We start from the raw sequence: 227347 nt of genomic DNA, 5'->3' as shown, positions 1-227347 counted from the left end.
CGATCTTCCGCTTGACCCTCACGTAGCGTAACGTTCGAGACTCCAGTGTGCGTACCGAACGGAGGAACGAATGCAGCTGAAAGTGGGAGAACTGGCGAAACGCAGCGGGCTGACCGTCCGCACGCTTCATCACTATCACGCGATCGGCCTGCTGACGCCTTCGGCACGTGCCGACAACGGCTACCGGCTGTACGACCGCCACGACATCGCCCGGCTCCACCAGATCCAGGCGCTGCGTCGCTTCGGACTGTCGCTCACCGAAATCGGCGACTACCTGAACCAGCCCGGCACCCCGCTCGTCGATCTCGTCGCGAAGCAGATCGCGCTGCTCGACCGTCAGCTCGCGCAAACCGCGCAGCTGCGCGAGCGGCTCGTGAGCCTGCACGCGCAGCTCGCCGCCGGAACGGAGCCGGAGCTGACCGATTGGCTCACCACACTGGAGTTGATGACCGTGTACGACAAATATTTTTCCGAGGAAGAACTCGCGCGCATGCCGATGTACCGAAAGAGCCAGGCGGGCGACGCGGAATGGATCGCGCTCGTCGGCGAGGTCCGCGCGCTGCACGACGCGGGCGTGCCGCCCGAGGACGAGCGCGCCCGTGCGCTCGCCGGCCGCTGGATGGCGCTGCTCGTGCGCGACACGAACAACGACCCTCGGCTGCTGGCGAAGTTGAACCTGATGCACGAGCGCGAACCGGCGATGCAGTCGAAGATCGGCATTTCGACCGCGCTGCGCGACTATGTGCTGCGCGCGACAGCCGAAACGAAGATGCGGATCTTCGAGAAGTATCTCGCGCCGGACGAGATCCGCTTCATGCGCGTGCACTACGGCGAACGCGCGATGGAATGGCCGCAACTGATGGCCGACGTGCGCGACGCGATCGACGCGGGCGCGACGCCCGATTCGCCGGAAGGCCGCGCGCTCGCGCAGCGCTGGCTCGACCTGTTCTGCAGCTATGCGGGCCACGATCCGGCCACGCACGCGAAATTCCGTCACGCGATGATGAACGAGCCGGCGCTGACGAAGGACTCGTGGGTCGACGACACGCTGCTCGGCTTCATCCGCGAGGCGATGGCGCAGTTGGTGCCGGCGCGCTGATCGCGTGATGCCCGGGCGGGTGCGTGGCGGTTTCGCGCGCCGCCCGGGCGGGCCGTCACGGTAACCGGCAGCCAGTCCGGCCGACGGTCGATCGCGCAACGAGACCGCCGCGCAACCCGCGCACACGCACCACGGTTCGAGCCGCACGCTTCACCACTTGCAGCCCGTATCGCGAACCGCATCCAGCGCGAGCATCGGCAGCGCAAGCAAGCCTGCGCCCGAATATGCGCTTCGGCAATCGGCGCGACGCGCCCCCGACATTCCGCCTGCCAGCTTTTCGTCGACCGAATTGCGGCGTGACGCCGGGGGTCCGGACGATGCGCCCAACGCTCCGACCGCCGCGGCCGCTGGACTGTGCGGCGTCGCGCGCCGCGCGCCGATCGTCGCCAGATCGCTCCCCCAGTCGAGCTCGGGCATTGACGCACGCTCCGACCGGCTTTCGCGCTGATCCGGCGTGCGGGTTGCGCGCGCCGCCCTTTGCGTGTCCGACGCGCGCGGCATTTCGGAAAGCGAACGTGTCACGATGCGCGGCGTCGCCGCAGCGCCGGAGCGGCGCGCCGATTCACGCGTACCGGGTACGCGTGCGTCAGGCGCGGTGCGCCCGTCTGCCTTCGTAGCGCGCGCATGCTCCGGCGTAACCGGAATCAACCGGACGCTCAGCGCGATCCTGTCCGATTCGTCGATCTTTTTTGCAGCCGAGCCGGCCGCCGTCGGCATCCACTGAAGCGCGAACCACCCGAGCACGTGGGCCGATAAAGCGACCACTGCGGCGACTGCAACGATCCCCGACCGGCGACGCCGCGCCGCGTCGGCAGTCCGCCGTGGCGGCACATCAATCCGGCTCGCCGCCGCCGTCATCGCTGAACGCGAGCAGGTCGCCGGGTTGGCAATCGAGATAGCGGCAGATGGCTTCAAGCGTAGCGAAACGGATGCCCTTGACCTTCCCCTGCTTGAGCAACGACAGATTCTGCTCGGTGATGCCGACCGCCGCCGCGAGATCCTTCGAGCGGACCTTGCGGGTCGCGAGCATCACGTCGAGCTTGACCACGATCGTCATGGCGCGCCTCAGACGAACTGCCGATGTTCGGCGTCGAGTTCGCTCGCCTGCCGGAGAATGTGCGCGATCACCGCAATACAGGCTGCCGTAAACAGCGCGACGACGTAAGGCATGCTGAAGCCGATGCTGACCACGCGATGGCCGACCGGCTCGCGCATCGTCGCCCACACGCTCAGGAGCGGTTCGCACAACAGGCTCAGCAGCACCCACAGGCCGATCGCACGGCCCGTCTTGCCGAGATGGCCTGCCGCCTGCGCGGAGAAATAGTCACGGCGCGCATAAGTCCGGAACAGCGCTCGCAGATGGCGCAGGCCGTTCGCGAGCGCGACGAGCGGCACGCTCGACAGCAGGATGCCGACCGCCTTCTGCCACCACGGGAAAGCAGCGACATCCACGTGCAGGTTCGACATTACCGAGTCCGTGAGGCCGAATACGAAACCGGGCCCGGAGTCGCCCGCGCTCAGCGACGGAAACGCCCAGCAAGCAGCGTTGAGCACCAGCATGGCGACGATGAACCACAGCGTAACGGCAGCCATGCGCTGGCTGATGCGGGCAATACGATCGGAATGCATGCGACATCCTCTTCGACGGTGGTGAACACGCATCGATTGTACGTCGATAATTATCGCAAAACGATAATTATTTTTCGTATTACATGAATTTATGCTCGCCGAGCATGTTCGTCATCGATACGCCGGAACACCCGCTCACCCGCCGCGCGTGCCCAGCCCAAGCGCCTTCAACCGCCGGTACAACGTGCGCTCGCTCATCCCCGTGCGCTCGGCCAGCGCCTTGCGCGTGCCGGTGAATTCGCCGGCGACCCGCACCAGTTCGGCATCCGTCAGCGCGCCCGCCGCGCCCGCGCCATCCTGCTGCGCCGCCGATGCCGCCACGAGCTCGGCCGGCAGATGCTCGACCCGGATCGTCCCGTCGTCCGCGAACAGGCATGCGCGTTCGAGCACGTTGCGCAGTTCGCGGATGTTGCCCGGCCACGCATACGCGTCGAGGCACGCACGCGCGCGCTCGGTCAGCACGAAGGGCCGGGCCGCGAACGGCCGCGCGCCCGCATCGCCCGCGCTCGCGCGCGCGTTTGCGATCCGCCGCAGGATCGATTCGGCGAGCAACGCGACGTCGCCCTGCCGTTCGCGCAGCGCCGGCAGCGGAATCGGAAACGCGCTGATCCGGTAGTAGAGGTCCTGCCGGAACCGGCCGTCGTCGATCATCTCGCGCAGCGGCTTGTGCGTGGCCGCGACGAGCCGGAAATCCGCGCGCAGCGCCTCGACGCCGCCGACGCGCCGGAACGTGCCCGACTCGATCAGCCGCAGCAGCTTCACCTGCATCGGCAGCGGCACGTCGCCGATCTCGTCGAGAAACAGCGTGCCGCCCTGCGCGGTCTCGACGAGGCCCGGCTTGCGCTGGTTCGCGCCCGTGAACGCGCCCTTCTCATAGCCGAACAGTTCGCTCTCGAACAGCGTCTCGGCGATCCCCGAGCAATCGACGACGACGAACGGCCCCATCGCGCGATCGCTCGCCTCGTGCAGCGCGCGGGCGAACAGTTCCTTGCCGGTGCCCGACTCGCCGAGCAACAGCACCGGCAACAGCGACGGCGCGACGCGCTGCAGTGCGCCGAGCGCCGCGTTGAACGCGTCGGCGCCGCCGACGAGCCCTTCCGCGCTCGGCTGCGCGGACGCGCTGCGTACCGTCGTCAGCCGCTCGACATACGCGATCACGTTGCCGTCCGCATCGAAGATGGGCCGCAGTTCGACGTCGACGTGCTCGGGGCCGCGCGGCGTGTGGTGGATGTGCAGCACGCGGTTCAGCCCGCGAGATTCGAGCGCCTGCTTCATCGGGCAATGCTCGCCGGCCTGATCGCACGGCACGTCGTAGTGATGCGAGACCTGGAAGCAGTGGCGACCCACGTGCTCGACGCCCGCCACGCCGAACTGGCGCCGGTACGCATCGTTCGCCGCGAGGATGCGGTAGTCGGGATCGACGACGATCATCGGCTGCGGGTCCTGCTCCAGATAGGCGACGAGCGCGCGGACGTCGGGCGTGACATCGCGGCGCGGCGCGGGAACGATCGGGATGGTGTCGTGCGGATTCATGCGGACGCTCGGTGACGGTTCTGCCGGACGGACTGCCAGGCTGACTGCCAATTCTGCCACGACACTGCCAGATATGGCAGTCAACATGTTCGACCGGCTGGCGCCCACGCCCGCGCAGCGCGATGGCCGCGCCGAAAACCCGAGCCGAATCAAGTCTCTGGCCCATCGGCCGACGCCGCGGTACCGGTTGGCACGGTTCTTGAGTTAGAGATCCCGATTGCAAATGCAGAACCCGATCGAGGACACCCCGTGAGCAACGCCACCACGCTGTCGGTCGAAGGCTTTTTCGACCCGGCGACCCACACCGTCAGCTATCTCCTGCTCGATACGGCGAGCCGCGCGTGCGCGCTGATCGACAGCGTGCTCGACTACGACCCGAAATCCGGCCGCACGCGCACCGCGAGCGCCGACCGGCTGATCGCGCGCGTCGCCGAACTCGGCGCGACCGTACACTGGCTGCTGGAGACGCACGTGCATGCCGACCACCTGTCGGCCGCGCCGTACCTGAAGGCACGGGTTGGCGGCCGGATCGCGATCGGTTCGCACGTGCGCCGCGTGCAGCACGTCTTCGGCACGCTGTTCAACGCGGGCCCCGGCTTCGCCGAGGACGGCCGCCAGTTCGACCGGCTCGTCGACGACGGCGACACGCTCGCGCTCGGCACGCTGACGATCCGCGCGCTGCACACGCCGGGCCACACGCCCGCGTGCATGACCTACTGCGTCGACGACGCGACGCAGCGCGCGGCGTTCGTCGGCGACACGCTGTTCATGCCCGACTACGGCACGGCCCGCTGCGACTTCCCCGGCGGCGACGCGCGCACGCTGTACCGCTCGATCTCCCGCGTGCTCGCGCTGCCGCCCGACACGCGCCTGTACCTGTGCCACGACTACCAGCCGGGCGGCCGCGACGTGCAGTTCGTGACGACCGTCGCCGAGCAGCGCCGCGCGAACGTGCACGTGAAAGACGGCGTGACCGAGGACGATTTCGTCGCGATGCGCACCGCGCGCGATGCGACGCTCGACATGCCGGTGCTGATGCTGCCGTCCGTGCAGGTCAACATGCGCGCCGGCCATCTGCCGGAGCCCGAAAACAATGGCGTGCGCTACCTGAAGATCCCGCTCGACGCGATCTGAGCGCCGCCCCCCCCAACCGAGAACCCCGACATGACCACCATCCGCAAGCTGACCGACGCGCTGTCGGTCTCGCCGCAGATCGCGGCGGCCGACCTGCCCGCGCTGCACGCGGCGGGCATCCGCGCGATCGTCTGCAACCGGCCCGACGGCGAAGGCCCCGACCAGCCGACCGTCACCGAGATCCGCGCGGCCGCCGCGCCGCTCGGCATCGACGTGCATTACCTGCCGGTCGATACGGGCAAGGTGACCGACGACCAGGCCGCGCAGTTCGGCGCGCTCGTCGCGTCGCTCGACGGCCCGGTGCTCGCATACTGCCGCAGCGGCACGCGCTCGGCCACGCTGTGGGCGCTGTCGCAAGCGGGCCTGCGCCCGCTGAACGACATCGTCGCGACGGCCGACGCGGCCGGTTACGACCTGCGCGCGCTCGCGTCGCGCGTCGCGCAAGGCGGCAGGCAGGCGGCGCCGGCCGTCGATGCGCGGCACGACATCGTGATCGTCGGCGCGGGCGCGGCCGGTATCGCGGTCGCATCGAGCCTGCTCGCGCGCGACGCGTCGCTCGACATCGCGGTGATCGATCCGGCCGACGTCCATTACTACCAGCCGGGCTGGACGATGGTCGGCGCGGGTGTGTTCCGGCCCGAGACCACCGCGCGCCGGATGACCGACTTGCTGCCGCGCGGCGTGCACCGGATCCAGGCTGCCGTCGCCGGCTTCGAGCCCGACGCGCACACGGTCGTGCTCGACGGCTGCCGGCGCATCGGCTACCGCAAGCTCGTCGTGTGTCCGGGGCTCAAGCTCGACTGGCACGCGATCGAAGGCCTCGCCGACACGCTCGGCCGCAACGGCGTCACGTCGAACTACCGCTACGATCTCGCGCCGTACACGTGGGAGCTCGTTCGTACGTTCCGCGGCGGCAACGCACTCTTCACGCAGCCGCCGATGCCGATCAAGTGCGCGGGCGCGCCGCAGAAGGCGATGTACCTGTCGTGCGACCACTGGCGGCGCGCGGGGCGCCTCGAGGCCGCGAACGTCGAGTTCCTGAATGCGGGCGGCGCGCTGTTCGGCGTCGCCGACTACGTGCCCGCGCTGATGGAGTACGTGAAAAGCTACGACATCGCGCTGTCGTTCGGCCACAACCTCGTCGCGATCGACGGGCCCGCGCGCCGCGCGACGTTCGTGCGTGCGCTGCCGGACGGCGGCAAGGAAACCGTCGTGCGTTCGTTCGACATGATCCACGTCGTGCCGCCGCAGAAGGCGCCCGACTTCGTGCGTTCGAGCCCGCTCGCCGACGCGGCCGGCTGGATCGACGTCGATCCGGCGACGCTGCGGCACAAGCACTTTCCGGACATCTACGCGCTCGGCGACGCCACCAACACGACCAATGCGAAGACGGCCGCGGCCGCCCGCAAGCAGGCGCCCGTCGTCGCGCACAACCTGCTCGCATCGCTCGGCCGCGCGCACGGCGACGCCGCGTACGACGGCTATGGCTCGTGCCCGCTCACCGTCGAGCGCGGCAAGATCGTGCTCGCCGAATTCCTGTACGGCGGCAAGGTCGCGCCGACCTTCCCCGCATGGCTGATCGACGGCCGCCGCCCGTCGCGGCTCGCGTGGCTGCTCAAGGAACGCGTGCTGCCGCCGCTCTACTGGAAGGCGATGCTCAAGGGCCGCGAATGGCTCGCGAAGCCCGCGATCGCACGTTGAGCGGAGCCCGATGACGTCATGCTGATTTCCCTCGTACTGGGCGGCTTCGTCGGCGCCGTGCTCGGCCTGACCGGCGCCGGCGGCGGCATTCTCGCGGTGCCCGCACTCGTCGTCGGCATGAGCTGGCCGATGCAGCAGGCCACGCCCGTCGCGCTTGTCGCGGTGGCCGGCAGTGCCGCGCTCGGCGCGCTCGAAGGCTTCCGCCGCGGGCTCGTGCGCTATCGCGCCGCGCTGCTGATGGCCGTGGCCGGCGTGCCGCTGACCACGCTCGGCGTGCGGCTCGCGCACGTGCTGCCGCAGCGCCTGCTGCTCGCGCTGTTCGCGCTGACGATGCTGATCGTCGCCGGCCGCCTGCTGCGGCAGGCGCTGCGACACGCGAGCGTCGACACGGACGCGTCGCCGCTGTGCGTCGGTCGCGTGAATCCCGATACGGGCCGTCTCGTGTGGTCCTGGCCGGTCGGCTTCGCGCTCGCGTCGACCGGCGCGGTAACCGGCCTGATGACGGGGCTGCTCGGCGTCGGCGGCGGCTTCGTGATCGTGCCGATGCTGCGCAAGTTCACGAACGTGTCGATGCACGGCATCGTCGCGACGTCGCTGATGGTGATCGCGCTGGTCGGCACCGGCGGCGTGTTCGCGACGCTCGTGTCGGGCACGCGCGCGCCGCTCGACGTGACGCTGTGGTTCACCATCGCGACCGCGCTCGGCATGGCCGCCGGACGCGGTGCGTCGCGGCACCTCGCCGCGCGACACGTGCAGGCCGGCTTCGCGGCCGTGCTCGTGTGCGTCGCGCTCGGAATGCTGGCGAAGGCGACGTTCGGCGCGTGAACCTCCGGCGGCTGCAGGTCAGCGCCGCCAAACAAAACGCCCGGCCCGACTCGTCGTCGGCACCGGGCGTTTTTCGTTGCGGCCGCAACCTGCGCATCAGGTCGCGAATCCCGCCATCCGCTTGCGCTCTTGCCGCAGCATCACGAAGTTCGCGATCACGACGCCGGCCGTCACCGCGACGATGAACAGCGTCGCGAGCGCGTTCATCTCCGGGTTCAGCCCGAGGCGCACGCGCGAGAACACGACGAGCGGCAGCGTCGTCGAACCGGGGCCCGACAGGAACGCCGACAGCACGAGGTCGTCGATCGACAGCGTGAACGACAGCAGCCAGCCCGCGATCAGCGCCTGCGAGATCAGCGGCAGCGTGATCGTGAAGAACACCTTCAGCGGCGTCGCACCGAGATCGAGCGCGGCTTCTTCCAGCGACGGATTCAGCTCGCGCACGCGCGACTGCACGATGATCGCGACATACGAGATGCACAGCATCACGTGGCCGAGCCAGATCGTGAAGATGCCGCGTTCGGCCGGCCAGCCGATCCACTTCGCGAGCTCGATGAACAGCAGCAGCAGCGAGATCCCCTGGATCACCTCGGGAATCACGAGCGGCGCGTTGATCATCCCGCTGAACAGCGCGAAGCCGCGAAAGCGCCCCATCCGCGCGAGCACGAAGCCAGCCCACGTGCCGATGAACACCGACGCGAACGCGGTCAGCATGCCGATCTTCAACGACAGCCACGCGGCCGTCAGCAGTTCGTCGTCCTCGACGAGCGCCGAGTACCAGCGGAACGAAAAACCCGACCACACGGTGACGAGCTTCGACTCGTTGAACGAATAGACGATCAGGCTGAGGATCGGGATGTACAGGAACGCGAAGCCGGCAAACAGCACCGCGAACTGCAGGTAACGATTCGGCTTCATCGACGGGCCTCCTGCTCCTTCGCCTGGAAGTGCTGGAACATCGCCATCGGCACGAGCAGCAGCAGCACCATCGCGCAGGTCACGGCCGACGCCATCGGCCAGTCCGCGTTGTTGAAGAACTCATTCCACATCACGCGGCCGATCATCAGCGTGTTCGCGCCGCCGAGCAGTTCCGGAATCACGTACTCGCCGACCGCCGGGATGAACACCAGCAGGCAACCCGCGATGATCCCGTTCTTCGACAGCGGCAGCGTGATCTGCACGAACGCCTTCCACGGTTTCGCGCCGAGGTCGTATGCGGCTTCGAGCAGGCGCAGGTCCATCTTCACGAGGTGCGCGTAGAGCGGCATCACGAGGAACGGCAGGTACGAATACACCATCCCGATGTACACCGCGTAGTTCGTGCGGTACAGCTCGATCGGCGTATGGGTCAGGCCGATCCACATCAGGAAGTTGTTCAGCAACCCGTTGTTCTTCAGGATGCCGATCCATGCATACACGCGGATCAGGAACGACGTCCAGAACGGCAGCATCACGCCCATCATCAGCAGGTTGCGGGTCGCCGGGTTCGAGCGCGCGATGTAGTACGCCATCGGATAGCCGATCAGCAGACACAGCAGCGTCGTGACCGCGGCCACCCACACCGAGTTCACGTAGGTCGCGAAATACAGGCTGTCCGTGAACAGGAACGCGTAGTGCGACAGGTTCAGCGCGACGTGCACGACGCCGTCCGCATACGACGCGAGCTCCGTGTACGGCGGGATGCCGAGCTGCAGCTCCGCGAAGCTGATCTTGACGACCAGCACGAACGGCACGAGGAAGAACAGCACGAGCCACGTGAACGGCCCGGCGACGACCGCCGTGGCGCCCGTCAGGTTGAAGCGCCGCACCGGCCACTCGAGCAGGGACTTGAACGCGCTCATGACGTCAGCACCACGCCTGCGGTCGCGCTCCAGCGCACGTAGATCTCGTCGCCGAGCGACGGCGTGTCGAGCTCCGAAATCGCGAGGCTCGATACGTTCGCGATCACCGTCTTGCCCGCGTCGAGCTTAACGTGATACAGCGAATAACCGCCCATGTACGCGACATTGCCGATCCTGCCGCGCGCCCAGTTGAACGCGCCTTCGGGCGGCTTGCGCGTGAGCGCGATCCGCTCGGGGCGCACCGACACCGTGACCGGCATCCCGAGCGGGCCCGAGATCCCGTGGCTCACGTACAGCCGGCTCGGCAGCTCCGGCGATTCGATGTACACGTGGTCGGGTTCGTCCTCGACGGTCATGCCGTCGAACAGGTTCGTCGAGCCGATGAACTCGGCCGAGAAGCGGCTGTTCGGATATTCGTAGACCTCGTTCGGCGAACCGATCTGCACGATCTGCCCTTCGCTCATCACCGCGAGGCGGTTCGCCATCGTCATCGCTTCTTCCTGGTCGTGCGTGACCATGATGCAGGTGACGCCGACCTTGTTCAGGATGTTGACGAGCTCGATCTGCGTGCGCTGGCGAATCTGCTTGTCGAGCGCGGACATCGGCTCGTCGAGCAGCAGCAGCTTCGGGCGCTTGACCAGCGAACGCGCAAGCGCGACGCGCTGCTGCTGGCCGCCGGAGAGCTGATGCGGCTTGCGCTTCGCGTACTTGCTCATCTGCACGAGTTCGAGCGCCGCATGCACGCGCTCCTTCAGCTCGGCCTTCGGCACGCCTTCCTGCTTCAGGCCGAACGCGACGTTCGACTCGACCGACATGTGCGGGAACAGCGCATACGACTGGAACATCATGTTCACGGGCCGCTTGTACGGCGGCATCTGCGCGAGGTCCTCGCCGTCGATCAGGATCTTGCCCGACGTGACCGTCTCGAGGCCCGCGAGCATGCGCAGCAACGTCGACTTGCCGCAGCCCGAGCTGCCGAGCAGCGCGAACAGCTCGCCCCGGCGCACGGTCAGGTTGACGCTGCGCACGGCTTCGGTGTCGCCGAATTTCTTCACGACGTCGACGATCTGGACAAAGTTCTCGGCGCGCGCATCGGCGCCGGAGGAGGAAACGGAGGACGGTGCGCCCGCGACCGGCGCACCCGACTGGCTATTCATGATGTGCTGCTTCTCTCCTGCGTTTAACGAACAAAGCCCCCGGGGGCACCAGGGGCTTCATGACTGCTGGGGGAACGCCGGCTCGCGTCAGCGGCCCGACTTCAGCTCGGTCCACAGACGCGTCTGCAGGCGCTGGATTTCAGGCGGCAGCGGCTTGAGCAGGAACAGCGTCTTCACGACGTCGGCCGGCGGGTAGACGGCCGGATCGTTCGCGACGTCGGGCCGCACGTACTTGCGTGCCTCGGCGTTGGCGCTCGGGTAGTACACCGCGTTCGTGATCGCCGCGTGCACCTTCGGATCCTCGATGTAGTTGATCCACTGCAGCGCGGCATCCTTGTTCTTCGCGTCCTTCGGGATCGCCATCACGTCGAACCACACCGGCGCGCCGCCCTTCGGAATGTAGTACTCGATCTTGTACGGCTTCTTCGCCTCGATCGCGCGATGCTTCGCGATCACGACGTCGCCCGACCAGCCGAACGCGAAGCAGATGTCGCCGCCGACCAGATCGTTGATGTAGCCCGACGAGTTGAATTGCGTGATGTACGGGCGGATCTTCTTCAGCACTTCCATCGCGGCCTTGTAGTCGGCCGGATTCGTGCTCATCGGATCCTTGCCGATGTAGTGCAGCGTCGCCGCGAACATCTGGTCGGGCGCATCGAGCACCGACACGCCGCAGGTCTTCAGCTTCGAGATGTTTTCCGGCTTGAACAGGATGTCCCAGTTGTCGAGCGGGACCTTGCCGAGCGCCTGCTGCGCCTTGGTCATGTTGTACGCGAGACCCGTCGTGCCGTACGCCCAGGGCACCGAGTACTTGTTGCCCGGGTCCGCGCCTGCGACGAGCGCCATCAGTTGCGGATCGAGGTACTTGAGGTTCGGCAGCTTCGACTTGTCGAGCGGCGCGAAGATGCCGGCGGCGATCTGCTTGCCCGCGTAGTTGCTGGTCGGCACGACGATGTCGTAGCCCGAACTGCCCGTCAGCAGCTTCGCCTGCAGCGTGTCGTCGCTGTCGTAGTTGTCGTAGCGGACCTTGACGCCCGCCTGCTTCTCGAAGTTCGGGATCGTGTCCTTCGCAATGTAGTCCGACCAGTTATAGACATTGAGCTGCGTATCCTTCGCCGCTGCCGCCGATGCACCCACGCACAGCGCGAGCGCTGCGAACCGGCCCACTACCTTTGCTTTCATCCCGTTCTCCCTCCGGCCGGACCGTTTGTCCGGCTGCCGTCTGCCTCGTCACGGCGGCGCATTCTGGTGCTCCGCCCCTCGAAAACCCCGAAAACTACCACCATTCGCGCTCCGTCACAAAAAAATCATGCCGGTGTCGCGCAAACGGAACAGATTACCGCCGCCGGCCAGTCAGGCCGCTCGTGCGGTTGGGCATTCCGAGGGGAATTCTATCGGGTAATCGACGGCTGTCCACCGGGAAAAACAGGCAGCGGCGCAACCGCATTCGCCGGCTGCTCGGGTCGCGCGCCCAACGGCTTGTGCGCGCCGCCGTTTCACCGGTGAAAATCTCGGCGCGCTGCGGCCCCGGCGCCTGGCGGGCGGCCTTGTCGGCCAGCCGTTGCCGTGCTTCCGCGCCGGACCGACCGGCCGCACTGTCGTGACGATGCGCCGGTACCGCATGCCGGCCGCACCCGCCGGGCCGATCGGCCACGATGCATTAAAATGGCGGCTGACGACTCAACCGCGCGAACCCTCCCGATGGCCTCCAATCTCCACGACCTGCCCGACAGCCCCTGCATCGGCGTGTGCTCGACCCTCTTCGACGAAGTCTGCAAGGGCTGCGGCCGCACGGCCGCCGAAGTGTCGAACTGGGTCTTCCTGAGCGACGACGAGAAGCGCGCGGTGTGGGAGCGCATCACGCGCGAAGGCACCGCGATGCGCTTCCAGTACGACAAGCTGTAAATCCGCCGCGCATAAAAAAAGCGGCATGCCGACTGACATGCCGCCAACCCCAACTCTGTTCTTTTCCCGCCGCGTCTAGAACTTCATCCCGACGCCCACGCCGACGATCAACGGATCGATATGCAGCGTGCCGATGCCCTTGTCGCCGAGCGTCGCATCGGTGCTCATCCAGATCTTCTTCACGTCGACGTTCATGAACACCTTCTTCGTCAACTGCACGTCGACGCCGAACTGCAGCGCGGGCCCGAAGCTGCTCTTGTTGATCGACACGCCCTCCCCGCCGACGTTGAGCCCGTTGTTGTAGAAGTACGTGTAGTTCAATCCGGCGCCGACGTACGGACGCACCTTGCCGGCATGGTTGAAGTGGTACTGCAGCAGCAGCGTCGGCGGCAGCACGCCCACGCCGCCAAGGTTGCCGAGGCTCGACGTCACCTGGTGCCGCGACGTGCCGAGGATCAGCTCGACGCCGAGGTAGTCGCGGATCATGTACGTGAAGTCGAGCTCGGGCACGATCGCGTTGTTCACGCCGACGTTGAGCGCGCCGAGCGTGTCGCTCGCGCGCTCGTTCGGCTGGATGCTGATCGCGCGCAGCCGGACCAGTACGTCACCCTGGTTGATGCCGTCGCCCGGCGACGCCGCATGCGACACCGACGGCATCGCGACGAAGCTTGCCGCGACGGCGGCAGCGGTGACAAAAGTTCGAATCGTTTTATGCATGGTACGGACCCCCAAAGAATGGTTTCCATTCTCCTCGTAGGGTCTTTTCGTTATCTTGATATTCGTCAAGCCAGCGTAAACGTGGGACGGTTTGCCGCAGGCTCGGTCGCACGGCCCGTCAGCAGCAGGTCGAGCAAATCGCGCACACTGCGGATCGCGCGGCCGAACGGCAGCGCTTCGCGGCCGCGGAAGAACAGCCCGTTCGCGACGTCGCCGCGCAGCGCGGCCGCCAGCCGCGTGTCGATGCAGAAATGGCCGAACTTCTCGATGCCGTCGCGCAAGCCGCATACGCTCAGGCATTCGAGCGCGGTCGGACAGCGCTGCTTGAATGCGCCGAGCTTGTTGCGGATGCGCGTCTCGTTGCGCAGGTAACGATCGAGCCACGGCGTCTTCACCGCGCGCGCGGGCAGCCCCGTCACGCTGACGAATTCGACGATGTCGTCGGGCGCCGCATCGGCGAGCACGCGCTTGAAATCCGGATGCGCGTCGCCCTCTTCCGTCACCGCGAACGGCGTCCCGACCTGCACGCCGTTCGCACCGGCCGCGAGCGCCGCACGCACCATCTCGTGACTGTTGATCCCGCCCGCAACGATCAGCGGGATCGTGTCGCGCGCGAGACCAAGCGATGCCATCACCTGCGCGGTCTCGTCGAGCACACGCGCGAAATCGAAGCGCGCGTCATGCATGTCGTCGATCTGCGTGACGCCGAGGTGGCCGCCCGCGTGCGCCGGATGCTCGATCACGATCGCATCGGGCAGGCGCCCCTTCTTCATCCACTTCTTCAGCACGAGCGCGATTCCACGGCTGTCCGACAGGATCGGGATCAGCGCGACGTCGTGTCCTTGTGTGAGATCGGGCAGATCGAGCGGCAGGCCCGCGCCCATCACGATCGCATCGGCGCCTTCGTCGCACGCGACTCGCACGTAGTCCGCATGCGCGCTCACCGCCTTCATCACGTTGACCGCGATCATCCCGCGCCCTTCGCCGTAGGTCTTCGCGAGACGGATCTCGCGCGCCAATGCGTCGAGGTTCGCGGCCTCGAGCGTCGCGCGATCGGGCTGCGCACGACAACGCGCGAGCAGGTCCGCATGATGGTGGCGCAGGTCGATGCTCGCGATCGTGCCGACCGCGCCTTCGCGGGCGACGCTGCCCGCCAGCCGGTGCGCGGAGATGCCGACGCCCATGCCACCCTGCACGACGGGCAGCAAGGTGCGGCCGCGTATCGTCAGCGGCGGAAAGGAAGTGCGTACGGTCATCGGATACCTCGTCGGAACATCGGAACCGCGATGATCGACGATTCACTGCAGCGCACCTTGACGGCCGTCAATAAAAAACGGCACGCGAGCGTGCCGTTTCCGGTTCATGCGGTGCGAAACGCTCAGGCCGGCTTCGCTGGCTTCAACTGCATCGACTTGTACTCGAGATACTCTTCGAGCCCGTACACGCCGTTCTCGCGGCCGTGCCCCGACTGCTTGTAGCCGCCGAACGGCGCGGCGCCGTTCCACGTGCCGCCGTTGATGTCGACCTGCCCCGTGCGGATGCGCCGCGCGATGCCCATCGCGCGTTCGTCGCTGCCGGCCCATACCGCGCCGCCGAGCCCGTACGGCGAATCGTTCGCGATCCGCACGGCTTCGTCTTCGTCGCGATACGTGATGATCGACAGCACCGGCCCGAAGATCTCTTCCTGCGCGATCGTCGATTTCGGATCGACGCGGCCGAACACGGTCGGCTTCACGAAGAAACCCTTCGCGAGCCCCTCCGGCAGGCCCGTGCCGCCCGTCACGAGTTCCGCGCCTTCATCGATCCCGCGCTGGATGTACGCCTGCACACGCTGCTGCTGCACGGCCGACGCGAGCGCGCCGAGGCGCGTCGCATCCTGCCGCGGATCGCCCGCGACGTATGTTTCGGCCGCGGCCTTCGCAATCTCGCGCGCCTCTTCGTAGCGCGCTTCCGGCACCAGCATCCGCGTGTGCGCCGAGCAGGTCTGCCCCGCGTTCAGGTAGCACGCGTTGACCGTGCCCTTCACCGCCGTCGCGAAATCGGCATCGTCGAGGATCACCGACGCCGACTTGCCGCCCAGTTCGAGCGCGACGCGCTTGACGCCCGCGGCCGCCAGCTCGGCCACGCGCTTGCCGGCGCGCGTCGAGCCCGTGAACGACACCATGTCGACGTCCGGGTCGGTAGCCAGCACTTCGCCGACGACCGGACCGTAGCCGCACACGAGGTTGAACACGCCGGCCGGCAGGCCGGCTTCGTGAATCGCTTCGGCGAGCATGAATGCGTTGAGCGGCGCGACTTCGGACGGCTTCAGGACGACCGTGCAGCCGGCCGCGAGCGCCGGCGCGACCTTCAGCGTGACCTGGTTGAGCGGGTAGTTCCACGGCGTGATCGCCGCGACCACGCCGACCGGCTCGCGCACCACGAGCGAGTTGCCGACCCGCGCCTCGAATTCGAACGACTCGGCGAGCTTCGCATACGCCTTCCAGTTGTAGATCGGGCCGCCGACCTGGATCGCGCGCGACAGCTTGATCGGCATCCCGACTTCGCCCGTGATCGACTGCGCGAGTTCCTCGCTGCGCGCCTGCAGACGCTCGACGATCTTGCGCAGGTAGCCCGCGCGCGTCGCGGCCGGCGTGGCCGCCCACGCGTCGAAGGCCGCGCGCGCCGCGCGGATCGCGTCCTGCGCGTCGGAGGCGATGCCCTCCGGAATCCGGCCGATCACGGCCTCGGTGCCCGAGTCGATCACGTCGATCGTGCCCGTTCCGGCAGGTTTGCGCCAAGCGCCGTCGATATAGAACTGGTCGTAGATTTTCATCGTGTTCCGTCTCCTGTCGGGCAGAGTTGGCGCTTTAGCGCTTATGGCGGCGGGAGCAGGTACTCCAGCCCCATGCTTCGCGGGGAAGCCGACATTCTAGCGAGCGTTGCGGTCGACTGGTGTGACGATTGACAGCCATTCGAAAGGACTCCGGCCTCTGCCGCACCCTCGCTGCGCCGTCGGCGTGAACGCCGGCCCGGTGTCCGCCATGCCGCCGTCGTGCCAGCATCCGCCCGGGTACGCGGCCGGGCCCGCATCGTGCTATGTTTTTATTATCGGCACCGGCCCATTGCGGCCGGCGCCGCCCGGAATCGACGCATTTCGTGAGCGCTGCCATGTCCGACGCATCCCATACCCTCGGCTCGCAAGACCGCCTGGAGCTGCTTTGCTGGCTCACCTGCGGCAATCTCGGCGCGTTTTACCTCAACGAATCGTGGCCGGACGCCACGTTCCAGGTCCAGGCCGCGCACCGCTGGCTCGACCGCCATCACCGTCAGGCCGACTGGCTCGCGATCGCCAAGCTCGCGGCGCTCGCGCAGGACATCGCGAAGCGGCACGCCGGGTTCGTCGACGCGCCGTGGGCGCGCGACGCGGTCGAGGAAATCGTCGATACCGACGATCTCGACTATCGGGCGAAACTCGTGCAATGGGTGTACGACGACTGCTGCAAGGCGCTCGCGGACAAGCGGCTGGCCGATTGAGTCGCGCGGCGGGCGATACCCGGCAGACCGCGCGAACGCCGATCCGTGTCACGGGCACACGCGTAGCGTCACGGGTCGTCGCCGGCCGTTCCGGCCATCCGGCCGATCTCGCGTCGAATCGATTGGCCGGCCGCCGCCAGCCCGCGGAACTTGCGCTATCGTTTCTTCTGTCCTGTCCACCTCAAACGGCGCGTCCATCCGCGATGTCCATTCACCTCAGTTTCGACGACGGCCCGGGCCCGTCGACACCGCCCTTGCTCGACGTCCTGCGCGCCGCGTCGTGCAACGCGACCTTCTTCCTGCTCGGCAAGAACCTCGCAGGCGCGCTCGACATCGCGGCGAGAATGGCGCGTGAAGGCCATCGGCTCGGCAACCACACCCATTCCCACGCGAAGCCGGGCGCGCTGGCAGACGACGTGCTGATCGCCGAAATCGATGCGACCGACGCGCTGATTCGCGACGCGTATCGCCGGGCTGGTATGCCCGCGCCGGATACGATCCCGCTGCGCCTGCCTTATGGGCTGGTACCGCAGGACAATCGCGCCGGCGTACTTGCACGCCTTCAACGCGAACACACAGGCTGGACCGCAATCCTCGACGATTGGCAGCGCCCGGCGCCGTCGCCCGAGGCACTGTTCGACGCAATGCGCGCGCATGTCGCCGACAGCGCGGCGCGGCATCGCGACGTGCTGTTCTGCATGCACGACGGATCGCGGCATGGCGAAGCGCGGCCCAACACGGTCGAAGCCGTGCGCCTGTTCCTGAATCGACAAAACTGACGCGGCGGCCGGCTTCAGGGCGCCGCGCCGTCCAGCAACTGCCGCCAGCCGCCGAGAAATCCGATGCCGGGCCCCGGCATCCACAGGCCGCGCTGCGCGGCTTCCAGATGAATCAGCGTCTGGTCCACGCAGAACAGGGATATCAACGCCTCGCGGTTCGCGCGCATCCAGTCCGGCGCAGCATCGGGCCGCATCGCCGCATAGGCTTGCAGGCCGGCCTCCCATTGCTGCGCATCGAACACGAAGCCATCGTCCCTGCCCGCATCGCGCGACAGCGCGAACAGCGCAAAGGCCGCCTCGAGCCACTGTGCGCCCTGCCCGACGTCGTCGAAATCGAGCACGCCATTCACCGTATGCCCCACATACAACAGGTTGCCCGCATGATAGTCGCCGTGCAGCCAATGCACCGGCCCCGTCAGCCAGCGTGCAGCGACTTCGAGATGCGCGCCGATGCGCCGGATCATCGTCTCGTAGTGGCGGCTCAAGTCGGCCGACAAGGACGGCATCGCACGTGCCGATACGCGCGCATGGCGCGCCGACAGCCACGCCAGCGGCGCCGATGCGCTCGCGGGTATCGATGCCAGCGCCGCATGCAGATGCGCGAGCGCGCGCATCGCATCGATCGCGCCCGCTTGCGCATCGTCGGGCAGGCCGGGGCTGCCGTCGATATGCTCGAACACATGCAGCCAGCTTCCATCGGGAGCCTGCACTCCGGACTGCGCGTCCACGGTCGGCCGCAGTCGCGGCAGCGCGGGCAGCATCGGCGCCGTGCGCGAACGGCCGAGATCGCCGAGTATCGACGCCTCGCGATGCGCCTGCTCGACCGGCTTGCCGGACCACGACACGCGCAGCACCACGCGCTCCGAATCGCACTCGACGAGGTACGTTTTGTTAGTATGGCCCGACGACAGCGCCTGCAGGCGCGCCGGCCCGAGGTTCCAGTGCCGGTGAAGCCAGGGTTCCAGCGTTTTCACGTCACTCCTACTCGTTGCATTGACCATGTCAGAGCGTCCTTCGGCCCGCATGCGGGACATCAACATCGAATGGCTGACGCGCGCTGCCGAATTCGACCATCTGTTCCAGACGCGCTGGCTCGGCGAGCGCTTCTTCCATCTGCCCGGCGACATGCTCGCGCTCCAGGAACTGATCTGGCGCGAGCGCCCCGACTGCATCGTGCAGACCGGCATCGCGGCGGGCGGCGGCGTCGTGTTCTCCGCGTCGATGCTGGAACTGAACGGCGATCGCGGCCGCGTCGTCGCGATCGAACCGCGCCTGCGCGACGAGGTCAGGCAGCGCCTGCAATCGCACCGGCTCGCCCATCGCATGGTGCTGATCGAAGGCGAATCGTGCGCGGCCGACACGCTCGCGTCGGTGCGCGCGCAGATCGGCGACGGCGCGCGCGTGATGGCGATCCTCGATCTCACGCATACGCACGCGCACGTGCTGCGCGAACTCGAATGCTATGCATCCCTCGTGACGCCCGGCAGCTACGCGATCGTGATGGACACCATCATGGAGTATCTGCCGGCATCGATGTTCGACGGCAAGCCGTACGGCAAAGGCAACAACCCGGCGACGGCCGTACGTGAATTTCTCGCCCGCGACGACCGGTTCGAAGTCGACGAGGACATCGAGGACCGCGTGCTCATGACGCTGTCGCCAGGCGGCTTCCTGAAGCGAGTGCGCTGATCAGGCGGGCGGCCTGCGCCGAGCCGTCGCGCGCGTAGCTCGCACGGATGCGCGCCGCGTGCTCGCGCAGCGGGCCGGGACGCAACAGGCGTTCAAGCGCATCGGCAATGTCCGCGACACCGGCCTGCTGCAGATCTAGCACGCACCCGGCGCCGGCCCGCTCGACGAAGTGCGCCGAATGGAACTGGTCGTTGCAGAACGGCGACAGCAGCATCGGCACGCCGCACGCGAGCGACTCCATCACCGAATTCGCGCCGCCGTGGCTGACGAACGCGTGCGTGCGCCGCAACAGCGCCAGTTGCGGCACATAACGCACCGCGACGACGCGCTCGTCGCCGGCCGGCAGCAGATCCGAATCGACCAGTTCGCCCACCGACAGCACCAGTTGCGCCGACGTCGCGCGCATCGCTTCGATGACCTTCGCGAACACGTCCGGGTGGTAATAAAGCTGGCTGCCGAGCGACATGTAGACGAGCGGGCGATCCGCATCGAGGCGTTCCCACGGGAACGGTGTCTCGTCGCCGCGCGGGCCGGACGGCAGCGCGGGCCCGACCAGCTCGACACCCGGCGGCGGCGCGCCGACCAGTGCGTCGGTCGTGAACGCGAGCGTCAGATGCGGCGACAGGATGTCGCAACCGCGAAAGCGCGCGTCGAGACCGTAGCGCGCGAACAGGCGCGTGCGCTCCGGCGCGAGCCAGCGCACCGTGCGCAACAGTTCCGAATCGAGATCGTCCGGCAGCACCGGATTCAGCGAATTGGACATCGAGACCCACGGCAGCCCTTCCAGCTCCGCGGCGATCGCCGCCGCATAGAGCAGCGGATCGATCACGACCACGTCGGGTTGCCATTCGCGCAGCACCGCGCGGATGCCGTCCACCTGCGCGGGTGCAAGGTCGATCAGCAGCGTGCGGATCCAGTGCCGCAGCCAGTCGGAATCGCGAATGTTCGCGGCGAAGCTCGCGCCGCGCGACAGGTCGTGGCGTTCGGGCGTCTCGCGCGGCCCGACGAACGTGAAGTCGCCTGCGCCGTCGAGCTGCGCGCTGATGTCGGCCGGCGCGTAGAACGCGACGTCGCAGCCGGCGGCGCGCAGATGCTGGGCCGGGCCGATGCACGGATTGACGTGCCCTTTTTCGGGTACCACGCAGAACAGGATGCGTTTCATGAGCGGCTCAGGTTGGGCGATGCGCGGCATCGAAGTGGAAGTGGTCGAGATGATCGAGGATCAGCGTCAGCGTCGCCCACAGCACGCGTTCGGTATCCGCCTGCAATGTGGGCGCGGTAAGACCGAGCGTATCGGCGAGCGCGCGCGTGCGGTCGCGATCGAGCAATTTCGTGAGGTCCATCGCCGGTGCGAGCCGCCCGCGCTTGGGGCCGTGCACGAGACGGTCCGGCAGGTTCAGGCGCGCACCGAGATCGCGCAGGCACTGCTTGTCCGGATCGGGCGCGATGCTCGTCAGATGCGCGACGACGGCGGCGTCGACAAACGGCGGATGCAGGTCGACCGACGCCGCATCGAACAACGCATGACACAGCGGCAGATAGTTGGCCGACCGGTCGCGGCGCAGCACCTGGTCCGCACCGTCGCCGGTGATGGCCACCTCGATGCCGTCCGCGGCCATCGCCTCGGCCAGCAGCAGCTTCGCGACCGGATGCAGGTTGAACATCGGCTCCTCGACCGCATGGGTCGTTCTCGGCAGCGCGGCCACGAAATCGGCCTCGTTCGCACGCACGATCTTCACGGTCGCCTGCATCTGCGCGGCCAGTTCGAGTGCGGCATCCCGTTCGCAATAGTCCGGCATGTCGGTCGCGAGGATGTAGGACGTCACGTGCCGCTGCGCGCCGAGTTCGCGCAGCAACGCGAGCAGCAGCGCCGAATCGAGCCCGCCGCTCAGCGCCAGCGCGACGCGCTTGCCGCTGTCGAGCGCGCGTTGCAGCGATGCGCGCAGCACGGTTTCCAGATCGCCGCGCTGCGGCCGCTCGGGCGCCGGCTGCACCGCCAGCCCTTGCGGCGAACGGATCAGCGCATGGCCGGGCGGCACCGCCAGCACGTCGCGCAGCACGGTGCGACTGATGGGACGCTCGCCGCTCAGGTAGCCCGCGATGGCGGCCGTGTCCGGCGCGCCGGCCGGTTGCCCCGAAGCATGCAGGACGGCCCGGATGCCGGACGCCGATACGCCGCTGCGCGGATGGTAGTGCAGACGATCGAAACCGAACAGGTCGCGCGTGCCGACGATCATGGATAACGAGCCTTCAGGGTGTCCACTTCAATACGTTTGAGGATGCGATGCGGCGCCACCGGCGCGCTGCCGCCCTGGCAATGCAGGCACGCTTCGAGCGGCACCTCGCGTTGCAGATAGGCGAGCATCGCGTCGAGCATGCCTGCATCGTCGCGCAACGGCAGGCCGTCGGATTGAAAATCCTTCTCGCCCTTGTACAGCGTATGGAAATGCGCGGGACGCGTGCACGTGTAGAACATGCCGTCGCGAATCATATGGCACCGCTCGCGAATCCAGCAATCGCGATAGAGGCGCTGCGCGTCGTCGCGATCCGTGCCGGGCTGTGCGCGATTCATCGTCGTGAACACGTCCTGCACCTTCCAGTTCAGACGTACGTCGAAGCGTGCGGCCTGATGCTCGACATACGCAATCAGGTCGGGCGACAGCGACGGCTTCGGATAGCGCGAGATCGTCAGCGCATCCACCGACTGCCAGAACACGTCCGGCATCTCGCCGAGCTTCAGGCCGTTCGTCGTGACCGAGATCACGGGCGCGATGCCCGTGGCGCGCACGCGTTCGATCAGCTCGACGAGCGCCGGATGCAGCAGCGGTTCGCCGCCGACCAGCTTGAACATGCGCGGGCTCAAGACCTTCGCGGCCATGCGCAGATCGGCCTCGAGCGAATCGGGGTTCGCATGCCACTCGGGCAGGAGCGGCGACAGCGAGCAGCATTCCGCGCAGGTCAAGTTGCAGTGATCGACGATATGCGCTTCCAGCGAGCGCGTCCGGACGCGCCCGTCTTCGACGCGGTAATCGCGATCCAGCGGCGGCGGGAAGACATGTTGCCGTTCGCCGGACGGCAGCGGGTTCGTGGCCCGGTTCGGATTCGCATTCACTTCAGCTTCCTGCTTCCATGCAACGGGAAAAGAAATCGACGAGACGGCCGCGCGCGTCCACCATCGCGGACGCCATCGTCACCGCCCCGTTCAGGTGCGCGGCGAAGCGCACGGGATCGTCGAGCCAGCCTTGCACGACCCACAGCTTGAGCGCGTGCTGCAGACACGCGGCATCGACGGCCCATGCGATGCGCGCGGGATCCACTGGCCGGACCCGCCGGTACGCGCGCACGAAGGCTTCCGCCAGGTGCGGCGCCTCCAGCGGCAGATGATTCAGGCAACGCACCAGCTCGTATTCGCGCGGCGCGCCGATCGACGCTTCCCAGTCTAGGATGAGCGGCGGCGTGCCCGCGTCCGTGAACAGGTAGTTGAACTGGTTGTAATCGTTGTGGATCGGGTGCTGCGGATCGTCGGCGGGAAACGCTTCGACGCTGCCCGGATAGTAGCGGTCGATCATGCGCAGCGCGAGTTCGACATAGCGGTGCAGGTTCGCGGCGCCGTCGTTCGAGCGCGCGCGATCCAGCGCGTCCAGCAGGCTGCGGCGCACCGCGTCCGCGTCGATCGCGGCCAGCCGCGCGCGGATCGTGTCGAGCGACGGCAGATGAAGCCGTTCGAGGCTCAAATGCAACGCCGCCAGACTCGCGCCGAGCGCATCCCATTCGGCAGGCGAAAACGTATCGTAGGTTCTGAACTGCCCCGCTACCCAGTGCGTCAGCATCGCGCGCGCGCCGGTGCCCGTCCACAGCGGTTCGCCGGCCGTCGTGCGGTTCAGCGTCTGGACACGGAAGCGGACATCGCCATGCGTCTCGAAATGCGCGAGGACGGCGGCTTCCTTGGCCGCGCGCGCATGATGCTCCGGCGCATAGAGCTTGACCGCCACGCCGCCGCCGTCGGTCGGCAGGTGCCATACGCGTTCGCCGACCTGCCGCGGCGGCCCGCTTTGGCCGAGCGCGTAGGCGTCGCGGATTTCGTCGAAGATGACGGCGGGCTGATCCATTCAGATGTGCTCGGCCGGCCCGTGCCGATACGGATGCCCGCTCAGGAACGTGTTGTGCCCGACGTAGCGCAGCTTGTACATCGCCGGGCGGAACAGTACCGAAGGAGCGTTGTTCGCGATGCCGAGCAGCGGGTACAGGTCCTGCCGCACGAAGAATGCGTTGTTGCCCATGTCGTCGCAGCAGACGAGCTCATAGCCCTTCTGCCTGCCGAGATGAACGAGTGATTCGAGGCTCGCGCCGTAATAGGTCGACCCGTCCCATTCGTGGTCCGGATTGAAGCACATGACCCAGCGTTCGGGCGGCGTGTAGTACGGGTTGTATTCGATCACCACGATGCGCGGCTGAAACGCTTGCAGGCCGCGCCACACCCAGTAGTCGTTGCCGTCGATATCGATCGACAGCAGGTCGAAGTCGGCGGGCACGTTCGCATCGGCGAGCAACAGGTCGACCGTGTCGGGCTGGACGCGGTCGTGGTGCAAACGCACGCGCTCCGCGCCCGCGTATTGGGCGGCAAGTTTGCCGAACCGGTACGCGCTGCCTTCCACCAGCACGCCAGCCCAGTCCTGTTCGCGCAGCAGCCGCGCGGTGTTGCTGTTGCGCAGGCCGTCGCTCGCGCCGATATCGACGCAGAAGCGATTCGTCGGCGCGATCCGCTCCATCAGCCGCGCGAGGATGCTTTCCTCGGTGCCCTGCGCGTACAGGCTTGGCGCAAGGCCGGACAGGTCGAGCGGCAGAGGATGGTCCTGCATCGAGGGGCGGCTCCGGGTCGGGGGTGATGAATGGGGGGTGGCGTTCGGTAGGTAATTTACCCGAAGTCGATCGGCGGGAGGAAACTGGAACGCGCAACGGTATCGGGCTTGGCCGCGGGCGGAAAGAAAAAGCCCACTTCGACGAGGCTGCCGATGCGGGCCTGATGCATTTCCGTCGGTTTCGCTCCACGCGCCGCGCTTCGTACTGTCCAGCCCCGGCGCACGAACGAAAGGCTCCACAGCCGCCAAGCAGCGACAATTTTTCCCAGTCGCATCCGTACCTTGTCAATGAAGCGGCCGTGTTGTCGCAACGGTCGAACGGCTGATCGGTTGCGATAGAAGCGCTATCAGCGCCTCCACCTTTTGCGCATGACGCTCATACAGCGGCGTACCGTGCAGCCGTGTAAATTCACGATTACACGCCCCGCACAAGAAGCGCGGAATTCGGTAACCGCTCAAGGCGTTTGGGTATCCACGGATAGCAACTTGCGCTGAGCCGCAATGGAAGCACGGCGGGCGCGGCTCAGAATTCGGCGACAGCAACGCATCGACGTGCCGCTACAAAAAAGCGGTTAGCTCGCGATCTTCCTGCATCGGTTACTGTCGTGAACTCGCCATAGTAAAACGAAACTTACCCGGCAGGGTCGTGACTGACATCTTGGCACTTTGGCGCGGCCTTGATGCCGACCGGCTCCGTCTGAACGTGCTCACCTACGACAGATAGCCTCCGAACGTTGAGTTGGAGACTATTCGATGCATTGCTTGCGAACGCTTCGTAATCTTTACCAGCCAGAGGAACGAAAGTACGCGCAATGTGCTGAAACCGACTTCTAAAAACGAAGCCGTTGAAATCAGGCAACGAGTCACCGCCGTATTCGACCGAAATCGTCAGTGGCTCGTTGGCTTTGATCACATACTCGTCATAGTACCGATACGCGTCCACTGGAACGGGCATCCCGATCGTCGTGTTGGCGAGATGCAGCGTGCGTGGTTTAGCCACTGCCATTCCACCGCCGCCGAAACCGAGTACCCCTTTCTTCGGTTCGCATGCCGTGTTGAAGAAGAAGCGCGTGGATGCGCCAAAATAAACGCGAATCCTCGCATCCGTTGCAGGATCGTAGGCCGCACTGTGCGTGTTCTGCGACGCACAGCCAGCCAACAATGTGCCAAGTGCAACAGCCATCAACGTATTTTTAAACATCTCTGAATTTTATCTTCGACAATTTCAGAACTGCGCCGTCACCTGAAATCGGACCGTGACACGTGCAACCGGGAATCCGGATGGCCTGTCGACAACGCCCATCACTTGCACGACAGCACCACGATACCGCCAATTCCCTGCGTATTCGGCAGCGCGGACGAGTAGCCAACCGCGACTAAAGGCTGCATCGCATCATGCCCAACGACAACCGGCTGAACGGACATCTGTCCGACAGTCGCCGAGGCAGCGTTCAACGATGCCTTGGAGAATGTCAGCGTGTATTGCGCATTCGCCATATTGATCGACAGGTTCAGGTTATTGAGCGTGCGCGCGCCGAGATCGAGCGTGGCCGAACTTGTTCCGAGCGTGCCCGACGCAGTGCCGTCGTTGGTCGTCACCGTGTCGGCCAGCACTTGCGTGCATGCAAGTGTGCCGCTCGTCGCCGACAACGACAACGGTGTCCCGACCGCGTAGTGGACGCCCTGGGTATTGGTATAGGTATTGCCGTCCGTGTCCATCGCCTGATTCCATCGGCCGATCGCAACGTCGGCGCCGACACTCTGAATCTCCGTCACGGCGCCATGATCGAGCCCAAGGCAATCCGTTGCAGCCGCCGACGATGCGAGCGTCGTGAACGCGCCGCTTGCCTGCTGCACCAGACTGGACGCAGGCGCGTTCGGCGCAGTCATGTTGCGGTTCTTCGAGTACGCGCTCGGCAAGCTCGGCACGACGACTACCGACAGTTGACCGTTGTTCGCCGCGACCAGAGAAGCGGAACCCGAATAGGTAAAGTTGCCATTCGGCCGACATGCCGCCTGAGCCGAAGGCGGCTGCGTTGAGGACACCGTTGGCGGTGAGGTCGGCGACGTCGTGGCCGGCGTCCCGGCCGCGTTACCGCTCGACGGACTATTTCCCGAATTGACGGTTCCGGCGCTATCCCCGCCGCATGCGGTCAGTAGCATCGCAGTACTCATCACACCCGCCAACCAAACTCGCCGTCCTTGCATGATTTACCTTGTTTTGTCGTTGTGGAAAAAACACAGCAGCCGATGCCACTGTGCAAAGTGTTCAACCTCGTGGAGCAGTCAGACACGACATGATCAAAACTGCGCTGTAACCTGAAATCCGACCGTGACACGCGCAGTCGGGAATCCGGACGGCTTGTAGACCGGCGTACCGGCGAACAGGTCGTAGCCGTAACCGCCGAAGCGTGTTGCAACACTGCCTTTAACGCCGATCACTGCCCCGGCCAGTTGCGTACCGACCAGCGCGACAGGCTGCGGACCCCAAACCCGGCCGTAATCGAGTCCTGCATAAATCGCCTGCCCCGTCTGTCCGATCGGCATTTGCAGTTCGTTGCGCCAATAGAAGCCACGAGCCGCCGCCAGCATCGTTTCGCCGTCGAAACCGCGGACCGTGTAACGGCTGCCGATCGTCAGGTCATCGATGTAGTACAACGTGTTGCCGGTATATTGGCCGTGAAAGGTCGTCACGTAGCGGAACGGCTGTTGCGCGATCGCGAACGGCACGGACAGGTTCGCGTCCAGCACGGCCATTTTGTAGCGGTAGGTCGGACCACCGTCCGTTGCCAATACATCATCCTGCGCGCCAAACGTGCCGATACCTTGCCTGTACGCAAGCGTGCCATCGAACTGCGCGCCGCCGAAATAGTGGCGATCGGTCAGCCCGAATTCAACAAACGTGTTGTTGCGGCGCTGCTGCGGAATCTCCGTATCTTCGATGAAGCTCTGGCCGAACCGACGCGACAGCCTGAACTGCGCGCCGAACACGTCATTCTGGCTGCGCGACAGTACGCGATTCAGCTTGAAATCGACGGTCTTGGAATTACCACTCGCGACGAACGTCTGGTTGACGCCCGCAATCTGCTGATAGTACGTGTTCGTGTATGCGGAAAGGGTCGCCGTCCAATATCCCCACGGAATCGAATAGAAACCGTTCCAGCCGTGCGAACCAAGGCGCTTGTCACCAAGTTCAAGGTCTTGACTCACACCCACGTTGAAAATGTCGTTCAAGCCCAACGGGTTGTCGATGCCGATCGACAGGTTGCCTTGCAGCTTACCGGTTGCGCGCGTTCCAGAGTTGTCGATCGATGCGACGACGGTCCACGGCTTGCTGCGTTTCACGTCGAGCACCACATCGCTTTCGCCCGGTACATCGGCCGGAACGATTTGCATCGACACGTCTTGACTGGTGACCCGCTTCATCTGCTCCAGACCTTGCTCAAGGTCGCGCAGGTTCAGTAGTTCGCCGTCGCGCGTCGGAAACGCGGTTTTCCATGTGCCGCGCAGTTTTTCATCGGCGAAGCGCACGTGCCGAATCACGCCGGGAATCAGCGAGACTTTCAGCGTGCCTGTCGACAGGTCCTGTTCGGGCAGCAGCACGCGCGTCGTGATGTAGCCGCGCGACAGAATGTCTTGCGACAACGCTTTGACAAGGACATCGAGCCCTTGCTTGCCGACGCATTGCCCCGTGTAGTGTTCGAGCCATTCGCGCGCGAAAGCAAAGCGGTCCATTGGCAGCGCGGATGCGCCCTGCTCTTTCACCGTGGCCGGCAACGAATCAGGAACGTCAAGCACGAAACGATCAATCCGAAAGCATGGCGTTTCAGTGGGAAGGACCGGATAGCCGCCAACGTGCGAAATCTCAGATCGAACAGAAGGCGTGCGCAATGCTGCGTCGCGCTGCTGCGCGTCACGCTGCTGCTGTGCCTGTCGATCCTGCTCAGCGTTCGCGCGCGCGGCAGCGGCTTGGTCGGCAGGTGTAGGGGCCCGCTGTGCGTGAACGACGAGCGGGACCGCGACTACCAGCGCGGCAAATTGCGTTTTGAGTTTCATTATTTTTGGAGCGTGAGGCGGTCGTACTTTCGTGCGTGGAACGCTAGGCGCAGCATATTGGGCGCACAATCAAAAATCAACGCATCCGATACTCATCCACTCAATTCAATTGGTTATTAGACACAGATGGTCCGGCTTGACATTCTTTAACTTGACAGCCGCTTTGCTGTTCGGCGCTGCCGCACCCGACTTTATTGTTAATGCATTAGGTTCGTTGTGTACTTTGACAGGTCTAGCATTGGGAATTGTCTTCGCAATTCTGGCAACACGCCTTCAACGTAGTTCGAGATATACACCGGAGCCCAGTCCTTAGTCGCATCACTTTTAAGCCCTAACAAAAAAGAACTTGGAGGGATGTGATAAAGCCTCATGTTGACTACGTGTTGCCTTTCTGCATCGCAGCGATACTCTTCCGGAACTTTATTAAAAATCGAACCATTGAAGATAGACCAACTCTTTATCAATGTGCCAATATAGACAACCTTTCCTTCTGTAACTGTGAATTGAATCGGGTCACGCGAAACCATTGGTCGATAGGCACCTGTGGAAATTTGTCGAACCGTATATTCACCCGCTGGTAACTGCATTGCGAAAACCGAAACTCTATTGGGATATGTGCCGGTGTAAGATACTTCCTCCCCGGTCTTAATATTGCTCACGGAAAACAAACCACCCTCGCAGCGTTTTCCGAACACGATTCCCATGCCAACACTCGGACCAGTCAACTCCGATGCTGAATATCCCTTGTTACTAGGCTGGTTCATCGCACAACCAGCAAGAAAGAATCCCGCAGCGATAGAAAATGATAATTTAAACATTTTGAGAATCAGCTTTTCGGTAGGACATTTAATGACGCTATTACATCCTCAGAGGATTCCATCGACATGACAGGATCATCGTAACCTTCGATATCATCGCTTAACCACTGCTCCCCGGCGCGTCGGACATGAAATCTAACTACGACGCGCGAATCACTGGCGCTTACGACCGCAGTAAGCTGCGACGGGAGTTGCATTGCATTCCATACCCGAAACACCTCTTTCACAAGCAAAACAGCTTGTGTCAAGGGAGACGCAGAATCGTAATCTTCGACATGCAAGGAATTGATGAAGCATTCATAGCCAATGCAGTCGGGAAAGCTCTTTCGGCTCGCGTTTGTTGAACCCAGTAGAGCACGCAAAAAATAACACTCGTCGCGTAGTTCGAAACCACTATCTGCGATGCTCTGTAGCGATTCGCTAAGCGGAAGGTCCAACCGCACGCCGTTTAATGCTTCCCTCATCGGTCGATTGATTTTCATCATGAAATCGCCTTGGTTCTGACGCTCTGCTTCAACCCGACTATAATTTATTCTCATTTTCCTGAAGAATAAGAATACCTTGATGAAATCTTTTCTTCAGAACCTCAGCGACCAAGCCAAGCAAACTCACTGAATCCTTCGAATTCAAAGAAACCAAGAAAATGCCTTCGGCACAAAACCATGCTCGCCCGCGATTTCTACATGCATAGGAGTTACATCCCTCACCGGCGAAATTAGAAAATTTTTGCCAAACAAATCCTGTCGCTCCTTAATTAGCTCCAGCTGTAACGCACTGGAGCCATCTGGATCAACCGACGAATAGCAAAACAGATTAATCGCCATACCGTTGCTCGCCACAGTTGCGTTAGATGGCGCACCGGACGCACTAGGCATGCGTCCGGTGCGCTGTTACTGCTGTTGAAGCAATATCGCGCACAAGTTGGCAATTAATTCTTCAGCGTCCTTCTTATAACGTTCGTTCCACGTTGCAGACCAATCGTCCGGCTTGCCGGAGGATTCCCAATCATCCAGTGCCAAGGCATTAACTATTTCAAGTTCAAACCAACAGGCGCGGTATGCAGACTTCCATTTCTCATCTTGAACGGCGTCGGCCTGAAATATTTCCGCATCCTGTACGAATCGAGCGTACTTAAGATGATCCTTTGCGGCTGTCTGGGCACGCTCAACTAAATCCTCAGCATTCATATCATTTCCCATACTTGACCGTAATCACCTTACCTGCACTATTCGTAACCACCGATACGTTATTTGTAGAATCATAAAATACCGTCGTGCCCCCTCGGCTTGGCGTTGGCACACCGTTCTCGATTGTATTCTGGATAACTGAAGGCGTTAGACCTCGATCCTGCATTCTATCAAGCGCATGCCCTGCATAGTCTGTTCCATCAATATTAGCTGGTGTATTACGAGTTGGCTGATATGCTGGATTCTTCGGCTGATTGAATTGCTTGCCCTTGCCGCCCATGGGAAGGGATGCATCAGACTGGCCGCCACTCGACGCCTGTCCATTATTGTCGTCGCTGCCACTGTTCAGCGTCGTATTACCGGATGCGTACCCCGGCGTTCCCGGCACCGCGATAGCAGGCGTCGCTACACAGCCCCCATTGGGCGTACAAATCATCGTCGGCGGGGTGACTACAGCCCCACCCGTGGCAGGCGGCTTGCCGTTGTCGTTCGCCTGCACGAGCGGGTTCGCGTCCGCGTCCGGCTTCTGCCTCGAAGGCGCAGGTATCAGACTGTTCAGCGCATAATTCAGTGCCCCGAGCGGGTCTTTTGCCGTGGACAGGAGCGCGTCGCCCAGTCTGTCCAGGAATTCGCTTCCGGTGCCGCCCGTGCCCTTGTCGTTGCCCGTACTACGGTTATACAGGTCCGCATTCGATGCCGTAAAGGCCCCCGACGTACCACCGATAAGCGCACCACCTGCACCGGCCAGCACGTTCGACAGGATATTTCCTGCGAGCATCGAGCCCGTACCGTCTCCGACCGAATCAGCAAGGCTGTTCAGCTTGCCCGCAAGCGCCGACGATAAACCTGCACCTGCCGCGCCGGCAAGCGCGTTACCGCCTCCCAATCCAGCAAGGAGCGCGCCGCCCGCCGTGTGCATCAATACGCGATTGGAACCACCTTCCGCCCACGAGTCAGCTTCGGCTTGGTAAGCAGCTTGCGCCGTTGTATCACCTGCGGCCTTGGCTTTATTGGCAGCGTCTTGGGCGTCTTTTTTCTTCGCATCCGCATACGCGGCGATCCCTTGCGCAACAACCTGCCCCGCCGCCTGTCCGGCGTTCATCAGGTCCGATTGCTGCGACAGGATTTCGTTCACGTCCGGCGTTTTCGAAACGGTCCCGTTCGAATTCGACGTATCGCGGTTCAGGTTCGCTACGTCCTGCGTTTGACCGGCCGGATTCGTAATATTGATCGTGCCCGCGCTCACACCGCTACGCGTGGTTGCATTTTCGTTGCCGCTGTCCGACTGCGAAATCATCGGCGTCACACCACCCGAACCGCTCACCGATCCGGGACCAAGCGACTTACCCGTCGTGCCGACGCCAGCGCCCGCACTAAATCCGCTGCTGTCCGCGCTGTACGTCGAATGATTTTCGATATCGCTGTATGTGAGCGTACCGGTCGTCAGGCTATTTTTTGACGGATCGGCCGTGCTCGCAATGACCGCGCCTTTCAGGTCCGTATTTCCCTTCACGGTCACATCGAAACCGCCCGAGCCGGCCTGAATTCCAGCTTGTTCGCCCACGCCCGCGTAATTGCTGTTCGCGCTGCCGTGCTGTGAACTGAAGCTTGCCGACGCGCCACCCGCTGTGCTGACCGAAAATCCGCCGCCCGTGCTGCTTTGATGCGCAGCGCTACTCGTCACATCCTGCACACTCTGCACGTTCAGGTTGCCACCAACAGCAGCCGTCACCGATTTGCCCGCGACGTTTGAGCCGATGATATTTGTGTCGCCGCCCGAGACGATGGTCACAGAATTCGCGCCCGTCACGTGCGAATTGTTCTGAATCGCGGCGTCCGAATTCGCATCGCCATGCGCCTTCGACATTGACGCGGAAATTCCGTAGCCGTTGGTGCCGAACGATACGCCAACGCTCGCGCTTGACGAAGAATTCGAACTGCGCGTCGAATCCGTATCGGTCGTGTTCTGCAAATCGATCTGATTTTTCGCGGCCAGCAAAACGTCAGTACCTGACACGCTCGAGCCCGCTACCGTAATATTTCCGCTGCCCGGCGTATTGCTCCCGGTCGCAATCAGGGAAGTGGTACCTCTGGCCGTCACGCTTGACCCGCGCTGCGTGGCCTGATTTTCCGACGACTGGCTTTGACTGTGGCTCGATCCGACGCTCACCTGAACGCCGATGCTCGGTGCGCCCTGACCTGCTGCGCCAGTCGCCATTTTGTACGCGCCGTAACCGGCCATTGCCGCGTCGCCGCCCGCTGCGATGGCGTGCAAGGCAGTAGCCCGGCTGTCGCCGCTACCATTTTTGAGGGCTTGCGATTGGTCGTAGGCTCCGTTAATCGCATCACCGATGCTGCCCGACAACCCGAGCGTGACACCGCTCTTGCTTTGCTGCTGCGTGTGGCGTTGGCTCGATGTATCCGTCGCCGAATCGATCACGATATTCGATGCAGCGCCCGTCAGGTTCTTTCCGGCAACCAGATCGCTACCCGTCACGTGCAGGGTATTTCCAGCACTGACGCTCAGGTTGCCATTCAGTGAACCAACCGTGCTCGCGTTATTCGTGACGCTCGATGACTGATCCGTAGTCGCGAGTTTGCTACTGCCGAACGAAACCGTCAGGCCACCCGTCATGAGGCCCGATTCCTGTTTCTGGTAGTAGCTCGATGATTGCGTTGTATCTTGCGAGGTCTTGATATTCACATCGTGTGCCGCGTTCAGCGCTACGTCGTTCGTACCAACGATGGTGCTGCCGGTCACGTTAATATCTTTTCCGCTGACGATATTCACGCCATCGGCCGAAATCGTGCTGCCCTGACTGTAGGTCGCGGTCTGGTCGATTCCACTCGCGACCTTCGAACCGCTCACGACACCGCTGTGACTATGCGTTTCGTGCGAACTGTACTCGTGCGTCTCGGTCGCAGCACCTACATTCACGTCCCCGGCCGCGAGCAGATTTGCATTTCCCTTGTCGAGACTGATCGTGCTGCCGGACAGCGTAATGTCCTTACCTGACACGATATTCACCGTGTCGCCGCCCGTGAGCGTCGTGCCGGTCACATTTTCATTAACCGCATGCAAGGACGCTGCCGAGCTACGGCCGCTACTGCTACTCGAACTATTGCTATCGATGGTGGACGTTGCGCTCGCCGCACCAAGCGTCACGTTGCCCTTTACAGCCACGGTGCCACCTTGACCCAGATCGATTTGGGCGCCCTTGGCCGTCAGATCGCCGCCGACACCGATCTGCGACACGCCGCCGACTTTTACCGAACTGCCTACAGCCTGATTAACGTCCACGTCCGACACACCATTTGCGCGATGCACGACCTTGTGCTCGCCGGTCTGCTGCGTGCCAAGATTCCAGTCCCCGCCGACCTGCATCCCCAAATTTCCGCCGACGCTAAGGTCGCCCGCATTTTGTTGGAAATTCCCTCCGGTCGTGATCGACGCGTCGCCCGTCACATCGATTTTCGCCTGCGGCCCGAGCGTCGTCGTAACGCGAGTCGCGCCCGTGTCGCTGACCTGTTTGACGGTTTTCGTCGCGGTATCGAGAATCAGGTCTTTTCCGGCGTCCAGTTGCAAGCTGCCGGCCTTCACGTTCGCCGAGGTCAGATCGATATTGTTCGTGGTCTTCAGCGACATGAGGCCGCCGCTTTGCAACGCACCGAAGGCGTTATCGATCTGCTTGCCGTCCACCGATAGCGTATTTGCTGCTTTAATCGTGCCGCTGTTCGTGAACGACTGCGCGTTCTGCAAATCGATGTTGTTCGCCGAAATCAGCGGGCCATTCCAGTTTTCCTGACTCGCCTTCGCCAGATACACAACCGGGACCAGCACCGACTGCCCGTCCACGACTTCCGTCTGCATGATGACGACGTTGCTCGTCAATTGCGAAACCTGTTCAGGCGACAAGCCCATGCCGAGCGGCAAATTCAGCGATTTCGACAACGAGGCACCGGCAGCCATCAGCGCCTCATACATCGATTGCGTATCCGTGTACGGGCCAAGCACCGCTTTACCGGTCAACGAGGTGATTTCGTTGCGCACGAGTTGCTGCTCGTAGAAGCCATCGCCGAGCCGCTTCGGAATATGCGTCAGGTCAACGCCGATCTGCTCGAAAAAATAATCGCTCGATATGAAATTTTTCTGGTTCGTAAATGCCGGGTTCGTCTCGATGACGTACGGTGCATTCGGTGCCGTGGTCGGCTTGAACAGCCCACCCTGCGGAATGGTGAGATTATTCAGGACGTTGACCGCAGTCGCGCTCGCGATGATCGGATTGACCATCGGCGCGGTGCCGTGTACCGAGCCGGAATTAACTGGAAGCGACTGACCGGGCACGAGTCCAAGCGACGGAATCGACGCGTTGCCTGCGGTGTTGTTGATGCTCACGCCCGTGCCGGAAATCGTGCCGTTCGAGACGAGCGTCGATTGATAATCAGGCAGCTTGTACTGCCGCACGTCAGCGGGGCCGTTGCACCCTTTATCGCAAAAGGAATAGGTCCAGTTGTGCTCGCTATTATCGTAGTTGTTGTAGTGATACTGGCCCGAGTACGTGACCGTGACGCCCGGCGCTTGCTGGCCTGACGCCTTCCAACCGTCCGCGTCATAATTCGCCGGCATCTGAATTCCGTTGACCGCCGCGATGTTGCTCCAATAATTTTGCAGCGTCCCGGTCGTAGATGCGTCGATTTTTCCGCCCGACACGATTTGCCCAGCCGGGCTGATATCCTTGATGGTATTCGCGGTCGCTACGCCCTTATAGGTCGTGTACTGATAGACGCTATTCCACTGGCCTTCATGTGGCGGATCAATAAAAACACCGCCGATCTGATTTTCCAATTGCTGGATGACAGAAGGGTCAGCCTTTGCAAGATCAACCCCCGGAACCTGATACGCGCCGCTACATGCATCCATGTAAATCGCCACGCAACCGGACATGCTGATGCCTTGCGCCGCGAGCAACGCAGGATCGACGTTGTTCGTGTAGCCAGTCGTCGTCATCACGCGACGCGTGTTCGTCACCTGATCGGCGTGCAGCTCCATGTCGCCGCCCGACTGGATCAACGCGGAGACGTTATTGACACGCGCTGCATTCGTGTAACTCCCATTCGCATCCTTGCCGCCCGCGAGCACGACCTTGCCCATTCCGTAAATGGCTGTCTGCGCCATCGTATCGGTCGCCGTCGTATCGTCGCGATTTTCGATATCGTGCGCGAGGATTTCGAGCGTGCCGTTTTCATCCGATGCGCCAATCAGTGCAGTCGGGCCGACATTCGACAGGGTACTGTCCGCAACCAGCGAAGCACTGCCCCCGACCATCACGCCCGTATTGGTCAGCGTGTTCGAATGCGTTTTCAGCAGACTCCCGGCCGCGATTGCGCCGCTGTTCACAATATCGCCAGCGTTAATCGTCAGGTCGTTGACCGACTGCAAGCCTGAGCTATTCGTGAACGTTCCGGGCAAGGTGAACGCAAGATTATGGCCCGCGCTGAACTGGTAGGCCGGCGTGCTAGAAAAATCGCCCTGTAAAGTCAGCGACGCATCGTGAGCGGCGCTGTACGTGCCGCCACCGAGCAACGTAGTAGCCGATACGGACAGATCGCGCGATCCAACAATTTGCCCTCCCGCATTCGTAATCGCGCCGGTCGTTGCGATATCTACATCACCCTCGGCAACGTTACCGATTTTTCCACCGCTGTTATCGAGCGTATCGCCACGCACCTGAACATTTGTGCCGCTCAGTTGCGCGCCGCTCGTATTTATGATCGAAGAAGCTTGCGCGCTTACGTCACCGTTACCCGTGATCGTGCCCGCGCTGTTCATCAATTGAGTGCCGCCTTGCACCGACGTTGCGCCAGTTCCAAAATCCGCAATCAGGCCGCCCGCGTTCTGAATCGATGCCGCCTGAATATTCAGTGTGCTCGTGTCCGGGCGAGTGTCGGTGCCCGCTGCAATTTTCCCGTTCTGGTTGTCCAGCGCGCCGCCGCTCGTCAACGACATACCCGCTTGCGAGCGAATCAAGCCTTGTGCGTTCGCTAGATTGCCTGTGACGCTCGCGACGATGCCCTGACGTGCCGCAAACGAGCCTTGCGCATTGTTCCACGAGCCCGCCTGAATTACGGCCTGTCCATTGCTCACGACGGAGCCGCCGACATCGCTAAACCCACCTGCGCCGCTGCCCGGCTTCACGGTCAGCGTGCCCGTTCCTGCATGCAGGATCGTGCCGCCATCGTTCAGCAGCGTAGCCGGCGCGAGCGTCAGGTCGGTGCTGTTGGTTTGCAGCGTGCCGCCTTGCGAATTATCGAGCGTGTTCGAGACAGCGACATTCATTGCGCCGGTCCCGGTTTGCGTAATCGTGCCACCGTGGTTCGACAAATTCGTTGCCCCGAACGACAACTGGTTGGCCTGTATCGAACCCGCGTCGTTGTTCAGCGATGCTGCATTCACCGTTGCCGATTGTCCGGCCGCGATGCTGCCGGAATTATTCGTCAACTGCGCGCCAGCATTGATCACTGCATTTTGCGCAGCCGACAACGTACCGCTGCCGTTGTCGAGCGATTGCGAATCAACTTGCAGGTTCGTTTGTGCACTGACCGTGCCATGGTTCACGACGCTGCCGGATTGCACCGTCACACCGCCGTTGCCGCCGATGACGCCGCCTTGTGCGCCAAGTGAGGTCGTACCGGCCGCGTTCGTCAATTGCCCTGTCGTCGTGATCGACAGACCATCCGAATTCAATGACGTAACGCGACCGGCACTGTTGTCCAGCGAACTACCCGAAATATTCATTCCGGCCGCGCTCTGGATCGTGCCTTGATTATTCGCGATCGCGCCACCACGCACCTGCATCGCATTTTCGGAAACCAGCGTGCCGCCCTGATTCGAGATTGCGCCGTTCGACTGCACGCTCAGCGGACCTTGTGCCGAAACCTTGCCACCTTGGTTCGAAATGCTGCCCGCGGTGAGCGTTGTACCGCCTTGGCTCGACAGGCTACCGTGATCGTTGATCAATGCGCCTGCTGCGTTCGCATTGACTACGCCCTGCGCACTCGTCGTGGCGTTCGAGAGGTTCAAGTCGCCTGCGTTCGCATTCAGCGTGAGATTGCCGTTCGCGGCCGTTTCACTACCCGCCAGGTTGACGGCAGCGCCCGAAATCGACGCGCTACCGCCCGCGACGTTCTGCCCGGTCGCCGTCAATTGCCCCGTGCTCGACAGATTCAGGTCGCCACTCTTTCCGACAGAGCCGTCGTTATTTACGCCAGCGCCGAGCGCCCCGGTCGAATTGATACTCCCCGCATTGACCGTCGTATTCTGTTGCGCAGCGAGGGTGCCGCTGTTCGACAACGCGCCGCCCGTCGAGACATTGACGTTTTGCTGTGCGTACGTCGTGCCGGTGTTTTGAATACTGTTCGCGGTTGCGGTAAGGTTGCCGCTCGCCGTTGTCTTGCCCGTGAGTACAAGCTGGCCGTTGGATTGCAGCGTCAGATCACCTGCTTGCGCAGCGATCGTTCCGGCATTCGCGACCCCGACCCCGAACTCGTTGCTCACGAGAAACACGCGGTTCGCGTACATGCCGCCGAGTTGGCTCACGTCGATCGCGATAGCGGGTGCGGCACCATCGCCAGCAATCGGCGTTGCTGCAAGCGTGTCGTGGTTGACTTGGTTAGCCCCAGCGACCACGTTCAGATTTTTCGCGTAAATGGCAGCGTTGGCCTGTACGGCGCGAGAAATCAAGTCAACCTGATCCACGTTCGACGCATTAAGGCCAGAACCGCTTACGGAAATCAGGCCGCGCGATACATTGAATCCACCGAGCGACCCGTCTGCACCGTAATACGGCGTTCCCGTTGTGAGGACAGCTCTCGACGTATTGATGAACCCGCCGCCGTCGACCTGAATACCTGCGCTGTTCGACAGGATTACCTCGGCGCGATTGCCTCCCACCTCCACATAACCGCGAAGTTGCGACGGTGCGTTGCTGTTGACTTGGTTGACGATGATCCGCGCGGACTGGCCTGCCCCGAAATTCGGGTTGCCGTTGATCATCCCCGCCTGCTGCGTATTCACGATCGTCGGCGAGTTGTTCAGGATCGCGCCGGGTTTTTGTACATCGAACTGGTTGTACGTGTTGACCGAGACACCGGCGCCGGACGGTGCGGCAATATTCACTTGCGGGATGCCGTTCTGCGTCTGGATTACGTGCGTGCTTGTGCCCGGAGTCGGAACGATTTGCGCAAAGCTGAATACCGGTATGCCGAACAGCAACGCTGCTGCCATTGCGATCGGTTGCCACACGACGCGCAATCCCGGCACGTTCAGCGGCGCACTTACGCCCTGCGGATTTCCGGCCGCACGCGGCGCGTTGCCATTTTCCTGAACGACCATCATCGCGCCACGTGCGCGACTATACACAACCCGATAGCGGTTTTTATTCATTCTTCGTTCGACGCAAGTCGCGTCGCTGCTTCAATTTTTGACTGGAATCGACATCCGACTGAACCGGTTGTCGTTACGCGCAACCACGGCCGGTGCTGCGCAGGATTCGCAAAGGTCTACACACGGTTATGCTAAGCGCCCCAACATCAAAGCGCACACACAGTTGGTCTTCCGTGATCCTTCTGCGCGATCGTAGCAGACGCTGAGCGATCCACAGTGTCACAAATCGTTAGATTAGCGAGCGAGGACTGATTTTCCACTCTGAGAAGCGATGGATTTTTTTGATAAAACAGAATTAACATTTCTATATGATTTTTATAATGTTAATTCGAGATTATGGTTGGGCTACGCTCCAACAGATATCCAAGCGCGTGCACTACCTCGTCATAGCTATACGAACAAACAGGCTATTGCTGTTTTTATAGAAGCCCGTTGACATGACTTTCTATAGCTGAGGCAATCTCATTAAAGTCAGCCGCCTGACGTTTCTTCCGTGCATCGTTGCCCCGATAGCCGTTTTCTTCTAACGGATATTGGATAAGTAACAATACACGCCACGTGCTGCTATCAATTCTGTAAGAAAAAAACGAATTTGATACTAGCACCACCGCACGCAAACTGGCTAAGTGCGTATAAACAAGAAGGCCCACACCGGCAAACTGCCGATGTGGGCCTTTCGTGTTTCTGGCGATACGCGTTACGCGCCCCGTCTAGTGTCCTCTACGGAGCAACACTGCCGTTGTCCCAATGGGACAATTCCGTGGGGCTATTCGGGACGCATGAACGGTGGTCTTGGGACAAACTCAGGACAATTACTCCTGCCCCTGACTCGTCAGGAATTCCTCGTAGTTACCACCAAAGTCGAACAGCGTACCGTCCGTCCGCACTTCGATGATCCGGTTCGCCAGCCCGCTCACGAATTCGCGGTCGTGCGACACGAAGATCAGCGTGCCTTCGAACTGCTCGAGCGCGATCTGCAGCGACTCGATCGATTCCATGTCCATGTGGTTGGTCGGCTCGTCCATCAGCAGCACGTTGTGGCGGCCGAGCATCAGCTTGCCCCAGATCATGCGGCCCTTCTCGCCGCCCGACAGCACCTTCACCGACTTCTTGATGTCGTCCGACGAGAACAGCAGGCGGCCGAGCGTGCCGCGCACCATCGTTTCGTCGTCGCCGTCCTTGCGGTACTGGTCGATCCAGTCCATCAGCGTGATGTCGTTCGGGAACTCCTCGTACGTGTCCTGCGGCATGTAGCCGACATTCGCGTTCTCGGACCACTTCACCGTGCCGTGATCGAGCTCGAGCGCGCCGAGCAGCGAACGCAGCAGCGTCGTCTTGCCCGCGCCGTTCTCGCCGATGATCGCGATCCGCTCGCCCGGCTGCACCGACAGGTTGAAGTTCTGGAAGATCGTGCGCTCGTACTTCTTCGTGATGTCTTCGGCGACCACCGCGACATTGTGCAGCCTCTTCTCGAACTCGAAGCGGATGAACGGGTTCTGGCGCGACGACGGCTTGAATTCCTCGATCTTGATCTTGTCGATCTGCTTCGCGCGGCTCGTTGCCTGGCGGGCCTTCGACTTGTTCGCCGAGAAGCGGCGCACGAAGTCCTGCAGTTCGGCCACGCGCTCCTTCGCGCGCGCGTTCGCCGCGGCCTGACGCTCGCGCGCCTGTGCCGATGCGAGCATGTAGTCGTCGTAGTTGCCCGGCCAGACCTTCAGCGTGCCGTAGTCCATGTCGGCCATGTGCGTGCACACCGAGTTCAGGAAGTGACGATCGTGCGAGATGATGATCATCGTCGAGTTGTACTCGTTGAGCGTGTGCTCGAGCCAACGGATCGAGTTGATGTCGAGGTTGTTGGTCGGTTCGTCGAGCAGCAGCACGTCGGGCTTCGAGAACAGCGCCTGCGCGAGCAGCACGCGCAGCTTCCAGCCCGGCGCGACGTCGCTCATCGTGCCGTTGTGGAACTTCTCCTCGATGCCGATGCCGAGCAGCAGCGCGCCCGCGCGCGCCTCGGCGTCGTAGCCGCCGTATTCGGCGAACTTGCCCTCGAGCTCGGCCGCGTGCATGTAGTCGTCGTCGGTGGCTTCCGGGTTCGCGTAGATCGCGTCACGCTCGGTCATCGCGGCCCACATCTCGGTGTGGCCCATCATCACGACGTCGAGCACGCGCACGTCTTCGTACGCGAACTGGTCCTGGCGCAGCTTGCCGAGACGCACGTTCGGCTCCAGCGCGACGTTGCCGGCGCTCGGCTCGAGGTCGCTGCCGAGGATCTTCATGAAGGTCGACTTGCCACAGCCGTTCGCGCCGATCAGACCATAGCGGTTGCCCTCGCCGAATTTGACCGAGATATTCTCGAACAAGGGCTTCGGCCCGAATTGCATCGTGATGTTGGCAGTAGAAAGCACGGCAGGTCCCGTAAGAGAGAAATCGACGGAAAACCGTGTATTTTAGCAGGTGTCGGAGAAACTGCCGACCGCACTGTTCCGGCCCCGCCAGCCGGGCCGCCACGTGCGGCGCCGGCGCCCGCGTCCGCATCAGGCCAATGTTACTTGCCGGCCTTCGCCGCCTCCTTCTGCGCTGCCTTCTCCTTCATCTGCCCGAACAGCTGCGAGCACGGCACGTCCTTGTTGTTGCTCGGCGCGATCAACGGAATCAGCGCCGCGAACGGGTTGATCAGGCCGAGCCCGATCATCGCGCCGGCACGCAGCGCGAGCGCACCCGCATCGACGCCGACGTCCGGGTTCTTGAACGTGCCCTTCGCGTACAGCGGCGAGCGCAGCGAGAAGATCCGGAAACCCTTCGTGTGCGGATGGATCTTCAGGTCGAGCGTTTCGTCGCGCAGGCTGATCGGGCCGTCGACATTGATCAGCGCGTCGTCGGTATCGAGCGCGAACACCTTCGGGTCGAGGATCCCGTTGGTCGCGACGAAGTCGATCGCCGCGCAATTGATGTTCACGTCGCGATTGCCGAACAGCTTCTCGTAGACGACGTTCGCGACGTTCAGCCCCGCGGCTTCCATCAGCAGGCGGCTGATACGGCCGTCGGTGATGAGCGCCCTCACTTCGCCGGTCGACGTCGCAGCCAGCGCGGCCGGCGAGTTGCCGGTCGCCGACAGCGACGCGTCGCCGTTGATCTCGCCGAGCGCCGACTGCATCACCTTCTGCGTCGGGAACAGCTGCTTGAGCTTCAGGTGCCGCGCGGCCACCGTGAAGCGGCCCTTCAGCGGCGCGCCGCTGCCGTCGAGATGCGCGGTCGTCGCGAGCGTGCCGCCCGCGACGCCGAACTGCAGCGGTTCGAGCGACAGCACGCCGTCCTGCATCACGATGTGCGTGTACAGGTTGGTGATCGGCAGGTTTGCGCTCTTGATCAGCTTGCGGCCGGTGAACTTCACGTCCGCGTCGAGCGCGCGCCAGCGGTCGGTACGGAACGTCTCGACCGGCAGCACGCGGCCCGGCGGCTGGCGCGTCGTGTCGCCGCGCTTGGCCTTGCTCGCGGCCGTGTCCGCGCCGATCACCGGCGCGAGATCGGAGAACTGCAGCAGGTTCGACACGAGTTCGCCCGACAGCTTCGGTCGCGGCTCGCGCTGCTCGTACAACAGCGTGCCGCCGAGATCGCTGCCGCCGACGCGGCCGTTGAAGTTCTCGTAGCGGAACGTGCTCGCGCGCCGCTTGAAGTTGCCGATCAGCCGCCCCTCGGTCGCATAAGGCGGCGTGTCGGGCAGCGTGATGCCGGTGAGCTGATAGAGGTGCGACATCGACGTACCCTGCAGCCACAGGCGCAGGTCGAGCGCCGCGAGATTCCGCGGGTCGGTCAGCGTGCCGACGATCGCGAGCCGCGTGTCGCCGGCCTTCACGTCGGCCTGCAGCGGGAACGGCCGCGACGTGTCCTCGACCGCGAGCACGCCGCCGAGCTTGCCGGTGCCGCTGATCGGCACGTTCTTGTAGCGGCCGTCGACCTTCAGCCCGAACGCATAGGTCGGGCCGGACGGCTTCGCGGGTGCCGCGGTACCGCTTGCACCGGATGCGGCGGACGCACCGGACGCGGGAGCTGCCGACGACGCAGGCGCAACCGCAGACGCTGCCGCAACCGCCATGGACGACGACGCCCCCGCAGCCTGCGCCGCCGACGCGCTCGACGCGGCTTCCGCGTTCGCCTTCGCGCTCAGTTGCGCGGCGCCGTGCTTGCCGACACGCTGCGCGGACGCCGCGCGCGACGTCTGCTCCTGTTCCTTCAGCACGTCGCCGAGCGGAATCGGCTGCCCGAGCGTATCGATCGCGACGCTCAGGTCGGCCTTCGTGATCGCGTCGCGATACGTGACGGTGCCCTTCGCGAAGCCAAAGCTGTCGAGCCGTACCTTCCACGGCGACGGCTGCGCCGATTGCTTGAACTGGAAGGTCCACGTGTTGCGGCCGTCGGCGAGCCGCTCGAGGTCGACGGCGGGATTCACGACGTCGATCGACGGAATGACGATTTCATGCGCGAGCAACGGCAGGATCGCGAGATCGAAGTGCGCGGCATCGAGCGTGACGAATTTGGGCGCCTTCGCCCAGTCTGGGTTGCCGATCTCGAGCTGCGTGGCCGAAAAGCTCGGCCAGGGCACCCAGGCGCGCCAGCCGGTCTCGCCGTCGGGGCGACGCCAGCCGACCTTCAGGTCGCCGTTGATCGCGAACGGGCGGCCGAGCGCGGCACTCACCTGCTCGTTGACCCACGGTTTCGCGCGGTTCCAGTCGAATGTGAAGAGAAAGACGCCGGCCGCCGCGATGAGCACCGCGACGATACCGACGATCCATGCAGCCGATTTGCCGATGGCTCGGGTTAGCGTCATGGCGGTTCCGTTGTTGTTCTGACATGTTGCCGCACCATGCCGGGCCGCTTGCGTGGACGAACGGCGCACGACACGCGCGGCTTTTCAATCGGTATTATGACGCACGGCACGGCGACCTTTCGGCGCCATTAACGCTTTTTTTCATTTGTGACATGACAGCCCCCACCGGCCTCATCGAGGCGCAGCGCATCACGCGGCGCGACGCCAGCAGCGGCAAGACCCTGCTCGCCCCGACCGATTTCAGCCTCGCAGCGGGATCGCGAATTGCTGTCACGGGACCGTCCGGGTCGGGCAAGAGCGTGCTGCTGCGCGCGCTCGCGCTGCTCGATCCGCTCGACGGCGGCCACATCCTGTGGCGCGGCCGCCGGATCCGGCGCAGCGCGATCCCGCGCTACCGGCGCAGCGTCGCATATGTGCGCCAGCGCCCCGCGCAGATGGACGGCACCGTCGAATCGCAACTGCGCTATCCGTATTCGCTGGCGATCTATCGCGACGTCGCGTTCGATCGCGCGCGCGCCGAAGCGCTCGCCGCACGTGCCGGCCGCGGCCCCGACTTTCTCGACAAGCGCGCGAGCGACCTGTCGGGCGGCGAAGCGCAGATCGCCGCGCTGCTGCGCGTACTGCAGCTCGACCCCGACGTGCTGCTGCTCGACGAGCCGACCTCCGCGCTCGATCCCGAATCGGCGCGTGCGATCGAAGCGCTCGTCGGTGCGTGGTTCGACGCGGCGCCCGACGTTCGCGCGTATATGTGGATCTCGCACGATCCGGCCCAGGCCGCGCGGATCGGCACGACGCGACTCGTGATGCAGGCCGGCGTGCTGCACGCTGCAAACCAGATGGAGGCTGCGCGATGAGCCCGGCACTGCAGGACCTGAGCCTCGTCGACGTCGGCATCGCCGCCGCGCTCGTCGCAATCAACGGCGCGATCTCGGCGGCGCTGTCGCTCGGCCTCGGCCGCAAGCTCGCGCTCGCGGCCGTGCGCACCGTCGTGCAGTTGCTCGCGATCGGCTATGTGCTCGGCTGGGTGTTCGGCCATCCGCACTGGTATGTCGTGCTGCCGCTCACCGCGCTGATGACACTGATCGCCGGTTTCGCCGGCGCGGGGCGCGGCAAGCGCACGTACCGCGGCCAGCGCATCGACAGCATCGCGTCGATCTGGTTCAGCAGCTGGTTCGTCGCGGCGGTCGGCCTGTTCGTCGTGATCCGCATCCATCCGTGGTACGCGCCGCAATACGCGATTCCGATCCTCGGGATGATTCTCGGCAATACGCTGACGGGCGTGTCGCTCGGCGTCGAGCGGATGATGGAAGAGCTCACCGCACGCCGCGACCGCGTCGAGACCGCGCTCGCGCTCGGCGCGACGCGCTGGGAAGCCGCGCAGGACGCCGCGCGCCAGGCCGTGCGCGCGGGCATGCTGCCGACGCTGAACCAGATGGCCGTCGTCGGCGTCGTGAGCCTGCCGGGGATGATGACGGGCCAGGTGCTGGCCGGCCAGTCGCCGCTGCAGGCCGTGCGCTACCAGATCGTGATCATGTTCCTGATCGCCGCGGCGTCCGCGCTCGGCACCGTCGGCGCGGTGCTGATGACCTATCGCCGGCTGTTCTCGGCCGATCACCGCTTTCTCGCAGCGCGGCTCGAAGAGCGTGCGCACTGACACGCGGCGGCGCCGCGCGATGCGTTCGCGCGCTGCGCGATCAGCGCGTCAGCGCGCGGCGCGGCGCTTGCCGATCGCCTGCCGCAACGCGGCCGCGATGTCCGCGTCGGGCGCGAGCCCGTCGACCGACGCGACGAGCCGCACCGCACGCGGTGTCGTCACATAGGCCTGCGCACCGACATAACCGCCGCTGCCGGCCGAGCGCGTCGTCACGACGAGCGCCTGCGGCGCGCGTGCGCCGAGGTCGGCCGTGAACGCATCGGTGACCGTGCCATCGCGCGCATGCAGCGCCCCCGTCACGTAGTCGTCCGTATCGAAGCCGGGTGCGGCATGCACGGTCGAATACACGCGCACCGCATAGCTGCCGGTCGAGCACGGTTCGAGTGCACCGCTCGACACGACCGCCACCTGCTGCCGCGCCGGCAGCTCGACCTTCTTCACGAAACTGCAATCGTCGGCCGCCTGCGCGTGCGCGGAGACGAACGCTGCGGCCGACAGCAGCATGCACATTCGGAATTTCATCGGGATATCGTTACAGGAAGGTGATGATGTGGCGGAGCATAACGTGACATCCGCATGACGTCACGCAGGTTGGCACGCTGAGCGGACGCGCGGCAAACAGTTGCAATGCCGTTGCCGCGGCAACATAGCGCGAAGCAGGTCGCGGGAAAGCATCGTGACGGCGACACGAAACGTTCACGTGCCGCCCTGCCCGTCCCGCCAGTCGAATCCGTTGCGCGCGCACCGGACGAAACGCCGGCCCGCGCGCGCTGCTCACCGCTTGATCGACACCGTCACCTTCGTGCCGTCGCTCATCGTCACGGACTTCGAACCGCCGTTGGTCGGAATCGACACCCACTTCACCTGGCTCACCGACACGACGTCCGGGCACTGCAGCGACTTGCCGCCGGCCGTCACGGTGCGCGTGCCCTTCGGCGCGGCCGCCTGGAAGCTCATCTGCACGTTCGCGGTCCCCTTCGCATCGACCGACGGCGCCAGCCGCACCTGGGTCTGGCGCACCATCGCGCCGTTCGCGTCGCGCGGCAGGTTGTCCGCGTTCGGGCAGCCGTCCGGCAACGCGACCGCGCCGCTCGGCGGCACCGACTTCCAGTTGAAGTCGTCCGTTTCGCCCGAGCGGATCTTGCGGGTCTCCTGCGTATTGCCGAAGGTCTTCGAGTCGACCTTGACGGTGTATTCGAGCTGTCCCGTACCGCCGCCCTTCAGGCTGCCCTTGACCGGCGGCGCCGCGAATACGCTCGCGCTGACGCACGCCGCCGCGAACACGGCCGACCACGATGCGGCGACTGACAAGCTGCGTTGGCTCATGCTGACCTCCTTGTAATGCGGCGGCACGCGCGTGCCGCGCGGTTTTCGATGCATGATGCGTTGCCAGTCTACCGCCAAGCGGCATGCAATGCGCCGCAAACGCATCGGGTGTTACCCCGCTTGCGTTCGCGGCGTTGCAACCTTACGCGCGATGCCGGCTCTCGAGAAAACACCGGGCCACCGCAGGCTTTCCGCCCCGAAGGAAGTCACAGTGGTGGATGCCTCCTCGAAGGGCCTCGCACGACGCGACAGGTTTGCAGGCGCTCAGAAGCCGCTCAGCACGAGCTTGCCGATCGTGCGCCCTGCTTCGAGCAACTGGTGCGCGCGCCGCACGTTCGCCGCATTGATCGCGCCGAGCTGTTCGCCGAGCGTCGTGCGCAACGCGCCGCCGTCGACGAGCCGAGCGACTTCGCCGAGGATCCGGTGCTGCTCGATCATGTCCGGCGTCTCGAACATCGCGCGCGTGAACATGAACTCCCAGTGAAACGCGGCGCTCTTCGCCTTCAGCAGTTCGACCGGCACCGGCTTCCCGTTCTCGACGATCGTGCAAATGCCGCCCTGCGGCCGGATTACTTCCGCCGCGGCGGGGAAATGGCGGTCCGTGTCGTTGAAGATCAGCACGTAGTCGACATTCGGATGCCCGGCTTCGCGCAACTGTGCAGGCAGGTCGCCGAAATGGTCGACCACAGCATCCGCGCCGAGCGAGCGCACCCATTCGGCCGACGCCGGCCGCGACGCGGTCGCGATCACGTGCAGCTTGCCGAGCGCCTTCGCGAGCTGGATCGCGATCGAGCCCACGCCGCCCGCGCCGCCGATGATCAGCACCGACTTGCCAGCGTCCGCGCCCTGCGGCGACACGCGCAGCCGGTCGAACAGCGCTTCCCACGCGGTCAGCGCAGTGAGCGGCAACGCGGCCGCGGCGGCAAAGTCGAGCGTGCGAGGCTTCAGCGCGGCGATCCGCTCGTCGACCGCATGGAATTCGCTGTTCGCGCCGGGCCGCGTGATGCTGCCCGCGTAGAACACTTCGTCGCCCGGCCGGAACAGCGTGACGTCCGCGCCGACCGCGACGACCGTACCGGCGGCATCCCAGCCGAGCACGCGCGGCGTGTCCTCGACCTGCGGCTTCGGCGCGCGCACCTTGGTGTCCACCGGGTTCACGGAAATCGACTCGACCTTCACGAGCAGGTCGCGCGGGCCCGGCACGGGCTGCGGCAGCTCCACGTCGAGCAAGGCCTGCGGGTCGTCGATCGGCAGATAGCGGGTCAGTCCAACGGCTTTCATCACGAAACTCCTTTCAGGGAAACGGGCGGGCCGCGGCGCAGCCCCATGAACGTCATCGTAGGCAACCCGATCATTCGAGAAAACCGCTATATTTCCTGAAACATTTTCAGGAATTTCAGAATAATGGCGTCCGATCCGATTCCCGCACCCGACAAGCCGCTCGACCTGCTCGACGTCGCGCTGTTCGTGCGCGCGGCGCTGCTCGCGAACGTCACCGCGGCCGGGCGCGAATTCGGCGTGTCGGCCGCGGTCGCGAGCGCGCGCATCGCGCAGCTCGAGCGCCAGCTCGGCGCGCGGCTGCTGCACCGCACCACGCGCCGCATCAGCCTCACGCAGGACGGTGAGGTCTTCATGGCGCGCGCCGACGCGCTGCTGTCGGCCGCCGACGCCGCGCGCGCGTCGGTCGGCCGCGGCCGCAGCGAGCCGTACGGGCGGCTGAAGGTATCGATGTCGTCGTCGTTCGGCCGCCAGCATGTCGCGCCGGTGATTCCCGCGTTCCTGCGCCGCTATCCGTCGGTGTCGCTCGACCTGCGGCTGTCCGACGAGATCGTCGATCTCGTCGACGACGGCTACGACGTCGCGATCCGCCTCGGCGCGCTGAAGGATTCGACGCTCGTCGCGCGCAAGCTCGCGGTGAACCGCCGCGTGCTGTGCTGCTCGCCCGCGTATCTCGCCGAACGCGGCACGCCGCGCCATCCGGCCGACCTCGCGCAGCACGAGTGCGTGATCCTCGGCAACCAGCGCGACTGGTCGTTCGCGACGCCGCAAGGCCCGCTGACCGTGCGGGTCGCCGGCCGGCTCGTCGCCAGCAACGGCGAGGCGATCCGTGAAGCGCTCGTCGACGGCTTCGGGATCGCGATCAAGTCGACCTGGGACGTCGGCCCGCTGCTCGCGAGCGGCGCGCTCGTCACGGTGCTCGACGACTATCCGTTCGCCGACGACGTCGCGATCTGGGCCGTCTATCCGAGCCGCGCACACGTGCCGCTGAAGACGCTCGCGCTCATCTCCTTTCTGGCCGAACATTTCGGCGATCCGCCGTACTGGGATCGCGTGGACGGGCAATAAGCGTTGACGTTCGGCCCGCGCGGCGGGCGTGCCGTTGCGAGTCCGGCCTCAGGATTCGTACCTGCCGCGATCGCCCGGCCCGGCCAACCGGCTACAATGGCGCGTTCGCGACGCCATGGCCCGCAGCCGAACGGGGCCCGCGTCCGCAGGCGGCCGTCCGTTGGCCGCGCATGCATTTCATTCGCCTCGCAACCATCCCGCCATGACCCACAACCTCGTCATCCAGAGTCTTGCGCCGCTGTCGGACGCCCATCACAAACCGCTGCTCGCGCTGTCGCGCGGCACCCGCATCGTGCAGACCGACGATCACGCGCTGCGCATCGAAAACGCGAACCCGGCGCAGCGCCTCGACATCGACGCGTACTGCGGCACGCACGCGCTCGACTTCGCATTCGTCGAGGCAGGCCGCACGCTCGGCGATTTCGGGCTCGTCGTGATGGACATGGATTCGACGCTGATCACGATCGAATGCATCGACGAGATCGCCGATTTCTGCGGGCTCAAGACTCAGGTCGCCGAGATCACCGAAGCGTCGATGCGCGGCGAGATCCGCGACTTCAACGAAAGCCTCACGCGCCGCGTCGCGCTGCTGGCCGGGCTCGATGCGCAGGCGCTCGAGCGCGTATACGAGGAACGGCTGCAACTGTCGCCGGGCGCCGAGACGATGCTTGCCGGCGTGAAGGCCGCCGGCATGAAGACACTGCTCGTGTCGGGCGGCTTCACGTTCTTCACCGAGCGGCTGAAGGCACGCCTCGGCCTCGACTACGCGCATGCGAACACGCTCGAGATCGTCGACGGCAAGCTGACCGGCAAGGTGCTCGGCGAGATCGTCAACGCCGACGTGAAGGCGCGCCTGCTGCGCGACACGTGCGCATCGCTCGGCCTCGAGCCGAACCGCGCGATCGCGATGGGCGACGGGTCGAACGACCTGAAGATGATGGGCGAAGCCGGGCTGTCGGTCGCGTTCCACGCGAAGCCCGTCGTGCGCGACGCGGCGACGGTCGCGTTCGATCACGTCGGCCTCGACGGGCTGCTGCGGCTGTTCTGATCCCGCGCGACCTCGAATGAAAAACGCCGGCGCGATCTTGCATCGCGCCGGCGTTTCGTTTTTTCCGCGGGGCGTTATCGGCCTGCGATCAGCCGAGTACGGCCAGCATCGCGCGTTCGATATCCGCGCGCAGGTCGGCTTCGTCCTCGAGACCGACATAGAAACGCACCAGCGTGCCGCGGTGCGGCCAGTCCGGGCGCATCGACGCGACGTCGTAAGGCATCGCGAGGCTGCACGCGCCGCCCCAGCTCCAGCCGATCGCGAACAGTTCGAGCGACTCGACGAAGCGGTCGACCTGCTCGGCGCTGTAGCGCTCGTCGAACACCACCGAGAACAGCCCGCCCGCGCCCGTGAAGTCGCGCACGAACGACGCGTGCCCCGGGCAGTCCGCAATTTGCGGGTGCAGCACCGACGCGATCTCCGGCCGCGTCTTCAGCCATTGCGCGAGCGCGAGCGCGCTCTTGCTGTGCGCGTCGAAACGCACCTGCATGCTCGGCAGGCTGCGCAGCACGAGCGAACAATCGTCGACCGACACGCCGATCCCGCAGCGCATCCGCGCGAGCTTCAGCTTCGCGTGCAGTTCGGCGTCCGCGGTGATCGTCGCGCCCATCAGCACATCGCTGCCGCCCGACTGATACTTGGTCAGCGCCTGCACCGAGATGTCGACGCCGTGCTCGAACGGCTTGAATGCGAGCCCGGCCGAATAGGTGTTGTCGATCGCGGTGACGATGCCGCGCGCCTTCGCGGCCGCCGCGATCGCCTGCACGTCGGGCACTTCCATCGTCACCGAGCCGGGTGCCTCGATCCAGATCAGCCGCGTGTTCGGCTGGATCAGCTCGGCGATGCCCGCGCCGACGAGCGGATCGTAGAAGCGCACGGCGATGCCGAAATCCTTCGCGAGCCAGTTGCCGAAATCGGCGTTCGGCCCATACACGTTGTGCGGAATCAGCACGTCGTCGCCGGCTTTCATGATCCCGAAGTAGACGTTCATGATCGCCGCGAGGCCCGACGGCTGCAGCAGCGCGTGCGTGCCGCCCTCGATCTCGGCGAGCCGCTGCGCGAGCGCGAGCGACGTCGGCGTCGCATGCAGCCCGTAGCGCCACTGGTTGTCGTTGTGCCAGACGAGCGCGCGCATCGTCGCGAGATCGGGGAACACGACCGTCGATGCGCGTGCGACCGGCGGCACGAACGAACGGAAGCCTTCCGGAATGACGTCGTCGGGTTGAACGATGCGGGTTTGCAGCGCGCGCTTGGGAGTGGATGCAGTCATGACAGGAAGCCGGGCACAAGGCCGTTCGGTTGCGGAATATGTCGCTAGATTAGCCAAAATCGGCGCATTTGGCCCGGTACAATGCGCGCCGCGCACGCCGAGCCAGCGCGGGCTCAGTCGTCGGTGCGCAGATTGACGACCGAGCCCACCGTCTCGATTTCCTGCACGTGGCCGTCGCGCACCTGCAGCGCCGCGCGCTTGCCCGGCGCCAGGCGCAGCACGACGGGCTGCGGGTCCGATTCGTCCGAATTCATCCGGTCGGCCTTCAGGTCGCCCGTCGCGTCGAAGCGGCCGATCCATACGCCGGAGATGTTCGTGCCGTCGTTCGATTCCTCGATCTCGAGCGTATCGCCATCGCGATCGCCCGCGAGCAGGACCACCTCGCCCGTATCGGCGAACTGGTATTCGCCGTGCACGCCTTCCTCGTCCGTCTTCGGGCCGAGATGCACGACGATCGGCCGGTCGCCGAGCGTGCCTTCGTAGCGAGGCAGCCGGGCGAATTCGGGATTCGGCCGCAGCGGCCGCGCGGGTGCCGCCTCATCCTGTTGCGCGCCCGGCGCGACGGCCTGCGCCGCGACCGCGCCCGGCAGCGCGATGCCCGCCGCCAGCGCACATGCGACGACAAGCGCCCGTTGCCATTCCGAATATCGACCCACCTTGAGTTGCTCCTTGCTTCAGATTCGCTCGAAAATCGCGGCGATGCCCTGCCCGCCGCCGATGCACATCGTCACGAGCGCGTATCGGCCACCGATGCGCTGCAACTCGTACAGCGCCTTGACGGTGATCAGCGCACCCGTCGCGCCGATCGGGTGGCCGAGCGAAATGCCGGACCCGTTCGGATTCACCTTTGCCGGATCGAGACCCAGCTCCTTCGTCACCGCGCATGCCTGCGCGGCGAATGCCTCGTTCGCCTCGATCACGTCGAGATCGGCGACCGTCAGCCCCGCGCGCTCGAGCACCTTTTGCGTGGCCGGCACGGGACCGATCCCCATGTAGGCCGGATCGACGCCCGCATGCGCATACGCGACGAGGCGCGCGAGCGGCTTGGCGCCGCGCTTCTCGGCAACGCTGCGCTCCATCAGCAGCACCGCGGCGGCCGCGTCGTTGATGCCCGACGCGTTGCCGGCCGTCACCGTGCCGTTCTCCTTCACGAACGCGGGCCGCAGCTTCGAGAAGTCGTCCAGGCTCGCGTCGTGGCGCACGTGCTCGTCGCGATCGAACACGACCGGCGTGCCCTTCTTCGAGCCGATCAGTTCGACCGGCAGGATCTGATCCTTGAAGTAGCCGGACTTCGCCGCATGCGACGCGCGGCGGTGCGATTCGAGCGCGAGCGCGTCCTGCGCGTCGCGTGAAATGCCGTACTTCGCGGCGACGTTCTCGGCCGTCACGCCCATGTGGATCGTCTGGAACGGATCGTTCAGCGCGCCGACCATCATGTCGACCGCGCGCATGTCGCCCATGCGCTGCCCGAAGCGCGCGGCCGGGATCGCATACGGCGCGCGGCTCATGTTCTCCGCGCCGCCCGCGATCGCGATGTCCGCATCGCCAAGCAGCACGCCCTGCGCCGCCGACACGATCGCCTGCATCCCGGAGCCGCACAGCCGGTTGACCGTGAGCGCCGGCGCATGCTGCGCGACGCCGCCGTTGATCGCGGCAACGCGTGCGAGGTACATATCTTTCGGCTCCGTGTGCACCACGTTGCCGAACACCACGTGGCCGACCTCGTCGCCCGACACCTGCGCACGCTGCAACACTTCGCGCACGACTTGTGCGCCGAGCTCGGTCGGCGCGATGTCTTTCAGGCTGCCGCCGAAATCGCCGATCGCGGTACGTACGCCGCTCACCACCACCACTTCGCGTTGCATATTGCCTCCTCATCCTTCTGTTCGAATGAATCGATCGTGCGGGGCCGTGGCCGGCGTGCGCGTGCCGCGTCAGCCTTGCATCAGGCGCTCCACCGCATCGCGGTGCGGAATCGGCGCGACCGCGCCGTAGCCCGTCGTCGACAGCGCCGCCGCCGCGTTCGCATAGCGCGCCGCCGCGAACGGATCGTCGCCCGCGACGATCCGCGCGACGAAGGCGCCGCCGAAGCAGTCGCCCGCGCCCGTCGCGTCCACGGCCTCGACCGCGAAGCCCGGCACGACGCGCCGCTCGTTCGGCGTCGCGACATACGCGCCGTCCTTGCCGAGCTTCAACGCGACCACCTGCGGCCCGTGTTCGAGCATCGCATCGACGATCGCGTCGCGATCGTTCGCGCCCGTGAGCGCGGTGACGTCGTCCCAGCTCGGCAGGCAGATGTCCGTCTGGCGAAGCGCCTCGCGCATCACCGCGCGGGCGCGCGGCAGCGGCCACAGCTTCAGGCGCAGGTTCGTGTCGAAGCTGACCTTCGCGCCGTTGCGGCGCGCATGGTCGATCCCCGCGAACGCGGCGTCGCACGCGGCCGTGCTGATCGCGAGGCTGATGCCCGACAGGTGCACGGCCTTTGCAGCCGCCAGCGCGTCGAGCGGCAGGTTGCCCGCCGCATAGCGGCTCGCCGCGGAGCCCGCGCGCAGATAGTCGAACTGGTGACCGTCGGCGCCGTGCGTGACGAAATACACACCGGTCGGCGCCGTGCGGTCGATCCGCACGTACGTCGTATCGACGCGCTCGGCGCGCCACATGTCGGCCAGCATGCGGCCGAACGGATCATCGCCGATCGCCGACACGAAGCCCGTCGACGCGCCCTGGCGCGCCGCCGCGATGCAGAAGTTCGACGTGTCGCCGCCGAAGCCCTGCAGGAATTCCGGACGGCCCGGCTGCGACTGGTTGAATTCGATCATCGCCTCGCCGAGCGCGAGGATCTCCGGAAATGCGACGGTCATCGCTTACACCTCGCCCCACAGATCGTGGCCGTCGGCGCCCGTGATCTTCACGGACACGAAATCGCCGACCTTGTAGCGCTTCGACGCCTTCGTCGCCGGCTCGACATAAACAACGCCGTCGATCTCCGGCGCATCGGCTGCCGTGCGGCCGATCCCGCCTTCTTCGCCGACTTCGTCGATCAGCACCTTGAGGGTCTTGCCGACCTTGCGCTGGATGCGGTTCGCCGACACTTCCTCGGCGACTTCCATGAAGCGCGCGCGGCGTTCTTCACGGACATCGTCGGGCAGCGCGCCGTCGAGTTCGTTCGCGGTCGCGCCTTCGACCGGCGAGTACGCGAAGCAGCCGACGCGATCGAGCTCCGCCTCGCGGATGAAGTCGAGCAGCGTTTCGAACTGCTCTTCCGTCTCGCCGGGGAAGCCCGCGATGAACGTGCTGCGGATCGTCAGGTCCGGGCAGATCTCGCGCCACTTCTGCACGCGCTCGAGCACCTTCTCGGCGTTCGCCGGACGCTTCATGCGCTTCAGCACTTCTGGGTGCGCGTGCTGGAACGGCACGTCGAGATACGGCAGCACGTGGCCCTTGAACGGGCCTTCGGCCATCAGCGGAATCACTTCGTCGACGCTCGGATACGGATATACGTAGTGCAGGCGCACCCATGCGCCGTACTGCGCGGCGAGTTCGCCGAGCGCGGCGACCAGGTCGGTCATGCGCGTCTTGATCGGCTTGCCGTTCCAGAAGCCCGTGCGGTACTTCACGTCGACGCCGTAAGCGCTCGTGTCCTGCGAGATCACGAGCAGTTCCTTCACGCCCGACTTGAACAGGTTCTCGGCCTCGAGCATCACTTCGGCGACCGGACGCGACACGAGATCGCCGCGCATCGACGGGATGATGCAGAACGTGCAGCGGTGGTTGCAGCCTTCGGAAATCTTCAGGTATGCGTAGTGGCGCGGCGTGAGCTTGATGCCGGCCGCGGGCACGAGGTCGACGAACGGGTCGTGCGGCTTCGGCAGGTGCGAATGCACGGCCTGCATCACTTCGCCCACGGCGTGCGGACCGGTGACGGCGAGCACCTTCGGATGGACTTCCTCGATCAGGTTCGAGCCGCTCGCGCTCGACTTCGCGCCGAGGCAGCCGGTGACGATCACCTTGCCGTTCTCGGTCAGCGCCTCGCCGATCGCATCGAGGCTTTCCTGCACGGCTTCGTCGATGAAGCCGCAGGTGTTGACGACGACGAGGTCGGCGCCGTCGTAGGTGCCGGAGATTTCATAACCTTCGGCGCGCAGTTGCGTGATGATCTGTTCGGAATCGACGAGGGCTTTCGGGCACCCGAGGGAAACGAACCCTACTTTGGGGGATTGGGACATCTGGAATGTGGGGGCGTGGCAGCAAAAGCGTGAGTTTACAGCGATTTAGGGGCGGCGAGCCAAAATGAACGGCTAGCGGCAACATGGACCGCCAGTTCGAATACGCCGCACGACGGGCGGCCGACCACGAAATGGAGCTTGATGCGTCCCTATCACTCCGAGACGAGGGCTGTCGGCCTACCGTCCGGCAAGGTGCGCTCGGCGTGTTCCTGCGCGCAGTCGAGGACAGCCAGGTGCCGGCCGGTTCCGTATTGATCGTAGAGGGCCTGGATCGATTGAGCCGCGCCGAACCGCTGCAGGCTCAGGCGCAGCTCGCGCAGACGGCACCAATGCGCTTGAAGAGTTGGATTGGGTGATCGTCGGCGGCGAAAGCGGCGCCGACGCGCGGCCAATGCATCCCGATTGGTTGCGCGACCTTCGCGACCAGTGTGAAGCCGTCGGCGTGCCCTTCCTGTTCAAGCAATGGGGAGAATTTGCGCCGACGCCGAACGTCATCGAGGCTTCCGGCAACCTCTTCCATCAATTCGACGACGGTGCGTGGATGCAACGCGTCGGCAAGCGCGCCGCCGGCCGACTGCTCGACAGCCGCATACATAACGAATTTCCGGGAGGCGAAGCATGACGAAGAAAAAGCAACCGACCGGCGTCGCCTGGGTGGACGACGTGAAGGTCGTCACGCCGATCAGCAGTACGATCAGCGCGGTCAGCTTTCAGGGGTTGAGCATCACGACACCCGACGGCGAGCCGGCAACGCTCGCCGTGATCGATATGCAAGGCAGAATCATCGACTCGGGCCCGAACGTGATGCGTGCAGTGTGGGAGGTCGCGATCAGGTCGTATCGAAACTTCCTGATCGGAAGCGGGCACCTTCGCGTGTTGTCGAAGCCGGCCTCTGCATGAGAACAACGGCGCTTCGGCGCCGTTTTCGTTATGCCTTCCGCTTAGCGTGTCGAAATGATCGAGCGTCAACAGTTCCGTCGAATCGCGCTACGTCCAGATGGCGTAGGCGCGTAATCGAGTGTAATGGATCTGCCGCATGAGAGAGACTACGTTTATTGCGCGTGAGCTTTGAAATACCACGCTGCCGGACCAAACATCACTGACTTAAAGACGTCGGCGATCCAAAAGCCCTTAACAATCGAGAGAGGCGCATCATGAATGACGAAAATCGGCTTGTTGACGAAGAAAGCAACCAAGACACTTCCTCAGACACCGCTCAGGCACTAAATTACCCTTCACTGGCGGTTTTCAATGGGAAGCTATACTTGGCATACAAAGGCGCCGACAGTAACAATAACATTTATCTCACATCTTTCGATGGAAAAGAGTGGGATAAACCGACGGCAGTCAAAAACGGTGCATTCTGGACAACCCAGGCAGTTGCACTAGCGGCATTCAGCGGGAAGCTGTATATGGCACACAAAGGCGGCCTCAACAACAACGGCGTTTATTGCGCATCGTTCGATGGGACGAACTGGGATCCCAAGGAACATACCGTGCCGCAAGACAGTACTCGCCAACCCGTCGCCATGGTTTCCTATAACGGAAGATTATACATGGCACACAAGGGCCCAAACGACACACACATTTACTTCCATAGTTTCGATGGGGTGAACTGGAAATCGGGAGGCTATGTCGGCGTCCAAGGTGCCGAAACCACTCAGCCGGTTGCATTGACGACGTTCAATGACAGGATGTACCTAGCATTCAAGGGTGTCGACGATAACAGCATTTACTACACCTCGTACAATCTCACCGGAAATAGCTGGGATCAACCAAAAAAAATCAACGATCGGGACTGGACCAGTCAGGCGGTTGCATTATCGTCATTCAATGGGAAGTTATATATGGCACACAAAGGTGGCGGCCCCGACAATCAAATTTATTACAACTCGTACGATGGAACAAGTTGGGGGATCGACAGAGGAGTTTCGGGTTCAATAACCTCTGAACCGGTCACATTAGTGGTATTCAATAAGAATCTGTATTTGGCATATAAAGATGCAAAAAATTCCGACATTCATTACAAGTTATTCGACGGAGCGTCTTGGGGAACGGAACAAACAGTCCCCAATGCGTCAACGACTGAGTAATTGCGCTAATCAAGGTATGCGTGGTGATTAGAAAAATCTTCTCCTATCTGCCTGCCTCCTTGCGAGTTCGCACAGGTAGTCAGGCACGCATACGGCCGATAGCTGCAGCTTGGCTATCGGCCGACGCGACCAGCGCAAGCAGTTGCCGGCCATCTGCCCGCCCACGCGGCCACGAGCAAGTCTCTGCGCAATCCAAACCGCCACACAGGACCAAGGTTATATTTGCAAACTTTCGGGCACCCGAGGGATACGTACCCTACTTTGGGGGATTGGAACATCTGGCGTGTGGGAGCGTGGCAGCAAAAGCGTGGGTTTAAGCTATTTTTCGGTCAGCGAGCCAAAGCCGGCGGTTGCGACGCAACGGGCCACGACCTCAATGTGCGCCTCGCGCGGGCGCTCGACTTGGGAAACCGCCCCATCCCTTTCAGGGCGATGCGACAAGATGACGGGCGCGATCGGCAAACGCCACCGCGCCGGAATCGCCCCGCCGCTATGCGAAAATCGCAGCGTCCGCTTTCTTCAATTACCCAACGGGGCTCGCATGACAACCCACATCACTATCGAATTCACCGAGCACGCTGCCGAAACCATCGGCGAGCAAACCAGCACCAGCTTTTCCTACGACCAGGGTGCCCACGTGCCGCAACCCGGCGACTTCGTCGAAATCGAGAATTCGCGGCAGACGTTTCTCGTGATCGGCCGCGTGTTTTCGCTGAAGGCCAACTACAGCGCGGTCAAGCTCGTGCTCGACCTTCCTCCGCACGACGACGAGCAAGGATTCCCGGCGCAGTAAAACAATCTAGTCCGGTACCGTCGGCGTTGCCGCCGGCAATCGCGCGCGTCCGGCCCGCGTTGCGGGAAATCACTCGAGCGACGAGATCGTAAAAAACCCGCCGGAGCGGGCTCAATCCAGTCCTGCACTCACGGAAACATCGCCGCGGTCAGGCACCGCTCAGACCACACCGCGTCATCTCCATCGCCGAACGGCCACATTTCTGCATCTCGATCAACTGGACAACGGCCATGCCCGCCACACTCGGCGCGAGCATGTCGTGCCGACGATCATGAACGATCGTCGGCGATATCTTCCGGCATGCGGCGGCCGCGCATCGTCGTGCCCGAGCACACGATCGGCCGCCCCGCGCCACCTCGCCTCACGGCACCGACGCCCGACGGCTCGCGCCGCCGCGGCCGGCCTGCCGCAAAATCGCTACTTCTTCTCCGGCTCGGTGGAACCCGGCTGCTTGAACGGAAACGTGCTGAACATCGACTTCGCCTGGTTCTGCATCTGTTCCTGCATCTGCACGAACATGTTCTTCGACTGCTCGATGTAGCTCGTCATCATCCCTTGCATCATCGGCGCCTGCATGTTCATGAACTGCGACCAGACTTCCGGATTCATCGCATTGGTGTCGTACATGTTCTTCGACTGATCCGCGAGCTTGTTCTGGATGTCGATGAACGCCTGGATGTTCTTTTCCAGGTACGTGCCCATCATGCCCTGCATCGCGTGACCGTAGAAACGGATGATCTGCGACAGCATCGACGACGAGAACATCGGCACGCCGCCGCTTTCCTCTTCGAGGATGATCTGCAGGAGGATGCTGCGCGTCAGGTCTTCGTTGGATTTCGCATCGACGACCTTGAAGTCCTCCTGCTCCAGTACGAGCTGCTTCACGTCGGTGAGCGTAATGTACGTGCTTGTCTCGGTATCGTAGAGCCGGCGGTTCGGGTACTTCTTGATGAGCCGTTCGGCCGTCTTCTTTGTAGTAGTCATGTAACGCCTTTCAGTGCAGCGTAGCGCAAGTGACGAATCCCCGCCGCCCGAACCCGGGAGGCGGGGGCCTTCGGAACACACCCGGCTGCGCGGCCACCCGGCCCGCGCAGCCCGGGCGTTCAGCCCATGTGCAGGCCGCCGTTCAGCGAGAAGTCGGCGCCCGTCGCGAAGCCGGAATCGTTCGACGCGAGCCACGCGACGATCGAGCCGATTTCCTCCGGCCCGCCGAGACGCCGCACCGGGATCGTCGCGACGATCTTCTCCAGCACGTCGGGGCGGATCGCCTTCACCATGTCGGTGCCGATGTAACCCGGCGACACGGTGTTGACCGTCACGCCCTTCGTCGCGACTTCCTGCGCGAGCGACATCGTGAAGCCGTGGATGCCGGCCTTCGCGGTCGAATAGTTGGTCTGGCCGAATTGCCCCTTCTGGCCGTTCACCGACGAAATGTTGATGATCCGGCCCCAGCCGCGCTCGACCATCCCGTCGATCACCTGCTTCGTCACGTTGAACAGGCTCGTCAGGTTGGTGTCGATCACGGCGGTCCAGTCTTCGTGCGTCATCTTGCGGAACACGACGTCGCGCGTGATGCCCGCGTTGTTGACCAGCACGTCGATCTCGCCGACTTCGGCCTTGACCTTGTCGAACGCTTCCTTGGTCGAGTCCCAGTCGCCGACGTTGCCTTCCGACGCGATGAAATCGTACCCGAGCGCCTTCTGGTCCTCGAGCCATTTCACACGGCGCGGCGAGTTCGGGCCGCAGCCCGCGACGACCTTGAAGCCGTCCTTCAACAGACGCTGGCAAATGCTGGTGCCGATGCCGCCCATCCCGCCCGTTACGTACGCAATTCGCTGAGACATAAATCTCACTCCATTTTTTGGTTTCGAGAGCTGCCGAGGCTCCCTCTGACTTCACGTGGCGCCGGCCGAAGCCGCAATCGGCCGGCGCCCGGATTCGGTTCGCAGGTAACGGACGACCGGTTACGGACGCTCGACCGCGAGCGCGACACCCATCCCGCCGCCGATGCACAGTGACGCCAGCCCGCGCTTCGCATCGCGCTTGGCCATCTCGTGCAGCAGCGTCACCAGGATCCGGCAACCCGACGCGCCGATCGGGTGGCCGATCGCGATCGCCCCGCCGTTCACGTTCACCTTCGACGTGTCCCAGCCCATCTGCTTGTGCACCGCCAGCGCCTGCGCCGCGAACGCCTCGTTGATCTCCATCAGGTCCAGGTCGCCCGGCGTCCAGCCCGCGCGCTCCAGGCACCGGCGCGACGCCGGCACCGGGCCCATCCCCATCACGCTCGGATCCACCCCCGCGTTCGCATACGCCTTGATCCGCGCCAGCGGCGTCAGGCCCAGCGCCGCAGCCTTCTGCGCCGACATCACCAGCACCGCCGCCGCGCCGTCGTTCAGGCCCGACGCGTTCGCCGCCGTCACCGAACCGTCCTTCGAGAACGCCGGCTTCAGCCCCGCCAGCGACTCCGCCGTCACGCCGTGACGCACGAATTCATCGGTCGCGAACTGCAGCGGCTCGCCCTTGCGTTGCGGAATCAACACCGGCACGATCTCGTCGTTGAAGCGCCCGGCCTTCTGCGCGGCTTCCGCCTTGTTCTGCGACAGCGCCGCGAATGCGTCCTGCTCGTCGCGCGTAATGCCGTATTCCTTCGCGACGTTCTCCGCCGTGATGCCCATGTGGTACTGGTTGTACACGTCCCACAGCCCGTCGACGATCATCGTGTCGACCAGCTTCGCGTCACCCATCCGGAACCCGTCGCGCGAGCCCGGCAGCACGTGCGGCGACGCGCTCATGTTCTCCTGCCCGCCCGCGATCACGATCTCCGCGTCGCCCGCGACGATCGCATTCGCCGCCAGCATCACGGCCTTCAGGCCCGAGCCGCACACCTTGTTGATCGTCATCCCCGGCACTGCCGCCGGCAGCCCGGCCTTGATCAGCGACTGCCGCGCCGGGTTCTGCCCCGAGCCGGCCGTCAGCACCTGGCCCATGATCACTTCGCTGACCTGCTCGGGCTTCACGCCCGCACGCTCCAGCACCGCGCGGATCACCGTCGCGCCCAGTTCAGGCGCCGCAATCTTCGCAAGCGAGCCGCCGAATTTGCCGACCGCGGTCCGCGCGGCCGATACGATCACTACGTCCGTCATTTCCCTTTCCTCCAGGCCCGCACGACACGGCGCATCGTTACCGGCCCTGTTAAAAAACTGCGGTGCATCGGACAGCGTGCGCCGCTGTCCGGTTTTCGTCAATCGCGCTGCAATACGTAGCGCCCCGGCGCCGGCTCGATCACCGGGAACTGGGCGGAACCCGGCTTGGCGGGCGGCGCCACCTTGCGGCCGCCGTACTGGTCGAGCCACTCGACCCAGGTCGTCCACCAGCTTCCCGGCTGCTCGGCCGCACCGGCGAACCAGTCGTCAGCGGCTTCCGGCAGGTCGCTGTCGTTGACCCAGTAGCTGCGCTTCTTCTTCGCCGGCGGATTGATCACGCCCGCGATGTGACCCGACGCGCCGAGCACGAACTTCAGCGGGCCCGACAGGATCGACGTCGACGCGTAGGCCGTCTGCCACGGCACGATGTGATCCTCGCGCGAGCCGTAGATGAAGGTCGGCACGTCGATCAGCGACAGGTCGACGGATTCGCCGCACACGGTCAGCGCGCCCGGCGCGCGCAGCTTGTTCTCGAGATAGGTATTGCGCAGGTACCACGCGTACATCGGGCCCGGCAGGCTCGTCGAATCGCTGTTCCAGTACAGCAGATCGAACGGCGCGGGCGTGCGGCCCTTCAAGTAGTTGTCGACGACGTAGTTCCACACGAGGTCGTTCGGCCGCAGGAACGAGAACGTGTTCGCGAACTCCACGCCGCGCATCAGCCCCGGTTGCGTGCCGTTCTTGCCGCCGATGGTCTGCTCGCGCATCTGCACGTGCGCCTCGTCGACGAACACGTCGAGAATGCCCGTGTCGGTGAAGTCGAGCATCGCGGTGAGCAGCGTCATCGACGCGGCCGGGTGTTCGCCGCGCGCGGCGAGCACCGCCAGCGCGGTCGCGAGCATCGTGCCGCCGACGCAGAAGCCGAGCGTGTTGATCTGTTCGCGGCCGCTGACCTGCTGCACGGCATCGATCGCCGCGAGCAGCCCTTCGTTCATGTAGTCGTCCCACGTCTTGTGCGCGACCGATGCATCCGCATTGCGCCACGACACGAGGAACACCTGATGGCCGTTCGACAGCGCGTGCGCGACGAGCGAATTCTCGGGCTGCAGGTCGAGGATGTAGAACTTGTTGATGCACGGCGGGACGATCAGCAGCGGCCGCTCGAACACCTTGTCCGTCTTCGGCGTGTACTGGATCAACTGGATCAGGTCGTTCTCGTAGACGACCGCGCCTTCAGTACACCCGAGGTTCTTGCCGACCACGAACTGCGATTCGTCGGTCTGCGAAATCTTGCCGCGCTGCAGGTCGCCGAGCAGGTTCATCATCCCCTGCCGCAGGCTTTCGCCCTGCGTCTCGAGAATCGATTTCTGCGCGTCGGGATTGAGTGCGAGGAAGTTGCTCGGCGCGGCGGCGGCCGTCCATTGCTGGACCGTGAACCGGATGCGCTCGCGTGTCTTCGGATCGGTCTGAAGCGCGTCGGCCAGTTCCTGCAGATAGCGCGCGTTGAGCAGATACCAGGCAGCCGCGAACGCATGCGCCGGCGACGCCTTCCACGCATCGCCGCTGAAGCGGCGATCCTTCAGTTCGGGCGATTCGAGCTTCGCGGCGGCCGCCTGCTGCATCAGCGTCATGCAATCGCGCGCGTAGTCGGCCTGCAGCGTCTGCAGCCGTTCGGGCGGAATCGCCGCAACCGGCAGCTTCAACCCCGCGAACGGCGACGCCATGCTGCCCAGATCGGGCATCGACGGCACCTGGAACGGAAACGAAGCCGGGAACTGGAATGTCGCGAACGGATTGACAGTGGCCGACGCAGTCGCGGCGCGCGCCGGATCTGCAAAGCCGCGCCACGCGCTCAACCACGACTCGAACATCTGCTGCATCGGCTGGGCGGCCGGATCGAAACCGGTGCTGCCTGCGGAAGTGCCCGCCTGAGCGGACGTCGACGAATTTTTCGATGCTGTCATTACCTGCCTTACCGGTGATTCGTGAGCGTCTATCGTGAAATCCTGCTCGCGCGCGGCATGCCGGCTGCGAGCCGGGCCGTCATGCTCTGGAGAGGCGTCTCCAGATTCTGCCGCAGTGCGGTATTTTTATCATTATCGTTTTCCCCATGTGAAGCGCCATGTCAAACCGCTGAACATTTCCGCGCGGAGATAATCCGTGCGCAACAGACGGGACAAGGGTTTCGGCGAAACATAAAGCATTTTGGTCGACTTGACTTCGGGATTTTTCATTCGACTGCGCATGCTACGCCGCATTGCCGTCTAAATATCGAGATAACCGATTTCGCGACGCAACAAAACCATGCGCGCATGCGCATGCGTCAATCTGCCAGCCAGATCGCCGCCGCCATGCGGCCCGTCACACGGTCGCGCCGATACGAATAGAAGCGCGCGCGTTCGGTGACCGTACAGGCGGTCCCGCCGCTCACGTGCGCCACGCCGGCACGCGCGAGGCGCAGGCGCGCGAGCGCATGGAGATCGGCGAGAAACTTGCCGGGCACGCCGTCGATGGCGACGAACGCATGACGGGTTTCATCATGCTCCGACTGCGGGGCCGTGTCGAGAAACGCGTCGCGCACGTCGGCGCCGACCTCGAACGCCTGCGGGCCGATCGCCGGCCCAAGGTACGCATGAAGCGTGTCCGTCGCGCCGCCCGCGAGTGCCGCGACGCGCACCGCGGTCTGCTCGACGATGCCGGCCGCGAGCCCGCGCCAGCCCGCATGCGCGGCGCCGACCGCGCGGCCCTGCGCGTCGCACAGCAGCACGGGCAGGCAGTCGGCCACCATCACGACGCAGACGGCGCCCGTCCGGTCCGTGACGCTCGCGTCGGCCTGCACCGGCGCCGCAGCCGCGGGCGCCGCCGCGATCACCTCGTCGGCGCGCACGATCTGCGCGCCGTGAACCTGCTCGAGCCATGCCGCGCTCGACTGGCCTGCCAGCGCGAGCAAGCGCGCGCGATTCCCGGCGACATGGGCCGGATCGTCACCGGTATGCAGGCCGAGATTCATCCCGCCCGCCATCGCGGCGCCGTCCTGCCAGCGCCCGTACGGGCCTTCGCTCACGCCGCCGTCGCGCGTCGTGATCAGCGCGCGCACGCGCGGCGACACCTGCCAGTCGGGCTGTACGCAGTCCTGCCACGTCAACGGCGCCAGGTTCGTCATCGGCACTCACTCCTCCTCATCGTCCAGGTACGGCTCATCGTCGTGATACTCGCCGCCGAAATCGTCATCGTCGTAGACACCGTCGTCGTCGTCGAATTCCTCCTCGCCCTGCCCGAAGCCGAGCGCCGCGACGAGTGCGTTCATGTCGTCCGGCAACGGGCAGCGCCACTGCATCGCCTTGCCCGTGACCGGATGCACGAGGCCGAGCCGCCATGCATGCAGCGCCTGTCGCGCGAACCCGTCCGGCAGCGGCGCGACCGAGCGCTTGCCGCGCGCGCGTCCGTAGACGGGGTCGCCGAGCAGCGGGTGCCCGGCATGCGCGCAGTGCACGCGGATCTGATGCGTGCGGCCGGTTTCGAGGTCGCACTGGATCGCCGAAACCGGCTGACGTTGCCACACGCATGTGTCAACCGTGCGGAAATGCGTGCGCGCGGGCTTGCCCGACGCGCCCGTGACGACGGCCATGCGCGTGCGCTCGCGCGGATCGCGGCCGATCGGCGCGTCGATCGTACCTTCCTCGGGCATCGTGCCCCACACGAGCGCGAAATAGCGGCGCTTCACCGTGCGGGCCTGCAGTTGGCGCACGAGGTCCGTCTGCGCGGCCAGCGTGCGTGCCACCACCATCAGGCCGGAGGTCTCCTTGTCGAGCCGGTGGACGATCCCCGCGCGCGGCAGGCCGGCCGCCGCGTCGCCGTAACGATGCAGCAGGCCGTTCAGGATCGTGCCGCTCCAGTTGCCGGCCGCCGGGTGCACGACGAGGCCGGCCGGCTTGTTGATGACGACGAGCGCGTCGTCCTCGTAGATGACGTCGAGCGGCACGGGTTCCGGCGTGAACGCGAGCTGCTCCGGAAGCAGGTCGGGCACGAGCTCGATCTTCGCGCCGAGCGGCACCGGCTGGCGGATCTTCGCCGGCGCGCCGTCGACCAGTACGCGCTGCGCCTCGATCCAGCTCTGCAGGCGGCTGCGGGAGAATTCGGGGAACAGTTGGGCGAGCGCCTTGTCGAGGCGTTCGCCCGCGAGCGACAGCGGCACTTCGACGACGCGCGGCGCGTCATCGCCCGCCGCGGACGGCACTACGGGCGGTTGCAATACGTCGCCGGTCAGATCGTCATCGAGGGAATCCCCCGAGGCAGCGTCGGCGGGCCGACCGCTTGGGCTATAATCTTCGCGATTTGGTGTGCCCGGCTGGGCATTCTGCGAACTTGAACGGGTCATTTAGACTGGGTCACCGAGACTTGAAGCTAGGACATGCGAGCATGATGAATTCGACCAAACGTACGGCCAGAACCGTCGCCGCCCGGGCTGCGGCGGTAGCGGCCGCGGCCCTCATCGCCGGCTGCCACGGCTTGCCGCAGAAGCAGGACGAGACGGCTACCTGGTCGAACAACAAATTATACTCAGAGGCCCAGGACGCACTGTCCGGCGGCGACTGGGGCAAATGCGCGAAATATTTCGAATCGCTGCAAGGTCGCGATCCGTTCGGCCATTTCGCGCAACAGGCGCAGATCAACGTCGCATACTGCAACTGGAAGGATAACGAAGCGGCAGCCGCCGACCAGGCCGTCGACCGCTTCATCCAGCTCCACCCCGATCATCCGGATATCCCGTACGCGTACTACCTGAAGGGGATGATCCACTTCAACGACGATCTGGGCCTGTTCGGCCGCTTCTCCGGCCAGGACATGAGCGAACGCGATCCGCAGGCGCTGCGCGAATCGTACGATGCGTTCAAGGTCGTCGTCGACCGCTTCCCGAAGAGCAAGTACGCGCCCGACGCAGCCGCACGGATGCGCTACATCGTCAACGCGCTCGCGTCGCACGAAGTGCACGCGGCCGACTACTACTACCGTCGTGGCGCATATGTCGCGGCCATCAACCGCGCGCAGCTCGCGATCAAGGACTACAAGGGCGCACCGGCGATCGAGGACGCGCTGCACATCATGATCCTGTCGTACGGCAAGCTGAACCAGCCGCAACTCGCCGAGGACACGAAGCGCGTGCTCGCGGGCACGTTCCCCGACAGCCCGTACGTGACGGGCCATTCGCGCCCCGGTGCGAAGAAGTCGTGGTGGCAGTTCTAAAGCGCTGCGCGACGCAACTCCAGTTGCACGAACAAAAAACCCGGCCATCGAGCCGGGTTTTTTGTTGGCGCCGCATTCCGGCGGCACAGGTGCGGTCGCGCGGCGGTCGCCGCGCGTGCCGTCACATGCGTTTTTCCGAGCGGTGCTCGTCGAAGAAGTCCTGGACGACCGCGATCTCGCGAGTCCGCTTGAACGGCGGCAGGCTCTGCCAGATCCGGCGCCCGTAAGGCTTGTCGACGAGCCGCGTGTCGCAGATCATCAGCACGCCGCGATCCGTCTCCGCGCGAATCAGCCGGCCCGCGCCCTGCTTCAGCGTAATCACGGCCTGCGGCAACTGGTGCACGGCGAACGGACTCAAGCCCTTCTTCGTCAGCGCGTCGAGCCGCGCGGCCAGCACCGGATCGTCGGGCGGCGCGAACGGCAGCTTGTCGATCACGACGAGCGACAGCGCGTCGCCGCGCACGTCGACGCCTTCCCAGAAACTCTGGCTGCCGACCAGGATCGCGTTGCCATACGCGCGGAAGCGATCGAGCAGCTCGGTGCGGCTCGCATCGCCCTGCACGAGCAGCGGCGTATTCCAGCCGCGCGATTCGATCACGTCGCGCAGCTTCGACGCGATCCGGTCGACCGCGCGCAACGTCGTGCACAGCATGAACACGCCGCCGCCGGACGCCTCGATCGCAGGCAGCGCGGCATCGAAGACGGCATCGGTAAACGCAGGCGAAGACGGCTGCGGCAGGTTGCGCGGCACGTACAGCAGCCCCTGCGACTGGTAGTCGAACGGGCTCGCGAGCGTCATCGAACGACGCGAGCTGAGGCCCATCTGCGCCGCGTAGTGCGTGAAATCGCCGCGCACCGACAACGTGGCCGACGTAAACACCCATGCACGCGGCACGCCTGCGCGCTGCTTCGCAAAGATCGGCGCAACCGACAGCGGCGTCTCGTGCAACTGGACGGTATGCGCGAACACCTCGACCCAGCGCACCTTCTCGTTCGGATCGCCGCCGGACGCAGCCTTGTCGCCTGCCGCTGCCTCATCGGCCTTCGCGGCTGCTTCCGCCGCGCCGGGTGCGACCCAGCCGGCCAGCAGGTCCTGCAATTCGCGTGCGCGCCGCAGGCATGCACCAAGCGACTCCGCCCGTTCGGCCTGGCTCGCGAGCGCCGACGCAAGCGCATCGAGCGCCGCCTCGAGCGCGTCGAGCGCGCCGAACATCGGGTGGTCGTCGCCGAGCTGCGCGAGTGACATGCGGACGATCTGGTCGTTCGCGAACGCGAGGCGCAAGTCGCGCGCCGCACGTTCGAGATCGCCGCCGAGCTTCACCCACTCGACCGCGTCGCGCGCATGGCTCAGGCCTTCGGCCACCGTGTCGCGTGCGAGCTCGAGGATCTGCGTCGTCGACAGCGTTTCGCCGAAAAACAGCGTCGCCGTCTCCGGCAACTGGTGCGCTTCGTCGAAGATGATCGTGTTCGCGTTCGGCAGCAGTTCGGCCATCCCCGTGTCGCGCAGCATGATGTCCGCGAAGAACAGGTGGTGGTTGACGACGACGACGTCGGCCTGCTGTGCCTCGCGCCGCGCCTGCATCACGAAGCATTCCTTGTAGTGCGGGCACTCCTGGCCGAGGCAGTTGTCGCGCGTCGATGTGACCATCGACCACACGGGCGCCGTTTCCGGCACGCTGGCGAGTTCGGCCTTGTCGCCACTCTTCGTGAGCTTCGCGAAGCGGACGATTTCCTGCAGGTAAGCCGTGTCCTGCCGCGACGGCAGGCGGCCGTTGTCGGCCGTGCGTTGCAGGTAGTAGTGGCACAGGTAGTTTGCGCGGCCCTTGAGCATCGCGACCGTCACCGGCACCGCGAGCGCGTTGCGCACGGTCGGGATGTCGCGCTGGAACAACTGGTCCTGCAGGTGCTTCGTGCCGGTCGACACGATCACCTTGCCGCCCCACAGCATCGCGGGCACGAGATACGCATAGGTCTTGCCGGTACCCGTGCCGGCCTCGACGATCAGCGTGTTGTCGCCTGCGTCGTTATCGGACCCGGCGGCCGCGGCATCGTCCGCCGCCGGCCCGGCCGTCTTGTCGCCGTCGCCGAGGCGGCGCGCCGGCCGCTTGCGGGTTTCGAAGATCTCGGGTTCGGGCATCCGGCGCGCGGACGCTTCCATCGCGGACGCAACCGCACGCGCCATCTCGATCTGCGACGTACGCGGCCGATAGCCGTCGAGCGCGCGCGCCAGCAACCCGCCTTCGCCAAAGATCGTGTCGAGTTCGTCGACGCGCTTGCGGCTCAGCTCGAAGGTGCCTTCGGGCGCACGAACGCGCCCGGCGGACGACTCGTCTCGCCGGGCATCGGGGGTGGCTTCAAGCGGTGAATTCAAGGCAAGCGTTCCTGTGTCCAGCGCCCGAGCGGCGCCGGCGCTTGCCAGGCCGCGCTCAGGCGCGCTTATCCGGTTCCAGCTGCGATTGCAGCAAAATGATTTTGTCCTTGGCTGCCAGCTTTTCCTTCTTCAGCCGGTGCAGCGTGATGTCGTCGATGTCGGAGTGTCCTTCCTTCAGCTCGATCTCCCGAGCGAGCTGCTGGTGCTGCTCCTGCAATGCAGCCAAACGGTTGTGCAATTCCTGCTGCTGTTCCGTGAGACGGTTTTGCATGTTTGCCTCCTCATCGAAGCAGCGCGCCGGCTGGCGTGCCAACGCGCACGAGACTGATCCCGATCAATCCAACACGTTACTGCCCCTGCTGTTGCTGCTGTTTGGCCTTCTCGGCCGCTTCCTGCTGACGCCGCTCGACATCGGCCTTGTGCTGCGCGGCTTCCTTCTGCTTCTGCTCGTAGCGCACGGCGTTGTCCGCCCGCTCCTGCGCCTTCTGCGCCGCCTGCTGGTGCGCCTGGTCGAGCTTGCGCTGGAAGTCGGCCTGCTTCTGGTCGTATGCCTGCTTGCTCGCCGCGCGCTGCGGCCCTTCCGCGCCGCGCTGTGCCTGCTTCAGCGCATTCTGCTCCTGCTTGTCGCGGAACGCAGCCGCGTTCGCCGCGTCGTTCGCCGCGCGCTGCGGCGCTTCCGCCGCATTCTGCGCCTGCTTCAGCGCCTGTTGCTGGTCGCGCTGCTGCGCGCGCACCGCGCGCTGCTCGTCGTTGAGCGCAAGCTGCTCCTGGCGGATGCTCGCCCGCTCGTCGCGCATCTGGTCGCGTGCCTTGCCGAGACAGTGATTGACGAAGAACTTGCTGTAGCAATCGTGCTCGGCCACCGCATAACGATAATCGTTTTCCGCGGAGCGCTGATTGAGCACTTTTTGACGGGCGTCGAAATCCGGTGCGGCTGTGGTCGTAACGGGCGCGGCTGCGACGGCGGCCGGCGCGGTTGCGCCGGAAGCCTGCGCGAACGCACCGGAAGGCCCGGCAGACAAAGCCGCGGCGAGCGCTGCGCCGAGCGCGGCGAGAGAAATGCGGGAAGTTGGCAACGTCGTAGGAAAGCTGCGGGACATGTGTCAAATTCTATCACCCCCGGCTGGGCGCTCCGCCATTTATGGCAAAATGCCCCGCTTCACCCACCCGCGGCATCTGGCCCGTCGGGCCGCCGTGCAGCCTGCCGCTCCGGGCCTGCCGGCCCGCGCCGCGATTTCAGCAGGCAGATCATCCACGACATGACGGAAACCGTAGCACTCAAGATCGTACAGCGCATCGCCACCGAACTGTCCGTCCAGCCGCGCCAGGTCGCGGCGGCCGTGCAACTCCTCGACGAAGGCTCGACCGTTCCGTTCATTGCCCGGTACCGCAAGGAAGTGACCGGCAACCTGGACGACACGCAGCTGCGCCAGCTCGAGGAACGCCTCCTGTATCTGCGCGAACTCGAGGATCGCCGCGCGTCGATCCTGTCCAGCATCGACGAACAGGGCAAGCTGACCGACGAACTGCGTGCCGCGATCGACGCGGCCGACAGCAAGCAGGTGCTCGAAGACCTTTATCTGCCGTACAAGCCGAAGCGCCGTACGCGCGCGCAGATCGCCCGCGAAGCCGGCCTCGAGCCGCTCGCGCAGGCGCTGCTCGCGAACCCGCTGCTCGACCCGCAGGCCGAGGCGGCCGCGTATGTCGACGCCGACAAGGGCGTCGCCGACGTGAAGGCCGCGCTCGACGGCGCGCGCGACATCCTGTCCGAACAGTTCGGCGAGACGGCCGAGCTGCTCGGCAAGCTGCGCGACTACCTGCACAACCAGGGCGTCGTGTCGTCGGCAGTCGTCGAGGGCAAGGAAAACGAGGAAGGCGAGAAATTCCGCGACTATTACGACTACGCGGAAACGATCAAGACCGTGCCGTCGCACCGCGCACTCGCGCTGTTCCGCGGCCGCAACGCGGGCGTGCTGACGGTCAAGCTCGGCCTCGGCGAAGAGCTCGACGCACAGGTGCCGCATCCCGGCGAGGCGATGATCGCGCGCCATTTCGGCATCGCGAACCAGAACCGCCCGGCCGACAAATGGCTGTCCGACGTATGCCGCTGGTGCTGGCGCGTGAAGGTGCAGCCGCATATCGAGAACGAGCTGCTCACGCAACTGCGAGAAACCGCCGAAACCGAAGCGATCCGTGTGTTCGCGCGCAACCTGAACGACCTGCTGCTCGCGGCGCCGGCCGGCCCGAAGGCCGTGATCGGTCTCGACCCCGGCCTGCGCACCGGCGTGAAGGTCGCAGTCGTCGACCGCACCGGCAAGGTACTCGCGACCGACACGATCTACCCGCACGAGCCGCGCCGCGACTGGGACGGCTCGATCGCGAAACTCGCGCGCATCGCCGCGCAGACGCAGGCCGAACTGATCAGCATTGGCAACGGCACCGCGTCGCGCGAAACCGACAAGCTCGCGAGCGAACTGATCGCGAAACACCCCGAGCTGCGCCTGCAGAAGATCGTCGTGTCGGAAGCCGGCGCGTCGGTCTACTCGGCGTCCGAGCTCGCGGCGAAGGAATTCCCGGAGCTCGACGTGTCGCTGCGCGGCGCCGTGTCGATCGCGCGTCGCCTGCAGGATCCGCTCGCCGAGCTCGTGAAGATCGAGCCGAAGGCCATCGGCGTCGGCCAGTACCAGCACGACGTGAACCAGCGCGAACTCGCCCGCTCGCTCGACGCGGTCGTCGAGGATTGCGTGAACGCGGTCGGCGTCGACGCGAACACGGCATCGGCCCCGCTGCTCGCACGCGTGTCGGGCCTGAACGCGACGCTCGCGCGCAACATCGTCGACTACCGCGATGCGAACGGCCCGTTCCCGTCGCGCGAGCACCTGCGCAAGGTACCGCGCCTCGGCGACAAGACGTTCGAACAGGCCGCCGGCTTCCTGCGCATCAACGGCGGCGAAAATCCGCTCGACCGCTCGTCGGTGCACCCGGAAGCCTATCCGGTCGTCGAGCGGATGCTCGCGAAGATCAGCAAGCGCATCGACGACGTGCTCGGCAACCGCGAAGCGCTGTCGGGCCTGTCCCCTGCGGAATTTGTCGACGAACGTTTCGGCCTGCCGACCGTGCGCGACATCCTGTCCGAACTGGAGAAGCCGGGCCGCGATCCGCGCCCGGAATTCAAGACCGCGACGTTCCGCGAAGGCGTCGAGAAGGTGTCTGATCTCGTGCCGGGCATGACGCTCGAAGGGGTCGTGACGAACGTCGCCGCGTTCGGCGCGTTCGTGGATATCGGCGTCCATCAGGACGGCCTCGTCCACGTGTCCGCGATGTCGACGAAATTCATCAAGGACCCGCACGAAGTCGTGAAGGCCGGCCAGGTCGTCAAGGTGAAGGTGCTCGACGTCGACGTGAAGCGCCAGCGCATTGCGCTGACGATGCGCCTCGACGACGATGCGGCAGCACCCGGCATGTCGTCGCGCGGCAACCAGGATCGCGGCAACGCGGGACGTGGCGCCGCCCGCCCGCCGCGTTCGCGCGAGCCGGAACCGGCCGGCGCGATGGCCGCGGCATTCGCGAAGCTGAAGCGCTGAGCGCGCGAAAGCCGTCGACGCACGCAAAGCCCGCCGCAAGGCGGGCTTTTTTATGGCTGCCGCGAACGCGCACGGCTCGGCGGCGCCTGCGCGCACGCAGTCGGCTATCTGATTGGATGGTTTGGCTTGCGCGGAACACGCGGCGCGATGCGGCTGCGTTGGCTCTCGCGGTGACGGCCGGTGATGCGAACGATCGCGGCCAGTCCGGGCGGTCGGCAGACGCGGCGTGCGGCCGTCAGGCCCGCGCGCCGCACCTGGTCAGATCTCGATCTTCGTGCCGAGCTCGACGACGCGGTTCGCCGGAATCGAGAAGAAGTCGGTCGGCTTCGCGGCGTTCTGATGCATCCACGCGAACACGCGCTCGCGCCAGATCGACATCCCGGGCAGATGCGTCGGCACGACCGTTTCGCGCGCGAGGAAGAACGACGTATCCATCAGCTCGAACGTCATGTCGTGCGCGCGGCCGAATTCCTCGAGCACGGCCTTCACGTCCGGCGTCTCGTTGAAACCGTACTCGGCCTTGACGATGTACAGCCCGCCGCCCGCATCGCGTGAGCTCAGGCGCTTGTCGTCGCGCACGTAAGGAAAGTCGCGCGTGACGAACGTCAGGAAAATGGTTCGCTCGTGCAGCACCTTGTTGTGCTTCAGGTTGTGCAGCAGGCTCACGGGCACGAGCTTGTCGTTGCCGGTCAGGTAGATCGCGGTGCCCGACACGCGATGCGGCGGATGCGCGAGCAGCCCTTGCAGGAACGGCTCGAGCGGAATGCCGTCGGCTGCCGTGCGCTCCTTGACGATGTGACGCCCCTTGTACCAGGTCATCAGGAGGAAGAACAGCAGCGCGCCGATGCCGAGCGGCAGCCAGCCGCCCTGCGCGACCTTCAGCAGGTTCGCGCCGAAAAAGCCGAGGTCGATCGCGAGGAACACCGCGATGATCGCGCCGACCAGCACCCGGTTCCAGTTCCACACCTTCACCATCACGACGCATGCGAGCACGGTCGTGATCACCATCGTCGCCGTCACCGCAATGCCGTACGCGGCCGCGAGGTTGTCGGAGCTCTTGAAGCCGACCACGATGCAGAGGATCACGAACAGCAGCAGCCAGTTCACGACCGGCACGTAGATCTGGCCGATCGCGAGTTCCGACGTATGCAGCACCTTCATGCGCGGCACGTAGCCGAGCTGGATCGCCTGCGACGTCAGCGAATACGCACCCGAGATCACGGCCTGCGACGCGATCACGGTCGCAACCGTCGACAGCACGACGAGCGGCAGCAGCCCCCATTCGGGCGCCAGCAGGAAGAACGGGTTCTCGATCGCCTTCGGGTTCTGGATCAGCAGCGCGCCCTGGCCGAAGTAGTTCAGCACGAGCGACGGCATCACGAGCCCGTATGCAGCGAGGCGAATCGGCTTCGCGCCGAAGTGACCCATGTCCGCGTAGAGCGCTTCCGCGCCGGTCAGCACCAGCACGACCGAGCCGAGCACGACGTAGGCCTGCAGCAGGTGATCGGCCATGAACGACGCTGCGTAGTACGGATTGATTGCCGCGATGATGCCCGGCACGCGCACGATGTGGTACACGCCGAGCGCCGCGATCACGACGAACCACAGCACCATGATCGGGCCGAACAGCTTGCCGACCAACGCGGTGCCGTGGCGCTGGATCCAGAACAGCGCGATCAGGATCACGATCGTGATCGGCAGCACGAGGTGCGACAGGTGCGGCGTCGCGATTTCGAGACCTTCGACGGCTGACATCACCGAGATCGCCGGCGTGATCACCGCGTCCCCGTAGAACATGCATGCGCCGAATATCCCGAGCGCCATCAGCGCACCCGCGACGCGGGTTTTCGAGTCGAGCGGCCGCAGCGACAGCGCCATCAGCGCGAGCACGCCGCCTTCGCCGTTGTTGTCTGCCCGCATCACGAACAGCAGGTACTTGACGCCGACCACCAGGATGATCGCCCAGAACAGCAGCGAGATCACGCCGAGGATCGAGCTTTCGGTCAGCGGAATGCCGTGCGCGGGGCTGAACGCCTCCTTGAGCGAATACAGCGGGCTGGTGCCGATGTCGCCGAACACGACGCCGATGGCTGCTATCGCTAGCGCCCGCATCGAGTGTTGTTGCGTCGAGTGCGGCGCGTGTGCTGCGTCGGTCGCGTGGATCGTGTCGTTCATATGAAGCGTAATAATCGGGTCCGGGTCGGACAAAACGAGCGCTATTCTACTCGCGCCCCCGTGAAACGCCGCCCTGCTCTGTTGCCGTGAAACCACGTGATCCACGCTGCGCATGCAATCCGGCGCGAGCTGTGGCAGGGCTGCCATCATAGCCGGGGCGGCGGCGTCTGCCTACCGGATACGCAGGGCATGCCGCGCCGCGCAAACGGTGCCGCAACGAAAAACGGCGCCGCAAGCGGCGCCGTGCAAGGCTTTCCTTCGATCGACCGGCCGCTTACGCGCCCGAACCGTCGCGCTGCGCGCGACCGCGCTTGATCCATGCCTCGAGGTTGTGCGGGCGAACCGTGTCCCACTCCTCGAACGGCTGATGAATCCACGGATTCGTCGGCAGATATTGCGTGTGATAGTCGGGCTTGACCTTCGAGCAACCCTTGTACCAGAGCACGGCCGAACGCACGGCCGTCACGGCCGGATAGCGCTCCTTCAGGTGCTCCTGCACGCGCGCGAGCGTAACGCCCGAATCGACGAGGTCGTCGACCAGCAGCACGTTGCCTGCGAGGTTGCCGCGCGTCATCGTGATGTACTGCGCGATGTCGAGGTCGCCCTGCTCGGTGCCGGCCGCTTCCCGGTACGAACTCGTCGCGAGGATCGCGAGCGGCACGTCGTAGATGCGCGACAGTTGATCGCCGACGCGCAGGCCGCCGCGCGCGAGACACAGGATCTGGTCGAACTTCCAACCCGATGCATGCACCTCGAGCGCGAGCAGTTCGATCAGACGATGATATTCATCCCAGCCTACCCACAGGTTCTTGTCGTCGTTGCGCGGATCGGTCATCAAGTCTGCCGCCGTCATCGTGATTTGCTGCGTCATCTGGGGTTACACCTTGAACGGATGGCGGAGCAGGATCGTTTCGTCGCGGTCCGGGCCCGTCGACACCATGTCGACCGGCACGCCAGCCACTTCCTGGACGCGGGTCAGGTAGGCCTGTGCGTTCGCCGGCAGTGCTTCCCACGTCTTGATGCCGACCGTGCTTTCCTTCCAGCCGGAGAAGGTTTCGTACACGGGCTCGCAACGGGCCACATCGGCCGCGCCGCGCGGCAGGATGTCCACATCCTTGCCGTCGATCTTGTAGCCGACGCACAGCTTGACTTCGTCGAGGCCGTCGAGCACATCGAGCTTCGTCATGCACAGGCCCGACACGCCGTTGATCTGGATCGAGCGGCGCAGCGCGGCCGCGTCGAGCCAGCCCGTGCGGCGCGGACGGCCGGTGACGGAACCGAATTCCTTGCCGACGTTCGCGAGCGTGACGCCGACCTGGTCCTGGCGCTGCGGGTTGTCCGCATCGTACAGTTCGCTCGGGAACGGGCCCGAACCGACGCGCGTGCAATACGCCTTCGTGATGCCGAGGATGTAGTTGAGCTTCTGCGGACCGACGCCCGCGCCGGCCGACGCCGCACCCGCGACGCAGTTGCTCGACGTGACGAACGGATAGGTGCCGTGATCGATGTCGAGCAGCGTGCCTTGCGCGCCTTCGAACAGCAGGTTCTGGCCCGCGTTGTTCGCGTCGTACAGGCGGCGCGACACGTCGGCCACCATCGGCTTCAGGCGGTCGGCATAGCCGAGCATCGTGTCGAGCGTGGCCTGGAAGTCGACGGCCGCGCCACCCAGGTACTGGGTCAGCACGAAGTTGTGGAAATCGAGGTTTTCGCGCAGGCGGTCGGCGAAAGTCTTCGCGTCGAACAGATCCTGCACGCGCAGCGCGCGACGGCCGACCTTGTCTTCGTACGCGGGGCCGATGCCGCGGCCCGTCGTGCCGATCTTGCCCGCGCCCTTGCGCGCTTCGCGCGCCTGGTCGATCGCGATGTGGTACGGCAGGATCAGCGTCGTGGCTTCGGAAATGAACAGACGGTCGCGCACGTTCACGCCGGCTTCTTCGAGCTCGCCGATTTCCTTGAACAGTGCTTCGGGGGACAGGACGACGCCGTTGCCGATGTAGCAGGCGACGCCTTCACGCATGATGCCCGACGGAATGAGGCGCAAGATCGTTTTCTTGCCGCCGATGATGAGGGTGTGGCCGGCGTTGTGGCCGCCCTGGAAACGCACGACGCCCTGAGCGTGGTCCGTCAGCCAGTCGACGATCTTGCCCTTGCCTTCATCACCCCATTGAGTTCCCACAACGACGACATTGCGCCCGGGAGTCACGTTCACTGCGCTGGCAGACATGTTGATTCGTTAGCTGGTTAAAAACGTATTCTACCTATGTTCGCGGGCGTTTCCGAATTTTTCCGTTTCGCTTCAACGATATGCACGCCGAAGCACGGCCCGCGAACGCCTGTTTATCGGGGTTCGACCACCCATGCGCCGTTGCGCTCGACGAGCGAACGGTCGCATGCGAACTCGTCGAGCACGTGGTCGTGGCCCGGCAGTGCCTGGATCACGACCTCGCCCGCATCGCGCAGCGCCGCGACGGCCGCGCCCAGCGCGTCGTCCTGCGCCCACGGCGCGAGAATCGCGGTGCCGCGCGCCTCGACCGGCGAAATCCGCGCGAGCTCGCGCAGGTCGAGCGAGAAGCCCGTGGCCGGACGGGCACGGCCATATGCCTGACCCACGTGATCGTAGCGGCCGCCGCGCGCGATTGCGTTCGGCACGCCGTCGATGTACGCGCTGAACATCGCGCCGCTGTGGTACGCGTAGCCGCGCAGGTCGGCGAGATCGATCGCCACTTCGGCGCCCTTCGCCTGTGCGGCGAGCTGCGCCAGATCGTCGAGCGCCCGCGTGATTTCGGGCAGCACCGGCAGCCGTGCGCGCGCCTCGGCGAGCACGCTCGCGTCGCCGTAAAGGTTCGGCAGCGCGCGCAGCGCTGCCCGCGTATCGGCACCGAGATCGTCGGTAAGTTCGTTCAGCAGCGGCACGTCCTTGCCCGACAGCGCGTCGTACAGCGACTCGCCGCGCTCGGCAGCCTGCGCATCGCGCGCCAGCAGCGCCGCGAGCACGCCCGCGTGGCCGAGGTCGAGACGGATGCGCGACAGGCCCGCCAGATGCAGTGCGTCGAGCATCAGTTGCTGGATCTCGAGATCGGCTTCCAGCCCGGCATGCCCGTAGATTTCGGCGCCGATCTGGATCTGCTCGCGCGTCGCATGCAGGCCGCGTGGGCGCGTATGCATCACGTGGCCCGCATAGCAGAGGCGCGTCACGCCCTGACGGTTCAACAGGTGCGCGTCGATCCGCGCGACCTGCGGCGTGATGTCCGCGCGCAGGCCGAGCGTGCGGCCCGACAGCTGGTCGACCAGCTTGAAGGTGCGCAGGCGCAGATCGGCGCCGCCGCTCGTCAGCAGCGACTCGAGATACTCGAGCAGCGGCGGCATCACCATTTCGTAGCCGTACGAACGGAAGCGGTCGAGCAGCCTGCGGCGCAGCTCCTCGATCTTGCGCGCTTCCGACGGCAGTACGTCGGCGATATTCTCGGGAAGTAACCAGGTCGACATCGGTACAGTCCTACGACGGGAAACAGCGCGCGACACGCGCGCCGCAATATGAATCGAAAATCCGGAATCTGGCGGGACGAACGGCGGATGCGCCGTCCGGATCAGGTCTCCGGTCAGGTGGCGAGCAGCAGCAGCACGAGCCCGAGCACCATCACGATCAGCCCGCCGATCCGGATATGATGCGGCGGCCGCTCAGCTATTCTACGAAACGTGTCGCGCCAGGCGACGGGAAACACGAAGGGAAACGCCCCCTCGATGATCAGCATCAGCGCTACTGCGAGCAACAACGAGCCAGCCAGGTCCATGCGAGCGACGGCGCCGCTCGACGCGGCGCCCCAAGGTCAGTGTTTGCGGGGAGCAGGCGCCGACGGTGCGGCACCGCCCGTCGGGCTGCGCATGAAGCGGAAGAACTCGCTGTCGGGATCAACGACGATGATGTCGTTGCGCTTGAACGTCTTCCGGTAGGCCTGCAGGCTCGCGTAGAACTGATAGAACTGCGGATCGCGGCCGAACGCATCGGCGGCAATCGTCGCGGCCTTCGCGTCGCCCTCGCCCTTGATCGTCTGCGCGGATTTGTACGCGTTCGCGAGCACGGCCTGCTGTTCGCGTTCGGCGTCGGCCTTGATCTGCTCGACGTCGGCCGCGCCTTCCGCACGCACCTGTGCCGCCTGATCGCGCAGCGCGCCGACCATCCGCTGATAGACGGCATCCGCCTGCGCGGCCGGCAAGTCGACGCGCGTCAACTGGACGTCGACCACGTCGACGCCGAAACCGGACGCTTTCGCCTTCGCCGCGTCGCGGGCTGCGTCGGCGATCGCGCGCTGGCCGCCGAGGGCGTCGTCGAGCGCACGCTTGCCGAACGCGTCGCCGAGCGCGCTCTTCAGCACACCGGCCAAGCGTTCGGTAGCCGCCGCCGGATCGCCGCCCGTCGCCGTGAAATATTTCAGCGGATCGCTGATCCGATACTTCACCGCATACGCGACGAGCAGGTCGTGCTTGTCTTCCGTTGCCAGTTGCAGCGGATCGGACGACTCGAGCGATTGCAGGCGCGTGTCGATCAGCGTGGCCGTCTGCAGTGGCGGCGGCAGCTTGAAATGGATACCGGGGCCGGCGAGTTCGGGCTGTGCGCCGTCGCGGCCCGACAGCACGGCCGTATGGCGCGGATCGACGGTCAGGACCGTCGAGGAAGCCGCGAAGGCAACGATCACGATTGCGACGACGAGCGCAATGATTCGGTTCATGTTCTGCGCTCCCGTTACTTCAGATCGTCTTCACGCGACCGGCTGCGGAAACCTTCGCGCGATCGCAGCACGTCGCCGCCCGACGCCGCGGCGGCCGATGCCGCGCTCGCGGGTACGGCTGCCGCCGGCGCGACAGCCGCCGGTGCGGACGCCGCATCGGGCGCGGCTGCGCCGGTGGACGTCGCGGCGTTTTGCCGCCCCTGCTCGACGAGCTTGTCGAGCGGCAGATACACGACGCTGTTGCCGCCCTTGTTGCCGACGAACACCTTCGTCGCGTTCGAATAGATTTCCTGCATCGTCTCGAGGTACATCCGCTCGCGGATCACCGCCGGCGCCTTCGAGTACTGCGCGTAGACCTGCTTGAAGCGATCGGCATCGCCTTCGGCTTCCGTGACCACGCGATCGGAATACGCCTTCGCTTCGTCGACGAGCTTCGCGGCATCGCCCTGCGCCTTCGGCAGCAGGTCGTTTGCGTACGCCTGCGCGGCGCGCTTCGCTGCCTCGCGCTCGTCGCGCGCCTTCGCGACTTCGCCGTAGGCGGCCTGCGTCTGCTCGGGCGCGGCGACGCTCTGCATCGTGACGGCCGTCACCTCGAGCCCCGACTGGTAGCGGTCGAGGTCGCGCTGGATCGCGGCAGAAAGCTGCTCGCGCAGCGCGTCGCGATCCTGGTTCAGCACGTCGGCAGCACTGCGCGTACCGACGATCGCACGCACCGCGGCCTGCGCGGCCTGCGACACGCTGCGCTCGGGATCGACGCTGCGGAACAGGTAATCGGTTGCCGAACGAATCCGGTACTGGACGATGAAGCGCACGTCGACGATGTCGGCATCGCGCGTCAGCATCGCCGCTTCCTTCACGTTCGCGAGACGCACGACGTTGTTGCGGCCGATCTCGATCGAGCGGACCTGCGACGTATCGACGATCTCGTGCGACGCGAACGGATACGGCGCGCGCCAGTGCACGCCCTGGCCGACCGTGCCCGACAGCTTGCCGAGCTGCAGTACGACGCCCGTCTGGCCGTCCTGCACGACGAACAGCCCGCTGCCCGCGTAGACCGCGACCAGCACGCCGATCACGATGCCGACGCCGACCCGCGCGGCCCGTCCGTTGTCGGGACGGAAGCCGTTGCCGCCCTTGCCGCCGAAAAGGCCGCTCAAGCGGCGGTTGAAGTTGCGCCACATCTCGTCGAGATCGGGCGGACCTTCGCCGTCACCGCCTTGCGGACGCTTCGATTCGTTCGCACGGGGACGGGATCCGTCTTTGCCATTGCCTTCGCCGCGTCCCCAACGGGGATCGTTGATCGACAGCAAGGCGCGCATCCGCCGCCAGGTACTCCGCTCGTTGTATTCGTTCACCAGAGTTTGTTCACCAGATTAGACGCCGGCGAACCGGCCGGGACCGGTTAGCGCCCGTGTTCGGAAATCGTGCGGTCTTCGTGTGATTCAGCGGACGCGCCGTCGAGTGCGCCGTTGGGTAACATCGCGCTGGGAAGGTGTTCCGCGGAGGCAATCTCGGCGATGGCGGCACGCAACGCGTCAAGCCCCTGACCGGTGCGTGCGCTCAAAAAGACGCGCGAAATATTACCATACTCGTCCCGCTCGACCGCGTCGCCGCGGGCCGCCAGTTCGGGCACCGCGTCGATCTTGTTGAACACCAGCACCTGCCGGATCGTGTCCGCGCCGATCTCGTGCAGCACGCCGTTGACCTGCTCGATCTGCTCGAGCCTGACCGCACTCGATGCATCGACCACGTGCAGCAGCAGATCCGCGTGGATCGTTTCCTCGAGGGTCGCGCGAAACGCCGCGACGAGCTGGTGAGGCAGCTCTCGGATGAACCCGACCGTATCCGATACGACGATCTGGCCGACCTCGTCGCCGAGGTACACGCGCCGCGACGTCGTATCGAGCGTCGCGAACAGCTGGTCGGCCGCGTAGGCCTGCGCTTTCGTCAGCGCATTGAACAGCGTCGACTTGCCCGCGTTCGTATAGCCGACCAGCGACACCGACATCGTGCCGCTGCGCGCGCGCTGCCGGCGTTGCGTGCTGTGTTGCCGGCGCAGCCGGTCGAGCCGCGACTTCAGCATCTTGATGCGCTCGCCGATCAGCCGGCGGTCGGTTTCGAGCTGGGTTTCGCCGGGGCCACGCAGGCCGATACCACCCTTTTGCCGTTCGAGGTGGGTCCATGCGCGAATGAGCCGCGTCGACAGGTATTGAAGCTGCGCGAGCTCGACCTGCAGCTTGCCTTCATGGCTGCGGGCGCGCTGCGCGAAGATATCGAGGATGAGGCTCGTGCGATCGACGACCCGCCTGTTAAGTGCCCGTTCCAGATTGCGTTGCTGGGCCGGCGCCAGTGCGTGGTTGAAGATGACGATTTCGACGTTGTGCGTGTCGCAGGCAAGCCGCAGTTCATCGGCTTTGCCGCTGCCGATGAACATCGCGGCATCGGGACTGGCGCGACGACCTGTGAGGGTGACGGCGGGACGGGCCCCCGCGCTGGAGGCGAGAAGACTGAGTTCTTCGAGACTGGCTTCGAAATCGGTCTTGCCGAAATCGATGCCGACGAGCGCTGCGTTGATCAAATTATCGGGTGTCAAGATAAGGCGGCTGGCATCGGTCGCTCGCGGCGACCGGATGCCGGCCGCTGCGATAGGTTAGGACGAAGCTTCCGCGTCCGGGTGGAAATTCACCGGGCGCGCCGGCACGACCGTCGAGATGGCGTGCTTGTAGACCATCTGGGTCACCGTATTACGGAGCAACACGACGTACTGGTCGAACGATTCAATGTTCCCTTGGAGCTTGATGCCGTTGACGAGGTAGATCGAAACGGGAACGTGCTCTTTGCGCAGTGCGTTCAAAAACGGGTCTTGTAACAATTGCCCTTTGTTGCTCATGGCGTACTCCATCTTTTTTTGCAGGTTGATCTGGATTGGCGGGGAAGAAAAAGAGATCCGGCGCCAATCGCTACACTATAGCCGATTTTGCCTGCCCCGCCCGGGGCATAGGCCTTCCGGCCTATCCCTTGCGGGGCGTGCTTCAGCCCTTGTCCGCGTACGGATTGTTCGACGAACGGAACTCTATGCGCAATGGAGTCCCGGTCAGCGAGAAAGTTTCGCGGAACCGGTTTTCCAGGTAGCGCTTGTACGTTTCCGTCACGGCGTCGAGCGCGTTGCCGTGGATGACGATGATCGGCGGATTCTGGCCTCCCTGGTGCGCGTAGCGCAGCTTCGGACGCACCGGGCCGCGACGGCGCGGCTGCTGGAACTCGACAGCCTCGATCAGCGCGCGCGTGAGCTTCGGCGTCGGCAGCTTCGCCATCGCCGCCGCGTACGCGTCGTCTACCGAGCGCATCAGCGTGCCGATACCCGTCTTCTTCGCGGCCGAAATGAAGTGCGATTTCGCGAAGTCGAGGAATTTCAGCTTGCGGGTCAAATCCGCTTTCGCGCGGTCTCGCGCGTGGTCGTCGAGCCCGTCCCACTTGTTGACGCCGATCACGAGCGCGCGGCCCTGCTCGACGACGAAGCCGGCGATGTGCGCGTCCTGGTCGGAAATGTCCTGCTGCGCATCCAGCAGAAGAATGACGACATTTGCGTCGGAAATCGACTGCAGCGTCTTCACAACCGAGAACTTTTCGATCGCCTCGAACACCTTGCCGCGGCGCCGCAGGCCGGCCGTGTCGATCAGCGTGTATTTCTTGCCGTTGCGCTCGAAGTCGACGTAGATCGAATCGCGCGTGGTGCCCGGCATGTCGAACGCGATCACGCGGTCCTCGCCGATCAGCGCGTTCACGAGCGTCGACTTGCCGACGTTCGGCCGGCCGACGATCGCGATCTTGATGCCGCGCGACGGGTCGTTCTCGTCTTCCTCTTCGGGCTGGTCCCTGTATGCGACTTCCAGCGCCTCGTTGATCATGTCGGTCACGCCGTCGCCGTGCGCGGCCGAGATCGCGCGCGGGTCGCCGAGCCCGAGCTCGTAGAAGTCGGTCGCGACCGCCGTGTACTTCATCCCCTCGGCCTTGTTGACGACGAGGAAGATCGGCCGGCCGGTCTTGCGCAGGTAGTCGGCGATCGACTTGTCCTGCGGCGCGAGCCCGTTGCGGCCGTCGACGATGAACACGACGACGTCGGCCTCTTCAACCGCCTGCCGCGTCTGGCGCGCCATCTCGTGCAGGATGCCGTCCTTCGCGACGGGCTCGAAGCCGCCCGTATCGACGACCAGATACGGCCGTTCGCCGACGCGCCCTTCGCCGTAATGGCGATCGCGCGTCAGGCCCGGCAGGTCGGCAACCAGCGCATCGCGCGAGCGCGTGAGCCGGTTGAACAGCGTGGATTTCCCCACATTGGGGCGCCCAACGAGGGCAATGACCGGTTTCATCTGTGTTTTCTACGGTGAAGCGCAGCAGCGGGAGGCCCGCTGCTGCGGGCGGCTGCGCTGAATGAAAATATCACGAATTCGCGCCGCGCCCGATGCGCGCGCCGGGCGCGCGTTGCGCGCCGTCGTCTTTCGTCTCAACTGCCTTTCAAATACCGAGCGGCCGGGAACACCGGCCGCCTTCATGTCGCGCGGCCAAGGCGCGCGGGACAAGCCCGTCGCACCGCGGCCGCGCATGTTTCCTGCGCGTCAGCGCGGACGGAACCCGTACAGGCCGCCGTCCTTCGTCTGCACGACGAGCGTATTGCCCGCGAGGACCGGTGCGGCCGTAATCGCGCTGCCGTCGGTCTTCATCCGCGCGATGAAGCTGCCGTCTTCGCGCGACAGGAAGTGCACGACGCCCTGGTAGTCGCCCATCACGACCGCATGCCCGAGCAGGTACGGCACCCCGACGTCGCGGCTCTTGAGCTTGTCGTTGCGCCAGAGCTGATTGCCCGACGCCGCATCGTACGCCGTCACGACCGACCAGTCGTCGCCGCCGGCGACCACCGAATCGTCCTGTGCGAGGCCGCTGCGGCTCGAGAACGGCTTTTCCCACAGCGGGCGGCCCGAGTTCGCATCGAAGCAGCCGAGCTGACCCTGGAACGTCACCGCGCAGGCTTCGGCACCCACGAGCGTCGGCGGACCGCTGACGTCGTTGATGCGCTCGACCTCGGTCACGCCCTTCGGGAACGACACGGGCGTCTGCCAGAACGGCTCGCCCGTCTGCAGGTTGATCGCGACGAGACCGCCGCCGGGGAAGCCCGCCAGCACCGCCGCGTCGCCCGCGAACGTCATGCCGGCCGACACGCGCAGGTTCAGCGGTACCGCGCGGTTGCGGTAGTTCCACTTCTGTTCGCCCGTCTGCGCGTTGAAGGCGATCACCTGCCCGTCGATCGTGCGGACGACCACGAGGCCGTTGCCGACGAGCGGCGGCGAGAAAATCTCGCCCTGCACGCTGGTCTTCCACAGTTGCTTGCCGTCCGGGCCCAGCACGAACACGCCGCCCTTCAGTGCGCCGACCGCGGTCAGGTTGCCGTCGCTGCCGACGCCGGCCGACAGGTCCGAATCGACCTTCGAGCGCCATACCGTCTGGCCCGTCTTCGCGTCGATCTTCTCGACCGAACCGTTTTCGCCCGCCGCATAAACGGCGTCGCCAACGGCCACCGGCGAAAACAGGTAGCGTCCGCCCTTGCCGACGCTCGCCTTCCAGACCTGTTGCACGTCCATCACGGGCTTGAACTCGGTGAGCGGCGTCGGCACGCGGCGCGCATCCTTCGACGACGAGCAGGCCGCCAATGCCAGGACAGCCGCCGCGCAGGCAACGGGCACAGCGTAACGTTTCAGCAAATTCATCGGTTAGCGAAGCAGAGTTAAGAGGTTGAGGGGACCGGGGTTCAGCCGCCGAGCGCGTCCAGCTTGAATTGCACGAGCTGGCGCGCGGACTGGTCGTCCTTCGACAGGCCGTCGAGCGCCAGCTTGTAAGCGGCGCGCGCATCGTCGGTCTTGCCTTGCGCGGCAAGCAGATCGCCGCGGCGATCGGCCACGAGGCCCTTGAATGCATCGAGCGGCGTACCCGACAGCAGCGCGAGGCCCGCGTCGTATGCCTTCTCGTCGAGCAGCAGCGATGCGAGACGCAGCTTCGCGATCTGCTTGTACTCGTCGTCCTTGGCGTGATCGACGGCCCATTGCAGCTGCGCCTTCGCGCCTGCGGAGTCGCCGGCCGCGTACAGCACCTTCGCGGCCGCGAGCGCCGTCATCTGCGCATACGGCGTGCTGCCGAACTTGTCTTCCATGTCGGCGGCCGCGCGAGCCATCGTCGCCTTGTCGTTCGCGGCGGCGGCCTTCTGGACCTGCTCGTACAGCCCGGACGCCTCGGCAGCCTGACGGCGCTGCCAGTAGTTCCAGCCGTTGAAACCGGCCGCGACGACGAGCGCCGCGAGCACGATCCACGTGGTGAGGTTGCCCCAGCGGGCCCACCACGCCTTGACACTTTCAATCGATTCTTGTTCGTCGTGATAACTCATCGGCGAGCGATTCCTTCCTGTTCAGGCCTTTCTTGTCGAGCGGATGCCAGCGCGATCAGTCGTCGCCGTCTTCGGCGGATGCAACCATCGCATTGATTAGGAATTCGGTCAAGCTTTCGACCGGTACGGTCTGCTGAACGTTCTTTTCCCCGTCGTCGCCCGCCCCGCGCAGTGCTTTCACGCCCACCGTGCCGTTCGCGACCTCTTCTTCGCCGAAGATCACCGCGAATGCCGCGCCGCTTGCATCGGCCCGCTTCATCTGCGACTTGAAGCTCGCCGGCGCGCCGTCGGCGCTGCAGTGGAAGATCACGTCGAGGCCCGTGTCACGCAGGCGCTCGGCCGCGATGAACGCCTGCTCGCGGGCGGTCTCGCCCTGGTGCACGACGTACACGTCGACGCCTTCCTGCTCGGGCGCCAGATCCTCTTCCTTCAGCAGTTCGAGGATGCGCTCGATACCCATCGCCCAGCCGCACGCGGCGGTCGGCTTGCCGCCGAGCTGCTCGATCAGCGGATCGTAGCGGCCGCCGGCCGCGACCGTGCCCTGCGCGCCGAGCTTGTCCGTCACCCACTCGAACACGGTCAGGTTGTAGTAGTCGAGGCCGCGCACGAGACGCGGGTTGATCTTGAACGGAATGTTGTTCGCGAGCAGCAGGCGCTGCAGCCCCTCGAAGTGCGCGCGCGATTCGTCGCCGAGGAAGTCGATCAGCTTCGGCGCATTCTGCGCGATCTCCTGCAGCGCGGGATTCTTCGTGTCGAGCACGCGCAGCGGGTTCGTATACAGGCGGCGCTTCGCGTCCTCGTCGAGCACGTCGGCGAACTGCTCGAGGTACTTGATCAGTTCGACGCGGTGCGCGGCGCGCTCTTCGGCGAGGCCGAGCGAGTTGATCTCGAGCTTGATGCCGGTCAGGCCGAGGTCGTCCCACAGGCGCTGGCACATCATGATGATCTCGGCATCCGCATCGGGACCCGCGAAACCGAGCGCCTCGACGCCGACCTGGTGGAACTGCCGGTAGCGGCCGCGCTGCGGACGCTCGTGACGGAACATCGGGCCGATGTACCACAGGCGCTTCGGGCCGTCGTACAGCATGTTGTGCTCGATCGACGCGCGCACGACGGCCGCGGTGTTTTCCGGACGCATCGTCAGGTTCTCGCCGTTCAGCGCGTCGGTGAAGCTGTACATCTCCTTCTCGACGATGTCGGTGACTTCGCCGATGCCGCGCGTGAAGAGCTGCGTGTGTTCGACGATCGGCGTGCGGATGTTCTGGTAGCCGTATGCGCGCAGCAGCGATTTCACGGTGGCTTCGAAGAATTCCCACAGGCCGGCATCCTGCGGAAGGATGTCGTTCATGCCCTTGACGCCGGTGAGTTTCTCGATCTTGCGTTTCTGTTCAGTCATCGTGTGTGTTGACGAATTAGTTCACTGCCGCGTCGGCGCGGCCATAGTTGCGTGCGACGTAGTCGCTGACGATCTGCTGGAATTCCTCGGCGATCCGCTCGCCGCGCAGCGTCTTGACCTTCTCGCCGTCGATGAAGACGGGCGCGGCCGGGTTTTCGCCCGAACCCGGCAGGCTGATGCCGATGTTCGCGTGCTTCGATTCGCCCGGGCCGTTGACGATGCAGCCCATCACCGCGACGTTCATCTTCTCGACGCCCGGGTACTCCTTGCGCCAGACCGGCATCTGCTCGCGCAGGTAGGTCTGGATCTGCATCGCGAGTTCCTGGAACAGCGTGCTCGTCGTACGGCCGCAGCCCGGGCACGCGATCACCATCGGCGCGAACGAGCGCAGGCCCATCGTCTGGAGGATTTCCTGGCCGACGATCACCTCGCCCGTGCGCGACGCGCCCGGTTCCGGCGTCAGCGAGATGCGGATCGTGTCGCCGATCCCTTCCTGCAGCAGCACGCCGAGCGCGGCCGTCGATGCGACGATGCCCTTCGAGCCCATGCCCGCCTCGGTCAGCCCGAGATGCAGCGCGAAGCCGCAGCGGCGGCCGAGTTCGCGGTACACGGCAATCAGGTCCTGCACGCCGCTGACCTTGCACGACAGCACGATGCGGTCGCGGCCGAGACCCAGCTCGACTGCGCGCTCTGCCGAGCCGATCGCCGACTGGATCAACGCCTCGTACATCACGCTTTGCGCGTCCCACGGCTGCGAACGCGCGCCGTTCTCGTCCATCATGCGCGCGAGCAGGTCCTGGTCGAGACTGCCCCAGTTCACGCCGATCCGCACCGGCTTGTCGTACTTGGCCGCGGCCTCGATCATCTGCGCGAACTGCGTATCGCGTTTCGCGCCCTGACCGACGTTGCCGGGGTTGATCCGGTACTTCGACAGCGACTCCGCGCAGCCCGGGTAATCGCGCAGCAGCAGGTGGCCGTTGTAGTGGAAATCGCCGACGAGCGGCACGGTCACGCCCATCCGGTCGAGCTGCTCGCGGATCGCCGGCACGGCGGCCGCGGCCTCCGGCGTGTTGACCGTGATGCGCACCAGCTCGGAGCCCGCGTTCGCGAGTTCCTTGATCTGGATCGCGGTGCCGATCGCGTCGGCCGTGTCGGTATTCGTCATCGACTGCACGCGCACCGGCGCGGCGCCGCCGATCGTCACGAGTTGCCCGCCCCAGCGGACATCCACCGCATGCGACACGCGGCGCGGCTGATGCCCGCCGAACACCGGCTCGGTTGAACAAATCTGACTGCTGCGTGGGGATTGAGCTTCGGATTGCATCGATAGATCCATTTACGCGGAATGCGCCGCGACGCGGCGCATGAATTGAAAAAGCGCCGTGTCCTCACGGCCTGCCGATATCGACGACAGGCCTTCGCCACGGCGCTTGACGTCAGGGCAACGTGAACCGCGCCACATTACCCCGCGCTGCCGAATATTTTGCCGGATCGACAGGTTTTCCGTCGAACGCGACCGCGTCGAGGCCTGCCTTGTTGCCGATCGTGACCTTGAACGGCCCGTCGCCGGCGACCTGCTTCGTCTCGCCGGCCCGCACCAGTGCCGAGAACAGCTCCTTGCCGTTCTTGTCGCGCACGCTGAACCAGCAATCCTGCTTGACCTTCAGTTCGACCATCGACTGGCCAGCCGCAACCACGACGCTCGCCGGCTCGGCCGGCGTAGCGGCACTCGCGGCCGTCGTTGCCGCGACGGGCTGCGATGCAGCCGCCGCGACCGGGGCCACGGGCGCCGGGACAGCAGACGCAATCGCCTGTGCCGGGGCGGCAGATGCAGCGGCCGGGGCCGGAACCTCATTGGCGGCTACGGCCGACGTGCCGCTCGCAGCCGCCTCTTCGACGGAAGACGACGATGCCGCCGGCGCGCTCGCAGCCGACGCATGTTCCGCGTCGCCGCCCTTGAAGCGCGCGAGCAGGCTAGACGAATCGCCGCCAGTGTGCCACATCAGTACGGCAACCACCGCGACGACGACAATCGCCGTTCCCCACAGCCACGGGTGGTGGTGCGACGAGCCGCCCAGCGGAATCGACACGCGGCCGCGCGGCAGATCCGTTCCCGACGATGCGGGCATCGACAGATCGACTTCCGGCACCCCACGCTCGCGGCGCAGCGCCTGCGCGAACGGTTCCGGGTCGACGCCGAGCATCTTCGCGTAGCTGCGCACGACGCCGAGCGCGAACGTCACGCCAGGCAAATGACTGATGTCGCCGGCCTCGAGCGCCCGAAGCTTCTGCGGTGCGACCTTGAGCCGCGCCGATACGTCGTCGACCGTCCAGCCCTTCGTCTCCCGAAGCTGCGCCAGCCGGCTGCCGACCGCCGCCAGCGATTCCAGTCCCGCCGGTGCCGGTCTTGCGGCATTCGTCTCTGCGCCGTTAGTCGGCTGCGGCTCACTCATCCTTGTCCTCGCGTCGATTCTTCTTCACTGGCGGCCGCCGCCGACTCCCCGCCGGCCGGCACCCGCAACTGTTCATACCATGCGCGGCGCCGTGGCGCCGCGACCGATCGCTATTCGCGTGTTGTACTGCCCAAAGGTTCGGGCATCCCCGGCTAGGCGCCCCCGTCAAACCGCCCGAACTTCGATGATTTTTGCTGCCGTGCCCGTTCGTTCCGCGAGGCGCGTGCGGTCCTTCACCGCGCCGGCCAACTGGCCGCACGCGGCATCGATATCGTCGCCGCGCGTCTTGCGCACGGTCGTGACGACACCCGCGTCGATGAGGACCTGCGCAAAGCGCTTGATCTGCTCCGGCTTCGAGCGAATGAGGCCCGATTCCGGAAACGGATTGAACGGGATCAGATTGAACTTGCACGGCACGTCACGCGTGACGGCCAGCAGTTCGCGCGCATGCGCTTCGGTGTCGTTGACGCCGTCGAGCATGCAGTATTCGAACGTAATGAAATCGCGCGGCGCGACTTTCAGATAGCGCTGGCACGCGGCCATCAGTTCGCGAAGCGGATACTTCTTGTTGAGCGGCACCAGCTCGTCGCGCAGCGCATCGTTCGGCGCGTGCAGCGAAACGGCCAGCGCGACCGGCAGCTCGGCGCCGAGGCGGTCCATCATCGGCACCACGCCGGACGTCGACAGCGTGACGCGGCGGCGCGACAGGCCATACGCGTTGTCGTCGAGCATCAGCCGCATTGCGGGCACGACCGCGCTGTAATTCAGGAGCGGCTCGCCCATGCCCATCATCACCACGTTGGTGACGACCCGTTCGGCCTTGCCGTTCGGGCCGGGCGCGCGGCCCAGCGACGCTCGCAATGCAAATTCGGCCATCCGCAGCTGGCCAATGATTTCGGCTGTCGACAGGTTGCGGGAAAAGCCCTGCTTGCCCGTCGAACAGAAGCGGCAGTTGACCGCGCACCCGGCCTGCGACGACACGCACAGCGTGCCGCGCGTCTCTTCCGGGATGAACACGGTTTCGACCGCATTGCCGTTTCCGACGTCGATCAGCCACTTGCGCGTGCCGTCGGTGGAAACGTGATCGCTGGCGATATCCGGCATCACGATCGACGCGCGGCCCTTGAGTTTCTCCCTCAGGGACTTCGCGAGATCGGTCATGCCGTCGAAATCGCCGGCGTTGTATTGGTGGATCCAGCGCTGCAACTGCTTGGCGCGGAACGGCTTCTCGCCGAGGCTGCCGCAGTACGCGACAAGACCCTCGGCATCGAAGTCGAGAAGATTGACGGAAGTTTCGCTCGTCATGATGTGCTGCCTTGCCGCGTGCGCTGAATCCTGCCTACCTGCTGTCAGCCAGAGCTTAACGCGAGTAAACGTTCATTTCCGGGAAGAAGAACGCGATTTCGACAGCAGCCGTTTCAGCTGCGTCCGAGCCGTGCACGGCGTTCGCGTCGATGCTGTCGGCGAAGTCGGCGCGGATCGTGCCCTTTTCCGCCTTCTTCGGATCCGTTGCGCCCATCAGGTCGCGGTTCTTCAGGATCGCGCCTTCACCTTCCAGAACCTGGATCATCACCGGGCCCGAGATCATGAAATCGACGAGATCCTTGAAGAACGGACGCGCTGCGTGAACCGCGTAGAACTTCTCTGCGTCAGCACGCGACAGATGTGCCATGCGCGATGCGACGATCTTCAGGCCGGCGCCTTCGAAACGGCTGTAGATCTGGCCGATCACGTTCTTTGCCACCGCATCCGGCTTGATGATCGACAGGGTGCGCTCGATTGCCATAAAAACTCCAAGAAATTAAGAAGTTACAGGTTCAAATGAATCCGCTATTGTAGCACGATCCCGTGTATCATTGCGATTGAACCCTTACACACGTGAAAGGTTCCGAATCCATATGTTTTGCGCCGCGCAGCCATTGAAACCTCGCGGTGCGGAACGTATCTTAGCCATAGCTGCTCCGGTTTGCTGCGCCGCACACCGCGCGCGCCGAACCGGCCCCGGACGCCCACGCGTTCCATGTTAGGAGAAACCATGAACGACTATCCGTACAATTTCGGTCGCGGCGGTTCCGTCAGCACCGCCGAGGTTCGCAACCGCGTGCTGCGGAACACGTACTGGCTGCTCGCGCTATCGATGGTGCCGACCGTGCTGGGCGCCTGGGTCGGCGTCGCGACGGGCTTCTCGCTGTTCGCGGCCACGAGCCCGATGATGAGCCTGCTCGCGTTCTTCGCGATCGCGTTCGGCTTCATGTTCGCGATCGAGCGGACGAAGAACAGCGCGGCCGGCGTGTTCGTGCTGCTCGGCTTCACGTTCTTCATGGGCCTGATGCTGTCGCGGCTGCTGAGCTTCATTCTCGGTTTCTCGAACGGCCCGTCGCTGATCATGCTCGCGTTCGGCGGCACCGGCATCATCTTCGCCGCGATGGCGACGATCGCCACCGTCAGCAAGCGCGATTTCTCGGGGCTCGGCAAGTGGCTGTTCATGGGCGTGATCGTGATCCTGCTCGCATCGGTCGCGAACATCTTCCTGCAGCTGCCGGCACTGATGCTCACCGTGTCGGTGCTCGCGATCGCGATCTTCTCGGCGTACATGCTGTTCGACGTCCAGCGCGTCGTGAACGGAGGCGAGACGAACTACATCTCGGCGACGCTCGCGATCTACCTCGACCTGTACAACGTGTTCACGAACCTGCTCGCGCTGCTCGGTATCTTCGGCGGCAACCGCAACTGACGTTCGACACGCAACATGAAAAACCGGCCCGAGGGCCGGTTTTTTTACGTTCACCGCCCGGCTCAGTCGCGCTCGAACAGCGCGATCGATTCGACGTGCGACGTATTCGGGAACATGTTCACGACACCGGCGCCCTTCAGCCGGTAGCCGGCCTCGTGCACGAGCAGGCCCGCATCGCGCGCAAGCGTCGACGGGTTGCACGACACGTAGACGATCCGCTTCGGCAGCGGGCCTTCGCCGCTTTGCGCAATCTCGGCCAGCGCCTTCGACACCGCGAGCGCGCCTTCGCGCGGCGGATCGATCAGGAACTTGTCGAATGCGCCGAGCGCGCGGAGGTCGTCACCCGTCACTTCGAACAGGTTCCGGCACGCAAACGTCGTGTGGCCATCGACACCGTTCTCGCGCGCATTCGCAAGCGCGCGCGTCGTCAGCGTGTCGCTGCCCTCGATGCCCATCACTTCGCGCGACAGCCGCGCGAGCGGCAGCGTGAAGTTGCCGATCCCGCAGAACAGGTCGAGCACGCGGTCGTCGCGCGACGGTGCGAGCAGACGCAGCGCACGGCCCACCAGCACGCGGTTGATCTGATGGTTGACCTGCGTGAAGTCGGTCGGCTTGAACGGCATGCGGATGCCGAATTCCGGCAGCGTGTAGTCGAGCGACACGTCGAGCGGATAGAACGGCGTCACCGTGTCGGGGCCCTTCGGCTGCAGCCAGAACTGCACCTTGTGCTCGTCCGCGAACGCGCGCAGCAACGCTTCGTCGTCCGCGTTGATCGGCTCCAGCACGCGCAGCACGAGCGCCGTGACCTCCGAGCCGACCGCGAGCTCGATCTGCGGCATCCGATCGCGGATCGACAGCCCCTCGACGAGCCGGCGCAGCGGCACGAGCATCGCCGACACGTGCGGCGGCAGCACCTCGCAGCTCGTCATGTCGGCAACGTAGCTGCTCTTCTTCTCGTGGAACCCTACCAGCACGCCGCCCTTCTTCGCCACGTTGCGCACGGTCAGGCGCGCCCGGTAGCGATAACCCCACGACGGGCCGTGGATCGGCGCGAACATCGTTTCCGCCCGCAGCTTCGCCAGGTGCCACAGGTTGTCTTCGAGCACGCGCTGCTTGACCGCCACCTGCGCGCGCATGTCGAGATGCTGCATCGAGCAGCCGCCGCAGGTGCCGAAGAACTTGCATTTCGGCTGCGTGCGCATCACGCTCGGGCGCAGAATGTCGACTACCGTCGCCTGCTCGTAGCTCGGCTTGCGGCGGTAGCTCGAATAGGTCACGCGCTCGCCGGGCAGCGCACCCTCGACGAAGATGACCTTGCCCGGCTCGCCGTCCTCGGTCATCGTGCGGCCGACACCGCGCGCTTCCATGTCGAGCGATTCGATCTCGAGAACCGGGGCGTTCCCGGGCGCGACGGGCGCATTTTTCGATTTGCGCGCAGAAGTGGGGACGGCTTCGGACACCAGCTTTTCCTGACAAACGTTGAAGAAGGCGAGATTGTAGACGACGAAGGCCCGCATCGGCCGCTTTGCATCGGGCAAGCGCCGACACTTAAACATAGACGGCCGCGCGAATAGCTCAGGAAGGCCCGCAGCCGGCGGGATGCGAACCAGTCAGGAAGAGGCCGGGAACCAGAGATCCGCCCGACAGGAGATTCGACCATGCAACTGATCGACTGGAACATACAATGGGGTCGGGACGCCAACGGCGTTGTCGATCTTTCGCGCACCGTCGCGACGATCCGCCGGCTCGGCGATTTCGACGTGCTGTGCCTGCAGGAAGTCACGCGCGGCTTCGGCGCATTGCCCGGCCGGCCCGGCCCCGACCAGTTCGTCGAACTCGCGGCACTGCTGCCCGGCTATACGATCGTCGAAGCCATCGGCGCGGACCTGCCGGCCCTCGAACCGGGCGCACCGCGCCGCCAGTTCGGTAATGCGATTGCGACCCGGCTGCCGGTCGGGCGCGTGCTGCGCCAGTTACTGCCGTGGCCGGCCGACGCCGGCGCGCCGTCGATGCCGCGCATCGCGCTCGACGTCGAGTTGCACGCGCCTTTCGGCCCGCTGCGCGTGGTCACCACGCACCTCGAATACTATTCGGCGCGCCAGCGGCTTGCGCAGGTCGACGCGCTGCGCGCCCGGCATCGCGAGGCCTGCGCGCACGCGGAACGGCCCGCGCCCGCCGAAACTGCCGAGGGACCGTTCAGCGCGACCGGCCAGCCGCGCGATGCGATCGTCTGCGGCGATTTCAACAGCGCGTTCGGCAGCGATGCGTACCGGCGCTTCCTGGAGCCGATCGCCGACGCCCCGCGCTTCGTCGACGCATGGGTCGCGCGGCATCCCGGCAGCACGCCGCCGCCGACGGCCGGCGTCTACGATACGGTGCAATGGTCGGAGGGGCCGCTCGCGTGCGACTTCGTGTTCGTGACGGAAACGCTGCTGCCGCGCGTCATGCGCTGCGAAATCGACGGCGACGTGCGCGCGTCGGATCACCAGCCGGCGCTGCTCGAACTCGCTTGATCGCGCCCGCCGCGCTACGCGGCGAAGCCGGCCAGGTATTCGGCCCAGTGCGACGCCGGTTCCTGCGCGAGCGCGTTCTTCACGAGCAGGATCTCGTCCGCATACTCGCTCTGCGTCAGGCCGCCGCGCATCAGCTGAAACCGGCAATACAGCAGGTACGTATTGACGACGTCGGTCTCGCAATAATTGCGGATCTCCTCGATCCGCCCGTCCTGGAACGCCGGCCACACCTGGCTGCCGTCCATCCCGAGCTTGCCCGGAAAGCCGCACATCTTCGCGAGCGCGTCGAGCGGCGCGTTCGCGCGCGCCTGATACATCGCGAGCACATCCATCAGGTCGGTATGCCGCGAGTGATAGCGCGAGATGTAGTTGTTCCACTTGAACTCGCGGTCGTCCTCGCCGAGATCCCAATAGCGGGTCGCGGGGATACCGTGCACCAGCGCGCGGTAATGGAGCACCGGAAGATCGAAGCCGCCGCCGTTCCACGACACGAGCTGCGGCGTGTATTTCTCGATCACGCGGTAAAACGACTGGATCAGCGTCGCTTCGTTGTCCTGCGGCGTGCCGAGCGAGCGGACGCGAAAACCGTTGTTGTCGCGGAACACGCACGAGATCGCCGCGATACGCTGCAGGTGATGCGGCAGGAAATCGCCGCCGGTCTTCTCGCGCCGTGCGGCGAATGCATGTTCGGCCACGGCGGCATCGTCGAGCGTCGCCGGCAGGTCTTCCAGACGGCGAATGCCGTCGACATCGGGAATCGTCTCGATGTCAAAAACAAGAATCGGAGTCATCGGTTACAGAACGGCGTCCTTGCGCACGCCGTTGGAGGCGAAAAACCGCTTGAGGCGCACCAGCGCTTCCTGCTGGATCTGCCGCACGCGCTCGCGCGTGAGCCCCATCTCGTCGGCGAGCTCTTCGAGCGTCGCCGGTTCGATGTGGTTCAGGCCGAAGCGGCGCTCGATCACGTGCCGATGCTTGTCGGACAGCCGCGACAGCCACGCGCGCGTCAGCGTCTCGAGCTCGCGGTGCTGCACCTCGGCGTCGGGCGACTGGCTCTGGTCGTCGGGCAGCAGGTCGAGCAGGCTGCTCGCGGGATCGAGGTCGAGCGGCGCGTCGAGCGACGCCGTGTGCTCGTTGAGCGCAAGGATGTCGGTGACTTCCTCGGCGGTCTTGCCGGTGAGATAGGCGATGTCGTCGATGCTGGCTTCACGGCGCTCGGCCGCCTCGCCCGTCGACATCGAATTCTTTTCGAGGTGGCGCTTCGCGCGCAGCACCTGGTTCAGTTCGCGGATCACGTGCACGGGCAGGCGCACCGTGCGGGCCTGGTTCATGATCGCCCGCTCGATGCTCTGCCGGATCCACCAGGTCGCGTAGGTCGAGAAACGGAAACCGCGCGTCGGGTCGAATTTCTCGATCGCGTGCATCAGGCCGAGGTTGCCCTCCTCGATCAGGTCGAGCAGCGGCACGCCGCGGTTCAGATACCCCTTGGCGATGCTGACGACGAGACGCAGGTTGCGCTCGATCATCACCTGCCGCGCCTCGAATTCGCCGGCCTTGGCGAGCCGGGAATAGCGCTGCTCTTCCTCGACGGTCAGCAGCGGCTTCACGCTGATGCGGTTCAGGTAATGCTGGATCGTGTCGGCCGTGAGCTCGGCCTGCAGCAGCGTGCGGAAATCGTCGACGTCGGGCGCGGCTTCCGCGCGGCCTTCGCGCTCGTCGTCGCCACCGTCCGCCTCGGCGTCGCGTGCCTCGATATCTCGTTCGTTTTCCGCGACGTCGTCGTCATCGTCCGTCGAAGCGCCAGCTCGCCCCGCCGATGCTTGCGTGGCACGACTGATCTTCTCAGACTCGGCTTGCGGCTCGTGGCGCTTCGATTTCGGCATGGTCGTCTCGGTTATTGAGGCGGCAAATACTTCAACGGATCGACAGGCTTACCCTGCCGGCGAACCTCGAAATGCAGCATCACGCGGTCGGCATCGCTGTTACCCATCTCGGCGATCTTCTGCCCCTTCGTTACCGCGTCCCCCTCTTTTACCATCAAAGCGCGATTGTGTGCATACGCCGTGAGGTAAGTTGCATCGTGTTTGATGATAATGAGGTTGCCGTAGCCACGCAGGCCGTTGCCCGAGTAGACGACGCGGCCGTCGGCCGCCGCCTTCACGGTCTCGCCGGCCGTGCCGCCGATGTTGACACCCTTGTTCTTCGCGTCGTCGAACCCGTTCAGCACGGGGCCGCGCGCGGGCCACGCGAACGTCACGGGGCCGCTCGGGGCCGCCGCCGTGTCGCTCGACCCGGTGGCCGCAGCCGGCGGCGTTGCGAGCGTGGACGACGTGCCGGCGGCCGGCGTCGCGGGACCGCTGCTGAGCGGCGCAGTCGCGACGGCGGCGCCCGCGATCGGAGCGGCTGCCGGTACGCCCGCAGCCGGTACGCCCGCAACCGCAGCGCCACCCGGCGGCGCAACGCGCAGCAACTGGTCGACTTCGATCTGGTTCGGGTTCGTCAGGTTGTTCCACGACGCGATGTCGCGATAGTTCTGCCCGTTCTCGAGCGCGATCCGGTACAGCGTGTCGCCCGGCTTCACCCGGTAGTAACCCGGCGGCGGTGGCCCGAGCGGCACCGCGGGTTGCGCGGTGGCCGTCGTGCCGAGCGACCCGGAGCGGTCGACGACGGGCGCGTTGTCGAGCCGCGTCGCACAGGCGGCCAGTAGCGTGGAGAACGCAGCCACACAGATCGCGCGCTGGGCGAACGTGAGCGGTTCCCTGGATCGGTTGTTTTGCATCGCGCGCAACATACTCATCGGTTTCAAATCACTCCGGATTTTAAAGGGACAAAGAAAACGCGATCAAGCCGGGACTCTCGCCATTGCGCGTGCGCGACGCGCTCGACGAGCGTGAGCACCTGGTGCTGCCCGCTCTGCGCGCCGACCGGCGCGACGAGCCGCCCGCCGATCGCAAGCTGCTCGAGCAGCGCCTGCGGCACGTCGAGCCCTGCCGCCGCGATCACGATCGCGTCGAACGGGGCCGCGGACGGCAGGCCGACACGCCCGTCGCCGTAGTGCAGGCGGATGTTCGGCACGCGCAGCGGCCGCAGGTTCAGCTTCGCGCGCTCGTAGAGCGGCTTGATGCGTTCAATCGAATACACGTCGCGTGCCACGTGGCTCAGCACGGCGGCCTGATAGCCGCAGCCCGTGCCGATCTCGAGGACGCGCTCGAGCGTGCGGCCGGCCATCGCGAGCTCGATCATGCGCGCGACGACCGACGGCTTTGAAATTGTTTGCTGATGGCCGATCGGCAACGCCGAATCCTCATAGGCCTGCGTCGCAAGCCCAGGATCCACGAACATGTGGCGCGGCACCGCGGCCATCGCTTCCAGCACACGCGCGTCGGTCACGCCGTTCGCGCGCAGCCGTTCGACCATCCGCTCGCGCACACGTTCCGACGTGAGCGCGAACGCGCCGGCCGGCGCGACGCTCGGCGCGGCCGGCTTCGGCAGCGCAGGCTTCAACGCGGTCGGCTTCGGCGCGGTCGCAGGCTTCGCGGCGGCGGAACCGGACAGCGGCGCCCGCCCGGCAGCCGGCTTTACCGCAGTCGGTTTCAGCACGGCTGCGGGCTTGTCGGTGGCCTTCGGCACCGCGACCGCCGCATGGCGTTCGCCGGCCCGACCTTCCGATTTGCGTGGCGCTCGCTTGAGATCTTCGAGCGCGAGCGGGAACCGCTTCGCGCGCTCGCCGCTCATGAAGCCCGCCCTCCGGCGCGCGCCCATTCGCGCGTCGCGGGCAGCATCTGCGTATGCGTGAGGTCGAGCTGCAGCGGCGTGATCGACACGAAACCGTTTGCGACGGCGTGGAAATCGGTGCCCTCGCTCGCGTCCAGCGCCGCGCCCGCCGCCCCGATCCAGTAGACAGGCTCGCCGCGCGGGTCGGTCTGGCGAATCACCGGCTGCGACGGATGACGCTTGCCGAGGCGCGTGACCTTCCAGCCCTTCAGTTCGTCGTAAGGCAGGTTCGGAATATTGACGTTCAGCAGCGGCTGGCCCGGCAGCGGATTCGCGAGGAAGTGCTCGACGATTTCCGCGGCGACACGCGCGGCGTCCGCCAGATGGGTCCAGCCCTTGTCGGCCAGCGAGAATGCGATGGCGGGAACGCCGAACATGATGCCTTCGGTGGCCGCTGCAACTGTCCCCGAATAGAGCGTGTCTTCGCCCATGTTCTGGCCGTTGTTGATCCCCGACACGACGAGGTCCGGCTTCGCGTCGGCCATCCCCGTCAACGCGACGTGCACCGAATCGGTCGGCGTGCCGTTCACGTAGAAGAAACCCGTACCCGTCGCGCGCTGCACCGACAGCGGCCGCCACAACGTGAGGGAATTCGATGCGCCGCTGCAGTTCTGCTCGGGCGCGATCACCGTGAGTTCGGCCAGCGGCTGCAGCGCTTCGCTGAGCGCGGCGAGACCGGGGGCGAGATAGCCGTCGTCGTTGCTGAGTAGGATTCGCATCCGGCGATTGTAACCGAGGAAAGATGGCGCGAGAGCGACAGTCCGGCGGCCGCGGACGGGCGATTGCGCACGGTGCGCCGCCGCATCGAGCGGCGGCGTTCCGCGCTCAGATCGCGCCCGCGTCGCGCAGCGCGGCAATCGCCTGCGCGTCGTAGCCGAGGCCGCGCAGCACCTCGTCCGTATGCTCGCCGAGCTCGGGCCCGAGCCAGCGCGTTTCGCCCGGCGTGTCCGACAGCTTCGGCGTGATGTTCGGGAGCGGAATGTCGGTGCCGTCGGCGAGCTTGAAGCGCTGGATCATCTGCCGCGCGACGAACTGCGGATCGGTGAACATGTCGGCGGCGCTGTAGATGCGCCCGGCGGGCACGTCGGCCGCGTTGAGCACGACGAGCGCATCGTCGATCGTGCGCGGCGCGAGCCACTCGGCAATCGCGTCGTCGATTTCCTGCGTGCGCGGCACGCGCCCGTCGTTGCGCGCAAGCGCGGGATCGTCGGCGAGGTCGTCGCGCTCGATCGCCTTCATCAGCCGCTTGAAGATCGGATCGCTGTTGCCGCCGATCACGATGCTGCCGTCGCGGCACGCATAGGTATTAGACGGAACGATGCCCGGCAGCGACGCGCCGGTGCGCTCGCGCACCATCCCGTACACGCCATATTCGGGCACCACGCTTTCCATCATGTTGAATACGGCTTCGTACAGTGCAACGTCGACCACCTGCCCCGCGCCGCCGTTGACCTTGCGGTGATGGAGCGCCATCAGCGCGCCGATCACGCCGTGCAGCGCGGCGATCGAATCGCCGATCGAGATGCCGATGCGCGGCGGCGGCAGGTCGGGATAGCCGGTGATGTGGCGCAGCCCGCCCATCGATTCGGCGATCGCGCCGAAGCCGGGCCGGTCGCGGTACGGGCCCGTCTGCCCGTAGCCGGACAGGCGCACCATCACGAGGCCCGGGTTGTCGGCCGACAGCACGTCGTAACCGAGCCCGAGCTTTTCGAGCAGGCCCGGACGGAAGTTCTCGATCACGATGTCGGCCTCGCTCGCGAGCTGCCGCGCGATCGCCTTGCCGGCATCGGATTTCAGGTTGAGCGTGACCGATTTCTTGTTGCGCGCCTGGACGGACCACCACAGCGACGTGCCGCCCTGCTCCGGATGAAGCTTGCGCCACTTGCGCAGCGGGTCGCCGCCGTTCGGATCCTCGATCTTGATCACTTCCGCGCCGAATTCGGCGAACAGCCGCGACGCGAACGGCCCCGCGATCAGCGTTCCGAATTCGAGCACTTTGACGCCCGCGAGCGGGCCCTGGCTGGTGCTCATGTGTCTCCCTGGCATGAGGAACGGCGCCGCCGGCAGGCGGCGCCCGGCTTACATCGTGCGGCGGTCGAGCATCGCGCGGGCGATGGTGCCCGCGTCGACGTATTCGAGCTCGCCACCCACCGGCACGCCGCGCGCGAGGCGCGTGACCGCGAGGCCGCGCGCTTTCAGCGTCTGGCCAAGGTAGTGCGCGGTAGCTTCGCCCTCGTTCGTGAAGTTGGTCGCGAGCACGACTTCCTTCACGATTCCGTCGGACGCGCGCCGCACGAGGCGGTCGAAATGGATTTCCTTCGGACCGATCCCGTCGAGCGGGCTCAGTCGCCCCATCAGCACGAAATACAGCCCGCGGTAAGTCATCGTCTGCTCGAGCATGATCTGGTCGGCAGGCGTCTCGACGACGCACAGCAGCGTCGGATCACGCTCTTCGTCGCTGCAGACCTCGCAAATCTGCGCTTCGGTGAACGTGTTGCACTTCTCGCAGTGCTGCAGGTGCTCGGTCGCGAACAGCAGCGACCGGCCGAGCCGCTCCGCGCCCTCGCGGTCGTGCTGCATCAGGTGGACCGCCATGCGCTGCGCGGATTTCGGCCCGACGCCGGGCAGCACGCGTAGTGCCTCGACGAGAGCGGACAGGGCGGACGGCTGTTTCATACGGCGGCAAACAGTGGCAAGGACGCCGCGTTCAGAACGGCAGCTTGAAGCCCGGGGGCAGCGGCAGGCCCGACGTCATGCCGCTCATCTTTTCCTGCGACGTCGCTTCGGCCTTGCGCACGGCGTCGTTGAACGCAGCCGCGACGAGATCCTCGAGCATGTCCTTGTCGTCCGCGAGCAGGCTCGGGTCGATCGACACGCGACGCACTTCGTTGCGGCACGTCATCGTCACCTTGACGAGGCCCGCCCCCGACTGCCCTTCGACTTCGATCAGCGCAAGCTGCTCCTGCATCTTCTTCATGTTTTCCTGCATTTGCTGCGCTTGCTTCATCAGTCCGGCGAGGTTGCCTTTCAACATGGGAATACTCCTTCTTTCTTGATCGTGTGAAAACCGGCACGCCGAGCGTGCCGGCCGATGTGTGCGGGCGTGATTGTGCCTGTCGCGGTGCGGTCAGTTCAATGCAGCGTCGGCGGCGGGCCGTCCGGCGCCGAATCGGCGAGCGGACGCACCGAGCCCTCGACGATGCGCGCACCGAAGTCGCGCACGAGCTGCTGGACGAACGGGTCGCCATGAATCTCCTGCTCGGCCTCGCGCTGGCGAGCCGCGCGCGCGGCCGCGTCGAGCGCCGCCGCCGTGCGTCGTGCAGGCCCGACCTCGACCGCCACTTCGACCGGCTTGCCGAGCGCATCGGCCAGCGCGGCCTTCAGCTTCGCGACCTGCGCGGCGTCCGCGTACTGCGGCACCGGCACGGAAAGTTTCAACGTGGTCGCATCGACAGCAGTCAGTTCGCTGTTGAACGCGAGCTGGTATGCGACGCCCTTGAGCGGCAGCCGCGCGGCCAGCGCCGGCCATTCGCCGTCGAAACCGACCGGATCGAGCGCGATCGCGGGCGGCAACGGACGCGTGTCGACCGGTGCGGCCGGACGCGCTTCCGCCAGCTGCGGCGCCACGCGCACATCGTCGGGACCGCTGTCGAACACGGGGACGAAGCCGTCGTCGGGCCCGCCGAACATCTCGTCGGCGCTGAGCGGCACGTAGTCGTCCGGCGGGATGTCCTCCCACGGCGGCGAAGCCTGACGCGAATCGGCCGCCTGCGGCGCACGGGCGGCAGCGCGCGGCGTCGGCACCTGCACGGCAGGACGCGGCGCGGCCGGCTTCTCGGCGGCCGGCTGGACCGGTTTCGGTGCGGTGCCTGCACGCGCACGGTCGGACGACACACGCATCCCCGCGTTGCGCAGCACGTCGAGCGCGGCGGCGGCACCGCCGGCGCGCGATGCCGGACGCGCGGCGGGCTCGGGCGGCGCAGCACGCGGCACCGGTTCGGCCGGCGCAGCCGGTTCGTCGTTTCGTTGCGCAACGTCAGCAGCGGCAGGTGGCTCGGGTTCCTTGCGGGCCGGTGGCGGCATATCGCCGGCCGGCGCCGCTTGCGGCGCCGCATTCGCTTCCGGCTGCGGCGCCTCGACAACTTGTGCATCAACCGGAGCCGGCGCGGATGCCTGAGCTGCAGCCGGCTTCACGGCCGGCCGGCTCGCTTCGGCGCCGGACTGCGCCGGCGCTGAACGCACGACCGGCGCAACGGGGGCAGCCGGTGCGGCAGCCTGCGGACGCACTGCGTCGGCGGCGGCAGCCAATACCGGCTTCGCCGCAGCGGCCGAAGCCGCGGCAGCGCGCGGGCCCGGCACTGCACGCGGCACGGACGGCTGGCCGCCCGGCGCACTGCCGGCGGCAACGGCCGGCTCGAACGCGAGCATCCGCAGCAGCGTCATCGTGAAACCGGCGTACTCGTCCGGCGCGAGGCCGAGCTCCGCGCGGCCGACCGTCGCGATCTGGTAGAACAACTGCACCTGCTCGGGGCTCAGCGTCTCCGCGAAGCGGCGCAGGTCGGCCGCTTCCGGCCATTCGTCGAGCACCGAGCCCGGCGCGAACTGCGCCCATGCGATCCGGTGCAGCAGGCTCGCGAGATCCTGCAGCGCGGTCGAGAACGACAGGCTGCGCAGCGACATCTCGTCGGCAATCGCGAGGATTTCCGGGCCGCCGCCGGCCGCGAGCGCGTCGAGCAGGCGCACCATGTAAGTCTGGTCGAGCGCGCCGAGCATGCCCGACACGGCCGACTCGGTCACCTCGTTCGCCGAATAGGCGATCGCTTGGTCGGTGAGCGACAGCGCGTCGCGCATGCTGCCCTGCGCGGCACGCGCGAGCAGGCGCAGCGCCTGCGGCTCGAACGTGATCTGCTCTTCGCCGAGGATCCGTTCGAGATGCGACACGATGTGCCCGGCCGGCATCTGCTTCAGGTTGAACTGCAGGCAGCGCGACAGCACGGTGACGGGAATTTTCTGCGGATCGGTCGTCGCGAGGATGAACTTGACGTGCGGCGGCGGCTCTTCGAGCGTCTTCAGCATCGCGTTGAACGCGTGGTTCGTCAGCATGTGCACTTCGTCGATCATGTAGACCTTGAAGCGCGCATCGACGGGCGCGTACACCGCGCGCTCGAGCAGCGCGGCCATTTCGTCGACGCCGCGGTTGCTCGCGGCATCCATCTCCACGTAATCGACGAAACGCCCCTCGTCGATCTCGCGACAGGCACGGCACACGCCGCACGGCTGCGACGTGACGCCGGTTTCACAGTTGAGTGCCTTCGCGAAGATCCGCGACAGCGTCGTCTTGCCGACACCGCGGGTTCCGGTAAACAGATAGGCGTGATGGAGACGCCCGCCGTCGAGCGCGTGCGTGAGCGCCCTGACGACGTGCTCCTGGCCGACGAGCGAAGCGAAATCCTTCGGACGCCACTTGCGTGCGAGAACTTGATAGGTCATCGGGAAATTGTATCAGTAACGCTGCGTTGCGCCGACACGCGAAACGGTGCGAAAGACGGGCAAAGTGCAGGTAAAACGGAGTGTGACGCGGAAATAAAAAACGCCCTGCGAACGGGGCGAGAAGGAAGGTGACGAGCCCGACCCTCGGCACTGGCGGAAAACGATTGTGGCTGCTTCGTTCCCGACCTGACCAGGTTCACCGCCCCACCATGCGAGGAGGCCCGTCACGGCATATTCTATCACCGCCTGCGGATGAATGCGACCGTTTGTTCGCACCAATGCGAACAACCCTGCCAGCCGGCGCGTGTCCAGCGCCCCGAATCGCTATATATATGCCGCCCCTTGTAATTCGCGAGCCGGCCTCCACCTGCGGGGCACAACGGTCGAACGTCGCGTCGTACCCCTACTCGCGTAGCGGCTACTATCGCTGCCCGCAGCAGATAGCAATTTAGGCTAATATGACGCCCGAACGACCCGCGAGCCGCGGCATGCAGCGCTTACGCCCCTCCTTTCCGGGAGCGGAGTGACCTGCCGCAGCGGCCGGCAGCCTACGGCGGCCGGTACGCCGCAACGCGCAAGCAGGCAGTCCCCGAACCGTAAGAGGTATTGACCCAATGAGCGAACAGATCAAACACATCAGCGACGCATCGTTCGAACAGGACGTCGTCAAGTCCGACAAGCCTGTGCTCGTCGATTTCTGGGCCGAATGGTGCGGCCCGTGCAAAATGATCGCCCCGATCCTCGACGAAGTCGCAAAGGACTACGGCGACAAGCTGCAGATCGCGAAGATCAACGTCGACGACAACCAGGCCACGCCCGCGAAGTTCGGCGTGCGCGGCATCCCGACGCTGATCCTGTTCAAGAACGGCGCGGCCGCCGCGCAGAAGGTCGGCGCGCTGTCGAAGTCGCAGCTCACCGCATTCCTGGACAGCCACCTGTAATACCGGCAGTTCCGCGGACGTGTTGTCAACCGGCAACACGTCCGTCGTCAAGCCGCCGATCGGCCGCTCAAGCGCGAATCGGCCTATGCTAGAATTAAAAAACGTCTACAAGACGCATTTAAGTCTCTGAGCGCTTCCGCTCGCCCTCCTCCCTTATTTCTTTCGTCGCTTCTCCTCCCTGGCGGGTTCTCCGTATGCATTTATCCGAGCTCAAGTCTCTGCACGTCTCCGAACTGATCGAAATGGCCAATGGCCTCGAGATCGAAAACGCGAACCGCCTGCGCAAGCAGGAGTTGATGTTCGCCATTCTTAAAAAGCGCGCCAAGACGGGAGAGACGATCTTCGGCGACGGTACGCTCGAAGTGCTGCCGGACGGCTTCGGCTTCCTGCGCTCACCGGAAATGTCGTACCTCGCGAGCACCGACGACATCTATATCAGCCCGTCGCAGATCCGCCGCTTCAACCTGCACACCGGCGACACCATCGAAGGTGAAGTCCGCACGCCGAAGGACGGCGAGCGCTACTTCGCGCTGGTGAAGGTCGACAAAGTCAACGGGCAGCCGCCCGAGGCCTCGAAACACAAGATCATGTTCGAGAACCTCACGCCGCTGCACCCGAACAAGCCGCTGGCGCTCGAACGCGAGATGCGCGGCGAAGAGAACGTCACGGGCCGCATCATCGACATGATCGCGCCGATCGGCAAGGGCCAGCGCGGCCTGCTGGTCGCGTCGCCGAAGTCGGGCAAGACCGTGATGCTCCAGCACATCGCACACGCGATCAAGCAGAACCACCCGGACGTCGTCCTGTTCGTGCTGCTGATCGACGAGCGCCCCGAAGAAGTGACCGAAATGCAGCGCTCGGTCGCCGGCGAAGTCATCGCGTCGACGTTCGACGAACCGGCCACGCGTCACGTGCAGGTCGCCGAAATGGTGATCGAGAAGGCCAAGCGCCTCGTCGAAATGAAGCACGACGTCGTGATTCTGCTCGACTCGATCACGCGTCTCGCACGCGCATACAACACCGTGATCCCGGCATCGGGCAAGGTGCTGACGGGCGGTGTCGACGCGAACGCACTGCAGCGTCCGAAGCGCTTCTTCGGCGCGGCGCGCAACATCGAGGAAGGCGGCTCGCTGACGATCATCGGCACCGCGCTGATCGAAACCGGCAGCCGCATGGACGACGTGATCTACGAAGAGTTCAAGGGCACCGGCAACATGGAAGTGCACCTCGAGCGCCGCCTCGCGGAAAAGCGCGTCTATCCGTCGATCAACCTGAACAAGTCGGGCACGCGTCGCGAGGAAATGCTGATCAAGCCCGAAATCCTTCAAAAGATCTGGGTGCTGCGCAAGTTCATCCACGACATGGACGAAGTCGAGGCAATGGAATTCCTGCTCGACAAGATTCGCCAGACGAAGAGCAATTCCGAGTTCTTCGACCTGATGCGTCGCGGCGGCTGATCGCCCCGCGCCGCAACGAACGGCCGCCCGCGCATCCTGCTCGGCGGCCGTTTTTTTGCCCCAACCTGAACGTGAACGTACAGGTTGATCTATAATCGCGGCATCGCCCCGACCGAATCCCCCTCCCGATGCCGAACGACGCCTCCACCCCGCTGCTGACCGTGAGCGACGCCGCATCGCGGCTCGGCGTCACGCCGCGCACGCTGAAGTATTACGAAGAACGCGGACTCGTCACACCGTCGCGCAGCGAAGGCCGCTACCGCCTCTACGACGAAGCCGATCTCGAACGCTTCGCGCGCATCCTGCGGCTGCGCGCGCTCGGCTTCTCGCTGCACGGCATCACCGAAATGCTGAAGCGCCCGCTGGAGGAAACGGGCGACGGCCGGCGCCGCTACTCGGACGCGTCGCTGCGCGACATCCGCACCGGCCTCGCCGAGCAGATCGACACGCTCGACCGGCGGATTGCGGCCGTCCAGCGCGAACTGAAGGAAGCCGTCGCGCTGCGCAAGGAACTGCAGCACGACATCGACTACGTCGAGCGGCGTCTCGCCGGCGAAAACCCCGATGCGCTGATCGCGCAGCGGCGGGCCGAAGCCGGCACGCGGCGCACTCGCAAGGATCGCGAATGAACGCGGTGCCCGGCCGCTCGCCGCTATGGAGCCGCGCGAACCTGAGCGCGGACCTGTTCCCGTGGGCGCTCGCGCTCGTCACCGGCATCGACTACTTCGACAATGCGGCCTTCTCGTTCTTCGCGAGCTACATCGCGGGCGGCATCAACGCATCGCCCGACGAACTCGTGTGGTCGTCGAGCGCGTACGCGGTCACGGCCGTGCTCGGCATCCTGCAGCAGCAATGGTGGGTCGACCGGCTCGGGCATCGCCGCTACGTCGCGGGCTGCATGCTGATGTTCTCGTTCGGCGCGATCGCGGCCGCGCTCGCCGACACGTCACTGGAACTCGCGTTCGCGCGAGGTTTCCAGGGCTACTTCATCGGCCCGATGATGGGCGCGTGCCGGATCCTGATCCAGATCAGCTTCAAGCCGCGGGAACGGCCGCCCGCGACGCGCGCGTTCCTGATCATGATCCTGCTCGGCAGCGCGCTCGCGCCGATCGTCGGCGGGCTGCTCGTCGCGCATTCGACGTGGCGCGCGCTATTCGCATGCACGGCGCCCGCCGGCATCGCATTCGCGATCCTCGCGCTGCTCACGCTGCCCGATTCGGGCAGGACACCCGACGACGAACGCGGCTCCGGACACTTCTGGCCGTATGTCGTGTTCGCGCTCGCGCAAGGAGCGCTGCAGATCGTGCTGCAGCAGGTGCATTACCAGCTCTACAGCGGCTCGCCGACGCTGATCCTGCTGACGATCCTGGGGATCGGCGCACTCGCATGGTTCGCGTATCACCAGTGGCATCACCCGACGCCGCTCGTGCGGCTGCACGCATTCCGCGAAAGGACGTTCCAGGCCGGGCTGCTGCTCTACATGTTCTATTACTACGAGACGACGGGTTTCAGTTACCTGACATCGCGGTTTCTCGAAGGCGGGCTCGGCTATCCGGTCGAGAACGCCGGGCGCCTGGTCGGCACGATGTCGCTGATCTCGGCCACCGCGCTGTTCGCGTACCTGCGCTACGCGAAATTCGTCACGCACAAGAAGTGGTTCGTCGTGCCGGGGTTCGCGATCGCCGTCACGGCCGCGCTGTGGATGACGCGGATGACGCCGCAGGTCGGCGAAGCCGCGCTGACCGTCCCGCTGCTGCTGCGCGGGCTGCTGCTGCTCTTCATCGTGCTGCCAGTGGCCAACCTGACGTTCCGGATCTTCGCGATCGACGAGTACACGCACGGCTACCGGCTGAAGAACATCGTGCGGCAACTGACGATCTCGTTCGCGACATCGTCGGTGATCATCGTCGAGCAGCATCGCGTGGCCGTGCACCAGACGCGGCTCGTCGAGCGAACGAACGTGTTCGACCCGATGTTCCAGCAGACCGTCGACGCCCTGACGCGCAGCTATGCGGCCGCCGGGCACGCTCTGAACGAAGCGCACGGCCTCGCGATCGCCGCCATCGCCCGCATGGTCGCGCAACAGGCGTCGTTCCTCGCGTCGCTCGACGGCTTTTACTTCCTGGCGGGCATCGCGCTCGTCGGCGGCCTCTTCGCGGCATGGCAAAAAGAGATCGATTGAGTTAAAAGACAGGGTTTGGATTTCCGTCCGCAGCCTCCATGCTCTCGAAACTGACCCGCTGGTTCGACGACCGCCGCCGCGACCGCGCGCTGCGCAGCCACCCGATCCCCGACGCGCTGTGGCAGGACACCGTCGAGCGCCTGCCGTTCCTCGCGACGCTGTCGCCCGACGCGCTCGGCCGGCTGCGCGAGCTGACGAGCCTGTTCATCGCGAAGAAATCGTTTTCGACCGCGCACGGGCTCGAACTGACCGACGCGATGATCGTCGCGATCGCCGCGCAAGCCTGCCTGCCGGTGCTGAATCTCGACCTGTCGCTGTACGACGGCTGGGTCGGCGTCGTCGTGTATCCGGGCGAATTCGTGATCCGCAAGACCGTGCAGGACGAGGACGGCGTCGTCCACGAAGTCGAGCAGGATGCGAGCGGCGAGGCATGGGAAGGCGGCCCCGTGATCCTGTCGTGGGAAGACGCACAGATGACGGACGGCCATGACGCGTACAACGTCGTGATCCACGAGTTCGCGCACAAGATCGACATGGTCAACGGCGCGGCCGACGGCTATCCGCCCCTTTTTCGCCGCTGGCACGCACCGCACCTCGACGCGCAGGCGTGGGCCGACGTGTTCGAGCATGCGTACGACCAGTTCTGCGCACGCGTCGACGCGGTGCCGGACCGCGCGTGGGCGCGCTTCGAGCGGGAATCGCTGATCGATCCGTATGCGGCCGACCACCCGTCGGAATTCTTCGCGGTATGCAGCGAAGCGCTGTTCGTGCGGCCGAAAGCGTTCGAGTCCGAATTTCCGGAGCTGTACCGGCTGCTCGCCCGCTATTACCGGCAGGATCCGGCCGGCACCGGCGCGCTCGACGCACCGTGAAAATTATTCGTCAACCATCTGATTTTCTGGCATAATCGCCGTTTTTCGACCTTAGGCAAGTGGCTCGCGCCGGGCTTGGCGTCGTCTGGTATGCGCAATGTGCGCGCTCCGGCACGGCAAGCGGCGGGTTGGCTACCGCTCTCACCAAGGAAAGACCATGAAAGAAGGCATCCACCCGAATTACCGCGAAGTCGTCTTCCAAGACATGTCGAACGGCTTCAAGTTCATCACGCGCTCGACGATCCAGACGCGCGAAAACATCGAACTCGACGGCAAGACCTACCCGCTCGCCAAGATCGAAGTTTCGTCGGAATCGCACTCGTTCTACACGGGCCAGCAAAAGATCATGGACACGGCAGGCCGTGTCGAGAAGTTCAAGAACAAGTTCGGCGCACGCGCCAGCGGCAAGGCGAAGTAAGCTTCGCACCGCATCCGGTGGTTGCAACGCACCGGTATCGCACAAAAGGGCAGCCCAGGCTGCCCTTTTTTGTCTCTGCTCGCCGGAAAAGCGCCGACCGGCGTCCGGGCAACGACCTGACGCGCAACAGCCGGCGCGTCTACAATGCCGGATGCTCGAAACCGGCTCGACCGCGCGCACCCGCGCCGGCCGCCCGCCCATAACAAAACGCTCATCTGCATGAAGCCTGTCGTCCGTCTCACCGCCTCCGCCACGCGTGCGCTGCCGCGCTGGCTGCTGCTCACGCTCTGCTTCGTCTACGCCGCGTTCGGCCTGTTCGGCCGCGACCCGTGGAAAAACGAGGATGCGGCGGGCTTCGGCGTGATGTGGACGATGGCCAAGGGCGGCTGGCACGACTGGCTGCTGCCGAACCTGGTCGGCAAGTTCATCACGACCGACGGGCCGCTCGGCTACTGGCTCGGCGCGCTGTCGATCCGCGGCCTCGGCCCGTGGGTCGATGCAAGCAACGCGTCGCGCGTCGACACGGGCGTGCTGTTCTGCGTCGCATGCGCGTTCGTCTGGTACGCGGCCTACCTGCTGGGCCGGCGCGCCGAGGTCCAGCCGTTCAAGTACGCGTTCGGTGGCGAGCCGGAGCCGCGCGACTACGGTCGCACACTCGCCGACGGCGCGCTGCTGATCCTCGTCGCATGCTTCGGCCTCGCGGAACGCGGGCACGAAACAACGCCGCAGGTCGCGCAGTTCGCGTGGATCGCGATGCTCGTCTACGGGATCGTGCGCGGCATCGACAAGCCGATGCAGGGCGCGCTGTGGTGGGGCCTCGCGATCGGCCTCGTCGCGCTGTCCGGCAACCCGGTGCTGGTCGTCGCGCTGCTCGCCGGCACCGCCGCGCTGTGGCTCGTCACGCCCGAGATGCGCAACCTGCGCCTGCCGCTGGTCGGCGTGCCGCTCGCGGCCGCGATCTTCGCGCTGTGGCCGCTTGCCGCGTTCGTCGCGGCGCCCGACGACGCCGCCTGGTTCTTCAACCAGTGGATCCACGGCAGCCTGATGCGCTTTTCCGGCCCGCCGACCGCCGTGCTCGCGTATGCGGCGAAGAACCTGCCGCTGTTCACGTGGCCCGCGTGGCCGCTCGCGATCTGGGCGTGGTGGAGCTGGGCCGGCATGCGCCGCCGCGCGCACATCGCGATTCCGCTGTCGGTCGCCGTGCCGCTCGTCGCGCTCGTGATCCTGCAGAGCCAGCAATCGAACCGCATGTACATGCTGTTGCTGCCGCCGCTCGCGGTGCTCGCGACGTTCGCGCTGCCGACCCTCAAGCGCGGTGCGATCAACGCGTTCGACTGGTTCGCGGTACTGAGCTTCACGATCCTCGGCACCTTCGTATGGCTCGTATGGCTCGCGTCGCTTACGGGTTTCCCGCATCCGCTCGCGCGCAACCTCGCGCGCCTCGTGCCGGGCTACGAACCGCATTTCAAGATCCTGTCGTTCATCTGCGCGGTGATCGTCACCGTGTGCTGGTGCGTGCTCGTGCGCTGGCGCGTCTCGCGGCAGCCGAAGGTGCTGTGGCGCAGCGTCGTGCTGTCGGGCGCCGGCACCACGCTGATGTGGGTGCTGCTGATGACGCTGTGGCTGCCGATCGTCAACTACGGCCGGACCTATCGCGATGTCGCGCAACAGATCGCGCTGCACCTGCCGTCCGACTACGAGTGCATCTCGCCGGTGCGGCTTGGCGATGCGCAGATCGCGACCTTCGCGTACTTCGGCAACATGCACTTCGATTTCTCCGGCGACTGCGACGTGATCCTGCGCCAGGACCGTTCCGACTTCGGCGAACCGAGCGCGATGTCGCAATACGTATGGCGTCTCGTGTGGGAAGGCCGCCGCGTCGCCGACCGCGATGAACGCTTCCGCCTGTACGAGCGCATCGAACGGCCGAAGACGCCCGTCAAGCGGCGCCCGCCGCGCCGCCGGGCAGCCGATTGACGATGTTCGGCGACATCCGCCGGATCGTCGGTCTCGCGTGGCCGGTGCTGGTCGGCCAGCTCGCGATCATCGCGTTCGGCGTGATCGACACCGCGATGGTCGGCCGCTACTCGGCCACCGATCTCGCCGCGCTCGGGCTCGGCTCGTCGATCTATGTGTCGATCTACATCGGCCTGACGGGCATCCTGTCCGCGCTGCAGCCGATCACCGGGCAACTGTACGGCGCGCGGCGCTATGCCGAGATCGGCGAGGAAGTCCGCCAGGCACTGTGGCTCGCGCTGCTGCTCGCGGTGCCCGGCTTCCTGCTGCTGCATTTTCCCGAACCGCTGCTGCGCGTCGCGCACGCGCCCGCCGCGCTGCACGAGCGCACCGTCGACTACCTGCGCATCCTGTCGTACGGGCTGCCCGCCAGCCTCGTCTTCCGCATCTACAACGCGCTGACCAACGCGGCGGGCAAGCCGCGGCTCGCGATGATCCTGCAGATCGGTGCGTTGCTGCTCAAGTTTCCGCTCAACGTGTGGTTCATCTTCGGCGGGTTCGGCGTGCCGGCCCTCGGCGGCCCCGGCTGCGGGCTTGCCAGCACGCTGATCAACTGGGCGCTCGCGCTGATCGGCTATACGCTGCTCGCGAAGCTCGACGTGTTCGCGCCGCTCGCGATCTTCTCGCGCTTCTGCTGGCCCGTCTGGGAGCGCCAGAAGGCGATCCTGAAACTCGGCGTGCCGATGGGCCTGTCATACCTGATCGAGGTCACGTCGTACACGTGCATGGCGCTGTTCATCGCGCAGTTCGGCACGACGACGCTCGCCGGCCACCAGGTCGCCGGCAACATCGGCGCGGTGCTGTACATGACGCCGCTGTCGATCGGCGTGGCGGCCTCGACGCTGGTCGCTCGCGCGCTCGGCGCCGGACGCCCCGAAGAAGCACGGCTGCTCGGCCGGCACAGCGTGATTTTCGCGTGCGGCGTTGCCGCGACATACGGCTTGCTCGTCTTTACGCTGCGCCCGCTGATCATCGGCGGCTATACGCCGAACCCGGCCGTCGCCGCGGCCGCGATGCCGCTCGTCGCGATCGTCGCGTGCTACCACGTGTTCGATGCGCTGCAGGTCACGTCGGCGTTCGTGCTGCGCGCGTACAAGGTCGCGATCGTGCCGACCGTGATCTATGCGGTCGCGCTGTGGGGCGTCGGGCTCAGCGGCGGCTACGTGCTCGGCTTCGATGTGGGCGGCATCGCGCCCGCATGGCTGACCGGCGCGCGCGGCTTCTGGTTCGCGAACACGGTCAGCCTGATGCTCGCGGGCGCCGGGCTCGTGTTCTACCTGCGCCACGTAAGCCGCGCGCACGTATCGACTCAGCCGGCCTGACGCGCTGCCCGCTACGCATCCGCCAGCACGTCGGCCGCGTGATAGGACGAGCGCACGAGCGGACCGGCAACGACTTCCCTGAAACCGAGCGCCAGTGCCTCGTCCCGCCACGCGGCGAATGCGTCCGGGCTCACGTAGCGCCGCACCGGCAGATGGTGCTCGGACGGCGCCAGATACTGGCCGAGCGTCAGCACGTCGACTTCGTGCGCGCGCAGGTCGCGCAACGTGTCGCGCACCTCGTCGTCGCGCTCGCCGAGCCCGAGCATCAGCCCCGACTTCGTCACGAGCGTCGGCCGCGCGGCCTTCGCCTGCGCGAGCAGTGCGAGCGAGCCGCGATAGTCGGCGCCCGGCCGCGCCGCGCGATACAGCGACGGCACCGTCTCGATGTTGTGGTTGAACACGTCCGGCCAGGCCGACGACAGCGCGTCGAGCGCACGCGCGACGCGGCCGCGGAAGTCAGGCGTCAGCACCTCGACGCCGATACCCGGCACGCTCGCGCGCACCGCCGCGATGCACGCGGCGAAATGCGCGGCGCCGCCGTCGCGCAGGTCGTCGCGGTCGACCGACGTGATCACGACGTAGCGCAGCCCGAGCGCCGCGACCGCATCGGCCAGCCGCGCGGGCTCGTCGGGATCGAGCGGCTCGGGACGGCCGTGCGCGACGTCGCAGAACGGGCAACGCCGCGTGCACAGCCCGCCCATGATCATGAAGGTCGCGGTGCGCTGCGCGAAGCATTCGCCGATGTTCGGGCACATCGCCTCCTCGCAGACGGAATGCAGCCGATGGTCGCGCAGAACGGCAGCCATGCCGGCCACCGCCGCGCTCATCATCGGCCGCGCGCGCAGCCACGGCGGCTTCGGCAGCGCCGCGCCGGCCGCGGGCTCGACGCGCACCGGAATGCGCGCGAGCTTGTCGCGGCTTCTCGCGCCCGGCTGGCCGAGCGCCGTGAGGCTGGGTCGTTCGAGCGCGGCGGCCATCGTCAGTCTCCGAGAAACGCGACGATCAGGCGGTTCACGTCGGCGGCCGCCTCCATCTGCACCATGTGCCCGCTGCCGGCGATCACCTCGGCGCGCACGCCGTCCGGCAAGCCCCGCGCGTGCTGCGCGGGGATCACCTGGTCGCGCTCGCCCCAGATCACGAGCGTGCGCGGCGCGAGCGACGCGAGCCGGTCGCGGAACACGCGCCGCTGCGCCGCGCCGTCGAACGCGGCGTTCGCGATTTTCTCCAGCGCGGCCTGCACGCCTTCGAGCCGCTTGTACTTGACGAGATCCTCGACGAGCTGCCGCGTCACGAGCGCGTTGTCCGCGAACAGCGCACCGAGGTGCGGCTTCAGCGTGTTGCGGCTATTGCCGGCGACGAAGCCGTCGATATAGACGCGGTTGATGTCGGTGCCGAGCCCCGCGCTCGCGATCAGCGTCAGCGACGCGACGCGCTGCGGCGCGCGTTCGGCCGCGGCCATCGCGACCGCGCCGCCCATCGAATGGCCGATCAGGTGCGCGCGGTCGATGTGCTGCGCATCGAGCAGCGCGAGCACCGCGTCCGCCAACTCATCGAGGCTGCCCGTGTCGACCGCCTTGCCCGACTCGCCATGACCGGGCAAGTCGAGCGCCCATACGGGCCGGTGCGCGGCGAGATCCGCGTGATTGAACAGCCAGTTGTTCAGGTCGCCGCCGAAGCCGTGGATCAGCACGGCGGGCGTGCCCGCGCCGTCGCCGAGCTTCAGGAAGCGCACCGTACGGCCGCCGATCTGCGCCTTCTCGGGCTGCGGGCCCGCCGCTTCGTCCGATGCCGCGCTCGGCACGAAATCGCGCTGGAACTCGGCGATCGCCGCATCGATGTCGGCATCGCTCGCGTCGGCCGCTGCGACGACGCCGAGCAGCGCGCCGACCGGCAGCGTTTCGCCTTCCTGCGCGACCTGCCGGCGCAGCGTGCCGTCGAACGCGCATTCGACGCCCGACGAGATCTTGTCGGTCTCGACGTCGAGCACTTCGTCGCCCTTCGTCACGCGTTCGCCGATCGCCTTCAGCCAGCCGTTGACCTGCCCCTGCTCCATCGACAGCCCCCACTTGGGCATCGTGATCATGTGAATCGACATCGTGTCAGCTCCTCGTCTTCAGGACCGCCTGCGCAATCGCATCGGCGGACGGGATATACAGGTCTTCCAGCACGCTCGCGAACGGCGCGGGCGTATGCGGCGCGGTCACGAGCTCGATCGGTGCCTTGAGCGTTCGGAACGCGCGCTGCGCGACGAGCGCGGCGATGTCGGTCGCGATCGAGCAGCGCGGGTTCGCTTCGTCGACGACCACCACGCGCCCGGTGCGCGCCGCGCTTTCGAGGATGGTTTCCTCGTCGAGCGGCGACGTCGTGCGCAGGTCGATCACGTCGACCTGGATACCGTCCTTCGCGAGCTTCGCGGCCGCATCCATCGCGAGATGCACCATCCTGCCGTACGTGACGATGGTCGCGTCGTCGCCGTCGCGCATCACGTTCGCCTCGCCGAACGGAATCGCATAGGACTCCTCCGGCACGTCGCCCTCGCGCGTGTAAAGCAGCTTGTGCTCGAGGAAGATCACGGGATCGTCGTCGCGGATCGCCTGGATCAGCAGCCCCTTCGCGTCGTACGGCGTCGACGGGCACACGACCTTCAGCCCCGGGATGTGCGTGAACAGCGACGTGAGCATCTGCGAGTGCTGCGCAGCCGCGCGCAGCCCGGCGCCGTACATCGCGCGGATCACGACCGGCGTCACCGCCTTGCCGCCGAACATGTAGCGGAATTTCGCGGCCTGGTTGAAGATCTGGTCGAAGCAAACGCCCATGAAATCGATGAACATCAGTTCCGCGACGGGCCGCATCCCGCACGCGGCCGCGCCGACCGCCGCGCCGATGTAGCCGCCTTCGGACAGCGGCGTATCGAGCACGCGCCCTGGAAACTTGTGGAACAGCCCCTTCGTCACGCCGAGCACGCCGCCCCACGCGTCGTCCTCGCCCGGCGCGCCCGCGCCGCCCGCATTGTCCTCGCCCATCACGATCACGCTGTCGTCGCGCGCCATCTCCTGCGCGAGCGCCTCGTTGATCGCTTGCGAATAAGTGATCTTCCTTGCCATGTCTGTCTCCTGGTATGTTCGGTTCGCCGTGCCGGCTGCGGTGTCAGGCCGCGCTCACGGATACGACACGTAGACGTCGGTCAGCAGGTCGGCCGCGTCGGGCAGCGGCGCGGCCTTCGCCTGCGCGACCGCGTCGTCGATCAGCGCCTTCACCTGGGCGTCGACCGCGCGCAGATCGTCGGTCGTCAGCGCTTCGGCGCGCACGACACGCGTCTCGAAATGCTTCAGGCAGTCCTTCTCGTCGCGCAGCTTCTGCACCTCGCCGGGTGCGCGGTAGGTCTGCGCATCGCCTTCGAAATGGCCGAAATAGCGCGTGAACTTCACCTCGACGAGCGTCGGGCCGCCGCCGTTGCGCGCACGCTCGACGGCCTCGCCGAGCGCTTCGTGCACCGCGAAGAAGTCGAAGCCGTCGACGATCACGCCCGGCATCCCGAACCCGTTCGCGCGATCGGCGATGTTGTCGGTCGCGACCGACCAGCTCGACGACGTCGCTTCCGCATATCCGTTGTTTTCGGCGACGAAGATCGCGGGCAGCCGCCACACCGACGCGAGGTTCATCGATTCGAAGATCACGCCCTGGTTCGACGCACCGTCGCCGAAGAAGCACACGCCGACGCCGCCGGTCTTCCGGTGTTTCGCCGCGAGCGCCGCGCCGCACACGAGCGGACCGCCCGCGCCGACGATCCCGTTCGCGCCGAGCATCCCCATCGACAGGTCGGCGATGTGCATCGAGCCGCCCTTGCCGTGGCAGACACCGGTCTTCTTGCCATAGATCTCGGCCATCATCCCGCGCACGTCGACGCCCTTCGCGATGCAATGGCCGTGGCCGCGGTGCGTGGTCGCGACGTAGTCGGCGAGGCCGAGGTGCAGCATCGTACCGACCGCGGACGCTTCCTCGCCCGCGTACAGGTGAACGAAGCCGGGGATTTCTCCGGTCGCGAATTCGACGTGCAGGCGCTCCTCGAATTCGCGGATCGTGCGCATCAGCCGGTATGCGTCCAGCAGCTTGTCCCTGCTGAGCTGGGTCGAAACGGTCATGTGTGTCTCCTGGGTAGGTCTGACTGCGAATGCCGCCGCGGCCGTGCCGCGGCGACGGATTGCACGGCCTGCGGCCGTCAGTGGAACGTGAAGCCGCCGTCGATGTTCACGGCCTGGCCGGTCACGTTGTCCATCGGTGCCTCCTTGACGATCGTCATGGATGTCGAAATGTCGTTCGGGAAACCGGAGGCTCAGTCCCGCCACGAACCTGCATCGCGCAGCAATTGCCGCGAAGACGCGTAGCGCAGCGTGCGGCCGACGTCGACCGTCAGCGGCCCGCGCCAGTCGAGCGAAATCTCGTAGCGATCGCCGCGCGCAACCTCGATCTCTCGCTCGCCGTCGAACGCGAGCGTGCCGCGCTCGAACGGGATCGTCTGCCACGCGCCCGGTTCGAGCCGCTCGCAACTGCGCATCACGACGCGGTCGACGCGGCCCGGTGCAATCGGTGCGACGAGCGGCGTGCCGGCCGTCTTGCCTTCGTCCGCGAAGCGCATCGCGAGCCCGTGCGGCGCGCTGCGCTCGAGCGGTGCCCATGCGCCGCCGAGCGCGGACAGGCCGATGCCGTCCGGTTCCGCGAACGTCAGGTAGAGCGAGTCGATGTCGTCGGGCCCCGAAATCGCGCGGGCGCCGATGAAGCGCTGTCGCGCCGCGCACACGTCGACGAGCGCAATCTCTTCGCGCCCCGGCCGTGCACCCGCCACGCAGCGCACGACGAGCCGCTTGTTGCGCGTGAACGCAACCTCCGCCGGCACGGCGCCGGTCGCGACGAGTCCGGCCGCGACGCCTGCGACGGTCGCCTCGCGATGTTCGGGAAAGGCGTTGTTGGTGCCGGTGGACAGCGCGACGAGCGGCGTCGCGCCGCAATGCGCGGCCACCGCGCGATGGGTGCCGTCGCCGCCGAGCACGACGATCAGCGCGACTTCCATCCGGTGCAGGTACGCGGCGCCGGCGTGCGTATCGGCGACGGTATCCGTGATCGGCAGGTCGATGAACTCGACCTCGGGCCAGCGCTCGTGCGGCGCGACCGCGCGATGCGTATCGAGCGCGCGCAGCAGCAGCGTCGCGATGCCCGTCCGGTCGCGCAGCGTCAGCACGCGCTCGACGCCCATCGCGCCGAGGCCGGCCAGCAGGCGCACGATCATGTTCGCCTTCTCCGCCGTCGGAAACACGGATGCATGCGTCGTGAGGCGGCGGATGTCGCGCCCCGATGCGGGGTTCGCGATCACACCGACGGTAACGGGCGTCGTCACGGGTTTGTCTCCATCCAGTTGACCGGCAGCGGCGCATTGGCGCCCGCTCCGGCCCTGCCTGTTTCGTCCGCTGCCATCGACGGGCTGCGGATCGTCGTCGCCGACGCGGCTGCGCCGAACTTGCCCGTGATCTCTGCAAGCGGCGTGCCATCGTGTGTGCAATGACCGCGAAACCCGCGCGCACGCTGGCGCGGCGGGCATGCACGTGTTCCGGGTTCGCGACCGTGACCACGCAGCACGTGGCGAATCCGCCCGTGCGTCTCACGTCGTCGTTGCGACGGCGCGCTCGTCGCGACGCCTGCGCAAGCGCGCCGCGCTGCCTGCAAACCCTGCGTCGATGCGGCGTGGCGCATGCCGCGACAAGCCGGACGACCGCTGCGCGCCACGCATGCGGGCGTCTCAACCGCGCGAGACCGGGCGAGAGACACGTGAGACGAACGTCTCACGCGTGCTGCGTGCTGCGATGCAATGTGATCCGCCGGACCGGATGTGCTACAAGAACATCGAATTCCCCGCCGTACGGAACCGGAGCCGACCATGCCCTACGCCGTCCCCCAGGCCCAGCACGCCGACCGTGTACTCGGCGCGCTCGCCGGACGCCTGCCCGCGCCGGCCGATTCCGCGCGCCTCGTGTCGTCGTGGCAACGTTCGCTGGAGCGCTACTGTCTCGACCCCGCTTCGTCGATCGGCCCGCGCGTGCTGACCGCGTCCGAGCTGCGCGAAGTGCGCGACAAGGAGGAAGCCTTCCTGCGTGCGTCGGGCCAGTGCCTGACGCGGCTGCACGACATGATCCGCGTCGCCGACTATTGCGTGATGCTGACCGACGCGCACGGCGTGACGATCGACTACCGGATCGACCGCGAGCGCCGCAACGACTTCCGCCATGCGGGGCTGCACATCGGCTCGTGCTGGTCGGAAAGCGAGGAAGGGACGTGCGGCGTCGCGAGCGTGCTGACCGATCTCGCGCCGATCACCGTACACAAGACCGATCATTTTCGCGCGGCGTTCACGACGCTCACCTGCAGCGCGGCGCCGATCTTCTCGCCGGGCGGCGAGCTGATCGGCGTGCTCGACGCGTCGGCCGTCCATTCGCCTGACGGCCGCGACAGCCAGCGCCTCGTCTACCAGCTCGTGCGGCAAAGCGCGGCGCTGATCGAGGACGGCTACTTCGTGCACAGCACCGCGCAGCACTGGATATTGTTCGGGCATCCGAACCGTCACTACGTCGAAGCGCAACCCGAGTGGCTGATCGCGTTCGACGAATGCGGCAATATCGTCGCCGCGAACCGGCAGGCCCGCGACGCGCTGCCGGCGCTGCGCGAACCGCGCCATATCGACGAGATATTCGACGCAACCGAGATGCCGCTGCGCGATGCCGCGCGGCTCGACACGATCGTCGCGCTGCGGCTGCGCGCAACCGGCGCACCGCTCTATGCGCGGCTGCGTGCGCCGCTACGACGCGCCGGCCGCGAGCCCGGCACGGTAGCGCGGCGCGCGGGCACCGCGCCACGCCACGTCGGCGCGCTGACGCCGTTCCTGCACAGCAGCGACGCGCACATCGCGCAACAAGCGGAGCTCGTGCTGCGGGTCGCGAGCAAGCGGCTGCCGATTCTCGTGCTCGGCGAGACCGGTGCGGGCAAGGAAGTATTCGCGCGCGCGATCCACGACGCCGGTGCGCGGCGTGCGCGACCGTTCGTCGCCGTCAACTGCGGCGCGCTGCCGGAAGCATTGATCGAGAGCGAACTGTTCGGCTATGCGGCCGGCGCGTTCACCGGCGCACGCAAGCACGGCGCGCGCGGCAAGATCGCGCTTGCCGACGGCGGCACGCTGTTTCTCGACGAAATAGGCGACATGCCGCTCGCGCTGCAGACACGGCTGTTGCGCGTGCTCGCCGACGGCGAGGTCGTGCCGCTCGGCAGCGACACGCCCGTGCGCGTCGACCTCGATGTGATCTGCGCGACGCACCGCGATCTCGCGCGCATGGTGGCCGACGGCACGTTCCGCGAAGATCTGTATTACCGGCTGAGCGGCGCGACGTTCGAACTGCCGCCGCTGCGCGAGCGCGCAGACGTGCGCGACGTGATTACCGCCGTGTTCGCCGAGGAAGCGCAGGCGACTGGCCACGTACTCACGCTCGACGCGACGCTCGCCGAACAGCTCGCCGCCTATCCGTGGCCCGGCAACGTACGGCAGCTGCGCAACGTGCTGCGCTATGCGTGCGCGGTGTGCGACACAGCGCGCGTGACGCGGCGCGACCTGCCGGCCGACCTCGCCGCACAGCTCGGCGGCGCCCCGGCCGGCGCACTGCCCGACGACGAGCGCGGCCGCATCGTCGCGGCGCTCACCGCGCACCGCTGGCGGCCCGACGCGGCCGCGCAGGCGCTCGGCATCTCGCGCGCGACGCTGTACCGGCGGATCGCGAAACACCGGATCGTCGCGCCGCACCGCGCGTGACGAGCCGGCGCGACCGCCATCACGCGGTCTGCGCGGCCGCTTCGCTTGCTTTCCCGGCCTCACCCGCCGCTTCGTCGCGCCGCACGAACACCTCGTGCGCGGCGAACAGCGCGTTCAGCGCGGCCGGGAAACCCGCGTAGATGGCCACCTGCATGAACACCTCGACGATCTCGTCGCGCGTGCAGCCGACGTTCAGCGCAGCCTCGATATGCACCTTCAGTTGCGGCTGTGCGTTGCCGAGCGCGGCCAGCGCCGCGATCGTCGCGATCTCGCGTGCTTTCAGGTCGAGCTGCGGCCGGCTGTAGATGTCGCCGAAACTGAACTCGACCAGGAGCCGCCCGAAATCCGGCGCGATCGGTGCAAGCGCCGCGATCACGCGTTCGCCCACTTCGCCGTCGATTTCCTTCAGTTTGTTCCAGCCGCGCGTATAACGATCTTCAACGAGTTGTTCCATCGTGTCCGTCCTGTTCCGATTGAGAGTGAGAAGGTGTCGCCCGTCGTTCCGTATCGCGTTCCCGCGCCTCGTAGTACGCGATCTTGTCGCCGATCGCGTCGAGGCTCGCCTGCAGCTCCGCGATATGCACCCGCACCGCGTCGCGATGCGCAACCAGCAACCGGCGCCGCGCACCGAACGTCGGCTCGCCTTGCGCGCGCAGCGCCGCGAACTGCTGCATCTGCGCGATCGGCATGCCGGTCGCCTTCAGTCGCATCACGAACGCCAGCCAGTCAAGGTCGGCCGGCGCATAGAGCCGGTGCCCGGCCGCCGTGCGCGAAATCGCGCGCAGCAGGCCGGCCTGCTCGTAATACCGCAGCGTATGCGTCGACACGCCGGTCAGCTCGGCGACTTGCCCGATCGTCAGCGGACCGGCGGAGGAAGGTTTGGATGCGGTTTTCGACATGGCAGGAACAAGGTTAGGAGTTAGAGTTCACTCTAAGTCAAGCCCTGTCGAACAGCCAGCGTCGCGATAACCCGCGATCCCCCTCGATACCGTAAAGAATGGTCAAAAACGCCGCCCGGCGCGGCTTTCGGCCTTTACAGCGACGCAAGCCTTCAGCAAGATTCGGTCAGCCTGTCTTAAAAAGGGCACGCATTTGTCCTATGCTTAACGGCGACGCCCGGCCAGGCCTCGCCCCGCCGTCCGTTGCAACAGCCATTCATCCGTCAGAACCAGGGAGCCTTTGCCATGCTGAAAAAGCTGCTGATGCTGTTCGTCGCGCTATCGCTGTCGCTCGCCGCAGGCTTTGCCGCGGCCGTCGAAGTCAACACGGCCGACCAGGCCGCGCTCGAAGCCGTGAAGGGTCTCGGGCCCGTCAAGTCGAAGGCGATCATCGACGAACGCACCAAGAACGGCCCATTCAAGGACGCCGACGATCTCGCAAATCGGGTGAAGGGCCTCGGCACGAAATCGGTCGGGCATCTCGAGGAAAACGGCCTGACGATCGGCGGCTCGTCGACGCCGCCGAAAGGCGTGAAGCTGTCGAAGCCGGCCGCGACGACGTCGGCCACCACATCGGCAACGACTTCGGCAGGCACCGCATCGACGTCCACCACGGCGACGGGCGGCACGACGGCTACGGCGCCTGCCCCGGCGGCAAGCGCGCCGGAAGCGGCAACGAAGCCGGCGAAGGCCAAGCGCGCGTCGAAGAAGGAAAAGGCGGCAGCGGCCGCAGCGGCATCCGCCGACGCGGGTGCGAGCGCACCGGCCGCAGCGTCGTCCGCGAAGGCGGCGAAGGGTTCGAAGAAAAAGAGCAAGAAGGACAAGGCAGCCTCCGCCGCCGCGGCGTCGGGCGCCTGATGTGCGCCGCGCGCGCGACGGCGTGCGCGCGGCATTCGTTCAACGGGCGCCCTTATTGCGGCGCCCTTATCGGTAAAGGTGAAGAACCATGGGTCTCCTCGACATCGTAGGCGGTCTGATCGGCGGCCAGGCCGGCGGCAACTCGCAAAGCGCGCTCATCGCGACCGCACTCGAATTCATCAACAACCAGCCGGGCGGCCTGAACGGCCTGATCGAGAAGTTCCAGAAAGGCGGCGCCGGCGAGGTCATCGGCTCATGGGTCGGCACCGGCGAGAACCAGCCGATCTCGGCCGACACGCTGCAGAACGTGCTCGGCTCGGACGTCGTCGGTTCACTCGCGAGCAAGATCGGCATCGATCCGGGTCAGGCCTCGTCGATCCTCGCGCAGGTGCTGCCGCACGTCGTCAACAGCGCGACGCCGAACGGCGAAGTGCCGGCCGGCGGCCAGATCGATACGTCGAACGTGCTCGGCACGCTGACGCAGCTCGCCGGCATGTTCGGCGGCAACAAGCAGGCCTGAGCCCGCACCGCTTCATGGCCCCCGCTTCATGGCCCAATCGGGCCGCTCCATATGCAAACACCCCGCCGAGGCGGGGTGTTTGTTTTTGCGCGCCCGGCGCGAACCGGGCGTGCGGCCGGTGGCCAGCGTTCAGTGAACGACGCGGTCGAACACGAACTTGCCGTCGTTGACGTCGACCGGAATCACGTCCTTCGGACCGAAGCGGCCCGCGAGGATGAGCTTCGCGACCGGGTTCTCGATCTCCTGCTGGATCGCGCGCTTCAGCGGCCGCGCGCCGAACAGCGGATCGTAGCCGACCTTCGCGATCTGCTCGAGCGCCGCTTCCGACACGTCGAGCGCCATGTCGAGCTTCGCGAGCCGGTCGTGCAGGCGCGCCAGCTGGATCTTCGCGATCGACTCGATGTTGCTGCGGTCGAGCGCATGGAACACGACGACGTCGTCGATCCGGTTCAGGAACTCGGGGCGGAAATGCTGCTTCACTTCGAGCCACACCGCGTCCTTGATCTCGTCCTGCGGCGCACCGGTCATCGCCTGGATCACCTGCGAGCCGAGGTTCGACGTCATCACGATCACCGTGTTCTTGAAGTCGACCGTGCGCCCCTGCCCGTCCGTCATGCGGCCGTCGTCGAGCACCTGCAGCAGCACGTTGAACACGTCCGGATGCGCCTTCTCGATCTCGTCGAGCAGGATCACGCTGTACGGCTTGCGGCGCACGGCTTCCGTCAGGTAGCCGCCTTCCTCGTAGCCGACATAACCCGGCGGCGCGCCGATCAGCCGCGCGACGCTGTGCTTCTCCATGAACTCGCTCATGTCGATGCGGATCAGGTGCTCTTCCGAATCGAACAGGAACGACGCCAGCGCCTTGCACAGCTCGGTCTTGCCGACACCCGTCGGGCCGAGGAACAGGAACGAGCCGTACGGACGGTTCGGATCGGCGAGACCCGCGCGCGAACGGCGGATCGCGTCGGCCACCGCGCCGATCGCCTCGTGCTGGCCGACCACGCGCTCATGCAGCTTTTCCTCGATGTGCAGCAGCTTTTCGCGTTCGCCCTGCATCATTCGCGACACGGGAATTCCCGTCGAACGCGACACGACTTCCGCGATTTCCTCGGCGCCGACCTGCGTGCGCAGCAGGCGCGGACGCGTCGGGTTGTGCTGCTCCCGCTCTTCGGCCTGCGTGACCTGCTTCAGTTGCGCCTCGAGCTGCGGCAGCTTGCCGTACTGCAGCTCCGCGACCTTCTCAAGCTTGCCTTCACGCTGCAGCCGCGCGATGTCCGCCCGCGCCTTCTCGATCTCTTCCTTGAGCTGCGCGCTGCCCTGCACCGCGGCCTTCTCGACGGTCCAGATCTCCTCGAGGTCCGCATACTCGCGGCCGAGGCGGTCGATCTCTTCCTCGATCAGCTGCAGGCGCTTCTGCGACGCTTCGTCCTGCTCCTTCTTCACGGCTTCGCGCTCGATCTTCAGCTGGATCAGCCGGCGGTCGAGCTTGTCCATCTCTTCGGGCTTCGAATCGATTTCCATCTTGATCTTCGAAGCGGCTTCGTCGATCAGGTCGATCGCCTTGTCGGGCAGGAAGCGGTCGGTGATGTAGCGATGCGACAGCTCGGCCGCGGCAACGATCGCCGGGTCGGTGATGTCGACGCCGTGGTGCAGTTCGTACTTCTCCTGCAGCCCGCGCAGGATCGCGATCGTCGCCTCGACGCTCGGCTCGTCGACGAGCACCTTCTGGAAGCGGCGTTCGAGCGCGGCATCCTTTTCGATGTACTTGCGGTATTCGTCGAGCGTGGTCGCGCCGATGCAGTGCAGCTCGCCGCGCGACAGCGCCGGCTTCAGCATGTTGCCCGCATCCATCGCGCCTTCGGCCTTGCCCGCGCCGACCATCGTGTGGATCTCGTCGATGAAGACGATCGTCTGGCCTTCGTCCTTCGCGATGTCGTTGAGCACGGCCTTCAGCCGCTCCTCGAACTCGCCGCGGTACTTCGCGCCGGCGAGCAGCGCGGCCATGTCGAGCGACAGCACGCGCTTGCCCTTCAGCGTCTCGGGCACTTCGCCGTTGACGATCCGCTGCGCGAGCCCTTCGACGATCGCCGTCTTGCCGACGCCCGGCTCGCCGATCAGCACCGGGTTGTTCTTCGTGCGGCGCTGCAGGATCTGGATCGAGCGGCGGATTTCGTCGTCGCGGCCGATCACCGGATCGAGCTTGCCCGAACGGGCGCGCTCGGTCAGGTCGACCGTGTACTTCTTCAGCGCCTCTCGCTGGCTTTCGGCATCCTGGCTGTGCACCTGCGAGCCGCCGCGCACCGCGGCGATCGCGGCTTCGAGCGCCTTGCGCGTGAGGCCGTGCTGACGCGCGAGCTTGCCGGCATCGCCCTTGTCGTCGGACACGGCGAGCAGGAACATCTCGCTCGCGATGAACGTGTCGTTGAGCTTCTGCGCTTCCCTGTCGGCCTGATTCAGCAGCCCGGCCAACTCGCGGCCAATCTGGATGTCGCCGCCCGTGCCCGTGACTTGCGGCAGGCGCGAGATCGCTTCGTTCAGCGCGCCTTGCAGCGCCTGCACGTGAACACCCGCGCGCGACATCAGCGAACGGGCGGAACCGTCGTGCTGCGCGACCAGCGCCGCCAGTACGTGAACGGGTTCGATGTATTGATTGTCGCGGCCTGCCGCGAGGCTTTGCGCGTCCGCGAGTGCTTCCTGGAACTTGGTGGTGAGCTTGTCGATTCTCATTTTGTCGAGACCTCCAATTTTCGATTAACACCAAGATGAGGATGGTTATGCGGCTTTCAAGCAGAATTCGGGTTGATTCAGCGCAAAAAATCGCTGGATGGCAATGCCGCGGCCCAGGGGCGGGACGCGGCCGGATCGCGGGACGCGGTGCTCGCGTGTCAGCCGGCCGTCGACGGCGGCTCGACGGGCGCAGGCGATTCGTCCAGTGACGGTGCGGCGCGCACGAGCGCGACCGGGCGGATGCCGAGCAACGCAGCAAGCGGCGACGCGGGTTCGACCAGTTCGCCGAGCGTGTGACGATCGAGCTCGGCGAAGAACGCATCGCGCGCGGCCGCCAGCACCCCCTTCAGGCGACACTGCGGCTCGATCACGCAGCCGCGCGACTCGCTGCCGTCGGTCGAAAAACAGCCGACCAGCGCGAAGTCGTTCTCGGTCGCGCGCACGACCTGGCCGACCGTCAGCAGCAGCGATTCGGGGAACAGCCGCAGCCCGCCGTTGCGGCCGCGGACCGTGTCGACCCATCCCAACTCGCCGAGCTGCTGCACGACTTTCATCAGATGGTTCTTCGAGATGCCGTAGGCGTCCGAGATCTCCTGGATCGTCGCGAGCCCCTCGCCGCGCACGGCAAGGTACAGCATCACGCGCAGCGAATAATCGGTGTAGTCGGTGAGTCTCATGGGCGAATACGGAAAAGATCGATCGTGCCCCGATTGCGCGGGCCGGGCCGGTCGGGATGCGCCGGGCCGGCTGACGGTCCCGTTCCGCAGCCCCGGGTTGCCCGGATGGCGCGCGCGCAATAAGATGCGTTACATCCGCACGTTTTCAGGGGGTGTTGGACGCTATTTTGCGTCAAAATCCTGCCGGCGTCCTGCGCGTTGCCCGCGCCGCCGCTTCGTCGTTGCCTCGATCTCCCGGCCCTTTTTGCCATGACCGCCCTGCCTGCCTCGCCCGAAACCGCCCCGGCCCGCCCTCGCGATGCCGAGCCGACCGAAGACAACATCCGCGATCTCGTCTACGCGTTTTACGACCGCGTGCGCGCCGATCCGCTGCTCGGGCCCGTGTTCGACGCGAAGCTGGCCGGCCGCTGGGACGACCATCTGCCGAAGATGGTCACGTTCTGGTCGAGCCTCGTGCTCGGCACCAAGGGCTATCGCGGCAACGTGCAGCAGGCGCACCAGCCGCTCGACGGGATCGAGCCGGCCCATTTCAGCCGCTGGCTGTCGCTGTTCCTGAAGACCGTCGAGGCGCGCTACGCGCCGCCTGCGGCGATCCGCTTCATGGAACCCGCGCTGCGGATCGCGCAAAGCCTGCAGTTGAGCCGGTTCGGCTGGGATTACCGGATTCCGCCCGAGCAGCAGGCGCTGCTCGATGCGATCGCGCCGCGCCGCCGCGACGCGGGCGACGATCCGCACGCATTGCCGTCGCGTGCCCGCGGCGAACCGTTTCCGACGAAGATCATCGGGCGCAGCGCCGATCCGGACGCGTAACGCGTACACATCGCGCGCGACGTTTGCGCACATGCAGCACATCGCCGCATCGCGCGGACGCCGCGCTCAGCGCGGCGTGTTGCCCGATTCGACGCCCCAGCGCGCGAGCGCCGCATCGTCGGTGCTGCGCGCATCGACCCAGCGCTCGCCGTCAGGCGTCGTTTCCTTCTTCCAGAACGGCGCTTCGGTCTTCAGGTAGTCCATCACGAACTCGCACGACGCGAACGCATCGCCGCGATGCGCGGCGACCGTCGCCACCATCACGATCTGGTCGAGCGGCAGGAGCCTGCCGACCCGATGCACGATCGCGACGTCGATGCCCGGCCAGCGCCGGCAGGCCTCGGCAGCGATCTTCTCGAGCGCCTTCTCGGTCATCCCCGGATAGTGCTCGAGCTCCATCGCGGCGACCGAATCGCCTTCGTTCAGGTCGCGCACGGTGCCGACGAAGCACGCGATCGCGCCGATCTTCGGATTGCGCGCGCGTAATGCCGCGACTTCGGCGTTCAGATCGAAGTCGTCGGTCTGGATTCGTATCGTTGCCATCACACGCTCCGGTCCCATGCCAAGCTCAACCGCCCGTCACCGGCGGAAAGAACGCGACCTCGCAGCCCTCGGTGAGCCGCGTGTCGGGATCGGTCATCTCGTGGTTGCACGCCATGCGCAATGCGCGCCCTTCGGCGAGCGTCTCGGCCCACGCACCGCCGCGCACGCGCAGCCACGCGCGCACGTCGCCGACGGTCGTTACGCTGTCCGGCACGTCGGCCTGCTCGTCGGCGACGCCCAGCGCTTCTCGTACGCTTGCAAAAAATTTCAGCTGAATCTTCATGGTTCGGGAAGCCGCCGCGTTACGACAGCAATTCGGAAAACGGAATGAAACGCACGGTCTCGCCTGCGCTGATCGCGTGCTGCGGCGGATTGTCGATCAGGCCGTCGCCCCAGACCGTCGACGTCAGCACCGCCGAGCTCTGGTTCGGGAACAGATCGAGGCCGCCGGCCGCATTGACGCGTGCGCGCAGGAATTCGTTGCGCCGGTCGCCCTTGCCTTGCGAAAAGTCGGCGCGCAGCGACAGCGCGCGCGGCGCGACGTCGCGCACGCCGGACAGGCGCAGCAGGAACGGCCGCACGAACAGCAGGAACGTGACGAAGCTCGATACGGGGTTGCCGGGCAGCCCGATGAAGTGCGCATCGGGGCGATCGTCGCCGCGCCGCACCGCGCCGTACGCGAGCGGCTTGCCGGGCTTCATCGCGATCTGCCACAGCGCGAGCCGCCCTTCGGCCTCGACGGCCGGCTTCACGTGATCCTCGTCACCGACCGATACGCCGCCGCTCGTCAGGATCACGTCGTGATCGCGCGCGGCCTCGCGCAGCGTGTCGCGCGTCGCGGCGAGCGAGTCGGGCACGATCCCGTAGTCGGTCACGTGGCAGCCGAGCCGCTCCAGCAGCCCGCGCAGCGTGAAGCGGTTCGAGTTGTAGATCGCGCCAGGCTTCAGCGGCTCGCCCGGCATCGTCAGCTCGTCGCCGGTGAAGAACACCGCGACGCGAATCCGCCGTGCGACCGACAGTTGCGCGCAGCCGACCGATGCGGCCAGGCCGAGCGCCTGCGGCGTGAGCCGCGTGCCGGCCGGCAGGATCACCGCGCCCTGCCGGATGTCCGCGCCCTGCGCGGTGATCCATTCACCGGCCTTCGGCGTATGCAGGATCTCGACCGCATCGCCGTCGGCCGACGTCTGCTCCTGCATCACGACGGCGTCGGCGCCCGGCGGCACCGTCGCGCCGGTGAAGATCCGCGCGGCCGTGCCGGCCGCGAGCGGCACGGCCAGATGACCGGCCGGAATCCGCTGCGACACCGGCAGACGCCGCTCGCCGTGCAGCAGGTCGGCGACGCGCACCGCATAACCGTCCATCGCGCTCGTATGCATCGGCGGCACGTCGAGCGGCGAGCTCACGTCGGCCGCCAGCACGCGGCCGAGCGCGTCGAGCGTGGCGACGGTTTCGGTGCCGGGCAGCGGCTTCGCGGCATCGAGCAGCGCGGCGAGCGCCTCGGCGGTCGACAGCATCGGCGCGCGAGGCGCCGCGGGATTCGGGTTCGACATCGATGGAATCGGGGAACGTTGGAGTCAATACGTCATTGTAGCGACGCCGTCGCGCGGGCGCGCGATATGGCGGACATGCGAGAACTGTGATCGTCGCGAACGCGCGGGTCTGGCACCCGTTTCGCGCGACGTTCGGCTGCAGACGCGCGGCGCGCCGCCGAACGCCTGCATATCGCAGTACCGCTGCACCGCATCGCCAAACGAAACGGCCGGAACCCCGATCCGTTCGACGAATCGGCATTCCGGCCGTCCTGCGCAGCCGGGCCTGCAGGCCCGGCCGTACGTCACGCGCCCGTATGCGCGGCGATGAAGTCCTTCACCTGCTGCGCGTCAGCCTTCACGACCTTGAAGCGCTGCGGCAGCGCCTCGAGCCCGTCGAATGCGGCCGGCCGCTCGGCTTCGCGCTCGAGCGCTTCACGGATCGTCTCGCCGAACTTGATCGGTTGCGCCGTTTCGAGCACGACCATCGGCACGCCTGCGTCGAGATGTTCGCGCGCAACCTTCACGCCATCGGCCGTGTGCGTATCGATCATCGTGTCGTAGCGCGAGAACACGTCGCGGATCGTCGCGATGCGGTCCGTGTGGCTGCTGCGGCCCGACACGAAGCCGAACTCCGCGACGCGAGCGAAATCGCCGCTCGCCGCGAGGTCGAAGCCGCCCTTCTCCTCGACGTCGCGGAACAGCTGCATCACGCGCGCCGGATCGCGGCCGAGCAGGTCGAACACGAAGCGCTCGAAGTTCGACGCCTTCGAGATGTCCATGCTCGGGCTGCTCGTGTGATACGTGTTCTCGGCGCTGCGCACGCGATACGCGCCCGTGCGGAAGAACTCGTCGAGCACGTCGTTCTCGTTGGTCGCGACCACGAGCTTCGCGATCGGCAGCCCCATCATCCGCGCGATGTGGCCCGCGCATACGTTGCCGAAGTTGCCGGACGGTACCGTGAACGACACGCGCTCGTCGTTGGACTGCGTCGCCGCGAAGTAGCCCTTGAAGTAGTACACGACCTGTGCGACGACGCGCGCCCAGTTGATCGAGTTGACCGTGCCGATCTTCTGCTGCGCCTTGAACGCGTGATCGTTCGACACGGCCTTCACGATGTCCTGGCAGTCGTCGAACACGCCTTCGACCGCGAGGTTGAAGATGTTCGGATCCTGCAGGCTGAACATCTGGGCCGTCTGGAACGCGCTCATCTTCTTGTGCGGCGACAGCATGAACACGCGCACGCCGGCCTTGCCGCGCATCGCGTATTCGGCCGCGCTGCCCGTGTCGCCCGACGTCGCGCCGAGAATGTTCAGCGCCTCGCCGTGCTTCGCGAGCGTGTACTCGAACAGGTTGCCGAGCAGCTGCATCGCCATGTCCTTGAACGCGAGCGTCGGGCCGTTCGACAGTTCGAGCAGCGAGATCGGCGCGCCGTTCTCGGTGCCGAGCGTCTTCAGCGGCGTGATGTCGGCTGCGTTCTCGCCGTGGCGCGTGTTGCTGTACACGTCGGCCGTATACGTGCGGCGCGTGATCGCGCGCAGGTCGTCGGCCGGCACGTCGTCGCAGAACTTCGACAGGATCTCGAATGCGAGATCCGCGTACGGCAGCGCGCGCCAGCGCGCGAGCTCGTCGGCGGACACCTTCGGATACTCGGCCGGCAGGTAGAGCCCGCCGTCCTTCGCGAGACCACCGAGCAGGATGTCGGAGAACGTATGGCGCTCGCCGATGCCGGCGCCGCGCGTGGAGATGTAGTTCATGTCTTCCGCCTCAGTTCAGCGCTTCCATGCGCAGCTTCGTCACCTTCGACACGACCGTCGCGAGGCTTTCGATTTGCGCGATCGCCGCGTTGACGTTCTTCTCGAGCGTCTCGTGCGTGATCAGGATGATGTCGGTTTCGCCGTTCGCGCCGTCGACCTGCTCCGATTCCTTCTGCAGCAGCGCGTCGATCGAAATGCCCGATTCGGCGAGGATCCGCGTGATGTTGGCGAGCACGCCGGTCTGGTCGGCCACCCGCAGGCGCAGGTAGTAGCCGCTCGTGACTTCCTCGATCGGCAAAATCGGCGTGTTCGACAGGCTGTCGGGCTGGAACGCGAGGTGCGGCACGCGATGCTCGGGGTCGGCCGTATGCAGGCGCGTGACGTCGACGAGATCCGCGACCACCGCCGACGCGGTCGGCTCCGCGCCCGCGCCCTTGCCGTAGTACAGCGTCGTGCCGACCGCGTCGCCGTGCACGACGACCGCGTTCATCGCGCCTTCGACGTTCGCGAGCAGGCGCTTTTCCGGGATCAGCGTCGGGTGCACGCGCAGCTCGATGCCGTTTTCGGCGCGGCGCGCGATGCCGAGCAGCTTGATCCGGTAGCCGAGTTCTTCCGCGTAGCGGATGTCGGTTGCGTCGAGCTTGCTGATGCCCTCGACGTACGCGCGATCGAACTGCACCGGCACGCCGAACGCGATCGCGCTCATGATCGTCGCCTTGTGCGCGGCGTCGATGCCTTCGATGTCGAAGGTCGGATCGGCTTCCGCGTAGCCGAGCTCCTGCGCGGCCTTCAGCGCGGTCGCGAAGTCGAGCCCGCGGTCGCGCATTTCCGACAGGATGTAGTTCGTCGTGCCGTTGATGATGCCCGCGATGTACTGGATGCGGTTCGCGGTCAGGCCTTCGCGCAGCGCCTTGATGATCGGGATGCCGCCGGCGACGGCCGCCTCGAACGCGACCATCACGCCCTTCGCGCGCGCGGCCTCGAAGATCTCGGTGCCGTGCACCGCGAGCAGCGCCTTGTTCGCCGTCACGACGTGCTTGCCGTTCGCGATCGCGCGCAGCACGAGTTCGCGCGCGATGCCCGTTCCGCCGATCATCTCGGCGATGATCGCGATCGACGGATCGTCGACGACCGAATTGAAATCGTCGGTGATCTGCGCGGCGCCGGCGTCGCCGCCGAGCACAGCCTGCGCCTTGGCCGGGTTGCGCACGGCAATGCGCGTCACCTCGATGCCGCGCCCCGCGCGTCGCTTGATTTCTTCCTGGTTGCGGCGCAGCACCGTGAAGGTGCCGCTGCCCACCGTGCCGAAGCCCAACAGGCCAACTTTGATCGGTTCCATGCTGCGTGTGATCGATGAGTAAGAAGTAATGGGTTCCGTGTGGTCCTGTCCGCTCAGGCCGAATGGCGCTTGCGGTAGCCGTCGAGGAAGCGTGCGATCCGGTTGATCGAATCGGTCAGGTCGTCGAGGTTCGGCAGGAAGACCACGCGGAAGTGGTCCGGCGTCGCCCAGTTGAAACCCGTGCCCTGCACGAGCAGCACGCGCTCTTCGAGCAGCAGGTCGAGTATGAACTGCTGGTCGTTCTGGATCGGATAGATTTTCGGATCGAGGCGCGGAAACATGTACAGCGCGGCCTGCGGCTTCACGCAGGTCACGCCCGGAATCGACGTGAGCATGTCGTACGCGAGCTCGCGCTGCTTGTACAGGCGCCCGCTCGGCATGATCAGCTCGTTGATGCTCTGGTAGCCGCCGAGCGCCGTCTGGATCGCGAACTGCCCCGGCACGTTCGCGCACAGGCGCATCGACGACAGGATGCCGAGCCCCTCGAGGTAATCCTTCGCGCGCCGGCGGTTGTCGCCGCCGAGGCCCGACACGGCCATCCAGCCCGCGCGGTAGCCGCACGAGCGATAGCTCTTCGACAGGCTGTTGAACGTGACGGTGATCACGTCCTCCGACAGCGAGCCCATCGCCGTGTGCTCGAGGCCGTCGTAGACGATCTTGTCGTAGACCTCGTCGGCAAACACGATCAGCCCGTGCTGGCGCGCGATCTCGAGCAGCTCCAGCAGCAATTCGTCGGAATAAAGCGCGCCCGTCGGGTTGTTCGGGTTGATCACGACGATCGCCTTCGTGTTCGGCGTGATCTTGCGGCGGATGTCGTCGAGATCGGGCATCCACGCGTTCTGCTCGTCGCACACGTAGTGCACGGGCGTGCCGCCCGACAGGCTCACCGCCGCCGTCCACAGCGGGTAGTCGGGCGCGGGCAGCAGCACTTCGTCGCCGTCGTTCAGCAGCGCCTGGGTCGCCATCACGATCAGCTCGGACGCGCCGTTGCCGATGTAGATGTCGTCGAGACCGACGCCCACGACGCCCTTTTCCTGCGTGTAGTGCATCACGGCCTTGCGGGCCGAGAACACGCCTTTCGAATCCGAATAGCCCGACGACGCCGGCAGGTTGCGGATCATGTCCTGGATGATCTCGTCCGGTGCGTCGAAGCCGAACGGCGCGAGGTTGCCGATGTTCAGCTTGATGATGCGGTGGCCTTCTTCCTCGAGGCGCTTGGCGTGCTCGAGCACCGGGCCACGGATGTCGTAGCAGACGTTGAGCAGCTTGTTCGACTTCTGAATCGGTTTCACGACGACACGGTTCCTGGGTTGGCCTTGCGGCCGGGGGGACGGGATCAAAACTGGAAAGCGGCCGGTCTGTGCGCGCTGTCTAGACTGGGAAAAAGCGGGCGATCGGGCGCGGCTTGTGGCAGCGCGCGATGCAAGTGGCGCCCGGGGGCGACCAAAAAGTTATAATTTAGCGGATTTTGGCCGACTTTCGCAATGCACCATAGCCGCGCCGGGCCCGCGCCGTCAGGCGTCCCGCGCGCACAGGCGCGCGAAACCGGCCGCCCCGGGCCCGTGTGGCCCTGCAACACATTCCCCTACGGAACCGCGGAATACCGATTTGAAACTGCACCAGGACGCGAGCGGCGCGCTCAACACCGTCACCGGCTACGGCCCCGATTATGTCGACGTCAATCTCGAACGCCATGAAACGAGCGTCATCGTGCTGCCCGGCGCGCCGGTCCAGGCATGGCCCGTGTCGTCGTTCGACGCGCTCGCGCCCGAGCATTTCGCGATGCTGCTCGACCCGACGCCCGAACTCGTGATCTTCGGCAGCGGCGCGCGGCTGCGCTTCCCGCACCCGCGACTGGTTGCCGCGCTCACGGCCAGGCGGATCGGCGTCGAGACGATGGATTTCCAGGCCGCGTGCCGCACCTACAACATCCTGATGGCCGAGGGCCGCAAGGTCGCCGCTGCGCTCTTAATTGAACGTTAATCCCCGATGCGGTAAAACTCGGGCCGGCGCAGCGGGTCGATCCCCGGATCGCCCCGGCCAGGCCGCCCGCCCCCGGCGCAATCCGCCGGCGGCCCGTCACAACAACCAACAGGCTGAAAACCCATGAACGATACGCCGTCGAGGCTACCGCTCAATCGCATCACGCTCGTCCTCCTGCTCGTCGCGCTCGCGATCGTCTGGTTCGCGCCGCTCGGGCTGCGCCACCTGATCCCGAGCGACGAAGGCCGCTACGCGGAGATGGCACGCGAGATGTTCGTCACCGGCGACTGGATCACGCCACGCTACAACGGCTACAAGTACTTCGAGAAGCCGCCGCTGCAGACCTGGCTGAACGCGCTGACGTTCGCGTGGTTCGGCATCGGCGAATGGCAGGCGCGCCTCTACACGGCCGTCGTGAGCTTCGCCGGCGTGCTGCTCGTCGGCTTCACCGGCGCGCGCCTGTTCAACCCGCTGTCGGGCTTCCTCGCGGCCGTCGTGCTCGCGAGCTCGCCGTACTGGAACCTGATGGGCCACTTCAACGCGCTCGACATGGGGCTCGCGTTCTGGATGGCGCTGTCGCTGTGCTCGCTGCTGCTCGCGCAGCGGCCCGGGCTGCGCCCGGCCGCGGTGCGCGGCTGGATGTGGGCGTGCTGGGCCGCAATGGCGTTCGCGGTGCTGTCGAAGGGCCTCGTCGGCCTGATCCTGCCCGGCGCCGTGCTCGTGCTCTACACGCTGATCGCGCGCGACTGGGCGCTGTGGAAGCGCCTGTATCTCGTCAGCGGCCTCGTGATCTTCTTCGCGATCGTCACGCCGTGGTTCGTGCTCGTCCAGCAGCGCAACCCCGAGTTCTTCAACTTCTTCTTCATCGTCCAGCAGTTCCGCCGCTACCTGACCCCGGAACAGAACCGCCCCGGGCCGCTGTACTACTTCGTGCCGGTGCTGCTGGTCGGCTTCCTGCCGTGGCTGTCGGTCGCGTGGCAAAGCATCCGCCATGCGCTGCGGATGCCGCGCCAGCCGAACGGCTTCTCGCCGATGCTCGTGCTGCTGATCTGGAGCGCGTTCATCTTCCTGTTCTTCAGCGCGTCGCATTCGAAGCTGATCTCGTACGTGCTGCCGATCGCGCCGGCGCTCGCGCTGATCGTCGGCGCGTACCTGCCGCTGGTGTCGGCCGACCGGTTCCGCCGCCACCTGCTCGGCTACCTCGTGTTCTTCGTCGCCGCGGCATTCGGGATCATCTTCCTCGCGTACCAGGGCGATGCCCGCACGCCGAACGCGCTGTACCGCGCGTTCCAGATGTGGCTGTACGCGGGCCTCGCGATCGCGGCCGCGCTGACGCTCGCGGCCGCGTGGCTGAACCGCCGCGCGGGCGTGGCCGCCGCGATCGCCGCGTTCGGCGCCGCCTGGCTCGCGTTCGGCACGATCGGCGGCACCGGGCACGACGAGTTCGGCCGCTACAGCTCGGGCGCGCAACTCGCGCCCGCCGTACGCGCCGAACTGGCGAAGCTGCCGCCCGACACGCCGTTCTACTCGATCGAGATGCTCGATCACACGTTCCCGTTCTATATGGGCCACACGACGATCATGGTCCAGCGCCAGGACGAGCTCGCGTTCGGGATCTCGGTGGAGCCGAACAAATGGATTCCGACCGTCGACGAATGGATCACGCGCTGGAAACAGGAAACCCATGCGCTCGCGATCATGCCGCCCGGCCAGTACGACGCGCTGGTCAAGCAAGGCGTGCCGATGCGCGTGATCGCGCGCGACAACCGCCGCGTGATCGTCGAGAAACCGCAATCGTAAGGACCCCCGCCGCATGAATCCCGTTTCGTTCGTCTGCATCATCACCGGCGTGATGCTCAACGCCTGTGCGCAACTTCTGCTGAAAGCCGGCGTCAACGCCGTTGGACACTTCGAATTCAGCCGTGCGAACATCATCCCGGTCGGCCTGAAGATCGCGACCCAGTTGCCGATCATCGGCGGCCTGAGCTGCTACGTGCTGAGCGTCGTCGTCTGGATCCTCGGGCTGTCGCGGGTCGACGTGTCGATCGCGTACCCGATGCTGTCGCTCGGCTACGTCGTCAACGCATTCGCGGCCTGGTACCTGTTCGGCGAGGTGCTGTCGGTCCAGCGGCTCGTCGGCATCGGCATCATTTTGATCGGGGTACTCGTGCTTGCACGAAGCTGAGCATGCCTCGCGGCGTTAAGCGTCCGCCTACAAAAAATCACGGTACGAATCCGCCAACCGGTGTTTAATGCCGGTTTCGGACGGGATTGCCCGACCCTTTTATTACACGCCATTACAGGCCAAAGCGTTCATGAGCCAGACTACCGCTCCGTTTCTGCCGTTCACCCGCCCCGAGATCGACGAGGAAACCATCCAGGGCGTCGTCGAAGTGCTGCGCTCGGGCTGGATCACCACCGGCCCGCAGTGCCAGAAATTCGAAGCGGCGCTGTCCGAATACTGCGGCGGCCGTCCGGTCCGCGCGTTCAACTCGGGCACCTGCACGCTCGAGATCGGCCTGCGCATCGCGGGCGTCGGCGCCGGCGACGAGGTGATCACGACGCCGGCGTCGTGGGTCTCGACCAGCAACGTGATCCTCGAAACGGGCGCGACGCCCGTGTTCGCCGACATCGATCCCGTCACGCGCAACATCGACCTCGACAAGCTCGAGCAGGCGATCACGCCGCGCACGAAGGCGATCATCCCCGTCTACCTGGCCGGCCTGCCGGTCGACATGGACCGCCTGTACGCGATCGCGCGCGCGCACAACCTGCGCGTGATCGAAGATGCGGCGCAGGCGCTCGGCTCGACGTGGAACGGCAAGCGCATCGGCGCGTTCGGCGACATCGTGTCGTTCAGCTTCCACGCGAACAAGAACCTGACGACGATCGAAGGCGGCGCGCTCGTGTTGAACAACGAGGACGAAGCGACGCTCGCGCAGAAGTACCGGCTGCAGGGCATCACGCGCACGGGCTTCGACGGGATGGACTGCGACGTGCTCGGCGGCAAGTACAACCTGACCGACGTCGCCGCGCGCGTCGGCCTCGGCCAGTTGCCGCACCTCGAGCGCTTCACCGCGCAGCGCCGCGCGCTCGCCCGGGCTTATTTCGCCGCGTTCGACGGCGGCCCGGCCGTGAAGCTCGGCGTCGGCCTGCCGGTCGCCGAATTCGAGAACGGCAACTGGCACATGTTCCAGATCACGCTGCCGCTCGAGCGGCTGTCGATCCCGCGCGCCGAGTTCATGGCGCAGATGAAGGAACGCGGCATCGGCACGGGCATCCACTACCCGGCGATCCATCTTTTCACGCTGTACCGTGCGCGCGGCTTCAAGGAGGGCATGTTCCCCCACGCCGAACGGTATGGCGCGTCGACCGTCACGCTGCCGCTGTTCACGCAGATGACGGAGGGCGACGTGCGTCGCGTGGTCGACGCCATCAACCAGATTTGCGAACAATACGGAAAATAAGCGTACATGAGTCACCTAGAAGCACGCGCCGGGCATCCGGGCGCCGGGCAACCGGAAGTATCGGTCATCATCCCCGTGTACAACGAGGAAGACGGCCTCGCCGCGCTGTTCGCGCGGCTGTATCCGGCGCTCGACGCACTCGACACGTCATACGAAGTGATCCTGATCAACGACGGCAGCCGCGACCGCTCGGCCGCGATGCTCGCCGACCAGTTCCACGTGCGCCCCGACACGACTCGCGTCGTGCTGCTCAACGGCAACTACGGCCAGCACATGGCGATCCTCGCGGGCTTCGCGCAGTCGCGCGGCGAGATCGTCATCACGCTCGACGCCGACCTGCAGAACCCGCCCGAGGAAATCGGCAAGCTGATCGCGAAGATGCGCGAGGGCTACGACTACGTCGGCTCGATCCGCAAGCAGCGCCAGGACAGCCTGTGGCGGCGCAAGGCGTCGCAGATGATGAACCGGCTGCGCGAGCGCATCACGCGCATCAAGATGACCGACCAGGGCTGCATGCTGCGCGCGTACAGCCGCCGCATCATCGACACGATCAACGTGTGCGGCGAAGTCAACACGTTCATCCCCGCGCTGGCCTATACGTTCGCGCAGAAGCCGACCGAAATCGAGGTCGCGCACGAGGAGCGCTTCGCGGGCGAGTCGAAGTACTCGCTGTACAGCCTGATCCGGCTGAACTTCGACCTCGTGACGGGCTTCTCGGTCGTGCCGCTGCAGTGGCTGTCGTTCATCGGCGTGATCCTGTCGCTCGGCTCCGCCGCGCTGTTCGTGCTGCTGCTCGTGCGGCGCTTCATCGTCGGCGCGGAAGTGCAAGGCGTGTTCACGCTGTTCGCGATCACGTTCTTCCTGCTCGGCGTGATCATCTTCGCGCTCGGCCTGCTCGGCGAATACGTCGGCCGCATCTACCAGCAGGTGCGCGCACGGCCGCGCTACCTGATCCAGGCCGTGCTCGAGCAGCACGACGGCATGCCGGCGGTGCCGGCCGGCGAGAACCGCGCGGGAGCCGCGCAATGAAGCCGCGCGCGATCGTCTTCGCGTATCACAACGTCGGCGTGCGGTGCCTGCAGGTGCTGCTCGCGCGCGGCGTCGACGTCGCGCTCGTCGTCACGCACGAGGACAACCCGAACGAGAACATCTGGTTCGGCAGCGTCGCGGCCGTCGCGGCCGAGCACGGCATTCCGGTCGTCACGCCGGCCGATCCCTCCGATCCGGCGCTGCGCCGCGCGGTATCGGACGCGCAGCCGGATTTCATCTTCTCGTTCTACTACCGGCACATGCTGCCGGTGGACCTGCTCGCGATCGCGCCGCGCGGCGCGTACAACATGCACGGTTCGCTGCTGCCGAAATACCGGGGTCGGGTACCGACCAACTGGGCCGTGCTGAACGGCGAGACCGAAACCGGCGCGACGCTGCACGAAATGGCCGCGAAGCCCGACGCGGGCGCGATCATCGGCCAGACCGCGGTGCCGATCCTGCCGGACGACACGGCCACGCAGGTGTTCGACAAGGTCACGGTGGCCGCCGAGCAGACGCTCTGGCGCGTGCTGCCCGCGCTGCTCGCGGGCGAGGCGGCGCACCTGCCGAACGATCTCGCGACCGGCAGCTACTTCGGCGGGCGCAAGCCCGAAGACGGCCGCGTCGACTGGTCGAAGCCGGCCGCGCAGGTCTACAACCTGGTGCGTGCGGTCGCGCCGCCGTATCCGGGCGCGTTCACGGACGTCGGCGGCACGCGTTTCGTGATCGCGCGCGCGCGCCTCGCGGCGCCCGGCAGCCCGGCAGCGGCCGCCGCGGCAGATTTGCCGCCCGGCCTGCACGTAAGCGATAATGCGCTATTCGGCGTCTGCGGCGACAGCCGCGCCCTATCCATTCTCGAGCTGTGGCAGCAGCGCGACGGCAGCGAAACCGTCGTGACGCCCGCGGAATTCGCGCAGTTCATTCATTCTTCCCGTCATTCATGAAAGCAAAAAAAGTCCTGATCCTGGGTGTGAACGGCTTCATCGGCCATCACCTGTCGAAGCGCATTCTTGAAACCACCGATTGGGAAGTGTTCGGCATGGACATGCAGACCGATCGGCTTGGCGACCTCGTCAACCACGAGCGGATGCATTTCTTCGAAGGCGACATCACGATCAACAAGGAGTGGGTCGAGTATCACGTGAAGAAGTGCGACGTGATCCTGCCGCTCGTCGCGATCGCGACGCCCGCCACCTACGTCCAGCAGCCGCTGCGCGTGTTCGAGCTCGACTTCGAGGCGAACCTGCCGATCGTGCGTTCGGCCGTCAAGTACGGCAAGCACCTCGTGTTCCCGTCGACCTCCGAGGTCTACGGCATGTGCTCGGACGAGCAGTTCGACCCGGACGCATCGGCCCTCACCTACGGCCCGATCAACAAGCCGCGCTGGATCTACGCGTGCTCGAAGCAGCTGATGGACCGCGTGATCTGGGGTTACGGGATGGAAGGCCTGAACTTCACGCTGTTCCGCCCGTTCAACTGGATCGGCCCGGGCCTCGACTCGATCTACACGCCGAAGGAAGGCAGTTCGCGCGTCGTCACGCAGTTCCTCGGCCACATCGTGCGCGGCGAGAACATCAGCCTCGTCGACGGCGGCTCGCAGAAGCGCGCGTTCACCGACATCGGCGACGGCATCAGCGCGCTGATGAAGATCATCGAGAACAAGAACGGCGTCGCATCGGGCAAGATCTACAACATCGGGAATCCGAAGAACAACTTCTCGGTTCGCGAGCTCGCGCACAAGATGCTCGAACTGGCGGCGGAATTCCCCGAGTACGCCGATTCGGCCAAGCAGGTGAAGCTCGTCGAGACGACGTCCGGCGCCTACTACGGCAACGGCTACCAGGACGTGCAGAACCGCGTGCCGAAGATCGACAACACGATGCAGGAACTCGGCTGGGCGCCGCAGGCGACGTTCGACGACGCGCTGCGCAACATCTTCGAAGCGTATCGCGGCCACGTCGCCGACGCGCGCGCGCTCGTCGAACAGCAAGGCTGACCGGGACGCTCGCTTGGCTCGCATCGTCCTCAAGATCGACGTCGACACGCTGCGCGGCACGCGCGAAGGCGTGCCGAACCTCGCGCGCATCTTCGACCGCTTCAGTGCGCGCGCGACTTTCCTCTTCAGCCTCGGGCCCGATCACACGGGCTGGGCGCTGCGGCGCGTGTTCCGCCCCGGCTTCCTGAAGAAGGTGTCGCGCACGTCGGTGGTCGAACACTACGGCGTGAAGCAACTGATGTACGGCGTGCTGCTGCCGGGCCCCGACATCGGCCGCCGTGCGATCTCCGACATGCGCGCGATTCACGAGGCCGGCTTCGAATGCGGGATCCACACGTGGGATCACGTGTACTGGCAGGACAACGTCCGCGCGCGCGATCGCGACTGGACCGCGCGTGAAATGCAGAAGAGCCATGCGCGCTTCATCGAGATCTTCGGCGCGCCGCCCGTCACGCACGGCGCGGCCGGCTGGCAGATGAACGACTCCGCGTTCGAGCAGATCGACGCATGGGGAATGCGCTACGCATCCGACGGCCGCGGCCATTCGCCGTACCTGCCCGTCATCGGCGGCCGCACGCTGTCGCACGTGCAAATGCCGACGACGCTGCCCACGCTCGACGAAGTGCTCGGCATCGACGGCGTCGACACGCACAACGTCGCCGCGCACATCCTCAGGTTCACCGAAACCAATCCGCACGACCAGGTGTTCACGCTGCACGCGGAACTGGAAGGCCAGAAGCTCGCGCCCGTGTTCGAGCAACTGCTCGCCGGCTGGCGCGCGCAAGGCCACACGTTTGCGACGATGGGCGACTACCACGCGACGCTGGACCGCGACTCGCTGCCATCGTACCCTGTCACGTGGGGCGAAATCCCCGGCCGCTCCGGCGAACTGATCGTCCAGCCCGACTAAGTTCGCGCGCGAGCCGGCGCCGCCCGCAGCGCCCTTGCGGCGCGCTGCCGCGACGCCCCGCCGAACCGCGCCGCAGCGGCGCCTTTCCATAACAACAGGAGAAACACGTGTCTGTCGAAGTTGACCGTCAAGTTCCCGATTTCACCGCACCGGCCACGGGCGGCGACATTTCGCTGTCCGACCTGAAGGGCAAGAAGCTCGTGCTGTACTTCTATCCGAAGGACAACACGCCGGGCTGCACGACCGAAGGGCTGCAGTTCCGCGATCTCTATCCGAAGTTCAAGAAAGCCGGTGCGGAAGTCATCGGCGTGTCGCGCGACAGTCTGCGCTCGCATGACAATTTCAAGGCAAAGCTCGAACTGCCGTTCCCGCTGATCTCGGATGCCGACGAAGCGCTGTGCGCGCTGTTCGATGTCATCAAGATGAAGAAAATGTATGGCAAGGAAGTGCGCGGAATCGAGCGCTCGACGTTCCTGATCGACGCCGACGGCGTACTCCGTCAGGCATGGCGCGGCATCAAGGTGCCGGGTCATGTGGACGACGTGCTAAGTGCTGTACAAGCGCTTTGAGGCGCGTTATATTGGGCCGCAATGAATGCCAGTTCGCCCCATATTTCTCGTAGCTGCGCCGGTGCTCGATGCGATGCTTCCCGGCACCTGACGCGCATCACGACGGTATCAGCCGAGCCGCATGCCCCTGTCGACGGGGCAGCGGCTTTTTTTATGGATTGCGCGCCGGCCCTCGGTCCGGCCCTCACCCCGTCAAGGAGCTGATCGACACTTAGGCGAACCGGCTAGACGAAATTCCTGTGCGCCACCGCGCGCAAACTGCATGCGTCTACGTCACGCAGGATGCGATCAGCGGCGCACGCCTTGCGACACGATTCCTCCCGAGGGACACCATGCCTTTGCCTACCCCCCCCAGCAAGCTCGGCAGCCTTCTGCCGCCCGACGAATACAAGGCGAAAGCGCGGCCCGCGAAAGCCGCGAAGAAATCCGCCGAAGGGGACGCATCCACAGCCGGTGACTATGGTCCGGCCAGCGTGGCCCAACCGATGATCGAAGCCGCGAACACGGCCGCGCCGCTGCGCGCCGTCGCGTCTTCGGCGCAAGATGCCGCGAGCGCACCCGCACGCGGCCGCAAGACCAGACAGACGGCCGCACTGTTGCAGCCGATGCCGGCGCCCGCCGCACCCGCGGCGCCGGTCGTCGCGCGCAACGACAAGCCGGCCGCCGACAAACCGGCCGCGGCTCCCGCGCGCGATGCCGGTACGGCGACGAAATCGCGCGGCCGCAAGCCCGCCGACGCCGAACTGCAGAAACTGTTCGTGCTCGACACCAACGTGCTGATGCACGACCCGAGCAGCCTCTTCCGCTTCGAGGAACACGACGTCTATCTGCCGATGATGACGCTCGAGGAACTCGACAACCACAAGAAGGGGATGTCCGAAGTCGCGCGCAACGCACGCCAGGTCAGCCGCACGCTCGACGCGCTCGTCGCCGATGCGGGCGCGATCACGGCCGGCATCCCGCTGTCGCGCCTCGGCAGCCGCGAGGCGCTCGGCCGCCTGTACTTCCAGACGAAGCTCGCCGACATCGCGCCCGTCGAAGGCTTGCCCACAGGCAAGGCCGACAACCAGATCCTCGGCGTCGTGCGCGCGCTGCAGCGCGACCGGCCCGACCGCCAGGTCGTGCTGGTGTCGAAAGACATCAACATGCGGATCAAGGCACACGCGCTCGGCCTGCCCGCGGAAGACTACTTCAACGACCAGGTGCTGGAGGACTCGGATCTCCTCTACAACGGCGTGCGCGAACTGCCGCAGGACTTCTGGACCAAGCACGCGAAGGGCATGGAGAGCTGGCAGGACACGAAGACGGGCACCACGTACTACCGCGTGACGGGCCCGCTCGTCGCGTCGATGCTCGTCAACGAGTTCGTCTATCTCGAGCCGCAGAACGGCGAACCGACGTTCCACGCGATCGTCCGCGAGCTGAACGGCAAGACTGCGCTGCTGCAGACGCTGCGCGACTACAGCCACCACAAGAACAACGTGTGGGGCATCACCGCGCGCAATCGCGAGCAGAACTTCGCGCTGAACCTGCTGATGAACCCCGAGATCGACTTCGTCACGCTGCTCGGCCAGGCCGGCACCGGCAAGACGCTCGTCGCGCTCGCGGCCGGCCTCGCGCAGGTGCTCGACGACAAGCGCTACAACGAGATCATCGTGACGCGCGCGACCGTACCCGTCGGCGAGGACATCGGTTTCCTGCCCGGTACCGAGGAAGAGAAGATGCAGCCGTGGATGGGCGCATTCGACGACAACCTCGAAGTGCTCCAGAAGACCGACGATGCCGCCGGCGAATGGGGCCGTGCCGCGACTCAGGAACTGATCCGTTCGCGCCTGAAGGTGAAGAGCATGAACTTCATGCGCGGCCGCACGTTCGTCGACAAGTACCTGATCATCGACGAAGCGCAGAACCTGACGCCGAAACAGATGAAGACGCTCGTCACGCGCGCGGGCCCCGGCACGAAGATCGTGTGCCTCGGCAACATCGCGCAGATCGACACGCCTTACCTGACCGAAGGCAGTTCGGGCCTGACCTACGTCGTCGACCGCTTCAAGGGCTGGGGCCACAGCGGCCACGTGACGCTCGCGCGCGGCGAACGCTCGCGGCTCGCCGACTACGCGTCGGACATCCTGTAACACGGCGGGCCGGCCTCTCCGGCCGGCTTTCGACGCATCGCGGCGCTCCGTTTCCGGAGCGCCGTTTTTTATTTGGGGTCGAAAACGCTGTAACGTGTCGTCACGCAATAACCCCATTTACGCGCGAAACTTCAAGTAAATTCTCAAGAATGGTTGCTTAAGCCCCGCCGGAGCGTCTACCATCGGGTCTGTCTGTTGTCATACGATTCGCGAGTGCGCCGCGCTCGCCCGCCTTGCCATGCTTCGAATCTGGGTTCCCCTCGCCGTCGTTTCGCTGCTTGCGGCCTGCTCCAGCGTGCCGCCGCAGTCGGCATCGCGCGAGCCGGGAATGAAGATCACGACGCCGCGAGCATTCCCGGCTCCCGCCAATTTCCCGAAATTCGTCGATCACAGCGTCGGCCAGGAAGAAATCTCGATCCAGGCGATGAGCCTGGTCGGCGTCCCGTATCGCTGGGGCGGCAATACGCCGACGAGCGGCTTCGACTGCAGCGGGCTCGTGCGCTACGTGATCGGCCGCGCGGCCGACGTGAACCTGCCGCGCACGACCGCCGACATGAGCGGCCGCGGCGTGTCGATCGAGCCCGACCAGGTCGCGCCGGGCGACCTGATTTTCTTCAATACGACCGGGCGGCCGCATTCGCACGTCGGCATCTATGTCGGCAAGCTGCGCTTCGTCAACGCGCCGTCGACGGGCGGCACCGTGCGGCTCGACTACCTGACGAACCCGTACTGGGCCAAGCGTTTCGACGGCATTCGCCGCGTCGCGCCACCGCGCGCGACGCCCACGCCGTTCGATGCGCCGACCTACGAAGCGAAGCGCGACGAGCCGCGCAACCCGCCGGCGGTTGCGCCCGCCCCCGTCATGACTGCCGCCGCGGCGCGGCAGCCTGCCTATGCGTCGTCGCAAGCCGGAGCTACGCAGTCGCCCGCTCCGGTCATGCCCGCCGTGACGACCGCGGCAGTGGCGCCTGCGGCCGCACCCGCCGATCCGTACGAACCGCCGCCGACGCGCGTGCAGGCAGCCCGGCAGCAGGCAACATCGGCGATTGGCGATGGCGGCCTGACCGCAATGACGGCGAACGCAGCGCCGGCCGGCCCGGTAGAAGCCGGCACGCAGATTCCGACGACGGCACTGACGGCCGCCCAGGCTGCCGCATTCGATGCGGAGCCGCCACCGGCAGCAGCCGCGACGTCGCCGCGCGGCACCGAGCCCGCGGCCGTGCAGGTGCTGCGTGCGTCGACGCAATCCGCGCCCGTTAGCCCGCGCACCGGCACCGCAGACGATCCGATTGCCCGGTTCGCGAACGGAAGCTACTAGCCCGTTGCTCAAACGCCGACGGTAACCTCGGCGGCATCCGCCGCAGCCCCGCCGTTCGTCGCAAACTTCCTCGCCCCCAAAGAAAATGCGCCGCAGCCTTTCGGCTTGCGGCGCATTTCATGTCGAACCGGCAGCGTTGCCGATCAGAAGATCCGGTGTCCGAGCCACCATCCGCCGGCCGCGATCAGCGCGGACGCCGGAATCGTCAGCACCCACGCCCACACGATGTTGCCGGCAACGCCCCAGCGCACGGCCGACAGCTTCTGCGTCGCGCCGACGCCGACGATCGCGCCGGTGATCGTATGCGTGGTCGATACGGGGATGCCGAGGAACGACGCGATGAACAGCGTGATCGCGCCGCCGCTTTCGGCACAGAAACCACCGACCGGCTTGAGCTTCGTGATCTTCTGGCCCATCGTGCGCACGATGCGCCAGCCGCCGAACAGCGTGCCGAGGCCCATCGACAGGTAGCACGCGCCGATCACCCACGCGGGCGGCGCCGCGGACGTCGCCGACGCATAGCCCGACGCGATCAGCAGCATCCAGATGATGCCGATCGTCTTTTGCGCGTCGTTGCCGCCGTGGCCGAGGCTGTACAGGCCGGCCGACAGCAGCTGGAGCCTGCGGAACCGCCGGTCGACCTTGCTGGGTGCGGTACGGAAATACAGCCACGACACGCCGAGCATGAACAGCGAACCGAGGATGAAGCCGAGCAGCGGCGAAATGAAGATGAACGCGACGGTCTTCATCAGCCCGTCGATGTTCAGCGAGCTCCAGCCCGACTTCGCGAGTGCCGAGCCGACGAGGCCGCCGATCAGCGCGTGCGACGAGCTCGACGGAATCCCGTAGTACCAGGTGATCACGTTCCAGCCGATCGCGCCGACCAGCGCGCCGAACACGACGTAGTGGTCGACGATCTCGGGATCGATCGTGCCTTTACCGACGGTCTGCGCGACTTTCAGGTGGAAGATGAAATACGCGATGACGTTGAACGCCGCCGCGAACACCACGGCCTGCTGGGGTTTCAGCACCCCGGTGGACACGACGGTGGCGATCGAGTTCGCCGCGTCGTGGAAGCCGTTCATGAAGTCGAATACGAGCGCGACGAGCACCAGCGTCGCGACCATCCATAGGGCGAGTTGTATCGAATGCATCGTGGTCCGCTCAGGCGTTTTCCAGCACGATGCCTTCGATGATGTTCGCGACGTCCTCGCACTTGTCGGTGATCTCTTCGAGCAGCTCGTAGATCGCCTTCAGCTTGATGAGCGTCTTCACGTCGTCTTCTTCGCGGAACAGCTTCGACATCGCGGCGCGCAGCACGCGATCGGCCTCCGACTCCCAGCGGTCGATCTCCTCGCACTGCTTGAGGATCTGCGCCGACTGCTTCATGTCGGACAGCATACCGACCGCCTGCTGCACGTGCTGGGCCGACTGCGTGACGATGTGCGCGAGCTGGCTCGCCTCGGACGTGACGGCCTGCACGTCGTACAGCGACACGGCCGTCGCGACGTCTTCCATCAGGTCGAGGATGTCGTCCATCGTCGTGATCAGCTTGTGGATCTCGTCGCGATCGAGCGGCGTGATGAAAGTCTTGTGCAGCAGATCGATCGCTTCGTGCGTGAGCTTGTCGGCGGCCTTCTCGGCCGTCTGCACGTTTTGCTTGTGAATCTCGGCGTCGGCGAGATTGTCGATCAGCAGTTCGAGTTCGCGTCCGCCGGCAACGATGTGCTTCGCGTGCGCGTTGAAGAGTTCAAAGAACTTGCCCTCGGTGGGCATGAATCGACCGAACATGGGATTCCTGAGAGATTGTCAAACTACTGTCACGAAAACGGGCGACATTGTACCGTTTTCGGTCGCGCCGCGACGCGCGCATATGCACACGCCGGGATTGGATACAACGCTTGGCGAAATAAGAGTTTACATCCGGCGCTACTCGCCGTAGAAGTTCTGCGCCCCGGCAAAGTTGTCGAACTTCGTGTATTGACCCAGGAACGTGAGCCGAACGGGGCCGATCGGGCCATTACGCTGCTTGCCGATGATGATTTCGGCCGTGCCCTTGTCCGGGCTGTCCGGGTTGTAAACTTCGTCGCGATAAATGAACAGGATCACGTCCGCGTCCTGTTCGATTGCTCCCGATTCGCGCAAATCGGACATCACCGGACGCTTGTTCGGACGCTGTTCGAGGCCGCGGTTCAGCTGCGACAGCGCGATCACCGGCACGTCGAGTTCCTTCGCCAGGCTCTTCAGCGATCGCGAGATTTCCGAGATTTCGGTCGCGCGGTTCTCGCCCTGCGACGAACCCGACATCAGCTGCAGGTAGTCGACGATGATCAGGCCGAGCTTGCCGCATTGCCGCGAGAGACGCCGCGCGCGCGAGCGCAATTCCATCGGGTTCAGGCCGCCCGTCTCGTCGATGAAGATTTGCGCCTCGCTCATCTTCTGCACCGCGTGCGTCAGTTTCGGCCAATCCTCGTCCGTCAGGCGGCCCGTACGCATCCGGTGCTGGTCAAGCCGGCCGATCGAGCCGAGCATACGCATCACGAGCTGGGTGCCCGGCATTTCCATCGAGAACACCGCGACCGGCAGCCCGTACTCGACCGCGACGTACTCGCCGATGTTCATCGAAAATGCGGTTTTACCCATCGACGGGCGCCCCGCCACGATGATCAGTTCGCCGCCGTGCATCCCGGACGTCATCCGGTCAAGGTCGACGAAGCCCGTCGGCGTACCGGTGACGTCGCTCGGGTTTGCGGTGTGGTACAGCGTGTCGATGCGCTCGACGACCTGCGTGAGCAGCGGGCCGATCTCGAGGAAGCCCTGGTTGCCGCGCGCGCCCTCTTCGGCGATCGAGAATACCTTCGACTCGGCTTCGTCGAGCAGCTGGCGGACTTCCTTGCCCTGCGGATTGAACGCGTCGGCCGAGATTTCGTCGGCGACCGACACGAGCCGGCGCAGCACCGCACGGTCGCGCACGATTTCCGCATAACGACGGATGTTCGCCGCGCTCGGCGTGTTCTGCGCGAGTGCGTTCAGGTACGCGAGCCCGCCGACGTCGTCGGCCTTGCCGGACGTGGTCATCGCTTCGTACACGGTGACGACGTCGGCCGGGCGCGTCGACGCGATCAGCCGGCCGATGTGCTCGTAGATGATCCGGTGGTCGTAGCGATAGAAATCGCCCTGCGACAGGAAGTCGGCAATCCGGTCCCATGCCGCGTTGTCGAGCAACAGGCCGCCGAGCACCGACTGTTCGGCTTCGACCGAATGCGGCGGGACTTTCAGCGATTCGATTTGAGGATCTTGCGGCGCGTTCATGGGTTGGGATTATCGCGAATTACACCGGACGACGCCATACCGGCCGCCAGTGATGCGGCAATAAAAAAGGCAGGCCCCGGTTGCCCGGGCGCCTGCCCTTGTCCGGACAGCGGAGGCCGCCCGGAAAGCTTGCGTACGCTTACGCGTGGTCGCCGATCACGTTGACCGTGACGTCGACGACGACGTCCGTGTGCAGCGCGACCTGGACGTTGTGCTCGCCGATCATCTTCAGCGGGCCTTCCGGCATGCGAACTTGCAGCTTCTCGACTTCGAAACCTGCCTTCTTCAGCAGTTCCGCGACGTCGCCGTTCGTGACCGAGCCGAACAGACGGCCGTCAACGCCCGACTTCTGCGTGATTTCGAACGACTGGCCGTTCAGCTTCTCGCCGACTGCCTGCGAGGCTGCCAGCTTTTCAGCGGCGATCTTTTCGAGTTCAGCGCGGCGCACTTCGAATTCGGCGATCGCTTCCTTCGTTGCACGGCGAGCCTTGCGGTTCGGGATCAGGAAGTTGCGAGCGTAACCGTCCTTGACCTTGACGATGTCGCCGAGGTTACCCAGATTGGCGACTTTTTCCAACAGAATGATTTGCATTCGAATTCTCCTTATGGCGTCGCCGAGTTACGCCTTGTGCTGATCGGTGTACGGCAGCAGCGCGAGGAAACGCGCACGCTTGATTGCCGTGTCGAGCTGACGCTGATAGTGCGACTTCGTACCCGTCAGGCGAGCCGGCGTGATCTTGCCGTTTTCGCCGATGAAGTCCTTCAGCGTTTCCGTGTCCTTGTAGTCGATCTGATCGACGCCGGCGGCCGTGAAACGGCAGAACTTCTTGCGCTTGAAGAGCGGGTTTTGTTGCTGACGACGCTTGTCGAATTTTTTACCAGTCGGGCGGGCCATGATTTCAGTCCTTTCCAATGTCCTGCAATGCAGTGATGTGAAACACCAAGGTTCTCGCGTTGCGGCTTTTCTTTGCCAGGAAGCCCGTGAACAGCGTCTCGACGCCCATTTCACGGCTTTCCAGCCTGCCGCTCGCCTCACCGGCCGCCACCGCCTCGATCGTCATTTCGACCTGACGGGGAATGCCTGCTTCGACGACTTCCGTGCGGTGATGCAATGTGGCGCTTGCGATCGGAACGCCTGCCGGCGTATATCGCACCGGTGCGCGTTCGACGACGCTCGCCGTCAATTGCAACCTGTTCACGTGAGTGGCGCGCTCCTTGATGGCTTAATGAATGACGAACTTAAGCCTGCGCTTCGGTCGGCTGAGCTGCAGCCGCCTTCTTGGCTTCTTCGCGCTGAACTTCCTTCATCATCGGCGACGGGCCGGTTTCGGCCTTCTTCATCTTGACGATGAGGTGGCGCAGCACGGCGTCGTTGAACTTGAACGCGTGTTCGAGTTCGTCGAGCGTCGTCTGGTCGCACTCGATGTTCATGCAGACGTAGTGAGCCTTCGCGAGTTTCTCGATCATGTAGGCCAGTTGGCGACGGCCCCAGTCTTCGACGCGGTGGATCTGACCGCCGTGCGACGTGATCGTGGACTTGTAACGCTCGATCATCGCGGGCACTTGCTCGCTTTGATCGGGGTGCACGATGAATACGATTTCGTAATGACGCATTACACACTCCTTGTGGATTAAAGCCACCCGGGCGTCTGAACCGGTGTGGCAAGTGAGAAGCCGAAGATTCTAACCCGGATACGGGGCGCATGCAAGGCCAATCAACGATTCGCAGCCGGATTCGGCCGTGTTTTCAAAGACTTGAAGGAATGGGCCTGCGTAAGCGGCCGCCCGTCGCCCTTTTTGCGATCGGGGTCGGGACACAAGCGCACGGGCCGCGGCCCGTGCGTCGTCACTCGCTGCGCGTGCCGGCGAGCCGCGCGTCGAGCGCCGTCCTGAACGCCGCGAGCGCCGACGGCTCCGCGTCGGTCACGGCCCACCACGTCATCCCGGCCGCATCCCAGCGGTCGAGCGCGTAGCCCTGCGACACGGTCGCGTACGGGGCCGCCGGCCCTTCGCCGGCCGGCCGCACGTAGACGTCGATCACGTGCTGCCGGTAACGGTAGACGAGCACCGCGACGCGGCGCCGCCCGACATAGTCGAGCCGGCCGCCGACCAGTGCGAAGCCGCTCGCCGCGAGATCCTCGACCGGCGGCGCATAGTCGAGCCGGCCGTTGAACCACGGCTTGACCGTATGCCGGTCGGTCGAGATCACGTCGATGGCGCGCGCCGACAGGTCGGCCCGCACGTGGCTCGCGACGAGTTCAGCGACCGTGCGGTCGGTGTCGGCGTGGCGCGCGGACAGCGCCATCCCGGCCGCCGCGGCAAGCGCCACCATCAGCGCCACGCCCCAGCCAAGCCCGGGCAGCGCGGCGACGCGTGGCCCCGGGCCCGCCGGCGCCGGGCGTGCCGATACGCCGCCGCTCAGCCAGGAAAACCAGCGACGGCCGCGCGGCCGCGGCTGCGATCGCCGCTCGGGCTCGGGTTCCGCCCGGAATTGCCCGCGGGCGCGCCCGTCCCCGGCTGCCGGCAGGCTCGCAAGGATGCTCGCCCGCAGCGCATCCGGCGCGCGGTGATAATCGGCCTGCCGCACGGCCTGCACCAGCGTGACGATCCGCGCGCGATCGCGGCGGCACGCGTCGCACCCGTCGACATGCTGCTGGACGCGCAACGCATCGGGCGCCGACAGCTCGCGGTCGACGTCCGCGTCCAGCAATGCTCGCGCTTCGTTACAGTCCATCGATAGCCTCCGATGCGGTTCCGCCTGCCGGCGTATGGCCCGGCCTGCCTTTGGCCGCCGGCGTGGTGTCGCCGCCCAGCAGCACGGCGAGCCTGCGACGGCCGCGCGCGAGCCGCGACATCACCGTGCCGACCGGCACGTCCGCGATCGCCGCGATCTCGCGGTAACTCAGGTCCTCCATCTCGCGCAGCACGAGCACCTCGCGGTATTCGGGCGGCAGCTTCGCAAGCGCCGCATTCACGAGCCGTACGTTCTCGCCGCGCAGCAATTGCGCGAGCGGATCCTCGGTCGCCGGTTGCCAGTCGTCGGGAACGTCGGTGTCGTCGAGCGTGTCGGGCAGCGCGACCTCGTGCGCGTGCGTACGGCGCCGCCATTCGGTGTACCAGGTGTGGCGCACGATCGTCAGCAGCCACGGCCGCGCGTTGTCGCCGCGACACGAATCGATGAAGCGCAGCGCGCGCATGCACGCGTCCTGGACGACGTCGTCCGCATCGCCGGCGCTGCCGCTCAGCCAGCGCGCGAGGTTGTACGCGGCGTCGAGATGCGGCAGCACGAGCGTACGAAACCGCTCGCCGCGCGCTATCGCATCGCCCTCCGCCGGCTCATCGACCGCCTGTCCGGCTTGCCCCACATGGCCTCCCTGGTCTCGGCGGCCGAAACCGCGCCCGTTCCGCGCATGGCGCCCGGACAGACCGGCAACGTGCGCGCTCGATGACCTTACCGTCGCTGCGTCGAGTTTATTCCCGCGCAACGCACACGAAGCGTAAAAAAATCCATGGTCAGCCCTGTGGCCGGGCCGCCCGCCGCCGTTACGGCGTGGTGCTCCAGTAGCCAGGGCGCGCGTACGCGTCGCGCAGGTAGTCGATGAAATAGCGCACGCGCGCCGGCACGTAGCGCTGTTGCGGGTAGACCGCGAGGATGTCGTAGTCGGGCAGCGCATACTCGTCGAGCACGGTCTCGAGCTCGCCCGTTTCGAGTTGCGCGGCGATTTCCCACGTCGAGCGCCAGCCGAGCCCGAGGCCTTCGGCCACCCAGCGGTGCAGCAACTCGCCGTCGTTGCAGTCGAGATTGCCCGCGACGCGCATCGTCGCGATCTTGCCGTGGCGCTGGAAATACCAGCCGCGGTTCTGCCCGCCCTGCAGGTTGAACGCGAGGCAGTTGTGCTTCAGCAGGTCGTCGAGCGACTTCGGCCGGCCGTGCCGGCGGAAATAGTCGGGCGTGCCGCACACGACGCGCCGGTTCGACGCGAGCTTCACCGCGACGAAGTTCGGGTCGACGGCGCCGCCGATCCGGATCGACAGGTCGTAGCCTTCGCGCACGAGATCGACGACACGGTCGGTCAGGTTGAACGACAGCTGCATCTCGGGCTTGTCGGCCAGGAAGCCCGGCGCGTGCGGTGCGACGTGCTTGCGCCCGAACGCGGCCGGCGCGGACACGATCAGGTGCCCGCTGACCGCGCGCCGCCCGGCGGCCAGCTCGTTCTCGGCCTGGTCCCATTCGGACAGCAGCCCGCGGCAGCGTTCGAGGAACGCGGCGCCGTCCTCGCTGACCACCAGCCGCCGCGTCGAGCGGTACATCAGCTTCACGCCGATGCGCTTCTCGAGCGCATCGATGCGCCGCCCGAGCACCACCGGCGACACGCCCTCCTCGAGCGCCGCCGCCGCGAGGCTGCCGGCATCGGCAACCCGCACGAACGTCTCGATCTGCTTGAAGCGATCCATCTCCCGTCTCCGTTCCGACACCGGCGGGAAGCCCCGTCCGGCCGTCATTCCATACTTTTAGTTTCGAAATAAGCGACTCCGGCTGATCTTATCAAACCTTTCCTGCATCCCTAAAGTGTCCCCAACAGACCGATTCGCACGATCCGCCACATTCAAGGAGACATTCATGGCCAAGATGAGAGCCGTCGACGCAGCAGTGCTCGTGCTCGAGAAGGAAGGCATCCAGACCGCGTTCGGCGTGCCGGGTGCAGCCATCAACCCGTTCTACTCCGCCATGCGCAAGTCGGGTGGCATCAGCCACGTGCTGGCCCGCCACGTCGAGGGCGCCTCGCACATGGCCGAAGGCTTCACGCGTGCCGCCCCGGGCAACATCGGCGTGTGCATCGGCACGTCGGGCCCCGCCGGCACCGACATGATCACGGGCCTCTACTCCGCATCGGCCGACTCGATTCCGATCCTCGCGATCACGGGCCAGGCACCGCGTGCACGCTTGTACAAGGAAGACTTCCAGGCCGTCGACATCGAGTCGATCGCGAAGCCGGTCACCAAGTGGGCCGTCACCGTGCGCGAGCCGGCGCTCGTGCCGCGCGTGTTCCAGCAGGCATTCCACCTGATGCGCTCGGGCCGTCCGGGCCCGGTGCTGGTCGACCTGCCGATCGACGTGCAGCTCGCCGAAATCGAGTTCGACATCGACACGTACGAACCGCTGCCGGTCTACAAGCCCACGGCCACCCGCGCGCAGATCGAAAAGGCGCTCGCGATGCTCAACGACGCGGACAAGCCGCTGATCGTGTCGGGCGGCGGCGTGCTCAACGCGGCGGCCGAAGACCTCCTTGTCCGGTTCGCCGAAACGATCGGCGTGCCGGTGATCCCGACGCTGATGTCGTGGGGTGCGATTCCGGACGACCACCCGCTGATGGCCGGCATGGTCGGCCTGCAGACGTCGCACCGCTACGGCAACGCGACGATGCTCGCGTCCGACTTCGTGCTCGGCATCGGCAACCGCTGGGCGAACCGCCACACGGGCAGCGTCGAGGTCTACACGAAGGGCCGCAAGTTCGTGCACGTCGACATCGAGCCGACGCAGATCGGCCGCGTGTTCGGCCCGGATCTCGGCATCGTGTCGGACGCGAAGGCCGCGCTGGAGCTGTTCGTCGCCGTCGCGCAGGAATGGAAGGCCGCCGGCAAGCTGAAGGACCGCGGCGCATGGGTCGCGGATTGCCAGCAACGCAAGCGCACGCTGCAGCGCAAGACGCACTTCGACAACGTGCCGGTCAAGCCGCAGCGCGTGTACGAAGAGATGAACAAGGTGTTCGGCCGGGATACGTGCTACGTCAGCACGATCGGCCTGTCGCAGATCGCCGCCGCGCAGTTCCTGCACGTGTTCAAGGCACGCAACTGGATCAACTGCGGCCAGGCCGGCCCGCTCGGCTGGACGATCCCCGCCGCGCTCGGCGTGCGTGCGGCCGACCCGAGCCGCCCGATCGTCGCGCTGTCCGGCGACTACGACTTCCAGTTCATGATCGAGGAACTTGCGGCCGGCGCGCAATTCAAGCTGCCGTACGTGCACGTCGTCGTGAACAACTCGTACCTCGGGCTGATCCGCCAGGCACAGCGTGCGTTCGACATGGATTACTGCGTGCAGCTCGCGTTCGACAACGTGAACGCACCGGAACTGAACGGCTATGGCGTCGATCACGTGGCCGTTGCCGAAGGCCTCGGCTGCAAGGCGCTGCGCGTGTTCAAGCCGGAAGAGATCGAGCCGGCGCTGCGGCAGGCGCAATCACTCGCGGAAGAGTTCAGCGTGCCGGTGGTCGTCGAAGTGATCCTCGAGCGCGTGACGAACATCTCGATGGGCACCGAAATCGACGCGATCAACGAATTCGAGGATCTCGCGGAAAAGGCCGAGCACGCACCGACCGCGATCTCGATGCTCGACTGATCCGCAGGACATTTTTGACTGACCGACCGAAGAGGCTTAGCTCATGCCGAAGTTTGCTGCAAACCTGACCATGCTGTTCAACGAAGTGCCGTTCCTCGACCGCTTCAAGGCGGCCGCGGACGCGGGCTTCGACGCCGTCGAGTTCCTGTTCCCGTATCCGTACGCGAAAGAGGAACTCGCCGAACGGCTCGAAACGCACCGCCTGCGCCTCGTGCTGCACAACCTGCCCGCCGGCAACTGGGACCAGGGCGAGCGCGGCATCGCGTGCCTGCCCGATCGCGTCGGCGAGTTCCAGGAAGGCATCGGCCGTGCGATCGAGTATGCGAAGGCACTGAAGGTGCCGCAATTGAACTGCCTCGTCGGCATCCCGTCGGCGAGCACGGCGCGCGACAAGACGTTCGTCACGATCGTCGACAACCTGCGCTTTGCGGCCGACGCGCTGAAGCGCGAAGGCATCCGCCTGCTCGTCGAGCCGTGCAACAGCTTCGACATCCCGGGCTTCGCGCTGAACCGCTCGGCCGAAGGGCTCGACGTGATCCGCGCGGTCGGCTCGGACAACCTGTTCCTGCAGTACGACATCTATCACATGCAGCGCATGGAAGGCGAACTGGCCGCGACGATCGAACGCAACCTCGCATCGATCGGCCACGTCCAGCTCGCGGACAACCCGGGCCGCAACGAGCCGGGCACGGGCGAGATCAACTACGCGTTCCTGTTCGCACTGCTCGACCGGCTCGGCTACAACGGCCACGTCGGCTGCGAATACAAGCCCCGTACCACCACGACGGAAGGCCTCGGCTGGCTGCAAAGCGTCGCCGGCTGCGCGCCGGGCTCGGCGCGCCGCGCCGCCTGAGATCCGCCCTTCCCGCTTTCGCCCCTCTAGGAGACTTTCACATGGCAACCATCGGTTTCATCGGACTCGGCATCATGGGCGCGCACATGGCGCGCAACCTGCTCAAGGGCGATCATCAGCTCGTCGTGAACGGTGCGTTCCCGATCCCGGACGACCTGCGCGCGAGCGCGAAGATCGTCGCGAACTCGACCGAAGTCGCACGGAACGCGGACATCATCATCTCGATGGTGCCGGACACGCCCGACGTGCGTAACGTGCTGTTCGCCGACGACGGCGTCGCAAAAGGCCTGACGGCCGGCAAGCTCGTGATCGACATGAGCTCGATCTCGCCGCTCGACACGCAGGAATTCGCGAAGCAGATCAACGCGCTCGGCTGCGACTACCTCGACGCACCGGTGTCCGGCGGCGAAGTCGGCGCACGCGAAGCGACGCTGACGATCATGGTCGGCGGCCCGGAACAGGCCTTCGAGCGCGCGAAGCCGCTGTTCGAGAAGATGGGCAAGAACATCACGCTCGTCGGCGACAACGGCGCGGGCCAGACCTGCAAGGTCGCGAACCAGATCATCGTCGCGCTGAACGTCGAGGCCGTCGGCGAAGCATTGCTGTTCGCCGCACGCTCGGGCGCCGATCCGGAGCGCGTTCGCCAGGCGCTGATGGGCGGCTTCGCCGCGTCGCGCATCCTCGAAGTGCACGGCGCGCGGATGACGAAGCGCACGTTCGATCCGGGCTTCCGCATCGAGCTGCACCAGAAGGACCTGAACCTCGCGCTCGACGGCGCACGCAAGCTCGGCCTCGCCCTGCCGCACACCGCGAGCGCGCAGCAGCTGTTCAGCGTGTGCGCATCGCACGGCGGCAAGGCGTGGGATCACTCGGCACTCGTGCGCGCGCTCGAGATCATGTCGAACTTCGAGATCGGCCAGACGCCGGCCGCGTAACGCGGACGCAAAAACGCGCGGTTCCGCTGCAATGGCGGACGCGCGCGAAGAACACGCGCGATCCGGCCGCGGCCGGTCGCATCGATGCGCGACGCACGCGCGCATCACGGTGGGGCGCCCCGCCGCGCATCGCCAACCGCATGCGCGACGGGGCGAAAAACGCCGCTCTGGGCTGAGAGCGGCGTGGTGGGGTCCGCAGCGGCACCCGGCGGCGCCGGGGAAGCCTTGGTCGGTCAGACGTCGTCGTCGGGTGTCCGCCTGTCGGATTTCGCGTATTACATTTCTTTACGTTCGAGCGTGCGATTTTTCATGCAATCGTCGCGCTGAACGCCTACACTTTCGCCACGCCTTTCGAGAAAACCGCCGCGCTTGCGTTCACTCCGGTGAATGCGCCCAGCGCGGTGTTTTTTTCGCCACTTCACGGCGCGTTTTCTTTTCAACCACCTAAGGAGTGCAGCGATGGGTCTTCTTTCGTTTATCAAAGAGGCGGGTGAAAAACTGCTGGGTCATGCCGACGCGCAAGCGGCGGAAGATCCGAATGCCGCGAACCAGACCGCGGCCGATGCGATCAAGAACTACATCAGCACGCAGGGTCTCGACACGTCGAACCTGACGGTCGCGTTCGACGGCGCATCGCGCACCGTCACGCTGTCGGGCAGCGTCGCCGATCTCGACACGAAGGCCAAGGTCAAGGTCGCGGCCGGCAACGTGCAGGGCGTCGCGGGCGTCAACGACGACGATCTGCAGCCGGACGATCCGGAAGTGCAGTACCACGACGTGAAGCCGGGCGACACGCTGTCGGCGATCGCCAAGGAAGTGTATGGCGACGCGAACAAGTACCCGGCGATCTTCGAAGCGAACAAGCCGATGCTGTCGAGCCCGGACAAGATCTATCCGGGCCAGAAGCTCGTGATTCCGCCGCAGTCCTGAGCATCCGCGCAGGATCGAAAAACGGAAAAGGCAGGCCATCGGGCCTGCCTTTTTCTTTGGCGACGCCGCGCCGCACGAGCGGCGGGCGGACATCGGTCAGAACGTATCGAATACGCGCTGCAGTTCGTCGCGCGCCCGGATGCCGTTCGCCAGCGCGAGCATCAGCAGCACGCGCGCCTTGAACGGATTCAGCGAGCCCGCGCTGACGAAGCCGAGCGCATCGTCGTTGGCCGCGCCGTTGCGCATCACATGCCCCGAGCCGACGCGCGACGCGCGGACCACGGCAACGCCCGCGCTCACCGCATCGGCGAGCGCCGCCTGCAGTGTCGCATGGATCGACCCGTTGCCGGTGCCGGCCACGACGAGCCCGCACACGCCGGCCGCCACAAGCGCATCGACGGCCGTGCGCGTCACGCCCGCGTAGCTCGCGACGACTTCGACGGGCGGCCACGTTGCCGCGATCGCCAGTTGCGCATCGCGCGAGCGCGTGACGCGGCGCGCGAATTCGACGCGGCCGTCCTGCACCCAGCCAAGCGCACCGAGTTCCGGCGACTGGAATGCGTCGACCGCATAGGTGCTCGTCTTCACGACGTCGCGCGCGCCGTGGATCCGGTTGTTGAACGCGATCAGCACGCCCTGCCCGCGCGCGGCCGGATGCGCGGCCACCGTCACCGCGTTCAGCAGGTTCAGCGGGCCGTCGGACGACAGCGCGGTCGCCGGCCGCATCGCGGCCGTCAGCACGACCGGCTTGTCGCCTTTCACGACCAGGTGAAGTGCATACGCGGTTTCCTCGAGCGTGTCGGTGCCGTGCGTGATCACGATGCCGTCGACCGCCGGATCGGCCATCAGCACGTCGATCCGCGCGGCGAGCGCGTTCCACAGCGGCAGTGCGAGATCCTTGCTGTCGATGCTGGCGATCTGCTCGGCGTCGATGCGCGCGACCGACGCGAGCGCCGGCACCGCGTCGACCAGGAAACCGACGCCGAGCGCGCCGGCCTGGTAACCGGCCGTGCTGGCCGCGTCGGGCGCGGCACCGGCGATCGTGCCGCCAGTGGCAAGCACGGCGATGCGCGGCAGGGCCGCCGCGGACGGGGGGGATGCGGGATTCGGAGTATTCATGGCCGCGATTGTAATGGCTCGCGGCCGGGATCCGGCAGGTTCCGGCGCCACGGCCGATGCCGGCCGCCGCGCATCATGGTTTGTCCCGATCGTCCGGTCGCGCGCGTCGTCAACGGCCGCGGCGCCCGCAACGTTATAGGAAGTGCCGTTTCGGTGTTTTTCACATTGATTTGCCATAATCGGAGCGCACGGTGCGATGTGGCCCTATCCTCATCGCAACGTGCTTCGTGACGGCGTCGACAACACGCAATTCACCCCATGGGAGTGTCGAAATGAAAATCCAATCGCTCGTAGCCGCAGTGCTCCTCGGCGGCATGCTGGCTTCCCCCGCGTTCGCGGCGAACAGCCAGCAGGACAAGATGAAGGCCTGTAACACCCAGGCAGCAGGCAAGACGGGCGACGAACGCAAGGCGTTCATGAAGGACTGCCTGTCGGCGAAGCCCGCGAAGGCGATGACGCAGCAGGAAAAGATGAAGGCCTGCAACACGCAGGCCACCGGCAAGAAGGGCGACGACCGCAAGGCGTTCATGAAGAGCTGCCTGAGCAGCCAGCCGGCCGCCTGAGTTCCGGCGCTCCCGTATCGAATGCCGCGCACCGCTTCGGCGGTCGCGGCATTTTTGTTTTCGTTGCATGCGCATCGACGCGTACGTGCGTGAAGCGCCTGCCGCACGTGTTCCGCCGCCGCCGTTCGACCGCCCGCCTCCACGCGTCCCGCTTTCCGGGCCCGCCGTACCGGCGCCGCCACATGGTGCGGCAATTCGCCGCGTTTTCTTCTATGATGGCTGCAACGCGGCCCACCCAAGTACAAGAAGCGCCATCGGGCCGCCCTCGAGACGGACGCGCACGCGCGTCAATTGGAGGCATGGATGGCATGGAGACAACACCGCTGGTTCCGCCGCTGGCTGATCGTGATCGTGTTCTGGGCCGTGCCCGTCGCGATCGTCGCCGTGCGCGAGATCCGCGAGGAAATGGCCTACAACAAGGCGGACCTGCAGCTCGCGCTGACCACCTGGCAGCTCACCGACGCGCAGCAGGCAGCCGGCGCCGCCGCGAAGTGCCACGGGGATCCTGACGAGGCGCGCGCGGCCGGCTGCCCGGCCGACGTGCTCGCCGCCAACGCGCCGCGCCAGCAGGCGGCCCGCGACGAATACGTGGTGCGCCGCACTACGCTCGCGGGCTATCTGTGGCATGCGTTCGTCGGCTACTGGGTCGTACCGGCCGCATTCCTGTTCGCCTGCGGCGTCGTGATCGCACTGATCCGCCGCGCGCTGCGCCGCCCGCCGATCAAGCCGCCCGTCCCGCCGGTCACGCACTGACCCGCCCGCAAGCGCCGTCGCTGCCCGATCTGCCGCCCTGGTTTCCCGCATGCCGACCCGCGCGGGGCGCGTCGGTACGCGGGCGCCGATCCGATCGGTCCGTTGGCGCACAGCGACACCGCCACCCCGATTTGACGCTCTTTCACGCACGAACGAAAAGGGGTTGTAATCCGCTGTGATATAACTGCCGACGTGATCCGCTCCTTGAGCGAGACTCACTCCGAACGTCATCCGATGGAGAATAACGATGCAAAAACGGAATCTTGTGCTGAAAGCCGCCGCTGCGCTCATCGTCGGTAGCCTCGCGCTCACCGGTTGCACCACCACCCCGGACAAGCCGGACAACGCCGCGACCAGCGCGTCGAAGCGTCAGGCAATCGACTCGAGCGTCGACGCAACGCTGTCGCGCCTGTATTCCACGGTCAAGGGTTCGCGTGAACTCGTCGCGAAATCGCGCGGCGTGCTCGTGTTCCCGAACGTGCTGCAAGCCGGCCTCATCGTCGGCGGCCAGTCCGGCAACGGCGCGCTGCGCGTCGGCGGCAGCACCGTCGGCTACTACAACACGTCGTCGCTGTCGGTCGGCCTGCAGGCCGGTGCGCAGTCGAAGGCGATCGTGTTCCTGTTCATGACGCAGGAAGCGCTCGACGAATTCCGCGGCTCGGACGGCTGGGCAGCCGGCGCCGGCGCATCGGTCGCGCTCGTGAAGATGGGCGCGAACGGCGCGATCGACACGACCACGGCCACCGCACCGGTCCAGGTCGTCGTGCTGACGAACGCGGGCCTGATGGGCGATGTGTCGATCAACGGCACGAAGGTCACGAAGCTCAAGATCTGACGCTCACGCACCGCCCGTGCGCACCGCGCGCGGGCCATGCGCAAACGGCGATGTCCTTGCGGGCATCGCCGTTTTTTTATCCGCCCGCGCTCCGCGTCAGGTCGTCGAGTCGATCACCTTGAAGCGCGAGCGCTTCTGCGCGCGGATCACCGACTGGTAGACGTCGACGTACTGCTGCGCCATCCGCCGCGATGTGAAGCGTTCCTCGAAGCGCTGCCGCACGCGCGCACGCGGCAGCAGGTGCAGCCGGTTCACGGCAGCCACCGCACTGATTTCATCCTCGACGATGAAACCCGACACGCCCTCGTCCAGCACCTCGGGCACCGCACCGCGATTAAACGCGACCACCGGCGTGCCGCACGACATCGCCTCGATCATCACGAGGCCGAACGGCTCCGGCCAGTCGATCGGGAACAGCAGCGCATGCGCGCCCGACAGGAATTCGGCCTTCTGGTGATCGGCGATCTCGCCGATGTATTCGACGTGCGGCAACGCGAAGAGCGGCTTGATCTCGCGGTCGAAGTATTCCTGGTCGGCCGCATCGATCTTCGCGGCGATCCGGATCGGCAGCCCGCACTGGCGCGCGATGCGAATCGCCGTGTCGACGCGCTTCTCCGGCGAGATGCGGCCGAGGAACGCGAGATAGCGCGGCTCGACGGGCTGCGGCATGTACAGCGTATCGGGCAACCCGTGGTAGACGGTCGTCAGCCATTTCGCCTGCGGCAGCGGCTGGCGTTGCGAGTTCGAAATCGAAATCACGGGCGCCGTGTTGAAGGTGTCGAACACCGGCTGCTGCTCGGGCAGGTCGAGCCGGCCGTGCAGCGTCGTCACGTAAGGCGTTTCCTGCCGGTTGAAGACCGAGAACGAGTAGTAGTCCATGTGGAAATGGAGCACGTCGAAGTCCTTCGCGCGGCGCGCGACCGTCTCCATCAGCAGCATGTGCGGCGCGACGCGGTCGCGAATCGACGTGTCGAGCCGCAGCGCGCGCGGCCAGACCGGCTCGAGCTTCGCCCGTGTCGTCGAGTCGCCGCTCGCGAACAGCGTCACGTCATGGCCGAGATCGACGAGCGCCTCGGTGATGTAGGACACGACGCGCTCCGTGCCGCCGTACAGCTTCGGCGGCACCGATTCGGTCAGCGGGGCGATCTGGGCAATTCTCATGGTCCACGTCTCCTGTGTCCTGTCCCGTTCGGCAGGCGGGAGCATGCGCTTTTCGCGCGCCCCCGCCCCGTGCAGCGCCTGCCGGCACGGCGCCGGCCGGATATCCCGCCATTATTCGCGATCCCGATCCCCGGAACCGCCTGTCTTGCATTTTATGGGCGTTGTTACAGACAGGATACATTCGTTCCGCCTCGCCCGATCGCACCGCATCGTGCACCGTCGGGCCATGCCCCCGCCCGGGCGGCCAAATGCACGCGGCCTGGCCCGTCAGCGCGACGGCCACTTCCACGGCGGCAGGTCGCGCGTGTCGGCATCGACGAGCGCGGTCGCGCCGAGCTGCTTGTCGAGCACCAGCGATTCGCAGCCGGCCTCGCGCTCGAGCGTCGCGATGAGCCGCGCCGCATGCGACACGACCAGCACCTGCGAGCGCTGCGCGGCCTGCGCGATCAGGCGGCCGAGCGCCGGCAGCAGATCGGGATGCAGGCTGGTCTCCGGTTCGTTCAGCACCATCAGCGCCGGCGGCCGCGGCGTCAGCAGCGCGGCTGCGAGCAGCAGGTAGCGCAGCGTGCCGTCGGACAGCTCGGCCGCCGCGAGCGGCCGCAGCAGCCCCGGCTGGCGCATCAGCACGTCGAAGCGGCCGCGCCCGCCCGGATTGTCGATCTCGACCGACGCGCCCGGAAACGCGTCGTCAAGCGCCGCATCGAGCGCCGCGCCGTCGCCGATTTCGCGAATCGTCTGCAGCGCGGCGGCGAGGTCGGCGCCGTCGTCCGCCAGCACCGGCGTATGGGTGCCGATATGCGACTGCCGTGCCGGCGCCTGCGCATCGGTCCGGAAATGGTCGTAGAAGCGCCACGAGCGAATCCGCTCGCGCACCGCGATCATCTCGGGCGCGCCGGTCGGATCGGCGAACTCGGTCATCATGCTGTCGAAGCTCGCGACCGGCTGCGGAATCGTCCGCCAGTCGCCCGACGCGGTGCGCGCGCGGATCTGCGCCCCCTGCCGATCGACCAGCAGCGTCGACGGGCGCGGCAGCGCGCCGCCCCAGATGCATTCGCGCTTGACCACCGGATCGAGCGCGAACTGCGAGCTGCTCGGGAGCGGCAGGCCGAGATCGATCGAATAGCCGAAATCGTCGCACGCGAAGCCGAGCTTCAGGCTCACCGGCCCCTTGCGCACCGTGCCGGTCACCGGTTCGTCGCCGTTCAGCATCGCCCGCGAAAAACGCTCGGGGCCGGCCCATAGCGTCGACGGCAACCCGCCCTCGCGGGCGAGCGACGGGATCACGCGGCCCTGCGCGGTGTCGGCGAGCAGCCGCAGCGCGCGGTATACGCTCGACTTGCCGCTGCCGTTCGGCCCCGTGACGACGTTGAGCGCCGCGAGCGGCACGATCAGCTCGCGCAGCGAGCGGTAATTGGCGATGGCGAGCGTGTTCAGCGCGGTCATGACGATGGATGGCGGGCAGGCACCGGGCCGCGTTCAGCGGCCTTCGACGGCCTGCGGATCGGCTGCGGTGTTGGCCGCCGTGCTGGCGGCGGGCGCCCGCGCGTGCGGCCGTTCGGGATTCGGCGCGTCCGGCGCGGAATCATGCGGATACAGTTCCATCCGGCTGCGCGGCAGGCATTGCGGATAGCGGCCCTGCAGGTATGCGATCAACCCTTCGCGCACGCGGCAGCGCAGATCCCAGCACGACGACGAATCGGCCGCGCTGACGAGCGCGCGCAACTGCATCGTGCGCTCCGTCGCATCGGTCACCTGCAGCACCTGCACGCGGCCGTCCCACTCGGGCGCCGCATGGACGAGCCGCGCGAGCTCCTCGCGCAGCGGCGCGAGCGGCGTGCGGTAGTCGACCGACAGGTAGACCGTGCCGATGATTTCCGCGCTGTTGCGCGTCCAGTTCGTGAACGGGTTCTCGATGATCCACTGCAGCGGCACGACGAGGCGCCGCTGGTCCCACAACCGCACCGACACGAACGAGCCGGTGATTTCCTCGATGCGCCCCCACTCGCCCTGGATCACGACCACGTCGTCGAGCCGAATCGGCTGCGTGAGCGCGATCTGCAGCCCGGCAATCAGGTTGCCGAGCACCGGCCGCGCAGCGATACCGGCGACCAGGCCCGCGACGCCGGCCGACGCCAGCAGGCTCGCGCCCACCTGGCGCACGTTCGGGAACGTCATCAGCGCGGCGCCGCTGCCGATGATCACGATCAGCACCATCACGGTCCGCACGAGCACCTTGGCCTGCGTATGGATGCGCCGCGCCTGGAGGTTGTCGGCCGTATCGAGCGGATGCGCCTGGATGATCGCGTCGCCGACGCCCGCCGCGAGCCGCACCAGCAGCCACGTGAGCGACACGATGGAGCCGACCGCTGCCGCGGTGCGCATGCCGCCCACGAACGACATGCCGTCGTCGGCCTGGACCCACAGGAATTCGAGCGCCAGCAGCGCGAGCACGACGAGCGACGGCTTGTCGATGTAGCGCAGGATCGCGCTCATCAGCGGATACGGCTGCGCGATGCGCTTGACGATGCGTGCGCCGAGACGGTGCACGATCGCGACGACCAGCACGACGATGACCGACACGGCCAGCGTGCCGAGCCACGAATGCAGCGGCGCATCGGCGATGCGCTGCAGTTCCTCGATTGAAATCATCGGCGCCCGGGATGCTTCGGTTATGAGGCGCGCACGCCTCGTCCTGGATGCGTCGGCGACGTCCGGGTAGCGCACGCACCGGCACGCGCCCGGACACGGCGTCAGATCAGTTGCCGCCCCTGCAGGGAAACGCCTTGCCGAGACCGAGCGACACCGCGGTGCTCGCGTTGTAGTCGGCCAGCTTCGGATTTTCAGCGATGTACTTGCGCACCGCATCGGTCATCTGCTGCGCCCGGATGTCGGGCGGCAGGCAGAAATACTGGCCGACACGCGGCCCCGTGGTGCCGCCGATCGCGTCGATGGTGTTGTAGACGCCATCGGCAGCGCCTTCGATGTAGGCCGCGCACGACGCCCGCGACTTGACGTCCGTCTTCGCGCACAGCCGGTCGAGATCCGCGCCCGTGAAAGCCGCCGCCGACAACGGCACGGCAAACGCCGCGGCACAAAACATTGCGCGCAACATGGTGTTCCTTATGTCAATGCGGCCCGAGACCGCCTGCTGCGTTGGCCGGCGCGGCGCCGGACACCCTTCTCCGGCCGGAATCCGCCCGGCCGGGTGCGCACCGCCGCCCTGGCCGGTGCACCGAAAACCGTCATTTTGCACTCTTTTGCGCATCTGCCGGCGCCGACGCGCCGATACGCACCGTACGCTTGCTCAGGATGTCGATCGCGTCCGGCGCCTTGTAATGCTTCGCGAACTCGAGCGCGGTGATGCCGAGCTGGTTCTTCACCTGCGGATCGGCCCCCTGGTCGAGCAGCAGCGTGACCGTCGACGCATGGTTGCCGCGCGCGGCCATCATCAGCGGCGTGGTGCCGTTCGGCGAAGCCGTGTCGATATACGCGTCATGGTCGAGCAGCACCTTGACGACCGCGTCCTGGCCGTTGGTCGCCGCGTAGTGCAGCGGCGCCCAGCCCTTCTTGCTGACTTCCGCGCCCTTGTCGATCAGCAGCTTGACGAGGCCGACATCGCCGTTCAGCGATGCGAGCATCAGCGCGTTCTCGCCCGCCTTGTCTTCCTTCTCGAGGTCGACGTTCGGCGTCGTGGCGATCGCCGCCGCGACCTTGTCGGATTTCTCGCGCGCGGCGATCACCAGCAGCGGGTCGCCGTTCGGCGCGAGCGTGTTCGGATCGAGGCCGTTCTTGAGCTGCTTGCCGATGTCGGCGATGTCGTCGAACTTGACGGCCTTGACGATCGCGTCGAGCGACTCGGCATGCGCGCCGGCTGCTGCGAACAGGCCGCTCGCGATCAGCGCGGCGGCAACGAGTGCGCGTTTGGTCGGATGGTTGGTCGGCTTCGTCATTGTTGTGGGCTCCTTCCCTGGGTTGTCGGCTGCGCGCGCGTCGTTAGCGGGCGATCTTGAACAGCCGGAAAAAGTTCTGTGTCGTCGCATCGGCCAGCGCCTCGACGGCGATCCCGCGCTCGGATGCGATAAAGCGTCCGACATGGCTGACGTACGCAGGTTCATTCGGCTTGCCGCGATACGGCACCGGCGCGAGGTACGGCGAGTCGGTCTCGATCAGCAGCCGGTCGAGCGGCACGCGCCGCGCGACGTCCTGCACGTCGGTCGCGTTCTTGAACGTGACGATGCCCGACAGCGAGATATGGAAGTTCTGCGCAAGCGCCTGCTCGGCGACGGGCCACGGCTCGGTGAAGCAGTGCATCACGCCGCCCGGCACGTCTGCACGCTCCTCGGCCATGATCCGCAGCGTGTCGTCCGACGATGACCGCGTATGGACGATCAGCGGCTTCATCGTCGCGGTCGCCGCGCGGATGTGCGTGCGAAAGCGTTCGCGCTGCCATTCCATGTCGGCGATCGAGCGGCCCTCGAGACGGTAGTAGTCGAGGCCCGTTTCGCCGATCGCGACGACCTTCGGGTGCGCGGCCAGCTCGACGAGTTCCGCGAGCGTCGGCTCGCGCGCGTCCTCGTGATCGGGATGCACGCCGACCGACGCGTAGACGTTGTCGTACGCGTCCGCGATCGCGAGGACCTCGGGCAGCGTCTCGAAATCGACGGACACGCACAGCGCGTGCGTGACGTCGTGCTCGCGCATGTTCTCGAGAACGGCCGGCAGGCGATCGGCCAGGCCCTTGAAATTGATGTGGCAGTGAGAGTCGACGAACATCGTGTTTCCTGAATACGTAAGGCGGGCGCTCATGCGCTCGCCGGCGTGCGGCAGCGGGCAGCGTTCGCGGGCCGGCCGGCCGCGGTCGCGTCGCCGAGTAAGCCGAACATCGTTTCGCAACCCATCAGAAACAATGCCGGGTCACGCAAACATTTCCCGATATCCGAGAAACAATTCCTCGAATACGAGCCGCGCGTTCAGCGGATGGTTCTCGACCGTCCGCTGCCGCGTCACGGCCTTCATGAAGCGCGCGAACGCGTTCGCGTCGACCGATTCCGCGCAGCGCGCGAGCGCCGCCGCGTGCATCGGGAAGTAGCGCGGCGCGCCCGCCATCCGCTGCGCGAGCAGATCGTACAGCCAGCGCTGCAGCCAGCCGAGCACCAGCGGCACCGGCAGCTTCTGCAGCGTCTCGCCGCATGCGAACGGGTCGCATGCCGCACCGGCCGCGAGCTGCCCGAGCGTGTAGTCGCGCAGCGGGCGGTTCTCGTCGCTCGCGAGCGCCAGCGCGGCGAGCGGCGCGCCGCCGGCTTCGGCGAGCAGCGCGCTCGCATGGTCGACGCCCTGCGCCGCGAGCCAGGCCGCGGCCGCGTCGGGCGCCGGCACGGTCATCGGCCACTGCCGGCAGCGGCTGATGATCGTCGGCAACAGGCGGTCGATGCGTGCCGACACGAGCAGGAACACGACGCCGGACGGCGGCTCCTCCAGCGTTTTCAGCAGCGCATTCGATGCGGCGACGTTGAGCGCCTCGGCCGGATACAGCACGACGACGCGCGCGCCGCCGCGGTGCGAACCGACCCCGCAGAAGTCGAGCAGCGCGCGCACCTGCTCGATCTTGATTTCCTTGCTCGGCGCGCGCGTCTTCTTGCCGCCCTCGTCCGCGTCGGCCGGCTTCGCGTCGTCCGCGGCGCCCGGCGCTTCGCCGGCCAGCACCTCGGGCAGCACGATCCGGTAGTCCGGGTGGTTGCCCTGCGAGAACCAGGTGCAGGCCGCGCAGGTGCCGCACGGCTCGCCGTTCGGCAGCGGCGATTCGCACAGGAAGCCCTGCGCGAGATGCTGCGCGAACTGCAGCTTGCCGATCCCGGCCTGGCCGTGCAGCAGCAGCGCATGCGGCCATTGCGCGCGCAGTTGCTGCAGGCGGTTCCAGTCGTCGGTCTGCCACGGATAGATCATGTGGTGCGTTCCTTGCGGGTTACAGCGCGGCGAGCACGCGTTCGAGCTGCCGGCGGATCTCGGGAATCGACTGCGTCGCGTCGACGATCGCGAAGCGGTGCGGCGCCTCTTCCGCGCGCCGCAGGTATTCGCCGCGCGTGCGCGTGAAGAACGCGTCGGACTCGCTTTCGAACTTGTCGGGCGTGCGCGCCGCGCCGCGGCGCTCGCTCGCGACCTGCGGCGCGACGTCGAACAGCACCGTGAGGTCGGGCTGGAAACCGCCCTGCACCCAGCGCTCGAGCGTCTCGAGCTTGTCGCGCGGCAGCCCGCGGCCGCCGCCCTGGTACGCGAACGTCGCGTCTGTGAAGCGATCGGACACGACCCAGTCGCCACGCGCGAGCGCCGGCTCGATCACGAGCGCAAGATGCTCGCGGCGCGCGGCGAACATCAGCAGCGCTTCCGTCTCGAGATCCATCGGCTGGTTAAGCAGGATCTCGCGCAGTTTCTCGCCGAGCTGCGTGCCGCCCGGCTCGCGGGTGACGACGACCTGCCGGCCGGCCGCGGCCAGCTTGCCCTGGAGGCGTTCGCAGAACCATTGCAGGTGGGTGGTCTTCCCCGCCCCGTCGATGCCTTCGAACGTAATGAATTTACCGCTCGCCATTATTGCCCTCGTATGTACTTGTCCACGGCCTTGTTGTGGTCGCCGAGCGTGTCCGAGAACACGCTCGTGCCGTCGCCCTTTGCGACGAAATAGAGCGCGCTCGTCTGCGCCGGATTGATCGCCGCCTGCAGTGCCGCGACGCCCGGCAACGCGATCGGCGTCGGCGGCAGGCCGCGTCGCGTGTAGGTATTGTAAGGAGTGTCGGCCTGCAGGTCGCGCTTGCGCAAGCGGCCGTCGTACGCGTCGCCGAGCCCGTAGATCACCGACGGATCAGTCTGCAGCGGCATGCCGATGCGCAGCCGGTTCGCGAACACGGCCGCGACGAACGCGCGGTCGGCCGCGTGGCCCGTTTCCTTCTCGACGATCGATGCGATCGTCAGCATTTCGTAAGGCGACTTGTACGGCAGCCCCGGCACGCGCGCGGCCCAGGCCTCGTCGAGGCGCATCTGCATCAGGTGGTACGCGCGCCGATAGATGTTCAGGTCGCTCGTGCCCTTGTCGAACAGGTAGGTATCCGGGAAGAACAGCCCTTCGCCGCTGCCGCGCTGCACGGTGCTATCCGACGCGCCGATCGCGCGCAGCAGCTCGGCGTCGCTCATGCCGGCCGTGGTGTGCGCAAGATCGGGGTTCCCGTCGAGTTCCGCGCGCATCCGCTTGAAGGTCCAGCCTTCGATCACCGTCGCGACGTATTCGTTCACGTCGCCGCGCGCGATCTTCTGCAGGACTTCGTAAGGCGTGATGCCCGTCTTGAATTCGTAGTTGCCGGACTTGAGCCGGCTCGACAGCCCGAGCACGCGCGTCATCGCGACGAAACCGAACGGCTCGACCGGCACGCCGCCGCGCTTGAGCTGCAGCGCGACGCTCTTCACGCTGCTGCGCGGCTTGATCGTGACGTCGAGCGATGCCGAACCCAGCAGCAGCGGCCGGGTCGCCCAGTAATATCCGCCGCCCGCGCCGGCAGCGGCCACAACGACGGCCAGCGCCGCGATCGTCGCGGCGCATTTCTTCAGTAGGGACATGGAAACGTGACTCAGGTAAGACCCATATAATACTTGCTCGCCTCCGTCAAAGTCAGGGTTGACTGTTCCCTCATTCCATGAGCTCACCGTTCGCTTCACCGGCTGCCCAGGCCGCATCCGCCTCGCTCCCCGTATTCCCCCGCCCGTCCGCCGCCGATTTCGATGCGCCGGGCGCCTGCATGCCGCTGCCGCAGTTCGGCGTGATCGACGTGGCCGGCGACGACGCCGCGACGTTCCTGCACAGCCAGCTGACCAACGACATCGAGCATCTCGATGCCGCGAGCGCACGGCTGTCCGGCTATTGCTCGCCGAAGGGGCGCCTCCTCGGGTCGTTCCTCGCGTGGCGTGCCGGCCACGATGTGCGCCTGCTGGTTTCGAAGGACTTGCAGCCCGCCGTGCAGAAGCGGCTGTCGATGTTCGTGCTGCGCGCGAAGGCGAAGCTCACGGATGCGAGCGACGCGCTCGCGGTGGTCGGCTTCGCGGGCGACGTGCGCGAAGCGCTGGCGGGCATCTTCGATGCGCTGCCCGACGGCGTGCACGTGAAGGTCGACGGGCCGGCCGGCACGCTGATTCGTGTGCCCGATGCGGCCGGCCGCAAGCGCTATCTGTGGATCGGCCAGCGCGCGGAAGTCGACGCACGCATCGCCGCGCTCGCCGGCACGCTGCCGGTCGTGTCGCCGGCCGTGTGGGACTGGCTCGACATTCGCGCGGGCGAGCCGCGCATCACGCAGCCGGCCGTCGAACAGTTCGTGCCGCAGATGGTCAACTTCGACGTGATCGGCGCCGTCAACTTCCGCAAGGGGTGCTACCCGGGCCAGGAAATCGTCGCGCGCAGCCAGTACCGCGGCACCATCAAGCGCCGCACCGCGCTCGCGCATGTCGCCGGCGAGACCGATACCGTGCATGCCGGCGTCGAGCTGTTCCACAGCGACGATCCCGGCCAGCCGTGCGGGATGATCGTCAACGCGGCGGCCGCGCCCGCGGGCGGCGTCGACGCGCTCGTCGAGATCAAGCTCGCCGCGCTCGACAACGGCACCGTGCACGTCGGTTCGGCCGACGGCCCGGCGCTCGCGTTCGACGCGCTTCCGTACGCGTGGCCGACGGAAGCGTGACGCACTGACAACCCGTTCGGGCGCCGGCTCGCGAGTCGCAGCCGGCGCCCGATGTTTCCTGCGAGAGATTCGCCCGATGTGTCTGATTGCCTTCGACTGGCAGCCTGATGCCGCCGCCGGTCCCGTCTTTACCCTCACCGCCAACCGCGACGAGTTCTTTCGCCGCACGAGCGCGCCGCTCACCTGGTGGGAGGATGTACCGGGCGTGCTGGCCGGCCGCGATCTCGAAGCCGGCGGCACGTGGCTCGGCGTATCGCGCGACGGCCGCTTCGCGGCGCTGACGAACTACCGCGCGCCGTTCGACATCCGCGCGGGCGCGCCCACCCGCGGCAAGCTCGTGTCCGATTTCCTTCGCGGCTCGTCCGTCGCGCCGCTCGACTATCTCGGGCAGCTTGCCGAGCATGCGGCCGTGTACAACGGCTTCAACCTGCTCGTCGGCGACTGGACGCGGCGCGAACTCGCGTGGTTCTGCAACCGAGCGCCCGACGGCGAAAGCAGTGTCGCCGCGCCCGTCGCGATCGCGCCCGGCGTGCATGCGCTGTCGAATGCGCGGCTCGATACGCCCTGGCCGAAAGTGGTGCGCAAGCGCGCGGAGCTCGGCACGCTGCTCACCGACAATCCGACCCCGTCGCTCGACGAACTGATCGATCTGATGCGCGACCCGCATGTCGCGGACGACGACGCGCTGCCGCATACGGGCATTCCGATCGAGCGCGAGCGCGCGCTGTCGGCAGCGTTCATCGAGACGCCCGAGTACGGCACGCGCGGCACGACCGCGCTGCGCGTCACGATGAAGGAAGGCGTGCGGCTGACGGTCGAGATCAAGGAGCGCTGCGACGACGACGGTTCGCACCGCACCGTCCGCCCGGGTGCGTTCGAGCGCACGTTCACGTTCGACGTCGACGCAACGCGGCCGCGCTGAACGCGCATTGCCCGCGCTACGGCGCGCGCGCCATCTCGACGTGCGGCACGCCAGCTTCGACGAACGGTTCGCCGACCGCCGCGAAGCCGTGCCGCACATAGAACGACACCGCCGAATCCTGCGCGTAGAGCCGCACGACGGTTTCGCCGCGGCGCCGCGCGGCAGCCAGCAGCGCGTGCAGCACGGCCGACCCGACGCCCTGCCCGCGCGCGTCGGCCAGCACGGCGACGCGGCCGATCGTGCCGGACGGCAGCAGCCTCCCCGTCGCGACCGCGCGGCGTATTCCCGTCGCCACATCGATCCTGTACGCGACCGCATGGAGCGATAGCGGATCGTCGTCGTCGAGCTCCCATTCCGGCGGAATCTGCTGCTCGCGCACGAATACCGCGTCGCGAATCCGCGCGGCGTCGCCACCCAGTAGCGTCCAGTCACCCGTTTCCACTACGCCGTCCGTCATCGCAGCCCTCCATGCGGCGCACACGCCGTCAAACGCCTGCCGTCAAACGTCGTCGAATGCGGCCTTCAGCGCCGCGGCCGCATCGGCATGCGCGGCCCGTACCTCGGGCACGTAGCCGCCCATCTTGAAGAATTCGTGGATCATCCCCGGATAGCAGACCAGCGTAACCGCGTTGCCGGCCGCGCGCAGCTTGTCCGCGTATGCGGCGCCCTCGTCGCTCAGCGGATCGTATTCGGCCGTCGCGATCCAGGCCGGCGCGACGCCCGCGAACGACGGCGCGTCGCGCGTGCCGTCGAGCGGCGCGAAGCGCCAGTCGTCGCGGTCGGCCGGATCGCGCACGTATTGCGTGAAGAACCACTGGATCGTGTCCTGCGACAGCAGGTAGCCGTTCGCGAGCCGTGCGTGCGATTCGGTGCCCTGGTAGCCCGTCACGCCCGGATAGATCAGCATTTGAAGCGCCAGGCGAATGCCTGCGTCACGCGCGAGCACCGCGCAGACGGTCGCGAGCGTGCCGCCCGCGCTGTCGCCGCCGACCGCCAGCCGCGCGGCGTCGATGCCGAACGCGGCGGCCTCGCGATGCAGCCAGCGCAACGCGTCGTCGGCATCGTTCACCGCGGTCGGAAACCGGTGCTCGGGCGCGAGCCGGTAGCCGACCGACAGCACCGCACATTGCGCGCCGTGCGCGAACATCCGGCACAGCGCATCGTGCGTGTCGACGCTGCCGACCGTGAAGCCGCCGCCGTGGTAGTAGACGAGCGCGGGCAGCGGCTCCGCGAGGCTCGGCTCGACCGGCTGGTACAGCCGTGCGCCGATCGTGCGGCCGTCGCGCGTCGGCACGACGCATTCCTCGACCGAATGCATCGGCGCCGGCGCGACGTCGAGGATCGGCGCGCTCTTCTCGTACGCGGCGCGCGCCTGTTGCGGCGTCTGATGGTGATAGGACGGACGTTTCGCGCGCTCGATCATGTCGAGCACCTGGGCGATCTTCGGATTCAGCGGCATCGGTGAAGACGGCGCCTGCGCGGCGCCGTGAACGGACAAGCGTCACATGATGCCATGCCCGCGTCGGGCCAGCGCTACGCGCGCCGCGTGTCGAAGTACCGGCCCTTCGGTGTCCTGTGAAGCGCGTCCTTCACGCAATCTCGCACCGCAAAACAAAACGGCCCTGCCTGTGAAGAGGCAGGGCCGTGCGTCGGGGCGCTTACGCGTCGCTCGGGCCGGGCTGCGCGTCCGGCGCCGTGCGCGAGCGTTGCCGCTTGATGTCGCGGCCCACCGCGAGCCGCCGCATGTACTTGAACGTACCGAGCGCCTTCGCGACGAAGTTGCCGTCGCTGTCGCGCACTTCGCCTTCGCAGTAGGCCATCGTCGTCGAACGATGCATCACGCGCCCGTACGCGCGCAATTCGCCGCGCCCAGGCTGCATGAAGTTCACCTTCATCTCGACCGTGACGACGCCGACGCCGTCGTCGGTCAGGCTGCGCGCCGCCATCGCGAGCGCGATGTCCGCGAGCGTCATCGTCACGCCGCCGTGTGCGATGCCCCACGTGTTCATGTGCCGCTCTTCGAGCGGCAGCACGATCTCGCTCGCGCCGTCCTTCGCGGACACGAGCTGCACGCCGAGCAGGTCGACGAACGGGCTTTCGATCGACGGGCCGTCCGCCGGGGATGCCGCGTCGCTCATCGTGCGCTGTCGACGACGTAGTCGACGCACTCGCGCGATTCGGCCACCGCGACGACGAATTTCTTCACTTCCAGGTGAACCGGGTGCACCTGGTAGGCGTCGAGCGCGGCCTTGTCCGCGAAATCGGACACGAGCACGATGTCGGAGGTCGCATCGAGGCCCGGCGTCGCCACGCCGACGTCGATCTGCAGGATGCCCGGCACGAGGTCGCGGCAGCCTTCGAGCTTTTCCTTCAGCTTCAGCGCGTTCTGCGCGCGCGTCGCGCCTTCCGCGGATTCCTTCAACTTCCACATGACGATATGTCTGATCACTTCGTTCGCTCCAGTTCGTGTTGGTTCAGTGATTCGCCTGTAACCCTTACCAGTCGGGCTTCCTATGCCCTTTCGCTGTTCGCTCGCGTTCGCCAGAAATCGCGCCCAGCCGAGAAAAAAGCGGGTAAGAAAGGGGGTATCACTCCAACCTTCCAAAGACGATACCCTCTTTTTTACCGTGCCACTTACCGACGTCAAGATCCGACAAGCGAAGGCAGGCGACAAGCCTACCAAACTTACCGACGCCAATGGACTGTATCTTGAGGTGCGTCCGTCCGGCTCCAAGCTCGGGCGATACCGATACAGGATTGCCGGGAAGGAGAATCTATTCGCGATCGGCGAATACCCCGCCGTCAGCCCCCGCGAGCTGAGTGCCTGTAGGATCCCCATTCCTTAAAAACGGGCACTTTGCCAACCCGCGCACCCGCACTCGTGGGCACCGACTTGGGCTTACAAAACGACGTTTATTGCATTTTCAGAAATTAAGTCAAGCATACCGAAACGGACTGAAACTCATCCTTAATTTAATCCCGCCCTATAATTTCTGGAGGATTTCGACATACATCTTGACTATCCTTAATCGCAGGACAATCTCTCGTGAAAAATATGAAATCTTCTATAAGGACATTCTGTTTTATCTAATAATCCGCTCCGATTGGTCACCTCAAGAGTCATTTCACGAAATACTCAAATCGTCGCCAGTGTAGTTGCTGAATGAAAACGACCGGACAAACACATCGCCCACTCGATCAAATCTCATCAAAGGATGATTGCTGCTAGCAGACATCATCAGTCGAGCTCGCACAAAATTCGTGCCGGATTGGGGTGAGGTTCGCCAGTGAGTGGTTGAGCCGATACGCGGGATCCGCACAGTAGAACGGAAGGAACCGAAATGAAGAAAACTCTCGTATCACTCGCTATTTTGGGGACCGTCGCATCACCTTCATGGGCCAACACGGCAACTTGCCAAAATCCAGTCGGCACGTGGCGCAACGAGTTGGGCTCAACAATGAAGATCTCCTCCATCGCGAGCAGTGGCGCCATTACCGGAACGTATATCTCACCTTCTGGAACTGGCGGACAGACCTTTTCACTTTCCGGCTGGTATTACGCGGCACAGTCTTCAAGCCCCGGACTTGATCAAGTCACGTTGGTTACATTTTCCGTAAATTGGAACAATAACTCGGTTAACTACAATAGCATTACAACATGGTCAGGACTTTGCCAAGTGACGAACGGTGCACCGACGATCACGGCGCTTTACTATTACGCAAACGCTTTCGCTCAGTTTCCGTGGAAACACGTCAATGTAGGGCAAGATATTTTCACACCAGTTAGCTCACAGTAAGAGGGCCGCTGCAGACGTTCCTACGCCCGAGTCGCGCGTCAGCGTCAGGACTCGAAATGAAAGCGCCTCGCTGCCAACGGATCGGCGCGAGGTGCAGTTCGAAGCACAACAAACAGCCCTGAGGGCTTACGCACTCAGGGCTTCTATATCCATTTCGTAGGGACGAACGCCCCCCCACACGACCTAACGGGCTCCACTATGTGTTCTTATGTCCCGAGAGGTTTGCACGACTAACGCGCGTTGCCAGCGAATATCCAGTGACGCGGTAAAGGATCTCTAACGTTTACGCGATCCGCTCTTGGAATGGAAGACGTTTCATTCTCGCAATTGTCGGCGCATTGTGTCGGATACCGATCCGTTCACGTGATCGGGCAGTGCGTGCATGTCATGAAAACGACGAGACCAGTGCCGACGATATTCATCGAGCGGGACGTCGATCGCTTGCGCACGCGCTGTTCGTCAATCGGCCGCTTGCCCGGGCCGGCGCAATCCAGACAAATGTAGCGGCCGTCTCGCCGTACGATGCCGCGCCCTTCGCATCGCACGCACTGATCGTTGATCCATTCGTCGAGCAAGCGCAACGCGAAGCGCTCGACTTCATGTCCTGCACGCTGATCGCGTCGCTCGTCACGCTTCAGGCCCGTGAACCGACTGCGCTTGAAACGACCCGACAAGCGGATCATCTGCGCAAACAGCAACGTCGCTTTGCGGATCGTCGCCGGCTTCGCCTCTTGCCCAGCGTTGATCCGGACCAAGCAACCGACCGAGATCGTTCGCAAAAGCGAGTGCGCCCAAAGTTACTTTAGGCTCGGCAATCGAGTCGGTGAACTAACCACGAACGCTCATTGCGATGCCTGCCCGATCCATCAAATCGATCACGACTCTCTCCTACTCGTCCTAATGTCTCAATGTCCCAAGGGAAAAGACTTGCAGGGGTGTGCGCCAGCGACATACGCGACATGCGCCGCTCACGTCGCGCATGTCGCGCCCCCGCACCGCGCCCGAGACCGCGCCTTGGGACATTGGGACACGGGACGTCCACAGCGCGCCATGCCATCACAGCGGACTGTCGTCATCGCCCGCCGCGACCAGTTCACGCTCGACTTCCGGTTCCTGATCCTCGCGCACGTAGTACCACCCGCGCGAACCGCTCGACTCGCGCTTGCGCACCCACCCGAGCGATTTCAGCGCCTTGCCGATGCGACGCTGTTCCGGCAGCGACCATTTCGACGTGTCGAGCTTCAGAATGTCGGCCAGAATCTCTTCCATCGTCGTGCGTGTCACGAATTCCAGGGCCTTGGCGATCTTGTTCTCGTACGCGTCGCCTTCGTAGCGCTCGGCCTGCTCGATCTCGAACAGCGGACGCTCCTGCTCGGTCACGTGCCACACGACAGCGATCTACTTGATACGAAGCCCGCCGGGAAATCGTGGCCTGTCACCGAGCCGGATGAAAACGGTGCCTGCGAGCCCGTCGAGACCCTGCGCGGCCCCGAGCGAACCGGTCGGATCAAGAGGCCGCTCGCTCACACTCGGATCGCACAACCGTCTCCGGGAGCGTGGATCTACGCGATCGAATACAACACTGGCACCAGCTTCGCGAGCGATGCACGGAAGGTACGCACTTTTTCACCGCATCGGCACTCGACGGCGCGATGCGCGCAAACGGCGGCAGGCACCGCCTACCAAACTTGGCGGCACCGATGGAACGATCGCACGGTTCGCGGCACCGAACCGGTGCCGATCACGGAGTCTGTCATCCGGATCGCGCTTTGGAGCCGGGAACGGCGCACGCCTTCCGCTGCATCGCAGGAACGCGGATTGCTCATGCGTCGCACGCTCCGTTTCCGCGCATTCCGGCATTGCCCGACAACAGTCGGCACAAATGCGGCGATTCAATTCCTGTCCGGCATCAATCGCCGAATTGAAACGTCATTGTCAATTGTTTCGCCCACCGGATATCCGGATTCCACTATTCATTTTCATTAAATCGCATATTTTACCGACTCAACGGGTAATAATTGCGATCGCCTTTTTCAATCGAATATTGGAAAATCGCGAAAACGTTATTGACTTCAACTTTCCCGTAAATTTAGAATCCCCTACGACGGCTTACGTTTCATTTTCTTCCGCCGGATACGAGTCGCCATTCGCTCGCGCGAAGGCCACCCCTGAGCCTTTTCCCGTGCCGCGCCGGGGCGACGCCCTCTGCCATTTCCGTTTTCGACACTGATCGATCATTTGCTTATTTTCCGCGCAATTCGCTCGTCGTAGAAGCATCACATCTCGATTAATTCCAGGGATTCGCCCGAATGCCCGCAGCACTGAACGAAACGGACTGAAGATCCGTTCATTCGGCCATTCCGATAAAAATCGCCAGTCATCAGGAGGGACATCAACATGCATCGCCTTGCGAAGTCGCTGTGTCTCGGGTTCGTCTGCGCCGGCCTGCTCGCGGCCTGTAACGACGACGACATCCGGTCGAGCGACGCACCGTCGCACAACGCCGCGTTGTCGTTCCGCATGGACACCGGTGGCCAGATCAATGCGTTCTACCGGCAGGACAAGGTCGCCGCGCACCTGCTGGCGCGCTCGTCGACGAAACCACGCCTGCTCGTGGTCTTCCCCGCCGGCAACAGCGGCACTGGGCTGTGGTTCGACGACACCGCACAGCCGGTGAACTGGAGCCTCGACACGCAACCGTCCGCGCTATCGGCCCCCGACACGCACGGCCGCCCGCTGTACGGCATCGGCGCCGACGTGTCGGTGGACACCGACACGCTGACGATCCGCCAGGGCGTGCTCAGCAACGTGCGCTTCCTGCGCGACTTCAACGGCGGCGCAACGATTCCGCAGCAGATCGTCACGGCGCCGACGATCCAGGGCAGCGCAGCGCAATGGCAGCGCGACCGGATCGACGGCGCGCCCGGCTATGCGCTGCGCATCACGCTGCGCGACGGCGGCAGCATCGCGCCGGCAGCGGGCGGCAAGCTCGTGCTGCGCGCACCGGCAGGCTCGCACACGCTGAAGCTGCATGTCGACGCGCTGTCGGGCGAAACGCCGCTGTCGCCGATCACGCGCGCCGATTTGCTCGCGCCGTCCGTGAACCCCGATCCGGTCAGCCAGAACGTGCTCGAATTCCTGAGCTTCCACGACAAGCTGCTGGCCGGCTCGTGGCAGTACGACACGTACTTCGGCCGCGACACGCTGATCTCGGTCCGCATGCTGATGCCCGTGCTCGAACCGGCGGCGATCGAGGCCGGTTTGTCGTCGGTGCTGAACCGCCTGTCGGTGGACGGCAAGGTCGCGCATGAGGAAGGCATCGGCGAATTCGCGCTGGTCGACAACCAGAAGAACGGGCGGCCGAACGATCCGACGCCGACCTACGACTACAAGATGATCGACAGCGACTACCTGCTCGCGCCGATCGCGGCCGCGTGGCTGATCGACGATACTCGCGGCCAGGCCCGCGCGGCCACCTATCTGGCGCAGCGCGGCAGCGACGGGCAGACCAACGGCAGCCGCCTGGTCGTCAACTTGCTGCACGTCGCGACGACCGCGCAGCCGTTCGCGCAGCAGCCGTCGGTCGCGAACCTGATCCACCTGCGGCCCGGAGAGATCGTCGGCAACTGGCGCGACAGCACCGACGGGCTCGGCGGCGGCGTCTACCCGTACGACGTGAACGCGGTGCTCGTGCCGGCCGCGTTGCGCGCGGCGAATGCGTTCCTCGCGCGCGGCCTGCTCGATCCGTACCTGGATGCCGGGCAGCGCGCGACGCTCGCCAACACGGCGAACCAGGCCGCCGCGTGGGAAACGTTGGCGCCGCCGCTGTTCCAGGTCAGCGTGCCGGCCGCGCAGGCAGCCACCGACGTGTCCGCCTATGCGCCGTCCGCCGGCGTGCCGGCCGGTGCCGCGCCGAGCGCACCGCTGTCGTTCTACGCGCTGTCGCTCGATCAGCAGGGCAACCCGGTTCCGGTGATGAATTCCGACGGCGGCTTCGCACTGCTGTTCGGCACGCCGCCGGACGATGAACTCCAGCGGATCGTCGCCGACGTCACGCGGCCGTTCCCGACCGGGCTCGTAACCGATGCCGGGATGCTGATCGCGAACCCGGCGTATGCGAACCAGTCGCTGTGGCCGAAGTTCACGAGCTCCGCATACCACGGCACGGTGATCTGGTCGTGGCAGCAGGCGATGTGGGTGGCCGGGCTCGATCGCCAGCTCGCGCGCCAGGACCTGTCGGCCGCAACCCGTGCGTTGCTCGCGCAGGCGCGGCAGACGATCTGGCAGGTGATCTCGAACGGGCGCGACATGCGCACGTCGGAGATGTGGACATGGTCCTATGTGAACGGCCAGTACCGGACCGATGCATTCGGCACGCGCAGCGCGGACGCGACCGAAGCCAACGCGGCGCAGCTCTGGAGTACGACGTATCTCGCGATCCGCGATCCGCAGCAGCGCGCGGGCAAGTACTGGTGGCAGGCGTCGCAGCGGATGCAGGACACGCAGCCGACCGGCAACGCGGCGGCCGTCGCGTCGCGATAGCGCATCGCACGGGGGCGCTGGTGCGCGTGCTGGAACACGTGCCGTCGGCCGGCACGCCGATGCATGTGGTGTGGCCCGCGACGCGGTTCCTGCCGCGCAAGCTGAGGGTGGCGATCGATGCGGTGCTGGCGGCGATTCCGCCGCTGCTCGCGTCGTAGGCGGCCGATTTCGACGAGCCGTGCGCGACTCGCCCCGCTCGCCCGGGCGTTACCGCGACACGACCCGGTTCCGCCCTTCCCGCTTCGCCTGGTACAGCCGCTCGTCGACCACGCGCAGCAGCGCATCGACCGTACTGCCGTCGACCCCGTATTGCGCGACGCCGACGCTGACCGTCACCTGCACGCGCTTGAAGTCCAGCCCGAACGGCGCACTCGCGATCGACGAGCGCACGCGCTCGGCCGTCATCCGCGCGCCCTCGAGCGGCATCTCCGGCAGCAGCGCCATGAACTCCTCGCCGCCGACTCGCGCGAGGCCGCCCGCCGGCCGGATCGCCTCGAGGCACTGGCGTACGACGCCGCGCAGCACCTCGTCGCCGATCTGGTGCCCGTACGCATCGTTGATGTTCTTGAAATTGTCGAGATCGAGCGCGAGCAGGCAAAACGGCGTGCCGTCGCGCTCGGCCCGCACCATCTCGCGCTCGACCTGCGCGATGAACTGCCGGCGATTCGATGCGCCCGTCATCGGATCGGTCGCGGCCATGTACTCGAGCTTCTGGTTCGTGCGCCGCAGTTCCTGCAGCGCGCTCTCGGCGCGCGCCATCGACTCCGACAGCCGGCTCATCAGGTCTTCCTGGCTGTAGATCGCCGAGAACGAGCGCGTCGTCTGCAGCGCCTGCACGACGCCGTAGCTGAGCAGGAAGAAGCCGCCCGCGAAGATCGCATGCGCGAGCCACCACATGTGGTTCCACGGCTTGCCGAGAATGAATGCGAGCGACGACAGCGCGAACGCCATGATCGACATGCCGTAGATCACCATCAGCGGCGAGCGGATTCGCCGCGCGAGCAGCACGCCGACGTTCAGCAGCGAGAACACGAGCGCGCCGCCCTCCATCGACAGCCGCGTGCCCAGCGCGCCCGCGACCGGCGAATACGCGATGTACGCAACGGCCACGTTGACGATCACGAAGAACATGATCCACGGCAGCCACGTCCGCACGCTCGTGCGCTTCTCGACGCGATCGGGCGGACGCGAATACGACATCAGGCCCGTGAGCAGCAGGATCGACATCACGAGCCGCGACGCGGGCCCATACAGCAGGAACAACCAGATATTGTGGTGCGCCATCCCGGTGAATGCACCGTGCAGCGAATAGATCATCGCGAAGCCGAGAAAGCCGAGCGTCAGCCAGCGCAGCAGCGGCTCGCCGGACGACCGGTAGCACACCCACGTCACGTAGGTGACGAACGCGCCCTCGAGGGTCGCCGCCGCAATCGCGATTTCATGGAACGCGTGGTTCTCGAACACGACGCGCGGGTCGCCGAAAAACCACAGATAGGCAATCAGATAGGCAGGCAGCAACGCGAATCCGACCAGCAGGCATTTCGCGTAAAGCCTCGCGGCCGCGCTGACGACGCGCGGCGGTTCCCCGGCTGCATAGGTCGTACTCATTCGGTCCCCGGTCGGTCTGCTGCGTTGGTTCAACCTTCGCGGCACATATCGCGCGACGTACGATCCGGCCCGTCGTGCCGAAAGGCAAATGTCAGAGCAAGTATAGGTGGGGCAATTCGTTTGACAAGTAAGGGGAAACGGCATTGCCGGGAGCACGCTTTTTGCCTCCCGATCGTTTCGAATGGCAATCCTGCCGCGCCGATTCGCGTCGCATCGCGGCCGCTGGCCTCGCCGAAGCGAAACCGCGGCCGCCACCAGCCAAAAATCAGATAATTTCGAACAGGCCCGCCGCGCCCTGCCCGCCGCCGATGCACATCGTGACAACCACGTATTTCACGCCTCGGCGCTTGCCTTCGATCAGCGCATGGCCCGTCAGGCGGGCGCCCGACACGCCGTACGGATGGCCGACGGCGATCGCACCGCCGTTCACGTTCAGACGATCCTCGGGAATCCCGAGCGTGTCGCGGCAATACAGCACCTGCACCGCGAACGCCTCGTTCAGTTCCCACAGGCCGATGTCGCCAACCTTCAGCCCCGCCTGCTTCAGCAGCTTGGGCACCGCGAACACGGGGCCGATGCCCATCTCGTCCGGTTCGCAGCCGGCCACCGCGAAGCCGCGGAACACGCCCAGCGGCTGCAGCCCTTCGCGCTGCGCGGCAGCGGCGCTCATCACGACGCACGCCGACGCGCCGTCCGAGAACTGGCTCGCGTTGCCGGCGGTGATCACGCCGCCCGGCACGGCCGAACGGATCTTCGACACGCCTTCGAGCGTCGTGTCGGGACGGATGCCTTCGTCGGCCGATACGGTCACTTCCTTCGTGAACAGGCGGCCCGTCGCCTTGTCGGCGATACCCGCGAGCACGGTGATCGGCACGATCTCGTCGCGAAAACGACCGGCTTCCTGGGCGGCCGCGGCCCGCAGTTGCGACTGCACGCCGTACTCGTCCTGCCGCTCCTTCGAGATTCCGTAGCGCTTCGCGACGTTCTCGGCCGTCTGCAGCATGTTCCAGTAGATCTCGGGCTTGTGCTCGACCAGCCAGCCCTCCTGGACCATGTGCCGGTTCATCTCGTTCTGCACGCACGAGATCGATTCGACACCGCCCGCGACATATACGTCGCCTTCGCCCGCGATGATCCGCTGCGCGGCCAGCGCGATGGTCTGCAGCCCCGACGAGCAGAAACGGTTCACCATCATCCCCGGCACGGTCACCGGCAGCCCCGCGCGCAGCGCGATCTGCCGCGCGATGTTCGCGCCGGTCGCGCCTTCGGGGTTCGCGCAGCCCATGATCACGTCCTCGACGCGCGCGGGGTCGAGCTTCGCGCGTTCGAGCGCGGCCGCGACCACATGGCCGCCGAGCGTCGCGCCGTGCGTCATGTTGAAGGCGCCGCGCCAGGATTTCGCGAGCGGCGTGCGTGCGGTCGATACGATTACGGCTTCGGTCATGCGAGTCTCCTTCGGTCCTGCTTCATGTCCTGAATCGGATGGGGGAATGCGCTACGCCGCCGGGCGCGCGCCCGCGGACGTCACATGTGCGACGCCCGCTGCCTGCATCTGCTGCCATGCGTGCGCGAGCGACCCGTTCAGGTCGATCGCGCGGCACGCGTCGTTGATCACCGCGGCTTCGAAACCGGCCGCGCGCGCATCGAGCGCCGACCACGCGACGCAATAGTCGGTCGCGAGCCCGCAGCACCACACGCGCTTCGCGCCGAGTTCGCGCAGATAACCCGCAAGCCCCGTGCGGGTCGTGCGGTCGGCCTCGACGAACGCGGAATAGCTGTCGATCTGCGCGTCGCCGCCCTTGCGGATCACGAGCCGCGCCTGCGGGATGTCGAGGTCGCGATGCAGCGCCGCGCCGTCGGTGCCCTGCACGCAGTGCGCGGGCCACAGCACCTGCTCGCCGTACGGCAGCGCGAGCGTCGAGAACGGCTCGCGCCCCGGATGGTTCGCCGCGAACGACACGTGCTCGCGCGGGTGCCAGTCCTGCGTCAGCACGACCTGATCGAAGCGTCGCGCGAGCGCGTTGATCACCGGCACGACCGCGTCGCCGTCCGGCACCGCGAGCGCGCCGCCCGGCATGAAGTCGTATTGCACGTCGATCACGAGCAGTACGTCGTCGGTGCGTTTCATTGCGTTTCTCCTGCGGAAATCGGTTGCGCCGCCGCGCGATATCGTCAGCCGTTGAACCCGCGGCCGGCCTTCGCGAGCTCCACGATCGACGGCGCGAGCTGCCATGCGTCGCCGTTCGGCGCGGCCGCATAGCGGCGAATCGCGCGCTCGACGTTGTAGAGGCCGACCATGTCCGCGTACAGCATCGGGCCGCCGCGCCACAGCGGAAAGCCATAGCCGGTCAGGTAGACCATGTCGATGTCGGACGCCTTCGATGCGATCTTCTCTTCGAGGATCTTCGCGCCTTCGTTGACGAGCGCGAACACCAGCCGCTCGACGATCTCGTCGTCGCCGATCTTGCGCCGCTCGACGCCGCGCTCCTTCGAATACGCGACGACCATCTCGTCGACCAGCGACGACGGCTTCGCCTTGCGATCGCCCGGCACGTAGTCGTACCAGCCGGCGCCGGTCTTCTGACCGAAGCGGCCCTGCTCGCACAGGCGGTCGGCGATCTTCGAGTACTGGAGATCCGGCTTCTCGACGTAGCGACGCTTGCGGATCGCCCAGCCGATGTCGTTGCCGGCGAGGTCGCTCATCCGGAACGGCCCCATCGCGAAACCGAACTTCTCGATCGCGCGATCCACCTGCGCGGGCAGCGCGCCTTCCTCGAGCATGAAGAGCGCCTGGCGGATGTACTGCTCGATCATCCGGTTGCCGATGAAGCCGTCGCACACGCCCGACACGACCGCCGTCTTGCGGATCTTCTTCGCGACGGCCATCACGGTCGCGAGCACGTCCTTCGCGGTCTGCGCGCCGCGCACGACCTCGAGCAGCTTCATCACGTTCGCCGGGCTGAAGAAGTGCATGCCGACGACGTCCTGCGGACGCTTCGTGAACGCCGCGATCCTGTCGACGTCGAGCGTCGACGTGTTCGACGCGAGGATCGCGCCCGGCTTCGCGACTTCGTCGAGCTTCCTGAACACCTGCTCCTTCACGCCGAGTTCCTCGAACACGGCCTCGACGATCAGGTCGGCATCCTTCAGGTCGTCGTAGGACAGCGTCGGCACGATCAGCGCCATGCGCGCGTCGAGCTTCTCCTGCGTGAGCTTGCCCTTCTTCACCTGCGCGTCGTAGTTCTTGCGGATCGTCGCGACGCCGCGCTCGAGCGCTTCCTGTTTCGTCTCGAGCAGCGTGACGGGCAGCCCCGCGTTGACGAAGTTCATCGCGATCCCGCCGCCCATCGTGCCCGCGCCGATCACGCCGACGCGACGGATCTCGCGCAGCGGCGTATCGGCCGGCACGTCGGGAATCTTGCTCGCCGCACGCTCGCCGAAGAACGCATGGCGCAGCGCGCGGCTTTCCGGCGTCATCATCAGCGCGACGAAACCCTCGCGCTCGGCGACGCTGCCCTTGTCGAAGCCGTTCAGCACGCCGGCCTCGATCGCGTCGATGCATTTGTGCGGCGCGGGGAAGTTCGGCGCCGCGGCCCGCGCGGAATTGCGCGCGAACTGGATGAAGCCCGCGGCGTTCTCGTGGACGATCTTGCGGTCGCGCACACGCGGATGCGGCCCCTTCTGCGCACCGACTTTGCGCGCGAACGCGACGGCCGCGTCGAGCAGGTCGCCGTCGGCCATCTCGTCGAACAGCCCGCTCTTCGCGAGCTGCTCGGACGGCACGGGCGCGCCCGACACGATCATGTTCAGTGCGGTTTCGAGCCCGACCGCGCGCGGCAGGCGCTGCGTGCCGCCCGCGCCCGGCAGCAGGCCGAGCTTCACTTCGGGCAGCGCGACCTGCGCGCCGGGCGCCGCGACGCGGTAGTGCGCGCCGAGCGCGAGCTCGAGGCCGCCGCCCATCACGACGCTGTGCAGCGCCGCGACGACGGGCTTCGCGCTCGCCTCCACCGCGCGGATCACGGTGTGCAGCGTCGGCTCCTGCAGCGCCTTCGGCGTATTGAATTCGGTGATGTCGGCGCCGCCCGAGAACGCGCGGCCCGCGCCGGTCAGCACGATGGCCGTGACCGACGGGTCCTGCGCGGCGCGATCGAGCGCGTCCATGACGCCCTGCCGGGTCGACAGGCCGAGCCCGTTGACGGGCGGATTGTTGAGCGTAAGGACGGCCACGCCGTCGCGAGTCGAGTAATCCACTGCCATCTGCCTGCCTCCATGCATCGCGCGCCGGGGTGGCTGCGCTTCATTGTGCGCGGTCGAACGGCCGCATGTCCGGATCGAACGGAGGCAGCATACAACGAAAAAGCACGGTCGTTCAATTTGAATTTGTATCCCGACCGAGGGACGGATCGGGCGACCGGATCGCGGGCCGTCGCCGGCCCGGGCCTGCCTGGCCTTATGGCGCCTTGCGGCTCCTTATGGCTCGCACACCGCCGTCGGCAACACGTAATCGCGGAACGTCTCGCGCAGCTTCAGCTTCTGCAGCTTGCCGGTCGCGGTATGCGGCAGCGATTCGACGAACACGACGTCGTCGGGGATCCACCATTTCGCGACCTTGCCTTCATAGAACGCGAGCAGCGCGTCGCGGCTCAGGTTCGCGCCTTCGCGCGGCACCACGACCAGCAGCGGGCGCTCGGTCCACTTCGGGTGCGCGCATGCGATGCACGCGGCTTCGGCCACGCCCGGGTGCGCGATCGCGACGTTCTCGATGTCGATCGAGCTGATCCACTCGCCGCCCGACTTGATCACGTCCTTGCTGCGGTCGGTGATCTGCAGGAAGCCGTCGGGGTCGATCGTCGCGACGTCGCCGGTCGGAAACCAGCCGCCCGACAGCGGCGACGCGTCGCCGCGAAAGTAGTGATCGATCACCCACGGCCCGCGCACCTGCAGTTCGCCGAACGCGACGCCGTCCCACGGCAGCTCGGCGCCGTCCTCGCCGACGATGCGCATGTCGACGCCGCAGATCACGCGTCCCTGCTTCTCGAGCAGCCGGCGCTGCGCGTCGAGCGGCCGCTGCGACTGCGCCCAGTTGAGCTTCGCGAGCGTGCCGAGCGGCGACAGTTCGGTCATCCCCCATGCATGGATCACGCGCACGCCGTATTCGTCCTCGAACGTGCGCAGCATCGCGGGCGGGCACGCGGAGCCGCCGATCACCGTGCGGTTCAGCGTCGAGAAGCGCACGCCGGCTTCGCGCATGTAGTTCAGCAGGCCGAGCCACACGGTCGGCACGCCCGCGGAGAACGTCACGCGCTCGGCTTCCATCAGCTCGTACAGCGATTTCCCGTCGAGGTCCTTGCCCGGCAGCACCAGCTTGCCGCCCGTGAGCGGCACCGAGTACGGCAGCCCCCACGCGTTGACGTGGAACATCGGCACGACGGGCAGCACCGCATCCATCGCGGACAGGTTCATCGCGTCGGGCAGCGCCGCGCCGTACGCGTGCAACACCGTCGAGCGGTGCGAATACAGGACGCCCTTCGGATTGCCGGTCGTGCCCGACGTGTAGCAGAGCCACGATGCCTGCTGCTCGTCGAGGCGCGGCCAGTCGTAGCGGCCGTCCTCCGCTTCGACGAGCGTTTCGTAGCAGAGCAACGGCGTCGCGCAGGATGGCAGGTGCGCGGCGTCCGTCATCGCGACCCAGCCCTTCACGTGCGGGCATTGCGGCGCGATCGCGTCGACGAGCGGCGCGAAATTGACGTCGAACAGGACGTAGCGGTCTTCCGCGTGATTGACGATGTACGCGATCTGCTCGGGGAAGAGGCGCGGGTTGATCGTGTGGCATACGGCACCCATCCCGCCGATCCCGTAATACGCCTCCAGATGCCGGTAGCCGTTCCACGCCAGCGTGCCGACGCGGTCGCCGGTTTCGACGCCGAGCCGTGCGAGCGCCTGCGCGAGCTGCTTCGCGCGGCGTTCGCAATCGCGGTACGTGTAGCGATGCACATCGCCCTCGATGCGCTTCGACACGATCTCGGTGTCGCCCGCGTGACGCGCGGCATGCGCGATCAGCGAGGACACGAGCAACGGCATGTCCATCATCTGGCCCAGCAACGGCTTACCCATCGTCTTGTTCTCCCGGAAGGACGCGAATCGGTGACCGGCCTCGAACCGGCGCGCGCCCGTCAGCGGCCCGGACGGGCGCGGCGCACGGTGCGCGGGCCGCCATGCGGGCGGCGCGGCGCCGCCTTACAATATCGGCTTACCCAGAGGCGCTCAACATGTCGTTTTCCCGAAGCGCAGCCGATCCGGCTGACACCTTGCCCGACCTCGCCGCCACGCTCGGCGCACCCGCCGAAGGCGCGTTCGTCCAGCTCGGCGACGCGTTTCATACGCGGCTGCCGGCCGCGCCGCTTGCCGCGCCGTACGTCGTCGGCTTTTCCGACGAAGTCGCGCAACTGCTCGACCTGCCTGCGTCGCTCGCCGCGCAGCCCGGCTTCGCCGAACTGTTCGCCGGCAACCCGACACGCGACTGGCCCGCAACCGCGATGCCGTACGCATCGGTGTATTCCGGCCACCAGTTCGGCGTGTGGGCCGGCCAGCTCGGCGACGGCCGCGCGCTGACGATCGGCGAGCGCACCGGCACCGATGGCCGCCGCTACGAGCTGCAACTGAAAGGCAGCGGCCGCACGCCGTACTCGCGGATGGGCGACGGCCGCGCGGTGCTGCGCTCGTCGATCCGCGAATTCCTGTGCTCGGAAGCGATGCATCACCTCGGCATCCCGACCACGCGCGCGCTGACGGTGATCGGCTCCGACCAGCCGGTGGTCCGCGAGGAGATCGAGACGTCGGCCGTCGTCACGCGCGTGTCGGAAAGCTTCGTGCGCTTCGGCCACTTCGAGCATTTCTTCTCGAACGATCGCCCCGACCTGCTGCGCCAGCTCGCCGATCACGTGATCGACCGTTTCTATCCGGATTGCCGAAACGCGGACGATCCGTACCTCGCGCTGCTCGAAGCCGCGACACTGCGCACGGCCGACCTCGTCGCGCAGTGGCAGGCCGTCGGCTTCTGCCACGGCGTGATGAACACCGACAACATGTCGATCCTCGGCGTGACGATCGACTACGGCCCGTTCGGCTTCGTCGACGCGTTCGACGCGAACCATATCTGCAACCACTCCGACAACAGCGGCCGCTACGCATACCGGATGCAGCCGCGCATCGCGCACTGGAACTGCTATTGCCTCGCGCAGGCGCTGCTGCCGCTGATCGGGTTGCAGCACGGCATCGCCGATGACGATGCGCGCGCCGAGCGCGCGGTGGACGACGCGCAGGCCGTGCTCGCGAAGTTTCCGGAACGCTTCGGCCCGGCGCTCGAACGCGCGATGCGCGCGAAGCTCGGCCTCGAGGTCGAGCGCGAGAACGATGCCGAACTCGCGAACAAGCTGCTCGAGACGATGCATGCGAGCCATGCTGATTTCACGCTGACGTTCCGCCGCCTCGCGCAACTGTCGAAGCACGACGCGAGCCGCGACGCGCCCGTGCGCGACCTGTTCATCGACCGCGACGCATTCGACGCCTGGGCGAACCTCTATCGCGCGCGGCTGTCCGAGGAAACGCGCGACGATGCGGCACGTGCGGCCGCGATGAACCGCGTGAACCCGAAATACGTATTGCGCAACCATCTGGCCGAAGTCGCGATCCGGCGCGCGAAAGAAAAGGATTTTTCGGAGATCGAGCGGCTCGCGCAGATCCTGCGCCGGCCGTTCGACGAACAACCGGAGCATGACGCGTACGCGGCGTTGCCGCCCGACTGGGCCGGGTCGCTCGAAGTGAGCTGCTCGTCCTGAAGTACCCGACCCGCGCGTATCGACCGACCGATCAGGAGAACCCCACATGTCCCACGATTCCGACGACAAGACCTTCCCGTACGAGAAGGACGACGCCGAGTTGCGCCGCCGGCTCACGCCGATGCAGTACGAGGTCACGCAGCATGCGGCGACCGAGCGCGCCTTCACCGGCGAATACACCGACACCGAAGACGCCGGCATCTACAAATGCGTCGTCTGCAGCACGCCGCTGTTCGAATCCGGTTCCAAGTTCCATTCGGGCTGCGGCTGGCCCAGCTACTTCAAGCCGCTCAACGGCGAGGTGATCGACGAGAAGGTCGACTACTCGCACGGCATGGTGCGCGTCGAGGTCCGCTGCAACCATTGCGGCGCGCATCTCGGCCACGTCTTCGAGGACGGCCCGCGCGACAAGACCGGTTTGCGGTACTGCATCAATTCGGCTGCGTTAAACTTCGAGTCCCGACCCGAAAACGAATGAGCGGCGCCGGGCGGATCGGCGAGACGGCCCTTTGGGGGCGACCTTCGCCGGGCGGCCTGCTCTCGGGCTGGCCGCCCCGATCCGCGACGGCGGTGCCTGGCGGGTCCCTACAACGGTGAAAGGCCGCGCACGCGGCGTTTCACGCAGCTGCGAGCGCCATGAAATTCCTGTTCGATCTGTTTCCGATCATCCTGTTTTTTGTCGCCTTCAAGGTCTGGGGCATCTTCACCGCCACCGCCGTCGCGATCGTCGCGACGCTGGCCCAGGTCGCGTGGGTCGCCTTCCGGCACCGGAAGGTCGACACGATGCTGTGGGTCAGCCTCGGCGTGATCGTCGTCTTCGGCGGCGCCACCCTCGTCCTGCATGACGAGAAATTCATTCAATGGAAACCGACTGTGCTGTACTGGCTGTTTGCGGTCGGGCTGCTTGCCGCGCGCTATGCGTTCGGCAACAACCTGATCGAGAAGATGATGGGCAAGCAGCTCACGCTGCCGCACCCCGTGTGGGACAAGCTGAACGTCGCGTGGGCGCTGTTCTTCGCGGTGCTCGGCGTCGCGAACCTGTACGTGGTGCACAATTTCACCGAATCGCAATGGGTGAACTTCAAGCTGTTCGGCACGACGGGCGCGATGGTCGTGTTCATCATCCTGCAGAGCCTGTGGCTCACGAAATACCTGAAGGACGAATGACATGACGGACGCCTTTCTCCACGCGTCGCCCGACGAACGCATCGCGCTGATCGAGGCACGCCTCACCGCGTCGCTCGCCCCCGTGTCGCTCGCCGTGCGCGACGATAGCGCGCAGCACGCGGGCCACGCCGGCGCGGCCTCGGGCGGCCACTACACGGTCACGATCGTGTCGGCCGCATTCGCGGGCAAGCCGCGCGTCGCGCGGCACCGGCTGGTGTATGATGCGCTCGCTGATGCGATGCAGCGCGGCATTCACGCGCTCGCGATCGTGGCTTACACGCCCGAAGAATTCAACGAATCTTCAATCTAGTCTCATTAGGAATTCCCGATGATCCTGAAATCCCCTCGCCTGTGGGTCGCGGCGGCTGCTTTCGCAGCGGCACCGGCATTTGCCCAGAACATCGCCGTCGTCAACGGCACGCCGATTCCGAAGTCGCGCGCGGACGCGATGGTTGCCCAGCTCGTCCAGCAAGGCCAGACCGACAGCCCGCAACTGCAGCAGGCCGTGCGCCAGGAACTCGTGAACCGCGAAATCCTGATGCAGGAAGCGATCCGCGAAGGCATCCCGAACCGTCCGGACGTGAAGGCGCAGGTCGCCGTCGCGCAACAGACCGTCGTGCTGCGTTCGATGATCGAGAGCTTCCTGAAGAAGAACCAGCCGACCGACGCAGAAGTGAAGGCGCGCTACGACGAACTCGTCAAGGGCGCCGGCGGCAACCGCGAATATCATCTGCACCACATCCTCGTCGACAGCGAGCAGCAGGCCAAGGATCTGATCGCGAAGATCAAGGCCGGCGCGAAGTTCGAGGATCTCGCGAAGCAATACTCGAAGGATCCGGGTTCGGGCAAGAACGGCGGCGATCTCGACTGGTCCGACCCGAAGGCGTACGTGCCGGAATTCTCGGCGGCCGCGCAGAAGCTGCAGAAAGGCCAGATGACCGACGCGCCGGTGAAGACGCAGTTCGGCTGGCACATCATCCGCGTCGACGACGTCCGCGACATCGCGCCGCCGCCGTTCGACCAGGTGAAGGCGCAGATCGCGCAACAGCTCGTGCAGCAGAAGCTGCAGGCGTTCGAGGAAGGTCTGCGCCAGCAGGCAAAGATCCAGTAACGCAGGCGCCCGTCGCCCGTGCATCGGAAAGCCGCTCTTCGGAGCGGCTTTTTCATTTGGCGCGCCGGAGCGCATGCATCGTGGGGCTCCGGCAGTCAGTCGACGCGCGATAAAAAGGCCGCTCCGAAGAGCGGCCTCTCGTGCCGGACATCACCCGCGCCGCAGCGTTCGCTACGCGGGATGGAGCGCGTCGTGATAGCGCACTTCGCCCGACGGCAACGGCGCCGCTGCATCGAACGGCAACGCGAGGAAATACTCGGGCGGCACGTCGGGAAACACGATGTCGCCGGACGGCTCGAACCCGAAGCGCGCGTAGTACGCGGGATCGCCGAGCACGACGCAGCCGCGCGCGCCGAGCCGGCGCAACGCGTCGAGCCCCGCGCGCACGAGCCCGGCGCCGATGCTCTGCCGCTGGCAGTCGGGCAGCACCGCGAGCGGCGCAAGCCCGTACCATTGCTGTCGATCCGCCGGCTCGCCGCCGATCGCGACTGGCGAGAACGCGACGTGGCCGATGATGCGGCCGTCGCGCTCCGCGACGAGCGACACGCTCAGCGCACCGTCCGCGCGCAGCGCGTCGACGATTCGCCGCTCGAACTGCCCGCCCTGCGGTTCGCCCGCGAACGCCGCGACGATCACACGGCCGATCGCGTCGGCCTCGCTCGCGCGCTCGTCGCGCAGCGTGACGACCTCGACCGGCGCATTCGGGTCGAACCTCATCCGGATCAGCCGATCCAGCGGCGCGCGTTGCGGAACACGCGCATCCACGGGCTCGCTTCACCCCAGCCTTCCGGGTGCCAGCTCATCGCGACCGTCCGGTGCACGCGCTCCATGTGCGGCATCAGCACCGAGAAGCGGCCGTCGGCCGTCGTCACCGACGTGATGCCGGCCGGCGAGCCGTTCGGGTTGAACGGATAGCGCTCGGTCGCTTCGCCGCGGTGGTCGACGTAACGCATCGCGACTGCAACGCGGTCGATGTCGCCCTGCTGCGAGAAGTCCGCATAACCTTCGCCGTGCGCGACCGCGACCGGAATCCGCGAGCCTTCCATCCCCGTGAAGAAGATCGACGGCGACTTCTCCACTTCGACGAACGAGAAGCGCGCCTCGAACTGCTCGGACTTGTTGCGCGTGAACTTCGGCCACGCTTCCGCACCCGGAATCATCGACGCGAGGCTCGACAGCATCTGGCAGCCGTTGCAGATGCCGAGCGCGAACGTGTCCGGACGCGCGAAGAACGCCGAGAACATGTCGGCCAGGTTCGCGTTGAAACGGATCGTCTTCGCCCAGCCTTCGCCCGCACCGAGCACGTCGCCGTACGAGAAGCCGCCGCACGCGACCGCACCCGCGAAATCGGCGAGCGTCGCGCGGCCCGCGAGCAGGTCGCTCATGTGCACGTCGTGCGCGTCGAAGCCCGCGCGGTCGAACGCGTAGGCCGTTTCCAGATGCGAGTTCACGCCCTGCTCGCGCAGGATCGCGACGCGCGGCCGCGCGCCGGTCGCGATGAACGGCGCGGCGATGTCGTCGGCCGGATCGAAGCTCAGCACCGGCGAGATGCCCGGATCGGCCGCGTCGAGCAGCGCGTCGTATTCGGCATCCGCGCATGCGGGGTTGTCGCGCAGGCGCGCGATGCGCCAGCTCACTTCGCCCCATGCACGGTGGAGTTCGGTGCGCGGCGCATCGAAGATCTTCTTCGCGTCGCGGTACACCTCGATCACGTCGCGATCGTTGACCGAGCCGATCACGTGCGAGCACGTCGACAGGCCGAATTCACGCAGCGCGCCGAGCACCGCGTCGCGGTCGGCCGTGCGCACCTGCACGACGGCACCGAGCTCCTCGGAGAACAGCGCGCGCAGCGTGCGATCGTCGCGGCGGCCGCTCGTCTGCTTCGCCCAGTCCTTCGCGTCGCCGTAGTCGGATTCGTGATGCGGGTCGAGCGTCAGCATGTCGACGTTCAGCGACACGCCCGCGTGGCCCGCGAACGCCATTTCGCACACCGTCGCCCACAGGCCGCCGTCCGAGCGGTCGTGGTACGCGAGCAGCTTGCCCTGCGCATTGAGCGACTGGATCGCGTTGAAGAAGCGCTTCAGGTCTTCCGCATCGTCGACGTCCGGCGTCGTGTCGCCGACCTGCTGCGTGACCTGCGCGAAGATGCTGCCGCCCATCCGGTTCTTGCCGCGGCCGAGATCGATCGCGATCAGCACGCTGTCGCCCGCGTCGGCGACGCGGCGCAGTTGCGGCGTCAGGTGGAGCCGCACGTCCTCGACCGGCGCGAACGCGGAGATGATCAGCGACACCGGCGCGACCACTTCCTTCGCGACGCCCTGCTCGTCCCACTTCGTCTTCATCGACAGCGAGTCCTTGCCGACCGGGATGCCGATCCCGAGCGCCGGGCACAGCTCCATGCCGATCGCCTTGACCGTGTCGAACAGCGCGGCGTCCTCGCCGGCCGTGCCGCACGCGGCCATCCAGTTCGCCGACAGCTTCAGCTTGTCGAGCGACGCGATCGGCGCGCTCGCGATGTTCGTGATCGCTTCGCCGACGGCCATGCGGCCCGATGCCGGCGCGTCGATCACCGCGAGCGGCGTGCGCTCGGCCATCGTCATCGCCTCGCCCTTGAAGCCTGCATAGTCGAGCGCGGTGACCGCGCAGTCGGCCACCGGCACCTGCCACGGGCCGACCATCTGGTCGCGCACCGACGTGCCGCCGACCGACCGGTCGCCGATCGTGATCAGGAACGACTTGCTGCCGACCGTCGGGTGCTTCAGCACGTCGACCGCGACTTCCGACAGCACGATGCCCGTCACGTCGACCGGCGCGCGCTCGGTCGCCACGCGCGTGACGTCGCGGTGCATGCGCGGCGGCTTGCCGAGCAGCACTTCCATCGGCATGTCGACCGGATATTCGTCGGCACCCGTCGCTTCGGCATCGACGAGCTGCAGCTGGCGCTCGTCGGTTGCAACACCGACCACCGCGAACGGGCAGCGCTCACGCGCACAGATTGCCTCGAAGCGCGGCAGGTCGGCCGGCGCGATCGCGAGCACGTAGCGCTCCTGCGCCTCGTTCGACCAGATCTCGCGCGGCGACAGGCCCGATTCCTCGAGCGCGACCTTGCGCAGTTCGAAGCGCGCGCCCTTGCCCGCGCCGTCGACGATTTCGGGGAACGCATTCGACAGGCCGCCCGCGCCGACGTCGTGGATGCTCAGGATCGGGTTTTCCGCGCCGAGCTGCCAGCAGCCGTTGATCACTTCCTGCGCGCGACGCTCGATTTCGGGGTTGCCGCGCTGCACCGAGTCGAAATCGAGCTCGGCCGTGTTCGCGCCGGTCGCCATCGAGCTCGCGGCGCCGCCGCCCATGCCGATCCGCATGCCGGGGCCGCCGATCTGGATCAGCAGCGAGCCGGCCGGCACGTCGTGCTTGTGCGTGTGTTGATCCGCGATGTTGCCGAGGCCGCCCGCGATCATGATCGGCTTGTGATAGCCGCGCACTTGGCCGCCGACGTTCTGCTCGTACACGCGGAAGTAGCCGCCGAGGTTCGGGCGGCCGAATTCATTGTTGAACGCGGCGCCGCCGAGCGGGCCGTCGATCATGATCTGCAGCGGCGACGCGATGCGGTCCGGGCGGCCGTACGGGCCATGCTGCTCGTTCGGGTCGCGCTCGCCGACCGGCTGCGCCGCATCGCGCGCGTTTTCCCACGGCTGGCGTGCATCGGGCAGGTCGAGGTTCGACACGGTGAAGCCCGTGAGTCCGGCCTTCGGACGCGCGCCGCGGCCCGTCGCGCCTTCGTCGCGGATCTCGCCGCCCGCGCCGGTCGCCGCACCCGGGAACGGCGAGATCGCCGTCGGGTGGTTGTGCGTCTCGACCTTCATCAGCGTGTGCGTGAGCTCGGTGTGGCGGCCATAACGCTCGCCGGGCTCGCCGGCCGCGCCCGCGTTGCGCGGGAACCAGCGCTCGGCCTCGGCGCCGACCATGATCGACGAGTTGTCGGAATACGCGACGATCGTGCCCTGCGGGTTCAGCTTCTCGGTGTTGCGGATCATCGCGAACAGCGACATGTCCTGCGCTTGCCCGTCGATCGTCCACTGCGCGTTGAAGATCTTGTGGCGGCAGTGCTCGCTGTTCGCCTGCGCGAACATCATCAGTTCGACGTCGGTCGGATTGCGTTCGAGCTTGCGGAATGCGTCGACCAGGTAATCGATCTCGTCGTCGGCGAGCGCGAGGCCCAGCTCGACGTTCGCGCGCTCGAGCGCGCCGCGACCGACGCCCAGCACGTCGACGCTCGCGAGCGGCTTGGCCGGCAGTTCGTCGAACAGGTGCTTCGCGTCGTCGCGCGTGGCGACCACGCTTTCGGTCATCCGGTCATGCAGCGCGGCCGCGACGGCCGCGCGCGCGTCGTCGGACAGCGCCTTCTTGCCGCCGAGCAGCCCCGACTTCAGCGTGACCGTGAATTCGACGCCGCGCTCGATGCGGCGCACCTGCGTGAGGCCGCAGTGCTGCGCGATGTCGGTCGCCTTGCTCGCCCACGGCGAGACCGTGCCGAAGCGCGGCAGCACGACGAAGGTCTCGGCCGCGCCCTTCTCGGCCGCCGGCTCGAACGGCGCGCCGTAGTGCATCAGCGCGTCGATGCGCGCGCTGTCGTCGGCCGATAGCGGCTCGGCCGCATTGACGAAGTGCAGGAACTGGCCGCGCACCGCGACGATGTTGGCGTCGATTTGCCTGAGCGTGTCGAGCAGACGGGTTTGACGGAAATCGGAAAGGGCCGAAGCGCCGGGAAAACACGAGAAGTGAGCCATGGGCTGGACTGACGTCGATGAGTCGCGCGAGGTGGCGACGTGGGGCGAAAGGAAGGCCGTAATTATACCCGGAAGTCGGTCGCCCCAAACCGGCCGATCGGCAGCCCGCGTGCACCGCGACGGTGCCGCGGCGCGCGCCGTGCACGGCCGCCCGTCGGGCCGGCCCGCCCGGGTACGGCAGCCGGCGCCGCCGCGCGGCCGCATGGCACCTGCTCGCGCGACGCCGGTTACCGCGATTTTGGCGCTATCATTCCGGGTTCACCGGGCCCGGGCCCTCAGCGAATCCTCACCGGGCGGCGTGCGCGCCGCCCGTCATCGAAGCAATCCATGGATGTCATCGTCATCGGCGGCGGAATCAGCGGCGTCGCCACCGCCTACCAGTTGCGCGCGGCCGGCCATCGCGTATGCGTGGTCGAACGCCACGCGACCGTCGCGCAGGGTGCGACCTACGGCGACGGCGGCGCGCTGCTGCCGAGCCCGCTCGACGTCTGGTTCGGTCCGACCTTCATGCGCCAGCGCCAGCCGCGCGACAGCGGCATCGTCTACAAGCCGGGCTTCAACGGCGGCGTGCGCCGCTTCGTCAAGCAGCTCGGCGCGCTGCGCGAGCCCGATGCGTTCGTCGCGCAGTACGCGCGGCTGCGCCCGCTGATCGACGCGTCGCGCGACACGCTCGCCGACATCGAGGCACGCCTCGAACTCGAATTCGAACAGAAGCCCGGCATCCTGCACGTCGTGCGCGATCCGCGCGACTGGGAAGCGATGCAGCCCGCGCTCGACCTGCTGCGCACGCTCGACCAGCCGTACCGCATGCTGAGCGCCGAAGAATGCGCGGCGCTCGAACCGTCGGTGCCGGCCGAGCCCGGCTTCGCCGGCGGCGTGCTGCTCGAGACCGAGCGCACCGGAAACTGCCCGCTGTTCGCGAAACTGGTCAAGCAGACGCTCGACGAGCACGGCGTGCAGTTCCGCTTCGGCGCGGACGTCGCCGCGATCCGTGTCGACACCGGCCGCGCCGCGATCGAACTCGTACCGTCCGGCCAGCGGAACGCGGCGAAGGCGCACGAGGTCGACGTGATTTCCGCCGACGCGATCGTGGTCGCCGCCGGCGCCGGCAGCCTGCCGCTGCTCGAACGGCTCGGCTGGCGCCTGCCGCTGCACCCGGTGCGGGTCCACACGCTCACCGCGCCGGTCGCGTACGAAGAGCACGCGCCGCACCTGAGCGTCGTCGATTCGATCAAGCGCATCTCGATCACGCGCACCCACCAGCGGCTGCGCATCGGCGGCGGCGCCGTGCTGCAGAGCCTGCCCGACACCGCGAAGCCGCTTGCCGAGCCGCTGTCCGAGGCCGCGCTCGCGCTGCTCGGCCAGGCCGTCCACGACTGGGTGCCCGGTGCCGCCAGGATCTCGGCCGCGCTGTCGTGGCAAGGCACGCAACTGCTGTCGCCGGACGGCCTGCCCGTCGTGGGTCCGACCCCGCATCCGCGCGTGTTCGTCAATTTCGGGCACGGCCCGACCGGCTGGGGGCTCGCGTGCGGGTCTGCTAAAGTGGTGACCGACTACCTCGGCGGCGACGTGCAGCATTGGCCCGTCGACACGCTCGCCGCACTGCGCGCCGAGCGCTTCACGACCTGACCGCCGCGGGCCCGTCCCGTGGCGGCATCCTTGCCAGCCGCCACGATCCCGCGATGACCGCTACCCGCCCGCTTCCCGATTCCGATCCAATCGCACTGCTGCGCGTCGCCGACTTGCGCACGGCCGAAGCCGACGCGGCCGCGGCGCTGCCGCCGCACACACTGATGGGCCGTGCGGGTGCCGCCGCCGCGCGCTGGCTGTCCGAGCGCGTCGCCGGCGACGACCGCCCCGTATGGTTCGCGGTCGGCCCCGGCAACAACGGCGGCGACGCGTTGGTCGCCGCCGCGCAGCTCCAGCAACTCGGCATCGCGACGCAGGCGTGGATGCCGGTGCCGGTCAAGCCGGACGACGCGCAATGGGCGCTCGGCCTCGCGCGCGCGGTCGGCGTCCCGCTGTCGGCCACGCCGCCCGCGTCGCTGGACGGTTACGCATGGGTCGTCGACGGGCTGTTCGGCATCGGTCTCGGCCGCGCGCTCGACGGCGCGTTCGCCGAACAGGCCGCGCGCATTGCCGCGCATGCACGGCGCGGCGGCCGCGTGCTCGCGCTCGACGTGCCGAGCGGGCTCGACAGCGATACCGGCCGGATCGTCGGCGCAGGCGTCGCCGTCACGGCCACGCATACGCTCACCTTCATCGGCGCGAAGCCGGGCCTCTACACGGGCGACGGCCGCGACCTCGCCGGCGAGATCGACGTCGCGTCGCTCGACGTCGCGCCGCCCGCCGCGCCGGCCATCGTGCTGAACACGCCCGCGCGATTCGCCGCGGCGCTGCCCGCGCGCGCGTTCGCTTCCCACAAGGGCACCTTCGGCAGCCTCGCGGTGCTCGGCGGCGACACCGGCATGTGCGGCGCACCGATCCTGGCCGCGCGCGCCGCGCTGTTCGCGGGCGCCGGCAAGGTGCACGTCGGCTTCCTCGGCGCCGGCGCGCCGCCGTACGACCCGCCGTTCCCCGAACTGATGCTGCATCCGGCCGACGGCCTCGACCTCGGCGCGATGACCGCGATCGCGGCCGGCTGCGGCCTCGGCATGCGCGAAGCCGCGGCAACGCTCGTGCGCGACGTGCTCGCCCACGATGCCGCGACGCTGCTCGATGCCGACGCGCTGAACCTCGTCGCGACGCACGCGGACCTCGCGGCCGCCGTTGCCGCGCGCGGCGCCCGCGGCAATCCCTGCGTGCTGACCCCGCACCCGCTCGAGGCCGCGCGGCTGCTCGGCAGCGACACGGCGACGGTGCAGCGCGACCGCGTCGCGGCGGCGCAGGCGCTCGCCGCTCGCCATGCAGCCATCGTCGTGCTGAAAGGCTCGGGCACGGTGATTGCAGCACCCGACGGCCGCGTGACGATCAACCCGACCGGCAACGCGGCGCTCGCCACCGGCGGCACCGGCGACGTGCTCGGCGGCCTGATCGGCGCGCTGCTCGCACAGCGAGTCACACCGTACGAAGCGGCGCTCGCGGGCGTCTACCTGCACGGCCTCGCGGCCGACACGCTGACCGCGCACGGCACCGGCCCGGCCGGGCTCACGGCCGGCGAACTCGCACCGACGGTGCGCACGCTGATCAATCGCCTTTTTTATCCATCGCCGCGCGCCGACACATAACGCCGCTATACTGACTGCCCCGCCGCACGGCGGGCCCTCTCGTCCGCCGGCCTGCCGATCCCGATGAGCCGGCGCGGCATTCCTCCCGATTCACGCTTCACTCGAACCGCCATGACGCTGAATTCGCTCCCCGCCTGGACTGCCCTTCAATCCCACTTCGAACAGATCCGCCACGCCCGGCTGCGCGATTGGTTCGCACCGGAAAACGACCGCGCGCCGACCCGCGCCGAACGCTTCACGATCCCGGGCGGCGGTCTCGCGGCCGACTTCTCGAAGAACCGCATCAACGACGAAACGCTGCGCCTGCTCGTGCAGCTCGCGCGCGACGCGGGCGTCGAAACGCGCCGCGACGCGATGTTCGCGGGCGAGATCGTCAACGCGACCGAAGGCCGCGCCGCGCTGCACACCGCGTTGCGCGCGACCGACCCGCAAGCGCCGTTCCACGCGCAGGTGAGCGCCGAGCGCGCGAAGATGGCGACGTTCGCGCGCGCCGTGCGCAGCGGCACGTGGACGGGCTACACGGGCAAGCGCATCCGCCACGTGATCAACATCGGCATCGGCGGCTCCGATCTCGGGCCGAAGATGGTCGTGCATGCGCTGCACCACGTCGCGACGCCCGACATCTCGACCCACTTCGTGTCGAACGTCGACGGCGCCGATCTCGCGCGCGTGCTCGAACAGGTCGATCCCGAGGAAACGCTCGCGATCATCGTGTCGAAGACCTTCACGACGCTCGAAACGATGACGAACGCACGCTCGCTGCGCGACTGGTTCGTCGCACGCGGCTGCCCCGAGGACGCGCTCGCGAAGCACTTCGTCGGCGTGTCGGCGAACCCGGCCGAAGTCGTGAAGTTCGGCATCGCCGCGGACAACGTGTTCGAAATGTGGGACTGGGTCGGCGGCCGCTATTCGCTGTGGTCGGCGGTCGGCCTGTCGATCATGATCGCGATCGGCCCCGAGCAGTTCGACGAGCTGCTGGCCGGCGCGGACGACATGGACCGCCATTTCCGCGAAGCGCCGCTCGAGCGCAACCTGCCGGTGCTGCTCGGCCTGATCGGCATCTGGTACCGGAATTTCTTCGGCTCGCAGAGCTATCTCGTCGCGCCGTATTCGGAAGCGCTGCACTACCTGCCGTCGTACCTGCAGCAGCTCGAAATGGAGAGCAACGGCAAATCCGCGCGCCTGGACGGCACCTTCGTCGATTACCCGACGTCGGCTGTCACGTGGGGCGAGCCGGGCACCAACGGCCAGCATGCGTTCTTCCAGATGCTGCACCAGGGGCCGACGATCGTGCCGATCGACTTCATCGCGGTGCTGACGCCCGAGCATCCGCTCGCGAGCCATCATCCGAAACTGCTCGCGAACTGCTTCGCGCAGAGCGAGGCGCTGATGCTCGGCCGTACGCTCGACGAAGCGCGCAAGGTCGCCGGGCCGGGCAAAGAGGCGCTCGCGCCGCACCTGACGTTCCCCGGCAACCGCCCGACGACGACGCTGCTCGTCGATGCGCTGACGCCGCGCACGCTCGGCGCGCTGATCGCGCTTTACGAGCACAAGGTGCTCGTGCAGGCGACGGTGTGGGACATCAATCCGTTCGACCAGTGGGGCGTCGAGCTCGGCAAGATTCTCGGCAAGGTCGTCGAAGCCGACCTGTCGGCCGAGTCGGTCGATCCCGCGAAGCACGACTCGTCGACCACGGCGCTGATCGAACGCGCCCGCGCGGCGCTCAAGCGCTGACGCGAAGGCGTCACGCGCACGCCGGCCGCGCATTGCACCCCGCGCGGCTGGCAGGAAAATTCAGGCGCCGCGCTGCGCCGCGTGCGGCTCGACGATGTGCCCGGCGTCGAGCGTCACCGTCGTCGCGCAGCGGCGCGCCAGTTCGGCATCGTGCGTGACGAGCACGAGCGTTGCGCCGTGCGTGCGGTTCAGTTCGAACATCAGGTCGATGACCGCGTGCCCCGTCGCCGCATCGAGGCTGCCGGTCGGCTCGTCGGCAAACAGGATCGCCGGGCGCGTGACGAACGCGCGCGCGAGCGCGACGCGCTGCTGCTCGCCGCCCGACAGCAGCTTCGGATAATGCGCGGTGCGTTCGCCGAGACCGACCTGCACCAGCAGCGCCCGTGCGCGATCGGCCGCCTCGCGCGCGCTGATGCCGCCCCGCAGCTCGAGCGGCAGCATCACGTTTTCGAGCGCCGTCAGGTGCGGCATCAACTGGAACGACTGGAACACGAACCCGACGGCACCGTTGCGCAGCGCGGCGCGCTCGTCCTCGTCGAGCTGGTCGAGCGCGCGGCCGAGCAGGCGAACCGTGCCGCTCGTCGCGCTGTCCAACCCTGCAAGCAGGCCGAGCAGCGTCGACTTGCCCGACCCCGACGCACCGACGATCGCGAGGCTGCTGCCCGGCCGCACGGCGAGCGTGATGCCGTCGAGGATCGTCAGTTCGCCCGTTGCGTCGGCGACCCGCTTGCACACGTCATGGACTTCGATGATCGGATCGGTAATCTTGAACATGGACACGACATTTCGCTGGAAAAGACGCGCGGCGCTCGCCGCGCTGCTGGGCACCCTGCTGACCGCAACCGCAACCGCACCCGCACGCGCCGTGACGGCGCCGGCCCCGACATCGGGCCAGCCGGTGATCGTCGTGCTCGGCGACAGCCTGTCGGCCGAATACGGGCTGCCGCGCGACACGGGCTGGGTTGCATTGCTGCGACAGCGGCTCACGAACGAGCGAATCGATTATAGCGTCGCGAACGCCAGCGTCAGCGGCGACACCACGAGCGGCGGCCGCGCGCGGCTGCCCGCGGTGCTGCAGCGGCTCAAGCCTTCGATCGTCGTCGTCGAGCTCGGTTCGAACGATGCGCTGCGCGGCGTGCCGCTCGCGACGACCGAGCAGAACCTGCGCGACATCATCGCCGGCGCACGGCGTGCACAGGCGAAGGTCGTGCTGGTCGGCATGTACGTGCCGCCCAATTACGGCCCCGACTACACGCAGAAGTTCCACGCCGTCTATACGCGGCTGTCGAAGGATCTCGGCGTGCCGCTCGTGCCGTTCCTGCTGGCCGGCATCGAGAACAGGCCCGAGATGTTCCAGGCCGACCAGATGCATCCCGCGCAGCAGGCGCAGGGCATTCTGCTCGACAACGTGTGGCCGGCACTGAAGCCGCTGCTCGGCAAGCCGCGCGGTTGACGACGTACCGACCCGCCGGAAAACAAAAAGCCCCGCTCGAAGCGGGGCTTTTTATTGTTGCGTGCGAAACGATGCTCAGTTGTCGCCGTCCTGCGACTGGCTGGTCGTCGTCCCGTACAGCTTCACCTTCGAGCGATCGCGCAGCGCGGCGAGATACGCTTCGCCTTCGCTTTGCGCGTCGACCTGCGCCATCTGCTGCTGCGCGGCCGCCAGTTGCTGCGGATCGACGGCCGTACCCGGGATCACCGCGTTCACGCGGTAGATCGCGTAGCCGTCCGCGCCGAGATCGACGCCGACGTAAGCCGGCAGCGTCTTCGCATCGACCTTGTAGACGGCGCTCAGCGCGGCCGGCGTCAGGCCCTGAGATTGCGTGCGCGACACCTTCTGCGCTGCCGCGAACCCGTCGGTCGACTTCGACTTCTGCAGCTCGGCGAGCTTCGCCGCACCGTCCTTCTGCGCGAGTGCCGCGGCCTGCTCGGCGACGACCTTCTGGCGCACGATGTCCTTGATCGCATCGAGCGCGGGCACGGCAGCCGGCTTGTAGTCGGTCACGCGCGCCGAGATCAGCGTGTTGTTGCCGACGTCGATCGCCTGCGTGTTGTTCTGGTTCTTCACCGAATCGTTCGCGAACACGGCGGCCAGGAACTTCGGATTGTTCAGCGGGCTCGTCGGCGGCAGCTGCGGATTCGGCGTCGGCGTGACGGTGGCCGTCTGGATCGTCAGCTTGTACTTGTCCGCGGCCGGCTGCAGCGTCTTCGCCTTTTCGTAGACGGTCGACGTGAAGCCTTCCGCGTTGTCCGTGAACGCCTTCGATGCGTACTGCTGCTTCAGGTCGATCGCGATCCGGTCCTTCACTTCCGCGAACGGCTTGACGGCCGCCGGCTTCACTTCGGTCGCCTTCAGCACGTGGAAGCCGAGATCCGATTGCACGACACCGCTCACGTCGCCCTGCTTGAGTGCAAACGCGGCATCGTCGAACGCCTTGCCGCCCGCCGTCGAGCCGCGCGTGATGAAGCCGAGGTCGCCGCCCTTCGCGGCCGACGGCGCGTCCTGCGAGCTCTTCTGCGCGATCTGCGCGAACTGGTCCGGATGCGCCTTCACGTCGGCGAGCAGTTGCTCGGCCTTCGCCTTCGCTGCGGCCTTGTCGGCCGCGCTTGCGCTGCTCGCCGCGGCGATGAAGATGTGGCTCACGCGAACCTGCGCTTCGGTGCGGAAGTGCGTCGGGTTGTCGTCGTAGAACTTCTTGATGTCCGCATCGGTCGGCTGGGCGCTTGCAGCGGCCGCGGCCGGCGAATAGACGAGGTACTGGATCGTCGCGGTCTCGGGCGTCGCGAAGCCCTGCTTGTGCGCGTCGTAGTATGCGGCGAGCTGCGCGTCGGTCGGCTGGACCTTCGATGCGTAGTCGCTCGTCTTCAGCACGAGCGCCTGCACGTCGCGCTGCTGCGCGGCGAGTTCGGACAGGCGTTGCGCGAGGCTCTTCGGCGTGAACGCGCTCGACACGATGCTGGCCGGAATCTGCTGCAGTGCGAGGCTGTAGCGCACGCGCTCCTGATACTGCTCGGGCGTCATCCCCTGGAACGACAGCAGTTGCGCGTAACGCTCGACGTCGATTGAACCGTCGGGCTTCTTCAGCGACGCGATCATCGGGTCGCTCATCAGCGCATCGCGCACCGCATTGTCGGACGCGGTCAGGTGCAAACGCTGCGTTTCATCGGCCAGCACACGTTGCTGGATCAGGCCGTCGAGCACCTGCTTGCGATGCTCGGGCGTATCGAACATCTTGATGTCGAACTGCCCACCGAGCGCCTGACGCGCCTGGTCGATCTGCTGGCGGAACGCGCCGTCGAATTCGACCCGCGTGATCTTGTGCCCGTTGACCGCTGCGGCGTTCGCACTGTCGTCGAAGAAGCCGCGGAAGCCTTGGATCCCGACGAAACCCAGCCCCGGCAACACGATCAGGAGCAGGAGCGCCATCATCAGGCGCTGGTGATTACGGAAGAAATCGAGCATGCGTGACGGGAAAATTGGACAAAACGACCGATATTACAACATACGGGGTGGGACGGGAGAAAAGCAGATGCGCAGGCGCGCTTGCTCCGCTCCGCAGTCACGCGCCCGCCAGCGTGCGCAATCGGAAACGCAAATGAAAAAGCCCGCACAAGGCGGGCTTCTTCATTTTCTGGCGGAGCGGACGGGACTCGAACCCGCGACCCCCGGCGTGACAGGCCGGTATTCTAACCGACTGAACTACCGCTCCTTGGTCTGGCTGAATCAGGAAACTGGTGGGTGCTGAGGGGTTCGAACCCCCGACCTACGCCTTGTAAGGGCGCCGCTCTACCAGCTGAGCTAAGCACCCGTTCCCGATTCGTTCTGGCTGCGATCTGCGTTTCCGCATCAACAACCAGCGAGCCCGCAAGTTTAATTCATCCCCGATCACTTTGCCAAGCCCGGACACGAATTTTTTTCTGCCGCACCCGTTCGCGATTCCGTGTGCACATAAAAAAAACCCGCGGACACGCCGCGGGTTTCGTGAACAACCGTCAGGAAGGACGGCGCTCAGGGTCTCAGTGCTTGACGACTTCCGTCGAGCCGGCATCCTTCGCCGCCTCGCCGACCGGCGCTGCTGCCTTCGCTTCTTCTTCCGGCGGCAGCGGAGTCGGCGAACGCTCGAGCGCGAGTTCCAGCACCTTGTCGATCCAGCGGACCGGCACGATCTCGATCGCATTCTTCACGTTGTCCGGAATGTCCGCGAGATCCTTCACGTTCTCTTCCGGAATCAGCACGAGCTTGATGCCGCCGCGATGCGCTGCCAGCAGCTTTTCCTTCAGCCCGCCGATCGGCAGCACTTCGCCACGCAACGTGATTTCGCCCGTCATCGCGACATCGGCACGCACGGGGATACCCGTCAGCACCGACACCAGCGCGGTCGTCATCGCACCACCGGCGGACGGACCGTCCTTCGGCGTCGCGCCTTCCGGCACGTGAATGTGGATGTCCTGCTTCTCGAACGCTTCGTCCTTGATGCCCAGACGGCGCGAACGCGAGCGCACGACCGAACGCGCAGCCTCGACCGACTCCTTCATCACGTCGCCGAGCGAACCCGTGCGGATCACGTTGCCCTTGCCCGGCATCACCGCGGCTTCGATCGTCAGCAGGTCGCCGCCGACTTCCGTCCACGCGAGGCCCGTCACCTGGCCGACCTGGTTTTCCTTCGCTGCGAGGCCGAAGTCGTACTTGCGCACGCCGAGGAACGTATCGAGATTCTCGCCATCGACCTTGATCGCGCCCGATGCCTTCTTCAGCAGCAGCATCTTCACGACCTTGCGGCAGATCTTCGACACTTCCCGCTCGAGCGAACGCACACCGGCTTCGCGCGTGTAGTAGCGGATGATGTCGCGGATCGCCTGCTCGGTGACGTCGACCTCGCCTTCCTTCAGCCCGTTGTTCTTCTTCTGCTTCGGCAGCAGGTAACGCTGCGCGATGCTGACCTTCTCGTCTTCCGTGTAGCCCGACAGACGGATCACTTCCATCCGGTCGAGCAGCGGCGGCGGGATGTTCAGCGAGTTCGACGTCGCGACGAACATCACGTCCGACAGGTCGAAGTCGACCTCGATGTAGTGGTCGGCGAACGTATGGTTCTGTTCGGGATCGAGCACTTCGAGCAGCGCCGACGACGGATCGCCGCGGAAATCCATGCCCATCTTGTCGACTTCGTCGAGCAGGAAGAGCGGATTGCGCACGCCGACCTTCGTGAGGCTCTGCAGGATCTTGCCCGGCATCGAACCGATATACGTACGGCGATGGCCGCGGATCTCGGCTTCGTCACGCACGCCGCCGAGCGCCATCCGGACGAACTTGCGGTTCGTCGCACGGGCGATCGACTGGCCGAGCGAGGTCTTGCCGACGCCCGGGGGCCCGACGAGGCACAGGATCGGCGCCTTGACCTTGTCGACGCGCTGTTGCACCGCGAGATACTCGAGGATACGTTCCTTGACCTTCTCGAGGCCGAAGTGATCCTCGTCGAGCACCTGCTCGGCGTTCGACAGGTCGTTGTTGACCTTGCTCTTCTTGCGCCACGGCAGGCCGATCAGCGTGTCGATGTAGTTGCGCACGACGGTCGCTTCCGCGGACATCGGCGACATCAGCTTCAGCTTCTTCAGCTCGGCATCGGCCTTCTTCTTGGCTTCCTTCGGCATGCGCGCGGCGTTGATGCGCTTCTCGAGTTCCTCGAGATCGGCACCCTCTTCGCCTTCGCCCAGTTCCTTCTGGATCGCCTTGACCTGCTCGTTCAGGTAGTACTCGCGCTGGCTCTTTTCCATCTGGCGCTTCACGCGCCCGCGGATGCGCTTTTCGACCTGCAGGATGTCGATCTCGGCTTCGAGCTGCGCGAGCAGGTGCTCGAGGCGCTCGATGACCGGGAACATCTCGAGGATGTGCTGCTTCTGGTCGAGCTTCAGCGGCAGGCGCTCGGCGATCATGTCGGCGAGGCGACCTGCTTCGTCGATGCCCGACAGCGACGTAAGGATCTCCGGCGGGATCTTCTTGTTCAGCTTCACGTACTGGTCGAACTGCGACACGATCGCGCGGCGCAGCGCTTCCGTTTCGGCGCTGTCGGCATGATCCGGCTCGAGCGGCATCACGTCGCAGGAGAACTGCGTCTCCTGTTCTTCGATCGACAGTGCCTTCGCACGCTGCAGGCCTTCGACGAGCACCTTCACGGTGCCGTCCGGCAGCTTCAGCATCTGCAGGATGTTGGCGATACAACCGACCTCGTACATGTCCTTTTCGGTCGGTTCGTCCTTGGCCGCGGTTTTCTGGGCGACGAGCATGATGTGCTTGCCGCCTTCCATCGCTGCTTCGAGGGCCTTGATCGATTTCGGCCGGCCCACGAAGAGCGGAATCACCATGTGCGGGAAAACGACGACATCCCGCAGCGGCAGCAGCGGGAGCGTGATGCGTTCCGGCGGGAGAAGTTGGGTGCCTGACATTTCATTTCCCCATGAGTGGAATCAATTGTTCGGTAATTGAGGCCGCCACAACGAATTGCAAGCCTTCAAGTGCGGGAAATATTCGGTAAGAAAGTAACCACCGCGTGTCGAGTCAGAGTTACCCACAAGATAAACGAAAAAAAGCCGCCCACGGTCTCATGAACGGCCTTTTTCGCAGAACATCGTCGGCAAGCCGGTCAGTTCGAACCCGCCACCTTCGGCGTGTCCTCGTAGATCAGCAAAGGCTTGCCGTCCCCATCGATGACGTTCTCGTCGATGATGACCTTGCTGACCCCTTTCATCGTCGGCAGCTCATACATCACGTCGAGCAACGCCTGTTCGATGATCGAACGCAAACCGCGCGCGCCGGTCTTGCGGCGGATCGCCTTGCGGGCGACTGCCTGCAGTGCGCCCGGCCGGATCTCCAGCTCGACGCGCTCCATCGCGAACAGCTTGTGATACTGCTTGACGAGCGCGTTCTTCGGCTCGACCAGGATCTTCATCAGCGCGGCTTCATCGAGCTTGCCGAGCGTCGCGACCACCGGCAGACGGCCGATCAATTCGGGGATCAGACCGAATTTGATCAGGTCTTCCGGTTCCGTTTCGCGCAGCACTTCGCCCGCGTCGCGCTCCTGCTTGCTCTTGACCGTCGCGCCGAAGCCGATGCCGGTTTTCTCGGTGCGATCGGTGATCACCTTTTCGAGACCGTCGAACGCGCCGCCGCAGATGAACAGGATGTTGGTCGTGTCGACCTGGATGAAATCCTGATTCGGGTGCTTGCGGCCGCCCTGCGGCGGCACCGACGCCATCGTGCCCTCGACGAGCTTCAGCAGCGCCTGCTGGACGCCCTCGCCCGACACGTCGCGCGTGATCGACGGGTTGTCCGACTTGCGGCTGATCTTGTCGATTTCGTCGATGTAGACGATCCCGCGCTGGGCCTTGTCGACCTCGTAGTTGCAGTTCTGCAACAGCTTCTGGATGATGTTCTCGACGTCCTCGCCGACGTAGCCGGCTTCGGTCAGCGTCGTCGCATCGGCGATCACGAACGGCACGTTGAGCAACCGCGCGAGCGTCTGCGCGAGCAGCGTCTTGCCGGAGCCCGTCGGGCCGATCAGCAGGATGTTGCTCTTCGACAATTCGACGTCGTCCTTCTTGTCGAGATGCTTCAGGCGCTTGTAGTGGTTGTACACGGCCACCGCGAGGATCTTCTTCGCGCGCTCCTGGCCGATCACGTACTGATCGAGGATGTCGCGAATTTCCTGCGGGCTCGGCAGATCCGACCGGGACAGGCTGGCCTCGACGCCGGCGGCAGCCGCCTCGTCGCGAATGATCTCGTTGCAGAGGTCGATACATTCATCGCAGATGAACACCGACGGGCCCGCGATGAGTTTTTTCACCTCATGCTGGCTTTTCCCGCAAAACGAGCAATACAACAGCTTCTCGCTGTTCGAACCTTTTTTGTCCGCCATGAATGTAGAGCCTCCGGACAGGTAAATGACATGATACGCCGAATGCTCCGAACGCCGCGCCTAGGGCGCGACCGGAGCCGGCCGGATGCGCTTGCCGCAGAGGCTCGGGGCGTGCGGAACATCGCAGGGGCGCCGCGCGAATCGGGGCGGCACCCCACTTAAAAGTTTACGGGCGCTTCAGCAGCACCTGGTCGATCAACCCGTACGCCTTCGCGTCTTCGCTCGACATGAAGTTATCACGGTCGGTGTCGCGCGCGATGCGCTCGACGTCCTGGCCCGTGTGCTGCGCGAGCAACTGGTTCAGCCGCTCCTTCAGGTAGAGGATTTCGCGCGCCTGGATCTCGATGTCGGATGCCTGGCCGCGTGCGCCGCCGAGCGGCTGGTGGATCATCACGCGCGAGTTCGGCAGCGCGAAGCGCTTGCCCTTCGCGCCCGACGCGAGCAGGAACGCGCCCATGCTGGCCGCGAGGCCCATGCACAGCGTCGATACGTCCGGCTTGATGAACTGCATCGTGTCGTAGATCGCCATGCCGGCCGACACCGACCCGCCCGGGCTGTTGATGTACAGGCTGATGTCCTTGTCGGGATTCTCGCTTTCGAGGAACAGCAGCTGCGCGACCACGAGGTTGGCGGTCTGGTCGTTCACTTCGCCGACCATGAACACCAGGCGCTCCTTCAGGAGACGCGAATAGATATCGTACGAACGCTCGCCGCGGCCGCTCGTTTCGACGACGATCGGCACCAGCCCCAGTGCTTGCGCCTCGAAACCCTGCGGCGCGTTCGAAGCAAGCATGTCCAGCAATTCAGCGCGAGTGATCATTCAATGAACCTTGTTCGAATGGAAAATTGAACGGAGGGAAGCCGCCCGCTCAATCGCCATATTAATGGCAACCGTGCGCTTGACGTAAAAACGGCGTGCAGGCCGTCGCTCCGACAGCCGGCACGCCGCTAGAGCGACACTTACGCTTGCGCCGATGCGCTCGCGAGTGCCTCGAAGCTCACTTCCTTGTCCGTCACCTTTGCCTTGCCCAGCACGAAATCGACGACGTTGCTTTCAACGACGAACGCTTCCATCTCGGCGAGGCGCTGCTGGTTGGAATAATACCAGCGGACCACTTCCTTCGGGTCTTCGTAGCTCTTCGCGAACTCGTCGACTTCCGCGCGGATCTGTTCCGGCTTCGCTTCGAGGCTGTTCGACTTCACGAGCTCGGCCAGCACCAGGCCCAGCTTCACGCGACGCTCGGCCTGCTCGGCGAACATCTCGGCCGGGATCGGTGCGTCCTTCGCGTTCGGCACGCCGCGCTGCGCCAGATCCTGGCGAGCCATTTCGACGAGACGTTGCTGGTCCTGCTCGATCAGCGCCTTCGGCACGTCGAGTTCGGAAATCTTCAGCAGCGCGTCCATCACCTGGTTCTTGACGATCGACTGCGTGCGGCGCTTCGCTTCGCGCTCGAGGTTTTCCTTGATCTCGCCGCGCATCTTCGTGAGATCGCCGTCTTCGATGCCGAGCGACTTCGCGAATTCGCCGTCGATTTCCGGCAGGTGCGGCCACTCGATCTTCTTCATCGTGACCGTGAATTGCGCGGTCTTGCCCGCGACGTCGGCACCGTGGTAGTCGTCCGGGAACTTCAGGTCGAACGTGCGCGATTCACCGGCCTTCAGGCCCAGCGCCGCGGTTTCGAATTCCGGCAGCATGCGGGCTTCGCCGAGCACGAACGGGAAATCTTCGGCCGTGCCGCCCTGGAACGCGACGTCGTCGATCTTGCCGACGAAGTCGACCGTCACGCGGTCGCCGTTCTTCGCTGCGGTGTCCGCACCGCCGTCGCCGTGCTCGCCGGCTTCGCCGCGTGCGTGGTAGTGCACGCGCTGCTTGCGCAGGATGTCCAGCGTGCGGTCGATTTCGGCGTCGCCGATCGACGTCGTCGAGCGCTCGACTTCAGCCGTCGCCAGATCGCCGATCTTCACTTCCGGGTAGACCTCGAACGTCGCGTCGAACGCGTACGCATCTTCGGCTTGCTCCTGCTTCGGCTCGAAGCTCGGCTGGCCGGCGACGCGCAGGTTTTCCGCGCGGCTGATCGTGAAGAACTCCTGGCCGATCTTGTCGCTCAGCACTTCCGCCTCGACCTGGCCCGCGTACTGCTGCGCAACCATCTTCAGCGGCACCTTGCCCGGGCGGAAACCCGGCATGCGCACGTTCTTCGCGAGTTTCTGGATACGGGCGTCGATTTCCTTCTGCACGGTGTCTTTCGGCAGGGAAATCGTCACGCGGCGTTCAAGCTTGCCGAGGTTCTCAACAACGTTAGCCATGGCTTCAATCGTCCTAAAATTATTCGAGCGAATCGGGTTTTCCTTGCCGTGCCTGCCTGCGGCGTGAAGTGAGGGTCACGTTCACACGCCGCGCCGGAGCGCCACGCCATCCCTGCACGCGCCGGATGGCTAGCGCAAGCGGCTCGGAGCACGGCTTTGGCCGGAAGAATCGACTATTCTAGCAAACAATTTTCCTCGCACCTCCAGTTCGGCGCGACGCGCATGCGTCTGCGCCATGTCGGCGGCCCCTTGCACGGCAATGCGCGCGGATCGCCGCTATGCCGTACGCCGTATCCACCGCGGGCCCGCCATCCTGTAAGCTCCAATTGAGGGTGCGCCGCCGTCGCGGCCCCTGCCGTTCTTCACACCAATCACGCCTTCCGGAGACACCATGCCGCAACACCCGTCCGCGCCTGTCGTCGTCATCGCGCCCGATTCGTTCAAAGGCTCGCTTTCCGCCGAGCAGGTCGCGGACGCGATCGCCACCGGCATCCGCCGCGCCCGCCCCGACGCGGTCGTGCGCTGCTGCCCGATGGCCGACGGCGGCGAAGGCACGCTCGACGCGATGCTGGCAGGCGGCGGCACGCGGCGCTCGCTGCGGGTGGCCGGCGCGTCGCTCGCGGCACGCGACACGGCGGTCGGCGTGATCGACGCGCGCACCGCGATCGTCGAGACGGCCGAGATCGTCGGCATTACCGACCCGGTCGGCATGAGCGTGCCGGTCGACGCGCGCAGCACGCGCGGGATGGGCGACGCGATCCGCACGCTGCTCGACGACGGCGTGCGCCGCTTCTTCGTCGCGCTCGGCGGCAGCAGCACCAACGATGCGGGTGCCGGGCTGCTCGCGGGCCTCGGCCTGCAATGCTTCGACGCGGCAGGCCAGCCGGTCGAGCCCGTGCCGTCGCGGCTCGCCGACATCGCGCGCCTCGACGCGTCGGGACTCGACCCGCGCCTGAAGGAAGCGGAATTCGTCGGCATGTCCGACGTCGACAACCCGCTGACGGGCGCGCACGGCGCGACCGCCGTATTCGGCCCGCAAAAAGGCGTGACGTCCGCGCAGGTTGCGACCCTCGACGCGGCGCTCGGCCATTTCGCCGACCTGCTCGAAGCCGCGCTCGACCGACGCGCTCGCGACCTGCCCGGCGCCGGCGCCGCGGGCGGCCTCGGTTTCGCGCTGTACATGCTCGGCGCGCAGTTCGAAGCCGGCGCCGAAGTGGTCGCGCGGCAAGTCGGGCTCGATGCGGCGCTCGCCGGCGCCGACTGGCTGATCACCGGCGAAGGCCGCTCCGACGTGCAGACGCTGCACGGCAAGGCGCCGTTCATCGCGTGCCGGCACGCACAGGCCGCAGGCGTGCCCGCGTCGCTGCTGTCGGGCGCGGTCGACCCGGCCGCGCTGCCGCGCCTGTCCGAACATTTTTCCGGCTGCTTCTCGCCGGCTCCCGGGCCGATCACGCTCGACGTCGCGATCCGCGACGCGGCGAACCTGCTCGCGAACGAAGCGGAGCAATTGACACGCCTGAAGTATGGCGCACACTGACCGTTGACCCGAGCGCGCGATACAGGAACAATCGGGCCCGCCCTTTTTCTTCAGGATTCGACATGAAAGGCCGTCAAACCGGGCTCGATCAGTTTCTGACCTATCGCCTCCATGCACTCACGAAGCGATCCGACCGCGGGATCGGCGAGGTGTACCGGCACAAGCTCGACATCTCGCTGCCCGAGGCACGCGTGATCGCCGCCGTCGGCGCGTTCGGTCCGTTCTCGATCATGGATCTTGCGCGCCACACCAATCTCGACAAGAGCCAGGCGAGTCGCGCGGCCGAAGCGCTGCTGCGCCAGGGGCTGCTCGAGCGCAGCGCGAGCGACGAGGATGGCCGGATCGTGCTGATCGCGCTGACCGCCGACGGCCGCGCGCTGCATCGCAAGATCATGCCGATCGTGCGCAAGTGGAACGACGGGTTGCTCGCGTGCCTGTCCGACAGCGAACGCCAGACGTTCGAGCGGCTGCTCGACAAGGTCGTTGCGCACGCAATCGAGCGGGACGACTGAGCCTGGCGGGCTCGGCATCGGCAGACGATCGAGCCCTGCCGGCGGCATCGATCCGACGAATTCGACGGGCCGCCCGGGCCGCGTAACCAGCGACCGGGCGGCCCGTTTTGCATCATGCGGCGACACCCGCCAAGGAGCGCGCTTCGCCGCGTTGCCCGCGACCGCGACCGCGAATCCATCAGCCTCGCAGACGCTACAGCCCGCTGTTGGCCGCACGCTGGCGCAGCAGTCCGAGCACCGCGTCGCAATACGGGGTCGGCACATCGAGCTTGCGCCCGAGCTCAGGAAACACGCCGAGGATCGGCCCGATCTCGAGCGGACGCCCCGCTTCGAAATCCTGCAGCATCGACGTCCTGAACGCGCCGAGCTTGCGCGTGACCGCGATCCGTTCGGGCCCGCTCATCCCCGTCGACAAGCCGAGCTTCGCGCCGATCGCGGTCGCCTCCTCCATCATCCGCAGCGCGAGATCCTGCGTGAACGGGTCGTCGAGCAACTGCTCGGCCGTCGACCCCGTCAGCGCGCTCAGCGGATTCATGTTCATGTTGCCCCACAGCTTCGTCCAGATTTCGGTCCGGATCGCGGGCGTTGACTCGACGTCGAACCCGCCCGCCGCGAGCGCCGCGGCGAACCGTGCGGCGGCCGTGTCGAGCCGCGGATCGGGTGCGCCGACGATCAGCCGGTTGCCGCGCCCGCGGCGCACGACGCCCGGCGCGTCAGTGCTCGACGACAGGTGCACGACGCAGCCGATCGCCTGCGCGGGCGGCAGCGCCGCCGACACCGCGCCGGCCGGATCGACCGCGTCGAGCGGCACGTTGTCGATCGGCCCTTCGAGCCCATGCGTGAACCACCACGGCAGCCCGTTCATCGCCGCGACGATCACGGTGTCCGGCCCGACCAGCGGCGCAAGGCGCGCGGCCAGCGCCGGCAGCGCCTGCGCCTTCAGCGCGATCACCACGTAGTCCTGCACGCCGAGCGCGGCCGCATCGTCGCTCGCGCGCACCGGCACCGACGATGTGACGCCCGCCTCGTCGATCACGCGCACGCCGTGCGCGTTCAGCGCGTCGAGCGTCGCGCCGCGTGCATATGCGCTCACGGTCATGCCGGCCCGCGACAGTGCGGCCGCAAGCAATCCGCCGATCGCGCCGACACCGACCACCGCCGCGCGCACCGACCCTGAATTCATGTCGTTCATGATGGAATTCCGTCTCCCGGGAGCTGACGAGCATAACGCTCAATGGTTGCGGACACAACCATTAGGGCGGGAGCGTGCCACGTGCGCGCGTTCGAGCGATTCAGCGCGGCTCGCCGCCCGCTTCCACCGGTTCGTCGTCGGTCGCGCCGCCCGTCGCGCCGAGCACGCCCGCGATCTGGCTCTTGTCGTGCATGCCGAGCTTGCGGTACGCACAGCACAGGTAGCGGCGCACGGTCGTCGGCGAAATCGCCATCTGTTGCGCGATCCATGACGATCCGGACACACTGACGATCTCGCTGCACCAGGGCCGCTGCTTCCCGCCCGGCTACAGCGGCGCGGACGATCGCGGCGAAGGCGCGGGTATCGGTGCGAGCCTGAACGTGCCGCTGCTCGCGGGTAGTGGCGACGACGCATATCGCTACGCATTCGAGCGGATCGTACTGCCCGAGCGGATCGTACTGCCGGCGCTGGAGCGTTTCCGGCCCGAGCTGATCGTCGTTGCGAGCGGCCTCGACGCGAGCGCGGTCGATCCGCTCGCGCGCATGCAGCTGCATACCGACAGCTACCGGTTCATGACGCGCGCGGTGAAAGATGCCGCGCAGCGCCATTGCGGCGGGCGGCTCGTGATCGTTCACGAAGGCGGCTATTCGGAGGCGTACGTGCCGTTCTGCGGGCTCGCGATCGTCGAGGAGCTCGCCGGCATTCGCACCGACGTCGCCGATCCGATGCTCGACCTCGCGATCGCGCAGCAGCCGGGCGAGCGGTTCGTCGCGTTCCAGCGCGAGTTGCTCGACGAACTGGCTGCGTCGTTCGGGTTGTAACTTGTAACGCTCGGGAATGAACATGATGGGGCCGGCATGCGCCGGCCCTTGCGCGATCCGTGCGGATGGGGTTTCCTGTGCTTTTACCCCTGTTTCGGCCCGAGGCCGCACTCTTCCGATGAAATCGTCCCCGCGCGATAACGACGACAACGCCAAAACGCGCCGCCAGCCTTCGAAGCTGGTGCTGAACATCGCCGCCGTGGCGGTCGGCCTCATCACGTTCGCGATCGGCGCGGCGTGGGTGATCTATAGCTGGATCGTCGATCGCGAAGCGCAGTATTTCGCGATCCCGCTGGTGTTCTCGGTGCCGGTGATCGTGGCGGTCGCAATCCGGAGCTTCTGGGAGTAGACCCGCCAGAAACGAAAAAGCGCTGCGGTCAGCCGACCGGCAGCGCTTTTTCGGGAACGGCATCCTGACGGGTGCTGGTTCGACTTCTGGTGTGAGGCCGGATTCACATTAAGCCGCCTCACCCAGTATCTATTGGCTTTCGCCGAGTTCGTCTTTTCGAAATGCCCCCACATATGCCCCCTTGCGAAGAAGCTGTCAGTTTGTCGTTGTAACCAAACAACGAACTGATCAACTTTGATCATCGCGCAAGGAGATCGTCATGGCAAAGAACTTCGGTGGAGCATTTCGTGTTTCGTTGGCAGTTGCAATTCTGCTCGCTTGTGCCGCGTGTGGGGGTGGAGACGATCCGGGGCCTCCGGTAGCGCGCAATGCGACGTCAGGCGGCCAAATTGGCCCGGTATTGCGTCCATGCGAAGCACCCGAAGCGCCCTGTCCGGCGTCGCAGGCAGTCGGGCGCAAGTAGCAGACCGGAATGCAGCTCTATTCCACGACCGACACCGCTGCCTCGATCCGGAAGGCCTTCGCAGGATTCACTCATGTGCTGGTGAACCGTGGATACACCACGATCAAGCCGGTGTTCTTCAAGAGCGCATCGATCGCCGATCTCCCCGTCTGCGTATGGGCGTGGTGGGATCGTGCGAGCGATGGGCAGTTGGCTAGATGGCGGGACAACGGTGGCGTGTTGCTTGATCGCTACACGTATTCCGACCGGGCGGGCCCGGCAGACGTCCTCGTATTCGTGGAATGCCCGATGACGATGGACCGGATAACGCGCTCCTACGCGAATACATCGGAGTACACCGTAATCCCGACCCCGCACACCTGGCGCGTACACGAGGAATGCATCGACCTTCGCACGCCGCGCGTCGACGATCTGCGCGCGATTTGGACCGCGTGTCGAGGACAGCGGTTGACGGATGAGCAGCTCGAGTCGAAAACCGGCATAACGTGCGCGATGCGGATCGGATGCGATCTTCGATTCGAACAGCGTCTGATCGCGCACATCCTGTGCTTGGAACAGCGCAGCCTGAGCAGCCTGTTGGCTCTGGCGCAATATCCGATTCGACTCGATCTGCCAGCGCTCCGTCGGATCAAGATGCGGATCGCGCAGACGCGCTTCTTCGGCTTCGAAATCCCGATCCGGAGCAGCCGGCGCAGGGGTGCGTGCAGTATCGGCCAGCCGGCCGCGGCGCTCTACTTCCGCTTCGAGCGCGGCCAGGCGATCCGCATCAGACGTCGAGCGCCGCGTGGGCGCTGCGGGCTCGACGAAATCGAAGTCGAAATCGTCATCCGGAGCATCAGCAGCGCCAGCGCCGGTAACAGAATCGCCACCGCTAGTGCCATCATCGTCAGCGCCAGCGCTCCCAGGATCACCGCCAGGATCCGCCACACCGTCATCGTCGACGCCGGGAAACAAAAAGCCGAGAAGTCGCTGCAGAAGCTTGCTCATGGTCGCCCTTATGCGTTGCCAGCGCCCACGGCTTGGATGCTGGCCGTTGTCGCGCTGGTGATGGTGATCACGAAGTCACGGAAGACCGTTGTGGCGATGGTCATCGTTCCGGCGAGCGTCCATCCGGTGTTTGTCGTCACGGTCAACGTCTGCGTGGTAGCGACATTGATGACCCGCAGCTGCCAAGTCAAACCCGCCGGGCTGCCTTGCACTACGGCAGGGAGTGCGGCAATCAGATTGGCGACCGTCGGCAATGTGATTGCACCGCCGGCGCCGAAAGTTCCGGTGAAGGCGAGAAAGCACTGCGCGGCGCCACTGATTTCGGTTGCCGAAAGTGTCTTCGATGCCGTCGCGGCGTCCGCGTTATAGATCGCTTCCTGCAGCGGGTTGATGCCGAGAATCGAGGCGTTCAAACCGGTCTGGTCGGGCAACGCACCGTTCATAGGCACGTTCGGGTTCTGACCGGGGCCGATAGCCGGGAAAATGAGGCCGACGAGACGAGCCAGAATGGTTTTGCGCACGATGATCTCCTGATCAGGGTTGTGCGATTTGTATAGCGGTTTCCCGCCTTTCCCAAGCATCGATTGGACTCACACGACTATCGGGGGCGGCAGCGAAGGCGGCGCGGTGAAATTCACGCCATCATATGAGTAGCCAGGGCAGACCGGGGAGTCCGGCGTCAGAAGAACGGAGGTCAATGGATTCGACCACGGCGATTGACCATCCCAGAGCACGACATTTACGACCAATCCGCTCTGCACCAATGCGTAGCGGTTCATCAGTTGTACTCCTGGATGATCACGACACCCTGAGAACCCGCACCGCCAGCTTGTGCTGCGCTACTCGCACCGATAACTGAAGCGCCACCGCCCGCCCCGTACCCTGAAGCAGCGCCGCCAACGCCATTAGCCATTTCTATGCCGCCGGCCCCCAGCATCGAATTCGCACCTATGCCCCCAAAGGCTAAGGTTGAATTGGAGACCCCCCAAAACCCTATAGCTCCATTGGAATTGACGATATTGCCGCCAGAAGCGGATCCCCCTGCTGAAGGCGCCGTTGCGGCATTAGCGACTGGGCCGTTTGAAGGGCCGCCGGCCCCGCCATTCGCCGTGATGCCTGCAAAGGAGGTGTTCCCCCCAGCACCGCCTGCAGCGCCAGATGCGGCTACGCCAGCGGCACCGATCGTGATCGTTGCGCCGCTGAAACCACTCGTCATACGATGAAGGATGTAGCCGCCAGCCGCCCCTCCCGAACCGCACGAAAATTGCCCTGCGCCGGTTGCCGCTGCGCCGCCGCCTGCGCCGCCGCCACCCTGAATCGCGACGATGATGCTGTTCGTCCCGGCAGTAGGTGTGTAGGTCGTACTGGACGTGAAAACGCGAACGCCGATCAGTGTGCCGGTCGGATAGCCGAATACGGGGTCTGCGCTTGCTCCTTGGCTGATGAGCGCCTGCCCTACTGTCGCGCTTGGTCCCACCGTCGCAACGTTCCCGGTTCCTTCGCCGATCATGACGCCATGGGTGGTGATCGTTGTCAGCCCCGTGCCGCCGGCTGCAGGCGCAAGCGTCCCCCAGTTCGGATCGGCGGAAGCGCCCCCAGATAGCAACGGCTGACCGGACGTACCAGCGGAGGTTTGGTTGATTGCCGCAGCGCCTTCGCCGATCAGCACACCATGCGCCGTGAGCGTCGTTCGCCCTGTTCCACCTCCCGCAACCGATGCGGTAGCGAAAGACGGATCGGACGACGAACCGTTCGATACGAGGGGAACCCCGGTCGTCGCGCCAGGGGCGGCGAAGTTGACCGGGCTCGATCCCTCTCCGAGTATCACGGCATTCGCCGTGAGCGCGTTGCGCCCCGTGCCGCCGCTCGTCACGCCGATCGGCGATGTCGTCGCAACCGTCACGCCGGCGATGGATCCGCCCGTGATGTTCACCGCATTCGCGTTCTGGTTTGCCATCGTTCCGGCCGGAGATCCGTTCACGCCCGACACGGTCGGATTCGGATAGGTTCCGCTCAGGTCGCCGCCGGCGGGGCCGGTCGGATCGGATGCCACGTTGTTCAGCGCGGTGGTGACCTGATTCGCAAGCGCGTTGAACCCTGCCTGAATCTGTTCTGGCGGGACATCCTTGCCTTCCGCCCGCACTTGCGGAGGAATGATTCGAAATGCGTCAGCCATGGAGCGCCTCTAGCCTTTCCTGTGAACTGGGGTGCAGCGCGCTTCCCGGATGCGGGTGCCGGCGCAAGAACATGCGCATGCCTGCGACCAAGCCCTGCTTCTTCACATACTGGTCCGCCGCCAGTTCCTGCTCACGCACGCGCGCGAAGACCCATTCGGGACGAACGATGAGCTGCAGCGTCAAAAGCCACCAGAGACGTCGCCACGGATCGTGTCGGATCAGGTGTGCGCGCTCGTGTGCAATTACGGCGTCCTTTTCGATCTCCGTCAGCGATCGAAAGAAGATGCCGGTCTGGATGGTTCCCCACGGCGTGCATCGGGCGACGAAGCGTTTCATAGGTCACCCGAGATACTCGAGACGTAAGCGAGCGGCGTATTGCATCGATGTGGCGCCGGACGATGCGTAGTTGCTCGTCTGGTACTGAATAGTCGTACCTGCTTTGACGTACATCATCTGCGAACCCAGTCCGAACGCACCCGGTGCGTTGGCGGTGTTGGTCGGTGTCATCGTAGTGGCGGACAGCGCCACCCCCGAATCGTTATCGGTCCACGTGACACCGACGTTAGGAAGCGTCGAAGATGTCGTCGCTGCCTGAGTTACGACGGCCTGAGCTGACACTCGGTACCATCCGGCGCCGCCCGCGGGAACCGTATAAAGAGTCGTCGACGAAATGTTCGATGCTTGCGTCAGTTGAATAGCGGATGCGATCTGGATAGGGACGCCTTCGCCAACAAGCGGAAGGCCACCGTACGACATCAATGCGCTGGAGATTTTCGCGACCGTCGGATTCGGGTAGTTTCCGGATAGATCCCCGCCCGCTACACCACCTGGCGTCTGAGATTGAGTCGCCAGCGTATTCAGCGAGGTTTGCGTCTGGTTCGACAGGCTGATAATTGCCTGCTTCAACGACGCGGGATCCGCCATCCCACCGAGAATTTGCAGAATCGATTGCGAGATCTGGAATTGATCGGACATGGTTTACCTCGGCCCCGCCATTGGCGATGCAATCTGATCAGGATGAATCATGCCGGCCGGTCCCTGCGGCCGCGGCTGGCCGGGCTGCGCGCCGGCGCGCGGCGTACCCGCGACACCAGGACCCGCGCCGCCGGGCACGCCTGGTTGGCCCTGGGGTTTCGGTTGCTGTTGCGCCTGGAGCTTGGCCTGCATGGCTTGCTGGTGCTGCTGAATGTGCGCGCGGAACAGGCCTGCCGCGTCGCCCGTGAGCTGCGCGGCCTGCAGATGCGAGGCAATGTGCGCGCGGTCGTCGTCAGCCTGGTGAATCTCAGCAGGCAGGCCGTTGTGCATCATCAGGTTCTCGTCCTCGGGCTCGAGATGGAACAGGTTCCGCTCGTCGATCAGGATGCGCGGCGCGACCTCGGGCCCGAAGATCTGCTCCGTGCCGTACTCGAGGATCGGCCCGATGTTCAAGCGCCGGCCGTCGAGCTGCTGCGGCGGGATGCCGCGCAGGACGTTCATCCAGGCGATCATCTGCTGCATGCGCTGCAGGTTCTGTTGATACGACGTGCCGCACCAGCGGAAGAAGTAGCGCTCGCCGAACGCTTGCGGCGGGATCGTCTGCAGGTTCGCGCGCGCGCCGATCTCGCCGAGCACTTCAACGGTCAGCTCTTCGGTACGGAACTGGCGGTCGAGTTCGAACATCCATTCGAGCAGCGGGTTGAGGATCACTTCCTCGTACCGCTTCGCGTTGTCGATGATGTTCGATTCCTGCTGCTGCGCCATGGCGGCCATCTGCGCCTGGTTCTTCCGGCCGGCGGGCATCTTGCCGAGCATGGCGTCATTGACGTCCATCGACTCGTTGATCTGCTGCTTCAGGTTCTCGCAGAGCGGGATCGCGTCCTTGTAGATGGCCGGGAAGTTCGCGAACTTCGTCTTGTCCGGGTCGGTCAGCCACACCGCGGCGAGGCCAGGCGACTCCACGAGGTTTCCGAGCGCGCTGATACGCAGCTCACGCTCATAGTCAGCACGGGCTTGACCGGTTACGGGTGCTACTTCCGCTTGGTCGATCGACCACTGATTCAGGTCGGGACGAACAAACCACCGGAGCCGCCAAATAGTTCGAAAACTCTGACACGGGGGATTACCAACAACGACGTCAAGATCGATGCGATTCATTCTTACCATCCTTGCCCAAGACTTACTAAGTAGTCGGAATTAGACAAAATAAAAGCCCCGCCTTTGGGGAAAGCTGCCGGCGGCCAAGCCGGTTCGGTTTGCCGGAGGGTTCGGCTTACCTCAACTCTCCCCGAAAACGGGGCTTCCCTCTTACTCCATCGATTGGCAGTCGATATATATAGGCTAAATCGATTTCCCTTTTTTATGGCGTACTCGGGCCAAATCCGGCCAAAACGACTGCCATACGAGCTCTGAGCCCCGTCAGAACTGCCTTCGATGCCAGAAAAGAAGCCGCACAAGGCCTTGTACGTGTCAGGTTTTCACGATTCTCGGTAGTCGCAGCAACGTGCTTGATCACGTCCCCCATTCCGTGGAACTCACGGAATACCGGATAGACCTTGATGACCTTGTCGATGACGTTCGTATGCAGCATCACGTCGCTTCCCCCGTCTTTCAGGTGGGAATCCGCGCCGGCAGTAGAATTGCCGATGCCGTAACCAAAACGACTACTCCTTCGGGGACATTCATGCGCTTCCACCAACAACTCATCGAGGCCATCGGCCATATGCGAGTTCTTGAGCTTCGATACGACGGCTATTCCCGCGTCGTCGAGCCGCATGCGTACGGGGTCAGCGATGAAGGTCATTACCTGCTCCGCTGCTATCAGACTGCTGGCGGCAGCCAGTCCGGGAACTATGTCGGCTGGAAGCTTCTCCGGACGGACGAAATAGGCTCTCTACACGAGAACGGCACTGTCTTCCAAAGCGCGCGACCTGGTTATAAACGCAACGACTCAGCCATGCAGCATATCTACGCTGAGCTTTGAATTCGGCGCCGCAATTGCACGGACCATCCGGATATGCCGGTTCGTTGTGCATTGCGCAATCGCTGGCGTGATCGACCCTATTCACGCCGCCTCCCGATCTTCCGGGGACGTCGCGACGTAGCCAAGCGGATCCGCCAGCCACCGGTGCACTTCGGCGTTGCTGTACACCGTGCACTTTTCGGAAAGCCGAATCGGTTTCGGCGCTTTCCCGGCGATGCATAGCTTGCGCCAGGTCTCCCGGCCGATGGGCAGATACGGGGCGATTTGGCGCCACGTCGACAGCCCGACCGTCGGCAACATCCGTTCGCTATGCGCTGGTCCGTCACTCTTCATGGTCGTTCCCTAGTAACTTTCTTCCCAAATTCGCCCATTTGCCACTATCATGCCTTCAAAACGAAGGCACGTTAGAAGCATAACTTGCCTCCAATTTGAAGGCAACTTCATTTTGGAGGCAAATTGGAGTCAAGAGGTCACCATGGCTACTCAGGACGAGTACATCAAGACAGCGCTGCGCCTGCCGCGGCACCTCCACGCAGACATTGCGGTCAGCGCAGAAAAGGCCGGCCGCTCCATGAACGCGGAGATAATCGAACGACTTTCCAAGAGCTCGGATCTCGGCCATCTTCATCGCGTTATCGAACAGCTAACGCAGGTGATGGAAGGAGATCGAAAGGATATCCAGGTCCGACTCGAACTGGCTCGGATGCTGTTTGAGCAGACGATCGACGCGCTGGAAGCTGCGGCGTTGAAGACCTTGCAGCAAGGCACGACCGATGCGGACATTCAGCGACTTCACGACGAAATATCACGCGCGCGATCCACGCTACAGGTGCTTGCGCCGCAATCGACTTACTCAATAGACGCTCGGCGGAAACCATTCCCGGAACAGTCGTAGGCATTCCGCCATGAGGAATAGCTCGATTGCTGAGACAGCAGGAGGGTCTCGACAGATTCACTTTCGGCATCTTTCGTCACTGTTGGCAAGTTGGTGGACGAATGCTAGACACCAGGCTACTGTGTGAAAACCTCTATCCCGGCACGGTTACTCACCATCCCGGGATGGTGAGGATGGGGCTTCAGGTTGTCTCCTTTTCCCAGGCACGCACCCAGTCTTCGATCTTTTTCGAACTCTTTAACTCATCGAATTTATCGAGCATGTCGCGCGCAAAGGCTGCCTTTGACGGATATCGAGAAGGATCACAGCGCCACATTTCCCACAACTTCTTGACCTCTGCCTTCGCGCGCTGCTTAGGATCTTTGGAATATCGCGCGAAGCTCGCGCTTCTTTGTCGATCTCGAAGTAACTGTTCGATCAGCGTATCATTTTTCTTGCCCTGCAGCATTCCCGCGCAAAACCAGAGACTTGCCGCACTGATGCCGTTTTCGGCAATCAACCTTGCGTAGTCACCCAAGGTCGCATCCTCCGACAAAAACAATTCCGTCATTTTCTCCGCTAATTCAATCTCTAACCCCATGGTTTTTTTCGTTAGGATACCGACTTGTCTGAGCGCCTCCTGATCATCTCGATTGGTAAAACTTCTTTTAAGCCATGGCCACACCTCATCCATGTTCCACGATTCTTTCAATGTCCTGTAGACAACTGTCGATTCATCCGCTGGTGGCTTTCTCGCTTTCGACATACGCGCCCCTCACGCCCCTTATAGAAGAGCCGCGCCAACAGGGTAAGGGAGCCCTGCGTTCGCCCCGTCGAGCTAGGCGCGGTTGAAACGATTATGCCGCACGGATTCCGTGCGGCATGCTGCGGCGCAGAACGTCAGATCCCGAGCCAGTAGTCGGAATCCTCTAACTCTTTGATCGGGTCCCAACAGTCAAAATACGGCCCGCCGCCCTCGAACGCGTACATGTGGAATAGCAGCGCCAGGGCATCATCGAATCCGGCGCGCTCGGCACCATTCAGGCCCGCAGCAGCCTCGCGAATCTTTGCCGCAGTCTGATGCGGGTAGTTGTGCTCCGGGTCTGCTTTCCATTCCCGAAGCCTGGCTACCAACGTCGCGGCGCCAATCCGGTATCCCGGGGGCAAGTAGCGCTTAGCCATGGTGAACTTCCTTGTCTCCGACCTCGATAGCCGCGACGGCAGAATCGAGTAGCCCCTTGGCTATCCCCGCGGCCGTGAGAACGGCATACAGCTGGCTCGTATATTCGGTGCTATTGCATGCCGTCTCGCTCAACACGTCCAGCACAACGCCGAGATGGCACGATGACGCTTGCAGGGCGTCTAGAACCGGCAGACCGGCCGTAACCGACAGGAAACTGGTCATCACACTGACCTCGGGAAGCGTATCAGGAAGCGTCTTGAGTGCGCGAATGTCAGTCATGACGCACCTCCGCAGACTCTTTCGCGTGCTTGGCCAGTTGCAGGCCTTCCACCATTCGATCCGCAACTTCGGTCAGGTACTGGCCGATGAGCTCGGCCGCGTTCAGCAGCCCCAAGTGAGCTGCTTGTCCGAGAGGTTCAGCGTTCGACATTCCCGGCTCGCAGCTGCTGTTATGAACCAGCCGGGCGATTGTGCTGATCGCGTTAGACGCGCGATACACATCAGCGACGAGGTTCGCTGGAACCATGGCAAATTCAGCGTCGTCGCCGGTGACCCAATGGTCATTCATCAGCGCGCCGCAAAACGTCGGATCGGTGTAGTCAGGTGTGGAGGGAGAAGCAGACGAAGACTTGACGGTAGACATGGTGCATCCTCTAGAGTGGATGCCTGCCCTCTCGTCGCCAAACGGGGGTGGGCAGGCGAATGACAAGGTTGGCGAACCGGATCTAGAGGAAACCGGCAGACCCGAAGGTCTCCCTACCATCGCCCGCCCATGAACTGGACGCGTGCGTAGTATACAGACGAAAAAATACCGCCATATGGCGGTCGTCGTCCGCCTCTAGAAGTCAGGTCGCCAAACCCGTCGCTTGTTGTCTCAAGCGCAGTACTAATGTAGTTCTATGCCCCGCGCACGTCAAGGAATAATTTGTCGACCCGATACCGCGTGGTTTTTCTTCGTCAAGACGCGCTTGCTTTTTTTTGGAGAGGCAGGATGAACCGCGCCGGGAATCGTGGAGGCCGGTTGGTTTAAGTTAATGCAGGCAAGTCAGCGGCATTTCTGAGTTGCCTGTAGTAGTTTGCCTCAGCCTCAGCGGGCGGGATAT

Annotated in this window: 206 protein-coding genes, 2 tRNA genes, 1 other RNA gene and 6 pseudogenes; 73 read left to right on the top strand and 142 right to left on the bottom strand. The window is 65.8% G+C overall.

Going from position 1 to position 227347, the window contains the following annotated elements:
- Positions 1 to 70 precede the first annotated feature (70 nt).
- Complete coding sequence (locus ACNQQL_RS10515) at positions 71 to 1099, top strand: MerR family transcriptional regulator (protein ID WP_347064073.1); 1029 nt, start codon at positions 71 to 73, stop codon at positions 1097 to 1099.
- A gap of 150 nt (positions 1100 to 1249) precedes the next feature.
- On the opposite strand, the gene ACNQQL_RS10510 is transcribed toward ACNQQL_RS10515, so the two are convergent.
- From ACNQQL_RS10510 to ACNQQL_RS10495, 4 genes are all read right to left on the bottom strand, one after another.
- Positions 1250 to 1957, bottom strand: coding sequence for a hypothetical protein (locus tag ACNQQL_RS10510; RefSeq protein WP_347064072.1), 708 nt, complete (start codon positions 1955 to 1957; stop codon positions 1250 to 1252).
- Positions 1932 to 2156, bottom strand: coding sequence for a helix-turn-helix domain-containing protein (locus ACNQQL_RS10505; protein ID WP_006488139.1), 225 nt, complete (start codon positions 2154 to 2156; stop codon positions 1932 to 1934). The genes ACNQQL_RS10510 and ACNQQL_RS10505 overlap by 26 nt, the downstream gene beginning before the upstream one ends.
- Positions 2157 to 2164: 8 nt before the next feature.
- Positions 2165 to 2728, bottom strand: a complete 564-nt coding sequence (locus ACNQQL_RS10500) for a DUF2975 domain-containing protein (RefSeq protein ID WP_347064071.1) — start codon at positions 2726 to 2728, stop codon at positions 2165 to 2167.
- Between the two features lie 135 nt (positions 2729 to 2863).
- The gene (locus ACNQQL_RS10495; RefSeq protein ID WP_347064070.1) at positions 2864 to 4261 is read right to left on the bottom strand and encodes a sigma-54 interaction domain-containing protein; all 1398 of its coding nucleotides are present in this window, start codon (positions 4259 to 4261) and stop codon (positions 2864 to 2866) included.
- A gap of 249 nt (positions 4262 to 4510) precedes the next feature.
- Here ACNQQL_RS10495 and ACNQQL_RS10490 point away from each other — a divergent pair, with 249 nt between their 5' ends.
- From ACNQQL_RS10490 to ACNQQL_RS10480, 3 genes are read left to right on the top strand one after another with little or no spacing between them, the layout of a single operon-like run.
- Positions 4511 to 5395: an MBL fold metallo-hydrolase gene (locus ACNQQL_RS10490; protein ID WP_347064069.1), complete on the top strand. Its 885-nt coding sequence runs from the start codon at positions 4511 to 4513 to the stop codon at positions 5393 to 5395.
- A 30-nt stretch (positions 5396 to 5425) separates the two neighbouring features.
- Positions 5426 to 7096 (top strand): bifunctional protein tyrosine phosphatase family protein/NAD(P)/FAD-dependent oxidoreductase, encoded by a 1671-nt coding sequence (locus ACNQQL_RS10485; RefSeq protein ID WP_347064068.1) that lies wholly within the window; start codon positions 5426 to 5428, stop codon positions 7094 to 7096.
- Between the two features lie 18 nt (positions 7097 to 7114).
- Positions 7115 to 7921 carry a sulfite exporter TauE/SafE family protein gene (locus tag ACNQQL_RS10480; protein ID WP_347064067.1) on the top strand — a complete coding sequence of 269 codons (807 nt, stop codon included), beginning with the start codon at positions 7115 to 7117 and terminating at the stop codon, positions 7919 to 7921.
- A 96-nt stretch (positions 7922 to 8017) separates the two neighbouring features.
- Here the strand turns inward: ACNQQL_RS10480 and ACNQQL_RS10475 are convergent, their stop codons facing one another.
- The 4 genes from ACNQQL_RS10475 to ACNQQL_RS10460 all read right to left on the bottom strand — a co-directional run bounded on the left by ACNQQL_RS10475 (position 8018) and on the right by ACNQQL_RS10460 (position 12101).
- Positions 8018 to 8839, bottom strand: coding sequence for an ABC transporter permease subunit (locus tag ACNQQL_RS10475; RefSeq protein ID WP_347064066.1), 822 nt, complete (start codon positions 8837 to 8839; stop codon positions 8018 to 8020).
- Positions 8836 to 9762 (bottom strand): ABC transporter permease subunit, encoded by a 927-nt coding sequence (locus tag ACNQQL_RS10470; RefSeq protein ID WP_072441279.1) that lies wholly within the window; start codon positions 9760 to 9762, stop codon positions 8836 to 8838. Before ACNQQL_RS10470 ends, ACNQQL_RS10475 begins: the two co-directional genes overlap by 4 nt.
- Positions 9759 to 10919: an ABC transporter ATP-binding protein gene (locus ACNQQL_RS10465; RefSeq protein WP_072441282.1), complete on the bottom strand. Its 1161-nt coding sequence runs from the start codon at positions 10917 to 10919 to the stop codon at positions 9759 to 9761. The genes ACNQQL_RS10470 and ACNQQL_RS10465 overlap by 4 nt, the downstream gene beginning before the upstream one ends.
- Before the next feature lie 87 nt (positions 10920 to 11006).
- On the bottom strand, positions 11007 to 12101 hold the full coding sequence (locus tag ACNQQL_RS10460) for a polyamine ABC transporter substrate-binding protein (protein ID WP_175961323.1): 1095 nt from the start codon (positions 12099 to 12101) through the stop codon (positions 11007 to 11009).
- Positions 12102 to 12620: 519 nt separating this feature from the next.
- Here ACNQQL_RS10460 and ACNQQL_RS10455 point away from each other — a divergent pair.
- Positions 12621 to 12824: a DUF1289 domain-containing protein gene (locus ACNQQL_RS10455; RefSeq protein ID WP_006493160.1), complete on the top strand. Its 204-nt coding sequence runs from the start codon at positions 12621 to 12623 to the stop codon at positions 12822 to 12824.
- Between the two features lie 75 nt (positions 12825 to 12899).
- Here ACNQQL_RS10455 and ACNQQL_RS10450 read toward each other — a convergent pair whose 3' ends face one another.
- The 3 genes from ACNQQL_RS10450 to ACNQQL_RS10440 form a co-directional block, all read right to left on the bottom strand.
- Positions 12900 to 13541 (bottom strand): OmpW/AlkL family protein, encoded by a 642-nt coding sequence (locus ACNQQL_RS10450; RefSeq protein ID WP_034181342.1) that lies wholly within the window; start codon positions 13539 to 13541, stop codon positions 12900 to 12902.
- 65 nt (positions 13542 to 13606) lie between these two features.
- Complete coding sequence (locus tag ACNQQL_RS10445; protein ID WP_072441289.1) at positions 13607 to 14797, bottom strand: NAD(P)H-dependent flavin oxidoreductase; 1191 nt, start codon at positions 14795 to 14797, stop codon at positions 13607 to 13609.
- A gap of 122 nt (positions 14798 to 14919) precedes the next feature.
- A complete protein-coding gene (locus tag ACNQQL_RS10440) occupies positions 14920 to 16356 on the bottom strand; it encodes an aldehyde dehydrogenase family protein (RefSeq protein ID WP_347064065.1) in 1437 nt (478 codons plus the stop codon).
- A gap of 335 nt (positions 16357 to 16691) precedes the next feature.
- Between ACNQQL_RS10440 and ACNQQL_RS10435 the strand changes: the two genes are divergently transcribed.
- Together ACNQQL_RS10435 and ACNQQL_RS10430 are read left to right on the top strand one after the other, a co-directional pair.
- On the top strand, positions 16692 to 17057 hold the full coding sequence (locus ACNQQL_RS10435) for a hypothetical protein (RefSeq protein ID WP_034181339.1): 366 nt from the start codon (positions 16692 to 16694) through the stop codon (positions 17055 to 17057).
- Positions 17058 to 17260: 203 nt separating this feature from the next.
- Positions 17261 to 17836, top strand: coding sequence for a polysaccharide deacetylase family protein (locus ACNQQL_RS10430; protein WP_347064064.1), 576 nt, complete (start codon positions 17261 to 17263; stop codon positions 17834 to 17836).
- Positions 17837 to 17850: 14 nt separating this feature from the next.
- Here ACNQQL_RS10430 and ACNQQL_RS10425 read toward each other — a convergent pair whose 3' ends face one another.
- Positions 17851 to 18837, bottom strand: coding sequence for a phosphotransferase (locus ACNQQL_RS10425; protein WP_347064063.1), 987 nt, complete (start codon positions 18835 to 18837; stop codon positions 17851 to 17853).
- On the opposite strand from ACNQQL_RS10425, the gene ACNQQL_RS10420 reads away from it, so the two are divergent.
- Positions 18836 to 19525 carry a cephalosporin hydroxylase family protein gene (locus tag ACNQQL_RS10420; protein ID WP_347064062.1) on the top strand — a complete coding sequence of 230 codons (690 nt, stop codon included), beginning with the start codon at positions 18836 to 18838 and terminating at the stop codon, positions 19523 to 19525. The two genes, ACNQQL_RS10425 and ACNQQL_RS10420, sit on opposite strands and share 2 nt — an antisense overlap.
- Here ACNQQL_RS10420 and ACNQQL_RS10415 read toward each other — a convergent pair.
- The 15 genes from ACNQQL_RS10415 to ACNQQL_RS10345 all read right to left on the bottom strand — a co-directional run bounded on the left by ACNQQL_RS10415 (position 19482) and on the right by ACNQQL_RS10345 (position 43713).
- Complete coding sequence (locus ACNQQL_RS10415) at positions 19482 to 20687, bottom strand: glycosyltransferase (RefSeq protein ID WP_347064061.1); 1206 nt, start codon at positions 20685 to 20687, stop codon at positions 19482 to 19484. The two genes, ACNQQL_RS10420 and ACNQQL_RS10415, sit on opposite strands and share 44 nt — an antisense overlap.
- A gap of 7 nt (positions 20688 to 20694) precedes the next feature.
- Entirely contained in the window at positions 20695 to 21762 is a 1068-nt protein-coding gene (locus ACNQQL_RS10410; protein ID WP_347064060.1) for an asparagine synthase-related protein, read from the bottom strand.
- Entirely contained in the window at positions 21759 to 22637 is an 879-nt protein-coding gene (locus tag ACNQQL_RS10405) for a radical SAM protein (protein WP_347064059.1), read from the bottom strand. The genes ACNQQL_RS10410 and ACNQQL_RS10405 overlap by 4 nt, the downstream gene beginning before the upstream one ends.
- Before the next feature lies 1 nt (position 22638).
- Entirely contained in the window at positions 22639 to 23634 is a 996-nt protein-coding gene (locus tag ACNQQL_RS10400) for a phosphotransferase enzyme family protein (RefSeq protein WP_072441313.1), read from the bottom strand.
- Positions 23635 to 24384, bottom strand: coding sequence for an FkbM family methyltransferase (locus ACNQQL_RS10395; protein WP_072441316.1), 750 nt, complete (start codon positions 24382 to 24384; stop codon positions 23635 to 23637). It lies immediately after the preceding gene.
- A 631-nt stretch (positions 24385 to 25015) separates the two neighbouring features.
- Positions 25016 to 25585, bottom strand: coding sequence for a hypothetical protein (locus ACNQQL_RS10390; protein WP_347064058.1), 570 nt, complete (start codon positions 25583 to 25585; stop codon positions 25016 to 25018).
- Between the two features lie 101 nt (positions 25586 to 25686).
- On the bottom strand, positions 25687 to 26592 hold the full coding sequence (locus ACNQQL_RS10385) for a hypothetical protein (RefSeq protein WP_347064057.1): 906 nt from the start codon (positions 26590 to 26592) through the stop codon (positions 25687 to 25689).
- A gap of 93 nt (positions 26593 to 26685) precedes the next feature.
- A complete protein-coding gene (locus tag ACNQQL_RS10380; protein WP_347064056.1) occupies positions 26686 to 28440 on the bottom strand; it encodes a ShlB/FhaC/HecB family hemolysin secretion/activation protein in 1755 nt (584 codons plus the stop codon).
- A 197-nt stretch (positions 28441 to 28637) separates the two neighbouring features.
- Positions 28638 to 29258 (bottom strand): hypothetical protein, encoded by a 621-nt coding sequence (locus ACNQQL_RS10375; RefSeq protein ID WP_347064055.1) that lies wholly within the window; start codon positions 29256 to 29258, stop codon positions 28638 to 28640.
- Positions 29259 to 29266: 8 nt separating this feature from the next.
- Positions 29267 to 29743: a hypothetical protein gene (locus ACNQQL_RS10370; protein ID WP_347064054.1), complete on the bottom strand. Its 477-nt coding sequence runs from the start codon at positions 29741 to 29743 to the stop codon at positions 29267 to 29269.
- Between the two features lie 141 nt (positions 29744 to 29884).
- A complete protein-coding gene (locus ACNQQL_RS10365; protein ID WP_347064053.1) occupies positions 29885 to 30082 on the bottom strand; it encodes a hypothetical protein in 198 nt (65 codons plus the stop codon).
- Positions 30083 to 30148: 66 nt separating this feature from the next.
- The gene (locus tag ACNQQL_RS10360; protein ID WP_347064052.1) at positions 30149 to 30445 is read right to left on the bottom strand and encodes a hypothetical protein; all 297 of its coding nucleotides are present in this window, start codon (positions 30443 to 30445) and stop codon (positions 30149 to 30151) included.
- A 1-nt stretch (position 30446) separates the two neighbouring features.
- The gene (locus ACNQQL_RS10355) at positions 30447 to 38888 is read right to left on the bottom strand and encodes a hemagglutinin repeat-containing protein (protein WP_347064051.1); all 8442 of its coding nucleotides are present in this window, start codon (positions 38886 to 38888) and stop codon (positions 30447 to 30449) included.
- A gap of 812 nt (positions 38889 to 39700) precedes the next feature.
- Positions 39701 to 41293, bottom strand: coding sequence for an ABC-F family ATPase (locus tag ACNQQL_RS10350; protein ID WP_347064050.1), 1593 nt, complete (start codon positions 41291 to 41293; stop codon positions 39701 to 39703).
- Between the two features lie 140 nt (positions 41294 to 41433).
- Complete coding sequence (locus ACNQQL_RS10345) at positions 41434 to 43713, bottom strand: AsmA family protein (RefSeq protein ID WP_347064049.1); 2280 nt, start codon at positions 43711 to 43713, stop codon at positions 41434 to 41436.
- A gap of 152 nt (positions 43714 to 43865) precedes the next feature.
- Between ACNQQL_RS10345 and ACNQQL_RS10340 the strand changes: the two genes are divergently transcribed.
- Complete coding sequence (locus tag ACNQQL_RS10340; RefSeq protein WP_347064048.1) at positions 43866 to 44567, top strand: ABC transporter ATP-binding protein; 702 nt, start codon at positions 43866 to 43868, stop codon at positions 44565 to 44567.
- Positions 44564 to 45367 (top strand): ABC transporter permease, encoded by an 804-nt coding sequence (locus ACNQQL_RS10335; protein WP_034181315.1) that lies wholly within the window; start codon positions 44564 to 44566, stop codon positions 45365 to 45367. Before ACNQQL_RS10340 ends, ACNQQL_RS10335 begins: the two co-directional genes overlap by 4 nt.
- A 48-nt stretch (positions 45368 to 45415) precedes the next feature.
- Here the strand turns inward: ACNQQL_RS10335 and ACNQQL_RS10330 are convergent, their stop codons facing one another.
- The 3 genes from ACNQQL_RS10330 to ACNQQL_RS10320 all read right to left on the bottom strand — a co-directional run bounded on the left by ACNQQL_RS10330 (position 45416) and on the right by ACNQQL_RS10320 (position 47974).
- Entirely contained in the window at positions 45416 to 45889 is a 474-nt protein-coding gene (locus ACNQQL_RS10330) for a PliI family lysozyme inhibitor of I-type lysozyme (RefSeq protein WP_347064047.1), read from the bottom strand.
- A 252-nt stretch (positions 45890 to 46141) separates the two neighbouring features.
- Positions 46142 to 46693, bottom strand: coding sequence for a DUF6013 family protein (locus ACNQQL_RS10325; RefSeq protein WP_204423469.1), 552 nt, complete (start codon positions 46691 to 46693; stop codon positions 46142 to 46144).
- A gap of 264 nt (positions 46694 to 46957) precedes the next feature.
- Positions 46958 to 47974, bottom strand: coding sequence for a zinc-binding alcohol dehydrogenase family protein (locus ACNQQL_RS10320; protein ID WP_347064046.1), 1017 nt, complete (start codon positions 47972 to 47974; stop codon positions 46958 to 46960).
- A gap of 123 nt (positions 47975 to 48097) precedes the next feature.
- On the opposite strand from ACNQQL_RS10320, the gene ACNQQL_RS10315 reads away from it, so the two are divergent.
- Both ACNQQL_RS10315 and serB read left to right on the top strand, forming a co-directional pair.
- Complete coding sequence (locus ACNQQL_RS10315; RefSeq protein WP_072441333.1) at positions 48098 to 49039, top strand: LysR family transcriptional regulator; 942 nt, start codon at positions 48098 to 48100, stop codon at positions 49037 to 49039.
- Positions 49040 to 49241: 202 nt separating this feature from the next.
- The gene (serB, locus tag ACNQQL_RS10310; protein WP_347064045.1) at positions 49242 to 50087 is read left to right on the top strand and encodes a phosphoserine phosphatase SerB; all 846 of its coding nucleotides are present in this window, start codon (positions 49242 to 49244) and stop codon (positions 50085 to 50087) included.
- 88 nt (positions 50088 to 50175) lie between these two features.
- Here the strand turns inward: serB and ACNQQL_RS10305 are convergent, their stop codons facing one another.
- The 5 genes from ACNQQL_RS10305 to rimO form a co-directional block, all read right to left on the bottom strand.
- Positions 50176 to 51357 (bottom strand): cystathionine beta-lyase, encoded by a 1182-nt coding sequence (locus tag ACNQQL_RS10305; protein ID WP_347064044.1) that lies wholly within the window; start codon positions 51355 to 51357, stop codon positions 50176 to 50178.
- Between the two features lie 113 nt (positions 51358 to 51470).
- On the bottom strand, positions 51471 to 52013 hold the full coding sequence (locus ACNQQL_RS10300; protein ID WP_347064043.1) for a hypothetical protein: 543 nt from the start codon (positions 52011 to 52013) through the stop codon (positions 51471 to 51473).
- Between the two features lie 18 nt (positions 52014 to 52031).
- Positions 52032 to 53222, bottom strand: a complete 1191-nt coding sequence (gene bktB / locus ACNQQL_RS10295) for a beta-ketothiolase BktB (protein ID WP_347064042.1) — start codon at positions 53220 to 53222, stop codon at positions 52032 to 52034.
- A 69-nt stretch (positions 53223 to 53291) separates the two neighbouring features.
- Positions 53292 to 54218, bottom strand: a complete 927-nt coding sequence (locus ACNQQL_RS10290; RefSeq protein WP_347064041.1) for a sugar kinase — start codon at positions 54216 to 54218, stop codon at positions 53292 to 53294.
- Positions 54219 to 54221: 3 nt separating this feature from the next.
- On the bottom strand, positions 54222 to 55583 hold the full coding sequence (rimO, locus tag ACNQQL_RS10285) for a 30S ribosomal protein S12 methylthiotransferase RimO (RefSeq protein ID WP_034181306.1): 1362 nt from the start codon (positions 55581 to 55583) through the stop codon (positions 54222 to 54224).
- A gap of 83 nt (positions 55584 to 55666) precedes the next feature.
- Here rimO and ACNQQL_RS10280 point away from each other — a divergent pair, with 83 nt between their 5' ends.
- From ACNQQL_RS10280 to ACNQQL_RS10260, 5 genes and pseudogenes are all read left to right on the top strand, one after another.
- Positions 55667 to 55939, top strand: coding sequence for a hypothetical protein (locus tag ACNQQL_RS10280; RefSeq protein ID WP_347064040.1), 273 nt, complete (start codon positions 55667 to 55669; stop codon positions 55937 to 55939).
- Positions 55921 to 56205 (top strand): annotated as a pseudogene (locus ACNQQL_RS10275) (DUF5131 family protein); the annotation flags it as partial. The gene ACNQQL_RS10280 and the pseudogene ACNQQL_RS10275, both read left to right, overlap by 19 nt.
- Positions 56202 to 56483 (top strand): hypothetical protein, encoded by a 282-nt coding sequence (locus tag ACNQQL_RS10270; protein WP_347064039.1) that lies wholly within the window; start codon positions 56202 to 56204, stop codon positions 56481 to 56483. The pseudogene ACNQQL_RS10275 and the gene ACNQQL_RS10270, both read left to right, overlap by 4 nt.
- A 254-nt stretch (positions 56484 to 56737) precedes the next feature.
- Positions 56738 to 57676: a sialidase family protein gene (locus tag ACNQQL_RS10265; RefSeq protein WP_347064038.1), complete on the top strand. Its 939-nt coding sequence runs from the start codon at positions 56738 to 56740 to the stop codon at positions 57674 to 57676.
- 541 nt (positions 57677 to 58217) lie between these two features.
- Entirely contained in the window at positions 58218 to 58469 is a 252-nt protein-coding gene (locus ACNQQL_RS10260) for a hypothetical protein (RefSeq protein ID WP_175964549.1), read from the top strand.
- Between the two features lie 417 nt (positions 58470 to 58886).
- Here the strand turns inward: ACNQQL_RS10260 and phaR are convergent, their stop codons facing one another.
- From phaR to ACNQQL_RS10230, 6 genes are all read right to left on the bottom strand, one after another.
- A complete protein-coding gene (gene phaR, locus ACNQQL_RS10255) occupies positions 58887 to 59453 on the bottom strand; it encodes a polyhydroxyalkanoate synthesis repressor PhaR (RefSeq protein ID WP_034181302.1) in 567 nt (188 codons plus the stop codon).
- Positions 59454 to 59572: 119 nt separating this feature from the next.
- Complete coding sequence (locus tag ACNQQL_RS10250) at positions 59573 to 60313, bottom strand: 3-ketoacyl-ACP reductase (RefSeq protein WP_014896930.1); 741 nt, start codon at positions 60311 to 60313, stop codon at positions 59573 to 59575.
- 120 nt (positions 60314 to 60433) lie between these two features.
- A complete protein-coding gene (locus ACNQQL_RS10245) occupies positions 60434 to 61615 on the bottom strand; it encodes an acetyl-CoA C-acetyltransferase (protein ID WP_347064037.1) in 1182 nt (393 codons plus the stop codon).
- A gap of 98 nt (positions 61616 to 61713) precedes the next feature.
- Positions 61714 to 63579, bottom strand: a complete 1866-nt coding sequence (gene phaC, locus ACNQQL_RS10240) for a class I poly(R)-hydroxyalkanoic acid synthase (protein ID WP_347064036.1) — start codon at positions 63577 to 63579, stop codon at positions 61714 to 61716.
- Positions 63580 to 63938: 359 nt separating this feature from the next.
- Entirely contained in the window at positions 63939 to 64778 is an 840-nt protein-coding gene (pgeF, locus tag ACNQQL_RS10235; RefSeq protein ID WP_347064035.1) for a peptidoglycan editing factor PgeF, read from the bottom strand.
- Positions 64779 to 64784: 6 nt separating this feature from the next.
- Positions 64785 to 65993 carry an RluA family pseudouridine synthase gene (locus tag ACNQQL_RS10230; RefSeq protein WP_347064034.1) on the bottom strand — a complete coding sequence of 403 codons (1209 nt, stop codon included), beginning with the start codon at positions 65991 to 65993 and terminating at the stop codon, positions 64785 to 64787.
- Between the two features lie 41 nt (positions 65994 to 66034).
- Here ACNQQL_RS10230 and ACNQQL_RS10225 point away from each other — a divergent pair, with 41 nt between their 5' ends.
- A complete protein-coding gene (locus tag ACNQQL_RS10225) occupies positions 66035 to 66859 on the top strand; it encodes an outer membrane protein assembly factor BamD (RefSeq protein WP_021163132.1) in 825 nt (274 codons plus the stop codon).
- A gap of 121 nt (positions 66860 to 66980) precedes the next feature.
- Here ACNQQL_RS10225 and ACNQQL_RS10220 read toward each other — a convergent pair whose 3' ends face one another.
- The 3 genes from ACNQQL_RS10220 to ACNQQL_RS10210 form a co-directional block, all read right to left on the bottom strand.
- A complete protein-coding gene (locus ACNQQL_RS10220) occupies positions 66981 to 69230 on the bottom strand; it encodes an ATP-dependent DNA helicase (protein ID WP_347064033.1) in 2250 nt (749 codons plus the stop codon).
- 55 nt (positions 69231 to 69285) lie between these two features.
- A complete protein-coding gene (locus ACNQQL_RS10215; protein ID WP_034181296.1) occupies positions 69286 to 69501 on the bottom strand; it encodes a YdcH family protein in 216 nt (71 codons plus the stop codon).
- Between the two features lie 76 nt (positions 69502 to 69577).
- On the bottom strand, positions 69578 to 70330 hold the full coding sequence (locus tag ACNQQL_RS10210) for a hypothetical protein (protein WP_347064032.1): 753 nt from the start codon (positions 70328 to 70330) through the stop codon (positions 69578 to 69580).
- Between the two features lie 159 nt (positions 70331 to 70489).
- On the opposite strand from ACNQQL_RS10210, the gene ACNQQL_RS10205 reads away from it, so the two are divergent.
- Positions 70490 to 72814: a Tex family protein gene (locus tag ACNQQL_RS10205; protein ID WP_347064031.1), complete on the top strand. Its 2325-nt coding sequence runs from the start codon at positions 70490 to 70492 to the stop codon at positions 72812 to 72814.
- Between the two features lie 258 nt (positions 72815 to 73072).
- On the opposite strand, the gene ACNQQL_RS10200 is transcribed toward ACNQQL_RS10205, so the two are convergent.
- The 17 genes from ACNQQL_RS10200 to ndk form a co-directional block, all read right to left on the bottom strand.
- Entirely contained in the window at positions 73073 to 74989 is a 1917-nt protein-coding gene (locus tag ACNQQL_RS10200) for a potassium transporter Kup (RefSeq protein ID WP_347064030.1), read from the bottom strand.
- A gap of 274 nt (positions 74990 to 75263) precedes the next feature.
- On the bottom strand, positions 75264 to 75860 hold the full coding sequence (locus ACNQQL_RS10195) for a phosphoribosyltransferase (RefSeq protein ID WP_034181292.1): 597 nt from the start codon (positions 75858 to 75860) through the stop codon (positions 75264 to 75266).
- A 6-nt stretch (positions 75861 to 75866) separates the two neighbouring features.
- On the bottom strand, positions 75867 to 77213 hold the full coding sequence (locus ACNQQL_RS10190; protein WP_072437237.1) for an adenylosuccinate synthase: 1347 nt from the start codon (positions 77211 to 77213) through the stop codon (positions 75867 to 75869).
- A 113-nt stretch (positions 77214 to 77326) separates the two neighbouring features.
- Positions 77327 to 78475 carry an ATP phosphoribosyltransferase regulatory subunit gene (locus ACNQQL_RS10185; protein WP_047900832.1) on the bottom strand — a complete coding sequence of 383 codons (1149 nt, stop codon included), beginning with the start codon at positions 78473 to 78475 and terminating at the stop codon, positions 77327 to 77329.
- Positions 78476 to 78588: 113 nt separating this feature from the next.
- On the bottom strand, positions 78589 to 78780 hold the full coding sequence (locus ACNQQL_RS10180; RefSeq protein WP_006478685.1) for a DUF2065 domain-containing protein: 192 nt from the start codon (positions 78778 to 78780) through the stop codon (positions 78589 to 78591).
- A gap of 36 nt (positions 78781 to 78816) precedes the next feature.
- The gene (locus ACNQQL_RS10175; protein ID WP_347064029.1) at positions 78817 to 79716 is read right to left on the bottom strand and encodes a protease modulator HflC; all 900 of its coding nucleotides are present in this window, start codon (positions 79714 to 79716) and stop codon (positions 78817 to 78819) included.
- 14 nt (positions 79717 to 79730) lie between these two features.
- Complete coding sequence (gene hflK, locus ACNQQL_RS10170) at positions 79731 to 81071, bottom strand: FtsH protease activity modulator HflK (RefSeq protein ID WP_204423492.1); 1341 nt, start codon at positions 81069 to 81071, stop codon at positions 79731 to 79733.
- 47 nt (positions 81072 to 81118) lie between these two features.
- The gene (gene hflX / locus ACNQQL_RS10165) at positions 81119 to 82294 is read right to left on the bottom strand and encodes a GTPase HflX (RefSeq protein ID WP_175961293.1); all 1176 of its coding nucleotides are present in this window, start codon (positions 82292 to 82294) and stop codon (positions 81119 to 81121) included.
- A gap of 72 nt (positions 82295 to 82366) precedes the next feature.
- Positions 82367 to 82606, bottom strand: a complete 240-nt coding sequence (hfq, locus tag ACNQQL_RS10160; protein WP_006399927.1) for an RNA chaperone Hfq — start codon at positions 82604 to 82606, stop codon at positions 82367 to 82369.
- A gap of 142 nt (positions 82607 to 82748) precedes the next feature.
- Positions 82749 to 84086 carry a ribosome biogenesis GTPase Der gene (gene der / locus ACNQQL_RS10155; RefSeq protein ID WP_072437233.1) on the bottom strand — a complete coding sequence of 446 codons (1338 nt, stop codon included), beginning with the start codon at positions 84084 to 84086 and terminating at the stop codon, positions 82749 to 82751.
- A 246-nt stretch (positions 84087 to 84332) separates the two neighbouring features.
- Positions 84333 to 85478, bottom strand: a complete 1146-nt coding sequence (gene bamB, locus ACNQQL_RS10150) for an outer membrane protein assembly factor BamB (RefSeq protein WP_204423495.1) — start codon at positions 85476 to 85478, stop codon at positions 84333 to 84335.
- Between the two features lie 41 nt (positions 85479 to 85519).
- Positions 85520 to 86149, bottom strand: a complete 630-nt coding sequence (locus tag ACNQQL_RS10145) for a tetratricopeptide repeat protein (RefSeq protein WP_034181284.1) — start codon at positions 86147 to 86149, stop codon at positions 85520 to 85522.
- 55 nt (positions 86150 to 86204) lie between these two features.
- Positions 86205 to 87545, bottom strand: coding sequence for a histidine--tRNA ligase (gene hisS, locus ACNQQL_RS10140; protein ID WP_347064028.1), 1341 nt, complete (start codon positions 87543 to 87545; stop codon positions 86205 to 86207).
- A 16-nt stretch (positions 87546 to 87561) separates the two neighbouring features.
- Positions 87562 to 88869, bottom strand: a complete 1308-nt coding sequence (ispG, locus tag ACNQQL_RS10135; RefSeq protein ID WP_072437264.1) for a flavodoxin-dependent (E)-4-hydroxy-3-methylbut-2-enyl-diphosphate synthase — start codon at positions 88867 to 88869, stop codon at positions 87562 to 87564.
- A gap of 112 nt (positions 88870 to 88981) precedes the next feature.
- Positions 88982 to 89998, bottom strand: a complete 1017-nt coding sequence (locus ACNQQL_RS10130) for a helix-turn-helix domain-containing protein (protein WP_347064027.1) — start codon at positions 89996 to 89998, stop codon at positions 88982 to 88984.
- 165 nt (positions 89999 to 90163) lie between these two features.
- The gene (gene rlmN / locus ACNQQL_RS10125) at positions 90164 to 91303 is read right to left on the bottom strand and encodes a 23S rRNA (adenine(2503)-C(2))-methyltransferase RlmN (RefSeq protein WP_204423497.1); all 1140 of its coding nucleotides are present in this window, start codon (positions 91301 to 91303) and stop codon (positions 90164 to 90166) included.
- A 55-nt stretch (positions 91304 to 91358) separates the two neighbouring features.
- Entirely contained in the window at positions 91359 to 91784 is a 426-nt protein-coding gene (ndk, locus tag ACNQQL_RS10120; RefSeq protein ID WP_006478674.1) for a nucleoside-diphosphate kinase, read from the bottom strand.
- Between the two features lie 249 nt (positions 91785 to 92033).
- Between ndk and ACNQQL_RS10115 the strand changes: the two genes are divergently transcribed.
- Positions 92034 to 92732 carry a Bax inhibitor-1/YccA family protein gene (locus ACNQQL_RS10115; protein ID WP_006761414.1) on the top strand — a complete coding sequence of 233 codons (699 nt, stop codon included), beginning with the start codon at positions 92034 to 92036 and terminating at the stop codon, positions 92730 to 92732.
- A 62-nt stretch (positions 92733 to 92794) separates the two neighbouring features.
- On the opposite strand, the gene rlmD is transcribed toward ACNQQL_RS10115, so the two are convergent.
- Positions 92795 to 94249 carry a 23S rRNA (uracil(1939)-C(5))-methyltransferase RlmD gene (gene rlmD / locus ACNQQL_RS10110; RefSeq protein WP_416392575.1) on the bottom strand — a complete coding sequence of 485 codons (1455 nt, stop codon included), beginning with the start codon at positions 94247 to 94249 and terminating at the stop codon, positions 92795 to 92797.
- Positions 94250 to 94390: 141 nt separating this feature from the next.
- Here rlmD and ACNQQL_RS10105 point away from each other — a divergent pair, with 141 nt between their 5' ends.
- Complete coding sequence (locus ACNQQL_RS10105; RefSeq protein WP_072437228.1) at positions 94391 to 95245, top strand: endonuclease/exonuclease/phosphatase family protein; 855 nt, start codon at positions 94391 to 94393, stop codon at positions 95243 to 95245.
- 14 nt (positions 95246 to 95259) lie between these two features.
- Here ACNQQL_RS10105 and ACNQQL_RS10100 read toward each other — a convergent pair whose 3' ends face one another.
- From ACNQQL_RS10100 to ffs, 10 genes are all read right to left on the bottom strand, one after another.
- Positions 95260 to 96036 carry a 3'-5' exonuclease gene (locus ACNQQL_RS10100; RefSeq protein ID WP_034181277.1) on the bottom strand — a complete coding sequence of 259 codons (777 nt, stop codon included), beginning with the start codon at positions 96034 to 96036 and terminating at the stop codon, positions 95260 to 95262.
- A 3-nt stretch (positions 96037 to 96039) separates the two neighbouring features.
- Positions 96040 to 97128 carry an RNA polymerase sigma factor RpoS gene (gene rpoS / locus ACNQQL_RS10095; RefSeq protein WP_347064025.1) on the bottom strand — a complete coding sequence of 363 codons (1089 nt, stop codon included), beginning with the start codon at positions 97126 to 97128 and terminating at the stop codon, positions 96040 to 96042.
- An 11-nt stretch (positions 97129 to 97139) separates the two neighbouring features.
- Positions 97140 to 98042, bottom strand: a complete 903-nt coding sequence (locus tag ACNQQL_RS10090; protein WP_072437227.1) for a peptidoglycan DD-metalloendopeptidase family protein — start codon at positions 98040 to 98042, stop codon at positions 97140 to 97142.
- Between the two features lie 5 nt (positions 98043 to 98047).
- Entirely contained in the window at positions 98048 to 98980 is a 933-nt protein-coding gene (locus ACNQQL_RS10085; RefSeq protein WP_347064024.1) for a protein-L-isoaspartate(D-aspartate) O-methyltransferase, read from the bottom strand.
- Positions 98977 to 99738, bottom strand: coding sequence for a 5'/3'-nucleotidase SurE (gene surE, locus ACNQQL_RS10080; RefSeq protein WP_072437226.1), 762 nt, complete (start codon positions 99736 to 99738; stop codon positions 98977 to 98979). The genes ACNQQL_RS10085 and surE overlap by 4 nt, the downstream gene beginning before the upstream one ends.
- A 106-nt stretch (positions 99739 to 99844) precedes the next feature.
- Positions 99845 to 101050 carry a CaiB/BaiF CoA transferase family protein gene (locus ACNQQL_RS10075; RefSeq protein ID WP_072437225.1) on the bottom strand — a complete coding sequence of 402 codons (1206 nt, stop codon included), beginning with the start codon at positions 101048 to 101050 and terminating at the stop codon, positions 99845 to 99847.
- Positions 101051 to 101098: 48 nt separating this feature from the next.
- Positions 101099 to 101695 (bottom strand): recombination mediator RecR, encoded by a 597-nt coding sequence (gene recR, locus ACNQQL_RS10070; protein ID WP_034181272.1) that lies wholly within the window; start codon positions 101693 to 101695, stop codon positions 101099 to 101101.
- 31 nt (positions 101696 to 101726) lie between these two features.
- On the bottom strand, positions 101727 to 102053 hold the full coding sequence (locus ACNQQL_RS10065) for a YbaB/EbfC family nucleoid-associated protein (RefSeq protein WP_006482124.1): 327 nt from the start codon (positions 102051 to 102053) through the stop codon (positions 101727 to 101729).
- A 98-nt stretch (positions 102054 to 102151) separates the two neighbouring features.
- A complete protein-coding gene (locus ACNQQL_RS10060; RefSeq protein WP_347064023.1) occupies positions 102152 to 104509 on the bottom strand; it encodes a DNA polymerase III subunit gamma/tau in 2358 nt (785 codons plus the stop codon).
- Between the two features lie 127 nt (positions 104510 to 104636).
- Positions 104637 to 104735, bottom strand: an RNA gene (ffs, locus tag ACNQQL_RS10055) — signal recognition particle sRNA small type.
- A gap of 388 nt (positions 104736 to 105123) precedes the next feature.
- Here ffs and trxA point away from each other — a divergent pair.
- The 8 genes from trxA (at position 105124) to ACNQQL_RS10015 (ending at position 113717) form a co-directional block, all read left to right on the top strand.
- Positions 105124 to 105450, top strand: a complete 327-nt coding sequence (trxA, locus tag ACNQQL_RS10050; protein ID WP_006402348.1) for a thioredoxin TrxA — start codon at positions 105124 to 105126, stop codon at positions 105448 to 105450.
- Positions 105451 to 105644: 194 nt separating this feature from the next.
- The gene (rho, locus tag ACNQQL_RS10045) at positions 105645 to 106907 is read left to right on the top strand and encodes a transcription termination factor Rho (RefSeq protein ID WP_006753675.1); all 1263 of its coding nucleotides are present in this window, start codon (positions 105645 to 105647) and stop codon (positions 106905 to 106907) included.
- A 128-nt stretch (positions 106908 to 107035) separates the two neighbouring features.
- Entirely contained in the window at positions 107036 to 107536 is a 501-nt protein-coding gene (locus ACNQQL_RS10040; protein ID WP_204423510.1) for a MerR family transcriptional regulator, read from the top strand.
- Positions 107533 to 109089, top strand: coding sequence for an MFS transporter (locus ACNQQL_RS10035; protein WP_347064022.1), 1557 nt, complete (start codon positions 107533 to 107535; stop codon positions 109087 to 109089). The genes ACNQQL_RS10040 and ACNQQL_RS10035 overlap by 4 nt, the downstream gene beginning before the upstream one ends.
- 38 nt (positions 109090 to 109127) lie before the next feature.
- Positions 109128 to 109961, top strand: coding sequence for a zinc-dependent peptidase (locus ACNQQL_RS10030; protein ID WP_152857475.1), 834 nt, complete (start codon positions 109128 to 109130; stop codon positions 109959 to 109961).
- A 157-nt stretch (positions 109962 to 110118) separates the two neighbouring features.
- Positions 110119 to 110379, top strand: coding sequence for a type B 50S ribosomal protein L31 (locus tag ACNQQL_RS10025; protein ID WP_347064021.1), 261 nt, complete (start codon positions 110119 to 110121; stop codon positions 110377 to 110379).
- Between the two features lie 144 nt (positions 110380 to 110523).
- A complete protein-coding gene (locus tag ACNQQL_RS10020) occupies positions 110524 to 112356 on the top strand; it encodes a glycosyltransferase family 39 protein (protein WP_347064020.1) in 1833 nt (610 codons plus the stop codon).
- A gap of 2 nt (positions 112357 to 112358) precedes the next feature.
- On the top strand, positions 112359 to 113717 hold the full coding sequence (locus tag ACNQQL_RS10015) for an MATE family efflux transporter (RefSeq protein WP_347064019.1): 1359 nt from the start codon (positions 112359 to 112361) through the stop codon (positions 113715 to 113717).
- 11 nt (positions 113718 to 113728) lie between these two features.
- On the opposite strand, the gene lipA is transcribed toward ACNQQL_RS10015, so the two are convergent.
- The 5 genes from lipA to ACNQQL_RS09990 form a co-directional block, all read right to left on the bottom strand.
- Positions 113729 to 114694, bottom strand: a complete 966-nt coding sequence (gene lipA / locus ACNQQL_RS10010) for a lipoyl synthase (RefSeq protein ID WP_347064018.1) — start codon at positions 114692 to 114694, stop codon at positions 113729 to 113731.
- Between the two features lie 2 nt (positions 114695 to 114696).
- Complete coding sequence (locus tag ACNQQL_RS10005) at positions 114697 to 115812, bottom strand: acetoin dehydrogenase dihydrolipoyllysine-residue acetyltransferase subunit (protein ID WP_175960920.1); 1116 nt, start codon at positions 115810 to 115812, stop codon at positions 114697 to 114699.
- A gap of 4 nt (positions 115813 to 115816) precedes the next feature.
- Positions 115817 to 116821, bottom strand: a complete 1005-nt coding sequence (locus tag ACNQQL_RS10000) for an alpha-ketoacid dehydrogenase subunit beta (RefSeq protein WP_072437216.1) — start codon at positions 116819 to 116821, stop codon at positions 115817 to 115819.
- Between the two features lie 54 nt (positions 116822 to 116875).
- Positions 116876 to 117859 carry a thiamine pyrophosphate-dependent dehydrogenase E1 component subunit alpha gene (locus ACNQQL_RS09995; protein WP_072437215.1) on the bottom strand — a complete coding sequence of 328 codons (984 nt, stop codon included), beginning with the start codon at positions 117857 to 117859 and terminating at the stop codon, positions 116876 to 116878.
- 191 nt (positions 117860 to 118050) lie between these two features.
- On the bottom strand, positions 118051 to 119109 hold the full coding sequence (locus ACNQQL_RS09990) for an ATP-NAD kinase family protein (protein WP_347064017.1): 1059 nt from the start codon (positions 119107 to 119109) through the stop codon (positions 118051 to 118053).
- A 537-nt stretch (positions 119110 to 119646) separates the two neighbouring features.
- Between ACNQQL_RS09990 and ACNQQL_RS09985 the strand changes: the two genes are divergently transcribed.
- Positions 119647 to 121563 carry a sigma-54-dependent Fis family transcriptional regulator gene (locus ACNQQL_RS09985; RefSeq protein WP_347064016.1) on the top strand — a complete coding sequence of 639 codons (1917 nt, stop codon included), beginning with the start codon at positions 119647 to 119649 and terminating at the stop codon, positions 121561 to 121563.
- 19 nt (positions 121564 to 121582) lie between these two features.
- Here the strand turns inward: ACNQQL_RS09985 and ACNQQL_RS09980 are convergent, their stop codons facing one another.
- Together ACNQQL_RS09980 and ACNQQL_RS09975 are read right to left on the bottom strand one after the other, a co-directional pair.
- Complete coding sequence (locus ACNQQL_RS09980) at positions 121583 to 122017, bottom strand: carboxymuconolactone decarboxylase family protein (RefSeq protein ID WP_072437212.1); 435 nt, start codon at positions 122015 to 122017, stop codon at positions 121583 to 121585.
- A complete protein-coding gene (locus ACNQQL_RS09975; protein ID WP_347064015.1) occupies positions 122001 to 122462 on the bottom strand; it encodes a MerR family transcriptional regulator in 462 nt (153 codons plus the stop codon). The genes ACNQQL_RS09980 and ACNQQL_RS09975 overlap by 17 nt, the downstream gene beginning before the upstream one ends.
- Before the next feature lie 285 nt (positions 122463 to 122747).
- Between ACNQQL_RS09975 and ACNQQL_RS09970 the strand changes: the two genes are divergently transcribed.
- Positions 122748 to 123359 carry a ComEA family DNA-binding protein gene (locus ACNQQL_RS09970; protein ID WP_347064014.1) on the top strand — a complete coding sequence of 204 codons (612 nt, stop codon included), beginning with the start codon at positions 122748 to 122750 and terminating at the stop codon, positions 123357 to 123359.
- Between the two features lie 88 nt (positions 123360 to 123447).
- Positions 123448 to 123879 (top strand): YidB family protein, encoded by a 432-nt coding sequence (locus ACNQQL_RS09965; protein WP_175960930.1) that lies wholly within the window; start codon positions 123448 to 123450, stop codon positions 123877 to 123879.
- A 129-nt stretch (positions 123880 to 124008) separates the two neighbouring features.
- On the opposite strand, the gene clpB is transcribed toward ACNQQL_RS09965, so the two are convergent.
- Together clpB and ACNQQL_RS09955 are read right to left on the bottom strand one after the other, a co-directional pair.
- Positions 124009 to 126606, bottom strand: a complete 2598-nt coding sequence (gene clpB, locus ACNQQL_RS09960; protein WP_347064013.1) for an ATP-dependent chaperone ClpB — start codon at positions 126604 to 126606, stop codon at positions 124009 to 124011.
- Positions 126607 to 126764: 158 nt separating this feature from the next.
- Positions 126765 to 127283, bottom strand: coding sequence for an Rrf2 family transcriptional regulator (locus tag ACNQQL_RS09955; protein WP_347064012.1), 519 nt, complete (start codon positions 127281 to 127283; stop codon positions 126765 to 126767).
- Between the two features lie 249 nt (positions 127284 to 127532).
- Here ACNQQL_RS09955 and ACNQQL_RS09950 point away from each other — a divergent pair, with 249 nt between their 5' ends.
- Positions 127533 to 128093, top strand: a complete 561-nt coding sequence (locus tag ACNQQL_RS09950) for a group III truncated hemoglobin (protein WP_072437207.1) — start codon at positions 127533 to 127535, stop codon at positions 128091 to 128093.
- A 66-nt stretch (positions 128094 to 128159) separates the two neighbouring features.
- Here ACNQQL_RS09950 and ACNQQL_RS09945 read toward each other — a convergent pair whose 3' ends face one another.
- The 6 genes from ACNQQL_RS09945 to ACNQQL_RS09920 all read right to left on the bottom strand — a co-directional run bounded on the left by ACNQQL_RS09945 (position 128160) and on the right by ACNQQL_RS09920 (position 134553).
- Positions 128160 to 128636 (bottom strand): molybdenum cofactor biosynthesis protein MoaE, encoded by a 477-nt coding sequence (locus ACNQQL_RS09945; protein ID WP_072437206.1) that lies wholly within the window; start codon positions 128634 to 128636, stop codon positions 128160 to 128162.
- A 25-nt stretch (positions 128637 to 128661) separates the two neighbouring features.
- Positions 128662 to 128919, bottom strand: a complete 258-nt coding sequence (gene moaD / locus ACNQQL_RS09940; RefSeq protein WP_011352296.1) for a molybdopterin converting factor subunit 1 — start codon at positions 128917 to 128919, stop codon at positions 128662 to 128664.
- Between the two features lie 19 nt (positions 128920 to 128938).
- Positions 128939 to 130186, bottom strand: a complete 1248-nt coding sequence (glp, locus tag ACNQQL_RS09935; protein ID WP_347064011.1) for a gephyrin-like molybdotransferase Glp — start codon at positions 130184 to 130186, stop codon at positions 128939 to 128941.
- A gap of 284 nt (positions 130187 to 130470) precedes the next feature.
- Positions 130471 to 131922, bottom strand: a complete 1452-nt coding sequence (gene thrC / locus ACNQQL_RS09930; protein WP_347064010.1) for a threonine synthase — start codon at positions 131920 to 131922, stop codon at positions 130471 to 130473.
- 10 nt (positions 131923 to 131932) lie between these two features.
- A complete protein-coding gene (locus ACNQQL_RS09925; RefSeq protein WP_072437203.1) occupies positions 131933 to 133261 on the bottom strand; it encodes a homoserine dehydrogenase in 1329 nt (442 codons plus the stop codon).
- Positions 133262 to 133314: 53 nt separating this feature from the next.
- Positions 133315 to 134553 carry a pyridoxal phosphate-dependent aminotransferase gene (locus ACNQQL_RS09920; RefSeq protein WP_347064009.1) on the bottom strand — a complete coding sequence of 413 codons (1239 nt, stop codon included), beginning with the start codon at positions 134551 to 134553 and terminating at the stop codon, positions 133315 to 133317.
- 316 nt (positions 134554 to 134869) lie between these two features.
- On the opposite strand from ACNQQL_RS09920, the gene ACNQQL_RS09915 reads away from it, so the two are divergent.
- The 9 genes from ACNQQL_RS09915 to ACNQQL_RS09875 all read left to right on the top strand — a co-directional run bounded on the left by ACNQQL_RS09915 (position 134870) and on the right by ACNQQL_RS09875 (position 143215).
- On the top strand, positions 134870 to 135244 hold the full coding sequence (locus tag ACNQQL_RS09915; protein ID WP_034181247.1) for an Mth938-like domain-containing protein: 375 nt from the start codon (positions 134870 to 134872) through the stop codon (positions 135242 to 135244).
- 123 nt (positions 135245 to 135367) lie between these two features.
- Positions 135368 to 137044, top strand: coding sequence for a glycosyltransferase family 39 protein (locus ACNQQL_RS09910; RefSeq protein ID WP_347064008.1), 1677 nt, complete (start codon positions 135368 to 135370; stop codon positions 137042 to 137044).
- A gap of 13 nt (positions 137045 to 137057) precedes the next feature.
- On the top strand, positions 137058 to 137429 hold the full coding sequence (locus tag ACNQQL_RS09905; protein ID WP_034181245.1) for an SMR family transporter: 372 nt from the start codon (positions 137058 to 137060) through the stop codon (positions 137427 to 137429).
- A 130-nt stretch (positions 137430 to 137559) separates the two neighbouring features.
- The gene (locus ACNQQL_RS09900) at positions 137560 to 138711 is read left to right on the top strand and encodes a DegT/DnrJ/EryC1/StrS aminotransferase family protein (RefSeq protein ID WP_347064007.1); all 1152 of its coding nucleotides are present in this window, start codon (positions 137560 to 137562) and stop codon (positions 138709 to 138711) included.
- Between the two features lie 6 nt (positions 138712 to 138717).
- Entirely contained in the window at positions 138718 to 139740 is a 1023-nt protein-coding gene (locus ACNQQL_RS09895; RefSeq protein WP_072437199.1) for a glycosyltransferase, read from the top strand.
- Positions 139737 to 140684, top strand: coding sequence for a formyltransferase (locus tag ACNQQL_RS09890; RefSeq protein WP_347064006.1), 948 nt, complete (start codon positions 139737 to 139739; stop codon positions 140682 to 140684). The genes ACNQQL_RS09895 and ACNQQL_RS09890 overlap by 4 nt, the downstream gene beginning before the upstream one ends.
- On the top strand, positions 140681 to 141736 hold the full coding sequence (locus tag ACNQQL_RS09885) for a bifunctional UDP-4-keto-pentose/UDP-xylose synthase (RefSeq protein ID WP_051983717.1): 1056 nt from the start codon (positions 140681 to 140683) through the stop codon (positions 141734 to 141736). The genes ACNQQL_RS09890 and ACNQQL_RS09885 overlap by 4 nt, the downstream gene beginning before the upstream one ends.
- 13 nt (positions 141737 to 141749) lie before the next feature.
- Positions 141750 to 142646: a polysaccharide deacetylase family protein gene (locus tag ACNQQL_RS09880; RefSeq protein WP_347064005.1), complete on the top strand. Its 897-nt coding sequence runs from the start codon at positions 141750 to 141752 to the stop codon at positions 142644 to 142646.
- A 107-nt stretch (positions 142647 to 142753) separates the two neighbouring features.
- The gene (locus ACNQQL_RS09875; protein WP_006756046.1) at positions 142754 to 143215 is read left to right on the top strand and encodes a peroxiredoxin; all 462 of its coding nucleotides are present in this window, start codon (positions 142754 to 142756) and stop codon (positions 143213 to 143215) included.
- Positions 143216 to 143407: 192 nt separating this feature from the next.
- Here the strand turns inward: ACNQQL_RS09875 and ACNQQL_RS09870 are convergent.
- Positions 143408 to 143652, bottom strand: a pseudogene (locus ACNQQL_RS09870) (hypothetical protein); the annotation flags it as partial.
- Here ACNQQL_RS09870 and ACNQQL_RS09865 point away from each other — a divergent pair.
- Complete coding sequence (locus ACNQQL_RS09865) at positions 143548 to 145350, top strand: PhoH family protein (RefSeq protein ID WP_204423549.1); 1803 nt, start codon at positions 143548 to 143550, stop codon at positions 145348 to 145350. The pseudogene ACNQQL_RS09870 and the gene ACNQQL_RS09865 overlap by 105 nt on opposite strands.
- Positions 145351 to 145588: 238 nt before the next feature.
- Entirely contained in the window at positions 145589 to 146668 is a 1080-nt protein-coding gene (locus ACNQQL_RS09860) for a C40 family peptidase (protein WP_347064004.1), read from the top strand.
- Between the two features lie 143 nt (positions 146669 to 146811).
- On the opposite strand, the gene ACNQQL_RS09855 is transcribed toward ACNQQL_RS09860, so the two are convergent.
- From ACNQQL_RS09855 to ACNQQL_RS09810, 10 genes are all read right to left on the bottom strand, one after another.
- Positions 146812 to 147822: an inorganic phosphate transporter gene (locus ACNQQL_RS09855; protein ID WP_111016862.1), complete on the bottom strand. Its 1011-nt coding sequence runs from the start codon at positions 147820 to 147822 to the stop codon at positions 146812 to 146814.
- Between the two features lie 10 nt (positions 147823 to 147832).
- Positions 147833 to 148459: a DUF47 domain-containing protein gene (locus tag ACNQQL_RS09850; protein ID WP_034181237.1), complete on the bottom strand. Its 627-nt coding sequence runs from the start codon at positions 148457 to 148459 to the stop codon at positions 147833 to 147835.
- A 138-nt stretch (positions 148460 to 148597) separates the two neighbouring features.
- Complete coding sequence (locus ACNQQL_RS09845; RefSeq protein ID WP_072437193.1) at positions 148598 to 149980, bottom strand: replicative DNA helicase; 1383 nt, start codon at positions 149978 to 149980, stop codon at positions 148598 to 148600.
- Positions 149981 to 150119: 139 nt separating this feature from the next.
- Positions 150120 to 150572, bottom strand: coding sequence for a 50S ribosomal protein L9 (gene rplI / locus ACNQQL_RS09840; RefSeq protein ID WP_047900882.1), 453 nt, complete (start codon positions 150570 to 150572; stop codon positions 150120 to 150122).
- A 27-nt stretch (positions 150573 to 150599) separates the two neighbouring features.
- Entirely contained in the window at positions 150600 to 150875 is a 276-nt protein-coding gene (gene rpsR / locus ACNQQL_RS09835; protein ID WP_034181234.1) for a 30S ribosomal protein S18, read from the bottom strand.
- A gap of 4 nt (positions 150876 to 150879) precedes the next feature.
- A complete protein-coding gene (gene priB, locus ACNQQL_RS09830) occupies positions 150880 to 151179 on the bottom strand; it encodes a primosomal replication protein N (RefSeq protein ID WP_011657069.1) in 300 nt (99 codons plus the stop codon).
- Between the two features lie 40 nt (positions 151180 to 151219).
- Entirely contained in the window at positions 151220 to 151594 is a 375-nt protein-coding gene (gene rpsF, locus ACNQQL_RS09825) for a 30S ribosomal protein S6 (RefSeq protein ID WP_004193673.1), read from the bottom strand.
- 232 nt (positions 151595 to 151826) lie between these two features.
- The gene (locus ACNQQL_RS09820) at positions 151827 to 152714 is read right to left on the bottom strand and encodes an anti-sigma factor (protein ID WP_347064003.1); all 888 of its coding nucleotides are present in this window, start codon (positions 152712 to 152714) and stop codon (positions 151827 to 151829) included.
- The gene (locus ACNQQL_RS09815; RefSeq protein ID WP_347064002.1) at positions 152704 to 153345 is read right to left on the bottom strand and encodes an RNA polymerase sigma factor; all 642 of its coding nucleotides are present in this window, start codon (positions 153343 to 153345) and stop codon (positions 152704 to 152706) included. Before ACNQQL_RS09815 ends, ACNQQL_RS09820 begins: the two co-directional genes overlap by 11 nt.
- 178 nt (positions 153346 to 153523) lie before the next feature.
- Complete coding sequence (locus ACNQQL_RS09810; RefSeq protein WP_347064001.1) at positions 153524 to 154435, bottom strand: substrate binding domain-containing protein; 912 nt, start codon at positions 154433 to 154435, stop codon at positions 153524 to 153526.
- A gap of 166 nt (positions 154436 to 154601) precedes the next feature.
- Here ACNQQL_RS09810 and gcl point away from each other — a divergent pair, with 166 nt between their 5' ends.
- The 4 genes from gcl to lysM all read left to right on the top strand — a co-directional run bounded on the left by gcl (position 154602) and on the right by lysM (position 159095).
- Positions 154602 to 156377 (top strand): glyoxylate carboligase, encoded by a 1776-nt coding sequence (gene gcl, locus ACNQQL_RS09805; protein WP_347064000.1) that lies wholly within the window; start codon positions 154602 to 154604, stop codon positions 156375 to 156377.
- A gap of 43 nt (positions 156378 to 156420) precedes the next feature.
- Positions 156421 to 157230, top strand: a complete 810-nt coding sequence (gene hyi / locus ACNQQL_RS09800) for a hydroxypyruvate isomerase (RefSeq protein WP_347063999.1) — start codon at positions 156421 to 156423, stop codon at positions 157228 to 157230.
- Between the two features lie 41 nt (positions 157231 to 157271).
- Positions 157272 to 158165, top strand: coding sequence for a 2-hydroxy-3-oxopropionate reductase (locus tag ACNQQL_RS09795; RefSeq protein ID WP_347063998.1), 894 nt, complete (start codon positions 157272 to 157274; stop codon positions 158163 to 158165).
- Between the two features lie 459 nt (positions 158166 to 158624).
- Entirely contained in the window at positions 158625 to 159095 is a 471-nt protein-coding gene (gene lysM, locus ACNQQL_RS09790) for a peptidoglycan-binding protein LysM (protein ID WP_047900890.1), read from the top strand.
- 96 nt (positions 159096 to 159191) lie between these two features.
- On the opposite strand, the gene ACNQQL_RS09785 is transcribed toward lysM, so the two are convergent.
- Positions 159192 to 160214 carry an asparaginase gene (locus ACNQQL_RS09785; protein ID WP_347063997.1) on the bottom strand — a complete coding sequence of 341 codons (1023 nt, stop codon included), beginning with the start codon at positions 160212 to 160214 and terminating at the stop codon, positions 159192 to 159194.
- Between the two features lie 272 nt (positions 160215 to 160486).
- Here ACNQQL_RS09785 and ACNQQL_RS09780 point away from each other — a divergent pair, with 272 nt between their 5' ends.
- From ACNQQL_RS09780 to ACNQQL_RS09770, 3 genes are all read left to right on the top strand, one after another.
- Positions 160487 to 160777 carry a PsiF family protein gene (locus tag ACNQQL_RS09780; protein WP_034181226.1) on the top strand — a complete coding sequence of 97 codons (291 nt, stop codon included), beginning with the start codon at positions 160487 to 160489 and terminating at the stop codon, positions 160775 to 160777.
- A gap of 303 nt (positions 160778 to 161080) precedes the next feature.
- Positions 161081 to 161530 (top strand): hypothetical protein, encoded by a 450-nt coding sequence (locus tag ACNQQL_RS09775; protein WP_072437185.1) that lies wholly within the window; start codon positions 161081 to 161083, stop codon positions 161528 to 161530.
- A 247-nt stretch (positions 161531 to 161777) separates the two neighbouring features.
- Positions 161778 to 162365 carry a YSC84-related protein gene (locus ACNQQL_RS09770; RefSeq protein ID WP_072437184.1) on the top strand — a complete coding sequence of 196 codons (588 nt, stop codon included), beginning with the start codon at positions 161778 to 161780 and terminating at the stop codon, positions 162363 to 162365.
- A gap of 96 nt (positions 162366 to 162461) precedes the next feature.
- Here the strand turns inward: ACNQQL_RS09770 and ACNQQL_RS09765 are convergent, their stop codons facing one another.
- From ACNQQL_RS09765 to mltG, 9 genes are all read right to left on the bottom strand, one after another.
- Positions 162462 to 163526, bottom strand: a complete 1065-nt coding sequence (locus ACNQQL_RS09765; RefSeq protein WP_072437182.1) for a glycosyltransferase family 4 protein — start codon at positions 163524 to 163526, stop codon at positions 162462 to 162464.
- A 267-nt stretch (positions 163527 to 163793) separates the two neighbouring features.
- Entirely contained in the window at positions 163794 to 164969 is a 1176-nt protein-coding gene (locus ACNQQL_RS09760; RefSeq protein ID WP_347063996.1) for an AAA family ATPase, read from the bottom strand.
- 33 nt (positions 164970 to 165002) lie between these two features.
- Positions 165003 to 166175, bottom strand: coding sequence for a mechanosensitive ion channel family protein (locus ACNQQL_RS09755; protein WP_347063995.1), 1173 nt, complete (start codon positions 166173 to 166175; stop codon positions 165003 to 165005).
- A 106-nt stretch (positions 166176 to 166281) separates the two neighbouring features.
- On the bottom strand, positions 166282 to 166638 hold the full coding sequence (locus ACNQQL_RS09750) for a Rap1a/Tai family immunity protein (protein ID WP_011885036.1): 357 nt from the start codon (positions 166636 to 166638) through the stop codon (positions 166282 to 166284).
- A 130-nt stretch (positions 166639 to 166768) separates the two neighbouring features.
- On the bottom strand, positions 166769 to 167476 hold the full coding sequence (locus tag ACNQQL_RS09745; protein WP_072437179.1) for an ankyrin repeat domain-containing protein: 708 nt from the start codon (positions 167474 to 167476) through the stop codon (positions 166769 to 166771).
- A 43-nt stretch (positions 167477 to 167519) separates the two neighbouring features.
- Entirely contained in the window at positions 167520 to 168299 is a 780-nt protein-coding gene (locus ACNQQL_RS09740; protein ID WP_072437178.1) for a TatD family hydrolase, read from the bottom strand.
- A gap of 141 nt (positions 168300 to 168440) precedes the next feature.
- Positions 168441 to 169469, bottom strand: a complete 1029-nt coding sequence (locus ACNQQL_RS09735; protein ID WP_072437177.1) for a DNA polymerase III subunit delta' — start codon at positions 169467 to 169469, stop codon at positions 168441 to 168443.
- Between the two features lie 19 nt (positions 169470 to 169488).
- Complete coding sequence (tmk, locus tag ACNQQL_RS09730) at positions 169489 to 170109, bottom strand: dTMP kinase (protein ID WP_072437176.1); 621 nt, start codon at positions 170107 to 170109, stop codon at positions 169489 to 169491.
- Positions 170109 to 171128 carry an endolytic transglycosylase MltG gene (mltG, locus tag ACNQQL_RS09725; RefSeq protein WP_347063994.1) on the bottom strand — a complete coding sequence of 340 codons (1020 nt, stop codon included), beginning with the start codon at positions 171126 to 171128 and terminating at the stop codon, positions 170109 to 170111. The genes tmk and mltG overlap by 1 nt, the downstream gene beginning before the upstream one ends.
- Positions 171129 to 171205: 77 nt before the next feature.
- Between mltG and ACNQQL_RS09720 the strand changes: the two genes are divergently transcribed.
- Positions 171206 to 172240, top strand: coding sequence for a folate-binding protein (locus ACNQQL_RS09720; RefSeq protein ID WP_347063993.1), 1035 nt, complete (start codon positions 171206 to 171208; stop codon positions 172238 to 172240).
- 76 nt (positions 172241 to 172316) lie between these two features.
- Positions 172317 to 173162 carry an NRDE family protein gene (locus ACNQQL_RS09715; protein ID WP_072437173.1) on the top strand — a complete coding sequence of 282 codons (846 nt, stop codon included), beginning with the start codon at positions 172317 to 172319 and terminating at the stop codon, positions 173160 to 173162.
- 16 nt (positions 173163 to 173178) lie between these two features.
- Here the strand turns inward: ACNQQL_RS09715 and ACNQQL_RS09710 are convergent, their stop codons facing one another.
- From ACNQQL_RS09710 to ACNQQL_RS09695, 4 genes are all read right to left on the bottom strand, one after another.
- Complete coding sequence (locus ACNQQL_RS09710; protein WP_347063992.1) at positions 173179 to 173619, bottom strand: GNAT family N-acetyltransferase; 441 nt, start codon at positions 173617 to 173619, stop codon at positions 173179 to 173181.
- Between the two features lie 42 nt (positions 173620 to 173661).
- Complete coding sequence (locus tag ACNQQL_RS09705; RefSeq protein WP_347063991.1) at positions 173662 to 174621, bottom strand: alpha/beta hydrolase; 960 nt, start codon at positions 174619 to 174621, stop codon at positions 173662 to 173664.
- Between the two features lie 199 nt (positions 174622 to 174820).
- Positions 174821 to 175300 (bottom strand): PaaI family thioesterase, encoded by a 480-nt coding sequence (locus ACNQQL_RS09700; RefSeq protein WP_072437170.1) that lies wholly within the window; start codon positions 175298 to 175300, stop codon positions 174821 to 174823.
- Positions 175297 to 175611: a Dabb family protein gene (locus ACNQQL_RS09695; protein ID WP_347063990.1), complete on the bottom strand. Its 315-nt coding sequence runs from the start codon at positions 175609 to 175611 to the stop codon at positions 175297 to 175299. Before ACNQQL_RS09695 ends, ACNQQL_RS09700 begins: the two co-directional genes overlap by 4 nt.
- Positions 175612 to 175675: 64 nt before the next feature.
- On the opposite strand from ACNQQL_RS09695, the gene ACNQQL_RS09690 reads away from it, so the two are divergent.
- Positions 175676 to 176008, top strand: a complete 333-nt coding sequence (locus ACNQQL_RS09690; RefSeq protein WP_347063989.1) for an Arm DNA-binding domain-containing protein — start codon at positions 175676 to 175678, stop codon at positions 176006 to 176008.
- A gap of 495 nt (positions 176009 to 176503) precedes the next feature.
- On the top strand, positions 176504 to 176959 hold the full coding sequence (locus ACNQQL_RS09685; protein ID WP_347063988.1) for an avidin/streptavidin family protein: 456 nt from the start codon (positions 176504 to 176506) through the stop codon (positions 176957 to 176959).
- Between the two features lie 315 nt (positions 176960 to 177274).
- Here ACNQQL_RS09685 and ACNQQL_RS09680 read toward each other — a convergent pair.
- Together ACNQQL_RS09680 and ACNQQL_RS09675 are read right to left on the bottom strand one after the other, a co-directional pair.
- Positions 177275 to 177775: pseudogene (locus ACNQQL_RS09680) on the bottom strand (hypothetical protein).
- 240 nt (positions 177776 to 178015) lie between these two features.
- A pseudogene (locus tag ACNQQL_RS09675) lies at positions 178016 to 178351 on the bottom strand (virulence protein E); the annotation flags it as partial.
- On the opposite strand from ACNQQL_RS09675, the gene ACNQQL_RS09670 reads away from it, so the two are divergent.
- The 3 genes from ACNQQL_RS09670 to ACNQQL_RS09660 all read left to right on the top strand — a co-directional run bounded on the left by ACNQQL_RS09670 (position 178340) and on the right by ACNQQL_RS09660 (position 181659).
- Positions 178340 to 178945 carry a hypothetical protein gene (locus ACNQQL_RS09670; protein WP_347063987.1) on the top strand — a complete coding sequence of 202 codons (606 nt, stop codon included), beginning with the start codon at positions 178340 to 178342 and terminating at the stop codon, positions 178943 to 178945. The pseudogene ACNQQL_RS09675 and the gene ACNQQL_RS09670 sit on opposite strands and share 12 nt — an antisense overlap.
- 411 nt (positions 178946 to 179356) lie before the next feature.
- Entirely contained in the window at positions 179357 to 181501 is a 2145-nt protein-coding gene (locus ACNQQL_RS09665) for a hypothetical protein (RefSeq protein ID WP_347063986.1), read from the top strand.
- 20 nt (positions 181502 to 181521) lie between these two features.
- Positions 181522 to 181659, top strand: coding sequence for a hypothetical protein (locus tag ACNQQL_RS09660; protein WP_347063985.1), 138 nt, complete (start codon positions 181522 to 181524; stop codon positions 181657 to 181659).
- A 49-nt stretch (positions 181660 to 181708) separates the two neighbouring features.
- On the opposite strand, the gene ACNQQL_RS09655 is transcribed toward ACNQQL_RS09660, so the two are convergent.
- The 5 genes from ACNQQL_RS09655 to ACNQQL_RS09635 all read right to left on the bottom strand — a co-directional run bounded on the left by ACNQQL_RS09655 (position 181709) and on the right by ACNQQL_RS09635 (position 189223).
- Complete coding sequence (locus ACNQQL_RS09655; protein ID WP_204423580.1) at positions 181709 to 183109, bottom strand: GGDEF domain-containing protein; 1401 nt, start codon at positions 183107 to 183109, stop codon at positions 181709 to 181711.
- 265 nt (positions 183110 to 183374) lie between these two features.
- On the bottom strand, positions 183375 to 184553 hold the full coding sequence (locus ACNQQL_RS09650) for an acetyl-CoA C-acyltransferase (RefSeq protein ID WP_347063984.1): 1179 nt from the start codon (positions 184551 to 184553) through the stop codon (positions 183375 to 183377).
- A 51-nt stretch (positions 184554 to 184604) separates the two neighbouring features.
- Positions 184605 to 185237: a bifunctional nicotinamidase/pyrazinamidase gene (gene pncA / locus ACNQQL_RS09645; protein ID WP_347063983.1), complete on the bottom strand. Its 633-nt coding sequence runs from the start codon at positions 185235 to 185237 to the stop codon at positions 184605 to 184607.
- Positions 185238 to 185281: 44 nt separating this feature from the next.
- Positions 185282 to 187366: a 3-hydroxyacyl-CoA dehydrogenase NAD-binding domain-containing protein gene (locus ACNQQL_RS09640; RefSeq protein ID WP_347063982.1), complete on the bottom strand. Its 2085-nt coding sequence runs from the start codon at positions 187364 to 187366 to the stop codon at positions 185282 to 185284.
- 213 nt (positions 187367 to 187579) lie between these two features.
- On the bottom strand, positions 187580 to 189223 hold the full coding sequence (locus ACNQQL_RS09635; protein ID WP_347063981.1) for a 3-(methylthio)propionyl-CoA ligase: 1644 nt from the start codon (positions 189221 to 189223) through the stop codon (positions 187580 to 187582).
- Between the two features lie 155 nt (positions 189224 to 189378).
- On the opposite strand from ACNQQL_RS09635, the gene ACNQQL_RS09630 reads away from it, so the two are divergent.
- The 5 genes from ACNQQL_RS09630 to ACNQQL_RS09610 all read left to right on the top strand — a co-directional run bounded on the left by ACNQQL_RS09630 (position 189379) and on the right by ACNQQL_RS09610 (position 193225).
- Positions 189379 to 190947 (top strand): protein adenylyltransferase SelO, encoded by a 1569-nt coding sequence (locus tag ACNQQL_RS09630; RefSeq protein ID WP_204423591.1) that lies wholly within the window; start codon positions 189379 to 189381, stop codon positions 190945 to 190947.
- A gap of 46 nt (positions 190948 to 190993) precedes the next feature.
- Positions 190994 to 191425: a peptide-methionine (R)-S-oxide reductase MsrB gene (msrB, locus tag ACNQQL_RS09625; protein ID WP_072437159.1), complete on the top strand. Its 432-nt coding sequence runs from the start codon at positions 190994 to 190996 to the stop codon at positions 191423 to 191425.
- 158 nt (positions 191426 to 191583) lie between these two features.
- A complete protein-coding gene (locus ACNQQL_RS09620; protein WP_034181202.1) occupies positions 191584 to 192114 on the top strand; it encodes a septation protein A in 531 nt (176 codons plus the stop codon).
- A gap of 1 nt (position 192115) precedes the next feature.
- Positions 192116 to 192424: a BolA family protein gene (locus tag ACNQQL_RS09615; protein WP_047900921.1), complete on the top strand. Its 309-nt coding sequence runs from the start codon at positions 192116 to 192118 to the stop codon at positions 192422 to 192424.
- Positions 192425 to 192442: 18 nt separating this feature from the next.
- The gene (locus ACNQQL_RS09610) at positions 192443 to 193225 is read left to right on the top strand and encodes a peptidylprolyl isomerase (RefSeq protein WP_175960995.1); all 783 of its coding nucleotides are present in this window, start codon (positions 192443 to 192445) and stop codon (positions 193223 to 193225) included.
- Positions 193226 to 193396: 171 nt separating this feature from the next.
- Here ACNQQL_RS09610 and ACNQQL_RS09605 read toward each other — a convergent pair whose 3' ends face one another.
- Entirely contained in the window at positions 193397 to 193942 is a 546-nt protein-coding gene (locus ACNQQL_RS09605) for an N-acetyltransferase (RefSeq protein WP_347063980.1), read from the bottom strand.
- Positions 193943 to 193947: 5 nt separating this feature from the next.
- On the bottom strand, positions 193948 to 198012 hold the full coding sequence (purL, locus tag ACNQQL_RS09600) for a phosphoribosylformylglycinamidine synthase (protein ID WP_347063979.1): 4065 nt from the start codon (positions 198010 to 198012) through the stop codon (positions 193948 to 193950).
- A 327-nt stretch (positions 198013 to 198339) separates the two neighbouring features.
- On the opposite strand from purL, the gene ACNQQL_RS09595 reads away from it, so the two are divergent.
- The 3 genes from ACNQQL_RS09595 (at position 198340) to pgi (ending at position 202973) form a co-directional block, all read left to right on the top strand.
- The gene (locus ACNQQL_RS09595) at positions 198340 to 199641 is read left to right on the top strand and encodes an FAD-dependent oxidoreductase (protein ID WP_347063978.1); all 1302 of its coding nucleotides are present in this window, start codon (positions 198340 to 198342) and stop codon (positions 199639 to 199641) included.
- 53 nt (positions 199642 to 199694) lie between these two features.
- A complete protein-coding gene (locus ACNQQL_RS09590) occupies positions 199695 to 201239 on the top strand; it encodes an NAD(P)H-hydrate dehydratase (protein WP_347063977.1) in 1545 nt (514 codons plus the stop codon).
- 111 nt (positions 201240 to 201350) lie between these two features.
- Entirely contained in the window at positions 201351 to 202973 is a 1623-nt protein-coding gene (gene pgi, locus ACNQQL_RS09585) for a glucose-6-phosphate isomerase (protein ID WP_347063976.1), read from the top strand.
- A 60-nt stretch (positions 202974 to 203033) separates the two neighbouring features.
- On the opposite strand, the gene ACNQQL_RS09580 is transcribed toward pgi, so the two are convergent.
- Complete coding sequence (locus ACNQQL_RS09580; protein ID WP_072437152.1) at positions 203034 to 203747, bottom strand: ABC transporter ATP-binding protein; 714 nt, start codon at positions 203745 to 203747, stop codon at positions 203034 to 203036.
- Here ACNQQL_RS09580 and ACNQQL_RS09575 point away from each other — a divergent pair.
- Positions 203746 to 204426 carry an arylesterase gene (locus ACNQQL_RS09575; protein WP_347063975.1) on the top strand — a complete coding sequence of 227 codons (681 nt, stop codon included), beginning with the start codon at positions 203746 to 203748 and terminating at the stop codon, positions 204424 to 204426. The two genes, ACNQQL_RS09580 and ACNQQL_RS09575, sit on opposite strands and share 2 nt — an antisense overlap.
- 75 nt (positions 204427 to 204501) lie before the next feature.
- On the opposite strand, the gene ACNQQL_RS09570 is transcribed toward ACNQQL_RS09575, so the two are convergent.
- The 7 genes from ACNQQL_RS09570 to tig form a co-directional block, all read right to left on the bottom strand.
- The gene (locus tag ACNQQL_RS09570) at positions 204502 to 206436 is read right to left on the bottom strand and encodes a SurA N-terminal domain-containing protein (protein ID WP_347063974.1); all 1935 of its coding nucleotides are present in this window, start codon (positions 206434 to 206436) and stop codon (positions 204502 to 204504) included.
- 170 nt (positions 206437 to 206606) lie between these two features.
- A tRNA-Asp gene (locus ACNQQL_RS09565) sits at positions 206607 to 206683 on the bottom strand.
- A 23-nt stretch (positions 206684 to 206706) separates the two neighbouring features.
- Positions 206707 to 206782, bottom strand: a tRNA-Val gene (locus tag ACNQQL_RS09560).
- Positions 206783 to 206990: 208 nt separating this feature from the next.
- Positions 206991 to 209414, bottom strand: a complete 2424-nt coding sequence (gene lon, locus ACNQQL_RS09555; RefSeq protein WP_072437149.1) for an endopeptidase La — start codon at positions 209412 to 209414, stop codon at positions 206991 to 206993.
- Between the two features lie 197 nt (positions 209415 to 209611).
- The gene (gene clpX / locus ACNQQL_RS09550; protein WP_006489345.1) at positions 209612 to 210883 is read right to left on the bottom strand and encodes an ATP-dependent Clp protease ATP-binding subunit ClpX; all 1272 of its coding nucleotides are present in this window, start codon (positions 210881 to 210883) and stop codon (positions 209612 to 209614) included.
- 166 nt (positions 210884 to 211049) lie between these two features.
- Positions 211050 to 211703, bottom strand: a complete 654-nt coding sequence (gene clpP / locus ACNQQL_RS09545) for an ATP-dependent Clp endopeptidase proteolytic subunit ClpP (protein ID WP_010092137.1) — start codon at positions 211701 to 211703, stop codon at positions 211050 to 211052.
- 140 nt (positions 211704 to 211843) lie between these two features.
- Positions 211844 to 213190 (bottom strand): trigger factor, encoded by a 1347-nt coding sequence (gene tig, locus ACNQQL_RS09540; RefSeq protein ID WP_347063973.1) that lies wholly within the window; start codon positions 213188 to 213190, stop codon positions 211844 to 211846.
- A 391-nt stretch (positions 213191 to 213581) separates the two neighbouring features.
- Here tig and ACNQQL_RS09535 point away from each other — a divergent pair, with 391 nt between their 5' ends.
- Entirely contained in the window at positions 213582 to 214727 is a 1146-nt protein-coding gene (locus ACNQQL_RS09535; RefSeq protein WP_347063972.1) for a glycerate kinase, read from the top strand.
- Positions 214728 to 214789: 62 nt separating this feature from the next.
- Positions 214790 to 215239 carry a MarR family winged helix-turn-helix transcriptional regulator gene (locus tag ACNQQL_RS09530; RefSeq protein ID WP_072437146.1) on the top strand — a complete coding sequence of 150 codons (450 nt, stop codon included), beginning with the start codon at positions 214790 to 214792 and terminating at the stop codon, positions 215237 to 215239.
- Positions 215240 to 215432: 193 nt separating this feature from the next.
- Here ACNQQL_RS09530 and ACNQQL_RS09525 read toward each other — a convergent pair whose 3' ends face one another.
- Positions 215433 to 216431 (bottom strand): 2-dehydropantoate 2-reductase, encoded by a 999-nt coding sequence (locus ACNQQL_RS09525; RefSeq protein WP_347063971.1) that lies wholly within the window; start codon positions 216429 to 216431, stop codon positions 215433 to 215435.
- Between the two features lie 100 nt (positions 216432 to 216531).
- A pseudogene (locus ACNQQL_RS09520) lies at positions 216532 to 216696 on the bottom strand (LuxR C-terminal-related transcriptional regulator); the annotation flags it as partial.
- Between the two features lies 1 nt (position 216697).
- Here ACNQQL_RS09520 and ACNQQL_RS09515 point away from each other — a divergent pair.
- From ACNQQL_RS09515 to ACNQQL_RS09505, 3 genes and pseudogenes are all read left to right on the top strand, one after another.
- Positions 216698 to 217252: pseudogene (locus ACNQQL_RS09515) on the top strand (class II histone deacetylase); the annotation flags it as partial.
- A 118-nt stretch (positions 217253 to 217370) separates the two neighbouring features.
- A complete protein-coding gene (locus tag ACNQQL_RS09510; RefSeq protein ID WP_072437144.1) occupies positions 217371 to 217601 on the top strand; it encodes a hypothetical protein in 231 nt (76 codons plus the stop codon).
- Between the two features lie 472 nt (positions 217602 to 218073).
- Positions 218074 to 219420, top strand: coding sequence for a hypothetical protein (locus ACNQQL_RS09505; RefSeq protein WP_347063970.1), 1347 nt, complete (start codon positions 218074 to 218076; stop codon positions 219418 to 219420).
- Positions 219421 to 219641: 221 nt separating this feature from the next.
- Here the strand turns inward: ACNQQL_RS09505 and ACNQQL_RS09500 are convergent, their stop codons facing one another.
- The 7 genes from ACNQQL_RS09500 to ACNQQL_RS09470 all read right to left on the bottom strand — a co-directional run bounded on the left by ACNQQL_RS09500 (position 219642) and on the right by ACNQQL_RS09470 (position 224520).
- The gene (locus ACNQQL_RS09500) at positions 219642 to 219830 is read right to left on the bottom strand and encodes a hypothetical protein (RefSeq protein WP_347063969.1); all 189 of its coding nucleotides are present in this window, start codon (positions 219828 to 219830) and stop codon (positions 219642 to 219644) included.
- Entirely contained in the window at positions 219830 to 221227 is a 1398-nt protein-coding gene (locus ACNQQL_RS09495; protein ID WP_347063968.1) for a hypothetical protein, read from the bottom strand. Before ACNQQL_RS09495 ends, ACNQQL_RS09500 begins: the two co-directional genes overlap by 1 nt.
- A complete protein-coding gene (locus ACNQQL_RS09490; protein WP_347063967.1) occupies positions 221220 to 221564 on the bottom strand; it encodes a hypothetical protein in 345 nt (114 codons plus the stop codon). Before ACNQQL_RS09490 ends, ACNQQL_RS09495 begins: the two co-directional genes overlap by 8 nt.
- A gap of 3 nt (positions 221565 to 221567) precedes the next feature.
- Positions 221568 to 222203, bottom strand: a complete 636-nt coding sequence (locus ACNQQL_RS09485; RefSeq protein WP_347063966.1) for a hypothetical protein — start codon at positions 222201 to 222203, stop codon at positions 221568 to 221570.
- A 3-nt stretch (positions 222204 to 222206) separates the two neighbouring features.
- Positions 222207 to 223361: a hypothetical protein gene (locus ACNQQL_RS09480; protein WP_347063965.1), complete on the bottom strand. Its 1155-nt coding sequence runs from the start codon at positions 223359 to 223361 to the stop codon at positions 222207 to 222209.
- 202 nt (positions 223362 to 223563) lie between these two features.
- Positions 223564 to 224007 carry a hypothetical protein gene (locus ACNQQL_RS09475; RefSeq protein ID WP_347063964.1) on the bottom strand — a complete coding sequence of 148 codons (444 nt, stop codon included), beginning with the start codon at positions 224005 to 224007 and terminating at the stop codon, positions 223564 to 223566.
- Between the two features lie 261 nt (positions 224008 to 224268).
- Positions 224269 to 224520: a transcriptional regulator gene (locus tag ACNQQL_RS09470; protein ID WP_347063963.1), complete on the bottom strand. Its 252-nt coding sequence runs from the start codon at positions 224518 to 224520 to the stop codon at positions 224269 to 224271.
- A 142-nt stretch (positions 224521 to 224662) separates the two neighbouring features.
- Between ACNQQL_RS09470 and ACNQQL_RS09465 the strand changes: the two genes are divergently transcribed.
- A complete protein-coding gene (locus ACNQQL_RS09465; RefSeq protein ID WP_347063962.1) occupies positions 224663 to 225082 on the top strand; it encodes an Arc family DNA-binding protein in 420 nt (139 codons plus the stop codon).
- Positions 225083 to 225263: 181 nt separating this feature from the next.
- Here ACNQQL_RS09465 and ACNQQL_RS09460 read toward each other — a convergent pair whose 3' ends face one another.
- From ACNQQL_RS09460 to ACNQQL_RS09445, 4 genes are all read right to left on the bottom strand, one after another.
- Positions 225264 to 225755, bottom strand: a complete 492-nt coding sequence (locus ACNQQL_RS09460) for a hypothetical protein (protein WP_347063961.1) — start codon at positions 225753 to 225755, stop codon at positions 225264 to 225266.
- 206 nt (positions 225756 to 225961) lie between these two features.
- Positions 225962 to 226243 (bottom strand): hypothetical protein, encoded by a 282-nt coding sequence (locus tag ACNQQL_RS09455; RefSeq protein WP_347063960.1) that lies wholly within the window; start codon positions 226241 to 226243, stop codon positions 225962 to 225964.
- On the bottom strand, positions 226236 to 226523 hold the full coding sequence (locus ACNQQL_RS09450) for a hypothetical protein (protein ID WP_347063959.1): 288 nt from the start codon (positions 226521 to 226523) through the stop codon (positions 226236 to 226238). The genes ACNQQL_RS09455 and ACNQQL_RS09450 overlap by 8 nt, the downstream gene beginning before the upstream one ends.
- Positions 226516 to 226887 carry a hypothetical protein gene (locus ACNQQL_RS09445; RefSeq protein WP_347063958.1) on the bottom strand — a complete coding sequence of 124 codons (372 nt, stop codon included), beginning with the start codon at positions 226885 to 226887 and terminating at the stop codon, positions 226516 to 226518. Before ACNQQL_RS09445 ends, ACNQQL_RS09450 begins: the two co-directional genes overlap by 8 nt.
- Positions 226888 to 227347 lie beyond the last annotated feature (460 nt).

Origin of the sequence: Burkholderia sp. LFS061, assembly GCF_047978125.1 — a bacterium.
Taxonomy (GTDB): domain Bacteria; phylum Pseudomonadota; class Gammaproteobacteria; order Burkholderiales; family Burkholderiaceae; genus Burkholderia; species Burkholderia pyrrocinia_C.
The sequence above is the reverse complement of the archived record's forward strand: the minus strand, read 5'-3'. Positions and strand labels throughout refer to the sequence as shown.

Excerpts from the sequence above, each read along its gene's own strand:
- ACNQQL_RS09495 (WP_347063968.1), bottom strand. The coding sequence starts at position 221,227 with ATGGCTGACGCATTTCGAATCATTCCTCCGCAAGTGCGGGCGGAAGGC.
- pgeF (WP_347064035.1), bottom strand. The coding sequence starts at position 64,778 with ATGACGAACCTGGCGCCGTTGACGTGGCAGGACTGCGTACAGCCCGAC.
- ACNQQL_RS10075 (WP_072437225.1), bottom strand. The coding sequence starts at position 101,050 with ATGAGCACCAGCCAGGGCCCGCTCGCGGGCGTCAAAGTGCTCGAATTC.
- ndk (WP_006478674.1), bottom strand. The coding sequence starts at position 91,784 with ATGGCAATCGAGCGCACCCTGTCGATCATCAAGCCGGATGCGGTGGCA.
- ACNQQL_RS09855 (WP_111016862.1), bottom strand. The coding sequence starts at position 147,822 with ATGCATTCGATACAACTCGCCCTATGGATGGTCGCGACGCTGGTGCTC.
- ACNQQL_RS09925 (WP_072437203.1), bottom strand. The coding sequence starts at position 133,261 with ATGGAACCGATCAAAGTTGGCCTGTTGGGCTTCGGCACGGTGGGCAGC.
- ACNQQL_RS10400 (WP_072441313.1), bottom strand. The coding sequence starts at position 23,634 with ATGGATCAGCCCGCCGTCATCTTCGACGAAATCCGCGACGCCTACGCG.
- ACNQQL_RS10195 (WP_034181292.1), bottom strand. The coding sequence starts at position 75,860 with ATGACGCAGCAAATCACGATGACGGCGGCAGACTTGATGACCGATCCG.
- ACNQQL_RS10205 (WP_347064031.1), top strand. The coding sequence starts at position 70,490 with ATGACGGAAACCGTAGCACTCAAGATCGTACAGCGCATCGCCACCGAA.
- ACNQQL_RS10470 (WP_072441279.1), bottom strand. The coding sequence starts at position 9,762 with ATGAGCGCGTTCAAGTCCCTGCTCGAGTGGCCGGTGCGGCGCTTCAAC.
- tig (WP_347063973.1), bottom strand. The coding sequence starts at position 213,190 with ATGGCTAACGTTGTTGAGAACCTCGGCAAGCTTGAACGCCGCGTGACG.
- ACNQQL_RS09710 (WP_347063992.1), bottom strand. The coding sequence starts at position 173,619 with ATGACGGACGGCGTAGTGGAAACGGGTGACTGGACGCTACTGGGTGGC.
- ACNQQL_RS09715 (WP_072437173.1), top strand. The coding sequence starts at position 172,317 with ATGTGTCTGATTGCCTTCGACTGGCAGCCTGATGCCGCCGCCGGTCCC.
- ACNQQL_RS10340 (WP_347064048.1), top strand. The coding sequence starts at position 43,866 with ATGACAGCCCCCACCGGCCTCATCGAGGCGCAGCGCATCACGCGGCGC.
- ACNQQL_RS10440 (WP_347064065.1), bottom strand. The coding sequence starts at position 16,356 with ATGAAAATCTACGACCAGTTCTATATCGACGGCGCTTGGCGCAAACCT.
- ACNQQL_RS10000 (WP_072437216.1), bottom strand. The coding sequence starts at position 116,821 with ATGGCAAGGAAGATCACTTATTCGCAAGCGATCAACGAGGCGCTCGCG.
- ACNQQL_RS10230 (WP_347064034.1), bottom strand. The coding sequence starts at position 65,993 with ATGACCCGTTCAAGTTCGCAGAATGCCCAGCCGGGCACACCAAATCGC.
- ACNQQL_RS10060 (WP_347064023.1), bottom strand. The coding sequence starts at position 104,509 with ATGACCTATCAAGTTCTCGCACGCAAGTGGCGTCCGAAGGATTTCGCT.
- rplI (WP_047900882.1), bottom strand. The coding sequence starts at position 150,572 with ATGCAAATCATTCTGTTGGAAAAAGTCGCCAATCTGGGTAACCTCGGC.
- ACNQQL_RS10365 (WP_347064053.1), bottom strand. The coding sequence starts at position 30,082 with ATGGCGATTAATCTGTTTTGCTATTCGTCGGTTGATCCAGATGGCTCC.
- ACNQQL_RS10320 (WP_347064046.1), bottom strand. The coding sequence starts at position 47,974 with ATGAAAGCCGTTGGACTGACCCGCTATCTGCCGATCGACGACCCGCAG.
- ACNQQL_RS09705 (WP_347063991.1), bottom strand. The coding sequence starts at position 174,621 with ATGCCGCTGAATCCGAAGATCGCCCAGGTGCTCGACATGATCGAGCGC.
- ACNQQL_RS09535 (WP_347063972.1), top strand. The coding sequence starts at position 213,582 with ATGCCGCAACACCCGTCCGCGCCTGTCGTCGTCATCGCGCCCGATTCG.
- ACNQQL_RS09810 (WP_347064001.1), bottom strand. The coding sequence starts at position 154,435 with ATGGATCGCTTCAAGCAGATCGAGACGTTCGTGCGGGTTGCCGATGCC.
- ACNQQL_RS09510 (WP_072437144.1), top strand. The coding sequence starts at position 217,371 with ATGAAATCGTCCCCGCGCGATAACGACGACAACGCCAAAACGCGCCGC.
- ACNQQL_RS09655 (WP_204423580.1), bottom strand. The coding sequence starts at position 183,109 with ATGAGTACGACCTATGCAGCCGGGGAACCGCCGCGCGTCGTCAGCGCG.
- ACNQQL_RS09605 (WP_347063980.1), bottom strand. The coding sequence starts at position 193,942 with ATGAGGTTCGACCCGAATGCGCCGGTCGAGGTCGTCACGCTGCGCGAC.
- ACNQQL_RS10085 (WP_347064024.1), bottom strand. The coding sequence starts at position 98,980 with ATGAGCGGCGAGCGCGCGAAGCGGTTCCCGCTCGCGCTCGAAGATCTC.
- rlmN (WP_204423497.1), bottom strand. The coding sequence starts at position 91,303 with ATGACGAGCGAAACTTCCGTCAATCTTCTCGACTTCGATGCCGAGGGT.
- msrB (WP_072437159.1), top strand. The coding sequence starts at position 190,994 with ATGTCCCACGATTCCGACGACAAGACCTTCCCGTACGAGAAGGACGAC.
- ACNQQL_RS09485 (WP_347063966.1), bottom strand. The coding sequence starts at position 222,203 with ATGTCCGATCAATTCCAGATCTCGCAATCGATTCTGCAAATTCTCGGT.
- hisS (WP_347064028.1), bottom strand. The coding sequence starts at position 87,545 with ATGACTGAACAGAAACGCAAGATCGAGAAACTCACCGGCGTCAAGGGC.
- serB (WP_347064045.1), top strand. The coding sequence starts at position 49,242 with ATGACCCACAACCTCGTCATCCAGAGTCTTGCGCCGCTGTCGGACGCC.
- ACNQQL_RS09755 (WP_347063995.1), bottom strand. The coding sequence starts at position 166,175 with ATGATTTCAATCGAGGAACTGCAGCGCATCGCCGATGCGCCGCTGCAT.
- ACNQQL_RS10460 (WP_175961323.1), bottom strand. The coding sequence starts at position 12,101 with ATGAAAGCAAAGGTAGTGGGCCGGTTCGCAGCGCTCGCGCTGTGCGTG.
- ACNQQL_RS10430 (WP_347064064.1), top strand. The coding sequence starts at position 17,261 with ATGTCCATTCACCTCAGTTTCGACGACGGCCCGGGCCCGTCGACACCG.
- ACNQQL_RS09455 (WP_347063960.1), bottom strand. The coding sequence starts at position 226,243 with ATGGCTAAGCGCTACTTGCCCCCGGGATACCGGATTGGCGCCGCGACG.
- ACNQQL_RS10260 (WP_175964549.1), top strand. The coding sequence starts at position 58,218 with ATGACAACCCACATCACTATCGAATTCACCGAGCACGCTGCCGAAACC.
- ACNQQL_RS09630 (WP_204423591.1), top strand. The coding sequence starts at position 189,379 with ATGTCGTTTTCCCGAAGCGCAGCCGATCCGGCTGACACCTTGCCCGAC.
- ACNQQL_RS10180 (WP_006478685.1), bottom strand. The coding sequence starts at position 78,780 with ATGGACCTGGCTGGCTCGTTGTTGCTCGCAGTAGCGCTGATGCTGATC.
- ACNQQL_RS10100 (WP_034181277.1), bottom strand. The coding sequence starts at position 96,036 with ATGACTCCGATTCTTGTTTTTGACATCGAGACGATTCCCGATGTCGAC.
- ACNQQL_RS09970 (WP_347064014.1), top strand. The coding sequence starts at position 122,748 with ATGCTGAAAAAGCTGCTGATGCTGTTCGTCGCGCTATCGCTGTCGCTC.
- ACNQQL_RS09865 (WP_204423549.1), top strand. The coding sequence starts at position 143,548 with ATGCCTTTGCCTACCCCCCCCAGCAAGCTCGGCAGCCTTCTGCCGCCC.
- ACNQQL_RS09500 (WP_347063969.1), bottom strand. The coding sequence starts at position 219,830 with ATGAACCGCTACGCATTGGTGCAGAGCGGATTGGTCGTAAATGTCGTG.
- ACNQQL_RS10115 (WP_006761414.1), top strand. The coding sequence starts at position 92,034 with ATGAACGACTATCCGTACAATTTCGGTCGCGGCGGTTCCGTCAGCACC.
- clpX (WP_006489345.1), bottom strand. The coding sequence starts at position 210,883 with ATGGCGGACAAAAAAGGTTCGAACAGCGAGAAGCTGTTGTATTGCTCG.
- ACNQQL_RS10345 (WP_347064049.1), bottom strand. The coding sequence starts at position 43,713 with ATGACGCTAACCCGAGCCATCGGCAAATCGGCTGCATGGATCGTCGGT.
- hfq (WP_006399927.1), bottom strand. The coding sequence starts at position 82,606 with ATGAGCAACAAAGGGCAATTGTTACAAGACCCGTTTTTGAACGCACTG.
- ACNQQL_RS09975 (WP_347064015.1), bottom strand. The coding sequence starts at position 122,462 with ATGTCGAAAACCGCATCCAAACCTTCCTCCGCCGGTCCGCTGACGATC.
- ACNQQL_RS09650 (WP_347063984.1), bottom strand. The coding sequence starts at position 184,553 with ATGACCGAAGCCGTAATCGTATCGACCGCACGCACGCCGCTCGCGAAA.
- ACNQQL_RS09910 (WP_347064008.1), top strand. The coding sequence starts at position 135,368 with ATGAACGATACGCCGTCGAGGCTACCGCTCAATCGCATCACGCTCGTC.
- surE (WP_072437226.1), bottom strand. The coding sequence starts at position 99,738 with ATGCGAATCCTACTCAGCAACGACGACGGCTATCTCGCCCCCGGTCTC.
- trxA (WP_006402348.1), top strand. The coding sequence starts at position 105,124 with ATGAGCGAACAGATCAAACACATCAGCGACGCATCGTTCGAACAGGAC.
- ACNQQL_RS09690 (WP_347063989.1), top strand. The coding sequence starts at position 175,676 with ATGCCCTTTCGCTGTTCGCTCGCGTTCGCCAGAAATCGCGCCCAGCCG.
- purL (WP_347063979.1), bottom strand. The coding sequence starts at position 198,012 with ATGGCTCACTTCTCGTGTTTTCCCGGCGCTTCGGCCCTTTCCGATTTC.
- ACNQQL_RS10265 (WP_347064038.1), top strand. The coding sequence starts at position 56,738 with ATGAATGACGAAAATCGGCTTGTTGACGAAGAAAGCAACCAAGACACT.
- ACNQQL_RS09620 (WP_034181202.1), top strand. The coding sequence starts at position 191,584 with ATGAAATTCCTGTTCGATCTGTTTCCGATCATCCTGTTTTTTGTCGCC.
- ACNQQL_RS10500 (WP_347064071.1), bottom strand. The coding sequence starts at position 2,728 with ATGCATTCCGATCGTATTGCCCGCATCAGCCAGCGCATGGCTGCCGTT.
- ACNQQL_RS10005 (WP_175960920.1), bottom strand. The coding sequence starts at position 115,812 with ATGTCGATTCACATGATCACGATGCCCAAGTGGGGGCTGTCGATGGAG.
- ACNQQL_RS10480 (WP_347064067.1), top strand. The coding sequence starts at position 7,115 with ATGCTGATTTCCCTCGTACTGGGCGGCTTCGTCGGCGCCGTGCTCGGC.
- moaD (WP_011352296.1), bottom strand. The coding sequence starts at position 128,919 with ATGAAGATTCAGCTGAAATTTTTTGCAAGCGTACGAGAAGCGCTGGGC.
- ACNQQL_RS09735 (WP_072437177.1), bottom strand. The coding sequence starts at position 169,469 with ATGATCTATCCGTGGCAGACCGACGACTGGAACCGCCTGCAGCAACTG.
- ACNQQL_RS10495 (WP_347064070.1), bottom strand. The coding sequence starts at position 4,261 with ATGAATCCGCACGACACCATCCCGATCGTTCCCGCGCCGCGCCGCGAT.
- ACNQQL_RS09450 (WP_347063959.1), bottom strand. The coding sequence starts at position 226,523 with ATGACTGACATTCGCGCACTCAAGACGCTTCCTGATACGCTTCCCGAG.
- ACNQQL_RS09770 (WP_072437184.1), top strand. The coding sequence starts at position 161,778 with ATGCAAAAACGGAATCTTGTGCTGAAAGCCGCCGCTGCGCTCATCGTC.
- ACNQQL_RS10395 (WP_072441316.1), bottom strand. The coding sequence starts at position 24,384 with ATGCAGGACCATCCTCTGCCGCTCGACCTGTCCGGCCTTGCGCCAAGC.
- ispG (WP_072437264.1), bottom strand. The coding sequence starts at position 88,869 with ATGCAATCCGAAGCTCAATCCCCACGCAGCAGTCAGATTTGTTCAACC.
- ACNQQL_RS10035 (WP_347064022.1), top strand. The coding sequence starts at position 107,533 with ATGAACGCGGTGCCCGGCCGCTCGCCGCTATGGAGCCGCGCGAACCTG.
- ACNQQL_RS10370 (WP_347064054.1), bottom strand. The coding sequence starts at position 29,743 with ATGATGAAAATCAATCGACCGATGAGGGAAGCATTAAACGGCGTGCGG.
- ACNQQL_RS09890 (WP_347064006.1), top strand. The coding sequence starts at position 139,737 with ATGAAGCCGCGCGCGATCGTCTTCGCGTATCACAACGTCGGCGTGCGG.
- ACNQQL_RS09845 (WP_072437193.1), bottom strand. The coding sequence starts at position 149,980 with ATGAACGCGCCGCAAGATCCTCAAATCGAATCGCTGAAAGTCCCGCCG.
- ACNQQL_RS10515 (WP_347064073.1), top strand. The coding sequence starts at position 71 with ATGCAGCTGAAAGTGGGAGAACTGGCGAAACGCAGCGGGCTGACCGTC.
- lysM (WP_047900890.1), top strand. The coding sequence starts at position 158,625 with ATGGGTCTTCTTTCGTTTATCAAAGAGGCGGGTGAAAAACTGCTGGGT.
- ACNQQL_RS09885 (WP_051983717.1), top strand. The coding sequence starts at position 140,681 with ATGAAAGCAAAAAAAGTCCTGATCCTGGGTGTGAACGGCTTCATCGGC.
- recR (WP_034181272.1), bottom strand. The coding sequence starts at position 101,695 with ATGAAACAGCCGTCCGCCCTGTCCGCTCTCGTCGAGGCACTACGCGTG.
- ACNQQL_RS09950 (WP_072437207.1), top strand. The coding sequence starts at position 127,533 with ATGACCGCCCTGCCTGCCTCGCCCGAAACCGCCCCGGCCCGCCCTCGC.
- ACNQQL_RS10445 (WP_072441289.1), bottom strand. The coding sequence starts at position 14,797 with ATGACCGTACGCACTTCCTTTCCGCCGCTGACGATACGCGGCCGCACC.
- ACNQQL_RS10385 (WP_347064057.1), bottom strand. The coding sequence starts at position 26,592 with ATGCAAGGACGGCGAGTTTGGTTGGCGGGTGTGATGAGTACTGCGATG.
- ACNQQL_RS10030 (WP_152857475.1), top strand. The coding sequence starts at position 109,128 with ATGCTCTCGAAACTGACCCGCTGGTTCGACGACCGCCGCCGCGACCGC.
- ACNQQL_RS09610 (WP_175960995.1), top strand. The coding sequence starts at position 192,443 with ATGATCCTGAAATCCCCTCGCCTGTGGGTCGCGGCGGCTGCTTTCGCA.
- ACNQQL_RS10270 (WP_347064039.1), top strand. The coding sequence starts at position 56,202 with ATGACGAAGAAAAAGCAACCGACCGGCGTCGCCTGGGTGGACGACGTG.
- bamB (WP_204423495.1), bottom strand. The coding sequence starts at position 85,478 with ATGAATTTGCTGAAACGTTACGCTGTGCCCGTTGCCTGCGCGGCGGCT.
- ACNQQL_RS09905 (WP_034181245.1), top strand. The coding sequence starts at position 137,058 with ATGAATCCCGTTTCGTTCGTCTGCATCATCACCGGCGTGATGCTCAAC.
- glp (WP_347064011.1), bottom strand. The coding sequence starts at position 130,186 with ATGTCGAACCCGAATCCCGCGGCGCCTCGCGCGCCGATGCTGTCGACC.
- ACNQQL_RS09490 (WP_347063967.1), bottom strand. The coding sequence starts at position 221,564 with ATGAAACGCTTCGTCGCCCGATGCACGCCGTGGGGAACCATCCAGACC.
- ACNQQL_RS10215 (WP_034181296.1), bottom strand. The coding sequence starts at position 69,501 with ATGCAAAACCGTCTCACGGAACAGCAGCAGGAATTGCACAACCGTTTG.
- ACNQQL_RS09465 (WP_347063962.1), top strand. The coding sequence starts at position 224,663 with ATGGCTACTCAGGACGAGTACATCAAGACAGCGCTGCGCCTGCCGCGG.
- ACNQQL_RS10465 (WP_072441282.1), bottom strand. The coding sequence starts at position 10,919 with ATGAATAGCCAGTCGGGTGCGCCGGTCGCGGGCGCACCGTCCTCCGTT.
- clpB (WP_347064013.1), bottom strand. The coding sequence starts at position 126,606 with ATGAGAATCGACAAGCTCACCACCAAGTTCCAGGAAGCACTCGCGGAC.
- ACNQQL_RS09580 (WP_072437152.1), bottom strand. The coding sequence starts at position 203,747 with ATGTTCAAGATTACCGATCCGATCATCGAAGTCCATGACGTGTGCAAG.
- bktB (WP_347064042.1), bottom strand. The coding sequence starts at position 53,222 with ATGCAACGCGAAGTGGTGGTGGTGAGCGGCGTACGTACCGCGATCGGC.
- ACNQQL_RS10335 (WP_034181315.1), top strand. The coding sequence starts at position 44,564 with ATGAGCCCGGCACTGCAGGACCTGAGCCTCGTCGACGTCGGCATCGCC.
- ACNQQL_RS09965 (WP_175960930.1), top strand. The coding sequence starts at position 123,448 with ATGGGTCTCCTCGACATCGTAGGCGGTCTGATCGGCGGCCAGGCCGGC.
- ACNQQL_RS10410 (WP_347064060.1), bottom strand. The coding sequence starts at position 21,762 with ATGATCGTCGGCACGCGCGACCTGTTCGGTTTCGATCGTCTGCACTAC.
- ACNQQL_RS10420 (WP_347064062.1), top strand. The coding sequence starts at position 18,836 with ATGTCAGAGCGTCCTTCGGCCCGCATGCGGGACATCAACATCGAATGG.
- ACNQQL_RS09475 (WP_347063964.1), bottom strand. The coding sequence starts at position 224,007 with ATGACCTTCATCGCTGACCCCGTACGCATGCGGCTCGACGACGCGGGA.
- pgi (WP_347063976.1), top strand. The coding sequence starts at position 201,351 with ATGACGCTGAATTCGCTCCCCGCCTGGACTGCCCTTCAATCCCACTTC.
- ACNQQL_RS09750 (WP_011885036.1), bottom strand. The coding sequence starts at position 166,638 with ATGTTGCGCGCAATGTTTTGTGCCGCGGCGTTTGCCGTGCCGTTGTCG.
- ACNQQL_RS09740 (WP_072437178.1), bottom strand. The coding sequence starts at position 168,299 with ATGTTCGTCGACTCTCACTGCCACATCAATTTCAAGGGCCTGGCCGAT.
- ACNQQL_RS09570 (WP_347063974.1), bottom strand. The coding sequence starts at position 206,436 with ATGCTCGATTTCTTCCGTAATCACCAGCGCCTGATGATGGCGCTCCTG.
- ACNQQL_RS10330 (WP_347064047.1), bottom strand. The coding sequence starts at position 45,889 with ATGAAATTCCGAATGTGCATGCTGCTGTCGGCCGCAGCGTTCGTCTCC.
- ACNQQL_RS09860 (WP_347064004.1), top strand. The coding sequence starts at position 145,589 with ATGCTTCGAATCTGGGTTCCCCTCGCCGTCGTTTCGCTGCTTGCGGCC.
- ACNQQL_RS09720 (WP_347063993.1), top strand. The coding sequence starts at position 171,206 with ATGAGCTCACCGTTCGCTTCACCGGCTGCCCAGGCCGCATCCGCCTCG.
- rimO (WP_034181306.1), bottom strand. The coding sequence starts at position 55,583 with ATGTCCCAATCCCCCAAAGTAGGGTTCGTTTCCCTCGGGTGCCCGAAA.
- ACNQQL_RS10040 (WP_204423510.1), top strand. The coding sequence starts at position 107,036 with ATGCCGAACGACGCCTCCACCCCGCTGCTGACCGTGAGCGACGCCGCA.
- ACNQQL_RS09530 (WP_072437146.1), top strand. The coding sequence starts at position 214,790 with ATGAAAGGCCGTCAAACCGGGCTCGATCAGTTTCTGACCTATCGCCTC.
- ACNQQL_RS09470 (WP_347063963.1), bottom strand. The coding sequence starts at position 224,520 with ATGAAGAGTGACGGACCAGCGCATAGCGAACGGATGTTGCCGACGGTC.
- ACNQQL_RS09995 (WP_072437215.1), bottom strand. The coding sequence starts at position 117,859 with ATGACCGTTTCGACCCAGCTCAGCAGGGACAAGCTGCTGGACGCATAC.
- ACNQQL_RS09955 (WP_347064012.1), bottom strand. The coding sequence starts at position 127,283 with ATGAGACTCACCGACTACACCGATTATTCGCTGCGCGTGATGCTGTAC.
- ACNQQL_RS10435 (WP_034181339.1), top strand. The coding sequence starts at position 16,692 with ATGTCCGACGCATCCCATACCCTCGGCTCGCAAGACCGCCTGGAGCTG.
- ACNQQL_RS09480 (WP_347063965.1), bottom strand. The coding sequence starts at position 223,361 with ATGAATCGCATCGATCTTGACGTCGTTGTTGGTAATCCCCCGTGTCAG.
- ACNQQL_RS09635 (WP_347063981.1), bottom strand. The coding sequence starts at position 189,223 with ATGGGTAAGCCGTTGCTGGGCCAGATGATGGACATGCCGTTGCTCGTG.
- ACNQQL_RS10315 (WP_072441333.1), top strand. The coding sequence starts at position 48,098 with ATGGCGTCCGATCCGATTCCCGCACCCGACAAGCCGCTCGACCTGCTC.
- ACNQQL_RS10130 (WP_347064027.1), bottom strand. The coding sequence starts at position 89,998 with ATGAGTGAGCCGCAGCCGACTAACGGCGCAGAGACGAATGCCGCAAGA.
- ACNQQL_RS09780 (WP_034181226.1), top strand. The coding sequence starts at position 160,487 with ATGAAAATCCAATCGCTCGTAGCCGCAGTGCTCCTCGGCGGCATGCTG.
- ACNQQL_RS09980 (WP_072437212.1), bottom strand. The coding sequence starts at position 122,017 with ATGGAACAACTCGTTGAAGATCGTTATACGCGCGGCTGGAACAAACTG.
- ACNQQL_RS10250 (WP_014896930.1), bottom strand. The coding sequence starts at position 60,313 with ATGTCTCAGCGAATTGCGTACGTAACGGGCGGGATGGGCGGCATCGGC.
- ACNQQL_RS09575 (WP_347063975.1), top strand. The coding sequence starts at position 203,746 with ATGGACACGACATTTCGCTGGAAAAGACGCGCGGCGCTCGCCGCGCTG.
- rpoS (WP_347064025.1), bottom strand. The coding sequence starts at position 97,128 with ATGCCGAAATCGAAGCGCCACGAGCCGCAAGCCGAGTCTGAGAAGATC.
- lon (WP_072437149.1), bottom strand. The coding sequence starts at position 209,414 with ATGTCAGGCACCCAACTTCTCCCGCCGGAACGCATCACGCTCCCGCTG.
- ACNQQL_RS09945 (WP_072437206.1), bottom strand. The coding sequence starts at position 128,636 with ATGGCAACGATACGAATCCAGACCGACGACTTCGATCTGAACGCCGAA.
- ACNQQL_RS09640 (WP_347063982.1), bottom strand. The coding sequence starts at position 187,366 with ATGGCAGTGGATTACTCGACTCGCGACGGCGTGGCCGTCCTTACGCTC.
- ACNQQL_RS10380 (WP_347064056.1), bottom strand. The coding sequence starts at position 28,440 with ATGAAACTCAAAACGCAATTTGCCGCGCTGGTAGTCGCGGTCCCGCTC.
- ACNQQL_RS09850 (WP_034181237.1), bottom strand. The coding sequence starts at position 148,459 with ATGTTCGGTCGATTCATGCCCACCGAGGGCAAGTTCTTTGAACTCTTC.
- ACNQQL_RS09595 (WP_347063978.1), top strand. The coding sequence starts at position 198,340 with ATGGATGTCATCGTCATCGGCGGCGGAATCAGCGGCGTCGCCACCGCC.
- ACNQQL_RS10390 (WP_347064058.1), bottom strand. The coding sequence starts at position 25,585 with ATGTTTAAAAATACGTTGATGGCTGTTGCACTTGGCACATTGTTGGCT.
- ACNQQL_RS10185 (WP_047900832.1), bottom strand. The coding sequence starts at position 78,475 with ATGTCGACCTGGTTACTTCCCGAGAATATCGCCGACGTACTGCCGTCG.
- mltG (WP_347063994.1), bottom strand. The coding sequence starts at position 171,128 with ATGTCCCTACTGAAGAAATGCGCCGCGACGATCGCGGCGCTGGCCGTC.
- ACNQQL_RS09820 (WP_347064003.1), bottom strand. The coding sequence starts at position 152,714 with ATGGACTGTAACGAAGCGCGAGCATTGCTGGACGCGGACGTCGACCGC.
- ACNQQL_RS10355 (WP_347064051.1), bottom strand. The coding sequence starts at position 38,888 with ATGAATAAAAACCGCTATCGGGTTGTGTATAGTCGCGCACGTGGCGCG.
- ACNQQL_RS10325 (WP_204423469.1), bottom strand. The coding sequence starts at position 46,693 with ATGAGCCAACGCAGCTTGTCAGTCGCCGCATCGTGGTCGGCCGTGTTC.
- ACNQQL_RS10305 (WP_347064044.1), bottom strand. The coding sequence starts at position 51,357 with ATGACTGCATCCACTCCCAAGCGCGCGCTGCAAACCCGCATCGTTCAA.
- ACNQQL_RS10020 (WP_347064020.1), top strand. The coding sequence starts at position 110,524 with ATGCCGGATGCTCGAAACCGGCTCGACCGCGCGCACCCGCGCCGGCCG.
- clpP (WP_010092137.1), bottom strand. The coding sequence starts at position 211,703 with ATGATCACTCGCGCTGAATTGCTGGACATGCTTGCTTCGAACGCGCCG.
- ACNQQL_RS10505 (WP_006488139.1), bottom strand. The coding sequence starts at position 2,156 with ATGACGATCGTGGTCAAGCTCGACGTGATGCTCGCGACCCGCAAGGTC.
- ACNQQL_RS10175 (WP_347064029.1), bottom strand. The coding sequence starts at position 79,716 with ATGAACCGAATCATTGCGCTCGTCGTCGCAATCGTGATCGTTGCCTTC.
- ACNQQL_RS10090 (WP_072437227.1), bottom strand. The coding sequence starts at position 98,042 with ATGAGTATGTTGCGCGCGATGCAAAACAACCGATCCAGGGAACCGCTC.
- ACNQQL_RS10065 (WP_006482124.1), bottom strand. The coding sequence starts at position 102,053 with ATGTTGAAAGGCAACCTCGCCGGACTGATGAAGCAAGCGCAGCAAATG.
- ACNQQL_RS10290 (WP_347064041.1), bottom strand. The coding sequence starts at position 54,218 with ATGACCGTCGCATTTCCGGAGATCCTCGCGCTCGGCGAGGCGATGATC.
- phaR (WP_034181302.1), bottom strand. The coding sequence starts at position 59,453 with ATGACTACTACAAAGAAGACGGCCGAACGGCTCATCAAGAAGTACCCG.
- tmk (WP_072437176.1), bottom strand. The coding sequence starts at position 170,109 with ATGGCGAGCGGTAAATTCATTACGTTCGAAGGCATCGACGGGGCGGGG.
- ACNQQL_RS10375 (WP_347064055.1), bottom strand. The coding sequence starts at position 29,258 with ATGTTTAAATTATCATTTTCTATCGCTGCGGGATTCTTTCTTGCTGGT.
- hyi (WP_347063999.1), top strand. The coding sequence starts at position 156,421 with ATGCCGAAGTTTGCTGCAAACCTGACCATGCTGTTCAACGAAGTGCCG.
- ACNQQL_RS09525 (WP_347063971.1), bottom strand. The coding sequence starts at position 216,431 with ATGAACGACATGAATTCAGGGTCGGTGCGCGCGGCGGTGGTCGGTGTC.
- ACNQQL_RS10200 (WP_347064030.1), bottom strand. The coding sequence starts at position 74,989 with ATGAACGACACGATCCACGCGACCGACGCAGCACACGCGCCGCACTCG.
- rlmD (WP_416392575.1), bottom strand. The coding sequence starts at position 94,249 with ATGCGGGCCTTCGTCGTCTACAATCTCGCCTTCTTCAACGTTTGTCAG.
- ACNQQL_RS09785 (WP_347063997.1), bottom strand. The coding sequence starts at position 160,214 with ATGAATACTCCGAATCCCGCATCCCCCCCGTCCGCGGCGGCCCTGCCG.
- ACNQQL_RS09615 (WP_047900921.1), top strand. The coding sequence starts at position 192,116 with ATGACGGACGCCTTTCTCCACGCGTCGCCCGACGAACGCATCGCGCTG.
- ACNQQL_RS10475 (WP_347064066.1), bottom strand. The coding sequence starts at position 8,839 with ATGAAGCCGAATCGTTACCTGCAGTTCGCGGTGCTGTTTGCCGGCTTC.
- ACNQQL_RS09700 (WP_072437170.1), bottom strand. The coding sequence starts at position 175,300 with ATGAGCGACGCGGCATCCCCGGCGGACGGCCCGTCGATCGAAAGCCCG.
- ACNQQL_RS09745 (WP_072437179.1), bottom strand. The coding sequence starts at position 167,476 with ATGACGAAGCCGACCAACCATCCGACCAAACGCGCACTCGTTGCCGCC.
- ACNQQL_RS09795 (WP_347063998.1), top strand. The coding sequence starts at position 157,272 with ATGGCAACCATCGGTTTCATCGGACTCGGCATCATGGGCGCGCACATG.
- ACNQQL_RS10280 (WP_347064040.1), top strand. The coding sequence starts at position 55,667 with ATGGACCGCCAGTTCGAATACGCCGCACGACGGGCGGCCGACCACGAA.
- ACNQQL_RS10225 (WP_021163132.1), top strand. The coding sequence starts at position 66,035 with ATGATGAATTCGACCAAACGTACGGCCAGAACCGTCGCCGCCCGGGCT.
- ACNQQL_RS09665 (WP_347063986.1), top strand. The coding sequence starts at position 179,357 with ATGCATCGCCTTGCGAAGTCGCTGTGTCTCGGGTTCGTCTGCGCCGGC.
- ACNQQL_RS10145 (WP_034181284.1), bottom strand. The coding sequence starts at position 86,149 with ATGAGTTATCACGACGAACAAGAATCGATTGAAAGTGTCAAGGCGTGG.
- ACNQQL_RS10425 (WP_347064063.1), bottom strand. The coding sequence starts at position 18,837 with ATGGTCAATGCAACGAGTAGGAGTGACGTGAAAACGCTGGAACCCTGG.
- rpsR (WP_034181234.1), bottom strand. The coding sequence starts at position 150,875 with ATGGCCCGCCCGACTGGTAAAAAATTCGACAAGCGTCGTCAGCAACAA.
- ACNQQL_RS10415 (WP_347064061.1), bottom strand. The coding sequence starts at position 20,687 with ATGAAACGCATCCTGTTCTGCGTGGTACCCGAAAAAGGGCACGTCAAT.
- ACNQQL_RS09900 (WP_347064007.1), top strand. The coding sequence starts at position 137,560 with ATGAGCCAGACTACCGCTCCGTTTCTGCCGTTCACCCGCCCCGAGATC.
- phaC (WP_347064036.1), bottom strand. The coding sequence starts at position 63,579 with ATGACAGCATCGAAAAATTCGTCGACGTCCGCTCAGGCGGGCACTTCC.
- ACNQQL_RS10245 (WP_347064037.1), bottom strand. The coding sequence starts at position 61,615 with ATGACGGACGTAGTGATCGTATCGGCCGCGCGGACCGCGGTCGGCAAA.
- ACNQQL_RS09765 (WP_072437182.1), bottom strand. The coding sequence starts at position 163,526 with ATGAGAATTGCCCAGATCGCCCCGCTGACCGAATCGGTGCCGCCGAAG.
- der (WP_072437233.1), bottom strand. The coding sequence starts at position 84,086 with ATGAAACCGGTCATTGCCCTCGTTGGGCGCCCCAATGTGGGGAAATCC.
- ACNQQL_RS09985 (WP_347064016.1), top strand. The coding sequence starts at position 119,647 with ATGCCCTACGCCGTCCCCCAGGCCCAGCACGCCGACCGTGTACTCGGC.
- rpsF (WP_004193673.1), bottom strand. The coding sequence starts at position 151,594 with ATGCGTCATTACGAAATCGTATTCATCGTGCACCCCGATCAAAGCGAG.
- thrC (WP_347064010.1), bottom strand. The coding sequence starts at position 131,922 with ATGAACTACATCTCCACGCGCGGCGCCGGCATCGGCGAGCGCCATACG.
- ACNQQL_RS09505 (WP_347063970.1), top strand. The coding sequence starts at position 218,074 with ATGCAGCTCTATTCCACGACCGACACCGCTGCCTCGATCCGGAAGGCC.
- gcl (WP_347064000.1), top strand. The coding sequence starts at position 154,602 with ATGGCCAAGATGAGAGCCGTCGACGCAGCAGTGCTCGTGCTCGAGAAG.
- ACNQQL_RS10105 (WP_072437228.1), top strand. The coding sequence starts at position 94,391 with ATGCAACTGATCGACTGGAACATACAATGGGGTCGGGACGCCAACGGC.
- ACNQQL_RS09445 (WP_347063958.1), bottom strand. The coding sequence starts at position 226,887 with ATGTCTACCGTCAAGTCTTCGTCTGCTTCTCCCTCCACACCTGACTAC.
- ACNQQL_RS09460 (WP_347063961.1), bottom strand. The coding sequence starts at position 225,755 with ATGGATGAGGTGTGGCCATGGCTTAAAAGAAGTTTTACCAATCGAGAT.
- lipA (WP_347064018.1), bottom strand. The coding sequence starts at position 114,694 with ATGGCCGCCGCGCTCGAACGACCCAGCCTCACGGCGCTCGGCCAGCCG.
- ACNQQL_RS10015 (WP_347064019.1), top strand. The coding sequence starts at position 112,359 with ATGTTCGGCGACATCCGCCGGATCGTCGGTCTCGCGTGGCCGGTGCTG.
- ACNQQL_RS10210 (WP_347064032.1), bottom strand. The coding sequence starts at position 70,330 with ATGTCCCGCAGCTTTCCTACGACGTTGCCAACTTCCCGCATTTCTCTC.
- ACNQQL_RS09685 (WP_347063988.1), top strand. The coding sequence starts at position 176,504 with ATGAAGAAAACTCTCGTATCACTCGCTATTTTGGGGACCGTCGCATCA.
- rho (WP_006753675.1), top strand. The coding sequence starts at position 105,645 with ATGCATTTATCCGAGCTCAAGTCTCTGCACGTCTCCGAACTGATCGAA.
- ACNQQL_RS10485 (WP_347064068.1), top strand. The coding sequence starts at position 5,426 with ATGACCACCATCCGCAAGCTGACCGACGCGCTGTCGGTCTCGCCGCAG.
- pncA (WP_347063983.1), bottom strand. The coding sequence starts at position 185,237 with ATGAAACGCACCGACGACGTACTGCTCGTGATCGACGTGCAATACGAC.
- ACNQQL_RS10510 (WP_347064072.1), bottom strand. The coding sequence starts at position 1,957 with ATGACGGCGGCGGCGAGCCGGATTGATGTGCCGCCACGGCGGACTGCC.
- ACNQQL_RS10190 (WP_072437237.1), bottom strand. The coding sequence starts at position 77,213 with ATGTCTGCCAGCGCAGTGAACGTGACTCCCGGGCGCAATGTCGTCGTT.
- ACNQQL_RS10450 (WP_034181342.1), bottom strand. The coding sequence starts at position 13,541 with ATGCATAAAACGATTCGAACTTTTGTCACCGCTGCCGCCGTCGCGGCA.
- ACNQQL_RS09775 (WP_072437185.1), top strand. The coding sequence starts at position 161,081 with ATGGCATGGAGACAACACCGCTGGTTCCGCCGCTGGCTGATCGTGATC.
- ACNQQL_RS09590 (WP_347063977.1), top strand. The coding sequence starts at position 199,695 with ATGACCGCTACCCGCCCGCTTCCCGATTCCGATCCAATCGCACTGCTG.
- ACNQQL_RS10455 (WP_006493160.1), top strand. The coding sequence starts at position 12,621 with ATGGCCTCCAATCTCCACGACCTGCCCGACAGCCCCTGCATCGGCGTG.
- ACNQQL_RS10025 (WP_347064021.1), top strand. The coding sequence starts at position 110,119 with ATGAAAGAAGGCATCCACCCGAATTACCGCGAAGTCGTCTTCCAAGAC.
- ACNQQL_RS09760 (WP_347063996.1), bottom strand. The coding sequence starts at position 164,969 with ATGACCGCGCTGAACACGCTCGCCATCGCCAATTACCGCTCGCTGCGC.
- ACNQQL_RS09895 (WP_072437199.1), top strand. The coding sequence starts at position 138,718 with ATGAGTCACCTAGAAGCACGCGCCGGGCATCCGGGCGCCGGGCAACCG.
- ACNQQL_RS10360 (WP_347064052.1), bottom strand. The coding sequence starts at position 30,445 with ATGAATGCTGAGGATTTAGTTGAGCGTGCCCAGACAGCCGCAAAGGAT.